This is a genomic window from Streptomyces paromomycinus (assembly GCF_003865155.1).
In the GTDB taxonomy this organism is placed as follows: domain Bacteria; phylum Actinomycetota; class Actinomycetes; order Streptomycetales; family Streptomycetaceae; genus Streptomyces; species Streptomyces chrestomyceticus.
The window spans coordinates 1-230,686 of sequence record NZ_BHZD01000001.1 but is presented as its reverse complement, the minus strand read 5'-3'; the positions used below and the strand labels follow the sequence as shown (position 1 = coordinate 230,686).

At 70.2% G+C, this 230,686-nt stretch carries 174 protein-coding genes and 10 pseudogenes (1 of these 184 cut by a window edge); 96 read left to right on the top strand and 88 right to left on the bottom strand.

Annotation, left to right across the window (positions count from 1 at the left end; genetic code table 11):
- Positions 1-2,369 carry the 5' portion of a helix-turn-helix transcriptional regulator gene (locus tag OEIGOIKO_RS00890; protein ID WP_170251458.1) on the bottom strand. The gene continues 424 nt to the left of window position 1, outside the view, so the window shows 2,369 of its 2,793 coding nt (coding positions 1-2,369); the start codon lies at positions 2,367-2,369; the stop codon falls past the left edge of the window.
- 788 nt (positions 2,370-3,157) lie between these two features.
- Between OEIGOIKO_RS00890 and OEIGOIKO_RS00885 the strand changes: the two genes are divergently transcribed.
- Together OEIGOIKO_RS00885 and OEIGOIKO_RS00880 are read left to right on the top strand one after the other, a co-directional pair.
- Positions 3,158-3,499, top strand: a complete 342-nt coding sequence (locus OEIGOIKO_RS00885; protein ID WP_148112425.1) for an MBL fold metallo-hydrolase — start codon at positions 3,158-3,160, stop codon at positions 3,497-3,499.
- Positions 3,500-3,549: 50 nt separating this feature from the next.
- Complete coding sequence (locus tag OEIGOIKO_RS00880; RefSeq protein ID WP_246177934.1) at positions 3,550-4,137, top strand: TetR/AcrR family transcriptional regulator; 588 nt, start codon at positions 3,550-3,552, stop codon at positions 4,135-4,137.
- Between the two features lie 247 nt (positions 4,138-4,384).
- Here OEIGOIKO_RS00880 and OEIGOIKO_RS00875 read toward each other — a convergent pair whose 3' ends face one another.
- Together OEIGOIKO_RS00875 and OEIGOIKO_RS00870 are read right to left on the bottom strand one after the other, a co-directional pair.
- Positions 4,385-5,353: a ribosome-inactivating family protein gene (locus OEIGOIKO_RS00875; protein WP_125050854.1), complete on the bottom strand. Its 969-nt coding sequence runs from the start codon at positions 5,351-5,353 to the stop codon at positions 4,385-4,387.
- Positions 5,354-5,916: 563 nt separating this feature from the next.
- Positions 5,917-6,501 (bottom strand): helix-turn-helix domain-containing protein, encoded by a 585-nt coding sequence (locus OEIGOIKO_RS00870; protein ID WP_125050852.1) that lies wholly within the window; start codon positions 6,499-6,501, stop codon positions 5,917-5,919.
- Positions 6,502-6,632: 131 nt separating this feature from the next.
- Between OEIGOIKO_RS00870 and OEIGOIKO_RS00865 the strand changes: the two genes are divergently transcribed.
- Both OEIGOIKO_RS00865 and OEIGOIKO_RS00860 read left to right on the top strand, forming a co-directional pair.
- Positions 6,633-7,469 (top strand): DMT family transporter, encoded by an 837-nt coding sequence (locus tag OEIGOIKO_RS00865; RefSeq protein WP_125050850.1) that lies wholly within the window; start codon positions 6,633-6,635, stop codon positions 7,467-7,469.
- An 89-nt stretch (positions 7,470-7,558) separates the two neighbouring features.
- Positions 7,559-8,266: a B3/B4 domain-containing protein gene (locus tag OEIGOIKO_RS00860; protein ID WP_125050848.1), complete on the top strand. Its 708-nt coding sequence runs from the start codon at positions 7,559-7,561 to the stop codon at positions 8,264-8,266.
- Positions 8,267-8,348: 82 nt separating this feature from the next.
- Here OEIGOIKO_RS00860 and OEIGOIKO_RS00855 read toward each other — a convergent pair whose 3' ends face one another.
- Both OEIGOIKO_RS00855 and OEIGOIKO_RS00850 read right to left on the bottom strand, forming a co-directional pair.
- Positions 8,349-9,113 carry an SDR family NAD(P)-dependent oxidoreductase gene (locus OEIGOIKO_RS00855; protein WP_125050846.1) on the bottom strand — a complete coding sequence of 255 codons (765 nt, stop codon included), beginning with the start codon at positions 9,111-9,113 and terminating at the stop codon, positions 8,349-8,351.
- 199 nt (positions 9,114-9,312) lie between these two features.
- Positions 9,313-10,113: a helix-turn-helix transcriptional regulator gene (locus OEIGOIKO_RS00850; RefSeq protein WP_125050844.1), complete on the bottom strand. Its 801-nt coding sequence runs from the start codon at positions 10,111-10,113 to the stop codon at positions 9,313-9,315.
- A 388-nt stretch (positions 10,114-10,501) separates the two neighbouring features.
- Between OEIGOIKO_RS00850 and OEIGOIKO_RS00845 the strand changes: the two genes are divergently transcribed.
- A complete protein-coding gene (locus tag OEIGOIKO_RS00845) occupies positions 10,502-11,212 on the top strand; it encodes an SDR family oxidoreductase (RefSeq protein ID WP_125058368.1) in 711 nt (236 codons plus the stop codon).
- A gap of 37 nt (positions 11,213-11,249) precedes the next feature.
- Here OEIGOIKO_RS00845 and OEIGOIKO_RS00840 read toward each other — a convergent pair whose 3' ends face one another.
- The gene (locus tag OEIGOIKO_RS00840; protein WP_125050842.1) at positions 11,250-12,092 is read right to left on the bottom strand and encodes an alpha/beta fold hydrolase; all 843 of its coding nucleotides are present in this window, start codon (positions 12,090-12,092) and stop codon (positions 11,250-11,252) included.
- Between the two features lie 143 nt (positions 12,093-12,235).
- On the opposite strand from OEIGOIKO_RS00840, the gene OEIGOIKO_RS00835 reads away from it, so the two are divergent.
- On the top strand, positions 12,236-13,144 hold the full coding sequence (locus OEIGOIKO_RS00835; protein WP_125050840.1) for a helix-turn-helix domain-containing protein: 909 nt from the start codon (positions 12,236-12,238) through the stop codon (positions 13,142-13,144).
- Between the two features lie 92 nt (positions 13,145-13,236).
- Here OEIGOIKO_RS00835 and OEIGOIKO_RS00830 read toward each other — a convergent pair whose 3' ends face one another.
- The 3 genes from OEIGOIKO_RS00830 to OEIGOIKO_RS00820 form a co-directional block, all read right to left on the bottom strand.
- The gene (locus OEIGOIKO_RS00830) at positions 13,237-15,891 is read right to left on the bottom strand and encodes a glycosyl hydrolase family 28-related protein (protein ID WP_170251456.1); all 2,655 of its coding nucleotides are present in this window, start codon (positions 15,889-15,891) and stop codon (positions 13,237-13,239) included.
- Positions 15,892-16,629: 738 nt separating this feature from the next.
- Positions 16,630-17,601 carry an alpha/beta fold hydrolase gene (locus OEIGOIKO_RS00825; RefSeq protein WP_125050836.1) on the bottom strand — a complete coding sequence of 324 codons (972 nt, stop codon included), beginning with the start codon at positions 17,599-17,601 and terminating at the stop codon, positions 16,630-16,632.
- A 162-nt stretch (positions 17,602-17,763) separates the two neighbouring features.
- Positions 17,764-18,612, bottom strand: a complete 849-nt coding sequence (locus OEIGOIKO_RS00820; protein ID WP_125050834.1) for a methyltransferase domain-containing protein — start codon at positions 18,610-18,612, stop codon at positions 17,764-17,766.
- 497 nt (positions 18,613-19,109) lie between these two features.
- On the opposite strand from OEIGOIKO_RS00820, the gene OEIGOIKO_RS00815 reads away from it, so the two are divergent.
- The 3 genes from OEIGOIKO_RS00815 to OEIGOIKO_RS00805 all read left to right on the top strand — a co-directional run bounded on the left by OEIGOIKO_RS00815 (position 19,110) and on the right by OEIGOIKO_RS00805 (position 22,386).
- Positions 19,110-19,361: a hypothetical protein gene (locus tag OEIGOIKO_RS00815; RefSeq protein ID WP_031009740.1), complete on the top strand. Its 252-nt coding sequence runs from the start codon at positions 19,110-19,112 to the stop codon at positions 19,359-19,361.
- The gene (locus OEIGOIKO_RS00810; protein WP_125050832.1) at positions 19,354-20,559 is read left to right on the top strand and encodes a DUF6895 family protein; all 1,206 of its coding nucleotides are present in this window, start codon (positions 19,354-19,356) and stop codon (positions 20,557-20,559) included. The genes OEIGOIKO_RS00815 and OEIGOIKO_RS00810 overlap by 8 nt, the downstream gene beginning before the upstream one ends.
- Positions 20,560-21,396: 837 nt before the next feature.
- On the top strand, positions 21,397-22,386 hold the full coding sequence (locus OEIGOIKO_RS00805; protein ID WP_125050830.1) for a PI-PLC domain-containing protein: 990 nt from the start codon (positions 21,397-21,399) through the stop codon (positions 22,384-22,386).
- A 182-nt stretch (positions 22,387-22,568) separates the two neighbouring features.
- Here the strand turns inward: OEIGOIKO_RS00805 and OEIGOIKO_RS00800 are convergent, their stop codons facing one another.
- The 5 genes from OEIGOIKO_RS00800 to OEIGOIKO_RS00780 all read right to left on the bottom strand — a co-directional run bounded on the left by OEIGOIKO_RS00800 (position 22,569) and on the right by OEIGOIKO_RS00780 (position 29,751).
- Positions 22,569-22,937: a DoxX family protein gene (locus OEIGOIKO_RS00800; protein WP_125050828.1), complete on the bottom strand. Its 369-nt coding sequence runs from the start codon at positions 22,935-22,937 to the stop codon at positions 22,569-22,571.
- A gap of 3 nt (positions 22,938-22,940) precedes the next feature.
- The gene (locus OEIGOIKO_RS00795) at positions 22,941-23,531 is read right to left on the bottom strand and encodes a TetR/AcrR family transcriptional regulator (protein WP_125050826.1); all 591 of its coding nucleotides are present in this window, start codon (positions 23,529-23,531) and stop codon (positions 22,941-22,943) included.
- A 439-nt stretch (positions 23,532-23,970) separates the two neighbouring features.
- Positions 23,971-25,218, bottom strand: coding sequence for a glycosyltransferase family 4 protein (locus OEIGOIKO_RS00790; protein WP_170251454.1), 1,248 nt, complete (start codon positions 25,216-25,218; stop codon positions 23,971-23,973).
- Between the two features lie 75 nt (positions 25,219-25,293).
- Entirely contained in the window at positions 25,294-25,959 is a 666-nt protein-coding gene (locus OEIGOIKO_RS00785) for a class I SAM-dependent methyltransferase (protein WP_125050822.1), read from the bottom strand.
- Between the two features lie 585 nt (positions 25,960-26,544).
- Entirely contained in the window at positions 26,545-29,751 is a 3,207-nt protein-coding gene (locus OEIGOIKO_RS00780) for a S41 family peptidase (protein ID WP_125050820.1), read from the bottom strand.
- A gap of 709 nt (positions 29,752-30,460) precedes the next feature.
- Between OEIGOIKO_RS00780 and OEIGOIKO_RS00775 the strand changes: the two genes are divergently transcribed.
- The 3 genes from OEIGOIKO_RS00775 to OEIGOIKO_RS00760 all read left to right on the top strand — a co-directional run bounded on the left by OEIGOIKO_RS00775 (position 30,461) and on the right by OEIGOIKO_RS00760 (position 34,585).
- Entirely contained in the window at positions 30,461-31,027 is a 567-nt protein-coding gene (locus OEIGOIKO_RS00775; protein ID WP_125050817.1) for a hypothetical protein, read from the top strand.
- Between the two features lie 262 nt (positions 31,028-31,289).
- Complete coding sequence (locus OEIGOIKO_RS00770; protein ID WP_125050815.1) at positions 31,290-33,023, top strand: BCCT family transporter; 1,734 nt, start codon at positions 31,290-31,292, stop codon at positions 33,021-33,023.
- Between the two features lie 1,124 nt (positions 33,024-34,147).
- Positions 34,148-34,585: a hypothetical protein gene (locus OEIGOIKO_RS00760; protein ID WP_125050813.1), complete on the top strand. Its 438-nt coding sequence runs from the start codon at positions 34,148-34,150 to the stop codon at positions 34,583-34,585.
- Positions 34,586-34,664: 79 nt separating this feature from the next.
- On the opposite strand, the gene OEIGOIKO_RS43815 is transcribed toward OEIGOIKO_RS00760, so the two are convergent.
- The 4 genes from OEIGOIKO_RS43815 to OEIGOIKO_RS00745 form a co-directional block, all read right to left on the bottom strand.
- Positions 34,665-34,943, bottom strand: coding sequence for a S26 family signal peptidase (locus tag OEIGOIKO_RS43815; RefSeq protein WP_359875430.1), 279 nt, complete (start codon positions 34,941-34,943; stop codon positions 34,665-34,667).
- Positions 34,940-35,206, bottom strand: a complete 267-nt coding sequence (locus OEIGOIKO_RS00755) for a hypothetical protein (RefSeq protein ID WP_125050811.1) — start codon at positions 35,204-35,206, stop codon at positions 34,940-34,942. The genes OEIGOIKO_RS43815 and OEIGOIKO_RS00755 overlap by 4 nt, the downstream gene beginning before the upstream one ends.
- A 465-nt stretch (positions 35,207-35,671) precedes the next feature.
- Entirely contained in the window at positions 35,672-36,793 is a 1,122-nt protein-coding gene (locus tag OEIGOIKO_RS00750; protein ID WP_125050809.1) for an IS630 family transposase, read from the bottom strand.
- A 79-nt stretch (positions 36,794-36,872) separates the two neighbouring features.
- Entirely contained in the window at positions 36,873-37,295 is a 423-nt protein-coding gene (locus tag OEIGOIKO_RS00745; protein WP_125050807.1) for a MarR family winged helix-turn-helix transcriptional regulator, read from the bottom strand.
- Between the two features lie 215 nt (positions 37,296-37,510).
- Here OEIGOIKO_RS00745 and eno point away from each other — a divergent pair, with 215 nt between their 5' ends.
- From eno to OEIGOIKO_RS42020, 5 genes and pseudogenes are all read left to right on the top strand, one after another.
- A complete protein-coding gene (gene eno, locus OEIGOIKO_RS00740) occupies positions 37,511-38,818 on the top strand; it encodes a phosphopyruvate hydratase (protein WP_125050805.1) in 1,308 nt (435 codons plus the stop codon).
- 229 nt (positions 38,819-39,047) lie between these two features.
- A pseudogene (locus tag OEIGOIKO_RS00735) lies at positions 39,048-39,776 on the top strand (SDR family NAD(P)-dependent oxidoreductase).
- A gap of 215 nt (positions 39,777-39,991) precedes the next feature.
- Positions 39,992-40,462: a hypothetical protein gene (locus tag OEIGOIKO_RS42030; protein ID WP_174857107.1), complete on the top strand. Its 471-nt coding sequence runs from the start codon at positions 39,992-39,994 to the stop codon at positions 40,460-40,462.
- 39 nt (positions 40,463-40,501) lie between these two features.
- The gene (locus tag OEIGOIKO_RS42025) at positions 40,502-40,669 is read left to right on the top strand and encodes a hypothetical protein (protein WP_174857106.1); all 168 of its coding nucleotides are present in this window, start codon (positions 40,502-40,504) and stop codon (positions 40,667-40,669) included.
- A 12-nt stretch (positions 40,670-40,681) separates the two neighbouring features.
- The gene (locus OEIGOIKO_RS42020; protein WP_174857105.1) at positions 40,682-40,999 is read left to right on the top strand and encodes a hypothetical protein; all 318 of its coding nucleotides are present in this window, start codon (positions 40,682-40,684) and stop codon (positions 40,997-40,999) included.
- A 191-nt stretch (positions 41,000-41,190) separates the two neighbouring features.
- Here the strand turns inward: OEIGOIKO_RS42020 and OEIGOIKO_RS00725 are convergent, their stop codons facing one another.
- Complete coding sequence (locus OEIGOIKO_RS00725) at positions 41,191-42,045, bottom strand: poly-gamma-glutamate hydrolase family protein (RefSeq protein ID WP_170251452.1); 855 nt, start codon at positions 42,043-42,045, stop codon at positions 41,191-41,193.
- A 363-nt stretch (positions 42,046-42,408) separates the two neighbouring features.
- Positions 42,409-42,756: a VOC family protein gene (locus OEIGOIKO_RS00720; protein ID WP_125050803.1), complete on the bottom strand. Its 348-nt coding sequence runs from the start codon at positions 42,754-42,756 to the stop codon at positions 42,409-42,411.
- Between the two features lie 193 nt (positions 42,757-42,949).
- On the opposite strand from OEIGOIKO_RS00720, the gene OEIGOIKO_RS00715 reads away from it, so the two are divergent.
- The 4 genes and pseudogenes from OEIGOIKO_RS00715 to OEIGOIKO_RS44080 all read left to right on the top strand — a co-directional run.
- On the top strand, positions 42,950-43,471 hold the full coding sequence (locus OEIGOIKO_RS00715; RefSeq protein ID WP_125050801.1) for a macro domain-containing protein: 522 nt from the start codon (positions 42,950-42,952) through the stop codon (positions 43,469-43,471).
- A gap of 186 nt (positions 43,472-43,657) precedes the next feature.
- Positions 43,658-43,947 (top strand): annotated as a pseudogene (locus tag OEIGOIKO_RS42430) (acyl-CoA-like ligand-binding transcription factor); the annotation flags it as partial.
- 169 nt (positions 43,948-44,116) lie between these two features.
- Positions 44,117-44,659, top strand: coding sequence for a hypothetical protein (locus OEIGOIKO_RS00705; protein ID WP_125050799.1), 543 nt, complete (start codon positions 44,117-44,119; stop codon positions 44,657-44,659).
- A 38-nt stretch (positions 44,660-44,697) separates the two neighbouring features.
- A pseudogene (locus tag OEIGOIKO_RS44080) lies at positions 44,698-45,088 on the top strand (IS701 family transposase); the annotation flags it as partial.
- Between the two features lie 411 nt (positions 45,089-45,499).
- On the opposite strand, the gene OEIGOIKO_RS00695 reads toward OEIGOIKO_RS44080, so the two are convergent.
- From OEIGOIKO_RS00695 to OEIGOIKO_RS00685, 3 genes are all read right to left on the bottom strand, one after another.
- Entirely contained in the window at positions 45,500-46,555 is a 1,056-nt protein-coding gene (locus OEIGOIKO_RS00695; protein WP_246177097.1) for a DNA-3-methyladenine glycosylase family protein, read from the bottom strand.
- 389 nt (positions 46,556-46,944) lie between these two features.
- Positions 46,945-47,589 (bottom strand): DNA alkylation repair protein, encoded by a 645-nt coding sequence (locus OEIGOIKO_RS00690; protein ID WP_125058366.1) that lies wholly within the window; start codon positions 47,587-47,589, stop codon positions 46,945-46,947.
- Between the two features lie 233 nt (positions 47,590-47,822).
- A complete protein-coding gene (locus OEIGOIKO_RS00685) occupies positions 47,823-48,821 on the bottom strand; it encodes an NmrA/HSCARG family protein (RefSeq protein ID WP_125050797.1) in 999 nt (332 codons plus the stop codon).
- Between the two features lie 103 nt (positions 48,822-48,924).
- Here OEIGOIKO_RS00685 and OEIGOIKO_RS00680 point away from each other — a divergent pair, with 103 nt between their 5' ends.
- Complete coding sequence (locus tag OEIGOIKO_RS00680; RefSeq protein ID WP_125050795.1) at positions 48,925-49,479, top strand: TetR/AcrR family transcriptional regulator; 555 nt, start codon at positions 48,925-48,927, stop codon at positions 49,477-49,479.
- A gap of 332 nt (positions 49,480-49,811) precedes the next feature.
- Here the strand turns inward: OEIGOIKO_RS00680 and OEIGOIKO_RS00675 are convergent, their stop codons facing one another.
- A complete protein-coding gene (locus OEIGOIKO_RS00675; RefSeq protein WP_125050793.1) occupies positions 49,812-51,260 on the bottom strand; it encodes an FAD-dependent oxidoreductase in 1,449 nt (482 codons plus the stop codon).
- 586 nt (positions 51,261-51,846) lie between these two features.
- On the opposite strand from OEIGOIKO_RS00675, the gene OEIGOIKO_RS00670 reads away from it, so the two are divergent.
- Entirely contained in the window at positions 51,847-52,287 is a 441-nt protein-coding gene (locus OEIGOIKO_RS00670; protein WP_125050791.1) for a hypothetical protein, read from the top strand.
- 235 nt (positions 52,288-52,522) lie between these two features.
- Entirely contained in the window at positions 52,523-53,284 is a 762-nt protein-coding gene (locus tag OEIGOIKO_RS00665) for a DeoR/GlpR family DNA-binding transcription regulator (RefSeq protein WP_125050788.1), read from the top strand.
- 104 nt (positions 53,285-53,388) lie between these two features.
- Here OEIGOIKO_RS00665 and OEIGOIKO_RS00660 read toward each other — a convergent pair whose 3' ends face one another.
- The 3 genes and pseudogenes from OEIGOIKO_RS00660 to OEIGOIKO_RS00650 all read right to left on the bottom strand — a co-directional run bounded on the left by OEIGOIKO_RS00660 (position 53,389) and on the right by OEIGOIKO_RS00650 (position 56,900).
- Positions 53,389-53,964 (bottom strand): sigma-70 family RNA polymerase sigma factor, encoded by a 576-nt coding sequence (locus tag OEIGOIKO_RS00660; protein ID WP_371858869.1) that lies wholly within the window; start codon positions 53,962-53,964, stop codon positions 53,389-53,391.
- Between the two features lie 409 nt (positions 53,965-54,373).
- A pseudogene (locus OEIGOIKO_RS00655) lies at positions 54,374-55,141 on the bottom strand (SMI1/KNR4 family protein); the annotation flags it as partial.
- Between the two features lie 652 nt (positions 55,142-55,793).
- Positions 55,794-56,900, bottom strand: a complete 1,107-nt coding sequence (locus OEIGOIKO_RS00650; protein ID WP_125050782.1) for a serine hydrolase domain-containing protein — start codon at positions 56,898-56,900, stop codon at positions 55,794-55,796.
- A 915-nt stretch (positions 56,901-57,815) separates the two neighbouring features.
- Between OEIGOIKO_RS00650 and OEIGOIKO_RS00645 the strand changes: the two genes are divergently transcribed.
- Positions 57,816-58,514: a response regulator gene (locus tag OEIGOIKO_RS00645; RefSeq protein ID WP_246177932.1), complete on the top strand. Its 699-nt coding sequence runs from the start codon at positions 57,816-57,818 to the stop codon at positions 58,512-58,514.
- 24 nt (positions 58,515-58,538) lie between these two features.
- Here OEIGOIKO_RS00645 and OEIGOIKO_RS42270 read toward each other — a convergent pair whose 3' ends face one another.
- The 3 genes from OEIGOIKO_RS42270 to OEIGOIKO_RS00635 all read right to left on the bottom strand — a co-directional run bounded on the left by OEIGOIKO_RS42270 (position 58,539) and on the right by OEIGOIKO_RS00635 (position 61,461).
- Complete coding sequence (locus OEIGOIKO_RS42270) at positions 58,539-59,927, bottom strand: phenylacetate--CoA ligase family protein (protein WP_218039965.1); 1,389 nt, start codon at positions 59,925-59,927, stop codon at positions 58,539-58,541.
- Entirely contained in the window at positions 59,924-60,580 is a 657-nt protein-coding gene (locus OEIGOIKO_RS42265) for a TetR/AcrR family transcriptional regulator (RefSeq protein ID WP_218039964.1), read from the bottom strand. Before OEIGOIKO_RS42265 ends, OEIGOIKO_RS42270 begins: the two co-directional genes overlap by 4 nt.
- A 155-nt stretch (positions 60,581-60,735) precedes the next feature.
- Positions 60,736-61,461 carry a TetR/AcrR family transcriptional regulator gene (locus OEIGOIKO_RS00635; RefSeq protein WP_125050778.1) on the bottom strand — a complete coding sequence of 242 codons (726 nt, stop codon included), beginning with the start codon at positions 61,459-61,461 and terminating at the stop codon, positions 60,736-60,738.
- Between the two features lie 145 nt (positions 61,462-61,606).
- On the opposite strand from OEIGOIKO_RS00635, the gene OEIGOIKO_RS00630 reads away from it, so the two are divergent.
- Both OEIGOIKO_RS00630 and OEIGOIKO_RS00625 read left to right on the top strand, forming a co-directional pair.
- Complete coding sequence (locus tag OEIGOIKO_RS00630; RefSeq protein ID WP_125050776.1) at positions 61,607-63,061, top strand: serine hydrolase domain-containing protein; 1,455 nt, start codon at positions 61,607-61,609, stop codon at positions 63,059-63,061.
- Positions 63,062-63,226: 165 nt separating this feature from the next.
- Positions 63,227-63,958, top strand: coding sequence for a phosphatase PAP2 family protein (locus OEIGOIKO_RS00625; RefSeq protein WP_125050774.1), 732 nt, complete (start codon positions 63,227-63,229; stop codon positions 63,956-63,958).
- A gap of 12 nt (positions 63,959-63,970) precedes the next feature.
- Here the strand turns inward: OEIGOIKO_RS00625 and OEIGOIKO_RS00620 are convergent, their stop codons facing one another.
- The 21 genes from OEIGOIKO_RS00620 to OEIGOIKO_RS00520 form a co-directional block, all read right to left on the bottom strand.
- Positions 63,971-65,296 (bottom strand): glutamate-1-semialdehyde 2,1-aminomutase, encoded by a 1,326-nt coding sequence (locus OEIGOIKO_RS00620; protein ID WP_125050772.1) that lies wholly within the window; start codon positions 65,294-65,296, stop codon positions 63,971-63,973.
- 7 nt (positions 65,297-65,303) lie between these two features.
- Positions 65,304-65,855: a dTDP-4-dehydrorhamnose 3,5-epimerase gene (gene rfbC / locus OEIGOIKO_RS00615; protein WP_125050770.1), complete on the bottom strand. Its 552-nt coding sequence runs from the start codon at positions 65,853-65,855 to the stop codon at positions 65,304-65,306.
- Positions 65,852-67,102 carry a polysaccharide pyruvyl transferase family protein gene (locus tag OEIGOIKO_RS00610; protein ID WP_174857104.1) on the bottom strand — a complete coding sequence of 417 codons (1,251 nt, stop codon included), beginning with the start codon at positions 67,100-67,102 and terminating at the stop codon, positions 65,852-65,854. Before OEIGOIKO_RS00610 ends, rfbC begins: the two co-directional genes overlap by 4 nt.
- Positions 67,099-68,055: a glycosyltransferase family 2 protein gene (locus tag OEIGOIKO_RS00605; RefSeq protein WP_125050768.1), complete on the bottom strand. Its 957-nt coding sequence runs from the start codon at positions 68,053-68,055 to the stop codon at positions 67,099-67,101. The genes OEIGOIKO_RS00610 and OEIGOIKO_RS00605 overlap by 4 nt, the downstream gene beginning before the upstream one ends.
- A complete protein-coding gene (locus OEIGOIKO_RS00600; protein ID WP_125050766.1) occupies positions 68,052-69,356 on the bottom strand; it encodes an MATE family efflux transporter in 1,305 nt (434 codons plus the stop codon). Before OEIGOIKO_RS00600 ends, OEIGOIKO_RS00605 begins: the two co-directional genes overlap by 4 nt.
- 5 nt (positions 69,357-69,361) lie before the next feature.
- On the bottom strand, positions 69,362-70,645 hold the full coding sequence (locus tag OEIGOIKO_RS00595) for a DUF4910 domain-containing protein (RefSeq protein ID WP_125050764.1): 1,284 nt from the start codon (positions 70,643-70,645) through the stop codon (positions 69,362-69,364).
- Entirely contained in the window at positions 70,633-71,658 is a 1,026-nt protein-coding gene (locus tag OEIGOIKO_RS00590) for an NAD-dependent epimerase/dehydratase family protein (protein ID WP_125050762.1), read from the bottom strand. The genes OEIGOIKO_RS00595 and OEIGOIKO_RS00590 overlap by 13 nt, the downstream gene beginning before the upstream one ends.
- Positions 71,659-71,661: 3 nt before the next feature.
- Positions 71,662-72,309, bottom strand: coding sequence for a PIG-L deacetylase family protein (locus OEIGOIKO_RS00585; protein WP_125050759.1), 648 nt, complete (start codon positions 72,307-72,309; stop codon positions 71,662-71,664).
- On the bottom strand, positions 72,306-73,100 hold the full coding sequence (locus OEIGOIKO_RS00580; RefSeq protein ID WP_125050757.1) for a glycosyltransferase family protein: 795 nt from the start codon (positions 73,098-73,100) through the stop codon (positions 72,306-72,308). The genes OEIGOIKO_RS00585 and OEIGOIKO_RS00580 overlap by 4 nt, the downstream gene beginning before the upstream one ends.
- A 13-nt stretch (positions 73,101-73,113) precedes the next feature.
- Positions 73,114-74,349 carry a class I SAM-dependent methyltransferase gene (locus OEIGOIKO_RS00575; protein ID WP_125050755.1) on the bottom strand — a complete coding sequence of 412 codons (1,236 nt, stop codon included), beginning with the start codon at positions 74,347-74,349 and terminating at the stop codon, positions 73,114-73,116.
- Positions 74,346-75,587, bottom strand: coding sequence for a glycosyltransferase (locus OEIGOIKO_RS00570; protein WP_125050753.1), 1,242 nt, complete (start codon positions 75,585-75,587; stop codon positions 74,346-74,348). Before OEIGOIKO_RS00570 ends, OEIGOIKO_RS00575 begins: the two co-directional genes overlap by 4 nt.
- Positions 75,588-75,595: 8 nt before the next feature.
- Positions 75,596-76,891, bottom strand: a complete 1,296-nt coding sequence (locus OEIGOIKO_RS00565) for an O-antigen ligase domain-containing protein (RefSeq protein WP_125058364.1) — start codon at positions 76,889-76,891, stop codon at positions 75,596-75,598.
- Position 76,892: 1 nt separating this feature from the next.
- Entirely contained in the window at positions 76,893-78,419 is a 1,527-nt protein-coding gene (locus OEIGOIKO_RS00560) for a right-handed parallel beta-helix repeat-containing protein (protein WP_125050751.1), read from the bottom strand.
- A gap of 8 nt (positions 78,420-78,427) precedes the next feature.
- Positions 78,428-80,380 (bottom strand): heparinase II/III family protein, encoded by a 1,953-nt coding sequence (locus tag OEIGOIKO_RS00555; RefSeq protein ID WP_125050748.1) that lies wholly within the window; start codon positions 80,378-80,380, stop codon positions 78,428-78,430.
- Positions 80,381-80,382: 2 nt separating this feature from the next.
- On the bottom strand, positions 80,383-82,563 hold the full coding sequence (locus OEIGOIKO_RS00550; RefSeq protein ID WP_125050746.1) for a bi-domain-containing oxidoreductase: 2,181 nt from the start codon (positions 82,561-82,563) through the stop codon (positions 80,383-80,385).
- 26 nt (positions 82,564-82,589) lie between these two features.
- Complete coding sequence (gene asnB, locus OEIGOIKO_RS00545) at positions 82,590-84,518, bottom strand: asparagine synthase (glutamine-hydrolyzing) (protein ID WP_125050744.1); 1,929 nt, start codon at positions 84,516-84,518, stop codon at positions 82,590-82,592.
- Between the two features lie 4 nt (positions 84,519-84,522).
- Complete coding sequence (locus OEIGOIKO_RS00540; protein ID WP_125050742.1) at positions 84,523-86,094, bottom strand: Wzz/FepE/Etk N-terminal domain-containing protein; 1,572 nt, start codon at positions 86,092-86,094, stop codon at positions 84,523-84,525.
- Positions 86,091-87,488 carry a Wzz/FepE/Etk N-terminal domain-containing protein gene (locus OEIGOIKO_RS00535; protein ID WP_125050740.1) on the bottom strand — a complete coding sequence of 466 codons (1,398 nt, stop codon included), beginning with the start codon at positions 87,486-87,488 and terminating at the stop codon, positions 86,091-86,093. Before OEIGOIKO_RS00535 ends, OEIGOIKO_RS00540 begins: the two co-directional genes overlap by 4 nt.
- On the bottom strand, positions 87,485-88,771 hold the full coding sequence (locus tag OEIGOIKO_RS00530) for a glycosyltransferase family 4 protein (RefSeq protein WP_125050738.1): 1,287 nt from the start codon (positions 88,769-88,771) through the stop codon (positions 87,485-87,487). The genes OEIGOIKO_RS00535 and OEIGOIKO_RS00530 overlap by 4 nt, the downstream gene beginning before the upstream one ends.
- Complete coding sequence (locus OEIGOIKO_RS00525; RefSeq protein ID WP_125050736.1) at positions 88,761-90,080, bottom strand: nucleotide sugar dehydrogenase; 1,320 nt, start codon at positions 90,078-90,080, stop codon at positions 88,761-88,763. Before OEIGOIKO_RS00525 ends, OEIGOIKO_RS00530 begins: the two co-directional genes overlap by 11 nt.
- Positions 90,081-90,162: 82 nt before the next feature.
- Entirely contained in the window at positions 90,163-91,641 is a 1,479-nt protein-coding gene (locus tag OEIGOIKO_RS00520; RefSeq protein ID WP_125050734.1) for a sugar transferase, read from the bottom strand.
- Positions 91,642-93,026: 1,385 nt separating this feature from the next.
- Between OEIGOIKO_RS00520 and OEIGOIKO_RS00515 the strand changes: the two genes are divergently transcribed.
- The 4 genes from OEIGOIKO_RS00515 to OEIGOIKO_RS00500 all read left to right on the top strand — a co-directional run bounded on the left by OEIGOIKO_RS00515 (position 93,027) and on the right by OEIGOIKO_RS00500 (position 97,160).
- Positions 93,027-93,914 carry an alpha/beta fold hydrolase gene (locus OEIGOIKO_RS00515; protein ID WP_125050732.1) on the top strand — a complete coding sequence of 296 codons (888 nt, stop codon included), beginning with the start codon at positions 93,027-93,029 and terminating at the stop codon, positions 93,912-93,914.
- Between the two features lie 477 nt (positions 93,915-94,391).
- Positions 94,392-95,156, top strand: a complete 765-nt coding sequence (locus tag OEIGOIKO_RS00510; protein ID WP_218039963.1) for a DUF2306 domain-containing protein — start codon at positions 94,392-94,394, stop codon at positions 95,154-95,156.
- Between the two features lie 189 nt (positions 95,157-95,345).
- Positions 95,346-96,011 carry a TetR/AcrR family transcriptional regulator gene (locus tag OEIGOIKO_RS00505; protein ID WP_125050730.1) on the top strand — a complete coding sequence of 222 codons (666 nt, stop codon included), beginning with the start codon at positions 95,346-95,348 and terminating at the stop codon, positions 96,009-96,011.
- A 120-nt stretch (positions 96,012-96,131) separates the two neighbouring features.
- Positions 96,132-97,160: a S66 family peptidase gene (locus tag OEIGOIKO_RS00500; RefSeq protein WP_125050728.1), complete on the top strand. Its 1,029-nt coding sequence runs from the start codon at positions 96,132-96,134 to the stop codon at positions 97,158-97,160.
- Positions 97,161-97,186: 26 nt separating this feature from the next.
- On the opposite strand, the gene OEIGOIKO_RS00495 is transcribed toward OEIGOIKO_RS00500, so the two are convergent.
- The 3 genes from OEIGOIKO_RS00495 to OEIGOIKO_RS41290 form a co-directional block, all read right to left on the bottom strand.
- Complete coding sequence (locus OEIGOIKO_RS00495) at positions 97,187-100,489, bottom strand: DEAD/DEAH box helicase (protein WP_125050726.1); 3,303 nt, start codon at positions 100,487-100,489, stop codon at positions 97,187-97,189.
- A 134-nt stretch (positions 100,490-100,623) separates the two neighbouring features.
- On the bottom strand, positions 100,624-101,409 hold the full coding sequence (locus OEIGOIKO_RS00490; protein ID WP_125050724.1) for an ArsR/SmtB family transcription factor: 786 nt from the start codon (positions 101,407-101,409) through the stop codon (positions 100,624-100,626).
- Between the two features lie 279 nt (positions 101,410-101,688).
- Entirely contained in the window at positions 101,689-101,829 is a 141-nt protein-coding gene (locus OEIGOIKO_RS41290) for a hypothetical protein (RefSeq protein WP_170251450.1), read from the bottom strand.
- A gap of 324 nt (positions 101,830-102,153) precedes the next feature.
- Here OEIGOIKO_RS41290 and OEIGOIKO_RS00485 point away from each other — a divergent pair, with 324 nt between their 5' ends.
- The 3 genes from OEIGOIKO_RS00485 (at position 102,154) to OEIGOIKO_RS00475 (ending at position 104,400) form a co-directional block, all read left to right on the top strand.
- On the top strand, positions 102,154-102,903 hold the full coding sequence (locus OEIGOIKO_RS00485; RefSeq protein WP_125050722.1) for an SDR family oxidoreductase: 750 nt from the start codon (positions 102,154-102,156) through the stop codon (positions 102,901-102,903).
- A gap of 88 nt (positions 102,904-102,991) precedes the next feature.
- The gene (locus tag OEIGOIKO_RS00480) at positions 102,992-103,306 is read left to right on the top strand and encodes a nuclear transport factor 2 family protein (protein ID WP_125050720.1); all 315 of its coding nucleotides are present in this window, start codon (positions 102,992-102,994) and stop codon (positions 103,304-103,306) included.
- A 218-nt stretch (positions 103,307-103,524) separates the two neighbouring features.
- Positions 103,525-104,400: a LysR family transcriptional regulator gene (locus OEIGOIKO_RS00475; RefSeq protein WP_125050718.1), complete on the top strand. Its 876-nt coding sequence runs from the start codon at positions 103,525-103,527 to the stop codon at positions 104,398-104,400.
- 105 nt (positions 104,401-104,505) lie between these two features.
- Here OEIGOIKO_RS00475 and OEIGOIKO_RS00470 read toward each other — a convergent pair whose 3' ends face one another.
- The 3 genes from OEIGOIKO_RS00470 to OEIGOIKO_RS00460 are packed head-to-tail and all read right to left on the bottom strand — an operon-like array spanning position 104,506 to position 107,273.
- On the bottom strand, positions 104,506-105,669 hold the full coding sequence (locus OEIGOIKO_RS00470; RefSeq protein ID WP_125050717.1) for a histidine decarboxylase: 1,164 nt from the start codon (positions 105,667-105,669) through the stop codon (positions 104,506-104,508).
- A 53-nt stretch (positions 105,670-105,722) separates the two neighbouring features.
- A complete protein-coding gene (locus OEIGOIKO_RS00465; protein WP_125050715.1) occupies positions 105,723-106,952 on the bottom strand; it encodes a 3-deoxy-7-phosphoheptulonate synthase in 1,230 nt (409 codons plus the stop codon).
- 3 nt (positions 106,953-106,955) lie between these two features.
- A complete protein-coding gene (locus OEIGOIKO_RS00460; RefSeq protein WP_125050713.1) occupies positions 106,956-107,273 on the bottom strand; it encodes a chorismate mutase in 318 nt (105 codons plus the stop codon).
- Between the two features lie 1,028 nt (positions 107,274-108,301).
- Here OEIGOIKO_RS00460 and OEIGOIKO_RS00455 point away from each other — a divergent pair.
- Both OEIGOIKO_RS00455 and OEIGOIKO_RS00450 read left to right on the top strand, forming a co-directional pair.
- Positions 108,302-109,378: a hypothetical protein gene (locus tag OEIGOIKO_RS00455; protein WP_125050711.1), complete on the top strand. Its 1,077-nt coding sequence runs from the start codon at positions 108,302-108,304 to the stop codon at positions 109,376-109,378.
- Between the two features lie 65 nt (positions 109,379-109,443).
- Complete coding sequence (locus OEIGOIKO_RS00450; protein ID WP_125050709.1) at positions 109,444-109,905, top strand: hypothetical protein; 462 nt, start codon at positions 109,444-109,446, stop codon at positions 109,903-109,905.
- A 99-nt stretch (positions 109,906-110,004) separates the two neighbouring features.
- Here OEIGOIKO_RS00450 and OEIGOIKO_RS00445 read toward each other — a convergent pair.
- Positions 110,005-110,219, bottom strand: a pseudogene (locus OEIGOIKO_RS00445) (hypothetical protein); the annotation flags it as partial.
- Positions 110,220-110,551: 332 nt separating this feature from the next.
- Here OEIGOIKO_RS00445 and rph point away from each other — a divergent pair.
- The 5 genes from rph to OEIGOIKO_RS00420 all read left to right on the top strand — a co-directional run bounded on the left by rph (position 110,552) and on the right by OEIGOIKO_RS00420 (position 115,681).
- A complete protein-coding gene (rph, locus tag OEIGOIKO_RS00440) occupies positions 110,552-113,239 on the top strand; it encodes a rifamycin-inactivating phosphotransferase (RefSeq protein ID WP_125050707.1) in 2,688 nt (895 codons plus the stop codon).
- Positions 113,240-113,382: 143 nt separating this feature from the next.
- On the top strand, positions 113,383-113,640 hold the full coding sequence (locus tag OEIGOIKO_RS00435; protein WP_125050705.1) for a YlcI/YnfO family protein: 258 nt from the start codon (positions 113,383-113,385) through the stop codon (positions 113,638-113,640).
- A gap of 1 nt (position 113,641) precedes the next feature.
- Positions 113,642-114,013, top strand: a complete 372-nt coding sequence (locus OEIGOIKO_RS00430) for a toxin Doc (RefSeq protein WP_125050703.1) — start codon at positions 113,642-113,644, stop codon at positions 114,011-114,013.
- 338 nt (positions 114,014-114,351) lie between these two features.
- Positions 114,352-114,594, top strand: coding sequence for a hypothetical protein (locus OEIGOIKO_RS00425; RefSeq protein ID WP_125050701.1), 243 nt, complete (start codon positions 114,352-114,354; stop codon positions 114,592-114,594).
- Positions 114,587-115,681 carry a response regulator gene (locus OEIGOIKO_RS00420; protein ID WP_125050699.1) on the top strand — a complete coding sequence of 365 codons (1,095 nt, stop codon included), beginning with the start codon at positions 114,587-114,589 and terminating at the stop codon, positions 115,679-115,681. Before OEIGOIKO_RS00425 ends, OEIGOIKO_RS00420 begins: the two co-directional genes overlap by 8 nt.
- Here the strand turns inward: OEIGOIKO_RS00420 and OEIGOIKO_RS00415 are convergent.
- Positions 115,675-116,442 (bottom strand): helix-turn-helix domain-containing protein, encoded by a 768-nt coding sequence (locus OEIGOIKO_RS00415; RefSeq protein WP_125050697.1) that lies wholly within the window; start codon positions 116,440-116,442, stop codon positions 115,675-115,677. The two genes, OEIGOIKO_RS00420 and OEIGOIKO_RS00415, sit on opposite strands and share 7 nt — an antisense overlap.
- 537 nt (positions 116,443-116,979) lie before the next feature.
- Between OEIGOIKO_RS00415 and OEIGOIKO_RS42260 the strand changes: the two genes are divergently transcribed.
- The 3 genes from OEIGOIKO_RS42260 (at position 116,980) to OEIGOIKO_RS00400 (ending at position 119,260) form a co-directional block, all read left to right on the top strand.
- Positions 116,980-117,234 (top strand): O-methyltransferase, encoded by a 255-nt coding sequence (locus OEIGOIKO_RS42260; protein ID WP_218039962.1) that lies wholly within the window; start codon positions 116,980-116,982, stop codon positions 117,232-117,234.
- A gap of 269 nt (positions 117,235-117,503) precedes the next feature.
- Positions 117,504-118,268 (top strand): SDR family NAD(P)-dependent oxidoreductase, encoded by a 765-nt coding sequence (locus tag OEIGOIKO_RS00405; protein WP_125050695.1) that lies wholly within the window; start codon positions 117,504-117,506, stop codon positions 118,266-118,268.
- 191 nt (positions 118,269-118,459) lie between these two features.
- Positions 118,460-119,260, top strand: coding sequence for a hypothetical protein (locus OEIGOIKO_RS00400; RefSeq protein WP_125050693.1), 801 nt, complete (start codon positions 118,460-118,462; stop codon positions 119,258-119,260).
- 189 nt (positions 119,261-119,449) lie between these two features.
- Here OEIGOIKO_RS00400 and OEIGOIKO_RS00395 read toward each other — a convergent pair whose 3' ends face one another.
- The gene (locus OEIGOIKO_RS00395) at positions 119,450-121,387 is read right to left on the bottom strand and encodes a hypothetical protein (RefSeq protein ID WP_246177093.1); all 1,938 of its coding nucleotides are present in this window, start codon (positions 121,385-121,387) and stop codon (positions 119,450-119,452) included.
- A 666-nt stretch (positions 121,388-122,053) separates the two neighbouring features.
- Here OEIGOIKO_RS00395 and OEIGOIKO_RS00390 point away from each other — a divergent pair.
- Positions 122,054-122,632, top strand: coding sequence for a TetR/AcrR family transcriptional regulator (locus OEIGOIKO_RS00390; RefSeq protein WP_170251448.1), 579 nt, complete (start codon positions 122,054-122,056; stop codon positions 122,630-122,632).
- A 392-nt stretch (positions 122,633-123,024) separates the two neighbouring features.
- Here the strand turns inward: OEIGOIKO_RS00390 and OEIGOIKO_RS00375 are convergent.
- Positions 123,025-123,400: pseudogene (locus OEIGOIKO_RS00375) on the bottom strand (hypothetical protein).
- Positions 123,401-123,690: 290 nt separating this feature from the next.
- On the opposite strand from OEIGOIKO_RS00375, the gene OEIGOIKO_RS00370 reads away from it, so the two are divergent.
- The 3 genes from OEIGOIKO_RS00370 (at position 123,691) to tpg (OEIGOIKO_RS00360) (ending at position 127,219) form a co-directional block, all read left to right on the top strand.
- Complete coding sequence (locus OEIGOIKO_RS00370) at positions 123,691-123,906, top strand: hypothetical protein (RefSeq protein WP_125050689.1); 216 nt, start codon at positions 123,691-123,693, stop codon at positions 123,904-123,906.
- A 469-nt stretch (positions 123,907-124,375) separates the two neighbouring features.
- A complete protein-coding gene (tap, locus tag OEIGOIKO_RS00365; protein WP_125050687.1) occupies positions 124,376-126,652 on the top strand; it encodes a telomere-associated protein Tap in 2,277 nt (758 codons plus the stop codon).
- Positions 126,653-126,661: 9 nt separating this feature from the next.
- Positions 126,662-127,219 (top strand): telomere-protecting terminal protein Tpg, encoded by a 558-nt coding sequence (gene tpg / locus OEIGOIKO_RS00360; RefSeq protein ID WP_125050685.1) that lies wholly within the window; start codon positions 126,662-126,664, stop codon positions 127,217-127,219.
- Between the two features lie 666 nt (positions 127,220-127,885).
- On the opposite strand, the gene OEIGOIKO_RS00355 is transcribed toward tpg (OEIGOIKO_RS00360), so the two are convergent.
- Positions 127,886-128,815, bottom strand: coding sequence for an NADP-dependent oxidoreductase (locus OEIGOIKO_RS00355; RefSeq protein ID WP_125050683.1), 930 nt, complete (start codon positions 128,813-128,815; stop codon positions 127,886-127,888).
- 75 nt (positions 128,816-128,890) lie between these two features.
- Here OEIGOIKO_RS00355 and OEIGOIKO_RS00350 point away from each other — a divergent pair, with 75 nt between their 5' ends.
- A complete protein-coding gene (locus tag OEIGOIKO_RS00350; RefSeq protein WP_125050681.1) occupies positions 128,891-129,271 on the top strand; it encodes a winged helix-turn-helix transcriptional regulator in 381 nt (126 codons plus the stop codon).
- Between the two features lie 659 nt (positions 129,272-129,930).
- Entirely contained in the window at positions 129,931-131,019 is a 1,089-nt protein-coding gene (locus OEIGOIKO_RS00345) for a hypothetical protein (protein WP_125050679.1), read from the top strand.
- A 1,528-nt stretch (positions 131,020-132,547) separates the two neighbouring features.
- Here OEIGOIKO_RS00345 and OEIGOIKO_RS00335 read toward each other — a convergent pair.
- Positions 132,548-133,486 (bottom strand): alpha/beta fold hydrolase, encoded by a 939-nt coding sequence (locus tag OEIGOIKO_RS00335; RefSeq protein ID WP_125050677.1) that lies wholly within the window; start codon positions 133,484-133,486, stop codon positions 132,548-132,550.
- A 1,166-nt stretch (positions 133,487-134,652) separates the two neighbouring features.
- Between OEIGOIKO_RS00335 and OEIGOIKO_RS00330 the strand changes: the two genes are divergently transcribed.
- Positions 134,653-135,291 (top strand): TetR/AcrR family transcriptional regulator, encoded by a 639-nt coding sequence (locus OEIGOIKO_RS00330; protein ID WP_125050675.1) that lies wholly within the window; start codon positions 134,653-134,655, stop codon positions 135,289-135,291.
- 89 nt (positions 135,292-135,380) lie between these two features.
- Here the strand turns inward: OEIGOIKO_RS00330 and OEIGOIKO_RS43425 are convergent, their stop codons facing one another.
- Positions 135,381-136,241: a calcium-binding protein gene (locus OEIGOIKO_RS43425; RefSeq protein WP_125050673.1), complete on the bottom strand. Its 861-nt coding sequence runs from the start codon at positions 136,239-136,241 to the stop codon at positions 135,381-135,383.
- Between the two features lie 1,098 nt (positions 136,242-137,339).
- On the opposite strand from OEIGOIKO_RS43425, the gene cas3 reads away from it, so the two are divergent.
- From cas3 to OEIGOIKO_RS00290, 7 genes are all read left to right on the top strand, one after another.
- Positions 137,340-140,207: a CRISPR-associated helicase Cas3' gene (cas3, locus tag OEIGOIKO_RS00320; RefSeq protein ID WP_246177092.1), complete on the top strand. Its 2,868-nt coding sequence runs from the start codon at positions 137,340-137,342 to the stop codon at positions 140,205-140,207.
- 283 nt (positions 140,208-140,490) lie between these two features.
- Positions 140,491-141,039 (top strand): hypothetical protein, encoded by a 549-nt coding sequence (locus tag OEIGOIKO_RS00315; protein ID WP_125050669.1) that lies wholly within the window; start codon positions 140,491-140,493, stop codon positions 141,037-141,039.
- Between the two features lie 196 nt (positions 141,040-141,235).
- Entirely contained in the window at positions 141,236-142,033 is a 798-nt protein-coding gene (locus tag OEIGOIKO_RS00310) for an SsgA family sporulation/cell division regulator (RefSeq protein ID WP_170251446.1), read from the top strand.
- Between the two features lie 305 nt (positions 142,034-142,338).
- A complete protein-coding gene (locus OEIGOIKO_RS00305) occupies positions 142,339-143,403 on the top strand; it encodes a hypothetical protein (protein WP_125050665.1) in 1,065 nt (354 codons plus the stop codon).
- A gap of 543 nt (positions 143,404-143,946) precedes the next feature.
- Complete coding sequence (locus tag OEIGOIKO_RS00300; protein ID WP_125050663.1) at positions 143,947-148,236, top strand: LamG-like jellyroll fold domain-containing protein; 4,290 nt, start codon at positions 143,947-143,949, stop codon at positions 148,234-148,236.
- Positions 148,237-148,350: 114 nt separating this feature from the next.
- Positions 148,351-155,292, top strand: coding sequence for a polymorphic toxin-type HINT domain-containing protein (locus OEIGOIKO_RS00295; protein WP_125050661.1), 6,942 nt, complete (start codon positions 148,351-148,353; stop codon positions 155,290-155,292).
- On the top strand, positions 155,292-155,756 hold the full coding sequence (locus OEIGOIKO_RS00290) for a DUF4304 domain-containing protein (protein ID WP_125050659.1): 465 nt from the start codon (positions 155,292-155,294) through the stop codon (positions 155,754-155,756). Before OEIGOIKO_RS00295 ends, OEIGOIKO_RS00290 begins: the two co-directional genes overlap by 1 nt.
- A 111-nt stretch (positions 155,757-155,867) precedes the next feature.
- Here the strand turns inward: OEIGOIKO_RS00290 and OEIGOIKO_RS00285 are convergent.
- The 4 genes and pseudogenes from OEIGOIKO_RS00285 to OEIGOIKO_RS00270 all read right to left on the bottom strand — a co-directional run.
- A pseudogene (locus OEIGOIKO_RS00285) lies at positions 155,868-156,350 on the bottom strand (tyrosine-type recombinase/integrase); the annotation flags it as partial.
- Positions 156,351-156,585: 235 nt separating this feature from the next.
- Positions 156,586-157,354, bottom strand: a pseudogene (locus OEIGOIKO_RS00280) (replication initiator); the annotation flags it as partial.
- 186 nt (positions 157,355-157,540) lie between these two features.
- Positions 157,541-157,756: a hypothetical protein gene (locus OEIGOIKO_RS42415; protein WP_246177091.1), complete on the bottom strand. Its 216-nt coding sequence runs from the start codon at positions 157,754-157,756 to the stop codon at positions 157,541-157,543.
- A gap of 582 nt (positions 157,757-158,338) precedes the next feature.
- Positions 158,339-159,286 (bottom strand): hypothetical protein, encoded by a 948-nt coding sequence (locus OEIGOIKO_RS00270; protein ID WP_246177090.1) that lies wholly within the window; start codon positions 159,284-159,286, stop codon positions 158,339-158,341.
- Positions 159,287-159,566: 280 nt separating this feature from the next.
- Here OEIGOIKO_RS00270 and OEIGOIKO_RS00265 point away from each other — a divergent pair, with 280 nt between their 5' ends.
- From OEIGOIKO_RS00265 to OEIGOIKO_RS00255, 3 genes are all read left to right on the top strand, one after another.
- Complete coding sequence (locus tag OEIGOIKO_RS00265; RefSeq protein ID WP_125050655.1) at positions 159,567-159,830, top strand: helix-turn-helix transcriptional regulator; 264 nt, start codon at positions 159,567-159,569, stop codon at positions 159,828-159,830.
- A gap of 169 nt (positions 159,831-159,999) precedes the next feature.
- A complete protein-coding gene (locus tag OEIGOIKO_RS00260; protein WP_125050653.1) occupies positions 160,000-160,857 on the top strand; it encodes a DUF6083 domain-containing protein in 858 nt (285 codons plus the stop codon).
- A 151-nt stretch (positions 160,858-161,008) separates the two neighbouring features.
- On the top strand, positions 161,009-162,481 hold the full coding sequence (locus OEIGOIKO_RS00255) for a UvrD-helicase domain-containing protein (protein WP_125050651.1): 1,473 nt from the start codon (positions 161,009-161,011) through the stop codon (positions 162,479-162,481).
- A gap of 273 nt (positions 162,482-162,754) precedes the next feature.
- Here the strand turns inward: OEIGOIKO_RS00255 and OEIGOIKO_RS00250 are convergent, their stop codons facing one another.
- The 4 genes from OEIGOIKO_RS00250 to OEIGOIKO_RS00235 all read right to left on the bottom strand — a co-directional run bounded on the left by OEIGOIKO_RS00250 (position 162,755) and on the right by OEIGOIKO_RS00235 (position 169,886).
- Positions 162,755-163,123, bottom strand: coding sequence for a hypothetical protein (locus OEIGOIKO_RS00250; RefSeq protein WP_125050649.1), 369 nt, complete (start codon positions 163,121-163,123; stop codon positions 162,755-162,757).
- A 274-nt stretch (positions 163,124-163,397) separates the two neighbouring features.
- Positions 163,398-164,147, bottom strand: a complete 750-nt coding sequence (locus OEIGOIKO_RS00245; protein WP_125050647.1) for a hypothetical protein — start codon at positions 164,145-164,147, stop codon at positions 163,398-163,400.
- A 28-nt stretch (positions 164,148-164,175) separates the two neighbouring features.
- Entirely contained in the window at positions 164,176-168,912 is a 4,737-nt protein-coding gene (locus OEIGOIKO_RS00240) for a DUF6531 domain-containing protein (RefSeq protein ID WP_125050645.1), read from the bottom strand.
- Positions 168,913-169,595: 683 nt separating this feature from the next.
- A complete protein-coding gene (locus OEIGOIKO_RS00235; RefSeq protein ID WP_125050643.1) occupies positions 169,596-169,886 on the bottom strand; it encodes a hypothetical protein in 291 nt (96 codons plus the stop codon).
- A 49-nt stretch (positions 169,887-169,935) separates the two neighbouring features.
- Between OEIGOIKO_RS00235 and OEIGOIKO_RS00230 the strand changes: the two genes are divergently transcribed.
- Positions 169,936-170,973 carry a nucleotide kinase domain-containing protein gene (locus OEIGOIKO_RS00230; protein ID WP_174857103.1) on the top strand — a complete coding sequence of 346 codons (1,038 nt, stop codon included), beginning with the start codon at positions 169,936-169,938 and terminating at the stop codon, positions 170,971-170,973.
- On the opposite strand, the gene OEIGOIKO_RS00225 is transcribed toward OEIGOIKO_RS00230, so the two are convergent.
- The 4 genes from OEIGOIKO_RS00225 to OEIGOIKO_RS00210 are packed head-to-tail and all read right to left on the bottom strand — an operon-like array spanning position 170,974 to position 173,397.
- On the bottom strand, positions 170,974-171,768 hold the full coding sequence (locus OEIGOIKO_RS00225) for a thymidylate synthase family protein (RefSeq protein WP_246177089.1): 795 nt from the start codon (positions 171,766-171,768) through the stop codon (positions 170,974-170,976).
- A 44-nt stretch (positions 171,769-171,812) separates the two neighbouring features.
- The gene (locus tag OEIGOIKO_RS00220; protein WP_125050639.1) at positions 171,813-172,697 is read right to left on the bottom strand and encodes an ImmA/IrrE family metallo-endopeptidase; all 885 of its coding nucleotides are present in this window, start codon (positions 172,695-172,697) and stop codon (positions 171,813-171,815) included.
- Positions 172,694-173,107, bottom strand: a complete 414-nt coding sequence (locus OEIGOIKO_RS00215) for a helix-turn-helix domain-containing protein (RefSeq protein WP_125050637.1) — start codon at positions 173,105-173,107, stop codon at positions 172,694-172,696. Before OEIGOIKO_RS00215 ends, OEIGOIKO_RS00220 begins: the two co-directional genes overlap by 4 nt.
- Positions 173,104-173,397, bottom strand: coding sequence for an acyl carrier protein (locus OEIGOIKO_RS00210; RefSeq protein ID WP_246177088.1), 294 nt, complete (start codon positions 173,395-173,397; stop codon positions 173,104-173,106). Before OEIGOIKO_RS00210 ends, OEIGOIKO_RS00215 begins: the two co-directional genes overlap by 4 nt.
- Positions 173,398-173,487: 90 nt before the next feature.
- Between OEIGOIKO_RS00210 and OEIGOIKO_RS00205 the strand changes: the two genes are divergently transcribed.
- Positions 173,488-174,363 carry a nucleoside triphosphate pyrophosphohydrolase family protein gene (locus OEIGOIKO_RS00205; protein WP_125050635.1) on the top strand — a complete coding sequence of 292 codons (876 nt, stop codon included), beginning with the start codon at positions 173,488-173,490 and terminating at the stop codon, positions 174,361-174,363.
- A 619-nt stretch (positions 174,364-174,982) separates the two neighbouring features.
- Here OEIGOIKO_RS00205 and OEIGOIKO_RS00200 read toward each other — a convergent pair.
- The gene (locus tag OEIGOIKO_RS00200) at positions 174,983-175,684 is read right to left on the bottom strand and encodes a DUF3732 domain-containing protein (RefSeq protein WP_125050633.1); all 702 of its coding nucleotides are present in this window, start codon (positions 175,682-175,684) and stop codon (positions 174,983-174,985) included.
- A 338-nt stretch (positions 175,685-176,022) separates the two neighbouring features.
- Here OEIGOIKO_RS00200 and OEIGOIKO_RS00195 point away from each other — a divergent pair, with 338 nt between their 5' ends.
- On the top strand, positions 176,023-176,841 hold the full coding sequence (locus OEIGOIKO_RS00195; protein WP_125050631.1) for a hypothetical protein: 819 nt from the start codon (positions 176,023-176,025) through the stop codon (positions 176,839-176,841).
- Here OEIGOIKO_RS00195 and OEIGOIKO_RS41285 read toward each other — a convergent pair.
- Positions 176,838-176,975 (bottom strand): hypothetical protein, encoded by a 138-nt coding sequence (locus OEIGOIKO_RS41285; protein ID WP_170251444.1) that lies wholly within the window; start codon positions 176,973-176,975, stop codon positions 176,838-176,840. The genes OEIGOIKO_RS00195 and OEIGOIKO_RS41285 overlap by 4 nt on opposite strands.
- Before the next feature lie 90 nt (positions 176,976-177,065).
- On the opposite strand from OEIGOIKO_RS41285, the gene OEIGOIKO_RS00190 reads away from it, so the two are divergent.
- The 4 genes from OEIGOIKO_RS00190 (at position 177,066) to OEIGOIKO_RS00175 (ending at position 180,593) form a co-directional block, all read left to right on the top strand.
- Positions 177,066-177,653 (top strand): DUF6551 family protein, encoded by a 588-nt coding sequence (locus tag OEIGOIKO_RS00190; RefSeq protein WP_246177087.1) that lies wholly within the window; start codon positions 177,066-177,068, stop codon positions 177,651-177,653.
- Between the two features lie 547 nt (positions 177,654-178,200).
- On the top strand, positions 178,201-178,935 hold the full coding sequence (locus OEIGOIKO_RS00185; RefSeq protein ID WP_125050629.1) for a hypothetical protein: 735 nt from the start codon (positions 178,201-178,203) through the stop codon (positions 178,933-178,935).
- Between the two features lie 27 nt (positions 178,936-178,962).
- Positions 178,963-180,084 (top strand): IS630 family transposase, encoded by a 1,122-nt coding sequence (locus OEIGOIKO_RS00180; RefSeq protein WP_125050627.1) that lies wholly within the window; start codon positions 178,963-178,965, stop codon positions 180,082-180,084.
- 77 nt (positions 180,085-180,161) lie between these two features.
- Positions 180,162-180,593 (top strand): hypothetical protein, encoded by a 432-nt coding sequence (locus tag OEIGOIKO_RS00175; protein ID WP_125050625.1) that lies wholly within the window; start codon positions 180,162-180,164, stop codon positions 180,591-180,593.
- Positions 180,594-180,661: 68 nt separating this feature from the next.
- Here OEIGOIKO_RS00175 and OEIGOIKO_RS42015 read toward each other — a convergent pair whose 3' ends face one another.
- Entirely contained in the window at positions 180,662-181,315 is a 654-nt protein-coding gene (locus tag OEIGOIKO_RS42015) for an ATP12 family chaperone protein (RefSeq protein WP_174857102.1), read from the bottom strand.
- A gap of 277 nt (positions 181,316-181,592) precedes the next feature.
- Between OEIGOIKO_RS42015 and OEIGOIKO_RS00165 the strand changes: the two genes are divergently transcribed.
- The 3 genes from OEIGOIKO_RS00165 to OEIGOIKO_RS00155 all read left to right on the top strand — a co-directional run bounded on the left by OEIGOIKO_RS00165 (position 181,593) and on the right by OEIGOIKO_RS00155 (position 185,236).
- Positions 181,593-182,135 carry a hypothetical protein gene (locus OEIGOIKO_RS00165; RefSeq protein ID WP_125050623.1) on the top strand — a complete coding sequence of 181 codons (543 nt, stop codon included), beginning with the start codon at positions 181,593-181,595 and terminating at the stop codon, positions 182,133-182,135.
- 155 nt (positions 182,136-182,290) lie between these two features.
- Positions 182,291-183,055 (top strand): hypothetical protein, encoded by a 765-nt coding sequence (locus OEIGOIKO_RS00160; RefSeq protein ID WP_125050621.1) that lies wholly within the window; start codon positions 182,291-182,293, stop codon positions 183,053-183,055.
- Between the two features lie 519 nt (positions 183,056-183,574).
- Entirely contained in the window at positions 183,575-185,236 is a 1,662-nt protein-coding gene (locus tag OEIGOIKO_RS00155) for a Mu transposase C-terminal domain-containing protein (protein ID WP_125050619.1), read from the top strand.
- Between the two features lie 434 nt (positions 185,237-185,670).
- Here OEIGOIKO_RS00155 and OEIGOIKO_RS00150 read toward each other — a convergent pair whose 3' ends face one another.
- Positions 185,671-187,251: a GIY-YIG nuclease family protein gene (locus OEIGOIKO_RS00150; RefSeq protein WP_125050617.1), complete on the bottom strand. Its 1,581-nt coding sequence runs from the start codon at positions 187,249-187,251 to the stop codon at positions 185,671-185,673.
- A gap of 377 nt (positions 187,252-187,628) precedes the next feature.
- Between OEIGOIKO_RS00150 and OEIGOIKO_RS00145 the strand changes: the two genes are divergently transcribed.
- The gene (locus OEIGOIKO_RS00145) at positions 187,629-188,846 is read left to right on the top strand and encodes a hypothetical protein (RefSeq protein ID WP_125050615.1); all 1,218 of its coding nucleotides are present in this window, start codon (positions 187,629-187,631) and stop codon (positions 188,844-188,846) included.
- Positions 188,847-189,333: 487 nt separating this feature from the next.
- Here the strand turns inward: OEIGOIKO_RS00145 and OEIGOIKO_RS00140 are convergent, their stop codons facing one another.
- On the bottom strand, positions 189,334-190,365 hold the full coding sequence (locus tag OEIGOIKO_RS00140; protein WP_125050613.1) for a hypothetical protein: 1,032 nt from the start codon (positions 190,363-190,365) through the stop codon (positions 189,334-189,336).
- 599 nt (positions 190,366-190,964) lie between these two features.
- Between OEIGOIKO_RS00140 and OEIGOIKO_RS00135 the strand changes: the two genes are divergently transcribed.
- From OEIGOIKO_RS00135 to OEIGOIKO_RS00070, 14 genes are all read left to right on the top strand, one after another.
- A complete protein-coding gene (locus OEIGOIKO_RS00135; RefSeq protein ID WP_125050611.1) occupies positions 190,965-191,519 on the top strand; it encodes a transcriptional regulator in 555 nt (184 codons plus the stop codon).
- Positions 191,520-191,569: 50 nt separating this feature from the next.
- Entirely contained in the window at positions 191,570-193,177 is a 1,608-nt protein-coding gene (locus tag OEIGOIKO_RS00130; protein WP_125050609.1) for a Mu transposase C-terminal domain-containing protein, read from the top strand.
- Complete coding sequence (locus tag OEIGOIKO_RS00125; RefSeq protein ID WP_246177086.1) at positions 193,167-194,252, top strand: AAA family ATPase; 1,086 nt, start codon at positions 193,167-193,169, stop codon at positions 194,250-194,252. Before OEIGOIKO_RS00130 ends, OEIGOIKO_RS00125 begins: the two co-directional genes overlap by 11 nt.
- The gene (locus OEIGOIKO_RS00120; protein ID WP_125050607.1) at positions 194,249-195,022 is read left to right on the top strand and encodes an AAA family ATPase; all 774 of its coding nucleotides are present in this window, start codon (positions 194,249-194,251) and stop codon (positions 195,020-195,022) included. The genes OEIGOIKO_RS00125 and OEIGOIKO_RS00120 overlap by 4 nt, the downstream gene beginning before the upstream one ends.
- Positions 195,019-196,155 carry a hypothetical protein gene (locus OEIGOIKO_RS00115; RefSeq protein ID WP_125050605.1) on the top strand — a complete coding sequence of 379 codons (1,137 nt, stop codon included), beginning with the start codon at positions 195,019-195,021 and terminating at the stop codon, positions 196,153-196,155. The genes OEIGOIKO_RS00120 and OEIGOIKO_RS00115 overlap by 4 nt, the downstream gene beginning before the upstream one ends.
- A gap of 78 nt (positions 196,156-196,233) precedes the next feature.
- Positions 196,234-196,803 carry a telomere-protecting terminal protein Tpg gene (gene tpg, locus OEIGOIKO_RS00110; protein ID WP_125050603.1) on the top strand — a complete coding sequence of 190 codons (570 nt, stop codon included), beginning with the start codon at positions 196,234-196,236 and terminating at the stop codon, positions 196,801-196,803.
- A 515-nt stretch (positions 196,804-197,318) separates the two neighbouring features.
- Complete coding sequence (locus OEIGOIKO_RS00105) at positions 197,319-198,560, top strand: IS701 family transposase (RefSeq protein ID WP_125050601.1); 1,242 nt, start codon at positions 197,319-197,321, stop codon at positions 198,558-198,560.
- A 338-nt stretch (positions 198,561-198,898) separates the two neighbouring features.
- On the top strand, positions 198,899-199,267 hold the full coding sequence (locus tag OEIGOIKO_RS00100) for a hypothetical protein (RefSeq protein WP_125050599.1): 369 nt from the start codon (positions 198,899-198,901) through the stop codon (positions 199,265-199,267).
- Positions 199,268-199,543: 276 nt separating this feature from the next.
- Positions 199,544-200,134, top strand: coding sequence for a helix-turn-helix domain-containing protein (locus tag OEIGOIKO_RS00095; protein WP_125050597.1), 591 nt, complete (start codon positions 199,544-199,546; stop codon positions 200,132-200,134).
- Between the two features lie 26 nt (positions 200,135-200,160).
- Positions 200,161-202,395: a hypothetical protein gene (locus tag OEIGOIKO_RS00090; protein WP_125050595.1), complete on the top strand. Its 2,235-nt coding sequence runs from the start codon at positions 200,161-200,163 to the stop codon at positions 202,393-202,395.
- Entirely contained in the window at positions 202,396-203,121 is a 726-nt protein-coding gene (locus OEIGOIKO_RS00085; protein ID WP_125050593.1) for a helix-turn-helix domain containing protein, read from the top strand.
- A gap of 66 nt (positions 203,122-203,187) precedes the next feature.
- A complete protein-coding gene (locus OEIGOIKO_RS00080) occupies positions 203,188-206,799 on the top strand; it encodes an NACHT domain-containing protein (RefSeq protein ID WP_125050591.1) in 3,612 nt (1,203 codons plus the stop codon).
- Between the two features lie 549 nt (positions 206,800-207,348).
- Positions 207,349-209,073 carry a hypothetical protein gene (locus OEIGOIKO_RS00075; protein WP_125050589.1) on the top strand — a complete coding sequence of 575 codons (1,725 nt, stop codon included), beginning with the start codon at positions 207,349-207,351 and terminating at the stop codon, positions 209,071-209,073.
- A 236-nt stretch (positions 209,074-209,309) separates the two neighbouring features.
- Positions 209,310-210,533, top strand: coding sequence for a hypothetical protein (locus OEIGOIKO_RS00070; protein ID WP_125050587.1), 1,224 nt, complete (start codon positions 209,310-209,312; stop codon positions 210,531-210,533).
- 578 nt (positions 210,534-211,111) lie between these two features.
- Here OEIGOIKO_RS00070 and OEIGOIKO_RS41280 read toward each other — a convergent pair.
- The 3 genes and pseudogenes from OEIGOIKO_RS41280 to OEIGOIKO_RS42410 all read right to left on the bottom strand — a co-directional run bounded on the left by OEIGOIKO_RS41280 (position 211,112) and on the right by OEIGOIKO_RS42410 (position 211,989).
- Positions 211,112-211,249, bottom strand: coding sequence for a hypothetical protein (locus OEIGOIKO_RS41280; protein ID WP_170251442.1), 138 nt, complete (start codon positions 211,247-211,249; stop codon positions 211,112-211,114).
- Between the two features lie 70 nt (positions 211,250-211,319).
- Positions 211,320-211,695: pseudogene (locus OEIGOIKO_RS00065) on the bottom strand (cell division protein SepF); the annotation flags it as partial.
- Positions 211,696-211,788: 93 nt separating this feature from the next.
- Positions 211,789-211,989 carry a hypothetical protein gene (locus tag OEIGOIKO_RS42410; RefSeq protein WP_246177085.1) on the bottom strand — a complete coding sequence of 67 codons (201 nt, stop codon included), beginning with the start codon at positions 211,987-211,989 and terminating at the stop codon, positions 211,789-211,791.
- A 1,012-nt stretch (positions 211,990-213,001) separates the two neighbouring features.
- On the opposite strand from OEIGOIKO_RS42410, the gene OEIGOIKO_RS00055 reads away from it, so the two are divergent.
- The 4 genes and pseudogenes from OEIGOIKO_RS00055 (at position 213,002) to OEIGOIKO_RS00045 (ending at position 215,874) form a co-directional block, all read left to right on the top strand.
- A complete protein-coding gene (locus tag OEIGOIKO_RS00055; RefSeq protein ID WP_125050585.1) occupies positions 213,002-213,265 on the top strand; it encodes a helix-turn-helix transcriptional regulator in 264 nt (87 codons plus the stop codon).
- Positions 213,266-213,434: 169 nt separating this feature from the next.
- Positions 213,435-213,629 (top strand): annotated as a pseudogene (locus OEIGOIKO_RS43720) (DUF6083 domain-containing protein); the annotation flags it as partial.
- A gap of 158 nt (positions 213,630-213,787) precedes the next feature.
- Complete coding sequence (locus OEIGOIKO_RS43715; RefSeq protein WP_307721270.1) at positions 213,788-214,288, top strand: hypothetical protein; 501 nt, start codon at positions 213,788-213,790, stop codon at positions 214,286-214,288.
- A 122-nt stretch (positions 214,289-214,410) separates the two neighbouring features.
- Positions 214,411-215,874: a UvrD-helicase domain-containing protein gene (locus tag OEIGOIKO_RS00045; protein ID WP_125058358.1), complete on the top strand. Its 1,464-nt coding sequence runs from the start codon at positions 214,411-214,413 to the stop codon at positions 215,872-215,874.
- A gap of 328 nt (positions 215,875-216,202) precedes the next feature.
- On the opposite strand, the gene OEIGOIKO_RS00040 is transcribed toward OEIGOIKO_RS00045, so the two are convergent.
- Positions 216,203-216,619 carry a pentapeptide repeat-containing protein gene (locus OEIGOIKO_RS00040; protein ID WP_125050583.1) on the bottom strand — a complete coding sequence of 139 codons (417 nt, stop codon included), beginning with the start codon at positions 216,617-216,619 and terminating at the stop codon, positions 216,203-216,205.
- Between the two features lie 238 nt (positions 216,620-216,857).
- Here OEIGOIKO_RS00040 and OEIGOIKO_RS00035 point away from each other — a divergent pair, with 238 nt between their 5' ends.
- From OEIGOIKO_RS00035 to OEIGOIKO_RS00020, 4 genes are read left to right on the top strand one after another with little or no spacing between them, the layout of a single operon-like run.
- Positions 216,858-218,072 carry an ABC-three component system protein gene (locus tag OEIGOIKO_RS00035; protein WP_125050581.1) on the top strand — a complete coding sequence of 405 codons (1,215 nt, stop codon included), beginning with the start codon at positions 216,858-216,860 and terminating at the stop codon, positions 218,070-218,072.
- Positions 218,069-218,554, top strand: a complete 486-nt coding sequence (locus OEIGOIKO_RS00030) for a three component ABC system middle component (RefSeq protein ID WP_125050579.1) — start codon at positions 218,069-218,071, stop codon at positions 218,552-218,554. Before OEIGOIKO_RS00035 ends, OEIGOIKO_RS00030 begins: the two co-directional genes overlap by 4 nt.
- Positions 218,555-218,586: 32 nt before the next feature.
- A complete protein-coding gene (locus tag OEIGOIKO_RS00025; protein WP_125050577.1) occupies positions 218,587-220,536 on the top strand; it encodes a DUF3732 domain-containing protein in 1,950 nt (649 codons plus the stop codon).
- Between the two features lie 38 nt (positions 220,537-220,574).
- Positions 220,575-220,778 (top strand): hypothetical protein, encoded by a 204-nt coding sequence (locus OEIGOIKO_RS00020; RefSeq protein WP_125050575.1) that lies wholly within the window; start codon positions 220,575-220,577, stop codon positions 220,776-220,778.
- A 475-nt stretch (positions 220,779-221,253) separates the two neighbouring features.
- Here the strand turns inward: OEIGOIKO_RS00020 and OEIGOIKO_RS00015 are convergent, their stop codons facing one another.
- A complete protein-coding gene (locus OEIGOIKO_RS00015) occupies positions 221,254-222,492 on the bottom strand; it encodes a PQQ-binding-like beta-propeller repeat protein (protein ID WP_170251440.1) in 1,239 nt (412 codons plus the stop codon).
- Between the two features lie 45 nt (positions 222,493-222,537).
- On the opposite strand from OEIGOIKO_RS00015, the gene OEIGOIKO_RS41275 reads away from it, so the two are divergent.
- Both OEIGOIKO_RS41275 and OEIGOIKO_RS00010 read left to right on the top strand, forming a co-directional pair.
- A complete protein-coding gene (locus OEIGOIKO_RS41275; protein WP_170251438.1) occupies positions 222,538-222,780 on the top strand; it encodes a hypothetical protein in 243 nt (80 codons plus the stop codon).
- Between the two features lie 8 nt (positions 222,781-222,788).
- Positions 222,789-223,298 (top strand): hypothetical protein, encoded by a 510-nt coding sequence (locus OEIGOIKO_RS00010; protein ID WP_125050571.1) that lies wholly within the window; start codon positions 222,789-222,791, stop codon positions 223,296-223,298.
- A 658-nt stretch (positions 223,299-223,956) separates the two neighbouring features.
- Here OEIGOIKO_RS00010 and OEIGOIKO_RS00005 read toward each other — a convergent pair.
- Together OEIGOIKO_RS00005 and OEIGOIKO_RS41270 are read right to left on the bottom strand one after the other, a co-directional pair.
- Positions 223,957-227,457 carry an ATP-binding protein gene (locus OEIGOIKO_RS00005; RefSeq protein WP_125050569.1) on the bottom strand — a complete coding sequence of 1,167 codons (3,501 nt, stop codon included), beginning with the start codon at positions 227,455-227,457 and terminating at the stop codon, positions 223,957-223,959.
- Between the two features lie 102 nt (positions 227,458-227,559).
- The coding region (locus OEIGOIKO_RS41270) for a hypothetical protein (RefSeq protein ID WP_170251436.1) at positions 227,560-230,686 on the bottom strand (3,127 nt) is incomplete at its 5' end.

The window sequence follows — 230,686 nt, the reverse complement described above, 5'->3', positions numbered from 1 at the left end:
CGTACGGGACTGGCCGCGGCGAGCAGCCGCAGCGCCGCGCCCCGGGTGCGCGAGCCGTCCGTCCCCAACCGTGTCATCTGGTCGTTGACCAGGCGCCTGGCCCGCTCCGTACGGCCCTTGTCGTGCCACGCCCGTGCGGCGCCCAGCCGCCACGGGAACAGGCCGGGGGAGTCGATGCCCCACTCGCACATCAGGTCGCCGCAGAACTGGAAGTCCGTCAGCGCGGCGTCCGGCCGCCCGGTGGCCAGGGCGTGCCCGCCCCGCGCGTACAGGTAGTGCAGCCCGTACCGGGACCGGAACATCGCGTCCGGCACCGGCTGCGCCAGCTGTCCCGCCGCTGCCGGGAAGTCGCCCATGCCGGTCTGCGCCGCCACCAGGCAGCTCAGCGGCAGACCGACCGCCACGCCCCAACTGGCCTGCGGAATCAGCTTCAGCGCCTCCCGGGCCCGTTCGGCGGCGGCCGGCAGATCGCCCTGCCGCAGCGCCGCCTCGGCCGCCGTCCAGCTGAGCAGCGCCAGCCACGTACGGCCCTGACTGTCGCCGCTGGAGTCCAGCAGCCGCTCGCTCCACCGCGCCGCGCGCTCGGCCCGGCCCGCGTACAGCAGCGTCTCCAGCGCCAGGACGGCGACCCGGAAGACCTCCCGTTCCCGGCCGGCCGGATACACCGTCTCCAGCAGCTGGTCGGCGTCCGCCACCGCCGCGTCGTGGCCGCCCGGCTTCAGTACGTCGACCAGGGCCCCGGCCGCCCGCAGCGGCCGGTCCATCCGGCCGAGCAGCGGACCGCTGTCCCGGCGCCGGCCCACCGGCGTCTGCGGCACCGTCCGGAGCAGGGACGGGTAGACGGAGGCGGCCCACAGGTGCGTGAACTGCCGCTCGGCGGCCTCACTCGGGCAGACCGCGCCCGTGTCGAGGCGCAACCGGTCGAGCAGTTCCTCCGCGATGCCCGGAGCGCCGTGCCAGACCGCCTGCTTGACCAGCGGCGTCAGCGCCTCCTCGGCGACACCGCCCTGCCGGACCTGACCGATCAGGTCCTTCAGGTGTCGCTGCGACAGCTCGGGATCGCGGCACCATTCGGCCTGCACCATCTTGATCCGCGACGTCGTCCGCCGGACGGTGTCGACGGCCGAAAGGTGGGCGTGCCGCAGGCAGTTCACCGCATGGTCGATGTCGTCGTCGGCCATGGCCGCCTCCGCTGCGGACTCCAGCACCTGGCAGGCCCAGGGCGCGCCCACCTCACCGCAGCGCAGCAGGTGCCGGGCGACCTCGGCCGGACGGGCACCGCGCCGGTGCAGCAGTTCCGCCACCCGTAGCCGCAGCGCGCGGTGCCGTTCGTAGGGCACCGAGGCCAGTACGGCGGAACGGGCGCCCGGGTGGCGGAAGCGGAAATTCTCGATGACGCCGCTCGTGCTCAGGGCCGTGACGGCCTGCCCGACGGACTCCGGGGTCATCCGGGTGACCTCGCCGATCAGCTGCGCCGTGGCCGGCGTGTCGATCAGGGCCAGCGCCCGCGCGACATCCGCCGCGCCCGGACCGCAACGGTCCAGGCAGGTCAGTACGGCATCGTGGAAACGGGTGCCGGCACAGGCCTCTCCGGAGCCGGTCCCGCCCGCACCGTCGTCCCCGCCCCCGCTCCCGGCCGCTTCCCCGCACGCGCACCCGTCGTCGCCACCGCTGTCGTCGAGCAAGGCGTGCACCAGCAGCGGGTTTCCACCGGTGAGGAGCTTCAACCGAGGAGCCAGCCGCCGCGCCTGGACAGCACCGACACGGTGGGTGGCCAGCGTCCGGATGCCGTCCACGGACAGCGGACCGATGCGCAGCCGGGTGCAGCGCCGGTGCGGGAGCAACGCGGAACTGACCGAAGGAACGCCCGGGACCGGCTGCTCCGGCTCGGAGACGACGATCATGACCGGCGCCCGCTCCAGCCTGCGTACGGCGTACAGCAGGCAGTCGAGGGACTCCCGGTCGCCGTGCTGGACATCGTCGACGACCAGGACGACCGGTGCCGTACGGGCGAGCCGCGCCACCGTACGGTGCACTTCGCGGGCGGCGTCGGCACCAAAAGCGCCGGCCGGCTGCGCGGACGGTGCGTGGTCCAGTGCGCCGTCCGCCAGCCGCAACCCCGGCAGCAACTGGTTGACCAGCTCGAACGGCAGCCGGCTCTCGGCGGGGGAGCCCGCCGAGGTGAGGACCGAGGCACCGGCTGCCACGGCCTCCTCGGCGAACGCCCGGAGCAGGGCGGACCGGCCCGACGCCGCGGGCCCGGTCACCAGGACGGTCTGGCCCCGTCTGCGGGACAGGGAGCCGAGGAGGTCGCGCAGGGTGGCGAGAGCGGGTTCCCGCTCCACCAGTTCCGGGCCCGTGCCCTGCATCTGAACAGCGTGTCCGATCAGCACTTTTCCCATCCTCCCCCGTCGTACGAGCAGGCGTCGCCGACATGGTTGCCGGTTGCCGGGCCACAAGGTGGCGCTGCCCCCGTGCGACCGTCCTTCCAGAAGCGCCCGACTCTCCCGGACAGCAGCCGGACCGTCCGTGCCGAATGCGGACCGGTCCGGCACCGACCGCGTGGCCCGGCCCGACGAGCCCGGCCACCCATGGCCGGTGCGCTCGTCGGCCGGACTGGCGGCGGCTGCCGATGTGCCGCGGCAGAGCACGTCTGCCGCCGCGTCCCCCCGTGAGCCGACTGGTGCCCTGCTGGGCACCGCACTGTGGAATACGTGCTTCAGGACCGGCCGGTTCAGTCCGGTCGGGGACGAGTGTGGAGGGGCGCCCCTTTTTGGACATTCGCCGGAAGGGGGAAACCTGGCTGCCGCTTCTCTCGTCCGGGTCGCCCCGGGACCACTCGGCAACGGCGCCGACACGGCCGCTCACCGGCTGAACGACCCGCCCACGCAACCTAGAACGGCCATTCTGCGACGGTAAGAATGCCCGTTCTAGGAACGCCGGTTCTGGGCTGTCCTGCCCGGCACGCCGATGCGGGGCGCCAAAGCATGAAGCGAAGGAGACGCTGTGCGGCTGCGACCTCTGGGATGGGCCGGCGCCGAACTCGAACACGCCGGCCGTACGCTGGTCATCGACCTCATCGAGGACGCCTCGCCGCTGTACTCGGACGAGAAGTTCCCCGCGGCCTCCCGGTTGGGGGGAGGCGGTGGCGGCGTTGGTGACGCACCTGCACACCGACCACACCGACCACGCCGACCCGGTGGCGATCCGCAAGGCGCTCGCCCCCGTCAACGGGCCGGTGGTGGAACTCCCGCACCTCCAGCCGCCGAGCCCCTTCAACGCCGCCACGCTGCCGGAGGAGGCAGCGGTCGCAGCCCATATCCTGGGCGCCCGCATCGCGGTTCCCCTTCACTACGGCACGTTGAACAAGGCTCCGATCTACGTCGAGACCCCGCGGGCGGTCGAACGTTTCGAGCAGCGTGCGAGGGAACTCGGCATCGCGCCCCTGGTCGTTCCGTACGGCGAGTGGTTCGAACCGTCGGTCGCGCCAGTACGCTAGAACCAACGTTCTAGCGTACTGGCGCAAGAGGAAACCCCGGGTTGGCCGCGGTGGACGGTGACGGGCGGAGGCGCGTACTGGAGGCCGCCGAAGAGCTCTTCTGCGATTACGGCAGCCACGCGGTGCGGATGACCCAGGTACGGGACCAGGCCGGGGTGTCGCTCGCGCGGCTGTACAAGCTCTACCCTTCCAAGCACCAGCTCATGGCCGCCTACTTGCGGGCGCACGGGCAGCGACTGCGCGCGGGCCTGTCCGAGTCCGTCGAGCGGTGCGCCCCGGCCCCCGCCGGCTCACGGACGCGCCTGCTCGCGGCGTTCGACCACATGCAGAAAACCGTCACCGCACCAGGGTTCCGTGGCTGCGCCTTCGTCAACGCCCGGGCCGAACTGGGCGGCCCCGGTCACGAGCGCCACCCACTCGTGGCCGAAGCCGTCCAGGAGCACAAGACCCTGCTCCGCTCCTACTTGACCGGACTCGCCGGGGACTTCACCGACGCACGCGGCGTCGGCGAGCAGCTCCACATCCTGATCGAGGGAGCCATGGTGACGTCCTCGATCCTGGGCGCGGACGCCGCCCGCCCGGCCCGCGACGTCGCCTGCGCCGCACTCAGCGTGGCCGACGGCGCGCGCGAGGGGTGAGACGCGACCCTTCGCCCGCAACCCCTTGCCCCAGTCGCCGGGTTGGTGTGACGGGAAGGCCGGCGGAACGCCTTTCGGGGGTGCTGCTCAGAACCCATCCCGGCACCTTTGATGCGCAGGTTTCGAGGCGGGTTGTGTGGGCGGTGTTGTCCTTTGGGCTGGCGGGTTCCGTCGGCTGTGGCGGCGTGTAGGCGGCCGGGGCCCGGCCCGAGGTGGGTGGGGTCCCGGCCGCTGTGGCGCTGCCAGGTCAGATGCCCTTGCCGAGAATGCCGATGAAGGGGGCGATGCGGGGGCCGGCGCTCCCGTCATAGAATTGCTGGTAGCTGCGGTATACGCGCCCGTCGATGCGCACCGGAGTGGCGGAGCGTCCCTGGAGGGTCCGGTGGGCCAGCACGGACAGAGGGTCCCAGGCGTTCTGGAGGTCGGTGCCGAAAGCGCCGAGGTGCGCCGGGTGGTCGGGGTCGGTCGGGTCATAGCCTTGCACGATGACGTGGCCGATGCGGTCCTCGATCCACATATAGCGGGTGGCCTCGGCTGTGGCGCCGATGAAGAAGGCGAGCGCCCGACCCACATCTTGGGCGTTCATGTTGTGCTCGTTGGCGGATTCCAGGGTCGACAGGTGGTACAGGAAGTTGTTCGACGTGTAGGGCTGGTTCCCCCGCCACTCGGCCGGAGCGTGCAGCGTGGCGTAGCGCCCGGTGGAACGCATCACGTTGACCAAGGGAGGATTCCCGCCGAAGCGGCCAGCGAGGCTCTGCGACAGGTGACTGAAAGAGGCGTCGTTGAAGCGGAAGTGTTCGCCGTGGGAGCTGAAGCCCATCAGGTAGAGGTTGTCGACGTTGAAGTACAGCGCAACGTTGGCCCGGCCGAGGGGGTTCCAGAGCAAGATCCGGATGACGCGCAGGGAGGGGTTGTTTGCCCGTCTTGTCGTGTCCCAGAAGTAAGGGTTGCCTTGAGCGCCTTCCATCGGCTGGCTGCTGAGGGTGCGCAGCCCGCGCACCAGGCTTTGGTACTGCGACCCCTGCCGGGCGGCGTCCATGGTGCCGCGCTCGTCTTGGTAGCCCGCCATGCGCCAGTCCAAGTCGGACCACAGGTTATTGGTGTTCGCGTAGGCGTGCGGTGCGGCCAGGCCCTGCAGCGCCCCCAGGGCGGGGAGTGCCAGCGCCGCAGCGCCGATCCTCGTGAAGGACCGTCGGGACAGCTCTCGTTCGCTCATGAACGCTTCTCTCTGAGTCGTGGAACGGAGGCGGCAGTGCGAAGCGGCACCTCAGAACCGGCGCTTCCTCCTGGTGACAGGTATCTGCGGTGCGCCGGTCACGCTGCTTTGCACCCGGCGGGCGAGCTGAAGGCCTGTCAGCGACGCGCGTACTCGAGGACGGTTCTGCCTGCCGTGTCCTTGAGTCAACTAGGCCCGGCCGGGGCGCACCAGGCATTTCCACCGGCAGAAGTAGCAGCCGGGCTACTTCTGCCGGTCACGTTCCGCAGGTGATGCTGAGGGCCAGCCTCCGATTCCCTGAGAACCCATCTCGCAACCGCTGCTTCGGAGGTTCCGAGACGGGTGGTCAGCGCACGAGGATGACGGAGTTGACCGGCGTCATGGTGTACGGCGCCGACCCGCCCACCCCGCGCAGATACAGACAGCCCCGGACGGACAGGGCGTCGCCGCATGAGCGCTGGGCGCCATGGTGAGCCCGAGGGCCCCACGGCGAGCGTCAGGCTCGCGACAGATACGGATGCCGCCCCGGCCAGACACCCGTCACCACCACCCCCGGCCGCCGCTCACCCCGTCGCGGCAGGCCCCGGCGGCAGATGCACCGTCATGACCAGGTGACAGGTCTCATCCCCCGCACCCCGGTAGCCATGGGGCTTGTCGCCGTCGAAGGTGGCGGTCCGGCCGGCTTCGACGGTGTGCTCGGTGCCGTCGACGACCAGGACCATCCGGCCGGCGGTGACGCTGACGGTTTCCACGACTCCGGCCTGGTGGGGGTGGCTGGGGTACTCCTCGCCCGGCTCCAGCCGCCAGCGCCAGATCTCGGTGGGGGCCGGGCCCGAGGTCGTCAGCATGAGCCGGGCCTCGCTGCCCCGCGCTCCGGTCCACAGCGGTGCCACGGCGTCGGCGTCCACGATGCGTACGCGCCCTTCGGGCGACCCCTGCAGCAGGGCGGAGACGGAGACGCCCAGGGTGTCGGCCAGCCGGACCAGGGTCGAGAAATTGGGGTTGCCCTGGGCTCTCTCCAGCCCCACCAGCGCCCCCTTGCTGACCTGGGCGCGCCGGCTCAGTTCCTCCAGGGACAGGCCAGCACGGGCGCGGGCCGCCTTGACGTTCTGCGCGAGCGTCCGCAGTGCTGCGGCCGTCTCGGCCATCTGATCACCTTCCACGGCTGGTAGCTGGACAGCGGTGCAATCGAATGCACCGTTCGGTCGTTCGGTTGACGCCGACCGGTCATTGTGTTGTACGGTCTGGTCGTTCCGTTGAATCGTAAGGGATTGTCGCTGTGATCGCTCTACTGCTGGCTCTCGGTAGCTCCCTCGCCTATGGATGCGCCGACTTCCTCGGCGGCCTCGGCGCCCGCAAGGCGCACGTGCTGCGCACCGTGATGATCGCGGCGCCCGCCAGTCTCGCGGTCGAACTGCTGCTGTGGCCGGTGCTCGGCGCCTCGTTCAGCACCGCGACCCTGGGCTGGGGCGCCGCTGCCGGAGTCGCCTCGGCCGCCGCGTTCGCACTCCTCTACAAGACCCTGGCGATCGGCCCGATGAACGTGCTCTCGCCCGTGACCGCACTCGTGTCCGCCGTCCTGCCCGTCGGCGTGGGCCTGCTCCAGGGCGAGCACCTGGCCACCGCCGGGCTGATCGGCCTGCCCCTCGCGCTGATGGCGGTGGTGCTGGTCAGCGCCGGACACGGCGCCGGAGCCGCGCGCCCCTCCCGTACGGCATTGCTGCTGGCCTTCGGTGCGGGCGCCGCCATCGCCCTCCAGTTCGTCTTCCTGCACCAGGCGCCGTCCGACAGCGGGGTGGCCCCGCTGATCGTCGGCCGTACGGTCTCCTCGGCCGTCACCTTGACCGCCGCCGCGCTGATGCGCCGCAGGCTCGGCTCCGAGCGGCCCGCCTACGCGATGTCGGCCGCCGCGGGTGTGCTGGACTCCCTGGCGAACCTGATGTTCCTGCTCGCCGTACGGAGCGGCGACCTGACCGTCGTCGCCGTGATCACCGCTCTCTACCCGGCCGGTACGGTCCTGCTCGCCCGCGGCGTCCTCGCCGAACGCATCCACCGCGGCCAGCTCATCGGCCTCGGCACCGCCGCCGTCGCCGTCAGCCTCCTCGCCCTGACCTGAACGGGACCACCCCGCCACCCGAACCACGACAGCCCCCGGCAGCCGCACCCACCCACCCCGCTCACCCGCACCCGCACAGGAACGGACCCATGCCCGACATCCACATCACCCCCGCTGTCGCCGACGCCTTCCCCGACACCCGCATCGCCCTGGTCACCGCCACCGGACTGCGAGGGCGCGAGCCCTGGCCCGGCACCACGGCCGCTCTGGACAGTCTGGAGCAGCAGCTCGCCGACGGCACGTGGCAGCCCGCCGACGAGAGCGACCCCCGTATCGAGGTGTGGCACGCGGCCTACCGGTCCTTCGGCACCAACCCCCGCCGGATCCGCCCCAGCGTCGACGCGCTCGGCCGCCGCTTCGCCAAGAAGGGCGCTCTGCCGCGCATCAACCCGGCCGTCGACTCCTACAACTGTGTGTCCGTACGGCACGGCCTGCCGGCCGGCGCCTTCGACCTGGACCACGTCACCGGCGACATCGCCATCCGCCACGCGGACGGCACCGAGGAGTTCACCCCGCTCGGCGAACCCGACACCGTCGAGACCCCCAGGCCCGGCGAGATCATCTACGCGGACGCCACCGGCGTCCTGACCCGCCACTGGAACCACCGCGACGCCCACCGCACCCGCGTCACCGAGGACTCCACCCACGTCGCCTTCCTTCTCGAAACCCTCCAGGCCACCCGCGACGGCCACCTCCTCAAGACCGCCGCGGACGAACTGCGGCACCTGCTCACCCCGCACGCCGGACAGACCGCAGTCCACTACCTCGGCCCGGCTCATCCCGGGGCGACTGTCTGAGCCCCGCCTGCCCGCCCGTCTGCCGGCCCGGACCGGGCCAAACCGAACCGGCCCGGTTCCATCGTTCTCTCGCGCCTGCCGGTCAGAACTGGTTCTCGCCGCCGTCGACATACAGGTTGGCCCCCAGGACGAAGCTGCTCTGCTCGGAAGCGAGGAACGCCACCACGTTGGCAACCTCCTCCGCACGCCCGATCCGGCCGAGCGGGACAGCCGCGGCGAAGTGCGCCTTGGCGCCGGGCCGGTCCGCGGTGGCGGCCACGCCGTCGAGTCCGGGAGTGTCGATGGTGCCCGGCGAGATCGCGTTGACCCGGATGCCGCGGTCCTTGAGTTCGTTGGCCCAGGTGCGGGCGTAGGACCGGACCGCCGCCTTGGAGGCCGCGTACGTACCGAAGGCCGCGACGCCGTCGTCGGCCCGCACCGAGGCGTTCAGGATCACCGAGGCGCCGTCGTTGAGCAGCGGCAACGCCTTCTGCACGGTGAACAGGGTGCCCCGCACGTTGACATCGAAGGTCTGGTCGAAGTGCTCCTCGGTGGTCTGCTCCAGCGTGGCGAACGAGGCGCTCGCCGCGTTCGCGAAGAGCACGTCCAGGCCCCGGCCCCGGGCGCGGACCGCGTCGTACAGGCGGTCCAGGTCGGCCGGGTCCGCTATGTCACCGGCCACGGCGGTGGCCCGCGCCGAGCCGATGGTCTCCACGGCCGCGTCCAGCTCGGCCTTGCGCCGACCGGTGACGAACACGTGCGCACCGTCGGCCGCCAGTCGTACGGCGGCGGCCAGGCCGATGCCGGTGCTGCCGCCGGTGACGACGGCGGTCTTGCCTTCAAGGGTCTTGCCTGCGAGCTGTCCCATCGGGATGACCTCCACGGAGTGACGAAAGTCCGTACCGACATTTCTGTATCGATCGGTACTGAATGAGAACGTAGCACATCTGTACCGCTCGATACGGAAGGGTGGGGTGGCCGGTCGGCATGTTCGGCGGTCAGGGCACTTTCGGCACGTACGGGTTCGTCGCCGGCCGGCAGCGCGTCTCCGCACCCCCCGGCCGCGCTCAGCCCGTCGGCTCCTCGCCCTCGGTATAGATCACCAGGGTCAGCTCCGGCTGTTCGGCCAGGTGGAACGCCGTGTAGACGAACTCGACCGCCTCGCCGTTTCTGCGCCGCAGTCGTTTGCGTCCTCCGCGGCGGACCTGGACGTCGTACTGCGACCACCAGGCACGTGCCTGCGGGCTGCCCGTGGTCAACTCGTCGATCAGCCGCGTGTATGCGGGGTCGCTCGGGTGGCGCCCGGCCAGCGTGCGCAGTCGGGCGAGCAGGCCGCGAGCCTCCTGCTCCCAGTCGACCACGACGTCCTGGGCCACCGGGTCGAGGAACACCCAGCGGACGAAGTTCGCCGGCCGGTCCGTGGCCGTGGTGAGGTTGGGGAACAGCTCGTCGGCTGCCTGGTTGCAGCTGAGTACGTCGTAGTTGCCGCCGATGATGTAGGCCGGTTGCGGCTGGAGCAGCAGGGGAACGGCCGCCACCTCGGCGGTCAGTCGTTCAGGTTCCCCGGCCCTGGTCCCGGGTGCGTGACCGGCGAGTTGGAAGAGGTGGTCGCGTTCGTGGCGGTCGAGCCGCAGCGCCGTGGCGAGGGCGTCGAGCACCTGGTCCGAGGCGCGGATGTCCCGGCCCTGCTCAAGGTACGTGTACCAGGTGGCGCTGATCCCGGCGAGCAGCGCGAGCTCCTCCCGGCGCAGCCCCGGCGTCCGGCGACGGCCGGTGTGCGGCAGCCCCACCTGGTCAGGCGTGATGCGCTGCCTGCGGCTGCGGAGGAAAGCCCCCAGCTCAGCGCGTTGGTCCTGCTCTTGCTGCATGGTGGATGGCACTCCTGGTTCCAGAATGAACAGGCTCTGTATACCAGGCTGGTCCCGGTGCAGACTTGAGTCCAGGGCAGAGGGCAGCTCCCGACCAGGCCCGATGCCATCGCCTGCCGGTACCGGGCCGAAGACCGAACGCACCGGGCTCTGCCGGCACTGAAGACCGAGGAAGACCACCGCACCCATGCCCAGCACCACCACGCCCACATCCACATCCACAGGCCCAGCCACAACCACGACCACAGACACAGACACAACCACGACCACAGACACAGACACAGACACAGACACAGACACAGACACAGACACAGACACAGACACAGACACAGACACAGACACAGACACAGACACAGACACAGTCAAGGCACAGCCCCGCAACAAGGTCATCGCCGTCACCGGCGCCAGCAGCGGGATAGGCCGGGCCACCGCGCTCGCCCTGGCGCAGCACGGAGCGACGGTCGTCCTCGGCGCCAGGCGCGGCGATCGCATCGAGCAGTTGGCCGCCGAGATCCGGGAGAACGGTGGCCGCGCCGTCGGCGTGCCGACCGACGTACGGCGGCGTACGGACCTCGTCCGCCTGGTCGACACGGCGGTCGCCCGATTCGGGCGCCTCGACGTGCTGGTCAACAACGCCGGCATCGGGCCGATCTCCCCACTGGAGGACCTGCGCGTCGACGATTGGGACGACATGATCGACGTCAATCTGCGCGGCGTACTGCACGGCATCGCCGCCGCACTGCCGGTCTTCCGCCGGCAGGAGGCCGGACACTTCGTCACGGTGGCGTCGACCGCCGCGTACCGCACGGTCCCCGGACAGGCCGTCTACGCCGCGACGAAAACGGCCGTGCGCACGGTCTGCGAAGGGCTGCGGCAGGAGGTGGGCGACCTCCGCGTCACCATCGTCTCCCCGGGATTCGTCCACACCGACTTCGCCGACGCGGTCGCCGACCCCGACGCCCGCGCCGCGCTGCTGGCCCGCCGCGACGCCATGGCACTCGATCCCACCTCGATCGCGGACGCCATCACGTACGCCGTCGCTCAGCCGGACCAGGTCGACGTCAACGAGATCGTGGTACGGCCCACCGCGCAGCGGTGACGACGGCGCGCCCCGACAGCCCGACACCTTCGCACGGTCAGCTTTGTATGCCCCTGCCCCTGTCCCTGTTCGTGGCGGTGTCCGCGAGGAAGTTCCGAAGGGCTGACGCGACGGCGTCGGGAGCTTCCAGGGGCAGCAAGTGACCGGCGTCGGGGACCGTTGTCAGGGTCGCGTGCGGGATGTGGGGCAGCAGGCAGTCACGCAGGACGTGCGGCGGCTCCACCACGTCGTTCTCCGCGGCCAGCACGGTCACCGGTACCTCGATGTCCCGTACGGCGCGGGTGATGTCCCGCGCGATACCGTGCAGGGGCCATTCGCGCCGGGCCTCGGCGCCGCAGGCGAGGCTGTCCCGCACCGCGGTGGCCCGCACCGCCGGGGGCAGCGGGGTGGCGGTCAGGACACGGTCGAGGGCGTGGCACACCGTCTCGGGCGAGTCGTAGGCGTGCGCCAGGCCCTGCCGGTACTCCTCGGTGACCATGGCGGGTGGCTGTGGCGGCGCGGGTGCCACGAGCACCAGGCCGACCAGCGCGGACGGCCGGCGGGCCGCAAGGAGCTGGCTCGTCTTGGCGCCCATCGAGTGGCCGACGAGGACGAACGGCCCGGGCACGCTGGTCCGGACCACCCGGGCGAGATCGTCGGTGAGCTGGTCGAGGTGATAGGGGCCGGGCAGGGCTTGGGAGGCGCCCCAGCCGCGCTGGTCGAAACGGACCGTCGCCTGCCCGGGCGGCAGGAGGTCCAGCACGCCGTTCCAGGTGTCGCGGGAGCCGCCCCAGTAGTGGACGAAGACCAGGGTGGGCCCGGTGCGGCCCCGTGTCAGCACGTCGAGACACCCGCCCGACACCGCAACACCGGTTGTCGTTTCCGTCATCTCCGTCGTCATCGCGTCTTCCCTTCCGTCGGCAGCAGGCGACTCCTGCCGCCTGCTGCCGATCCGGCGAACCAATAGCCTGACCTGCTGTCAGGCTCGTCTGCGACGGTAGGCGCGAGACCGTTCACCCAGTGGCGGAAAGGAACACACTCCTTGTGGAAAACGGACACGGTGCGGTGCGGCAAGTGCGCTATCTCCCCGCCGTCGGATCGGCGTACGGGGTGGAAGTCCTCGATTTCGCCGCGCTGCGCTCGATGGACGCCCACCGCCGACGCACCCAGCCGCAGCGCCCCGACTTCCACGTGTTCGCGCTGGTCGGCTCCGGAACCGGCATGCACGAAGCGGACTTCCACCGGTACCTGCTGGCAGAAGGCAGCGCCGTGTGGATCCGGCCGGGCACGGTGCACCGCTGGAGCGACATCGAGGCCTGCGACGGTCCGCTGATTCTCTTCCGGCCCGATTCCCTTCCCGGCTTCACCGTGCCGCAGGCCGGTACACCGGCCTGCGGGCAACTGGACCAGCAGCGCCTGTCCCTCGCCCTGCTCGCCGTCGAACACCTCGAACGCGAGCACAGCGCAGCAGTCCGCACCCCGAGCCTGGCCTCACCCGCGCTCCTCTCCCACCTGTTGGCGGCCCTGATCCTGCGCACCCTCCCCGCCGCCGACGCGCCGGCCCCGACCGGCACAAGGCGCTCCGGCAGTCGGCAGACCGACGTCTTCCGCACCTATCGGGCCACCGTCGAAGAGCGTTTCACCGACTGGCATCACGTGGCCGACTACGCCCAGGCACTCGGTTACGACGTACGCACCCTGACCCGGGCGACGCGTGCCGCCACCGGCACCGGCGCCAAGAGCTTCCTCGACCAGCGCATCCTGCTCGAAGCCAAAAGGCTGCTCGCCCACACCGACCTGCCGGTCAGCAACTGCGCCCGGCGCCTCGGCTTCCAGGACACCGGGAACTTCACCACCTTCTTCAAACGCCAGACCGGCACGCCCCCCACCACCTGGCGCACTACGTACAGCACCGCCGCCGACGCGTACGCTCTCCGTGCGGGCACCGTGTGATGCCCGGGCTGTTCCGGAAGCATCGGGAACAGCCCGGGCGGGTGTGGCAAGGACAAGGGCAGGCTTGCTCCTGGACAGCGCGCAGTGTCCCGTCAGGAGGCGGCCAGCCCTTCGGTCGCCCGCAGCTTCACCGTGAAGGCCAGCGTCAGTCCTCCTGGCGGCGAGCACTTCACCACGGCGTTCCCGTCCAACGGGATGATCTGTGGTGGGTTCCACCCGGCCGGTACCGAGCCTTCGGCGGATCCGAAGGAGTCGAGCACCCGGCTTTCGGATGCCCAGGCGGTGACCGTACCGCCGACGGTGCTCAGGCCCTGTTCGACGACCCACGTCGCCGCCCGGCCGGCCGGATCGGTCGCCAGGACCTCGGCCCGGTAGCGGCTGGCCCCGGCTGCCAGGGGCACCGCGGCCAGGGTGACGGGCTGCGAGGCCGCGATGCCGCAGCCCTGCGCCTCCCGCTCGCGGGCCCCGATCCGCCCCGTCGCGGTGTCGAGGGCGAACACCCAGTCCCGACCGCCTTGCCACTGTGTCTGGCCGAGGTCGGTCGTGGACACGCAGCCACCGAGGTGGGACACCCTGTTCTGGTCCTGGGGAAGGGCCCAGGGGTTCGCGGGATTCGTGGTGCTGCCGATGATCCGGACCGGTGACGGCCCCCGCCGGCCGGTGAAGACGATGTTCGCGCGGGTGCTCGGGCTCGGGCGGAACTCGCAGTTCACGAACGTCGACGCGGTGGGGAGCTCCAGCGGGGGCTCGGGCGGTTCCTGGGCGAGCAGGAGGAGGGAGTTGTCGATGCGTACGGGCGGGCAGTCGGTCTGCCGCAGGAAGCTGGTTTCCAGTACCGAGCTCTCCAGGACGACATGGTGCAGGTCGGAGGTGGCCACCGCGCACTGCCAGGTCTCCGGGTGGCCTTGCGTCGCCTCCGAACTGATGGCGATTCCGATGCCGTGGAAGGACCCGTACGGTGCCGCCGAGGTCAGCAGGAGCGGTACGACGGAGCGGTGACTGCCGAGGTACCAGTCGCGCGCGGTGACGCCGACGAGGTCGGTCGCCACGAAGTCGTACTGCGTTCCGACGGTCTGCAAGCGGTTGACCCTGGCCAGCCCGCTGCCGCCCAGTGTGAGGCCGAGCCTGGTGGCGCTGAGGAAAAGATGCTCGACCTCGCAGAGGTACGAGTTGTTCCGCAGCCGCATCCCGTCGCGTGCGGCGGTGACGCGGAGGTGGCTGAACACCGAGCTGTTCGAGAGCTGGCCATGGATTCCCGCGCCCGAGGGGCACTGGAACTCCAGCCGCCGGACCGTGGTGATCGCGGCCGCTGCCGGCGGCCCGCCCCACTGGTACATCAGATAGACGGGGTCGGGGTCCGGTGTCCGCCGGATCCAGGTCGACCCGACGGTGAAGGCGTCGACGTCCCGGTCGAAGTTGATCAGTATCCGGGTGACCAGCCGTCGGTCCGCGTGGGCGGGGTCGGGCCGTACATTGGTGGCGAAGTCGGCGGAGAATTTCGCGGTCGGCGCGGTGAACGTCCGCGTACCGGCGTCCCGGTCGATCACGAAGTCGCTGATGCGGACGGAGTCGATGCGCCCGGTGAACGGCCGCGTGAGGTCCCGGTACTCCGGCCAGCGCTGCTGACTCCTGACGCCGAGGTAGACGCCTTCTTCGACCGGCTGGGTCAGCTTCGCCCCGGCCCGGGGGCGCTGCCCCTCCCGCGGCTCCGCGGGGGTCAGTACCGTCCCGGGCGGCCCGGCGTAGAGATCGAGGTGGGTGCCGTCCCAGACCAGGCAGAGGTGGAGCGGCTGCCCGACCGGGAAGCCGCCGGGGTGGGAGACGGTGTGGTCCACGCCGTCGAGCCGGGCGGTGGCGGTGACGGTGACCTGCCCTGTCGTGCCGCCGAGGAAGATCCCGAAAGCACAGGTGGCCGCTTCGCTGTTCAGCCGTCGGCCCGAGCTGGAGATGACCGGCTCCCCGCCGCCGCCCGGAAGCACCTCGGGGCGCACCGTGCAGGAGACCGAGAACGATGCCGCGCCGTCCATGTCGAGCGCCGGGCTGTCACGGAGGTTGACGGTGCTCCTGTTCTTCGCGCTGAGGGCGCCGGCCTTGCCCGCTCCGGTGAGCAGGGCGTCCGCCGTGGGCAGGTGGCCCAGCGACTTCGGCGAGATGCACAGCGCGGGACCGTGCCCGCCGAAGAACCTGATGGTGGTGGTGTGCTCGCTCTCGCCGAGCAGCTCGATCTTCCCCTGCTCGCGGCCGACGACCAGCGGGCGACGGATGCGGTAGTAGCCCGACGGGAAGTAGACCACGCCGGGCCGGAGCGGGTGCAGGGAGCGCATGGCACGGGTGATGGCGTCCCAGTCGTCGCCCTGGTCGTCGCCCCTGGCGCCGAAGTCGAGGACGTTCGCGAAGTCGTGTCTCGGCACCACGGCCACGTCGCCCTGCGCATCACACTCGCCGACGGCGAATGCGCCTTCGCTCAGGGGTAATTGGCGCGCGCACCGGCCCTGCCCGTCGACGACCACGGAGCACGGCTGCCCGGCTCCGAGCCCGGTGAGCCGCGCAGGCACGACCTCCGGCTGTGCGTAGTAGCTCACTTTTGTGCCGGCCGCTGCCGCGGTGGCCGCGACCCCGGTGACCATCGTTCCCGCGGTGAGCGCGGCGGGCGTCGCCTTGGTCAGCCGCGAGGCGTCGTCCGGGGCCAGCGCGGAGCAGAGCACATCGCCGGCCTGGACGTCGACTGCGACGGTTGCTGTTTGCATGGGCTCCTCCGGGTGCGGTGGCCGGTTGCCTCGGACCAGGAGACGGCAAACCGCCGACCGGGGACAGCCATCGGTCGCGCTTTCCACCCACATGGGTGATACGGCCGTCGGCGTGGGGGAGCGGCGGAGCCTGAACCCAGTTGATGCTTGATCCCAGGTCGCCCTGGCCGCGTCGCGAAACCGGGGCCGACGCCGGAGGCCGGGCCGGCGATCAGACGCGACAGAGGGGCACCCGGCCGCGGCGGCCGGATGCCCCTCTCGACGTGGTGCCGTACTGACGTCAGGACGCGCTGGGCCACATCGGCGAGCGTGAACCGAGGGTGCCCTTGCCGTTGCCCGGGTAGAGGTACAGGCCGCCGGAGCTGTTGATGCAGTGACGGTGCGCACCTGCCCGCCCTTGCCGGACAGGTCGGTTCGGCTGACGGTCGCCGAGGGCGCCCACTTGGGCTTGCCGGCGGCGACCTTGTCCTGGCCGGGGTTGTCGGCGAAGCAGCTGGCGGCCGTGAGCAGCCACTGCGGGGCGACCAGGGCGCCGGCCGCGACGGCGGTCGCGGCCAGTCCGGTGAGCCATGCGGCGCGTGGACGTCTGCCGAGCACTTTTGTTCCCTCAATTCTTGAGCGGTAGGGAAAAGGCGGAAGGAGGGCAGGGATGAAGAAATATCCGGGGCCGGTCGACGGGGCTGCCTGCCTCCACATCACCGAGGACGGGCCAAAAGGACAGCTCCGCCCGCTCGGCTGTCAACCGACCCGGAGCGGATCTCCGGCGCGCCGTCGCGGCGCCGTCTCCACACGGTGGATCAGGTGGGCGATGAGCATGACGAGTTGGGGACACAGTTCGCGGGGGATGCTGTGTCCCATTCCGTCGATGATGGCCAGCTCGGCGCCGGGAACGGCCGCGGCGGTGGCTCGCCCGCCGGCCATGTCGATCAGTACGTCGTCGGTGCCGTGGATGACGAGCGCCGGGACCCGTACCGACCGCAGCCGTGCCGTACGGTCGCCGGAGGCCATGGCCGCGGCGAACTGACGCACCATGCCGGCCGGGTCGTGCCCCCGGTCGTAGGCACGCTCGGCCCGCTCCGTGGCCGCGGCTTCGTCGAACGCGAATCCCGGCGACGCCACGGCCCGTAGGGCCCGGACCTGCCAGGCGATGAAGCTCCGGCGGTCCTGCGGAGGCGTTCCCAGCCCGGCGAGCACGGTGGCGTCGGGGCGGCCCACGGTGCGGTCACCGGTGCTGGACATCATCGAGGTCAGTGAGCGGGTGCGCTCGGGGTGCTCGACGGCCATGGTCTGGGCGATCATCCCGCCCAGCGACGCGCCCACCAGATGGGCGCTCCGCACCTGCAGCACGTCGAGGAGACCGACGATGTCGTCGGCCATGTCCGACAATGTGTAGGGCGCCAGGGGGAAGTCGGCGTTCAGCGCCGTGTGCAGGTCGGGACCCGGCGGGTTCGGTCCGGGCAGGTCGGGGCCGGGCAGGCTGGGGCCGGGCAGGTCGGGGAAGCGCGACGACCGCCCGGCGTCCCGATTGTCGAACCGGATCACTCGAAGACCGCGGCGGACCAGCTCGGCACAGAACTCCTCCGGCCAGGCGATCATCTGCGCACCGCCGCCCATCACCAGCAACACGGGCGGCGCGTGATCGTCCCCGAGGCATTCGTACGCCATCTCCATCCGTGACGGGCCGACATTCAGCGCCAGCTGTTCACCCATCACCGAACCACCCCGACACCCGATCGAAAGAAGCTGGATGAGCGTAAACATACTGGCAATTCCGACTCGCGGAATCGAACATGGCGCAATGGTTCGGCAGAATGAATGAGGGAGCGGGCGCGGAGCGCCTTCAGTCGGGACGGTTGCAGTGGGGAGCGAACCTCACAAGCCGACTCCGACTCCGACTCCGTCTCCGTCTCCGACTGCCGACACCGGGCGGCGGCCCCAGGCGGACACCATCGGCGCGGTGGCCAGGTCGAGGGCACCGGCGGCAATGTTCGCCAGGTGCCGGTCGATCTCCTCATCGGTGGCCGCCCCCGCCGCGACGAGCTTGTCGCGGACCTGTTGGACGCTGGCCCGCTCCAGCTCGGAGGACGCGGGGGAAGCGATCGGGAAGTAGGCGTCGGCCTCGACCCCGGCCAGTCCGGCCTCCCGCAACAGCCGCGGCAGCTTGCGCCCGTACGCCAGGTCCGCGCCGCGCTGCCGCAGCAACTCGCGGAAGCCGCGACGCAGTCTGTTGGCCAGCTCCTGCTCGGGCCCGTACTCGTCGGGACAGATCAGGGGCAGCAACGCCGGGTCGCCGTCCTCCACCACCAGCCACCCGCCGGGACGCAGTGCCTCGACCATGGACCGCAGGGCCTGGTGCCGGTCGGCGACGTGGACCAGGACGAGCCGGGCATGGATCAAGTCGAAAGGGCCTCCCTCCGGCGGCGCCTGGGCCGCCACGTCGTGGCGCAGCACCTCGTAGCCCGCTGCCTCGCGCATCCAGGAGGTGTCGATGTCGGTGGCCACCACGTACCCGGCCGGTCCGACACGCTCGGCCAGCCAGGCAGGAACCGTGTGCCCACCGGCACCGACCTCCCAGCACCGCCACCCTGCGCCGACCCCGACCGTCTCGAAGTGCCGGAACGTCGACGGATCGAAGAGCACCGACAGCGCCGCGAACCGCTCACCCGCTTCGGCCTGCTGGTTGTCCAGGAGGTACTCGTTGTCGGAGCTGTTGCGTGTCATGAGCGGATCATCGCACGCGGCGCGCCTGGGGGCCGGGGTTCCGGGACCGGATCGCGAACCGCTCCGCAAGCACACCCGAACCACTCCGCAAGCACACCCGAACCGCTCCTCTCAACAGCCCTCGTGCCCGCTCCGTAGCCATCCGTGCGCGGCTGCGGCGGCTACGGCATTGATACGGACCATTCGGATGTCGTCACCGCTGACCGGTTGAGCTACGCGTGGGAATCCCGAAGCGGAACGTTCGTGTGCGAAAGGCGGTAACTCGCGTACCGGAACTCGCTTCGGAGAACACGGAGCCCGTTGAGAACGCGGCTCCACTTGCGGACTTTGTCACAGCACAGTCGCGTTCACCCGCTCACGCAATCCGTCGCTGCCGTCCCACCGAACAACGCAGGAGAACACCGACGGAAGCCGGAAGCCACAAGCCGAAGGCCGGAAGCCGGGACACGCAACACCGAACACGCACTACAGAACACGCACCACGAAAGAGAGCGAACATGAAAGAGAGCCTGACGCACAGCGAGGTCGCCAAGATGGTCTCCGGACTCATCGAGGCGGGCGTGATCGACGGAGGCATGACCCTCGGGAAGCTGGTGGAGTCGCAGGCGGGGATGCTGGACGACGGGCCCGCGGACCCGGACCTCCACGTCCTGTGCTGCAACGAGTACTTCCTCGCGACCCAGGGGATTCCGCAGCCGACGGAGGATTCCGACTCGGTCGCGGAGAGCGTGCGGAGCGACCTTGCCTAGCCAGGACCAGGTGCCCGCCGGTTCGCCGGCGGGCACCGCCGCGGACGGGACGTACCTCCGCGGCCGGATGTGCGACGTCCTCGACTTCGCCGTGCGGCACATACCGCGGCTGCATTCCTACGAGAAGCACTGGAGGGGAAAGCAGGACCCCGTTGTCTCGATGAACGACAAAATCGTGGTCGAGGCCGCGCTTCTCGCCCTCACCTGTCACCGGGTGAGCCATGCGGAGCCGCGTATCGCGGCCGCCGTCCACGCGCTCGCGGAAGTCCTCCTGCCGCACGCCAGAAGTGCTCGGAACGCGGAGATGCTGGCGCGCCTCCCGCAGTCCGCCGCCTCGATCGGCACCTCGCACCTGCTCCTCGACCGCATCGGATACCCCGACGCTCGCTACGACGCGCTTCACACGGCGGCGATCGCCGCGACGCACCCCTGCCTGCCCGAACGGCTGCCCTACCGCTACATGGAACAGCAGTGGCTCGCCTCGCTCGCCCCGGGCGGCACGGGCTCGTACGGGGTCGAGGCGCCGCCCGGGTCCGTCCTGTACGCGAACCAGACAGCGGTCGAAATGCACCCCAATGACGTCTACTCACTCACCCATGCGGTCATGTTCGGTACCGATTTCGGGCGTCGCACGGTCGATCCGCGGGTCAGCACCGAAGCCGTACTGGCCACCCTCGACTCCTGCCTGGCACTCCAGCTCGGCAACGAGAACCTCGACCTGATCGGCGAACTGCTCTTCTCCGCCGCGATGCTGCGCCCCGGCACCACCTGCGCGTACACCCGCGCGGGCTGGGACCTGCTGACCGGCGTGTGGGAGCGGTTCGGCTATCTGCCGAGCCCGCAGTTCTCGACACCCGAGTACGAGGAGCTGGCATTTGGGGCCCGCGCCGCCTATTCCTTCCAGCACACGTATCACACGATGTTCGTCGCCGGAATCCTCTGCGCGGTGCTGTACGACGCGCTCGACACACCGCCACGGCCGCACGCGCACGCCGCTCCGGACGACGTGGCCGCTGATGCCGCGCTGGCGCTGGCAGCCAGGGAGTACCAGCTCGACGTGCTCACGCGACAGCTCGGGCAGCTCACGGCAGCGGGCGGACCGCTGACCCCGACGGCCGAGGCGGCGACCCGCTACCTGAAGCTTCAACGGGCGGCGCTCCGAGGCGTCCCGTCCCGGCCCGCCCCACAGGCCCGGTAATTCCCGGGGCCACCTGCCACGCCCTGAGCCCGCTGGGCCATGACCACTCCGGGAACCGAAACCAGTATCAGCAAGCAGAAGCGAAAGGACCGGTGCATGCTCGGACAGTGCGGAGGCCCCCGTCGATGTCCGCCGCCTGCTCCGCTTCCCGCACAGGAAATGCACCGGCATTCCCTGCCTGCCGCAGCAGTCGTACAAAACCGTCCACCTCCATGCCCCGGCGCCTCGAAGGGGCCGTCGCCGCCTTGATCAGACAGGCCGCCGGCCACTGACCGCTGTTCTCCCTTCCTGCCGGGGCTTCGGCCCCGCGCCGTACGACCTCCCCACGGTACGGCCGCATGGGGCCGTCAGTTTCAGCGTGCACGGACCTACTGGAAGCGTCCGGTCCGCCGGGCCCGACGAGCACGGCGAAATGGCCATTTGCTGCTGGAAACAGGCCGATAACAAGTCACGAGAACGGCGCCGGGCGCGATACTTTCGCGGCGGAAAGACGGCTTGTTGCCGTCACGTTGCACAGAAGAGGAGCGCCGTGGGGACAGCGGCGGCGAAACCGGCGTGCGAGGAGGCGGCACCCCGTCCGGCAAAAGGACGGAGACGGTGCCGCAGTGCCGCGGACACCCTGCGCGGCACTGCGACAGCACCTACCGGGCCCACACCCACCAGGGCGCGGAGACACGGCGTCGCGCTTTGCCGCGACAGCGGCCGCGCACCGCTCAACTGAAGCTCGGCCGAGCTCCCGAGTCCGGGGTCCCCTGCCGGACGCGTCGACGCATCGGATCGTCCCCTGCCCGCCGCGCAGCTCTCCGCTTCCGCACACTGACATGAGGAGCACCTTTCTTGACCACTCACCGTAGACACGGCATCGGCCCACGGATCGTACGGGCCCTGGTAGCGGCACTGTGCGGGATCCTCGGTGCCACCGCGCTCAGTACGACCCCGGCGGCAGCAGCCGATCAACGCCACGCGATCTACGCCATCGCGCACCGGGTCAACACCGTGGACGGCGTGGACGCCGCGATCAGCCACGGTGCCAACGCCATCGAGATCGACGTCTGTGCCTGGTGGAACCCGAACGAATGGCGTGCCTGGCACGACTGTTCCTCGGCCGGTGACAACCGCCGGGGCCCCAGCTTCGACAGCATGCTCGACCGCATCATCTCCAACGCCAACGCGGGGCGCCGGCTGGCGCTGGTCTGGCTGGACATCAAGGACCCCAACTACTGCGGAGAAGCAGAGAACCGTACGTGCAGCGTCGCCGGACTGCGCGACAAGGCACAGCGGCTGACGGCTGCCGGAATCCAGGTGCTCTACGGCTTCTTCGAGTACCACGGCGGCAACACGCCGGACGTCGGCGGCCGGGGCTGGAAGAGCCTGGAGGGCAAGCTCGGCAAGCTGGAGGGCATCACCACGACCGGCAGCCGCGACAAGGTCCGCAACGCCTTCAACCAGTCCGGTGCCGGGTTCCCGAAGGGCCGCCGGGTGATGGACTACGGCGACACCAACATCCCCAACGGGTTCGGCAACTGCACGGAAGCCACGTGGAACACCTGCGCGGAACTGAAGAAGGGCGCCGCTGACCGCGCCGCGGGCCAGCTCGCGGCCACCCTGTCCTGGACGACCACCTACAACGACCCGTGGTACGTCGACAAACTGCTGGGCGACGCGCAGGTGGACGGCATCATCGCGGGCTACGCCGCCTTCACCGGAGAGCGCGAGTACGACAACAGCTGGCAGTGCGCCAACGCCATCAACCTCATCCGTGACTGGGTGAACCGCCACAGCGGCTCCCACCGCATGGCCAACAGCGGGGACCGCCTGTTCAGGTAACGGCCGGCCTCGGGCCAGGACCGCACTGCCCTGTGCCCCCCGGGCCGTCGGCCGGAGCTCCGGCCGACGGATCTCCGGCCTGCCCGGCAGGCAACGACTACGCCTGACCGCCAGACGCCAATTACTCAGCGTCAGTTCACGGTTGTCTGTTCCGCGTGGGCCCCAGGATCCGCTCGATGTCGTCACCAGCGCACGAAGCTCACCACGAGTACGGCCAGGGACAGCAGCAGCATGCCGAGACAGTTGACCCAGAAGGCGGAGTTCAGGGCTCTTGCGCGAATATGGGCCGCGCCCGCCGCGAGAAAGTAGACCACGATCGCAGCGGTGGTCGTCATCGCGACACCCGGCACCCGGAGTCCCACGGCCAGCCCTGAGACCGAAACCGCCTTGGCAGTGGTCAGCGTCCACCACCAGTCACGCGGGAACCGTACGCCGTCCAGACAGTCGACTATGAACTTCGGCGGGCGGACCATCATCACGGCGTCACCGGCCTGGATCACGAGCAGGACCAGGACCGGCCAGACCGGGGAGGGGAGTTCGGAGAGAGTCATCGCTCAGTCCCTGCTCTGCGTGGTGATGAACGCAGCGGTGTTCCGGATCCTGGAAGCCGTTTGCCGAGGGTCGGTGGTTCCCGCGGCGAGCAGCATCAGCTCACCGAGGTAGCTGGAGAACATGACGTGCGCGCCGAGCCTGGCGTGGGCCTCCGGCGTTCCCGCGTTCACCATCGCGGTGGTGAGGTTGTTCTCGGCCAGCGTGCGCAGTGTGCCGAGCGCCGCGTTCTCGGGCCGGCTCCGGGTCAGGGCCCGGAAGTACGCGCGCGCGAGGTCCTCGTTCTCGGTGAACAGGTCGAGGAAGGGGTCGAAGTAGCGGGACAGGTAGTCGACCGCGGAAGTGGTGGTCTCCGCCGTCGGCGGAGCGGGGATGCGGGCGGCGATGGCCTGGTCGTAGACCAGGCTCAGCAGCGACTCCTTGTCCCCGACCGCCATGACCGCCCCTACGGAAACCCCTGCCGCGGCGGCGATGTGGCGCACCGTCGTGCCGTGGAAGCCCTGCTCGGTGAAGAGTCGCGCGGCAGCGTCGGTGACGCGGGCAGTGGTGCGTCGTTTCTGTTCAGCGCGAGTCGGCTGAACGCGTTCAGCGAACATGTTCAGAATATAGGCGGCGTGGCCACGGCGACGCAACGGTGTCGGTCCGTACGGAGTGTCGGTCCGTACAGTCCGAGGCGGCCGGCGACGGCGACATGTACGCGGCAGTGGTGCCGGCCGCAGAAGGCGTGCGACGAGGACCGGCCCCGACCACGGAGGAACCGGCCCGCCTCCTACCGACCGGCCGCGGCGCACTGGTTGACGGAGGGCCCGCGGAGCGCCACGACGGCGCCACCGCCTGGGTTTACGTTTCCGGTACCGGGTTACTCGGCCGATACCTTGATCGCATGTCTTCACGCGGAGCGTTCAGGGCACGTTCACCGCAGTCGGCCGGCAGGCCGCGGTGAATGGTCGCCGCCGTCGGGAAAAGGCGGCGGCGATACGCACCTCACCGGTGCGACTCATCCGGTCGACCGGGACGGACGGAGTTTCCGCTTCGTCACCTGCCCGCCTGCCGGGCGACTCGTGAGAAGTGGGTCCAGGCGCCGAGCGTGTCACGTTCGAAGTTCTCTTCGGAGATCTCGGCCGCGATGCTCTCCCGCAGCCTTGTGCCGAGTTGCCGGACACCCGACGGATCTGCGTACACGGCCTCGATCGCATCGGCCAGACCGTCACTGCTGGGCAGGAAACGGTGCGCGACCGGAAAGAACCTGCGGGCTTCCACCTTGTCGGTGTCGGGCATCACGGTGCAGACACCCGAGAGCGCGGCTTCGAGCGGCGTGATGCCCAAAGTTTCGTACCGTGAGGAGCAGACGAAGATTCCGTTGGACCGGGCCAAGCCGAACAGGGCGTAGAGCTGTGTCTTGGAGAGCTTTCCGACCGCCAGGAATTCCCCGCGGTGCTCCCTCGGTACGCGAGCACGCAGTGCCTCCCGTGCGGCAGCGTCATCGGGGCTGTCCCCGGCGACCAGAATCCGCAGCGGAACCCCTCGCTTGCGCGCTTGGACACAGCCGCTGATGAGGAGTTCGACATTCTTGAAGTAGTCCAGTCGTGCGACAGCGGTGAAGACGAGCAGCTCGGCCTCCTCGGCGAACGATCTCAGCCGGCCGCGGAGCGGCTCCGGTGCCGTGGACGGCGCTATCGGCGGCCGCACCGCGCGAATCCGTCGCTCGTCGACGCCCCGGCTGACCAGATACTCCCGCTGCAGTCGCGAGTGCTGGAGCACGAACATGCGCCCGTTCGACCGGACCCTGTTCACCCCGAGCTCCTGGTGCTTGAACAGGTGCAGCGCCTTGGCCGCGTCACCGAACGCCCGGGCGGTCTCCCGCGCCGAGAACATGCCGACGAAGTCGTGGACGAAAGGCCCGTGGTGGGTCACGCAGCATGCGAGTTCCTGCGGATGAAAACCGAGCAGGGCATCCGTCTGGTAGTAGAGCATGACCTGGCCGCTGAAGCCGTGTTCGTGACAGAGCAGAGCCGCCGCTTCGGCGACAGCGCTGCTCACAGCGGCTGCGTCCATGTCGAAATGGAAGCGGAGAGTGGCGCAGCGGAAGCCCGACCGGTGTGCGAGAGCGACCTGGGGCTCCGTCAGTTCTTCGTCCCGTTTGTAGAGGATCACCCCGGCGGAAAGACCGGCGTTCCGCAGGCAGCGCAGTGCGGAGCGGGTGAACGAGGTGGCACCCACATGGGCCGGCTCCAGCTCGCTCTCCGGGAAGTACCTCTCGTTGATGACGAGTATTCCGGCCATTCGCGAATCACATAAGTGTACGTTCATGGACTCCGGGCCTCTGGTTACTGTCGTGACATCCCGTGACCGGAGCGCCTACAGGTCGGCGGTCCGCCAGACACCGATCGATTTGTCGGTGAAGCGGTGCTCGACCCTTGCTCCGTCTTCCTCCGACTCGTAGACCTCGGTGCAGTCCTCGTTGATGAGGTGCAGGGGAGCGGGAAGCGAGAACGGCGCACGGCACAGGTTGAGGGAGCGCCAGCCGCCGGTTTCGATGTCGTCGGCGTTACCGGCCCGGCCGGTGAAAGTGGTCGTCGCGAAGTAGATGGAGCGGCTGCGTTTGACGTTGCGCAACGCCGCCCGTACGTCGGCGTCGCTGAAGTGCACGAGACAGTCCCGCGAGAAGATCATGTCGACCTGCGGAATCCGGCTCCGCGTGATGTCGAGCACGTGGAAAGCGCGGCCCGGCCGTCCGAACTTCCGCTCGTTCTGTTCGACGACTTCGGGGACGACGTCGGCGCCGAGATAGGCATCCACTCCGAGCTCCACCTGGGACATCCAGTAGAAGTCCCCGCACGGTATGTCGAGGAAGCTGTGGACGCCGAGCTGCGAGATCAGCTCGGGAAGTTTCCGACGGAGGGCCGCGGTCTGTACGAGATCGGATCCGCTGCCCGAACGTGACAGGTTCTCGTTCTTGCCGTCACCGCCGGGAAAAAGCTTCCAGGAGTCGCTGGCGTAGAGTCCGCCGAAGATGCCCTTCATCGTCCGTTCTGATGGGTCACCGGCCGGTGGAAGGACGGGAGAATGGCGAACGCCGGCCGTAGGGAACCCGCGGTTCATGTCGTTCATGGCAACCCTTCACCTGGGAGCTGGTGGAACAGAGCAGCCGGCCGGGAAGTATTGCCACCCCCTGGGCCGCGTTTGCGCACAGGATTTCGCGTCTTCGCGCGTTTCCACGTGGGGATGTGAGTTGGGCGTCGACAATTCTTGCACAGCGCTCGTGAATGTCCACTGGGCAATTGTAAATAGCAGCTAAACTCGCCGCCGCGCAGGCCCGATGATCTCCTTCGGTGGTCCGGAAATGTGGCACCGTAAAAAAGGTAGGTGCAGGTGGGGAGCCTGCGGCGGGCGTTGCCGCCGGGTGCGGTGCCCGCTTGCCGGGGCGGGACGCCCGAGTCGTACCGACTGCGGTCCATACCAATGTCCCGCGCTTGCCGGACGTTCCGCACCCGCACCACACCTTCCGGCCGTCGGAAGCACATCCCACGGCCGTCCTGCCGACACCTTGCGGGGCGACGCCGCTGTCCATGGACCCGTACGGCACAGGCGGCGTGCCCCGCGGTCCTGTCAGGGACGATCCGGCAGTGAAGGCAGCGAGGGCGGCGATTTCGCCGGGTTCTGGCGCAGCGCCTCCAGGGCGATCCTGATCGCCTCGTCGAGCTGGGGGTCGCGGCCGGCGGCGTGGTCCTGCGGGGTCTGGGGGACCTCCACGTCCGGCTCGACACCGTGGTTCTCGACGCTCCACTCGTGTCCTTCGAACCAGGACGCGTACTTGGGCTGCGTGACCAGGGTGCCGTCGACGAGGTGGTAGCGCGAGTCGATGCCGATGACGCCGCCCCAGGTCCGGGTGCCGACGACCGGGCCGATGCCGAGCGCCTTGACGACGGCGTTGACGATGTCGCCGTCGGAGCCGGAGAACTCGTTGGCGACGGCGACGATCGGGCCGCGCGGGGCGTCGCGCGGATAGCTGTACGGCTGGGCTCCGCGCGGCAGTGTCCAGCCGATGACGCGGCGGGCCAGTTTCTCGACCACGAGTTGAGAGGTGTGGCCGCCGCTGTTCTCCCGTACGTCCAACACCAGCCCGTCGCGGGCGACTTCGACCCGCAGGTCGCGATGGAGCTGGGCCCAGCCCGAGCCCACCATGTCGGGGACGTGGAGGTAGCCGAGCCGGCCGCCGGATGCCTCGTGGACGTACGCCCGCCGGTCGGCGACCCAGGCGTGGTAGCGCAGCGGACCCTCGTCGGCGACCGGGACGACGACGGCGTGGCGCAGACCCCCGCCGCCCGCCGGGCGGACCGTCAGTTCGACGGGCTGTCCCGCCGAGCCGACCAGGAGCGGGCCCGGCCCGGTGGTGGGGTCGACGGGCCTGCCGCCGACGGCGATGACCGCGTCGCCCGCGCGCACGGCGACACCGGGCGCGGCCAGCGGGGAACGGGCGTCGGGGTCGGAGGTCTCGGAGGGCAGGACGCGGTCGATGCGCCAGGCACCGTCCTCGTGACGGGAGAGGTCGGCGCCCAGCAGCCCCTGCCGGGTGGCTTTGTTGTAGCCACCGGTCGGGGAGACGTACGCGTGCGAGGTGCCGAGTTCACCCTGGACCTCCCAGAGGAGGTCGATGAGGTCGCTGTGGGTGGCGATGCGCTCCAGCAGCGGGCGGTAGCGGTCCAGGACGGCGTTCCAGTCGATGCCGCCGAGATCGGGGCGCCAGAAGTTGTCGCGTATCAACCGGCCCGCCTCGTCGTACATCTGTCGCCATTCGGCAGCCGGATCGAGGGTGTGCCGGATACGGGTGAGGTCGACGGTGATGTTGGAGTCGCTGTTCTCCTCCTTCGAGGGGCGGCGGTCGGCCGGTACGAGGCGCAGCTTGCCGTCCGAGCGCAGCAGCAGCCGCTTGCCGTCCCCGGTGACCGCGAAGTAGTCGATGTCGGAACCGAGCTCCTCGCACTTCTGCTTCTCGAAGTCGTACCGCTCCAGAGTGCTCTTCGGATCGGCGGCGTCGGGGGTGGCCCGGGCGGCGCCGAGCACCCCGCGCACCGGGTGGCGCAGCCAGAGGAGACCGTCCTTGGCCGCGCTGAGCGCGGAATACCGGGCGGCCTCCACAGGGAAGGGAATGATCCGGTCGCTGAGCCCTTCAAGGTCGACGGCGGTGACGGGCGGCGTGCCGTCCCCCTCTGCCGTGTCCTTCGTCTCGGCCTCGACTGCGCGGCCGGCGCGCTGCGGGCCGAAGGGGGACGGCGTGGTCGCGGCGAGGGCGATCAGATGCGGGCGGCACGCGCCGACGAAGGCGAGGTCGAAGACATGCGCGTCGTAGACCGGGTCGAAGGAACGTTCGGAGAGAAAGGCGAGGTGCTTGCCGTCGAGTGTGAAGGCGGGGGAGAAGTCCCGGAATCGCAGCGGCGTTGCGTCACAGACCATCAGGTCGGAGGTGTTGGCGAGCTTGAGATGACGCAGCGGCACGGGGCCGGGGTGGGACCAGGCGAGCCAGGACGAGTCCGGCGAGAAGACCAGCCCGGTGACCGCGCCGTGCTCGCTGCGGTCGATCTCCCGTACGTGCCCGGAGGTCAGTTCCAGCAGCAGGACGCGCCCGTCGTGCACACAGACGGCGGCATGGCTGCCGTCGGGGGCGACGGTGAGGCCGAGCACCCGGCCCAGCTCCCCGCTGCCCAGGCGGCGCGGCGTCACGCCGTCCGCCATGCCGCCGGCGGGCGCGAACTCCAGGGCGTCCTCGCCGTCGGCGTCCGACACCCACACCACATGCTCCTCCCCGTCCAGGCGGAAGGTCTGGGGCAGCCGGGCCCGTACGCCGGGCTGTGCGGCGAGCGCGCGGGCCGGGCCGTCGCGGTGGGTGATCCAGTGAATGGTCCCGCGGACGGTGACGGCGCTGCCGCGCCCGGTGTGATCGGGGGACACCGAGGTGAGGTTGTGCTCGGTGGTGAGGGGGCGAGGCGTGAGGTCGGTGCGCTGGCCGCCGAGCCGGATGTCCAGGAGCCTGGGCCCGGCCCCGTCGAGGTCGTCCAGCAGCCACAGGTCACCGGCGGACATGTAGACGACGCGGGTGCCGTCGGTCGCGGCGTGGCGGGCGTAGAACCCGCCGAGCGGGGTGTGCCGGCGCAGGTCCGCGCCGTCCGGGCGAGAGGAGTACAGCGCGCCGGTCCCCTCGTGGTCGGAGAGGAAGGCGATGCGCTCCCCGGCCCAGAGCGGATACTCAAGGTTCCCGTCCAGGTCTTGGTGGCAGCGTACGAATGCGCCGTCGCCCGTGTGATCGATCCACAACTTGCCCGCCGTGCCGCCCCGGTAGCGCTTCCACGACGAGGCGTCCCCGCCGAACCCGGCGGAGCGCAGCAGGACTTGACCGCCGGGCCCGTGGACTATGTCGCCGACCGGACCGAAGGGAAGCCTGCGGGACGGCCCCGCGTCCAGCGGCACGGCATGGCCCCATCTGCGGCACCAAGAGGCCTGCCCGTGGGCGCTGATGGCGACGACGTCGCCGCCCGGCGTCCAGCCGCACACCGTGACCCGGCTGCCCCAGTAGGTGAGTTGAACGGCCGGCCCGCCCTCGATCAGCGCGGCCAGCACCTCGGGCGCGCCGTTGCGGGTCGAGGCCCAGGCGATGTGAGTCCCTTCCGGAGATATCCGCGGGCGGGCGACCGGACGGTTGTCGGCGCTCAGCCGCCAGGCCCGGCCGCCGCCGAGCGGGGCGAGCCAGACATCGTCCTCCGCCGTGAACGTGACCAAGTCACCGTGCAGGTGCGGGTATCGGAGATAGGCGGCAGTCATCGGGCACCTCCGGCCGGTGACGTACGGGCTGACCAGACAAGGACGAGGCGGGCGTACCGCTTCACAGGGGCCCGGGCGCTCCCCGGTTCACTGTCGTCGTAGCCGTGGAACGTGAGCGGGACCACGAGGGGCCCTCCTTCGACGAGAGATCCGCTGCGTGCTGGCGCCTGGCATGGCTCCCCGCTCATTCTGGCGCCGTCGGGGCGACCAGACTGGCGCATCGGCCTCTTTGCCCGCGAGGAAACGGCGCCGGATGCCGACCGGGGAGCCGTCGGCCGGTCCGGCCGCTGCGGGGCTCAGGTATGACGTGCTGGGGGGAGCGGTGGAGCGGGGGAGCGGTGATCATGCATCCGGGTGCTACGGACTGGCGTCGAGCTTGATGCATGTGATCGAAACCGCCCCAGGGGCGGGGACAGCAAGCTATCTGCGGGACCCTGACAACTGGTGGGTGCAGCGCCTGAATGCCCGGGTGGCGGCCGGGCGGGAAATCGCGGAGGCGGGCCATGATGCGATGTGCCCGGAGCACGTGGGCGTTCAGGGAAGCCGGTAGAGTGCTGCGACCGCCCGAGCCCGGGGTTGGGCAGCTGGTTGGGATCACCGACACTGCGCACGTCAATGCGGGAAGCCTGCCGGTGCGGCCCGAAGCGGCAGGGGCGTCGGCCGGGCGGGGCTTTTGGGCACGGCCCAGTAGGGGAGGGGACGTGTTCGGATGACCAAACCTGTGGGTACCAGCCATCGGCGGGGCAGGACGAGCCTGCTTGTGCAATTTGTTGCGCAGTGGGTGTATCTGCCTCTTTGGGCTGCGGCGTCGCTGGCGCTGGGCGTGCTGGTCGTGCTGGCTTCAGCGGGGCTGAATCCGCCCAAAGGCTGGTTCAATCCTCTTCGCGGGCTGTTGAGCTGGTCGCGGCTGAAGGCTGAATGGTCGCGTGATCCTGAAGTCTGGCGTGCGTACGCGGACGACAGGCTGCGGGGGCGTCTGCGGAAGGCGGAGAACAACCAGGCGCTCTACGCCGGCCACCCCTCGGAAGGGAAGCAGCGGGAGGTGTCGGTCGTTCTTCCCGTACGGTTCTTCCGCGGAGTGGGGGCGGCGCACGCTGTCGGTGTGGCGCAGTCCCTGGGGTGGTCGGCAGAAGTGCTGCCGTCGGATCGGGGGCAGTGGCATCCGGGCGCTGTGCGGGCCTTTCGCGGTTGGGGACCGGGAGCAGCGGAGGGCAAGACGGAGAGGGGTATGCCGTCGTGTCGGGGCGCGGCGCCACAGGTGACCAAGGGCACGTGACGCGCCTCACGGTTCGTCCGTACGCGCCACACAGCCCAAGAGTGATCTTCGTCAACCACGGCGCCCCTCCGGACGCGGAAACCCCCGTCACCAAGGCATCGGCACGTTTGGGGCGACTGTCCCGAATTTGACCGCATCACCCCATGGATAGCAGCCTTCCCTGTTGACCCGCGCACCGAGCGGTCCTGCGTCTCGTGAGCGCGTGCGTCCTTGCGGTGCGTCATGCCCCCGTGTGCGAATGACCCCGCCAGCAAGGAACCTCATGCCGACTCCCCACACCCCGACCGCCACCAGCGCGGCCGTCCCCACCGGGACGGAATCAACCACGGACGGTGACGACGCGTGCCATACGGCAGTCGCGCCGCCGTCCAGAGAGCCCAGGCGCACCGACATACCGGTACTCGCTGTCAGTGGCGGGCTGCTCACCGCGTTCGTCCTGGCCGCGCTGATCGCGCCCACGGCCACGGGTGACGCCGTCAACGCGGTCTTCACCTTTGTCGCGCGCTGGTTCGGTCCGCTGTGGCAGGTGCTGCTGCTGGCGACGTTCGGTGTCGCGCTGTGGCTGGGATTCTCCCGGTACGGGAAGGTGCGGCTGGGCGGCGCCGGGGCGCGCCCGGAGTACGGCAGGTTCCAGTGGGTCGCGATGATCATGTCGACGTTGCTCGCGGGCGGCGGAGTCTTCTTCGCGGCGGGTGAGCCCGTACGGCACTACGTCGAGACGCCTCCGTACTACGAGGGAGTCAAGAGCGGAACACAGCAGGCGGCCGACGCGGCGCTCTCCCAGAGCTTCGCGCACTGGGGCTTCCTCGCCTGGGCCGTCCTGGGGACACTCGCCTCGATCGTGATGATCCGGGGCCAGGAGCGCGGCATGCCGCTGCGTCCCAGGACGCTGCTGTACCCGTTGCTCGGTGAGCGCATCAGGCACTCCCGGCTGGGCGCCGCCGTCGACATCGTCTGCGTCATCGCCGTGGTGGCCGGCACCGTCGGGCCGATCGGTTTCCTCGGCCTCCAGGTCTCCTACGGCCTCTCCGAGGTGTTCGGCATCTCCGGCGGATACCCCGTACAGCTCGGCGTGATCGTCCTGCTGACCGTCGTCGCCGTGCTGTCCGTCGCCAGTGGCATCGACCGCGGCATCCAGTTCTTCAGCAGGGCCAACATCTGGCTCGCCGTCGCCCTGATGGCCGTCTTCCTGGTGCTCGGCTCCCTCGGTTTCGTGCTCGACTCCTTCCTCGGCGGGCTCGGCCAGTACGCGAAGGACTTCGTGCCGCTGGCCCTCAACCGGGGCGATCACGCGTGGCTGGGTTCCTGGACGGTCTTCTTCTTCGGCTGGTTCCTGGGCTACGGGCCCCTGATGTCGATCTTCGTGGCACGCATCTCCAAGGGACGTACGGTGCGCGACCTCGTCGTCTCCACCGCGATCATCCCGCCGCTGGCCACCATGTTCTGGTTCACCGTCTTCGGCGGCACCGGCATCTTCCTCGAACAGCAGAACCCCGGAACCATCTCCGGCCCGCTCAAGGCCGTCGGGATGGACGCCGCGGTCATCTCCATGGCCGAACAGCTTCCGATGGGCGCCGTCGTCGCGGTGGCGCTGCTCCTGCTGACCATCACCTTCGTGGTGACCACCACCGACTCGATGTCGTACAGCATCGCTGCCGCCGGGACGAAGACCGGCGAGCCCACCCGTGCGGTACGTGCCTTCTGGGCCCTGCTCATGGGGGCCGCGGCGGCCGTGCTGATCCTCGTCGGGGACGGCGGCATCACCGCGCTGCAGTCATTCATCGTCGTGACGGCCGTGCCCGTCGGCTTCATCATGCTGCCGACTCTTTGGACCGCTCCGCGGGTGGCCAAGGAGATGGCCCTGGAGCAGGGGATCGTGCTGAGGGAGCCGCCGGTCGCTGGCCCGGAACCCCAGTCATCGGCGGCCCCGGGACCCCCGGCAGCGGCGGTCCCGGAGCCCCGGTCCTCGGCGGTGCCAGAGCCGCAGGAGTCGTAGGGGGCGTAGGGGGCGTAGGAGTCGCAGGGCTGAGCCGGCGGGCGAGTCTCCCGACGGCCGTTGCGGGGCCGCTTGCCGATCAGGGCCCGCCGGCTGCGTGATCTCGGTTCTCCGGGAAAGCGCCGCCGGCGGGCCTTTTCGCGCAGACCGGGCCGCGTGCGGCCAAGGCCGGTCTGCTGACTGAGGTACGGGTCGAGCTGACCGATGCCGCAGAGGCGTACGAGGCGTACGAGGCGGACAAGGCGGACAAGGCGGACAAGGCATACGAGGTATACGAGGCGCGTGAGGCGGCAGGCCTGGACCGGACGAGCGCGGGAGCGCCGCGCCGTCGGAACTTCCGTCCGGTGCCGGTCATCGCCCCCGGACACCAGGCTGAACAGGGTCTCCACCGGGAGCGGGGTGCGGTCTCTCTGCGTACACCTGGCCTGACGTGGTTGCGTATGAGACGCACGGCCTGAAGCGGGTGTGCGTGGGGCAAGCGGCTCGGCGGGGCTGCGTACGGACATCAGGCTTCACGCGACTGTGTACGGGATACCTAGCCCGCCCTGACGTCAACTCCACTGCAAAACACGGTCGTTCAAGCCTCCTTCGATCCGGACGTCCGACGCGGTCCAGTCGGCGCAGCGCTGCGCGCCATGCCCTGGGGCCTGACTGACGCCGGCCGGCGTGGCCCTCGGTCTTCTCGCTTTGGGCATTCTGCGCCTGCGCGAGCGCTCCCGGTGGTGAACTCCCGGGCGAGCGCCCGGTGCTGTGCGCCGGTACACGTGGTGAGCTGGGCTCCTGCGGGGGCGGAATACGTAAGGATGCATAAGCGTCCCCGCTTTTGGGGAAACTGCTGGTGACGTCAGCGCATTCTCAGGTACGGGGAGCGCGTCCGAACCGTGGTCCGGTGGGCGGCGACGCGACCGTCCCCGACCGGATTGCCGCACATTTCTCCCCGTAACCACGCTTCTCTCTCGGCAGCGCCCGCTGAATCGGCGAGCGGTGCTTTGTCGACGCCTTACCGGTCGTCACTCAGCGGGCGACGTGATTGACCACCCCCTTTGAACATCCGACCGGTGAAGGCAGTACTCCGCTTCCGCAGCAGGGCGGAGCATCGCCAGGTGAAAAGAACAGGAACCAGTATGACCAAGAAGAAGACCGGGCCCAAGGACAAGCCGTTCACGGAACAGGCCGACGGAAGCGTCGGCATCGGCGTCGGCATCGGCATCGGCGTCGACCGTGCGTCCGGGACGGCAGACGCAGACCGTGTACTGACGTCGGCTCCCCGCACGCCCGCGAGCTCGGCCCGCAAGAAACTCCTCAAAGCCATCGCCGGTGAGGCCACTGCCATCAGCAAGGCCAAACGCAGGGGGCGATCCTGCAAGGCGCTCAAAGACCTCGCCCGAGCGTACGCTCTTGTCGCCGCCGAGGAGACGCGCAGTGGTCTCACCGCGCCCGCCCGTACGGGAAATGGAGGTGCCCGTACGAAAAGCGGAGGCAGGGGAATCCTCCCGTCGATGCGCACCGTTTTCCTGGCCAAGGGGGCGAGTGGCAGGAAAAGTAAGGGCGACGGAGGCTGACTGCCTTCGGCGGGAGTCCCTCGGGTGTCCCCCGGGTGTATCGCATTCGGGAGTCGGGCTACGGACGTGGGGGAAAGTCTTAGCAGCCTTGGGCCTCTACCTCTGCCACTTCCTCTGCCGTTGCCGTGATTGCCGCTGTTGCCGTCGCTGCCCGCCCTGGTCGGGCGAGGAGGGCGATGCCGAGCACGCGGGCGGTGGGAGAGTAGCCCACCTGCCGTGAATCGAGGCTGGAACGGTGGTTGTCACCGAGGAGCACGAGACGGCCGGAAGGTACGCGGCCCGGTTGCAGCAGTGGGAAAGCGGCTGCGTCCTGGAGGGTGAGGACATCACCGGGCGCCGCGCGCACACGTTTGATCATCCAGTGCCGACCGGAGACTGCGGCGGCTCCTGCCCACGGCGGGAGCGGCGGCCGCGACCATAGGCGTTCGGGGCCTGGCCGTTCCAGGACAACCACGTGGCCTGCGGTCGGGGTACGGCCGCGCAGCACCAGGACCCGGTCGTGTCGTGGTAGGCGGGCTCCATGCTCGTACCGCGTACCGTCACCGACACCAGCGCGCGGCGCAGCAGAACGGCCGTGGAGACCGTGCCGAGTACGAGGAGGGGGAGTCCGGCGGCGGTCATCGGTCTCCTGTTGTCGTGGTGGGGTGGGGAGCGGTGTCGGTGTTGGTGCGTAACGGATGTAGCGGGGTGGACGGGGACTGGAGCCCGTCGCGGTAGCCGGATGCTTGGAGGGCGAACAAGCGGGCGTACTCGCCACCGGACGCCAGCAGAGCGGCGTGGTCGCCTTGTTCCACGATCCGCCTTCGGACAGGACAACGATGAGGTCGGCGTCTCGTAGTCCTCGACCACGCCGCAGGACCGCATTGGACGACTTACCTGCTGCATTCCGGATCCCTTTCTGCTCCACGCTGCGGAGGACCGGCAGCGCAGTATGGCCGAGAGTTGCCACCCTCCCCACGCGCACGCCCCCGCGCACACGCGCAGAGCCGGCGACGAGGCGCGCCGATCTCGTCAGGCCCCCAACCGCTGATCACATGGAAATGGCTCGGCTAGTGCTGTGACCTGGAAGGTTTGCCGGGTTGGTGGTCAGGCCGCGGCAGGCAATGGTCTGCCGCCCCAGCGGACGCCTTTTTCGCTGCGGATGCGGGCGCGTTCGCGTCGTTGGGCGGCGAGGATGTCGGGGTGACGGGTGTGCTGGTTGCGCCAGCGCAGGTAGGCGTGCAGGGCTCTGGTCTGGACGGTGTGGTTTGGATGGTCGGAGTTGGCGAGGGTGAACTGCCGCAGGGGCCCGAAGTGGGCCTCGATGGGGTTGGCCCACGACGCATAGGTCGGGGTGAAGCACAGCTCGACGTTCTTGCGGACTGCCCACCTGCGGATGCGCCAGTTCAGGTGGGCGGAGAGGTTGTCGAGGATCACGTAGACCGGGGCGCCGTCGGGGCGGGCCGCGCGGATCGACCGCAGGGCGGCCCAGGTATGGTCGATGCCTTTGCGCTTGCGGTTGACGCCCCACAGTTTGTCGTCGCCGACCGAGTAGCAGCCGTGGAAGTAGGTGATGCCGTGGGTGCGGCGGAACGTGGCCGGCAGCCGCTCGGGCCTGCCGCGTCCGGCCCAGCAGGAGCCGGCAGTGGGGCGGATGCCCAGCGGCCCGAACTCGTCGAACGCGAACGTGCGGTCCGCGCGCTCATTGAGCGCGTACTCGATGTGTTCCAGCTTGGCGTCGAACGTCGGGTCCGGGGACTCCTTCCAGGTCTTGGTGCGCTGGAAGGAGATCCCCCGGCGGGCCAGCAGGCAGCGCAGTGTCTCCCGGCCGATCCGGACGGGCCTGGCGGCGTCGCGGCGCAGGTGATCGGCGAGTTTGCGGACCGACCAGCGGGTGAAGGGCTTGCCCAGCACAGTGGGGCGGGTGGCGGCCGTCCGGACGACGAAGTCCTCGTCGTCACCGCTCAGCAGGCGGGGACGGCCTCCCGTCCACTGAGGGTCCAGGCATGCGAGCCCGATCTCGTTGAAGCGGTGGATCACGTCACGGACGGTGTCCTCGTCCGCCTGGACCAGGTGCGCGATCACTGGGACCGTGCTGCCGCCGGCCGAGGCCAGCAGCATCATCGCCCGCCGGAATCGCACCGAGTCCGTGCTGCCCCGCCGAACGATGTGCTGGAGCTTCTGTCCTTCCTGCTCAGTCAGCCTGCGGACCTTGACCGGTAAAGCCATACCCGCCTCCCATGCCAGTCGGCGTCCTCACACCCGACTAGCACAACCGACAACCCGGCAAACCTTCCCGGTCACAGCACTAGCGGGTGGCGAGCCGGTCCAGCAGCGCAGCGCTGCGTGCCAGCAACGCTCTTTCCTCATCCGTGAGTTCGGCCTCGATGGCCTGTGCGAGCCAGCCCGCCCTGCGGCCGCGCTCCGCTTCGAGTGCGGCCCGGCCCTCGTCCGACAGTTCGACCAGTGACTTGCGGCCGTCTGTGGGGTGCGCCCGGCGCGTGATCAGGTTCTGTTCCATGAGCAGCCCGACCGCCCGGGCCATCGACTGGGGGCGAACGCGCTGATCAGCGGCGAGATCGCTGGTGGTCATGGCGCCCTCGCGGTCGAGGGTGCCGAGCACGGCGATCTGCCCGAGGGGGATGCGGTCCTCGTGTTTGACGCGTCGGGTGAGCTTGCTCATCGCGGTACGCAGTTCGGCGGCGACAGCGGCGGCTTCCGGGGTGGGCATAGGGCACTTTACCCCGTTGGTCAGCAATGCTGCGCACCTGACCTGCACAGGAGCGCTGTACGGCACCACTGTACAGCAATGCTGCACAGCAAAGCTGCGCAGCCAGACTGGTCAGCAAAACTGAGCAGCATTGCTGTATGGTTTTGCCCCGTCGGGCTCAGCGCCAGCGTTGTCGCAGCCGGGGCCACGGCACACGACAACGGGAAGGAACTCCCATGTCTGCGAAAGCAGCCGGACGCGTCAACGCCGCCATCGAAACCGTCGCCGCGCGCCGCATCATCGACAGCCGGGGCAACCCCACGGTCGAGGTCGACGTCGTACTGACGGACGGGTCCCTGGGACGCGCGGCCGTTCCCTCCGGCGCCTCCACCGGTGCCCGGGAGGCCGTGGAACTGCGCGACGGGGACTCCGCGCGCTGGCACGGCAAGGGCGTCGACCGTGCGGTGGCCCACGTCAACGGGGAGATCGCGGCGTCTGTACGCGGCCGGGACGCGGCGGACCAGGCGGGCCTCGACGCCGCACTGGTCGCCCTCGACGGCACGGCCACGAAGTCCCGGCTCGGCGCCAACGCGATACTCGGCGTCTCCCTCGCCGCCGCCAAGGCCGCGGCAGCGGCCCACCGCCAGCCCCTCTACCGTTACCTCGGCGGTGCCGACGCCCGACTCCTGCCGCTGCCGATGATGAACATCGTCAACGGCGGTGCCCACGCCGACAACCCGCTGGACTTCCAGGAGTTCATGATCGCGCCGGTGGGCGCGGACACCTTCGCCGAAGCCGTCCGAATGGGCAGCGAGATCTTCTACACCCTGCGCCGCGATCTGCTGGCTGCCGGGCACTCCACGGGCGTCGGCGACGAGGGTGGCTTCGCGCCCGCGCTGCGTACCGCCGAGGAGGCGCTCGACTTCGTGATGGCCGCCATCGAGCGCACCGGCTACCGGCCCGGCACGGACATCGGCCTGATCATGGACCCGGCGTCGTCGGAGTTCTTCCGCGACGGTGTGTACGACTACGCGGGTGAAGGGGTGCGCCGTACCCCCTCCGAGCAGGTCGACTACCTGGCCAAGCTCATCGACGCCTACCCGGTCGTCTCCATCGAGGACCCGATGGCGGAGAACGACCTGGACGGCTGGCGCGAGCTGACCGCCCGCGTCGGCGACCGCTGTCAGCTCACCGGTGACGACGTGTTCTGCACCAACGAGACGCTGCTGCGCGAGGGCATCCGCACCGGTGCCGGCAACTCGATCCTGGTCAAGGTCAACCAGATCGGCACCTTGACCGAGGCGCTGTCCGCGGTGACCACGGCCCACCAGGCGGGCTGGACGGCTGTCATGTCGCACCGCTCGGGCGAGACGGAGGACACCACTATCGCGGACCTGGCGGTGGCGACCGGCTGCGGTCAGATCAAGACCGGCTCGCTCTCGCGTTCCGATCGAACGGCGAAGTACAACCAACTGATTCGCATCGAAGAGGAGTTGGGCGACTCCGCGCGCTTCGCGGGCCGCTCCGCGCTGTGTCGGGCGTGAGCAGCGGGCAGAGATAGAGCATAGGCAGAGCAGAGGTAGAGGTAGAGCAGAGGCAGAGATGGTGTGGGTCCCCGATCACGGTCGGGGGCCCACGCGTGTGCCGGGGGCGTGTCTTCCTGTACTGGGTACTTCATGTCTGACTTCTCGCGCGCAAGCCGGTGCCTGTGGATCTGTGAACTTGTGAATACAAGAATCAGCAGTAAGGCCTGAGTCCTTGGAGGAGCTCCGAATGACGACGAAGGCCGCACTCATCACCGGCACCAGCCGCCCGGCCGGCCCCGGATTCGCGGTTGCCCGACAGCTTGTCGGCCTCGGACACCGCGTCATCCTCACCGCACGCGACCTCGGCCGGGCCGAACCCCTGGTTGCTCAACTTCGCGAGAAAGGCCACCAGGCGACGGCTCTTCGCCTCGATCTCACCGATGCGGCGAGCATGCGGGAGGCCGCCGACCACGTCGCCCACACCGTCGGCCACCTGGACGTCCTGATCAACAACGCGTGAGCCCCCGTCGACTTCACCGTCTTGTCCGCGCTGGACGCCGACCTCGACGCCGTGCGCTCCGCGCTGGAGATCGACGTGCTCGGCCCCTGGCGTCTGGTCCAGGAGCTGCTGCCACTGCTGACGGCTGCCCTTGCCGCCCGCATCGTCAACGTCTCCAGCATCTCCGCCCAGCAGATCGCCACCGGGCTCGACCCCGGCGCGGGCCTGCGCGCCCCCGCCCACTCCTTCGCCAAGCACTCGCTCAACGTCCTGACCACCGTGCTGGCCCGCGCCTTCGCAGACACGCCGGTACTCGTCAACGCCGTCGATCCGGGAGAGACCGCCACCCATCCCGAACGCGGCGACGAGGACGAGGCACGTCCCGCAGACGAAAGCGCACGCGGTGTCGTATGGGCGGCGACCCTGGACGAAAACGGGCCCACCGGCAAATTCTTCCGTGACCAGCGGCCACTCTGACCCGTCAACAATCCTCCGATTCCCACAGATGGTGCCCGGGGAGCTGCCCGTAGGTCTGCCCGAAGATCTGCCCTCGGGGCTGCCCTTCCGTCCCTTCCCGCCGGGCGCGGAGCGGGGCACCGTGCCCGGCGCAGGCGGCGAGTCGTACGGAATGAGGAACGCCATGGACGCACACGAGCCGGAGCGGTCGTCGGCGAAAGAGTCGGCGGCGGGCCTTGGTCCGGCGCCACCAAAGTGCCGGACCGCTGCCCGGCACGCCGACCACCGCCGGTTCCGGGGCCGCGGCGCTGCTGGCGTTGCAGCGTGCCGCGGGCAACGCCGCCGTGCTCCGGGCGATGGAGCAGGAGCGTCACACGCACGGGCCCGGGTGCGACCACCATGAGGAACGTCAGGACACGGTGCAGCGGTCGGCCGTCCACGAAGTGCTGCGAGGGGCAGGCAGTCCGCTGGAGGGTTCGCTGCGGCAGGAGGCGGACGATAGGGATCATCTGGAGCACGAGGAGCACGCCGGGCCGCGCTACCAGCAGATGAGGCCGAGCAAGGAGGGCACCAGGTCGGCGAACCTGCGGATGCAGGACCGGCTGGCGCGGGAGGCCCACGCACCGAACGCCCGGAGGACTCCGCACGTGGCGGTCACGCACGTCTCGGACGAGGGGCTGCGGTACTCCTCCAACTCGGGACAGTAGAAGCTGTCCGAGGCGAAACAGAACGACGGGCTCGCTTCGGTGGACGCTGCGCTGGACCCGGCCGCGCCGCTGCCAAACGACCCGCGCCGCCGCAAGGATCAGATCAAGTTGCGGGCGGCGCGCTTCGGGGACTACGAGGCGGCACACCGGGACGATACGGACCTCGGGGTTTCCACGAAGGCGCTGCGGTCGTCGCGGGGCACCTGACACGGAGGCCCCGTGCACGACAAGAAGGAAGCTTCCGTACACGGTGAGATGACGTTGCTCGGTGAGCAGATCGCGTACTGGCGGGAAAACCCGTGGCCGCTGGGCGAAGGCAAGGTCAAGGATGTGTCGATGGGCGGCGTCAAGAAGGCGTGCGACGCCTGCGAGATGGCGTTCGACGCGGCCGATGCCACGTTCGGTGCGGAGTGCGGAGTGCGGAGTGCGGAGTGCGGAGTACGGATACCGAGTGGTGGCGTCCGGCTCGCACCACGAGATGTTCCGTTGTCCGGAGGACTCGGAGTCGGAATGCGAGGAGGTGTAGCTGGGGCGTAGGGGGAGCGGGGGCGTCGAGCCGGGGAGCGAGGGCGCGTACCGGCGCCGCGGGCTGCGGCCGGCCCGGGGGAGTGAGGTCCATCCGGAACCCGGGGCCCGGAACCCCGAACCCGGAACCCGGGGCTCGGGGCTCGGGGCTCGGGGCTCGGGCCCCGGCATCTGGGTCGGCCGTAGCGGGTCGCGTGCGGGCATCAGAGGATCTGCTGGCCCGCTTCCAGCCGCTGGAGGGCGGCGCGGGCGGCGCCGACGAAGTTCCGGAAGATGTCTGTCTGCTGCTCCTGGCGTCCGGTGGCGGAGTTGTCCTGGAACATCGACGCGCGCAAGGACGTGGTGATCTCCAGCTGCGCGCCCTCGCCGAGCATCGTACGGTTGACGATGTTGTCCGGGTCGGTGCCTGCGAGGGCGGGGATGCGGGTGGCGTCCTGGGCGCGGATGCCCACCGCCTTGAACTCGGCGATCAGGTACGACCGCAGCGTGGCGTTGAGGCCCCCGACGAGGACAGCCGGGGTGCCGGCCGGTAGTCCGGCCTGTTCGGGCTTGCAGCCGTGCAGGCTCAGGGCGTTCAGACTCCCGGCGCACAGCGAGCGGGCGACGTGGTCGTCGCAGTGGGTGGCGGTGACGTGGAGCTTGCCGTTGTCCTTCTTGCGGATGCCTTCGAACATCCAGTAGTCGTAGGCCGGACCTTGGTCCGGGGTGGGCGCGAGGTCCTTGGGGCGATACCCGGCGATGGCGAGGCACAACTCGGAGGTGCCGGTCTCGATGCCGCCGCCGTGCGGGGCGAGGATCACCGACCTGGCGAAGTCGTGGCGCCGGCCGCGGTCGTCGTCGAACATCGCGTGGCGGCGGTAGCGGCGGGCGTAGTCCGTGCCCTCGACGACCGTGGGGTCCGCGTACAGGGCGGTGTTGGTCAGCCAGTTGTCCTTGCTCGCGGCGGCCGGCGCGGCGAAGGCGTCCTGCGTGGCCAGCCCGGCGAGAAGGGGCGCCGCGGCGGTGGCCGTCGCGGCGGCCAGCAGGGTGCGTCTGCTGGGGGTGGGCTTGGTGGACATGGCGGGCATGATGGGTCCTTCCCCGTTGAACTGCGTCAGGTAGGGATAAGTCATACAGGGCTCTCGGCGTGTGCTGTGGCCCGGGGTGCCGATGGGCTTCAGGTGACGCGTGTGCCGAGCCCGACTCCGGCTGAACCCGACTCCGGCTGAACCCGACTCCGTGCCGAACCCGACTTCGTGCTGAACCCGACTCCGTGCCGAACCCGACTTCGTGCTGAACCCGACGCCGTCATGAACGCGACCTCGTGGACCGCGACGTCAAGCGCGATGCCGGCGTCGACTTACGCGGGTTGACTGGCCTTCCCTTTCGGTGCCGGCCGCAGTCCCCGACAAGTGACTGCGGCCAGCCTCCCGGAGGGCCCGTCAGCGGTGGCCCAGCACATTCACCACCCGGCCATTGGGATCGCGGACGAAGAACCGCCGCACTCCCCACTCCTCGTCCTGCAAGGGATGCACGATCTCCGCCCCGCGCTCCCGCATCAGCGCGTAGGCCGCATCCACGTCATCGACCTCGACGCTCATGTCCGGGGTGACAGGCGCGGTCTTGTCGGCGGCCATGAAGCTGACCTGCGCGGCAGGGTCGGTGGGTGAGGCGAGTGTCATGATCCAGCCGTGGTTCATGACCTCCTCGAATCCGAGCAGGCCGTAGAAGTCCCGGCTCTCCTGCACAGCCACTGACTGGACATTGGGTACGGCACGGCGAACGGCCATCGAAAGACTCCCAGTGATAACAGTTGGCTTCCTATAACCCCCAAGGAGTACTACGACCGAGCCGCCTTCGCGCACATTTCGCAGTAGGTGGCCCAGGTCCCGGGCTCGGTTGAGTTCGCCGAGGGCCTCGGGCGCCATAGCCCGTCAGCATCCCTACAAAGCGATTGTCAGTGGTCCCTGTTTCGATCTCCGTATGTTCCCTACGTCTCCTGCGTTCCCCAACCCTCCCGCGTCCCCCACTGCACCATGCATCACCGACCACACCGGCGACATCCTGCAAGCCGATGTCGCAGCCCTGGTCAACCCCGTCAACACCGTCGGTGTGATGGGCAAGGGCCTGGCCTTGCAGTTCAAGTCCGCGTTCCCCCAGATGTACTCCGATTACCGCCAAGCCTGCGCGACCGGGGCCCTGGCGCTCGGCCGCGTTCACGTATGGGACGCCGGTCTCCAGGCACTGGAACGTCACAGATACGTGATCAGCTTTCCGACCAAGAGCCACTGGCGCTCCCGATCCCGGCTGGCCGATGTAGAGGCCGGTCTGGTCGACCTGGCCGAGACAGTGCGTCGCTTGGAGATCCGCTCCATTGCGCTGCCCGCGCTCGGCTGCGGGCTCGGCGGTCTGGACTGGCCCGTGGTCCACCGCGCCATTCACCAGGCACTGTCGGATCTCAGGGAGGTCGATGTGCGGCTGTACGGGCCGAGCGCGACGTCGTAGAGCCAGCTGGTGACGGGGCCCACTCGGCTTTCGAGAGGCACCGGACCTTCAGCTCGTACCCCGCGCGTCTTCGCAGGGCCCCAGACGGCGGATCATGATGGCTCCGGTCGTCAATCAGGACGATTCCCAAGAGCCCCGGAAGATTCCTCAGCCGACCATGGCATCGGTGCCCTCGGCAGCACCGCCCACTCCGACCGGGCCCAGCGCGTGGTTCAGCTGATCCTGCGCGCTCCCGTCCTGCGCGCACGCTTCCTGGAGCGCCAGGACTGGTGGCGCGGCGACCTGGCGGCAGAGCTGGCGCAGCGTTTGGGGCTCGCTCCGGACGCCGTGCTGTATCCGCCGCTGGCCGCCGGACTGGCACTCACCGCCTTCGACGCTGTACTGCAACGGTGGAGCGCGGCAGCGACGCCGGGGAGGATCCCACCGGATTGGCCGACCGGGCCTTCGCCACCATCGCCCCGGCCCTGGACACTGTTGAAACTGCCCCCCGGGCTTCCAGGCTGCCTGAGCCGCTTGGTTGGCCGAACACCGCGGGCAGTGGCTACGCCCCCTGCTGGACGCGACGTCCCCCGCCGACAGGTAACCAGCACCCGGCCACGTCCTTGTGGGTGATACGGCAAGAAGCCGACCTACCGAAAGGCCGCCATGAGCATCGGAACGCCACTGGTTGCCACGACCCTCACGAAAAAGCTGCAGATCACCGTGGGCGTGTGCTCCGTCGTCTTCACCATCGGCACCACTGTGCACAACTTCGTCATCATCGACAACGAGCTGGTGGAGATGATGATGAGGATCAGTGGGAGCGCCGATCCCACGGCCGCCGCTCCCGGTTTCACCCTGTGGCTCCGTATCATCGGCTGCCTCTACATTCTCGGCAACGCGGCGGGAATCCTGGCCCTGCGCAGCCGGTCGCGTGTCCTGTGGTGGACCGTTTTCGCCGTCAACTGCACGCAGGGGCTTGGGTTCTGGGCAGTTCCGCCTTCGATGTGGAATGCCGCCACGGACCTGTACGGCACCTGGGGGACTGTCCCGAGCCTGGTGACGGACGGTGGCGCGCTTCTCCTCACCGTACTCATGGTTCTCACCATGGTGAAGTACCGAGCCGTCTGGGCGCAGCAACGCGCGCTCCCGACGGGCGCTCTGCAGGTGCCGGACTCGTCGAGCGCAACGCAAGGCAGGTGGCGATGAGCTGTCGAACCACTGTGGCTGCCGCCCCGATGCGGCGGCGGGCCCCGGCCAACTACTACACGGAAACCTCTTGCAGGGACGGGGCGAAGGGACCGCGGGCCTACGACCGGGCCGCAGCCAAGCTGCCCGCCATCGACGCTGCGGATTTCGCCCACTGCCCGCTGGGTGCTGGCCCGCCGCAGCCTGGCGCGTCCCGAGGAGATCGCCTACTACCTCGCCTTTGCGCCGGCGCGCGGCCGTCGCCGAACTGGTGAGAGTGGCCGGTGCCCGTTGGGCCGTTGAGGAGTGCTTCCAGGCTGCGAAGAACGAATGTACGAGGTCCGCTGCCATGTCGACTGGTACCGCCACGTCACTTTGGCTATGGTCGCGCATTGCTTCCTGGCAGCGATGACCGCTCACGCACTCGTAAAGGGGCCCGAAAAAGCGGTGTGAGCAGCCTCGTTCCCCTCACCTTGGCAGAAATCCGGCGACTCTTGGACCTTGCCCGTCCCTGTCCGACCCGGCGCCGGCAACCCACACGTCGACTCCAGTGGTCCTACTGGCGCCGACGTCACCAGGCCGTCGCCCGCCCGCGGCTACCACTACCAGCACCGCACCCAGCCCGATCGGGTACGTCGCGAACCACCGCGCCCTGGTGGCACGTCAGCTCGCTAGACTCCAAAGGGCCCCTGTGACCGGGTAATGGGTCCCTGTGGCCAGGTGAAATGAAGAAGCACGACTGGAGTACCAGGGCGTCAGGGTGGTCCGCGGGTGGGTTTGATTCCCAGAGCTGGCCGTTGCCGGCCGAGCAGCAGCTGTGGAAGTAGTAGTCCGGGCCGGTTGTGCGCGGGCCGCCCAGTCTCACTGCCCGAGCACCAGCTGTGAAGCGGACCGAAAGTGGCTGTCGTTCCGCTCATCGAGATGGCGAACGCCCGGTGGAACGGTGGGACTTGAGCGCTGGTGGGGCGCGACGCTCCGCGGGATCGCTTCCCCGAGCCGGACGCGAAGCAGGAAGGCTGCCCAACTGCGGTACGGCTTCCACCGGTCGGCAATCTTGGACAGTTGGGTGACATCGGCGGCTGCCGCTGCGGAGAGCCCGTATGCGGCGGCGATGGCTTGGTGGACCCGTGGTTCGTGGCGGGGGAAGACGTCGGGGTGTCCGGCTCCCCGGATGAGGACGAGTTCGGCGGAGAAGGGACCGATGCCTGGCAGGGCGCGTAGTTCGGCGAGGGCGTAGTCGGCAGGCAGGCTGCGCAGACGGGTTGCGTCGAGTTGCCCGTCGAGGGCTGCTTCGGCCAGCGCGTGCAGCCGTTGAACCTTGAGGCTGGTCAGGCCAGGCAGGTGGGGGAGGGTGCGCAGGACGGTGGGTGTGGGGAAGGCGTGCAGGACTTGGCCTGAGACGTGAATGCGATGTCCGTATTCGCGGGCGATACGGGCCTTGATGGCGGCTGCCTGGGTCTTGCGGACCCGGTTTCCGATGATGGCCCAGGCGGCAGCTTCGTAGGGCGAGTGGAAGCACACCGGGCGCAGTCCCGGGTAGCGCGCCATGAGCCCGGCCATCACGGGGTCCGTGCCAAGAGCCGGGAATCCGGAGCCGTCGACGTCGAGGGAGAGGATCCGGGCGAGTTGGGCCCGCCCGGCCTTGTCGATCGCGGGCCCAGCGGTGACCGGCTTCTCCGGGCCGGGAGTGCCGGGGTGGACCGTGAGTTCGGCCTGCACCGTGCCCGGGACGCCGGCTGCTCCCCTCTCCTGACGCACCGTGGCCGCGAGCACGGATGTCGCGTCGTCAGCAGGGAAGGCCAGGCGGAGGAGGTCGTCCGGCGCGTGGTTGTAGCTCGCGGGCGTGAAACTCATCAGGAACCGCACGCTGGAGGCGAGTGAGAAGGGCCCGGCGGGGGTGAGGGAGACGGTCGGCATGATCAGCCTCCGTGTGCGGTGCGTGCGGAGCTTTCGGGGATCTCGAAGGGAAGCTTCGGCATGGCGTTACTCGCTCCTTTGATGTCAGGCGTCTGACATGGGTCACGCTAGGTGCGCACCGTCGGCATGTCAAAGGCCTGACACGGGGAGCTTGGGTGCTGGGCTTCATGGTCAGGCGCGGTCTCCGGGTGCGGCAGACGGTGCACAAGACCTGCCATGTTGCTTGCGCCGCGCGGCCGGGGGTGGGGGCAGAGGTCCGCCTCTCCGTCCTGGCCTGCGCGACTGTCGGCGAGGCATATTGCTGCCGCTTCGCCGGTAGTGGCGCAGTGGCGGTGTTTGTCAACGATCGACAGCGGCCTCATGGCGTACAGGGGAGGCCGGACGCCTTCCTACGTACCCTGCTTGCGGCGCACCATCTCGGTGATCCAGGCGGGCGCGAACGGCGACGTGCAGCCTGGCGAAGTCGGATAGTCCTTGAGTACCTGGAGGCGCTCGCCGATGTCGATGGCGCGGGTGCGGTGTTCGGCGTGCTCGATGCCGATCTGGGCCAGGCATTGGTTCATCGCCCACTGCAGGCGATCGGGAGCGTCCTTCATCTCCGCCTCGATGGTGTCGAGCAGCCTCGCGAGGTCGAGGCCCTCTGGCTTCTTCGCCACGCGTTCGGTGGTCAGCGCCCAGCCGGCGCTCGCGACCGCAGGATCAGGGTCGGTGGACCAGGTCAGGCGCAGCTCTTCCGCGTACGGATTCTTCTTCACCACGTAATTCACGAGCCAGTCGTGCACCTTGGGCGTGCACGCTGAGCGCAACATGACGTCCAGCTCGTCACGGCCGAACGCCTTCGGCCGGCAGATCAGGGTGGCCAGCAGCCTTGCCGCGGTGTCGCCCGTCTCCCAGAGTCGGCACGCCAGTTCCTGCTGCGTCTTGAGCCGCTTGGCGAGTGCGCGCAGTTTGCCGAGGTTCACACCGTGATCGTCGCCGTGCCTTTCGTTCACGGCGCGCGTCTTGGGGTCTTCGAGCGCGGCCAGCTCGGCCATCACCTCGGCCAACACCGTCTCGGCCACTTCAGCCTCCTGCCCTTTCCTTCACGCGCGGGATTTCAGCCGCGGGTCATCAGCCTACGGCGGGAACGGAGCCGTGCTGTGCAACTGTATGAGCGTTTCAGTGACGCGCCCGGAATGGTGCTGACACAGAGCCGAGACGGGACTGGAGGACTTTACTGGTACGTCGGTGAAATTTCGAGGCTGTTGGCGACAGCCGAGCTTCTTGGTCAACTCCTGTGCGCGCGAGTGCTTAGGGTCTCCTGTTCGGTGGCGCCGGCGGTTCCGTCAGATTCTGTGAACGGCCAGGCGGTGGGTCGCATGTGGTCCTGTGCCCATTCCTCGAAGCTGGTGAGGGGAATGCCGAGATCCCTCGCGTACTGCGGGCGAGCCGGCTGGCCGGCCACGTTCAGCCACTCGTGGCCGGCGCCCATTGCGGGCATCCCGGCGGCGACGGCCTCCTCCTCGGTCATTTTCGGCGCGGACAGTTGCGTTCCCGTAGCGCGGGAGAGGACCTCGGCGATCTCCGTCATCGACAGGTAGTCGCTCGCCAACTCCAGTTCGACGGAGTCGAATCGCTCTGGCGCGATGATGGCCGCGACGGCCGCCTTGCCGATGTCGTCCACTGCGGCCAGAGACAGCCGGGTCTCCGGGTTCAGTACGCTCACCAGGCCGCCCGCTATGCCGCGCGGAAACAGGAAGCCCATGGACGGGAGAAAGTTCTCCATGAAAAAGCCCGGCTTGAGCAGCGTCCAGTGGGGGAATCCGGCCGCGCGGACCCGATCCTGGATCGCGCTCTTGGCGTTCAGGGTGGGTTCCATCGAAGCCCAGCGGCCTTCGGCCCAGCCGGGAGTTTTGGTGTGCTGGCCGGCGCCACTGACGGAGGTGTGCACGAACTGCGGCACGCCGGCGGCTTTCGCGCCCTCGATGAGGTTGACGCCCTGGGTCACCTCCCCTTCGAAGTCGAAGCCTTCCGCGCTGATGCCGGGCATCTGCACGGAGAAGACGGCGCGGGCGCCCTCTGTGGCCCGGAGCACGGAGTCACGGTCGTGCAGGTCGCCGGTGACCAGCTCGACGCCCTGCGCTTCGACGGCCTTGGCCCGGTCGGTGGACGGGTCGCGCACCAGGGCGCGGACGGGAATGCCTGCCGCGAGCAGTGCGCGGGCGGTGGCTCCCCCCTGCCTGCCGGTGGCGCCGGTGACCAGGACGGGTGCGGAATGTATGGACATGGCACTTCCTCGTGCTGCTCGTCGAGTAAACGGCGGGGCCCGCCGTTTATGCTCCGCTACGATACGACGGGGCCCGCCACTTATCAATCCTGAAGGAGATGCCATGCCGGAGCGCCAGCGTGCGGACGCCCGACGCAACTACACGCGCATCCTCGCCGTGGCCGAGGAGGAGGTCGCTGCTCACGGTGCGGACGCCTCCCTGGAACAGATCGCCCGGACCGCGGGGGTCGGCTCGGCAACCGTGCGCCGTCATTTCCCCACGCGTCGCGCGCTGTTGGAGGCAGTCTCCCGGCAGCGGATCGAGGCTCTGTGTGCCCGCGCCCATGAGCTGACCGGCAAGGGAGGCGGTCGGGACGCGCTGTTGGAATGGCTCGATGACCTCGTCACCTACTCCGTCTCCGCCCGGGGGCTGGCGGCGGCGCTGGCCTATGACGGCTCGGTGTACGAGAACAGCTGCTCGGCGGCGCTGGAAGAGGCGGCAGGTCCCCTGGTGCGCCGCGCCGCGCAGGACGGCGCACTGGCGGCAGACGTCACCTTCGCCGACCTGGTCACGCTGGTCGTGGGCATCGTCTTCGCCACGGAGCACTACCCTGATCCCACCGTCCAGGCGCACCGGCTGTTCCGGCTGGCCGTGGCGGGACTGAGTCCGCAGAGCTGAGCAGGGCGCACAGTCGGCGGAACCGGTGGCGGACCCGGTGTGCCTTTCGAGCCGTTCGGGCAGCACGCCGTATTGGGAGCGGGCTTTGATGTGGGTGAGAGGAACGAGGCAGGGCGTGTAGACAGATTTAGTCGCGCCCAGGGTTTGCACAGTCGGACCGGGGCGAGTCGGACGGGCCGGTCCGACTCGGGCCGGGCCAGCCCGGTCTGGCTCGGGTTGGGGCGAGACGGATCAGTCGGGCGAGCCCACCGCCGCGGCCATCCCCGGCGCGGAGTCGGCCGGAAGGGCACCAGGCACTCCCGTGCGGCCCGCCCCGTACCGTAGGGAAGACCTCACGAACTGGCGCCGTCATCCGCCGCAGGCCGCCGGGAGCCGGCTGGTGCGACGCGCTGGGCCGGCAGGTGCAACGGAGGGTCGGCGAGGGGTGGTTGCGCGGGCCCCAGCAGGACTCTGGCGGCCACATCCGGCCGTAACAAGCGTTGCAGTGGGGCGGACAGGGTCATCACGTCGAGCAGGGCCCGGGTGACGGCCGGGTCGCCGGTGGCGGTTTTCAGCAGTCGGTCGGTGTAGCCGCGCAGCAGCCGGGTGGCTGCGGGGGGCTGGGGGCCGATGGCGCCGGGGTAGCGGATGTCCTGGCCGGTGGCCATGGCCCAGGGTGCCTGGGTCAGGCGTCCCGCGGTGCGCTGCAGGCGCCTGGCCAGGTCCGGGGCGGTCAGGCTGTACCGGTTCAGCGCGTCGCGCAGGGCGGCGGCTTCCTGGGCGGCGACCGACATGCCCTGGCCGTAGAGGGGGTTGTAGGTGGCGACGGCGTCACCGAGCACGACGAAGCCGCGAGGCCAGGTACGCAACAGGTCGAAGCGGCGGCGCCGGTTGACGGTGCTGCGGGAGAGACGGACGTCGGTCAGTGGCTCCGCGTCGGCGATGAGGTCAGCCACGATGGGATGCCGGACGTTGCGGGCGAACGGCAGAAAGGCACTGGCTTCTCTGCTGGGCTGCCCACCGCGGGTGCCGGACAGGGTCACCAGCCAGCGTGCGCCTTCGATCGGAACGAGCGTCGCCGTCTGGCCGGGGGCGGGGACCCGCGCGTCGGACTGGACGTTGACGACGGGCCAGTGCGCTGTCCCGGCGGGAGCCTGGAAGATCCGGGTGGCGTAGGCCAGTCCGGAGTCCACGTGCTCCTCCGGTACGGCCGGCAGGCCGAGCGCGGCCAGCCAGGCGGCCGCTGCGGAGCCGCGGCCGGTGGTATCGATCACCAGGTCGGCGTCGAGTCGGCGGACGGTCCCGGCGGTGTTGTCGCGTACGTGGACCCCGGTGACCTGGTCGGCGCTGCCGGACAGCCCGACGGGTTCGCTGCCGGACAGTACGCGGATCCTGGGGTGGGCCAGGACTTGCTGGCGTACGCACCAGTCGAGCAGGTCGCGCGAACAGGCAATCAAGTACTGCATTTCGGGCCACCGGCGTAGCCAGCCCGCCGCCGTAAGAGACACCAGCCCGGTGGGCAGTGGAATACGGCGCGCGCCCGCCGCCAGCCACCGCTTCGTGATGCCCGGCAGCAGGCTTTCGATGGTGCGGGCGCCGCCGGACCACAGCAGGTGGGCATGCTGGGCTTGGGGCAGGCCCTTGCGAGGGGCGGGGGCGTCAGGCAGCAGGTCGCGTTCGACGATCTGAACCTCGGCATGAGAGGACAGGACTGCCGCGGCCAACATGCCGGTGAGGCCGCCGCCGAGCACCACGGCGGTGGGGGAGTGGGCGCCGAAGGCGCGCGGGACTCGACGGTTCATCACAGGCGGCACTCCCCGAGCGGTAGGCGGACAGGCGTGACCATCGTTGCATGAAGATGGTCACGGGCAGAGGCTCGGTCAGCGCGCGAACGGTAATGGTACGGCGGGCGGACGGGCCACCACCGAGAACACGCTCGCCGACAAGGCAGGCCGGGCCCGACAGCGGAAGCACGACGGATGAGAGACGCACTCGGTCCTCGCCGCGTCCGGGGGAGAGACCGGGCGGGTAGAATGCAAAGAATGCGTCAAGTGCGCAGGGTGTGCCGGGAAGTCTGGTCGGCGTTCGCAGGGGCAGTATGCCCATTCGTCGATGGTGCCCGGAGGTTTTGCTCCCGTGTCTTCCGTTCCGTGTTCCCGGCCTCTGCGCCTTGGCCTGTTGCCTCTGCCGGAACGGCAGGTGGTGGCGGTCACCTCACAGCACAGCCCATGCCGAGGTGACTGATGCTTTCTCGATGGTGGTACGCCCTGATCAGCGCCGTCTGCCTGTTGGGTTTCCTCTTCGCTGCCGGCACAGCGGACTGGGCCGATGAGAACAAGATCGGTTGGCTGTCCTCCGGCTGCGTCGCCTTCGGGGGCTGCCTGTTGGGTGTCGGTCTCGTCTTCGCCGGGCGAGCCCTCCTGCCCGGACGGCTCCGGCGAGCGATGTTCCGCGTCCCGCCTCCAGAAGGACGCCACCGCCGACCAGGGCCACGGCGATGAACCTGCCGAGGCCCGGCTGCCGGGCCTGTTCACCAGGGATGGCGTCGCCCGGGCGGCAGCGAGCGGCGTGACATCGGCGTTCGCCGGCTCAACGCGTGGTGCCTGCCGCAACGTCAGCTCCGCGGAGCCGACCATCAGCACCGTCATCCCTATATCTACGAAGGCCAGCAAGAACGCGCTGTTGCGCCGGGCAGTGACCGCCAACACCGTCTTTGCCGACCGGGAACACCTCGTCCGGGCCGTCCGCAGCGGCATGCGGAGAATCCAGCGCAACCCGGCCCTCATCGACGGATGCCTTGCTGGCACCGGCCTCCCACCCACGACGTGACACACCCCGACAACCCATCGGAAAGATCAGTAGGTCGAGGAGGCCCGGACGGGATCGGGCGCGTGTGACCACGAGGCTGGTGTGCCGGGCTTGGCCGGTTGGTCTGAACGGCGGTAAGAAGGGGTATCGAGGACCGTGCGGACGTGACGAACGGAGATCGCTGGACGGCGGTTGGTCAGCCGGGGTGAATGATGTCCGCCGTGTTGCCGGCATCCGGATCGGGGGTGGGTGCGCAGTGGAGGCCGAGGAGCGTCGGCGGCGCATCGTGGAGGCCGCTCGCCAGGGGGGATCGGTGGATGTCGGCAAACTCGCCGCGGAGCTGGGGGCGGCCAAGGAGACCGTACGGCGGGATCTGCGCGTGCTGGAGGAACACGGTCTGGTGCGGCGTACGCACGGGGGCGCGTACCCGGTGGAAAGCGCGGGTTACGAGTCCACCCTGGCGTTCCGGACCACCATGCACCTGCCGGAGAAGACGCGGATCGCCAAGGCCGCTGCGGCGCTGTGCGGCGATGCGGAGAGCGTCTTCATCGACGAGGGGTACACGCCACAGCTCATCGCTGCGGCGCTGCCTGCCGACCGGCCGCTCACCGCGATCACGGCCTCCTTGGCCACCGCGGCGTTGCTGGCAGCCAGGGACCACGTCACGGTGGTGCTCCTGGGCGGCCGGGTGCGGGGTGGCACCGTCGCCACGGCTGACCACTGGACGTCGGGCATGCTGTCCGAATTCGTCGTCGACCTGGCGTACATCGGCGCCAACGGCATCTCCCGGGAGTACGGTCTCACCACCCCTGACCCGGCGGTCAGTCAGGTCAAGCAGCAGGCGGTACGGGCATCCCGACGCCGGATCTTCTCGGGTGTGTACACCAAGTTCGGCGCGGTGAGCCTGTGCCGCTTCGCCGAGGCGGCGGACTTCGAGGCCATCGTCACCGACACCCGGCTGCCGCAGAGTGAGGCACACCGGTATGCGTTGCTGGGCCCGCATGTCCTGCGCGTCTGATGACGGCGGTCGGGGTGGCGTACGGCGGCGGTGCACGGTAGCGGAGCCGTGATGCGGCCGGCCGGCCGGGCGAGGCAACAGTGGTGGCATGGGGGCAGTAGTGGTCAAGCCGCGGTCAGACCGCGGCTGTTGAGTCCCTCGCGCAGCGCACGCGTCGCGTGGTACATACGTGACTTGACCGTGCCCGGCGGCACCCCCAGCAGCTTCGCTGTCTGGGGGAGACTGCGGCCCATGTAGTACACGTGAACCAGGACCTCGCGGTGGCACGGTGCCAGTTCCCGCATGGCTGCGACCACCACCTGCCGGGTCAGGGTGCGGTCGACTCCGTCGGGTACGGACGAAGGAGGAATATCGGCGGCATCGGCTTCCAGAGGCCGGGCCTTGCGCGAGCGGTGGACGTCGATGACCAGGTTGCGGACGACGGTGAACAGCCATGGACGCAGCGCATTCGTGGTGGGATCGAGGTCGTCGGCGCGTTGCCAGGCACGGAACGCCACCTCCTGCACGATGTCCTCCGCACGGTGCCAGTCGCCGTCCAGCAGCCGGGCCGCGAAGCCCAGCAAGACCGACCCGTGACGCTCGTACAGGGCTCCGAGGAACCCGTCTGCCTGCTGTGCCGAACGGCCCGGTGCGGTACGGGAATGCATGGCGCGCCCGGCCGGCGTCGGCGATGTCTCCACGTTGCTTCTCCTCATGAGCGGTTCTGAGCTGGGGCGTTTGCCCTGGGCGCGAGGCGAACGCGCCACTCATGACGTTGTATCGCCGGGAGAGGCCGACAGTGGAGCCCGTGTGGGCGGACAGCGCGCCCGAGTCCGAGAGGCTTCCCCCGCCCGTTCGGTGCGCTGACCTGCCAGGCTGCGGCCCGGCTGCGGGTGCCGGTGCCCGGTGCGCCCGGCTGGGTGTCCGCTGCGCCCGTTCCGGTGCCCGCATGCTGCCCGGGGGGATCAGGCACCCAGGTTCCGGGGCCGTCGGGCCGGACAGTGTACGTGCCTGCGTCAGAAGGTGTCAGAAGGTGTCAGAAGGCGGCGGGAGGCGTCAGTGGGGCAGCGGGGCAGGGGCGGTATGAAAGGGCTGCGGAAGCTGTGCCTGTCAGTGCTCCGCGTCCCAGTTCATGCTGATCACTGCGTAGGTCTCCCCGTTTTCCGGCGGCCGTGTCCATGAACGGGTGGTGAACGTGTGCAGCCGTCCATGGGTGATCGCGTGGCGTGGCAGGTGGGCACCGAACACGTCGGTCAGGGCCTCCAGCAGCGGCCGTTCCGCGTCGGTGGCCTCCTGCCGGGAGGCGAAGAACCGGTCCGGGTCCAGTGCCCGGGGTATCTGTCCGGTGCGATGTGTCTCGCCATCCGCGTACGTGAAGGCGTACTGCTCCGTGCCGTCCTGCGCTACGGAAAGGTGGAAGAACGGTTGTCCGTCGCGGGTTCTCAGGCCGCTCCACACGACCACCGCGCGGGTGCCCGCGCTGGCGTCCGCTGCCGGGGAGATGAACCGCCGAGGGTCGAATGGCGCGGGGGCACCGTCGAAGGCGAAGCTCCAACGACTGCCGGCCCGGCCGACCGCCATGAGGGCTTTGTCGTCGTAGGACGAGAACTCTCGCTGCCCGTCGGGGGACGAGAACTCCCGCTGCCCGACGAGCGGTCGATGGCGCGCCTCGTGGGCAGTCGTGGGGGCGACCGGCGTTGCCTCGTTCGCGTCCGTGAGGCGTCCGGGCAGGTCCTCCGGCTCCACGGCTTCGACCAGGACGAACCGGTAGGACGTGTGGGTGCCGTGCGCGTCCGGGGCCGCGAGCCATGCCAGGCTGTCCGGGTCGAGGCCGGCCGCCCGGGCCGGTGCCTCACCCGCCTGTCCGCCCCTGGGGGAGCGTGTCGGTGAAGTGGGGGTCGTCGGCCGCCGCGGCTCGCGCTTTCCTTGCCTTCGCCGTCGAGCAGATCGCGGGCCAGGTGGACGGCCCGATTCACGCGGTCGAAGGCGTACTGGAGGCAGCCGAACAGGTTCCGGTCCGAAGCCGTCCGTGCATGGCGCCGCCCGCCGGCGCGGGAAAACTGGAGTAGTGCTTTCCCCAACGCCGGATCTCGGCCTTGGTGTCCTTCCGGGCATGTCCCGCAGTGTTGTGTTCAAATTCGCGGACCCGGTAGTCGTGGGGGTAGGAAAGCTGGTCGAATTCGTCGCAGTGGGCGGGTCCGTCCGACCAGTACGGGCGCTGGTCGGAGGACATGACGGCTTTGCGCAGCAGGGAAAGGAAGTGCGGGGTGAGTTGGGTTTTGAGCGCACTGTCGATGGCTCGATCGTGCCCGGCAGGTCCACAGGTCCATAAGCCACCGCGGCCCCGGACGGGATGGTGGTCCGGGCCCCACCGACGGGCCCCACCGACGGGTCCGGCACGCCAGCGCACCTGCACAGGCCGCAGCAGGCGCACGCTGCGGCCTGTGCAGGGCGGGGCGGTACTCCAGGGGAGCGGTGATGCGCGGCGCAGGGCGCGCCGGGCCGGGCTGGCCGGGCCCGGCGCGCGTGGTCAGGAGCGCAGGGCCGCGATCCCGTCGTAGGCGGCCATCACGACCTCCAGTCCGCGGTTGTCGTCACCGGGCTCGCGCATCTGGTTCGTCACGTACGCCACCACCATGCGGGCGTCGGGCTCGATCATGACCATCGAGCCGCCCCAGCCGCCCCAGCCGTAGGTGCTGCCGAACAAGCCGTAGCCCAGTCCGTAGCGCATCGGCATGCCCAGGACGCGGTCCTCGCCGCGGAACTGCTCCTCCCACGCACGGTCGCAGCCTGCCTGCGACAGCAGCCGCGCACCGCGCACCGTCCCCCCGCAGGCCATCACCGACTGTACGAGAGCGACCGAGCGGGCATTGCCGAATCCGCCCGCCGCGGGAATCTGCGCGCGGCGCCAGGCGACGCTGTTGCCGTCCCGGACGCGGATCCCGGTCCCGGTGGTGGGGGCCGCGGTGGCTCCGGGCGCGCTCGCGAGGTAGTCCTCGTCGTGTGCCGGCGGCGGGACCGCGAGCGCGACCCGGTGGTCGTGCTCGGCGGACAGCCCGATACGGAAGTCCGCGCCGAGCGGACCGGCCACCTCGTCGGCGAAGAACTCGCCCACGCCGCGGCCCGTGATCCGGCGCACCACCTCGCCCACGAGGAAACCCTGGGTCAGCGAGTGGTATCCGGCCGCGGTGCCCGGCTCCCACAGCGGGGCCTGTGCGGCGAGGCGCGCCGTGGCGGACGGCCAGTCGTAGAGCTCTTCGACCGGGCCGTCCCAGTGGGGCAGGCCCGCGGTGTGCGCGAGCAGGTGCCGTACCAGCACCCGGCCCTTGCCCGCCGTGGCGAACTCCGGCCAGTACCGGGCCACCGGCGCGTCCAGATCGAGCTGACCGCGGTCGGCCAGGACGAGGGCGCACAGTGCCGTCATCGTCTTGGTGACGGACCATACGCCGGTGATCGTGTCGCGCTGCCACCGGATCGTGCGGTCCGCGTCGGCGAATCCGCCCCAGACATCCACCACCGGCTCGCCGGCCACGAAAACCGCCACCGAACCGCCCGCGTCCCCGGCGTCCAGCAACGTGGCCAGTACGCCAGGCACCGCGGTGAACAGATCGTCGTAGGAACCCTGAATCTCGGCCATATGTGAAACTAGCCCCCGCCATACCGCGCCGGTCAACCTGATTTCCGGCGCTGCGCCGCGCCAGGCGCGTATGCCGAGTCATGATGTCGAGCACCGTCCTGTTGCCTGAGAACGCAGCAGTTCCATGCGGCGCGTTGGCGGTAGACGGGCACGACCGTAACCCTTGCCGTGGCCAGTCTCGCCCGCCGAATTCGGTGGTGGCTGTACCAGGTGTCACTGGAATGGCCAATTGCGCACCGGACTGGACGACAACGACGGGTGAATCGAATTCCCGGGCGCCGGGATCGACGTGTTCCAGCGTGCCGGGGAGCGGCAGTGGGGAACCGTCGTAGCCGCCAAGGCGGAACTGAACGACCTGGTCACCGTCCGGGCCGAGGTGAAAGAACACCGGGCCGGCCGTCGGCTTGCGGCTGAGTACGGCTGCGAGGCGCCCGGCGGGAAGGGAGGCCACACAAGGCCTGGCGCGACATTTGTACGGACCGTCACCCGGCCGTGAATCGGTCCGCGCCCCGTACCAGTGACTTCACATGACATTCACACCGTGGGCCCGAAGCGCGCCACGGTCAGACCCGCGAAGCCGTGTGGCGGCCGTTTAGCCGTGTCACGCGGGGAACCCGTGAGACACAGTGGGAAAGGCCCCCGTGGACCGGCAGCCGCACCAACGCGGCCGTACCAGCGGTACGTCACCACCGACGCCGGGTCCGGACAGTGCAGGGAAAGGCAGCGTCCGCCATGCCAGAGATCACCAGCGCCGTGCACCACAGTGCGGCCCAACGGCGTGCTGCGGCTGCCCCGGCCCCCGCGCCCCACACGGTGTCGATCCCTGTCCCTTCCCCGTCCCCGGAGCTCTCCGCACCCGCGGCGGTCCGTACCGGGGCGGCCCCGGGCCCGGAGCGCGGCGGGCCGGTCACCGTCCTGCTGGTCGACGACCGGGTGGAGAACCTGCTGGCCCTGGAGGCCGTCCTCGCACCCCTGGGCTACGACCTGGTGCGCGCCACCTCCGGCGAGCAGGCCCTCAAGGCCCTGCTCGTCAGGGAGTTCGCGTTGATACTGCTGGACGTGCAGATGCCGCACATGGACGGTTTCGAGACCGCGGCCCACATCAAGCGCCGCGCCCGTACCCGCCACGTACCCATCATCTTCCTGACGGCCGCGAGCCACGGCCCGTACCACACCTTCCGCGGCTACGCGGCCGGCGCGTCCGACTACATGGTCAAGCCGTTCGACCCGTGGGCACTGCGCGCCAAGGTCAACGTCTTCGTCGACCTGTACCGCGTCAACCGGCGTCTGCACGACCAGCGGGCCCTGCTGCAGGCCGAAGGTCTGCTGAAGGCCGGAGACCCGAGCCGCAGCGGCGGGCGGACGGCTGCGAGGCCAGAGGCGGCGAGTCCGGTGCTGGCCGAGCTGGACGCCCGGTTGCAGACCGTCGAGGACAGCGCCCGCGATCTGTTCGCCCAACTGCCCTCGCCACGCGCCCCGGCCGGTGCGCAGGCCACAGCCGCGGCCCTGGCCGAACAGCTCATCCGGCTGCGCCAGCACATCGACCTCCTGCTGGACGGTCAGGCCCTCCCCGGGGAGCGACGTCCGGGTGGTCCGGGGACGCACATGTCGTGACCCCCGGTCCATCGCTCTGCCGTATCAGGGGCGGCTGCCCGACCGGTCGAAGGGGATGACCGTGCGGTACTTGCCGCCGGGTGCCTGCCGCGGGGGTTCTTCGGCGCGCTGGACCGTGACGTGGTCGAGCGCGTTGTCGGCGAGAAGGCGGGTCAGCTCCAGATGGGCGGTCTGCCATACGCGCTCCGGGTCGGCGTCGGCGGCCGGCAACAGGCGCACGCGCAAGGCCGACGGGGCGGTCTGCTCGACCTGGAACAGCTCGACCCCGGGCGTGCGGTCGAAGAGGGTGCCGAAGGCCAGGGGAGCGAGCTGCACGGGGTCGCCGCCGTGGGTGGGGAAGGTGAGAATGTCGCCGGCGCGGCCTTGTACGCGGAGCGCGGGCAGCGGGTTGCCGCACGGGCACGGGTCGGGCCGGAGCATCACGCTGTCGCCGAGGTCGTAGCGCAGGAACGGCTGCACACGGTTGGCGAGGTTGCTGATCAGTACGGTGTGCGAGTACTCGCCCGGCGGGGTGGGCCGGTGCTCGGCGTCGACCGGTTCGAGCACGGCCCAGTCGCTGTTGACGTGGTACCAGCCGTGGGCGCAGCTGTGGCTGAGGTAGGTGCACTCGGTCGCGCTGTACATCGCGCGGACCGTGGTGCGGAAGGCGCGGGCGATCCTGTCGGTGTCGTCCGTGCTCATCGTCTCGCCGGCCGGCTGGACCAGCACCGGGTCGATGTGCAGACGGCCGGCCTCCTGCTCGGCGGTGAGCAGCATGATCGTACTGGCGTAGCCGACGACGAAGGCGGGGCGGTACGCGTTGAGTTCGGCCACCAGCTGCGCCATCGGTGTGTGCACCGGGAACGCCCGGAGCAGTTTGCTGCGCCACCCGCCCGCCCGGAGGGTGCGGGAGTACGCGGCGAATCCGACGTAGTGCCCACCGGTGGCGACGAGTTGGGCGAAGCGGCCGCCCCGGGTGGCCGCCCGGAGGAGCCCGGCGGGGCCCAGCCACGAGGCGAGCGCCCGGGAGGTGAGTGCGGCGCCCACGTCCATGTACCGGTCGTCGAGGACGAAGAGACCGCGCCGGCCGCTGGTGCCCGAGGTCGTGGCCACCAGGTACTTCCCGTGGAACCGCTGCCCGATCCGGTCGGGGTCGTCGCTGAAGGCGCGCACCTTCTCGTACGTGACGGCGCGGTCGGCCACCCAGTCGTCGAAGTGCCCCATCAGCTTCTTCTTGTCGGTGACCGGCAGCAGCGCCGGGTCCTCGACCCGTTCGGGCAGGCCGCGGTAGAGACTGCGGTAGTACGGGGAGGCGGCGCGGGCGTGGGCGACCATGCCGGCCAGCCGGTCGCGCTGCCGCCGGGTGACGGCGGGCATGCCCTCCTTGCGGGCCCTGCGGGCGTCCCGTCCGAGCCACGCCATGCTCTCGGTCATCGTGCGGTGCTCCTTCGGGGTACGGGGGAGGTCTGCAGCCCGACCTGTCCCAGGATGGCGAGGAAGTAGGACCTGACCTCTTCCGGGCCGGTGGTGTCGGGGTGTGCGGCAAGGTGTTGCAGGGCCGCGCCGCTGAGCATCTGCTGGAGAATTTCCGGGTCGCTGTCCGGAGGGAGCTGCCCGGCCGCGCGAGCCCGCTCCAGCGTGGTGCGCACCGCGAGGCCGCGGTGGCTGCCGTGTGCCTGGTGGTAGGCGCGCAGCAGTTCGGGGAGGTCGTCGACCGTGCTGTAGAGGCGGCGGATCAGTTTGCGTGCGCGGGGTCTGCCGAGATGGCCGGCCCAGGCCGTGACCATGCTGTCGATGTCCGGCCAGTCCATCGAGCCGGGGTCCACGTCCCGGTACTCCCACTCGACCGCACTCACCAGCAGGTCGGTCAGGGTCGGGAAGCGGCGGTACACGGTGGCGCGGGTGACTCCGGCGCGCCGTGCCACCTGTTCGATGCTGGCCCAGCCGGCGCCGCGCTCGATGAGCAGATCGAGCGCGGCCGCGAGGATCGCCTCGTCCGCCTCCCGGCTGCGCGGCCGGCCGGGGGCCCGCGTGGGCGGGGGTGACGTGGCGAGGGTGTGCTCTTCGGAATCGTCGTCAAGCTTCACAGTGAATACGATACAGCACAGCTCTGTATTGTATTTGCTTCTGGAGGGTCTGGGCGGGGTGAGAGGTGAAGTCTTCGTGCCGCACCTGATGTGTGGTCAGCCCCTCCCGTTGAGGGGTAGGGGCTGACAGGCGCCCGGGGCGCCGGCGCATCGGTTCAGACGTCGAGTCGGGCCGCCAGGCCGTCGAGAACCCGGTCGAGTCCGTAGGAGAAGGCTTCGTCGCGGATCTGCTGCGGAGGCACGTCCTGCTGGGCGGAATCGCCGTCCCGCAGTCGCGGGTGGTCCCGCGATGCCTCGTCGAAGGCCGGCCGCAGGTCCGCCACCCACTCCTGCTCGGTCCTGCCGCTGCGGGCGATCGCGGAGAGGTAGGCGGCCTCGGAGGTCGCGATCCCGATGACGTAGGCCGTGAGTGTCCCCGCAGCCTGGTCCTTCTCGGCCGTGGGGAAGCCGGCCGCCTCGAACTGGGCGAGCAGCCCCGATGACATCCGCAGGGCGTTCGGGCCGATGTGGACGAGGCCGACCTGGCCCAGCTCGGGGGCGATCCAGGGGTGGCGCAGGGCCATCGCCCGCAGATCGGTGGCGATGCGGGTGACGGCCGCGCGCCACCGGGACCGGTCGGCGGTGGCCGGCGGTTCCAGCTCGCCGTAGACGTCGTCCACGACCAGCTGGATCAGCTCGTCCCGGTTGGCCACGTGCCGGTAGAGGGACGTGGCCGCGGCGTTCAGGCGGCTGCCGAGTCTGCGCATGCTGAGCGCCTCGGTGCCTTCCCGGTCGAGCAGTTCGACCGCCGCGGCCACGATCTGCTCGCGGGTCAGCTGCTCCCGCTGCGGGCGGCGCGGCCGGGTCCACACCGATGCGGTCGGCTTCTCTTCGGCTGTCATGCGGCCCTCATTTCTGCTGGTTGTCCCTGCTGCGGCTGTCCTCGCCGATCGTAGCGGACGGTGTACGCACCTTGCGTACACCGTTCTGGCGTGCGTACGGTGTGCGCATCGAGAGAACGCCGTACGCATCGGGTGGGGAGCAGACATGTCGAAGAGTGTGAGCTGGGACGAGCAGGGCAACTGGGGCGCCACGGGCACGTGGGGCGCCCGGGATTCCGCGGGCCGGAAGCTCGATCTGGCCCACTGGCAGGCCCGCCTCGACACGCTGCGCGACCGGCACCACGTCCCGGGCGCCTCGCTCGCGCTCCTCGTCGACGGGACCGTCCACGAACTGGCCAGCGGCGTGCTGCACCGGGGAACGGGCGTGGAGACGACGACCGACTCGGTCTTCCAGATGGGCTCGATCGCCAAGGTCTACACCGCCACCTTGATCATGCGGCTCGCCGAGTCGGGCCGACTGGACCTGGACGCGCCGGTCGTGGACGTCCTGCCGGAGTTCTCGGTCGCCGACCCGGAGGCGACCAGGACGATCACCACCCGTCAGCTGCTCAGCCACACCAGCGGCCTCACCTGCGACTTCACCCACGACAGCGGGCGCGGGGACGACTGCCTCGCCCAGTACGTCGAGGCCGCGAAGGACGTGGCGCTCGACTGCCCGCCCGGCACCGCGATCTCCTACAGCAGCGTCGGCTACAACGTGCTCGGCCGGATCGTCGAAGTACTGACCGGGAAGGTCTGGGACCAGGCGCTCGACGACCTGCTCCTGACCCCGCTCGGCCTGACGCGCACCATGACGCTGCCGGAACAGGCACTCCGGTTCCGCGCGGCGATGGGACACCTGGGCGAGCCGGGCCAGGCACCGGAACCGGCACCGGAATGGGACATGATGCCGCGCTCGGCGGGCCCCTACGGAAGAGTTCTCGCCACCGCCGGAGACCTCGTCCGGCTCGCACGGATGCACCTGGCCGGCGGCGTGGCCGAGGACGGCACGCGCGTGCTCGCCGCGGAGACGGTCGCGCTGATGCAGCGCCGGGTGGTCGACTGCCCCGACAAGTGGACGGTCAGCTCGGACGGCTGGGGTCTGGGCTGGACCCTGTACGACTGGAACGGCGTCGCGGGCTACGGCCACGACGGCGCCTCCATCGGACAGTACGGCTACCTGCGCGTCGTGCCGTCGGCGGGCGTCGCGGTCGCGCTGCTCACCAACGGCGGTGGCGCACGCGAGGTGTACGCGGCCCTCTACCGCGAACTCCTCGCCGAACTCGCCGGCGTGACCATGCCGGAGCCCTTCGCTCCGCCCGTCCAGCCGCCCACGGTCGACTTCGCACCGCTGGTCGGCACGTACCGGCGCGAGGGTGTGGTCATCACCGTGAGCGAGCGGGACGGCGCGGGCCACGCCCGGTACGCGTTCGTCGACGGCATGGCGGACTTCTCCGAGCCACTGGAGATCGATCTGCTGCCGGTGACCGACACGGTCTTCGCCGGTACGGGGGTGGGCGCGGCCTTCAGCGAGGACTACATGCCCGTCGTCTTCTCCACGCTGCCCGACGGCACGGGGTGCGTCTACATCGGTATGCGCTGCGGACCCAAGGTCGCGTAGCACCGCCTGCTACGGCCGGAGTTGACAGCCCTCAGGGGGCTTGTGGGGAGCCGTGTCTTTCGTGCGGCTCCTCTCCGGGTCCGGGGGGCGAGCACTGCCGCCCCGGCACATCGGAACGTACACTGACCCGGTGTTGGTCAAGAACCGACCGTACGGGGTGGGCGTGTGACGGGACGGCCGGTGTCTGTGGTGCTGCCCCCGTCGCTGCGCGCGTGGCTCGGGGCGATCGCGGCTCTCGCCACGCTGACGGTTGTCGTGCTCGGCGTGCTGTACGCCGGTCACAGCCGGCCCGGCGCGGTGGACGGGTGGATCTTTCCGCCGACGGCGGACAGCGTCCGGCCGCCGTGGCGGGGCGTGGCCCTGACCGTGGACTTCCTCGGGGAGCCCGGGGGAGCGGTGGTCCTGGTGACGGCCGTCGTGGCGGGCTGTCTGCTGCTCCGGTGTCCACGTGCGGCGGTGGCGGCCGTTGCCGGAGCCGGCGTCGCCGTGGGGGTGGCGACGCTGCTCAAGTTCCTGGTGGGACGCACCATTCACGGTGACAACCTGTCCTACCCGAGCGGGCACACCGCGTTCGTCACCGCGCTCGCCCTCGTGGTGGCGCTGCTTGCCGCGGGCCGCCTCGGTCTCGGCAGGACGGCCGGCGTGCCACTCGTGCTGGCGGCGGTGGTGGTTGCCGGTGCCGCCATGGGCTGGGCGCAGGTCGCGCTGGGCGCGCACTATCCGACCGACGTCCTCGGCGGCTGGTGCACGGCGCTGGCGGTGACACCGGCGACCGCGTGGCTGGTCGACCGGACGGCCGACCGGCTGGGCGCCCGTACGCACGACCGGCCGGGCGATCGCGCGGCGGACGGGCCGGGTGACCGGACGGCCGATTCCGGTCGGCGAGAGCCTTGCTGACGCCGCGTCACATCACGCCCGGCGGCGGAAGACGGGCTGCACCGGCCGGCCGCCCAACCAGGGGGTGGGGTCCCCGGCGTCCAGTGCTTTCCGGTACACCGCACAGGCCTGGGCCACCACCTCCACGGTGTGGTCGATGTCGGCGTCGTCGAGCGCGCTGCTCACCACGAACGACGGGGCCAGGACCCCGCCCGCGAGGAGCCGGCGCAGGAACAGGGTGCGGTACGGCTGCGACGGCTGCCGGTTCTCGTCGAGGGTGGCGAAGACCAGGTTGCTGGCCCGGCCCCGGACGACGAGGTGGTCGCCGACGCCCATGGCGGCCGCGGCGTCGCGGACACCGGCGGCCAGCCGTTCGCCGAGGGCGTGCAGCCGCGCGGTGATGCCCTCCTCGACGTACGTGGTGAGTACGGCCATCGCGGCCGCCAGGGAGTGCGTCTCCGCGCCGTGCGTGGTGGACAGCAGGAACACCCGGTCACCGGAGTGGCGCAGTCCGCCCCGCTCCATCAGGTCGCGGCGCCCGGCCAGCGCGGAGACGGCGAACCCGTTGCCCAGCGCCTTGCCGAACGTGGAGAGGTCGGGCACGACGCCGTACAGGCCCTGGGCGCCCGCCTCGGACCAGCGCAGACCGGTGATCATCTCGTCGAAGACCAGGACGCAGCCGTGCCGGTCGGCCAGCTCGCGGAAGCCCTGGAGGTAGCCGGGCGGGGGTTCGGTGTGGGTGGCGGGTTCGAGGATCAGACAGGCGACCTCGCCCTGGTGGCGGGTGAGCAGTTCCTCCGTGGCGGCCAGGTTCCCGTAGGGGAACGCCACGGTGAGGTCGGTGGTCGCCGCCGGAATGCCCGCGTTCATCGGCGTGGTGCCGATGAACCAGTCGTCGACGGAGAAGAACGGATGGTCGCCGCAGACGGCCACCCGAGGGCGCCCGGTGACGGCGCGGGCGAGGCGAACCGCGGCGGTGGTGGCGTCGGAGCCGTTCTTCGCGAACTTCACCATCTCGGCGGTCGGCACGGTGGCCAGGAAGCGTTCCGCCGCCTCCACCTCCACGACGGACGGCCGGACGAAGTTGCTGCCCCGGTCCAGTTCCCGCCGTACCGCCTCGATCACGCGGGGGTGGGCGTGGCCGAGACTGACCGACCGCAGGCCGGAGCCGTACTCGATGTAGCGGTTGCCGTCGATGTCCCACACGTGGGCACCCTGACCGTGGCTGATGACCGGAGCCAGGTTCTCGGGGTACTGGTCGTCGCCCTTGGCGTAGGTGTGCGCGCCTCCGGGGACCATGGCGTGCAGGCGCTCGTTCGCCAGCCGCGACAAAGGGAGGGAGAACTCTTCGCTGTCCACGCCGGCCTCAGCTTTCCTGGTGGAGCAGGGCCTTGGCGAGGCTGGGCGCCTCCCGGTCCCGCCGTGACATCGAGGTGACCGGCAATGGCCACGGAATGGCCAGCTCCGGGTCGTCGAACGCGATCGTCACGTCCTCCGCCGGATCGTGCGGACGGTCGATCCGGTACGCGGTGTCGGCGGTCTGGGTCAACGCCTGGAAGCCGTGCGCGCACCCCGCCGGGACGTACAGGGTCACCTGCGTCTCGCCGGACAGCTCGAAGGACGCCACGTTGCGGTACGTCGGCGAGTCCTTCCGCAGGTCCACGACGACGTCGAAGATCCTCCCGTACGAGCACCGCACCAGCTTCGCCTCGCCGTCGCCGGAGCGCAGGTGCAGCCCGCGGAGCACGCCCCGGGCCGAGCGGGACAGGCTGTCCTGGACGAAGGCGTCCGGGTCGAGGCCCACCGAGCGGACCACGTCGGAGTCGAAGGTGCGGCAGAAGAAGCCGCGCTCGTCGGCGTACGGCGTCGGCTCGAAGAGGTACGCGCCGTCGATCGCCGGGACTTCGGTCGCTTTCACGGTGTCTCCTGCTGCAAGTGGGCGTGAGCATGGGAACGGATGCGGCCGGCCGCCGGGAACAGGGCCGCGGTCAAGGCGGTGAACTGGTGCTCCAGGCGCTGGGCAACGGCCAGGTTCCGCTCGGCGAGGGTCCGCCGTAGCTCCGCCGATCGCCCCTCCAGCTCCCGGAATTGGGCGAGCAGCCGGTCGGCGTCGACCTCGCGGGCCGGATGGCAGTACGTGCCGAGGCCCATCTGCGCCATCAGCGCGTCGCTCTTCGCCGCATAGCTGAGCGCGAGCGTCGGCGTGCCGGCCTTCAGCGCGCAGATCAGGTTGTGGTACCGGGTCGCCACCACGGCGTCGGCGGCCGCGGTCTCCTTCACGAGGTCGGCGAGCGAGGCGGCCTCGGCGGCGGTGACCAGGGGCGAGTCCACCGCGTCGAGGATCGCGGCGACCACCGGCGTGTCGCACTCGTCGCCGGTGAGCAGCCGGACCGGCCGCTTCTCCTCGACCAGCGTACGGACGAAGCGGGTCGTCCCTTCGAGGTAGCGCCGGTGGATCTCGTCGGCACGGGCCCGGTCGTCGTCGCTGCCGTGGAAGGCCATGACGCCGACACAGACCGTCCCCGGCGAATCCGGGGGTGTGTCCGCCTGCGGCACCGGCAGGGCGAAGGCGAGGTCGGGGTAGACCTCGTCGTGCGCGGTGTCCACGCCTGTCGCCCGCATCGCGTCGCGGGACAGGGTGTCCCGGTACGAGCGGTACGTGGCCAGCCGCGCCGACCAGCGCACCAGGGCACGGGTCGCCCGGTTGCCGATCGGTGCGGCGCCGACGCCGACCAGCGCGACCCGGGTACCGGTCAGCCGGCCGCTCGCGCAGAGCAGGAACAGCGCGTACGGGAAGCCCCACGGCCGCAGCGGCAGCGTGGCCTCCAGGACGCCCATGCCCGGCACGATCACCACGTCGTGCCGGCGCACCCAGGCAGCGGTACGGAACGCGTCGACGACTTTGCCCAGGCCCTTCGCCGCGACCGCGCCCGCACGTGACGCGGTCCGGTATTCCCCGCGGTACCAGTGCAGCCGCGTGGCGGGGATGCCGTACCGGGCCGTGACGGCCTCCGGCCCGCCGCACAGCGCGTCCACGACCGCCTCCGGATGCTCCGCGCGGAGGTGGCCGAGCACGGCTTCGAGCGATCCGTCGTTGCCGAGGTTGCCGGAGCCGAGGAGGCCGAACACCCCCACGCGTACGGGGGTGTGGTCCGTGGACCTCATGTCTGTCGCCCCTCACGTCCGGCGACGAGGTCGTCCACGGAGACGCTGAGCAGTTCCGGGTCGACCGGCGCGCGGTCCTCGACCCGCTCTCCCGCGCCCGGCCGGGCCCGGCTCGTCAGCCACGAGAGCAGGTGCCGGTAGCACGCACGCCGGTCGGCCGGGGACAACGGCGCCCGCCGGATCGCCGCCACGAAGCCCCAGACGTACTCGGCGAGCAGCCGGGGCGTCGGGTGCAGCGGGCTTGCCCGGCGCGGGTCCAGGTTGACGCACCGGGAGCGCTTGGACGGGTTCGCCCGCTCGGCGCGGGTGGGGTGGTCCCGGCGGAAGTACAGCAGCTCCGGTACCTGGTGGAACGGCCCGTGCAGGGTGATCTCGGCGACGAACGTGCGGTCCGCGTGGTGGTAGCTGTCGTGCGGCTTCACCCGGCGCAGCACGTCAGCGCGCAGCACCCCGTAGAAGTCGTCACCGCCGGGCTCGAACAGCAGGCTGCGGAACCGCTCCGGCGCGCGGGGGGAGCCGGTGGCGAGCCGGTACTCGTACGGGACCTTGACCTTGCCGTCGCCGTCGATGACCGCCTGGTCGGAGTGCGCGAGGATCACGTCGGGCCGCTCGTCCAGCGCCTCCACGCAGCGGCGCAGCAGGTCCCTGGCGTACAGGTCGTCGTGCGAGGCCCACTTGAACAGTTCGCCGCGGCACTGGGTGAACACGTAGTTGTGGTTCGGCGCGGCGCCGACGTTCCGCAGCAGCCGGATGTACCGGATGCGCGAGTCCTTCGCCGCGTACGCGCGGCAGATGTCCTGGGTGCCGTCGGTCGAGGCGTTGTCGGAGACGACCAGTTCAAAGTCCTCGTAGGTCTGGCCGAGCAGGGCGTCGAGCGACTCGGCGAGGTACTCCTCGCCGTTGTACACGGGCAGGCCGATGCTCAGCCGGGGAACGCTGCGAAACGCGGTCATGGCGTCCTCACTTCGGGGAGGGGGTGGGTGCGGCGCTCGCGCAGGGCGGACCGCAGGTGCAGCCACCACACGGCCGAGCCGCCGAGGGTCGCGGCGGCGACGCCCCAGGCCGAGCCCGCCGTGCCGGCCACGGCCGCTCCGCCGAGGCCGCCGACGACGTAGCAGGCCGAGGCGATCAGCTGGCTGCGCAGGCTGCGCCGGGCCGCGGCGAGGGCGCGCAGCCCGGCCGCCGCGCCGGTGCCGAGGCCGGCGCCCGCGACGCCGAGCGTGACCGGCACGATCAGCTCGGAGGAGGCGTGCCAGACACCGCCGAGCACGAATTCGCCGAACCGGCCCGGCATCAGCAGCAGTGCGCCGCCCCAGAGCAGCGCGGCGGCGGCCTGCCCGCCGCCCAGCAGGAGGCAGAACGCGCCCAGCCGGTGCGGGGCCCGCCGCAGCACCCGGGCCGCTTCCGCGACCGTGACCAGCGACAGCCCCATCAGCAGGGCCAGGAACGGGCCGAGCAGGAGTTCGGCGCCCCGGATCACCCCCACCGCGCCGACCCCGGCGATCGCGCCGAGTCCGTACGCCCGGAGCTGGCTGGCGCCGCTGTTGCTGACGTTCTCGACCAGGTACCGGTAACCGAGGTCGCGGTGCTCGCGGAGCCATTCGCGCGCTCCGGTCAGGCGGGGCCGGATGCGGGACTGGAGGCAGCCGTACACCGCGGGCACGGCGGCGGACGCGCCCCAGGCGAGCACGAAGGCGGGGACACTGTCCACGCGGGCCGCCACCACCATGGCCGGGACGAGCGCCACGGCCCACACGAGGTCGTTGACGAACGCCTTCCGTCCGGTGCCCGCGGCGAAGAACGCGAACCGCCAGGCGTCCTGCAACAGCAGCGCCGGAAGGACGACGCCGAGGCAGGCGAACGCGGGCCCCACGCGGCCACCGAGACCCACCCCGACCACCAGGCACGCCGCGCCGAGCGCCGCACCGACACCGAGCGCGGTACCCGAGGAGCGGGCCACCGCCGCGCGCCAGGACGCGGTCGGCACGCCGCTGAAGCGCACCATGAGCGGGTCGGTGGCCAGCCCGCGGGAGACGTTGAGCACGACGCCGTAGGTGACCCAGGCCAGGCTGAACACGCCGAAAGCGGTCACCCCCAGCGAGCGGGCCACGTAGATCCCCACCGCGAAGTTGTTCATGCTGCAGACCGCCTGGTCGGCCAGTCCCCAGGACAGCCGCCCCGCGACGGCCCGCTTCGCCGACGGCCGGACGCCCTCGGCCCGGTTCGTCACCGTCCTCTTCCCCTCGGCGGACATCGGCCTCACGCCTTGATCAGCCCGGCGTCGCGCAGGGCGTCGGCCGCGGTGGCGACGGTGTCGAAGGGCAGCCCGGACCGCTCGGCGACGTCCAGCAGGCCGGGCCCGCCGTCGGACAGGCTGAGCACCCAGAGCATGGCCAGCTGGGCCTGCTTGGTGTCGCTGCGGCCGCCGAGCGCGTCGTACAGCCCGCGCCGGCCCAACTGCGGTTCGCCGTAGGGGCTGAGGTTGACGTACTGGCGGTTGCGGTCCAGCACGGAGAATGCCTCGCGGCAGACGGCGAGGGTGTCCGCCATCGCGTCCGGGGAGACGAAGTCCGGGTTGTCCGCCGAGGTGTGGTATTCGGGGTACCCGGCGTACGGGGTCCGGCTGAGCGATCCCACGCCCAGATCGAAACCGGGGGAGCAGTACTGCCGCTCGTCGTAGCCGTACGGAGTGAACTCGGTGACGCGGTGCGGGCGTTCGGAGGCGGACAGGACGTGCCGCAGCACCCGGTCGATCTCGGCGTCGCCGCGCCTGCTCTGCTTGTACGTCAGGTGGCCCCGGTCACCGGCGCAGGCCAGTACCAGCCCGTGCTTGACCCGGTCGATCCGCTCCGCGTTGCGGGCCAGCCAGGTGATCGCCCCGATGGTGCCGGGCGCGTAGATGAACCGGTAGGTGTAGTACGGCGTCTCCCGCGCCAGCGCGCGGGCCAGGAACGTCGCCACCGCGATGCCGGCCAGGTTGTCGTTGGCCAGCGACGGGTGGCAGACATGGCAGGAGACGATCACCTCGTCGGAGACCTGCCCGGGGACCACGTGCTCGGCGTAGGTGAGGTGACCGTCCGCGAGGGTGGAGTCGATACGTACCTCGTAGTCGCCGTCCGGCAGCGCGTCCAAGGTCTCCTGGGCCAGACAGAACCCCCACGCCGGCTTGTAGTAGCTGGTGCGGTACGGCACCCAGGCCGGGTGCTCCGGCAGGGTGTGCAGGTGTCCGCGCAGCTCGGCGAGCGGCATGGTCGCCGACACCGGCACGCTGTAGCCGAGCACGTGCAGGCTGGACGCCGCGAAGTCGACGACCCGGCGGCCGGTGCTGTCGGCGATGTACGCGTCCCGGATGTTCCACTCCTGCGGCACCGTCCAGTCGAGCACCTGCGTCCCGGTCGGCACCTCGTGCACCTGGAGCGGAACGTACTCGCCGACGATCTCCAGGGTGGCCCGCACACCGTCGCCGGTGATGCTCCGGCAGAGCGGGTACAGCCGCTCCACCAGGGCGTGCATCTCCTCGCCGACTGCGGTCATCGGCGCCACCGCAGGGTGTCGTCGACGGCACCGGCGTCGGACGCCGCGCGCAGCACGGCCAGCCGGGTGAAGCGCTGCTCGAAGTCCTCCCGGGTCAGCCCGTGTTTCCGGTAGGCGTCGGCGAGTTCGAGCGCGCCCTGTTTCACCGTCCACTCGCAGTCGAAGCCGGGCACCGCGGCGCGGAACCGGGAGAAGTCCACCCGGTAGGACCGCGGGTCGGCGCCGGTCTCCCCGGTGATCACCACCTTCGAGCCGGACACCGCCTCGGCGACCTGCCCGGCGATCTCGGCGACCGTGACGTTGTTGGTCTCGCTGCCGATGTTGAACGCCCGGTCGTGCACCGCCTCCCGGGGCGCGGTCAGCGCGGCGGTGAAGGCCCGTGCGATGTCGGCGGCGTGCACCAGCGGGCGCCAGGGGGTGCCGTCGGAGAGCACCAGCACTTCGCCGGACAGCAGCGCGTGGCCCACCAGGTTGTTCAGCACGATGTCGGCGCGCAGCCGGGGGGAGTGGCCGAAGGCGGTGGCATTGCGCATGAAGACCGGGCTGAAGTCGCCGTCGGACAGTGCGTGCAGGTCGTCCTCCACCCGCACCTTGGACTCCGCGTAGGGGGTCACCGGGCGCAGCGGGGCGTCCTCGGTCACTAGGTCACTGCTGCCCGTGGCACCGTAGACCGAGCAGGTGGAGGCGTACAGGAAGCGGCGTACCCCGGCGTCGCGGGCCAGCCGGGCCAGCCGTACGGAAGCATGGTGGTTGATGTCGTAGGTGAGTTCCGGCGCCAGCGAGCCCAGGGGGTCGTTGGACAGCGCGGCCAGGTGGATCACGGCGTCCACCCCGGCCACGTGCTCGGCCGTCACGTCGCGCAGATCCACCCGGTGTCCCGGAGGGTCCACGGGCGACGGGCCCAGCACACAGTCGGCGAACAGGCCGGCGTCGAGACCGACGACCTCGTGTCCGGCGGCCGCGAGGACCGGGGCCATCACGGTGCCCAGGTAGCCCTGGTGTCCGGTCAGCAGCACGCGCAAATTTCAGTCCCCCAGATTGAGAGTGAGCTTGGTGACGGTGAACGCCTCGGCGTAGCGCGCGTGGCATTCGATGCCGCGGATGCGCGCCAGCCCGAGGAAGGCCTCCCGGTCGTACCAGGGCCGGTGCCGTTGCGAGGGGTAGTGCTCCTGCAACAGCCGCACCTTTTCTTCGGCGGCCTCCGGCGACAGCGGCTGGTACGCCGACGGGCGGCCGAGATCGCCGTCCCACTTGACGATCTCGTAGCCGAGGACGAGGTGGTCGCGGAACGCGGTGGTCATCAGCTTCGCCAGGCCGCGGTGGTCCTGGTGGGCGTCTTCGGTACGCGGGGCCAGCACCAGGTCCGGCTCGGTCTGCCCGCGCAGCTCCTCGACCGCGGCCTTGGCCTCGTCCCAGTGCGCGGGCAGCCGGCCGTCCGGCAGCTTGAGCACGGTCAGCCGCAGGTCGGCGCCCGGGCAGAAGGCGGTGAGCGCGGCCTGCTCCTCCTGCTCCCGCTCGCTGCCCCCGCCGGAGAGCACCAGCGCGTCGACGCGGAGGCCCGGGTGCGCGAGGCACATCGTCAGCAGGGTGCCGCCAGCGCCGATGGCGATGTCGTCGCAGTGCGCGCCCACCGCGGCGATCCGGTTCAGGCGCCCGGCGCCGAGCCGGATCACGCCCGGACTCCGGCGCTGTCCCGCTCCCACACGGCCCACGGGCGGTCGCCGCGCGCGTAGGCGGCGTCCAGCGCGGCCCGTTCCTTCACGGTGTCGGTCGGTTTCCAGAAACCGCGGTGCCGGTACGCCATCAGCCGCCCCTGCTTGGCCAGTTGGGCGCATCCGTCGGCGACCAGGTCACCGTTCTCCGGGATGTGGTCAAAGATCTCCTGACGGAGCACGAAATAGCCGCCGTTTTCCCACAGCGGCAGTTCGCTCACCGCGGTGATGCCTCCGACCAGGCCGTTCTCGCCCAGCTCCACGCAGTGGAACGAGGACTGCGGCGGCACCACCGTCATCGACGCACCGGCGTCACGCCGGGCGAACTGGTCGATCATCTCCGGCAGCGGGGCATCGGTCAGCACATCGGCGTAATTGGCCAGGAACATCTCGTCGCCGTCGAGGTGGTGCCGCACCCGGCGCAGCCGCTCCCCGATCGGTGACTCGACGCCGGTCTGCACGAACGTGATCGTCCACGAGGCGATGTCGGTGGACAGCAGCTCGGCCCGTCCGTTGCGCAGCACGAAGTCGTTGGAGGCCGTCTCCTCGTAGTTCAGGAAGAAGTCCTTGATGTGGTGGGCGCCGTAACCGAGGCACAGGATGAACTCCGTGTGCCCGAAGTGCGCGTAGTAGCGCATGACGTGCCAGATGAGTGGCCGCGGGCCGACCATCGCCATCGGTTTGGGTATGTCGTCGGACGCTCCGGCACGCATCCGCAGACCGTAACCGCCGCAGAACAGTACGACCTTCATGCTGCGACCTCTTTCACGATGTGCCCTCGACAATGCTCAGTTCCGGGATGGGGAAGACCAGCCGGCCGCCCCAGTCGTGTACGTAGGACAGCTGCTCGGCCAGCTCGGCCCGCAGGTTCCAGGGGAGGACCAGTACGTAGTCCGGCCGGTCGGCGGCGATCCGCTCGGGCGGCAGGATCGGGATGCGGGTGCCCGGGGTGTACCGGCCGTGCTTGTAGGGGTTGCGGTCGACGGTGTACGGCAGCAGGTCGGGCCGGATGCCGCAGTGGTTGAGCAGGGTGTTGCCCTTGCCGGGGGCTCCGTAGCCGACGACCGTCTCGCCGCGCTCGGCCGCCTCGACGAGGAACCGCAGCAGGTCCCGGCGTACCTTGGCCACCCGGGCGGAGAACTCGGTGTACCCGGACAGCTCCTGGAGCCCGGCGGCCTTCTCCCGGGCCAGTACGTCGGCCACCCGGCGGGACGGCTCGCCGGCCACTCCGTCAGGGCGGGCCCACAGCCGGACGGAGCCGCCGTGCGTGGGCAGCAGCTCGACGTCCACGAGCGTGAGCCCGCCGCTGGCGAGGGCCCGGATCGCGGACGCGACCGTGTAGTACTGGAAGTGCTCGTGGTAGATCGTGTCGTACTGGTTCTCCTCGATCAGCGTCAGCAGGTGCTGCACCTCGATGGAGACCCAGCCGTCGTCGGCGACCAGGGAGCGCAGCCCTCGGGTGAATCCGACGACGTCGGGGATGTGCGCGTACACGTTGTTGGCCACGACCAGATCCGCCGGGCCGTGCTCGGCGCGGACGGCCGATCCTGTTTCCGGCGACAGGAACGCGGTGAGGGTGGGGACGCCCGCGTCCCGCGCCGCCGCACCGACGTTCACCGACGGCTCGACGCCCAGACAGCGGATTCCGCGGTCCACCACGTGCTTCAGCAGGTACCCGTCGTTGCTCGCGACCTCGACCACGAAGGCCTCCGGACCGAGACCCGCCCGCTCCACCGCGTCGGCGACGAACGCCCGTGCGTGCTCCACCCAGGAGGTCGAGAAGGAGGAGAAGTACGCGTACTCCGTGAACGTCTCCTCCGGAGTGATCAGCGGCGGGATCTGTGCGAGCCAGCAGTCGGTGCAGACCCGCAGATGCAGCGGGTACGTCGGCTCCGGCCGGTCCAGTTGGCCGGCGGCGAGAAAGCTCTCACACGGCGGCGTCGCTCCCAGGTCGACGACGCTCGCCGTCGCTTGCGAGCCGCAGAGTCGGCATCGTGTCATCTGCTGTCCCCATCCCCCCTGCTCGCGCGGGCGTTCCCGCTGCGATCCAGTGCTGACCGCCCCGCGATCGCGGTGCGGTACCCCTCCACCAGGCGCTCCAGGCCGACGGCCGGGCCGAAGCCCCGCTCGTAACGGTCCCGGGCCGCCCGGCCCATCTCCCGGTTGCGGGACCGGTCCGCCGTGATCCGGCGCAGGCGGTCCGCGAGCGAGGCGGACTCGCCGGGCCGGTGCAGCAGCCCGGTCACCCCGTCCTCGACCAGTTCGACGAAGGCGCCGTGACCGGCGGCGACGGCCGGGACCCCGGCCGCCATCGCCTCCACGACCACCAGGCCGAACGCCTCCAGCCACGTCGAGGGAGCCACCACGGCGACCGACCGCGCGACAGCCCGCCGGCACTGCGCCGGGTCGTACAGGCCGACGTACCGTACGTCGTCCCGGCCCGCCGCCCAGGCCCTCACCTCCTGCTCCAGCGGCCCCGCCCCGGCGACCACGAGCGGCACGCCCACCCCGCCGCCCGCGGCGAGCTCGTCCCACGCGGCCATCAGCAGCCGCACGCCCTTGGCCTCCGCGAGCCGTCCGAGGTAGAGCACCTGCTCGCCGTCGCCCGACCGGCGGACGCCCGGCTCCGGCACGAAGTTGTGCTTCACCGCCAGCCGCTCGGCCGGCATCCCGGCCCGCACCAGGACGTCGCGCTGCGCCGCGGAGATGCAGAAGAACCGGTCCACACCGGTCCACCACCGCCGCCGGTTGACGGACAGGCTGACCGCGAGCGGCACCGTCGCCAGCCGGGAGCCGCGGTAGCAGCCGTGCCGTACGGCGGGCAGCGGCGCCGCCCCCACGCACTCGGCGCACGGCCGGCCGTCCCGTTGCAGCGTGCCGGGCGGGCAGACCTGGGTGTAGTTGTGCAGCGTGGCGACGGTGGGCACACCGGCGTCGGCGCAGGCGGCCAGCACCGCGGGGGACAGGAGCGGGAAGACGTTGTGGAGGTGCACCACGTCCGGCCGTCCGGCGCGGAGCCGGGCGGCCAGCTCCCTGCGCACCGCCGGGTTCCACGGCACCAGCAGCGGCACCGCGGCCTTGCCCGGCAGGGACCGGCCGGCGATGTCGTCGCTGCGCCGCTCGAACACCTCGACCCGGTGGCCGGCCGCGCGCAGCAGCTCCACCTCCTGGTCGACCACGTTGTTCTCCCCGCTCGGCTGCGCCGAGGAGTAGCGGTTGTGCACCACGAGAACGTGCATGTGCGAGGTCACCTCCGGTCCCGGGCCCACCGCGGGACATGTCGTCTGGGGGGTTCGGGCGCCGGGAGCGGCGTGGCCGCGGCGGGCGCCGCCAGCAGTGCGGCGGCCACGGTCAGGTGCAGCAGGTACGGCGAGGCGTCGCCCAGTCCGGCCTCGGTGTACGACGCGATCGCGCAGTAGCTGATCAGGAAGATCGCGCAGGCCCGCGGCAGCGACGGCGGCCGCAGCAACGCCACGCCGCCCAGCACGAGGATCATCGCCGCCACCAGGGTGACGCCGGTCAGTCCCTGCTCGTGGTAGACGGCCAGCCAGCTGTTGTCGATCGGCAGCCCGCCGAACGACTTGTCGCCCAGGCCCACACCGAACAGCGTCTCCACGGTTGTCCGGGGCGCCGCCAGCAGGGCGTCCCAGACCGTGGCCCGGCCGGTGAGGCTGGTGAGGTTCTCCTGGCTCTGGCCGCGCAGGAACCACGCCCGCAGCGCGGCGGCGAACACCGTCGCCGCCACCGCGGCGCACAGCACCGCCCAGGTGAAGAACCGGCGGGCGGCGGCGCTGGTCAGGACGAGCGAGCCGATGGCCAGCGTCAGCCCGGCGAGCAGGCCGAGCGTGGCCGTCCGGGTGTGGGTCAGCGCGAGCAGGACCGCTGAGGGCACGACGACGACCGCCGCGCTCGCCCGGTCGGTACGGCGGCCCAGGACGAGCAGCACGGTCAGCCCGATGATCACTGCGGCGTACTGCCCGATCTGCGGCGGGGTGAGCGGCCACAACGCGCCGACCAGCCGCCCGCCGTACAGCTCCGGCAGGGCCGCGCCCGGCGAGACGACCAGGCCGACGGCGACCGAGCCGAGCACCGCGAAGTACACGCGGATGTGGTGCCGTACGAACGTCAGCCCGTCCCACCAGCGGCTGAGCAGCCACAGCGTGCCGACGAACAGCGCCAGCCGGGCGCAGCGGAACAGCGCGCCGAGCCCGGACTCCAGTTGCAGGCTGGAGAGCACGCTCGGCACGAGGAGCAGGGTGAGCAGGAGCAGGAAGGCGCTGGCCCGGATGCGCAGCCGGAGGTTGAGCGCGAGCGCCAGGGTGAACGCGGCGACCAGCGCGCCCATGGTGACGAGCTGGATGAGGGAGCGGGGCAGCGGGATGACGGTCTTCGCCCCGGCGGAGCCGAGCGTGTTGAGGATCAGCAGTCCCCAGACGACTCCCACGGTCTTCGGCGTGCCGGCCGCGCGCGCTTCGGCGCCGGGCCGGGTGCGCTCCGTGTCCGCCCCGCCCGGCAGCCCGCTGCGCCGCAGGTCTCCGCCCATCTCAGTCACCGGCCCCTGGGGCGAGGGTGCTGCCCGCGTCCTGCTCGTAGGGCGCGCCCTGCCACTGCCCGAAGTCGAGCACCCGGCTCGGGTCGTGGGCGACGAAGGTCCAGGGGCCGACGTAGGTGTTGTCGTGCCAGCGGTTGTGCTGCTTGAGGGTGATCGCCTCGGCCACCCGCTCACCCTGGTAAGGCGACCAGTCCGGATAGGTGCCGTAGTTGGCGAGCACCGCCATCCGGTCGCACTTCACCGTGCACCCGACGACGGACTTGTCCAGCACGAAGCGGTTGGCGTGGATGTCCACCCGCTGGGTCTTCCACCGGCAGTCGGCGTAGAGCGGCGCGGCGGCGATCGCCGGCCGCGCGCAGCGGTCGGCCTGCCGCACCAGCAACGTGCAGTCACCGGAGGAGGTGTTGGCCGGGCTGTTGCAGAACCGGTCGGCGTTCTCCCACAAGGTGATGCCGGACCAGTTGTTCTCCAGCACGTTCCGGTAGATCTCGATCTTGTTGGTACGGGCTTTGACGCGCGGTTCGCCGCCGGACTCGGACAGGTACACGGTCGCGAACGGGAAGTTGTCGCCGCGCTCGGCGTACCGGCGGCCCTCGACCCAGTTGTTCCGCCGGATCGTGTTCCTCCGGACGACCGCGTTGTAGCTGGTCTCGTAGATCAGCGCGGCACCGTCGTTGGCCTCCAGCACGTTGTCCTCGATGCGGAAGTCGTTGTTGTTGGTGTCCGCCCACAGCCCGGCTCCACGGTTGTCGTGCACCCAGTTGCCCCGTACGTCGGCGCCGTTGACGGCCCAGAACTTCACGCCGCCGGTGCAGCCGCAGCCCTCCTTCCGCCGCTCCCAGTCACCGGTGTTGTTGCCCGTGATCTCGTTGCCCTCGACCACCAGGCCGCTGACGGGGCCGTCGTCCTTGTACGCGTTCAGGCCGTACTGCCCGTTGTCCCGCAGGCAGTTGGCGCGCACCCGCTGCCGGGCACCGGCCATCAGCCCGGCGCCGGAGTTGCGCTGGATCGTCGTGTGCTCGATCACCCACCCGTCGGCCGAGTCGTGGTTGACCACGCCCTCGTCGTGCGGCGCGACGAAACCCTGCACGGTCAGGTGGCGGACGGTGACGTCGCGGGCGGTACCGCTGAACGCGTACTGGTTCTTCTTCCGCCCGTCGAGCACCGCGCCCGGCGCGCCGAGGTAGTGGTTCCCCTGCTTGGGGACGACCTGGGCGTAGCGGTCCGGATCGAGCCGGTGGGTGCCCGGCCGGAGCCAGAACGTCGTTCCCGGCGGGCTGCTCCTGGTCTTGGCGGACAGGTCACCGACCACCGAGGGATCGACCGTCACCGCGCCGGCCGGTGCCTGCGCCGGTCCGGGAGCGGGCCCGGCGCACACCTTGGCCGCGGCCGACCGGGCCCCGGAAGTGGAGGGCGCGGCGGACGGCTGCGACCCGGCGCCCGGCGTGCCGAAACAGCCGGACGCCAGCAGTGCCAGTGCCGCCGCCGGCAACGCCTGATTCCGCCTCTTGATCCCCACCCGTCCCCCTAGCCGTGGAACCTGAGTACGGTGGTGAACTCCGCGGCGCCGTCGGCGCGGCCGGTGCCGACCAGGGTCGTGGCGGGCTCCTTGCGACCGAAACCGGGGGAGTACCAGCCCAGCGGGGGGCCGGTCTCGCCGCGATGCGCCCGCCAGCTCAGCCGTCCGGGCAGGTCGAGCACCGCGGACCGGTCCTCGCCGTCCCGGGTCCAGGTGAGCGCCGCCCGGCTCCCCGCCAGGTCCGCGGTGATCTCCGGGCCGAGATGGAACGCCAGCCGCACCGCCCCGCGATCGCCGCGCACCTCGTCCACCACGCGCAGCTCACGGCTCGCGGCGGTCAGCTCCACCTGGCGGCGGTGCACGCAGGGCTGGTATCCGTCGTGCTCGGCGCACCAGCGGGTCACCTTCCCGTGCGAGGTGTCCGCGACCAGGACGCGGCTGCGGGCGTGCCGGGTCCACAGGAACGGGCCGCCGGAGACGGACTGGTCACGGCCGTCCCAGTGCAGCGTGTTGTGGGCGAGGGTCGACCGGAAGTACTGCCGCCACTCGGGCTGCCCGTGGTAGCAGAACGTCCCCGGGTCGGCGAGCACGTCGACCCCGTCGTGCCGCACCTCCACGGACAGCGCGTCCGCGTGGGCGTGCGCGGCGATCGACAGGAAACCGTGCGGACCGCCGTCGCAGCGGCACCAGATCTCCTCCGGACCGCGCAGGATCGTCATGCCCGCGTCGGCGAAATGGCCCGGCCGGCTCGCCGGGCGGGTCACGGCCGGCGCGGTCCCCGGCTTCCCGTACGGCCGGACGAGCGCGGCCAGCAGCGGGGTGCGCACATCGGTGCCGGTCACCGCCGGCCACCAGGCGAGCCGGCCGAACACGGCGTCCCCGGTGGCCAGCAGCGAGGCCCAGCGGCCGGTGCCCGCGCCGTCCAGGACCAGACCGTGCCCGTCGTCCGCGTCCCCCTGGCGCGGCGGCCGCAGCCGGTTGTCGACGATGGCCGCGAGCGCGTCGGTCATCCGCAGCAGCACCAGCCGTACGGTCGAAGGGACCGGCACACCGGCGGCATCCGCCTCGGCCACCGCGGCCAGGCCGAGCTCCAGCACCAGACCGTGGTACTCGGTGGCCAGCTCACGGTTGAGGCCGGAGGCGAAGGTGTTGGCGCGCAGGTGCCGCTCCAGCGACCGCAGCGCGTCCGCGCGCCAACGCGCCGAGGCGGGGAACCATCCGAACGCGCAGGCCGCCGCGAACTGCCCGGCAGCCTCGGCGACGATGTGATTGTTCGCCGAGGAACCCCGGCTGGGGAAGGCGGCCAGCCAGCGCTGGTGGTGCCAGATCTGTTGCAGTGCCACCGGGTTGTCCTCGAACAGCCCGGCAGCGCCGGGCCAGCCGTGGAGCAGCCGGCGGACCCACACCCAGGAGATCAGCCGGATACCCAGCTCGATGCCGCTGATCCAGTGCACGCCCCGCAGCGGCGGGTTGGCCGCCCACCACGACCGCAGGTGTCCGGCCACCCGCTCGGCGTACCGCTCGTCCCCGGTGACCGCGTAGGCGGCGGCGAGCACGGTGAGGTACTGGTGCCGGGACAGCTCCCAGATCTGCTTGATGTCCCCGGCCGTCTCCTCGTCCCGGTACGGCACGTCGAAGGCGTAGCCCCACGGGGCCCGCCGCCCGGTCTTGGGGTCGTACCACCAGTCCGGGTCGGTCAGGTCGTCGCGGACCACCCCGAAGTACTCGACGTGCCCGGCCATCAGCCGGTCCGCCTCGGCGAGGAGACGTTTCACGGCGTCCGCGGGCAGCGCGGTGAGCGTCCCGGCGGGCAGGACCGCGGTGAACCGGACGCCGGTCACGCGCGGGCTGCCCGGCCGTACCGACCGCCACCGCCGTCTGCGCACCGCGTCGCCCACCCGGCCGCCGACCTCCCGCGGCCCCATCCGGGAGAGGCGGCGCAGGTACCATCCCGCGTTCATGGTCACGGCGTCCTCGCCAAGGTCACCGGCGCGCCGCCGGCCAGACCGGCCTGTACGGCGAGGGTGGCCGCCGTGGTGGCGACCAGCGACTCCAGCGGCACCGGCATCGGCCCGCCGGTCCGTACCGCCTTGACGAACGCCGCCAGTTCGGCGTTCTGCCCCTTGTCCCGCGCCTTGGGCAGCCGGGAGCCGACCCACCGCTTGCGCCGGCCGTCGTAGACAGCGGCGCGGACGAAGTCGTCGAGCCGCAGCGCCTTGCCGTCCGCGACCAGGTCCAGCGTCTCCTTGGGGAGACCGGCCGGGCCGGTGGTGACGTAGCTGATGGTGGCGGTGGACCCGTCCGGGTAGCGCAGCACGGCCTGTACGTCCTGGTGGCCGGACGTGGCGACCGCGTACACCGAGACCGGGTCGGCCCCGAGCAGCCAGCTCGCCGTGTCGATGAAGTGCCCGCCCTCCCCGGCGAACCGCGAGCCCTCGGTGCCCTGCCGGAGGTACCAGCTGCCGTGTTCCAGCCGGCCCGCGTTGACCAGGTAGCGCAGGCTCGCCGGACCGCTGCGGGTGCCGAACCGCTGCCGGGCCTCCCGCAGCAGCGGCGCGAACCGGCGGTTGAAGCCCACCTGAATCCGGTCGTTGCCGGACTCCTCCACCGCGGCGAGCACACCGGCGAGGTCGTCCTCGGTGAGGGCGAGGGGCTTCTCCACGAACACCGCCTTGCCCGCGAGGAGTGCCTTCCGGGTCAGTTCGGCGTGCGAGCTGTGCCGGGTGACCACGAACACCGCGTCGATCGACTTGTCGCCGAGCACGGCGTCGAGATCGGTGGTCGCCTCGGCGAAGCCGAACTTCCGCTTGGCGTTGGCCGCGGACAGTGCCGTCGTGGTGACCACGGCCGACAGGGCGACACCGTCGCGCTGCGCCAGGTGCGGCAGCAGCATCGACGTCGCGTAGTTGCCCGCGCCGACGAACGCCAGCCGCACCGGGGACCGGCCGGACCGGCCCGGAGCGGACGCCCGCGCGGGCACCGCGGGCACGGCCACCGCCGGGGCCTCCGCTTCCCCCGCGTGCTCGGGGTACCGGAACAGCACGGCCACGGCCTTCAGATCGCCGTCCTTCAGACGCTGGTACGTCGCCACGGCGTCGTCGAAGTCCGCCGTGTGGGAGACCAGGGGCTCCACGTCGACGCGGCCGCGGGCGACGAGATCGAGGAAGCACGCCAGGTTGCGGCGCTCGGTCCAGCGCACATAGCCGATCGGGTAGTCCCGCCCCTGGAGTTCGTACTCCGGGTCGTAGCGACCGGGGCCGTACGACCGGGAGAACCGGACGTCCAGCTCCTTCTCGTAGTACGCGTTCCACGGCAGGTTCAAGCTGCACTTGCCGATGTCGACGACCCGGCCGCGGTCCCGGCTCAACTTGGCCGCCAGCTCGACAGGCTGGTTGCTGCCGCCGCCGGCGGCCAGGTACACCTGATCCGCGCCGTGCCCGCCGGTGAGTTCGGCGACGGCGGTCTCCACGGCGGCGGACGCGGGATCGCCGCAGGCCGCGGCGCCCAGGCGTGCGGCCAGCGCGCAGCGCACCGGGTCCGGGTCGGCTCCGACGACGCGGACCCCCGAGGCGGCCAGCAGCTGCACCACCAGCTGCCCGATCAGCCCGAGGCCGATGACCAGCGCCACATCGCCGAGCTGCGACTCGCCTTGGCGGACGCCCTGCAACGCGATCGACCCGACGGTGCCGAAGGCCGCGTGGCGCGGCGCGAGGCCGTCCGGCACCTTGGCGTAGAGGTTCTTCGGCACCCAGTTCAGCTCGGCGTGCAAGGCGTGCTCGTTACCGGCGCAGGCCACCAGGTCGCCGACCGTCACCTCGTCGATCCCGGCGCCGACCTGCTCGACCACCCCGCACAGCGAGTAGCCCAGCGGCGTGTACGAGTCCAGCTTGCCCATCACCTTGCGGTAGGTGGCGGGCACCCCGTTGGCGGCCACGCTCTGCACGACCTTGGCCACCTGGTCGGGACGGGAGCGGGCCTTGCCCACCATCGACATGCCGGCCTCGGACACCTTCATGAGTTCGGTCCCGGTGGAGATCAGCGAGTAGGCGCTGCGGACCAGCACACCGCCCGGCTTGCACCCCGGGACCGGCACGTCGAGCACCGCCAGCTCGCCGCTCTTGTAGTTCTGCACGACCTGTTTCACCCGAGCTCCTCTTGTGTCCACACCGTTCAAGCCGCCCGGCTCCGGCCGGAGCCGGAGGTCGCGCCGCGATACCAGTACTCCAGGGTCAGCACATGCCACAGATGCTTGGAGAAGTCCCGCTGCCCGGCGGCGTCCTCGGCGACCATCCGCCGCAGCGCGTCGCGGCGCAGGAGCCCGGAACCGACGAGCACCCCGTCGTGCACCACCTCGCGCACCAGCGGTGCCAGGTCCCGGCTCATCCAGGCCCGCAGCGGGGCGCTGAACAGGCCCTTGGGCCGGTACACGATCTCCCGGGGCAGGACCGAGGAGGCCGCCTCCTTGAGGACGGCCTTGCCCTGCCGCCCGACGATCTTGCGGTCGCCGGGCACCGCGAACGCCGCCTCGACCACCTCGACGTCCACGTACGGCACCCGCACCTCGGTCGACGCGGCCATGCTCGACCGGTCCGTGTAGGCGAGGTTCAGGCCCGGCAGGAACATCCGGGCGTCGCCCAGGCACATGCGGTTGACGAAGTCGTCGAGGTCGTTGTCCTGGTAGATCTCCGCATGCTCGGTCAGTACGTCCTCGACGGCCCCGGCCAGGTCCGGGTCGACCAGCGCGAGCAGTTCGTCCTGGTCGTACATGGTGTAGCTGCGCCGGAAGGCGGTCTCCTCCGGCAGCTCGGCGAAGGACAGGAACCGCTTCGCGAAGCGCACCGAGCGGTACCCTCGGCGGGCCGTGGCGACCGGAAGCCGGTCCACGGTCGCGGACAGACCGCTGCGCAGGGGCCGCGGGATGCGCTGGTAGCGCAGCGCGAGCAGGTTGGCCAGGTGCTTGCGGTACCCGGCGAACAGCTCGTCGGCGCCCATGCCCGAGAGCAGCACCTTGACGCCGGCCTCCCGGGCGGCCGAGCAGATCAGGAACGTGTTGATCGCGGCCGGGTCGCCGATCGGCTCGTCCAGGTGGTAGGTCATCTCCGGCAGCAGGTCGAGCACGTTCGGCGCGATCTCGATCTCCCGCAGGTCGACACCGAACCGCTCGGCCACCTGCCGGGCGTAGCGCAGGTCGTCCGGCATCGCCTCGAACCGGGCGTCCTCGGCGCGGAACCCGATCGTGTAAGCGGCGATCCCGGGCCGGTCGCGGGCCGCCAGCGCGGTCAGGTAGCTGGAGTCCAGACCGCCGGAGAGGAAGGTCGCCACCGGTACGTCGGAGAGCAGATGCCGGCGGGTCGACTCCTCGACGACGGCGGCCAGGTCCGGCTGCTCGCCGCTGCGGGCCCGCTCCCGGGCCTCGGCGGCGACGTCCTTGAGACTCCAGTACCGGCCGCTCTCGACCAGGCCGTCGGGCCGGCACCGCAGCCAACTGCCCGGCGGCAGCTTCTCCGCCTCGCGGAACGCACAGCGCGAGTCCGGCACCCAGTAGTACAGCAGCGAGGCCACCAGCGCCGCATGGTCCACCTCCAGCGTCCCGCCGGCCACGGCGGCGAGCGCCTTCAGCTCGGAGGCGAACAGCAGGCCCCCGCCGCGCCGGAGCAGGAACAGCGGCTTGATGCCCAACTGGTCGCGGGCGAGCACCAGCTCACCGGTCCGCTCGTCGAAGACCGCGAACGCGAACATGCCGCGCAGCCGCGGCAGGCAGTCGGTGCCCCAGCGCCGCCACGCCTCCAGCAGCACCTCGGTGTCGGAGGTGCCGCGGAAGCGCACTCCGGCGGCCGACAGCTCGGCGCGCAGCGCGGGCGCGTTGTACAACTCGCCGTTGTACGTGAGGGCGAGGCCGTCCGAGACCATCGGCTGGGCGCCGGTCCCGGACAGGTCGATGATGGCCAGCCGGCGGTGTCCCAGGTGGACTTCGCCGTCACCGGCGGGGTGGCTGTAGCGGCCCGCCCCGTCCGGGCCGCGGTGGGCGAGGATGTCGGTGAGCCGGTCGGTCACGGCCTTCCCGTCCGGCCACCGGTACGTACCTGCGATGCCACACATGTTCCTACCGAGCCTCCTGGTCGCTGCCCGGGACGCGGGCGGCCGACATCGGCGGCCGCTCCGTCCACAACGGGCCTGTTCCGTGCTGCCGGGCCAGCCGTTCCGTCCGCGGCAGGCCCGTCCCGTGCTGCTGGGCCGGCCGCTCATAAGGGCCGCGCAGCGCCGTGTGGGGCCCGTCCCACAGCGTGCCGTCGGTCCGGTCCCGCGGATCGGGGTCGATCAGCACCACACCGATCACCGCAATGCGCTGCTCCGCGAGCTGCCGCGCCACGGTGTGCAGCCAGGCGGCGCTGCCGTGCCCGGCCCGTACGACGAGCACGGTCCGGCCGCCGAGGTACCGGAGGTCGGTCCACGCCGTACCGGGCGCGACCGAGCCGACGCCGAGCCGGCGCACCTGTCTCGGCACGGTCGCGGCGCGCTCGCCGCTGACCACGGTCGTGTTGCCCGGATCCGGGCGGCTGTCGGCGAGCTGCGGGCCGGGCAGGCCGTCGACGACGACCACCGGGCCCTCCGCCCCCAGGGCTGCGGCGACGTTCAGGGCGATCACGCTCGCACTGCGCGCACAGCCCAGTTCCAGCAGCGACACCGGTTCCGCGGAGTGGCGCACGGCACGGACCAGGGTCGTGGTGAGCCGTTCGTGCGCCTCCCGGGTCCGGCGGCGCTGCCACAGACCGGCGGGCCGCCGGAGCGTGCGGGGCAGCTCCGCGACGACCGAGGCACCCAGATTCGCCGCGATCTCCCGGCGCAGTACGGGACGGTCCGCCACCGCCGTGCCGACCGCGGCCAGCGCGAGCCCGATCGCGAGCCCGAGGACGAGCCCGATGGCGGCGTCGGTGGCAGCGGCCTTGGGCAGGGAGTGCCGCACCGCGCGCGGTGCGTCCACGATCTGCGTACCGGCGACGAGCTGGGGCGTGCCCATGCGCGCCTCCTCCGCGCGCTGGTCGAAATCGGCGATCCGTGACGTGAGTTCGGCCCGGCGGGCGAAGAGCGACTCGATGCTCGCCGACGCCTTCGGGTCGCTCTCCGGCGACCGGTTCCCGATCGCCTTGTTGACCTGGGCCAGCTCGTCCCGCATCCGGTCCCGCTGGTCGCGCAGGGCCTTGGCCTCGGCCTGCGCGGCTTCCCGCATCCGCCGCACATGGTCCGCGATGAACGCGTCGGCCAGCGCCTTTCCACGGGCCACCGCCTCCGTGTCGTCGGCACCGGTCACATCGATCTGCAGCAGGTTGTTGGTCAGGCCGGTGCCCCGGTAGTCCTGAAGGAAGTCCTCCGGTTTCTCCGCGGACTTGAGGGACCGCAGGGCCTGCGCGGCGATCCGCGTGGTCCCCAGCAGCGCGACATCGGTACGGATCAGCGTGCCGGTGTCGTTCGGCTGGTCCGCCTGATGGGTGACCAGCACCGTGGTCACCGCGGACGGCGGGGGCGGCATCACGACCGCCACCGCCGCGCCGATCAGCAGCCCCAGCAGCGCCATGGCGCTCCAGAGGCGGCGGCGCCTGCGGACCGCCACCACCAGCGCCTGCAGGTCCAGCAGGGGAGTGGCCGCCGACGACTCCGCAGTCGTGCTCGTCGTCACCCGGAACCTCCCGTCGCGGGGCCGCGGACCGCGAACGACAGGGCGGCGTTCTCCGGAGGACGGCCGGCGGACCGCGCCGGACGGGACCGGACCGTGCCGGCGACGACGGTGCCGACGACCTCGTGCCGGGCGTCCGCACACGCCGCGGCGACGCCGGCCAGCTCTTCCGCGGTCCAGCTGCCCGCGCTGAGCACGATCAGGGCACCGGACTCGGTGTCGCGGTCCGGCACCATCGGCCGGGTCACCGAGACCTCCACCACCCGCAGTACGGGGTTTCCCCCGCTCGTGGGGGTCGGAGAAGGATCGTCGGCGGCCTCGGCGACGAGCTGCCCGGCGGCCCGGAGGGCGATCTCGTCACCGTCCGGTACGACGACCAGCACCCGCCGCGGGGCGGGCAGCCGGTCCCGGAGGCGAGCACACACCCGCCGGTAGTGGACGCGTCTGCCGGCCTCGTCGGCGAACCGTTGCGAGGCCGGTGCGTCCCACCGGGTGCCGACGCCCAGCAGCCGGCGGACCCGGGCCCGCCGGTCCTGGCCTTCCGGCCGGTGCGTACGCCCTTCGTCCGGCACGTCGACCGTCCCCAGCAGCGTGGAGCCCAGTGCCGCGGCGATCTCCGGCTCGGTGCGCAGCCGGCGGTTCATCCGCGCGGCGGCGAGATGGCCGACGACCGCGAGCAGGAAGAACAGCAGTGCCCCGGCGACGATGAGCTGCATCCTCGTCGGCGGCACCGCGCCGGTCGGCCGGGCCGCCGGCCCCATGACCACCATGCCGGCCTTGCCGGTCGCCGGGTCGGCCTCGTCCAGCTTCTTCACGGCCTCCTGCAGCGCGGTGCGCAGCTTCTCCAGCGAGGTGCGCACCTGCACGCTCTCCACGGTCCGCCCGGGATCGGCGGCACGGGCCAGTTCGGTGATGCGGCGGTTGGTCTCGGCCACCTTCTTCCGCAGGTCCTCGGGCCCCGCGGCCGCTCCGGGGTCGGCGGTGCCGCCGGCGATCCGGGCCGCGAAGGCCACGAACTGCTGCGCCACCCGGTCGGACAGCTGCTGCGCACGCTCCGGGGTGTCGGCCGTCCCCGAGATCTCGATGATGTTCCCGTCGGCGGCCTTGGCGCTCACCCGGTCGCGTAACGCGGTGCCGCTGACGCCGTCCCAGCCGAGCTTGGCGGCCGCGCGGTCGACCACCGCCGAACTGGCCGCGATCTCCACCTGCGTCAGCAGCTCGCGCTGTTCCCACTGCCCCGGCAGCAGGACCGATGCCGACGCCGTGTAGCGCGGCGGGTACAGCACCGAGGCGCCGTAGCCGACGAGCGCGCCCACCACGGCGAGGACGGCGAGGAACCGCCGGCGCCGGCGGAGCAGCCGCCCGATCGTGACCAGGCGTATCGTGTCGTCGCTCAACGGCGCCGCCTCCTCCCCACCCGGCGCCGGACCGGGCCGCCCCGGACACCGCAGGCAGCGGCGTAGGCGGCGAGCAGCGATCGCTGGGAGTTGCGCCAGGACAGCTCTCCGCCGACCCGCTCCTGGCCGGTCTTGCCCATCCGGGCGCGCTTCTCCGGATCGTCCAGCAGCAGCGCGATCAGCCCGGCGAATGCGGCCTCGTCGTTGGCGGGCGCGTACACGGCGGCCTCACCGGCGGAGACGCGCGCCTCCCGGAGGTCGAAGGAGACGATCGGCCGCCCCATCGCCATGTACTCCAGGACCTTGTTCATGGTCGACACGTCGTTGAGCGGATTGCGCGGATCGGGGGAGAGGCACACGTCCGCGGTGGACAGGTAGCGCACCAGGTCGGCGTCCGGGATGCGCCCGGTGAACTCCACCTGCTCGGCGAGCCCGAGCTGCCGGGACAGCTCCACCATCGCGTCGAAGGCGTCGCCGGCGCCGACGAACACCGCGTGCCAGTCGGTCCGCCCGTGTTCGTCGCGCAGCTTCGCCAGCGCCCGCAAGGCGTAGTCGACACCGTCCTGCGGACCCATGACGCCCAGGTAGCACAGCAGATGAGGCTTGCCGCGCTTCAGCTCCGGCTCGGACGGCACCGGTTGGAACCGGTCGGTCTGCGGCGCGCTGCGCACCACGAAGACGTCCTCCGGCCATTGGCCGCCACGGCGTATCGCGACGTCCCGGTAGCTCTCGTTCGTGGCCAGGACGACATCGGCGGCCCGGTAGGTCAGCCGTTCCAGCGCGCACACGGCCCGGTACAGCAGGTCCTCGCCGCGGTCGAACCGGGAGAGGTACAGCTCGGGTACCAGGTCGTGCTGGTCGAAGACGAACCGCGCGCCACGCCGCTTCAGCCACAGGGCCGGCAGGAACAGCAGGTCGGGCGGGTTGCAGGCGTGCACCACGTGGACCGGGCCGACCTTGCGGGCCAGCCGCGCCGTGTGCCACAGCGCCGATCCGTACTCCCGCAGATAGCCGGCCGGTCCTCCGGTGGCCGCGCGCAACGGGTAGCGGTGGATCCGCACCCCGTCGATCACCGCCTCCGGCTCCGTGTCGCGCTTCTCCCCACGGGGACAGATGACGTGCACCGTCCAGCCCGCGTCGCGCAGCGTCGTGCACTCCTGCCACACCCGCCGGTCGAACGGCACCGACAGGTTCTCCACCAGGATCAGCGCGCGCCGCCCCGGCCGGCCGCCGCCGGCGGTGCCGCCGGACGACGTGCCGTTGAACGTTGTGTCACCAGGCAAGGCCTATGTACCCCGGTTCGGCCCGGCGCGCCTCGGCGTCGGGAAGGCGGACGAGATCGATGAGCACCGGGCCGTCGCCGCCATGGGGCAGCGCCGACAGCACGGCCGGGTCCTTGGTACCGACCAGGCACACCTCGGCGTGTTCCAGTACCTCGCCGACGGAGTCCGCGAGCAGCTGCGCCAGGTGCGGCAGCCGGGTCTCGATGTACTCACGGTTGGCACCGAGCAACCGGGACAGGCTCACGTTGGCGTCGTAGATCTTCAGGTCGTACCCCTTGCCGAACAGCCGCTCCGCCAGCTCGACGAGCGGGCTCTCGCGAAGGTCGTCGGTGCCGGGCTTGAAGGACAGCCCGAACAGGCCCGCCCGGCGCTTGCCGGTGCGCTCGACCAGCTCCACCGCCCGTTGCAGATGCGCGGAGTTGGACGGCAGCACATGGGAGAGGATGGGCACCGAGACATCGGCCCGCTGCGCCGCGTGGACCAGGCTGCGCAGGTCCTTGGGCAGGCAGGAGCCGCCGAAGGCGAAGCCGGGCCGCAGGTAGGCGGGGCTGATGTTCAGTTTGCGGTCGGCCAGGAAGACGTCCATCACCTGGTGCGAGTCCACCCCGAGTGCCTGGCACACCGCGCCCAGCTCGTTCGCGAAGCCGATCTTGAGGCCGTGGAACGCGTTGTCCGCGTACTTGATGGCCTCGGCCGTCGGGACCGGCACCCGGAACACCTCGCCGGGCAGGCCCTCGTACAGCGCCGCCACCACGTCACCACTGGCCGGATCGAACTCACCGATCACGGTCTTGGGCGGGTCGAAGAAGTCCCGCACGCTGGTGCCCTCGCGCAGGAACTCCGGGTTGACCGCGACCCCGAAGTCCACCCCGGCGGTACCGCCGACGTGCTTCTCCAGGATCGGCACCAGCAGGTTCAGGCAGGTGCCCGGCAGCATGGTGCTGCGGAACACGACCGTGTGCCGCCCGCCGCGCTCCGCCAGTACGGCGCCGATCTGCTCGGTGACCCGCTCCAGATACGTGGTGCACAGACTGCCGTTGGGCTCCGACGGCGTGCCCACGCAGACCAGCGACACCTCGCTGCCCAGGACCGCTTCGCGCACGTCGCCGGTGGCGCGCAACGCTCCGGTCCCCACCACCTCGGCGATCAGCTCGCCGATCCGCTCCTCGACCACCGGAGCCTTGCCGTCGTTGACCAGGTCGACCTTCACCTGGTTCACGTCCACCCCGATGACCTCGTGCCCGAGGCCGGCCAGGCACGCGGCCGACACACAGCCCACGTAGCCGAGCCCGAAAACACTGATCTTCATGATGCGTCCTTCCCCCCGGACAGGCCCTTGCGGCCTGCGGTCCGCACGACGGCAGGACCGTTTCGTCGCAGCCCCCCGCGCATCAGTAGGCCCCCTGCCCGTAGAGCACCGCCCGCAGCGTCTTCCACAAGATCACCGCGTCCAGGGCGAGCGACCAGTCCTCCACGTACCGCAGGTCGAGGCGGACCGCCTCCTCCCACGGCAGGTCGCTGCGCCCGCTGATCTGCCACAGGCCGGTGAGTCCGGGCTTGACCAGCAGCCGCCGCCGGATGTCCGGGCCGTACGCGGCGGACTCCTCCGGCAGCGGAGGCCGCGGACCGACGAGCGACATCGATCCGGTGAGGACGTTGAAGAGCTGCGGGAGCTCGTCGATCGAGTACCGGCGCAGCGCCGCCCCCACCCGGGTCACCCGAGGGTCCCGGCGGAGCTTGAACAGCAGCCCGGCACCCTCGTTGCGGTGGATCAGCTCGGCACGTGCCGCGTCTGCCCCGGTGACCATGGTGCGGAACTTGAAGATGGTGAACTCGCGGCCGTCCTTGCCGACCCGGCGCTGGCGGTAGAACGCGCCGCCCCGGCTGTCCGCCAGGACGAGCAGCGCGACGCACAGCATCAGCGGCGCGAACAGCACCAGCAGGACCGCCGCGCCCAACCGGTCGACGATCCCCTTGACGGCCCGCCGCCCTCCGCTGAAGGTCGGCATGCTGACCCGCAGCAGCGGAATCCCGAGCACGGCGTCGACGTGCAGCCGCGGGCCGGCCACCTCCATCAGCACGGGCGCCACGACCATCTCGGCGTCGCTGCCTTCGAGGTTCCACGCCAGCCGCTGCAACCGGTCCGGCGACCAGTGCGGGTCCGCGGTGACCGCGACGACCCGGTAGCCGTCGCGGCGGACATGGTTGGCGACCTCCGACAGCGGTCCGACGACCGGCACTCCGTCCACATGGTCACCGTCGAGCCCCGGGCCGTCCGTCGTGCACACCGCGTCCACCCGCCACCCGAGGTGCGGGAACTTGCGGGACCGGGTGATCAGGTCGCGCACGGTGTCCGGACTCCCGGCGGCGAGCACCGGTCTCAGACACCGCCCTTCCTTCCGCTGCCCGTGCAGCCACAGACGCAGCAGATACCGCACGGTCATGGTGACGAGCGCGAGCGCCGGAATCGCGACGAAGATCCAGAGCTTGATGTTGCGCGAGGTCAGGGCGATCCCGCCGAGTGCCAGCACGACGGCGGCCGTGAACAGTGAACGGCCGAGCCGGCGGAATTCCTCCGCCCCCTGACCGAGCACGGCCGGAGCCCACGCCCGGCTCACCGCCAGCGCGCCCAGCACCAGCAGCTCGGTGCCGAAGGCGAGAATGCCCCACTTCTCGTGCCAGTTGGCCGCGTCCCGGGCTCCGAAGAAGATGCCGATGGCCGCCACCACGAAGGCGGTGGCGACGGTGTCGCTGGTGATCACGGTACGCCGGTACCGCTGCTCCCAGTCGATCGCGGGCTGACTGCTTGCCCCGTCCGCCAGACGCCCGCGCGCCGACGGAAACGGGTTGACTAATCCCCCCTGTTGCACAGATTCCCCCCGGTCGCCAGTGGCCCGGCGTGTTCGCCCAGCCCTGTTCCTCACTCCGGGAGGCCCCCCGGCCCCCCGCGCCGCACTGTTCCTCCCCCACGGGGGACCCCCGTCCCCCGCGCACCGTCCCGGCCGCGTGAGTGCTGTGGGAACAACCCGCCCCGGGAGCCGCGGACGCGCAGGTCCGGGCAGACTTCCGGGGCACGTGGAAACCCGCCGGAGCCCCGGGCGCTCCCCGCACCCGCGGCCCTTTTCGGGCGCCAAGAATTGATCACCTCACGTCTGGCGCCGGGGACGTGAAAGCTGGCTGTTCGTAGCGCCAAAACATAGATCACTCAGCGGTCGCTCCGGGCCTGAACGCCTGAAGCACGGTCAATCTAGAGCATCCGCGCCGATATGAAGAAGGGGATGTGTGTAATTTGTGCGCAAGCTGCGGAACTGGATCTACCGGCCGGTGACCGCCAACGGTCTACCGATCATGAAGACAGGCAGGGTGACCTGTGAAAAGGGTCGTTCTCGGAGCGGCCGGAGCCGACGTCACGAGGCGTCCCGGCACCGGCACTCGGGCCGGGCCCGGGGCTTGCCGACGACCTCCGGCGGGACCGCCGTGGCCGGAGGCCCGACGCCGGTCGGCCCCGGACGCCGCCGTGTGATCGTTGAAGTCCGGCCCTGTCGAGGCTCGGTGGCCCGGAGGCAACGGCCATCGGTGGGATGCGGACGATCACCGCCGCACATGAGCTGTCGGGGGCACCGGACGTTCGCACGAGGGGATGCGGCTGCCTGGAACAGTGGCCCGTTCGTTCTGGGTTTCCGTCCGGAAATCGGCCCCCGGGCCGATTCTCGTCTCTCCGATGGTTTCGCGCGAAAGCGCCGATCCGGTGTCGGCCTTCCTCGGTCCGGCCGCTCGGAAAAGAAACGAATTCAGCCACATCTCAAGGGCAGCCCCGCTGATACACAACTCCCTCGGGGACATAGCGCTGCCATTCCTTTTCGGTCAGGGACCGGACCGCGATCGTGCAGGCGTCGGCCTACGGCCGGCGCGACATTCTCGTCCTGGGCCCGTCGGCCGCCGCCCGCGGCAGGGAGATGTACGCCCCCCGCACTCCGCCCGCGGCTTCGGCACCCGCTTCGGCAACGAAGTCGTCCGCCGGCTCACGGGAGGACACGACCCTGACCAGCCCTCGCCCCGGCACCCTGGCCTCCTGCGCCATCTCCGGCGGAATGCCCTTAGGGCCCGATGATGTTGGACGCAGTGGCGCCGGCGACGTGAGTGACCGGGGCGCCACGGAGTGGGCCCAGTCACCGCTGAGCGTCCCCGGCACGGGCCGTCGCCCCAACGTCCGGCCCCGCGGTTTTCGCGCACCGTATCGATGGAGGAGTCACCTGTGAGCAAGATCGAGCAGACCGTCGAGATCCCCCACCTCGGCGGATCCCGAGTCGGCTGCACCTTCGCCAGGCCGTACGACCCCGCGCTCCCGACACTGGTCCTGATCAACTCGTACACCACCTCGGCCGAGCTGTACCGGCCGCAGTTCGCCGATCCGGCGCTCGCCTCCGCGGTCAACCTGCTGGCCCTGGAGCCGTACGGGCACGGCCGTACGAGGGCCTCCTACCGGCACTTCACCTACTGGGACAGCGCGGTCGCGAACCTGCAGGCCCTCGCGGCCCTCGGCATCCGCGAGGCCTTCGTGCTGGGTACCTCGCAGGGCGGCTGGGTCGCCGTCCGCATGGCGCTGCTCGCCCCGGACATCGTGAAGGGGCTGATCGCACTCGGCACGTCGATGGACTCCGAGAGCGAGCGCAGCCGCGAGCTGGGGTGCTGGGACGGGATCGGGTTCAACACACCGCTCATCGATGACCTGGCCGAGCCGGTCGGCGAGGACTGGGTGGTGCCGGACGACGTCGTGGACGCCGTGTTCGACACGGCCATGGGCGGTCTGCCGGCCGAGGAACGCGCATTCTGGCTCGCCGCCTACCGCGCCAACTACGCCGGTGACGCCGGGCGCCGCCGCCTGCGCCTGAGCACGGTCAACCTGCGGGACCGCGACGGGCTCCACGGCAGGCTGGACGACGTCCACTGCCCCGTCCTGTGGCTGCACGGCACCGCGGACCGGGTGTACTCCGTGGCGAACGCCCAGGCGGAGATCCGGATGTTCACCCGCTCCCCGGAGGCGCGCCTGGAGATCATCGAGGGCGGTCAGCACTTCCTGAGCGCCTCGCACCCCGCGGAGGTGGACTCCGCAGCCGTCGACTTCGTGAAGCGCTGGGCCTGAGCGCTCCGGCGCCCACGCGTTCCGCCATCCGGAGCCGGTGCCGATGTCGCGGCACCAGTGGCTGCCGCCCTCGCCGCCGATGCGGACGAGCGTGCCGCTCGGGGCGAGGGCCTGGCGCAGCCCGAGGGCCTGGCGCAGCCCGAGGGCCTGGCGCAGGCCGAGGGCGGGACGGGCCCAGTAGGGCTGACCCGTCATCAGGTGCCGGGTGGTCATCAGGTGCCGGGTGGTGGAGGGCGGGTGGCGGAGCCGAGCGAGCGTTCGATGCGGTCCCCGGTTTTCCGCGAAACCGCGCCCGCACCTGGACGACCGCTGAGGCCGCATACGCACCGGACTGCCTGAAGTACGGGCACGTGCTCCATTGACCCGCGGAGCACGCGTTCCCTAATCTGGACAGCATCCATAATCTGGACGCCATCCACGTGGGCCCTGCCTTCCTCTCCGCCTCCAGCCCTCGCCCTCCGCAGGAAAGGCTCCTCCGTGACTGTCGCACCGACAGCAACCTCGCCCCGGACCAAGAACAGGCTCCCTGGAAGCTCCCGGCTCAGCTGGACCGTGATGACGCTGGTCTCCCTCGTCGTCGCGGGGTACTTCGCCGGCCAGTACGCGACCGGCACCTTGCAGTCGCTCAGTGCCCGGCAGATCGGTCTGGCGGCCAGCTACGCGCAGCGCCCGCCGCTCATCCAGATCGCCTTCTACGTCCACATCGTCTCGGCGGGCCTGGCCCTTGCGATCGGTCCGTTCCAGTTCGTGCGCGCCGTCCGGCGGCGGCGTCCTGGAGCGCACCGCTGGCTCGGCCGGCTCTACCTGGCGTCCGTCGGCTCCGCCGCGACCGCGGGCTTCGTGATGGCATTCTTCAACACCGCCGGGATGGTGGGCTTCTTCGGTTTCGGCGCCCTGGCGCTGCTGTGGGCGTGGACCTCCTACCGTGGATATCGCGCGATCCGCGAAGGCGACTTCGCCAGTCACCGGGCGTGGATGATCCGCAGTTTCGCGCTGACCTTCGCCGCCCCCACGCTGCGGCTCTGGCTCGGGCTGCTCATCGGTGTACAGACCCTGGCCGGAAGTCAGGCCGACGGACAGCAGATGCTCGACAACGCCTACGCCTCCGTCCCGTTCCTGTGCTGGCTGCCCAACATCGTCGTCGCCGAACTGATGATCCGGCGCCGCGACCTGCCCGGCCTGCGCTTCTCCACCTCGACCGTCCAGCAGCAGACCGCCCCGTCCTCGGAACCCTCTCCCTGACCCGTCCTTCGTCAGGTCTGAAGAGTTCCGTGCGGCCGCACGGTGAAACTTCACGCAGCCGCCCGGCCGAGCGCAGCGCGCCCTCGTCCATCCGTGGCTGCCCACGTCCTGCATGAGGGCTACGCCCCACCACCCGCGCAAGCTACGACAGCTGGTTTCCGAGAGAGCGTTCATGTCAGGATCGACGGCATGGCCACCCGAACGACGCGCACCCGCTCCAGCTACCACCACGGCGACCTCCGCGCCGCGCTCGTCGCGGCGGGGGAGGAGCTGGCCCGCAAGGGCGGACCCGGCGCGATCGTCCTGCGGGAGGTCACGCGAACCGTCGGTGTGGCACCCAACGCGGTGTACGCGCACTTCGCGACGCTCGCCGAGTTGAAGATCGCCGTGTCCCGGCACGCGCTGCGCGCCATGGCCGCCGCGATGTCGGTACACCTCGGCCAGGTGCCCGAGCCTGCCGACCCGCGAGAGGCGGCCAAGGTCCACCTGCGCGAAGTCGGGCGTGCATACGTACTTTTCGCACTGGCTGAACCCGGTCTGTTCCGGGCGGCCATGGACGACAACCCGGCCAGTGGCTGTGTTCCCGGGGAGGGGGACCGCGGGCGGGGCGACCGCGCATCCGACGAGCCCTCCGGGCCGGCCACGCTGCTCATCGCCGCACTGGACCGCCTGACCCGGGCCGGCTGCCTGCCGGCCGAGGAAACCGATGCCGCGGTCATGGCATGCTGGGCCACCGTCCACGGCCTGGCGACGCTCCTGCTCAACCTGCTGCCGACCAGCAGCCGGGCCGAGCGGGAGGCGGCAATCGAAGCAGGACTGCACTACCTGCTCCAGGGGCTCACCCTGCGCGGGTGAATGCCTGGCGGCCTTCGAACAAGCCGCAGCCGCCCACGATCCGCCCGGCGGTCAGCCCGCCGTCCTGCCGCTCCGGAAGCCAGTAGTGTGCGGCCGCGGCAACGTGCCAGAATCCCGCGCATGTCGGTTCGATATCCACGCCCCCTGCGCCCCGGTGACTGCGTCGGCATCACTTCCCCTTCGAGCGGAGTCGGGAAAGAGCTGCGCGCGCGCCTCGACGTGGCCGTCCGCGATGTGGAGGCCCGGGGATACGAGGTCGTGGTCGGCCGTTGCATGGACGGAGCCGGTCACCTCAGCGCCCCGGCGGCCGACCGCGCCGGTGAACTGATGTCGATGCTGACGGACCCCGGCATCAGGGCGGTGGTGCCGCCCTGGGGCGGGGAAACGGCGATCGACCTGCTGCCCCTGCTCGACTGGGACCGGCTGCGTGCCGCCGAGCCGACCTGGCTCGTCGGGTTCTCCGACATGTCGACCATCATGACGCCGCTCACCCTCCTCACGGGAACAGCGACCGTGCACGGCAACAACCTGATGGACACGCCGTACCGGGTCCCCGAGGGAATCCTGTCCTGGCTCGACATCGTCGCTGCTCCGCAGGGGCACCGGTTCACGCAGACCCCGCCCGGCCGCCACCGGTCCACCGGCTGGGACAACTTCCACGCCCACCCCGAGGTACGCGAGTACACGCTCGACACACCCGGCAGGTGGACCAGGCTGGACTCCGACGGAGACGTGGAGGCCGAAGGCCGCCTGATCGGGGGCTGTATCGAAACACTCTGCAACCTCACGGGAACCGCCTACCTCGACGTCTCCGCCTTCGCACGAGCCGAGTCCCCGCAAGGGCTCCTCGTCTATGTCGAAGCGGCCGGCGACGACGCCTTCACCATCTGCCGAAACCTGCACGGGATGCGACTGGCCGGCTTCTTCGACGCGGCGAACGCGGTCCTCGTCGGCCGCGCCTCGGCACCTGACAGCGCCTCACTCACACAGCACGAAGCTGTTCTCGACGCCCTCGGCCCCTTGAACGTGCCGGTCATCGCCGATGTCGAGTGCGGGCATGTACCGCCGTACCTGCCCATCGTCAACGGAGCACGCGGCCGAGTCGTCCACACCGCGACTCGCGGCGAACTGACCCAGACACTGGACTGACCGGCCTCCGAGCCGGCCACGCGAACTCATCCCTGCCAGGTGTGCGCCGGGAGCGCATCGGCGAGCGTGGCGAAGAAACGCTGGTCGCGCCAGGCGTCGCGGTCGCCGATGACGAACAGGCGACGCTTGGCGCGGCTGACGGCGACGTTGAGGAGATTGGGGCGTGCGGCGGCCCAACTCCGCGCCCCGGGCCGGCGCGGATCACTGCCCAGCACCACGATCACCACATCGGCCTCCTTGCCCTGAGTGGTGTGAATGGTGCCGACACGGCCTTCCGGCAGCAGCCCGCGGCAGGCCCGCTGAGCGCCGTCGACCACGGCCCGGAAAGGACTGATGACGTACACGTCCTCCGCGAGATCGACACCCTCGTCGCGAAGCTTCTCCACGACGGCGCGCAGCGCGCGGCCCTCTTCGGCGATCCAGTGCCCGTCCGCCTCGGTCCCACTCACATGCACCCAGCAACTGCGGGGCCGGTAGCGGTAGTCGCCGCGCTCCGGAGTGCCGTGGACCATGAGGTTGTCGTAGGCGATGGCGTTGCTGACGGTGAACATCGGGTCGTCGCAGCGGCGGTGTACGCGCAGCGGGCTGCCCACCCACACCTCCCGCTGCCCGTCGGGTAGTTCGGCCGGCAGCCAGGTGCCGTAGCGGTTGGTACGGTCGGCGAGCTGCTGGACCGAGGTACGGCTGGGCGCCCACTGCTCGTCCACGCCGAACTCCCGGCCCAGAGCCCGCTGGGCGGTCCACGGCAGGACCACCACAGGTTCGAGCTGGAGCGGGTCGCCGACAACCACGGTACGTGCCGCGCGCCACATGCCGCCGACGGCCATCTGCCCCGTCGCCTGACCGGCTTCGTCGATGAACAGCCAGCCCAGGGACTCCTGCCCCAGGCGCCCGAAGACACGGTCCAACGACGCGAAGGTGGTCGACACGACGGGAACGAGCAGGAACAGGCTCTGCCAGGCAGCCCGGAGAGCCTCCTGCGCCACGGTCTTGGGCACGCTGCCGGCCACCGCGTCCATCGCGGCCATCAGATTCGCGTACATGGTGCGTGCCGTGCACCGCAGGAACGCCTCGTGCAGGCCGAGCCCCGCCAGGAGCACTTCGCTCCGGGCCCGGCTGATCTCTTCGTCTCCCCACGGGGCAGCCAGTTCCCGTGTCGTGTCCTCCGACAGCCACGCCTGCTCCGGCACATGAGGGCCCCACGCTTCCCGGGCCCGGTCGACCAGGTTCTGCTTGGCGGCCAACTCGGCGTCCGCCGCCTCCCGTGCCTGTCGGCGCGCCACGTGCTCGGCCGCAGCCCGGGCAACGGCTTCGCGTGCCCCGTCGCACGCGGTCTGCGCGGAGACACAGGCACCCTGTGCTTCTTCCGCGCGAGCCGCCAGTTCCTGGTCCCTTCGGTGCCAGTCCCGCCCGGCCCGCCCCAGCGTGCACAGGCTCACCAGGAAGCCCGGCCGCCGCTCGAAGTGCCTGTCCCGGGCCTGCTCCGCCTGCTGCAGCTGTGCCTGCGCCCGCGCCAGGGCACCGACCGCTGCCGGGAGCGCCTGCCGACAGCGATCCTCCTGCTCGGCTGCTTCCCCGATCGCGTGCTGTGCCCGCGCCACACCGGAGCGAAGTTCAGGGAGGCGTGCCAGGGCGTCCGCAGCCGCCGCCCGGTCGTCCCGCAGCCGCTCCACCTCGCTGAGTGACGCTTGGAAGCGCTCCTTGGCCTGCCGCCACACCCCGCTCTGCGGCGTACTCATCCACTCCCGGAACAGCTGGGACAGGCCCTGTTCACTGTCGACCCAGGCGTCACGCCGACGCGGCGCCTTGCCTGGCGCGGGAGGCGGCGCCCCCGCGTCTGTGATCTTGTACTTGCCGTGCCAGAGCCGGTTGATGAACTCCATACGGTTCTTCTTGTTGCCCAGCCGGGCCGCTACCGCACCCCACGCAGGCGTCCCTTTCAGCAGCCGGGTGGCCTGCTCGGCGAAGTAGTCCGCCTCCTCGCGCCAGGGTGCGCCGAGCGCGGTACGGGCGGGAATCTCCGTGGAGATGTTCTCCACCGCCCCGTTGTTGGCGGAGGCGACCACCATCTCGAAGCCGGTGAACTCCGCTCGCAGCGGCGTGACGGTGCGGGTGTAGTCGCCGCTCTTCCAGGTGTACGGCTTGTGGTCGGCGAAAGCCTGGGACGGCAGCCGCAGCTGTGCCAGTCTGCGGGCGCGCTCCACGATCACAGCGCTGAAGCAGTCCCGCAGCATCGTGGTCTTGCCGGTACCGGGCGGCCCGTTCACCGCGAACAGCCCGCCCGACGTGCCGAGTTGGGACCAGAGACGGTTCACGGCGAACTGCTGGCTCAGCGCGAGCGGATGCGCTGGCTCCGTCGGCCACCGGCCCTGCGGGGTGGAAAGAGGAGCCACGGCGTCGAGCGCCTCCTGCGGCCGGCGGCGCAGATCGACTCGCCAAGCGGTGTTCACGTCCTGCGACGGGGTGAGGTAAGAGGCCAGCGCCGTGCCGGGCGCGCTCGTGCGCAGGGCTCCCGCGACCAGCCCCAGGTCGCCGGCGATGAAACTGTTCAGGAAATCCTGCTGGTCGGCTTCGGCCGTCTGCCGGACGCGCACAGCCGTGCTGCGTACGCGCACCTCGCCGGGTGCCAAGGTCTGTTCCAGCCCCCAGGCCGCGGTCAGGTCGTGGACGAAGCCGAGCAGGTCTTTCGCCGTGAGACGGCGCGATCCCGTCTTGGCATCGGCGTCGGCATCAGCACCGGGATCGGCATCGCTGTCCGGCCCGTCCGCAAGGTTCTCGTCTGCAAGGTTCCCGTCCGCGACGTTCCCGTCTTCCAGGCCCTCACCCGCGAAACTCTTGTCCACGGGTACGCCGCCCAGGTCAGCGGCCCGGGCGAGCCAGTCGGCCGCCTCGTCGTCGAAACCGTCCAGCCAGCCCTTCCGGCCCGGCCCCGGGTCCAGCGCCCGACCGGTGGCCCAGGCGCAGGTGGACAGCACGGGGGAGTCCAGCACCAGACGTCCCTCATCGGTGACGGTCAAGGCGAACAGGGCACTCTCGCCGTCCATCCGCCCGTCGTGGTCCTCCTCGCTCTCGCCGAACACGGCGAGCAGCGTGTCGCGCACCGCCCGCAGCCGGTATGCACCGCCGTACACCACGTGCTGCCACGCGTAACCAGGATTCAGCGGCACCGACCGCAGCGGATGCCCCTCCTCCCACGGCAGTGGGCCGTCCGCGGTCACCGAGTGGACACGGTCCCGTACGGAGACGGCCGGAACCTTCTGCGGACTGAACAGCTCCACCGCCCGCCAGTACTCGATGATTCCGGTCTGCCGTTGCCGCGGATCCGTCACGCTGTCCCCACCCCGCCCGTTGTGCCGTTTCGCCTCGTACCTTACGCACGGTGGCGAGCACTTGGCACGGAGTACGGCTGACCGGCCGGACCGTGCAGGCGATGCCGCACGTGTCCGGCCTGCCGGGAAGTGGTTCAGGCCTTTTCGAGGATCGTCTTGAGCTCCGACAGCATCATGATCCAGCCGCCGCTGACGCCCTCCAGCATCTTGGAGTCGGCCGAGGTGAAGCCGTCGTGGGTGATGGTCAGCTTCATGCCCATCTCCGGCTCCTCGGCCGGCTCGATGTCGAAGGAGACCTTCGAGCGCTCCTTGACGGCCTCGGCGAACTCCGCGTCGCTCATGCCGAACATCTCCTGGTGCATCGGCTGCAGCGTGTGCCAGGTGTAGGCGAGCCGCTTGCCGGGCTCCGACTCGGTGACGACCTGACCGAGGTCCTGCGGCTCGCCGCCGCCCTCGACCGGCCACAGCACCTTCGAGCCGACCTTCCAGTCGGAGGAGGGTGCCCAGTCGCCGTGGTACTGCTTCAGGAACTCCGGGCTGGTCAGCCCCTCCCAGAGCTTCTCGGCCGTGGTGTGGATGTAGATCGTGTAGACGAACTCGGGCTTGCTCATCGCCGTTCCTTCCAGGGCGTGCTTCAGGTTGCTGAGCGCGGTCATCCGGCCTCGCTCGTACTGGCCGATCCAGCGGTCGGCGAGATCATGGATGGGGACGGGGTTGAGGTAGTGCAGCCTCTCCCGGCCGTGCCGGACCGCCGTGACCAGGCCCGCGCCCTCCAGCACCGCCAAGTGCTTGGACACCGCCTGCCTGGTCATGTCCAGCCCCGCGCACAGCTCGCGCAGGCTCTGCCCGGACCGCTCGTTCAGCCGGTCCAGCAGCCGTCTGCGGCTCACGTCCGCGAGCGCCTTGAACACCTCGTCCATGCCATCCAACCCCCTCACCACCAGATTGGCAACCGCTAGGTTGCATGTCAAGCCGAGAGGGTGCGACGGTCCGTAGGGCCATGTTCCGGGGGCGATGACCACACCAGGAGTGATCGCCGGGTACAGGCTGAAGCTGCCCAGGAAGCCGGAAAGGCGCAGGGCCTACCTCCATCGCACGTCCCCTGTTCCACGACGTAAGGGTTGGCGGCCTTCGGCTCGGCATCCCACGGCTATGCCATACAAACAAGCAGCCGCGTCACGTCGCCTGCATGAGGCGGATCAGACACGGAGCGGATCAGCATGGTCACCGCGCGCGAGGGCCTGACGGCGCCCCTGCGCGAGTTCGTGGGCCAGCTCACCGTGCCGGTCGGCGAAGGCCGTCCGCCAGGCGTTCTTCGCCGACGAGGCAAGGGCTGCCACTGCCGTCGAGAATCGGGTGCATCTCGACGAAACGCCGGCAGGTCACGACCGGCAGCCCCCGGTCCTCCAGCGGCTGACGCCACGGCCGGCCGGTGCGCCGATGAGCTTGTCTCCCTTCCGGCGCACGCCCTCTTCGAAGCCCGGCCCTCAGCTGGGTGTCTCTTCCGGCGTCATGGCTCCGGACGATCTGCTGCCTGGGGGTATCGACGATGTTTGTGGAGCGACTCGAAACTTCTGTTACCCGATGACCGAAATGCCCCCCTAGTGTCGTCCATGGAAGGTGATCAAGTCGGTCACCCGGCAAGAACGTGAGGAGCGCGGAACATGGCCGAGAACACCCTGCGGGAGAAGGTCGCGGTCGTCGGCGGGGGCGAGAAGAACCTGGGCGGACTGGTCAGCAGGAATTTCGCGGAATCCGGGGCCAAGGTGGTCGTGCACTACCACAGCTCCCGGAACGAGGCCGAACAGACGGTGGCGGCGATCCAGGAGGCCGGGGGACAGGCCGTCGCCGCCCAGGGGGACCTGACCAAGGTCGCGGACGTACGACGGCTCTTCGACACGGCGGTGGACACCTTCGGCGGCGTCGACATCGCGGTGAACACCACCGGGATGGTGCTGCGCAAGCCGATCCTGGAGACCACCGAGGAAGAGTACGACCGCATGTTCGGCATCAACGCCAAGGCGGCGTACTTCTTCATCCAGGAGGCCGGGCGACGGCTGAACGACCACGGCAAGATCATCAGCCTGGGCACGTCGCTGCTGGCCGCCTTCACGGACGGCTACTCCACCTACGCCGGCGGCAAGGCACCGCTGGAGCACTTCACCCGGGCGGCGGCCAAGGAGTTCGCCGACCGCCACATCTCGGTGAACACCGTGGCGCCCGGCCCGATGGACACGCCGTTCTTCTACCCGCAGGAAACCCCCGAGCGGGTGGAGTTCCACAAGTCGCAGGCGATGGGCAACCAGCTCACCCACATCGAGGACATCGTCCCGATCATCAGGTTCCTGGCCACCGAAGGATGGTGGTTCACCGGCCAGACCATGTTCCCCAACGGCGGCTACACCACCCGCTGACCCCGTGCCCTCCCGGCGGGCCGGCCGCACTCCGGCACGGCCGGCCCGCCGGCACCGACGCCCCGGCCGCGACGCCTGGAGGCACTGAATGCCCGCACACCCGGCCGATCCCGTGGTGCCCGCCTTCGTCACCGCCGTCAATACGGGCGACAGGGACTCCTTCTTCGCCGCGCTGACGGACGACGCCATCATGTCTGACGACGGCACCGACCGCGACCTTGCCGCGTGGGCCGACAGCGAGACCTTCTCCTCGAACGGACGCATGGACATCGAGGACACCTCGGCCGACGGCCGCACCCTGACCGCCACCTGCACCCATTCCACCTGGGGCAGCATGCGCACCCGGTGGACCTGCACCGTCACCGACGGCCGCATCAGCCGCTTTGGGACCGGCCAAGCCTGAAGACGCCTGCCCACTCACCGCAACAGGGTCCGGCTGCCGACATGATCACCCACAGGGCGGCCGGCCTGTGCCCCTGCCTGCTCTCGCCGGCGGGCGGGGTTACGGTCGGAAGTCACCTTCCTGCCTGACCACATCAAGAGCCCCGGCGCCGCCCTCCGACAGTCAACCTCTGCACCTCTGCATCACTGCCCACCACTACCGAATCCCGGGAAGCCCACGTGCGACTGGATCTGAACAAGCTCGAACACCTGGTCGCCGTTGCCGAGGAAGGCAGCCTCACTCGCGCCGCCACCCGGCTGCACCTTTCCCAGCAGGCCCTGTCCGCTTCCATCCGGGTCCTTGAACGCGAAGTCGGCGTCCCCCTGCTGGAGCGCGGCAGCGCCGGCGTGACCGTACTGCCTGCTGGAGCTGCCCTGCTTGAGGACGCCCACGTTCTGAACGGCATGGCCCGCTCCGCGCTGCGCCGCGCCCGGCGCATCGGACGCGGCGAGACCGAGACGCTGCGCATCGGCCACACCCCCGCCGTCACCGGCGACGAACTCGTCACTCTGCTCACACCCGTGACCGACGCACACCCCGGCATCACCCCCGAGGCCCACCAGCGCTACCCCTCCGAGCTGACTGCCGCGCTCCTCGCGGGCGACCTCGACATCGGACTGTGCCGCGCCATCACACCGGCCCACGGCCTGACCCGCACCACCCTCGGCCACCAGCGCCTGCACGTCGCCGTCGCCTCCGACCACCCCTTCGCCGGCCGGACCACCGTCACCCTCCCCGAACTCGCCGACGAGTCCATCATGGTCTGGGGCACCCCCGGCCACTCCGGCTACACCGACCTCCTCGTCGACCACTGCCGCCGTGCGGGCTTCGAGCCCCGCATCGAACGCACCGACCGCCAAGGCACACCCCCGGTCACCGCCGTCATCGGCACCCACCGCATCGCCTTCGTCACTACGGCACCGGGCCCCGCCGCGGGCGGCAAAGCCCACATCCTCGCCCTCGAACCCCCGGTCTACGCGCCTCTCCACGCGCTCTACCTCTCCCACACCACATGCCCCAGCCGTGACACCTTCCTCAGCCACGTGACGCTGTGAGGACGAGCCGTCCCGGGGACGGGAACATCGAACGCGGGGCAGATGCCTGCCGAGGCCATGATGAGGATCTACGCCCTTCTCGGCACCAGCCACCGAGAACGAGTGTCACCCCTCGGCGATGACCGCACACAGGCGGTCGATGTGCCTGGGAGTCACGTGCGGCATGGCGATCAGGTGAGCCCTGCCGTCGACGGCGAGCAGGTTCCACTGCCGGGACACCTCAGGTTTCGGGGCGTCGAACAGAACGGTATTGGTACCGGGCAGGTGGACGGGGTGGGCGCCGCAGCCCCGCAGCCGTTCGGTGGCGTAGTCGGCGGTCCGTACGCAGTCGTGGATGCGCTCGCGCAGCCCTCGGCGGCCGAGCCTGCGCAGTTCCCGCCAGAGCAGCACGGGGGAGAGCGCGTCACGTGAGCCGCTGATGGTGTCGTCGTCCGTGCCCACCGCGGCTCCGGGGGCGCGGACGGCGTCGACGTGGGCGGGGCGGGCCAGGACGATGCCGCAGGGCACGGGGGAGCCGATCATCTTGTGGCCGCTGACGGCGATGCTGTCGGCCCCGTCGCGGAAGTTCCAGGGACGGGGGCGGGGGCCGAGGGCGGCGATGAGTCCGCCGAAGGCGGCGTCGCAGTGAATGTGGTGCCTTTTGGTGCCGGCCGCGTCCAGGGCACGCCGGATGGCGGGGAGATCGTCGACGGCGCCCTGGCCGGTGGTGCCGATGGTGGCGACGACCAGGGCGGCCCGCCCCCGATTGCGTCGCAGCGCATGCCGCAGGGCATCAGGGTCGAGGGTCGCGTCCGGTTTGGCGGCGACCGGTTCGTGGTCCATCCGCAGCAGGCGGGCGATCTTCGGGATGCTGTAGTGGGCCTGCCGCGAGGCGTACAGGACGGCGTCCGGGTGGCGTTCGCGGCCGACCCAGGCACCGAAGAGGTTGCTCTCGGTGCCGCCGTGGGTGAGGTAGCCGAAACAGTCCTCGGGCCGGACTCCGGCCAGCCGGGCGAAGAAACCGACGACAGCCCGCTCGAAGTGCTTGCTGTGCAGGTGGTACTCACTGTCGCCGTACGGGGTTCCGGCATTGTTGCCGTGGACGGCCAGGTAGGCGGCGAGCGGCCGGTAGTCGAAGTCGAGGTTGACCGGGAACCCCACCATGTGGGCGCGTGAGCGGCGCATCGCGGCGGCGAGATCCAGCATGACGGCGAGGTCTTCGCGAGCCTCGTCACCGCTGCGAGGCGCCTCCTGAATGGTCAGGTCGGGCAGGGGAGAAGGGGGTGTCATGGCAGTTCCTGGAGAGTGGCGGAGGGGAGACCGAGGGGAGGGGCGCCGGGGATTCAGGTCCGGCCGGCGCCGTGCTCGCCGTCGTCGTTGAGTGGTTCGGTGGCGTCGGCCAGGACCGTCAGCGCCTGGCGTGGGTTCAGCCTCGGGTCGCACAGCGTGGTGTACCGGTCCGGTGCGCCGTCGGGCTGCTCCCCGGCCCCGGCGCACTCCGCCACGGGGGCGGGCGTCGTTTCCAGGTGGACACCGCCGGCGATGCCGCCGGCGGCAGTCACGCTGTGCTGGAACTGGCTGAGTTCGGCGGTGACGGCTGCCACGGTGCGCGTCTTCAGGCCGTCGTCGGTCCGTACCGTGTTGGCGTGCATCGGATCGCACATCCACAGCACGGGGTGTCCCGCCTCGCGCACCGTGCGCACCAGGTCCGGCAGCTTGGCGGCCACGGCCGCGGCTCCCATACGGGTGATGAAGGTCAGCCGGCCCGGGACGCGCCGCGGATCCAGGGCCGTACACAGCGCTAGGACCTCCCGTGGGGTCGCGCTGGGGCCGACTTTGCAGGCCACGGGGTTGCTGACGGCGGCGAGCAGACGGACGTGGGCCTCGTCCACCGCGCGGGTCCGCTCGCCGATCCACGGCCAGTGGGTGGAGCTGAGGAACAGGCGCCCGTGGGCGTCGCGGCGCAGCAGTGGCACTTCGTAGTCGAGAACCAGGGCCTCGTGACTGGTCCACACCGTGGGCCGGCTGTCGGCGTCCGAGCTCAGTCGCCGTATCTCGGCGAGGGTGCGGGCAGCGCTCTGGTAGCAGTCGAGCATGTTCTCCGGGCGGTGGCGCCGCTGGGCCTCGGTGGTTCCGGGGCGGTTGACCAGATGGCCGCGGTAGACCGGGAGCGGCCGCCCGTCGACGTGCTCGGTCGGGGCGGAGCGCGGTTTGGCGTACTGGCCGGCGATCCTGCCCACTCGCACCACCGGCGTCGCAGTCGTCACCTGCCACAGGCCCGCCAGTGCGTCGATCAGCCCGAGCTTGCGCAACACCGCTTCAGGAGCGCAGTCCTGCGGTGCCTCCGCGCAGTCACCCGCCTGCACCACGCTGCGCTCGCCTGCGGCGCACTCGGCCAGCAGACGGCGTAACCGGTCGATGTCGGCTGCTTCCACCAGTCCGGGCCAGGAGGAGAGAGTCCGACGGCAGGCATGCGCACGCCGCGCATCCTCCCATTCGGGCTGTTGCCGGGCCGGCCGGTCCAGCCATTCTTCGACGGCCGTTCGGTCGAGAGCACCGTTGTCAGCCGGCATGGCTCAGCCTTCCTTACGGTCGCGGCCCAGCGAGCCTCGGCACAACGTCAGGACCGCTTCGGCGATGTCGGCGCCCCGTGGCCCCAGCACGCTCGTATAGCGTCGTCGCACCCGGTGTTCACGCCCGGTGTCCAGGCGCGCGGCCCTGTCGGCCAGCCGTGTCTGCTGAACCGCACCCGAGAGCTGAGCACGTTCGCTCAAGAGGTCGGCCACGGCGACGTCCAGGTCGTCGATGCGGCTGCGCAGCATCGCGATGCGCGCCTCGTTCGACAACTGATCGCCGTCGGCTGCCGACGCCGTGCGAAAGGTGTGGCCGGACATCGTGATCCATCCTTTCGGTTGTTCCGGAGAGGCGGAGGAATTCAGCAGTCGACTGGCTGAAAACCTCCGTACGGAAGCGAGTACCGGCCGTGACCGTGTTCAATCAGCGCGTTTTTGAGTTGGGGGAGCACGAATTCACCACCCCGCGCATTCCGTTGCGGAGTCCGGTGCGGGTGCGACCGGAACTGACGCGATTGAGTGTGGTGCCGGCAGTCGGCTTTGGGGTGGATTTTCCGGTTGTCGCATGGACAGGCCCCGGACTGAATATGCCTGGCGAGCGGTGTATGTGCCTATGCCCGCCGGGGGAAAGCTCAACTGTCACTGTCGACATCGGTGTTCCCGTACATCACAGGTGATTCCGTGATGCGCCGGGGTGGTACAGAGTGGCGCTGTCGGGGGCGCGCGCCCCGGAGGGAGGCGGACCAGATCTCCGGAGGGCCGGAAGGCGGCTGCGGCGGTGGATACGGACTCGGCGCCGGCGGCACGTTCGACAATGCGCGTGTCGATGCCGAGGGTGACGGCCCGGTCGAGCAGGCGGGTACCGGCCACCGGGGACTGGCCCGCCGGCGCGGCCGCTTGCCTGAGGGCGCCGTGCCCGTTCTCCAAGAGGCGGAACACGACATGACGTCCATGTCCGCCGGGGCGGTGGCGCCGGCGAGGCGAGACGAGCCGCTGCTGGCACCCTTGGAACTTCCGTACCGTCAGGGCGATGGTCCGCTTCCGGACACACAAGAAGCGCCAGAAATATGCACGGAATCAGCCCCGCCGCTCGCAGTCTCTCACTGCTGGCCTTCTCCGTCGTTAGCATGCCCCCAGTTCACCGACCTGGCATGGCCACCGACAACGGGGGCAATCATGCCGCGGCACGCCTCTGGCCCTCTGCCCCGCCACCTGGACCACCCAAGACCGGCCTCCGGACGAACACCACGGAGGGCTGGGTGCACGTACGCCGGCGCACTGTCTACCAGTGGTCAAGCAGCAGCGAAACAGCATGCGACTTGGGCACCGCGCTGATCAGGGAGGACACTATGAGCGTCAGCAGACGGCAGATACTGCGTGGTTCGCTCGCAGCTGGCGCTGTGGCCATGCCGTTCGGTGTGCTGGCCGGCCCGGCGCACGGCGCTGGGGCGGCCGGTCCTGTCCTGGCCGAGGACTTCTATCTGGCCCTGCTCGACGCGAACAACCAGGTCGTCGAGAACTACTACACCGGTCATATCCATTGGCAGGACGCAGCGCACACCAAGGGCACTTTCGGTGCCCCGACCTCCACGTTCCCGACCGGTGGCTGGGACCCGCTGGAGTGCAAGTTCCGCAAGCTCGCCAGTGGCGAGCACGTGTTCATGGTCTGCGGTGGAGACAGCGGCAACGGGCGGGTGACGATTCACCGCAGCAGTGACTCGGCGGCGCTCGGCTGGGACAGCGGAATCCCTGAATTCTTTCCGCACTCCCTGGAATACGTGGAAAAGGCGGACGTCGTCATTGTGGTGGGCACACGGGGCCTGGACGACAAGGACAAGCCGCCGCCTCAGCTCCCGGGTGGCCCGAAGCCCAGGCCCGGCGGAAGCATCCAGCTCTATACGGCCCCGACCGCTCAAGGCGGCGCCGGCTCGTTCAAGAAGGTGCCCAACGGGCTGTACCCGTTCCGGCAGGCCCACGGCGTCGTCAGAGACCAGGTCAACGGCGGTCTCGTGTGGGTCTTCGGCGGCGACAAGATCGTGGGTTACACGGTTGACGGGTTCCGGGAGACCGCCAAGCTCAGGGAGGTTGCCCGCGCGAGGGACCAGGAACACTTCGAGAACGGTCACGACCTTCAGCCTGACCCGACGTACCGCGAGTACCTGTGGGCCACGGGCAGCAGGCTCTTGCTCAAGATCAATAAGTCCGGAGGCCGTCCGCGATTCGAGTGGGGGGAACCGCCGGCGGCGGCGAAATCCTTCTCCCGGCACCGCTCGGGACGTGGCATCTACACGGTTGATTCCGAGGGCAACAGTTACGGCACCAACAAGGTCGAATTCCTGTGGCCGCGCGCAACTGTCACGGTCCCCGAAATCGGGAACCAGAAACCCAAATGGATTTACAAGGCCCGGCTCACCGACCTCCCGTAAGGCGCGTCGGTGGATGACTTGTCTCCCGGACCAGCCGACAAGGACACAGTAGGAGGGAAAGACCGGTGAAGATACGCTTGGCCAAGACGCTCACCGGCGCCGCCCTCGGCGCCGCGCTCTGCGTGACCGGGGCCGTGCCTCCGGCTTCGGCGCAGGAGCGCCCCAACCACTGGGACAACGGGTACGTCCCCTACCCCAATGGCCGTGTTGCCGACACCGACCAGAATTTCGCGGCCGTGGCTTCGGTAGGAGTGGAGTGGGAGGGCTACAAGGTGAGTCTCTCGGGCACGGTGTGGGATCGCGCCGCCGACGGTTACGGCGTGCGTATGGAAGTGGGATATCACTGGCAGAACGGTGCCGCCTGGGAGTGGACCACCCGCATCTTCGGCAAGGCCGAGGGCGGAATGGGGGACTCCAAGTCCAGTAGCGCGCATTCACGGGCTGGAGTGAACATCAAGGGTCTGAAGGTACGGGCATGCACCGTCAACAGGGCCAACCAGGTGGTGGCCTGCAGTTCGTGGGCCTGACCACGTAAACGCAGATGTTTCATGTGCGCGGAACGGGTCGCGCTCGGGGCGGTGCCCTTGCGGGGCGATGCGGTGGATGATCGCGCGCCGGCGTGACTATCGACGAAGGCGCCCGTAGGCGTAGCTCTCGTAGGCGTAGCTCTTGTGGCCATGGAGCTTGCCCGGTCTGCGTCGTCGGGGTCCACGGTGGGAGCGGCTCGGCGGTATGCCCTTGCCCAGGTGAATGATTGCCTGACTGCCGTGCGGGTCGGCCGCGGAAATGCCGACGGACGGGGCCGACCGGTCCGCTCGACGATCAGATGGATCTTCGAGCCGAAGGTGACGTCCGCAGACGTCGCCCAGCATGAGCACACCGTCAGAGGGGTCCAACGGGACGGGGCCCCGCCGTGAGGCAGCGAGCAAGAACAAAGGCAAGGAGACCCCTCTCCTCGCCACTCCTAACATATAGCGCACCAGGGGCCTTGCGGCAAGACCCAGGGGGTGGCGCAGAATCGTCCGCCGAAGCCACAACCTGCGGAAATGAGGGGCACGACGTGCGTGTGTTGTCGACGTGTGGGGGACGCGGTGACGTCGGACCAGGGGCGGAGTCGGTGCGGGGACCAGCCGGCGCAGTGCAAGGGAACATGACTGCCCCGGAGGCAACGCGATGACCGAGCAGTACGTGTGGGACCTGAAAGAGATCGACGAGACGCAGGTCGCGGTCGTGGGCGGCAAGGCCGCGCACCTGGGCGCGCTGTCGCGCATCGACGGCGTCCGCGTCCCGGCGGGCTTCTGTGTGACGACGGACGCCTTCCGGCGGATCATGGCCGGAGCGCCGTCACTCGACGAGCGGCTCGATCAGCTGTCGCGCGTGGACCCGGACGACCGGGAGACGATCCGTACGCTCAGCGCGGAGATCCGCCGGACCGTCGAAGAGATCGCCGTCCCGGACGATCTCGCGGCGGCGATCACCCGCCCCCTCGCCCAGCTCGGCGAGCAGACCGCGTACGCCGTCCGGTCCAGCGCGACGGCGGAGGACCTGCCGACGGCCTCCTTCGCCGGCCAGCAGGACACGTACCTGAACGTGGTGGGGCCCACGGCGGTCCTCCAGCACGTCAGCCGGTGCTGGGCCTCACTGTTCACCGAGCGGGCCGTGACCTACCGCCGTCGGAACGGCATCGACCACCGTACGGTCCACATGGCCGTGGTCGTGCAGCAGATGGTCTTCCCGGATGCGTCCGGCATCCTGTTCACGGCCGATCCCGTCACCGGCAACCGGAAGGTCGCCACCGTGGACGCCGGCTTCGGCCTCGGCGAGGCACTGGTCTCCGGCCTGGTGAACCCGGACGTCTTCAAGGTGCGGGACGGCGAGGTCGTCGCCAGGGAGATCGCCGCCAAGGAACGTGCCGTCCAGGCCCTGGCGGCCGGCGGCACGCGGGAAGTGGCGATCGAGGCGCAGCGGCAGGCACAACCCGCGCTGACGGATGCGCAGGCCGTACGGCTCGTTCAGCTCGGGCGGCGGATCGAAGCGCATTTCGGCCGCCCGCAGGACATCGAATGGTGCCTGGCCGACGACGGCTTCCAGATCGTGCAGAGCCGGCCGGTCACGACGCTGTTCCCCGTTCCGGAGACGGACGACGCGGAGAACCACGTCTATGTCTCCGTCGGGCATCAGCAGATGATGACGGATCCCATGAAGCCCCTGGGCCTCTCCACCTGGCAGCTGACGGCGATGGCACCGATGCACACGGCCGGCGGCAGGCTGTTCGTCGACGTCACCCGGCGCCTGGCCTCGCCCGCGAGCCGCGCCGGACTCCTGGACCTCATCGGCAAGGGCGATCCGCTGACCAGGGACGCCTTGGAGACCGTCCTCGACCGCGACGGTTTCGTCCCGTCGCTCCCGGACGCGGCCCCCGGCAAGCCGCCGGCCGGCGGTGCGCCCGCCCCGATCGCGACCGATCCGGCCGTCGTCACCGAGCTGATCGAGCGCAGCCAGGCATCCGTCGCCGCCCTGGAACGCGACATCCGGACGAAGACCGGACCGGCGCTCTTCGACTTTCTGCTGGAGGCCTTCGAGGAGCACAAACGAGTCCTCGGCGACCCCGTGAGCATGCAGGTGATCATGGCGGGGATGGAGGCCACCTGGTGGCTCAACGACAAGCTGTACGCGTGGCTGGGCGAGAAGAACGTGGCTGACACGCTGACGCTGTCCGCCCCCGACAACATCACGTCGGAGATGGGACTGGCACTGCTCGACGTCGCGGATGTCATCCGCCCGTATCCGGAGGTGGTGACGTTCCTGCAGGCAGTGCAGGAGGGCGGGGCCAGGGACGAGGGTGTCCGGGGCGGGGGTGCCCGGCACGACGACGTCCGGCAAGAGGGTGTCAGTCACGAGGGTGTCAGTCAGGAGGGCTTCCTGGACGAGCTGGCGAAACTCGCGGGCGGGCCCGAAGCGCGCGACGCCATCGAGGCCTACCTCGACCGCTACGGCATGCGCTGCGTCGGCGAGATCGACATCACCAGGCCACGCTGGCGCGAGCGCCCCACCACACTCGTTCCCGTGATCCTCGACAACGTCAGGAACTTCGGGCCGGGCGCCGCCGAGCGCCGTTTCGAGGAAGGGCGGCAGAAGGCGCTGAAGAAGGAACAGGACGTACTGGCACGCCTGCGGGCCCTGCCGGACGGGGACCGGAAGGCCGACGAGACCAAGCGGATGATCGACCGGGTCCGCACCTTCATCGGGTACCGGGAGTACCCGAAGTACGGCATCATCAGCCGCTACTTCGTCTACAAGCAGGCCCTGTCGGGGGAGGCGGAGCGCCTTGTGCGGGCCGGGGTGCTGACTGAGCGGGAGGATGTCTTCCACCTCACGTTCCAGGAGTTCCACGATGTCGTGCGCTCGCACCGGGTGGACGACCAGCTCATCCGGGAGCGCAAGGAAGCCTTCCGCTCGTACCAGGCGCTCACACCGCCCCGGGTGCTCACCTCGGACGGTGAGGCGGTCAACGGGGCGTACCGGCGCGACGACGTGCCGGCCGGCGCCCTGACCGGCCTCCCGGTCTCCGCCGGAACCGTCGAGGGGAGGGCCCGCGTCGTCCTCGACATGGCGGACGCCGATCTCGAAGCGGGCGACATCCTGGTCACGGCCTTCACCGACCCCAGCTGGTCGCCGCTGTTCGTCGGCATCGCGGGCCTGGTGACGGAGGTGGGCGGCCTGATGACCCATGGCGCGGTGATCGCCAGGGAGTACGGCTTGCCGGCCGTCGTGGGCGTGGCGCAGGCCACCCGGCTGATCAGGGACGGACAGCGGATCCGTGTGCACGGAACCGACGGGTACGTCGAGATCCTGTCCTGACGACCGAGCACACGGAGAAGCCTCGTGCGCGGCCTCTGCCCGAACAGCGCCAAGGCTGTGCGGCGCACAACGCCGACATGGTGGGTTCCGCTGGTTCCCCTGGTTCCACTCCTCCGCTGTACGCCCTGCTGTACGGTCGGGGTATGTCGAAGCCAGTGACCATCCGGGTCCCCGAAGAACTGCACGCCCAGTTGCAGGAGCGGGCCGAGGCCGAAGGCACCACGGTGACCGCGCTGATCACCGAGGCCGCGCGCAACGCGGTCCGCGACCCCCGCCTCGAAAGCGCCGCGGACCTCTTCCGGCAGTTCGTCGCCCAGAACGCCGACGCATTCGACGCGGCCTTCCCGGACGACGCCCCCGCCGGCCTGGACGCTGCCGATTCTCCGGGGCGGGCGGCCTGAGGTGGAGCTGCACATCGACCTCCGCTGGCTGCTCGAACGCCAGGCGGAGGTGTTGCCCAAGCACCCCTCGGTCCACGACTTCTCCAGCCTCGTGGCGGCGGTCGCGCGTCATCGCGTCAACACTCCGCAGGTCGGCGTCGCCGTCGACAGTGCCTGGCGCGCGGCTGCCCTCATGCACACCATCATCCGGCTGCGTCCGCTCCCGGCCCGCAACGCCCTGTACGGCGCCGCCGTCGCCGTGTCGTACATGGACGCCGCGGGGGAGGGGATCGACCCGCCGTACGGCGCACTGATCGACCTCGCCCGTGACCTGCACGCCGGTCACATCGACGGCTACGACGCGGCCGACCGCATCCGCTCCTGGCGGATCTGACCACCGGGCATGCCGCTACGGCGCCTGCACCACCGGCAGCGCCGTCCGGCGCTTCGGTACCCGAAGCGCTGCCGGGCGCATTCAGTGCCCCGGTGCCGCCTGGCACCGTCGGCCACCGTGTTGCCGCAACACCGCCCACCGCACCAGGCATGACCTGCGCTCCGCGGTGTTGCGGGCGGTCCGGCGCAGGCAGCAACAGCGCTGGAATGTTGCCGGTTCTTCGATTACCTGGCGCAACGGATCCGCCTGGCGCCAAGGTGTGGCTCGTCACACGGCGGGCCCAACCGGGGCGCGCTGTCCCAGCCGGTTTCCGGCAGGGGAGAGGAAGGGCCGGTTCGATGGATCGTTCGCTTGTGTCGGTGAGGGCGGCGCTGGTGTTGTTGCTGGCGGCGCTGGCCGGTGTGTGCGTCGGCCTGCTGTCGGTGACGGCGGGCAACGGGACGATGGGCGGTGTGCTCGCCGGTATCGCCGCTGCTGGTGGGGCGATACCGGTGGTCAACCAGGTGATCGCCCCGGACACCGCCCGCGGCAGGTCGGCCGTGCGCGAGGCGCGTGCGAAGGGCGGGAGTGCCCGTGGGTGAGCTGCGTCCTCTCGCCGAGGGGCTGACACCGGAGTCACGTGCGCTGGCGATGGCGCTGCGGGAGCTGTTCGAGAGCATGGGCGTCTCGGTCCGCCGCTACGCGGCCCGCCGCGTACGCGATGCCGGTACGTTCTCCCGTTACCTCAACGGCACCCGCGTCCCGCCGTGGGAGGTGGTGATGGACCTGTTCACCGACGTCGCCGAACACCGCGGCATGGCCGCCACCCCGGAGGCCATCGACCTGGTGCGCCGTCTGCACCGGGCAGCCGTCGAGACCAGCGCCTCGCCCCGCCACGCCGTGGAGGTACTTGAGCAGCAGCTCGCCGAAGCCGACCGCGTCTCCCGCCGTTCCACCGCCCGCGGCGACGCGCTGGACGACGCGTTGCTGGACCGTAAACACCGGATCGCCGACCTGGAGGTGCGCCTGCACCAGTTGGAGGCGGAGTGGAACGCGGAACGGGAACGGGCCGAACGCCTGGCCGCGGCCAGCCCGGACGTCACCGATCTGCTGCGTGAACGTGAGCAGCTGCAGGACGAGGTCACCCGCCTGGCCGCCCAGCTCGGCGAGGCGCAGCAACGCCGGGACGAAGCCGAACAGCGCTGCACCCTGCTGGAACGGCAGCTGGAGGCGGTCGAACAGGTCCAGGCCGTCGCCGCGATGACCCCCGCGGCCCCGCAGGCCATGCCCAAGGTCCTCGTCGTCGACGACCAGCCGGACAATCTGCTGGCCATGACCGCCGTCCTGTCCACCCTCGACCAGGAACTGGTCGTCGCCTCCTCCGGCCGCGAAGCACTCAAAGCCCTCCTCGACCAGGACGACTTCGCCGTGATCATCATGGACGTCCAGATGCCGGACATGGACGGTTACGAGACCGCCGCCCACATCAAACGACGTCCCCGCACCCGCGACGTGCCCATCATCTTCCTCACGGCCATGGGCACCGACCCCGAACACTCCGCTCGGGGCTACGCCGCCGGCGCCGTCGACTACATCGGCAAGCCCTTCGACCCCTGGGTCCTGCGGGCCAAGGTCGCGGTCTTCACCGGCATCTATCTCGAACAGCGCCGCCTCGCCGGAGCTCAGTGACCGCCTGGCACAGGTGGTGTGCCAGCCTCTCGGACAGGCGTCATCTCCCCGTTCTCCAACGGCAGCCAAGCGCTCGGGGTCTGGCCGGTGACACGGGCGAACGCATCGCTGAACGCGCCGGGTTTGCGGTACCCGACTGCACGGGCGGTAGCTCCGACGGACGCGCCGCGGGCGAGGTGGGTCAGGGCTGCGCGCATGCGGGCGTGGGTGCGCCAGCGGGCGAACGTCATACCGGTCTCGTTCGAGAACAACCGGGTGAGGGTCCGCACGCCCGCGCCGACTTCGTGGCCCCAGGCGGCGAGGTCGCGCCCGTCGGCCGGATTCGCGATCAGCGCATCGGCGATGGTCCGTATGCGGGGGTCGGCGGGCAGCGGCACGTGAAGATGGGTGCCGGCAGTGGGTTCGAGCAGGTCGAGCAGGAGTGCTTCGACGCTGGTCCGCGTGGAGCCGGGACGTGGATTGCGGTCCAGGTGGACGATCAGCTCACGTACCAGGGGAGTGATGACGATGCCGACGGGCTCGGCCCAGGCGACCGGACAGCGGGCGGTGTCGACGGCGACGGTGCAGGAGTTCCCGGCGTGGAGCACGTCCACGGCGTGCGGTGTGCCGGCGGGCAGCCAGAGCGCATGGGCCGGCGGCACGAGCCAGTCCCGGGTGTCGGCGCGCACCGTGACGGTCGCGCTCGTCGCCCACACGATCAGATGGTGGGGATGGCGGTGGTGGGTCAACCGGGTGCCCTGGTCGACCTGCGCGCGGGTCACGACCGGCAACGGGAGGCTTCCGGCCGTGGCGTCCGTTGAGCGGTCAGCGTCCACAAGTCCCCTCTCGCAGCGGGAAACGTGGCCGTTTCACGGTCATGGTTGGCCACCTGCCGCCCGCCGGCCACATTAGCCTGACGTTACTGGCCACCCGGCCCAGGCGCCCGGCAAGCACCCGGGTTCCTGGGCACGCCCACGCATTTTCTTGCCACACCCGTGCAGCTCCTTGCCCTACCTGAGCAGCTCCTTGCCATACCCGAGCAGCTCCTTGGCGCGCCAGCCCAACTCCTTGGCACCCCCCCTCCAGATCCATAGCACCTCCCCCCAGATCCTTGGCACACCCGTGCAGAGAGGACATCCGCTCATGCCCGAGAACGCCCACCATCCCCTCCGCGACGCCGCTGTGAATGGCGTGATCGGCAGGTTTGCGCCGGCGCGGCAGTTTTCGCCCGACGCCCCCGCGCCCGGCTGGAGCACGATCCGCACGGATACAGCGAGTACGGCTTCTCGATCTCCCCCGAGCAAGGTGACTCGTTCTACTTGCTGTGCCGTGTCCTGCGCGCCACACGGGTCGTGGAATGCGCGACGTCGGTCGGTACGTCGACGCTTTACGCGCCCGTCGCCGTACGCGACAACGGGGGTGGCACGGTCATCGGATCGGAGATCGTACCCGCCAAGGTCGCCACCGCCGAGTGCAACCTCGCCACCGCCGGGCTCTCCGCGTACGTGGACATCCGTGCAGGTGATGCGCGCACCACCCGGCGCGATCTCGGCGGCCGGTCGACTTCGCCCTGATCGACGACTGGCTCGGGACCGAGTCCTCGCTCGCCCGCCAAGTCATCGAACTCGTCGCACCAACTACGCGACGGCGTCGGCGGTTACGTCCTGAACGACAATGCCGAGCCCGACTTCCTGGACTGCATCCGCGACCCGGCCAACGGGTTCCTGTCGGTGCCCCTGCCCCTGCACGGCGGCACCGAACTCTGCGTCGAAGTGAACGCGTCGCCGAAAGCTATTGACCAGCCAAGCTCTTGACCGCCACCACGATCGATCGAGGAGCGCAGATGACCAAGCTCAGCGGAAAGGTCGCCCTGGTCACCGGCAGCAGCCGGGGCATCGGACGAGGCATCGCCGAACGCCTCGCCAGAGACGGCGCTTTGGTCGCCGTGCACTACGGCAGCAACGGGACGGCGGCCGAGGAAACCGCCGCGGCCATCGCCGAGGCCGGCGGCCGGGCCTTCACCGTAGGCGCCGAGCTGGGCGTTCCCGGCGACGTGGACACACTCATGACCGGGCTGGAGACCGGACTGCGCGCTCACGGGGAATCGACGCTCGACATCCTGGTGCACAACGCGGGGCTCAACTTCATGGGGCGGCCGATCGAGGTGCTCACCCCCGAGGAGTTCGACCAGATGGTCGCCGTCAACGTCAAGGCACCGTTCTTCCTCACTCAGCGGCTGCTGCCACGGCTGCGCGACGGCGGCCGGATCGTCAACATCTCCTCCGTCTCCACCCGTCTCGCCTCGGACCACGGTATCGGCTATCCGCTCACCAAGGGCGCGCTCGACGTGTTCAGCCACACCCTGGCCAAGCACCTCGGCCCGCGCGGCATCACCGTCAACTCCGTCGTGGTCGGATTCACCCGCACCGACATGACTGCCCAAGTGCTGTCCGACCCGGCGACGCTGGAGCGCAACGTCAGCCGCACCGCCCTCGGCCGGATCGGCCAAGTCCGGGACGTCGCCGACGCGGTCGCCTTTCTGGCCTCCGACGACGCCCGGTGGATCACCGGCACAAAGGTCGACGTCACCGGCGGCGTCAACCTGTAGCAACGCTCGACGGGGCTTTTCGCGCACCTGGCAGACACGTACGTCCATCCACCAGGAGCCCGGGACAGCCCTCCGTCCGAGCTCCAGAACAGAGCCCGCCGAGATCCGAGGTGCGCACGGTGGGATCCCAACGGTGCGGAAGACGCGTACGGTGACTGGATCACTGTCAGGCACCGACCGAAGGACACCAGGTGACTTCTAGCGTCGAAACATCCGCCCTCCAGCAGGCCATCAACGACCTCGAACGCCAGTTGCCGGAACTGTCCGCACGTGAGGAGTCGCTGCGCAAGGAACTCCAGGAGGCCGAGCAGCGCCTGTCAGCGGCGCGGCAGGCCCTCCAGCACCTGCGGGTACTGACTGGCACCATCCCGCCCGGGCCCGCCACGACATTGGTGGGCGGGAAGCAGCCGGAACCGGAACCGGCCGGCGAAACGCCCGAGGCGGACTCGCAGGCACAGCCCGAGGCGCCCGCTCCGGCCGGCGAAGCCGCCGCCACGGTGCCCCAGCCTCGTACTCCCGCCAAGAAGGCTGCCGGAAAGGCTCCCCGGGCCGCCGCTGCCGGCAAGAAGCCGGCCGCTGACAAGGCCGGGGAGGCTGCGAAGAAGCCGGCCGCTGACAAGGCCGGGGAGACTGCGAAGAAGCCGGCCACGGACAAGGCCGGGGAAGCTGCGAAGAAGCCGGCCACGGACAAGGCCGAGGTAGCTGCGAAGAAGACGAGCACATCCAAGTCGACGGCAAAGAAGAAGGCCCCGGCCGGTTCGCGCGCGGCTGCCCCGGCGGCCGAGGAGCCCGCGAAGGTGGCTTCGCCGCTCCTGACCGCGGCTCTCACCGTCCTGCAGAAGCACGGAGCCGCGATGCGCCCCGCCGAGATCAACACCGCGCTGGGCCGGGAAGACACCGCCGGCCAGCGCGAATCGCTGCGCAACACCCTGGAACGCGCCGTCAAGGCAGGTCAGCTGAAGCGTCCGGGGCGCGGCCAGTACTCGGTCTGAGCGGTCAGGGTGGTCCCTTAACTCTCCTGACCACCCATCGACCATGGTGGGGGCCTTCACCCGGTGGACCGGTGTGAAGGCCCCAGGCCCGGCAGCACCCACCCGGGGACTCGCGGGCTCGGCCTGCCGCGCCACAACGCCGGAAACAACTGGAGGGGACAGCCCGAGGGGAGAGGGGAGGGGAGCGGGTCATGCACGAGCGACGTCGACGACCGCGGTCTCGCCCGGCGGCACCCATACGTTCACGCAGGTATGAACGTTCCCGTGAAGGGTCCTCCGCTCGGTCTCGTACGGCCTGCCGTCGGTCCTGACGGCGTGATGGTCGCCCGGGAAGCGGGCCTGCCACGCATACACCGTCGAGGTGCCGTTGGTGAGTGTGGACCGGTGGGTGCCGTCGTGCCGCAGGTCGAAGTAGGCCCCGCCGACGGGGATCCTGTCGATTCGTACCCAGTCGATGCCGCGAGGCAGGTGCGAGCGGGTGGTCACCCTGCTGCGCGGGGCGTCCGGGCAAAAACCCATCAGTCCCTCGACGGCCTGTGAGACGAGGGTGAACGCGACTTCCGGGTAGTCGCCGTTGAGGCCCTGCGCAGCGACGGGGTGGCGGTCGTTGCGGTGGTCGTAGACATAGCGCATCCACTTCCACGCCTGCCGGTCGCGGTCGTTGGCGAAGAAGGTGTCGGGCAGATACGTGATGGCCTCGATGTTCACCGGCTTCCCCACCCCTTCGGCCATCTCGTCGATGTAGTCGAGGTAGGCGTCGTTGCGCGGCCCGGGCAGCAGGAGGCGCTTCATGGGCATGAACCAGCTGTTCTCCCTGCCCCATCCGGACAGCGGGGCACCGGAGAGGGAGTAGGCACGTGTCATCGCGGCCCCCTGGTTCGCCACCCAGCCACGATGGAAGTACCTGCGCAGTTCCGCGGCCCGGCCGGCGTACCGGGCCGCCTGCTCCTCATCACCCCGGGCCGACGCGAGGGCGGAGGCGGCCAGGTAGGCCCGGTACTGGGAGGCGAACGCGTCACCGGCCTCCACCAGTTGCTCGCCGCCGCTCTCGTTGTAGCTGGCCGACCCTTCGAAAATGCCTTGCCCCGTGCCCTCGGCGACGCCGTTGGGTTTGAGCCGGTCGTGCTCTTCGACGAATTCCGTGGTGGCATGACGGCAGAAGTCCCACATGGCGTCGTCGACGTAGAAGGCGTCGCCGCTCCACCGGTAGGCCTGTTCCGCCTTCTCCACCAGCTCGAAGGGCGCCGGCACCTCGCGCACGAACGAGTCGACGCCGCGGTAGTCGATGCTCAGATACGTCCGGGCGTCGAAGTTGAACGACCACACGGGGTAGTACGCGTGTGCGGCGACTGCCGAGGCAGCGAAAGAGCCCAGCATGGTCTTGTTCTCTTCGCTCAGCCCCAGGATCTGGGCTCCGACGACCTGATGAGCGGTGTCGCGCGCGTAGTAGCCGCTCCGGTGCGCGTAGCCGGCCCAGTACGACGGGGCATAGGCTGCGGCCCCGGTCCCGCTGGGATGCCTCTCGTCCACGTTGAGGGGCCCGACGGTACCGGCCAGATGAACCCAGCTGTTGGCCTTGCGCTTGGCCCACTCGAACATCTCCACCAGCAAGGGTTCCGAGGAAGTGACCCGAGGATCGGCCGGGGCCGCAGGGGAGAGCATGACGTCGTCGACGTCGACCCAGGCGCCACTGGCACTGTCACCGTCACCGTCACCGGAAGCGAACGTGATCTCCATCCGGTCCCCTTTTCTCAGGGCGACCCGTGAGACGGTGTGGCGGGAGTAGAAGGAGCGGTTCGCGACGGCGACCTCACCGGCCGGCGCGCCGTTGACCCGTACGAGAAACGCGCCACCCGGCCCGCCCGCGGCGATCCACGCGGACACGTCGTACGTGCCCTTCCCGGTCGCGGTCACCACCTGCCTCACCTGTCGCCCCCGTCCGGCGTCCAGGCGGGCGTGGGAACCTCCGGTATGCGGATGTCCGGTGGCGACACCGGTGCCGTCATCCCACACCCACCCCTCCCTGCCCTGCTCGAACCCGGGGTTGGCCACCGCCAAGAACGACGGGCCGACGTAGGGATCGTTGCGTAATGACACGAGCGAACCGTCCTCTCGTTCGGTGGACACGGCCCACCGTGCTTCCGGCACCGTGTGCCGTGCGCGGCGTGCGAAGGCGGGCCACCACCAGGGTCGTAGTGACAAGGGGTGTGCACAAGATGCTGGGGCCGCTGGAGGGCACGTCGGGCTGGAGGCTCACGAGGGGGAAGTGCTCGATGCCCGGAGGAGCCTGGAAGTGCCGAGTGGCGTAGGCCTGTTCGGCCTCCACGGTCTTCCCGTTGGACTCCGATGCAAGCAGCATGAGTCACTCATGTCCTGGACTCGCCGCAAGATCAACGAAGAAGCAACAACTGCACGGAATGCCTACAGATCCCATAACCCCTGCAGAACCCATAAAACCTACGATATCTACGGCGCCTATGACGCCTATAACACCTATGACGCCTATGGCGTCTATGCGGCGGATCTCGGTGGGGGCTGGGACAGGCGGCGAGACCCGCCCCGGCCCATGCGCAGCGCCCGCCGGGTGTCAGTGTCAGTCTTCGCCACGTATGCGTCCATTGGTGCTGCCTGGGTTTGGAACCGGCGGAGCCGTTTCGGCACAATGGCAGCGGCAGGCGAGCGGCCCCAATCATGCTGGCGCATGACGGCGGGTACGGGCATGGATCTGCGCCCTCGTCCCAGAGTGCTCCACTGTTCAACTAAAGTGAAGTATTCGCTAGGACGGGGGACATCGTGCAGGACCGGGCAGTCACCACACGGCAGACCATCCTGACCACAGCCGCCGAGGTCATCATCGAGCGCGGCTACGGCGGAGCGTCCATCTCGCAGATCACCGCCCGGGCGGGCGTCGCCGCGGGAGCGGTGTACTTCCACTTCCGCAGCAAGGAAGGCATCGCCCACGCGCTGCTCGGCGTCGACCTCCTGGAGGGCCTGCCCCCGCGCCGCGGCCCGGCCCTACAGTATTGGAGCGATCTCGCGCTACTGATGGCCCAGCGCCTCGACACCGACCCGAAAGTCCGGGCCGCGCCGTACCTGGCCGCACTCGCCGACAACCATGACGGCTGGACTTCCCCCTGGCCCGCCTGGCGAGCCACGGTCGCCCGACCGCTGCACGCAGCCGAGAGGGAAGGCGAGCTCCAGTCGCACGTACAGCCCGAGGCCGTCGCCGAACTGCTGATCAGCGCATGGGCCGGAATGGCCGGCCACCGCACCCCCGGTACGGCCCAGGCACAGATGCGCACGTTCCTCGACTGCTGCCTGCCCGGCATCGCCATGCCTGCGGTCGCGGCCCGACCGGAACAGCACCTCTGATCCGAAGCAGCACCTCTGATCTGGAACGGCACATCTGGGCCGTGGTTCGAAGGTAGATCCTTAACGATGAATGATTCCGGATCATGGGGCGGGGAGATCTCGCGGACGAGCAGTGGGCGGCGCTGAAGCCGTAGTTGTCGAAGGGGAGAAAGGCGGGACGGCCGCTCGTCTGGCCTGGGCACCAGCTGATCGACGGCGTATGGTTCCGGGTCGGCCCGCATCGCGTGCGGGCCGACCCGGCGTACGCCTCCCGCAAGAACCGCGCCTGCCTGCGCCGCCGGGGCCCGCTGCACCACCCCGGCCAAGGCCGGCCAGGCGCGCGCCCGCCAGAAGTTCGGCTCCCAGGGTCCTCATCGCGGCCATCGCCGAGTGGCTGTGACCGGCACCCGTCGCTAGAGCTCGTAGTCCTGGGCCAGTCTTTCCCAGTGAATGCTGTGAAGCGCGAGGTCGGTGTCTTCGTCCGACGGGACATTCAAGACGGTCTGGAACCAGATCACGGTGAGGGCGGAGCGGTGCAGTACTTGGTCGAGCTCAGGGGCGACCGCTGCCGAGCGGAAGGCGCCGACGCAGGCCACGGAAGGCAGCACCTCGACGGGGCCAAAGGTGCGCCGGCGGTCTGGTCCGGGTACTCGCGCGGGTGGGGGAGAGCCAGGTGGACCGGCACGGAAGGAAACGGACGTTCGCCTGCCGCTGGAGGCCGTTGACTGTCATGTCGTTGATGGGCTTGCGCGGGTAGCCCTCCAGCGTCCCTCCGCAGGTCGAAGGCATGCGCAGCTCGTCGAGCCCGATCAAACGGCCGGACGGGAGGACTATGTGGCTCAGCGCCCAGTGCTCAGCGACATGACGACAACACCCTATACGCACTAGTCACTTCCGATACGCGCTCTAACGGACGACGAACGACTTCCCCTGCCTTGGTCACCGTCAGCTCCGCCAGTCGGCGGCGAAGCTCAATGGGCGGGTACCTCACGAGCCTGGGCCGCCGGTTGGGGATCGCACAACGCTCACTAAGCTAAGACGTTGACCACGCATACGTCACATCTGGAGGAGTGCCGAACATGCTGAGCTGGGTCAAGGAGGGCCTCGGTGAACTGGCTACGGCACTCCTCGGAATTCTCGTGTTCTTGTGGTGGGTCGGCGGTCCGGGTGTGACCGCCATTGTCTGGAGCGAGGGGGAGAGTCGCCTCGCGCTCCAGTTTCTGGCGGCCTGGGCAGTTGTCACCGCACTGTATTTCGTCGCGTCCTGGCTGATCCGCCGCGCCCGGCGCGCTTGAACTCCTGCTTGGTCTGCGTCCGGCCCCGTAACCCCAACGCTGTCAGTGTGAGCATCGCGTGCGGGGGAGCAGGAGGAGGACGCGTCGGCTGAACGATCCGTATGCCGTCCCGGTCGCCTGGGGCCCAGCGGATGCCGTACTCACCGAAGGATGGACCCTCTCGTCCGTACGGCCGGTGGCACTTGTTTCGGGCGGCGGGCCGATCCCGGCCCCTGGGTGGGTGGCCCGCAGGAACTGGCTGGGCATGGCGGTGAACTCGTCGGCTCACTCCCGCTGCCTGTGCTCCACCGGCCGTCCTGCGTCGCCGGGCCCCCACGGGTCCGATGGGCTCAACCGAAATGTAAGTCTGCTTACGGTGCCGGTCGCCACGCCGCCTCACCCTCCCGTACGCAGTCCGTACGCCATCCGTACGGTAAAGGAACGCAACCCGTACGCTTCGTCGGATAGGGTGCCGATCGGGAGGTGTCCCATGTCCGAGTTGTTCGATGCGGTCGACGCGCTGGTGGCGTCCCGTGCTCCGCTGCCGTCGGCGGAGGAGCGTAAGCGGTTGCGCCAGGCGCACGGCCTGACGTTGGACGACGTGGCCGGTGCGCTGAAGGTGCGGCGGGCGACGGTGTCGGCCTGGGAGTCGGCCAAGAAGCCGACCGAGCCGCGCGGCCCGGAACGCGAGGCGTACGCCCGGCTGCTCGACAGGCTCGCGGAGCTCTACCCGGCTCCGGCGGACACGGCTGATACGGGTGCCCTGTCTGGCACGACTGCCCCGGTCCAGGACGCTGCGGTGCCGGACACCGGCACCGGTTCATCCGCCTCGACGGAAGTACGAACCCCGGACCCGGGCCCGGCGCCCAGGGCTGTGGACACCGCAGTATTCGAGGCGCCCCGGACCAGCCCTGCTCCTGCCGCCGCCCCTCCGGTGGCCGCGCCGCGCCCAGTGCGTACTGCCAAGTCGTCCACGACGTCACGCCGACCGGTCGCGAAGAAAGCGACTGTGGCCACCCCTCTGGCAGACGGCTCCGACCCGCGTTTCGAGAACGGGCCGCTCGCGGTCGTCGACATCGAGGAGGGGAAGGCGCTGGCGTACTGCACCGGTGGCCTGGTCCTGGACGTGCCTGCCAAGTCTCTCCCGGCCCTGGTGGACTGGACTCTCAAAGAAGCCAGGCTCGGGCAGCCGAAGCTGTCCGGCCCGGGCAAGCCGGCTGATCCGCTGCTCGTGCTCACCGAGGCCGCGTTGGAGCGCTACGGCCTGCCCGTGACCCTCGCCGAGGAGGAGCGGGTTGCCGGCCGGATCCCGGAGGGCCACAAGGTCATCAAGCAACTGGCCCGCGCGCAGTGGCAGTTGACCAAGCGCGGGTTCGGCCCGTGGGCGCGTATCTACCGCCCGGCGCAAGGTTCGGAGCGTGCCTGTGTGCAACTGTGCATCCCGTCCTGGAACGCCCTCGACGCCCGCCACTGGGGCGCCGCCGGTCAGCTCGCGCCGGCGGAACTCGCGCGCCTGCTGGGCACGTACGCCTCCCGGGTGCTGACCCCGCGCGGCTCCACCGCCGTCACAGGTCTGGAGCTGATGACCGCGCTGCACCCGCCGACCCGCGCCTCCGAGCCGGACGCCGACGGCAAGCGGCACTCCGAGTACAACCCCGGCTCGCTGGGCACGGAACCGGTGGACTGCGCGCCGTGCGAAGCCCCGGACGGCCACCCGCTGCTCAAGGATCTGCCGCGCTTCCACGTCCGCGGTCCGGCGGAGAAGCTGTTCGAGGAGGCGTACGACTGGGCGCGGCCGATGACCGACGCCGAGTGCCTGCGCCGCAGTCTCGTGGGCCTGGACGTCAACATGGCGTTCGCTGCCGGAGCCAACGGCCTGACCGTCGGCCTCGGCGCTCCGACCCACGTCAAGAACCCCGTGTTCGATGCGAAGCTGCCTGGTTCATGGCTGGTCGACCTGTCGCACATCGACCTGTCCCGGGTGAAGGTGGCCAAGGACACGTGGGCGCAGCTGGACGGTGACCTGCTGCCCAGCCCGTTCACACCGAAGGGCGAGCGCCCCGAAGGCCCGGCCTGGTACACGACGCCGACTGTCGCCTACGCCGTGGAGCTCGGCTACGACGTGCGCCCTGTCGAGGCGTACGTACGGTACGAGAGCGGCCGCTACCTGGACAGCTGGTACACCCGGCTGCGCGACGCCTACCTCGCCACCATGGCCGACCTCGGCGTCGACCAGAACCTGGCGCCGGCCGACTTCCTGGCGGCGATGGACGGCTACCGCAGCCGTGACCCGCAGATGGCGATCGTGGCGTCCGCGATCAAGGCGACGGTCAAGGGCGGCCTCGGCAAGCTGCGCGAGCGCCCGCGTGGCGAGGGCTGGCGACCCGGCGAGCCGTGGCGCGCCCTCGCCCGGCCGACCTGGCGCCCCGACATCCGCGCGGCCGTCATCTCCCGTACACGGATCAACTTGCACCGCAAACTCGTCAAGCACGCGGCGTTCACCGGCCAGTACCCGGTCGCGATCCTCTCCGACTGCGTCGTGTACGCGGTCGACGGCACCGGCCCGCTGGACTTCCTGCCGTACCGGGAGGGCAAGCCGCTGCCTGGCGGCTTCAAGCTCGGAGTCAATCCCGGCCTGGTCAAGCACGAGGGTACCCAGAGCACGCTGTGGGGCGAGGGCGTACGGGAGCAGTTCGACGCCCCGGCGCTCAACCTCGCCCGGTACATCAAGGACGGCACCGTCACCGACGTCGACCATGGAGAGTAGGAGAGGGCGATGAGCCTGTTCGGAGACGGCCTGGACGCCGCGGTGCAGAAAGCCTTCACCCGACCGGCGCCGAAGTCGGCGGGCGCGCAAATGCGGTACCTGGTCAAGCAGTTGGGGGGAACCAAGGCGGTCGCCCGAATGCTGCGTATCTCCCAGCGCACCGTGGAGCGGTACGTCAAGGACCAGATCAGAAAACCTCGCCCGAACCTCGCCGCGCGCCTGGAACGTGAGGTGAAGTCCCGGTGGCAGCCGCAGATCCGGGCCAAGGCGCGGCAAAAGGCGGCGACGACCGACGGCATCGTCGTCGACGTCCACGCCCGCCTCGGCTACACCGCGCCGATCGGAACGACGGACCAGGACCGCATCCGCCACCTCACCGTCGCACTCCCGCCCCAACACGCTGCCCGCCTCTTCGACGCCCAGCAGCAGGGCGCCGGTGACGACAGACTGCGCGAGCTGACTGCCGAAGCCCTCAAGGAGGTGTACTTCCAGGATGACGGCCGCCGTGCCGGCTCCCTGCAGGAAGTGCAGATCAACGACGTGATCCACCTGGACTTCGAGCTGTAGAGGACGCGCACCGGACAGAGGGGGAGCCCCGGGCCGATACGGGAGGCCGCCCGTTGTCATCGTTATCTTTTCCATCATGGGCTGGGGCCGCTTGCAGCGGTGCAGGGCTGGTCGCCGCAGCAGCCGTTGCGTCGGTTCCCCGACCCACCGGTCGCGTAGTCGCCTTTCGTCATCTGGTGGCCTTTCGTCGTTGCCGGGCGGTCCTACGAATCCGGCCGTGTCCGCGTCGACACCGCGCGTCGAGAAGACGACCGCCCGCAGCCGCCTCCGGCCGTCCCCGGCAGGGGAGCTGTCGATGAAGGGCTTCGCATGGCCGGCGACGCGCTGTTTCGGCTCACGAGTTGGCCGACGAGCAACTGTCGGCCGTGCGAGGCTGGTGTGCTGCCTGGCCCGTACCGCGCTGTTCCTTCACCAGGCGCTCGCAGTGCTCTGCGCCGAATGCTGCCTGGATGCTGCGCAGAGCCTTCCCGCTCGTCGTACGGCGCTGAGGACCACTGTCAGGATCTCCTCAAATGCACCGGGGACGAGGAAGCCGCCCAGGTCGACGACCAGGGCTCACGTGACCGCCGCGCCGCAGCCAGGACCTCCTTCGCCTCCAGCTCCACCATCGGACCGGACTGAACCGGACTGAGTGGCACCTCGCTCACGCGAGGCCCCGCGACGAGATCAGACGGTGAGCACGAGCTTGCCCTGGAGGTGCCCGCTGTCGAGCAGTCGGTGCGCGTCGGCGACGCGCTCGAACGGGAACGTCTCCTGTACATGGACCCGGAGCCTGCCCTGCTCGACGAGTGCGACGAGACCTCGCAGGGCGACTGGATCGGGGTCGACCGCGATGCCGCTGAAGCGCATGCCGGCCGCCTCGTACTTGGCGGCGAGCTTCGCGTCCTCCTCGACAACCGCCGTCACCAGGTGACCGCCTGGGCGGAGCACGTCGAGCGATCGCTCGGCGGTGTCACCACCGATCGTATCGAGCACGACATCAATGTCGCGGACCGCCTCCGCGAAGTCCACCGCCGTATAGTCGATCACCTCGTCGGCACCGCACTCCTCGACGAACTCCCGTTTGCTCCCGCTCGCAGTCGCAACCACATGTGCGCCGAGCGCCTTCGCTATCTGGATCGCAACGTGGCCGACCCCGCCGCCACCGCCGTGGACCAGAACGCGGTCGCCCTCGGACACACCGCCGAGGTCGACGAGACCCTGCCACGCCGTCAGCCCGACGATCGGCAGCGCCGACGCCTCGACATGCGAGAGCGACGCCGGCTTGCGTACCAGGTGCAACGCCGGAGCCGACACGACCTCGGCGTACGCGCCCGCCGCTCGCGGGAACAGCGGCATTCCGAACACCTCGTCGCCGGGCCTGAACCGCCACGTCTGCGGCGCCTCGCCGACCACGCCGCTGACGTCCCAGCCGAGAACGAATGGCGGTCGGCCGATCAGTGGGAACTCGCCGGCGCGCAGGCGCGCCTCCAGCGGGTTCAGCCCGATCGCCTTGACGCGGACGAGAACCTCGGTCGGCAGGGGCTGGGGCTCGGGCGCGTCCACGATGGTGAGCACCTCGGGGCCGCCGAACGTCTGCTGGGTGATGACTCGCATGACTCTCCTGGCTTCGAAAAGGGAGGAGAAACCAGGCTATGTTTCCGACAGGAACCGCCAGGTACCTTTGGCGCCATGAGCGGTTTCGGTCCCGGTGATCCCTTTCTGGCCGACTGTCCAGCGCGTCTGGCGGTTGAGCTGATCGCCGACAAGTGGACGGTGGTCGTGCTCTACGGCCTCAGCAAGGGCCCGGTACGCCACGGCCAGCTGATCGAGCTGATCGGCGGCATCTCACGCAAGGTGCTCACCCAGACGCTCCGACGGCTTGAGGCGCACGGCCTCATCCGCCGTCACGCCTACGCCGAGGCGCCGCCCCGCGTCGAGTACGAGCTGACTCCGCTCGGGGCGACGCTGATCGATCCGATCCACGTGCTGACCGAGTGGGCGAGGGCGAACGGCGACGCAGTGCTCGACGCGCTCGACGCCGCTCCCGAGCCGGTTGCCCCTAACGACTGAGGCCCCCACATCCGGGCTCCAGCCGCGACCACGAGCGTCTCACCCAGCTCACCTCGGGTGCGGTGCACATGGCCAAGCGAGCGTTCCACGAAGGATGCGACATCTGCGGCGACTGCCGAACGCAGCCAGGTGCGCAGTCCGACGTGGTGCGCGGCGAGGACGCTCACGGTGATGGTGATGGTGATGGTGATGGTGATGGAGTACGCAGGCAACTCGCCTTCCGGCGTTGCGCTCCCGAGCGCCTGGCCTTCGCCGCCAGCGCACTGAGCCTCGACAGTACGTTCCTGGGCCAGAAGATCGCGTACGTCTTGGTGCGAAAGCGTACGAAAACGTACGGAAACGTACGGAAACGCACGAAGACGAACAGCGGTGTGCTGTGCGGAGCTTCGCCCGAAGCTGGCCGCACGGCGTCCGTGCCCCCAGACACGCGGGGAAGATGTCGAGGTGGCCCGCCCACCCCGACCGCCGCCGGCACCGGCGTCCGGCTGCCGTCGGCCCGGACCCCTGTTTATGCGATCATGCGTGCATTGTGGTGGATGGTTCGGCGCGCAGCCGAGCTGCTGGTCAGGTGATCTGCGGCTCGCGCCATCAGATGCCGGGCGATCGAGTGAAAACGGGAGTGTGTTGTGAGCGCGGCTGGGGGACAAGGCGATTCGTCCGTGTCCGACGAAGAGTGGGAACGGTTCCTCCGCGAATCGGTGGCAGGTGCGCCCGGGGCTCCGGTGGAGCCGTCGGCGCGCGCCCGTGAGGTGGGGCGGCGGCTACGGGAGCGTCCTGGGCAGCCGGAGGGCTGGCGTTCGTACTCGCCAAGTCGGCCTCGGCGTAAAGCAGGTTGGTACGTGGCGGGACTGGCGGCTGTGGCTCTCTTGGCCGTGGCGCTCTTCCCGCAGCAGCTCGTCGGCTGGTTCGGTGACGAGGGCGGGCAGGACGGGAAGCCGTTGGCCGCGGAGTCCCAGAGCCCGCGGCAGGCACCTGGCGCAGAGCCCGCTCTTCGCCCCACTCTGGCCGAACCCTTCCGAGGTTCGCCCGCCGCCCGCTGGGCCGACGGAGCAGCCGGGATCGCGGTACCGGAGGCCAAGGCAACCGGTTGGATGGAGGCCGCCCAGGTCGAGCAGGTCCTCCAGCAGAGCCGGGATTTCATGGCGGCCGCGGGGCTCGACTCTCGCGTGCTGCGCGGCGAGCGGCCCACGAAGGCGATCGCGCTGTTGAACCCGCACCAGAAGGACGTCCAGGAGTATCTCCGCAGCGCCCTGTCGTCGACGGCGCCGACTTCCGAGGCCGACCCGCTGCGGTTGTTCAGCCGCTTCCGGCCGGAGCGGACCCGGCTGGTCGGTGATGTCGTCAAGACACGCGGTCGGCTCACGTACCGAGAGGGCAAACAGGGAGCGGTCGAGGTGACGGCGGACGTCACCTTCGTCTACCCGGTCACCCAGGCAGCGGGCGACGCCGGGCCGGACGCCGAGGTCATCCGGACGATCGTGCGGCGCAAGGTGGTGATGAGCTGGGACAACCCGGCCAAGGTCAGCACCGAACCGGGCACGATGTCCCTTGTCTCGTACGCGCTCGACATGACCAACGGAGGCTGCTCCGGCCCCACCGGTTACTTCGAACCGCCCTTCGGCACGGCCGAGAAGCAGTCCGCCGACACAGCCCACGAGGTCGATCCGTACGACCGCAGCAAGCCGATCGGCACGAGCGACGGAACGTCGGAGGCGGGCAACGGCTGCGCGACCGCAACCCGCTCCTGACGAGTGTTGCGGAAGGTTGTGTTTGTGTCTGGCAGGCCGGGGTCTTCGCGGACCGGAGTCTGGGCGGCACCCGCCGTACTGGCGCGGCGTTCTTCTTGTGGGGGCCACAGCTGCTGTTCAAGGCAGAGGACCGGGCCGCCCGCTGTTTGCCGCGCCGGGCGGCAGTTTCTGATCGTACGGTGACCGTGGCGGGCGCCGTCGACGAGGTTGGCTACCTGGCCGGCCAGCACTCGGGGAACTCGCGTCGACTGGCCTGGTGCGGGCTGCGTCGGGTTGTTCACACAGAGGGACGGACACTGGACGGTGACGACGACGGCGCGCAAGAAGCATGGCTTCAGCAGACGCGAGAGTCGGGGAAGCAATGAGCTGCCTGGTGACCACGGCTTCCAGCAGCTCACGCACCCGGCGCGAGGTGGGCGGGCGGCCCACCGTACCGGGGAATGCCAGCAGCTCGCCGGGCCGTCGGCATCGACGAGCGGGTGGGCCGGCGTGAGCGGTCGGTCCCCCGTCCTTCAGCGACGCATGCGGCGCTGGTAGTAGTGCGCTGTGCATACCGGAACCGGACGGCCATGGAGGTACGGCAGCCGACGCGGCCACACTTCTCCCCACGGCCGAACCAGCCCCAGTGTCAGCCAGGCCAGGCCAGGTCTTCCTGGGCCAGCGGCAGCAGGAGAGCACCAGCAGGCCCCAGCCCGGCAGCAGCACCGCATCGTATGTGGACGGCCCGAGTCCGAGCGGAGCACCCGACACAACCCCCAGATGCCCCGATGCCGATGGCACGGACGGCCAGACGACCGCGGCCGCCGCATGCAGTGCCCAGGCCGGGACGCCAGGGACCACACGATGCGATGCACGGTCGGATAAGTGCTCCCCGTCGGCGGATGGGTTGTCGGACAAGGGGCAGCGGCGGGCATATGGCAGGCTCCTGGGTAGGCGATGCCGTTCAATGCCTTCGATGCTTTCGTCAGCCTAGCCCCATGGCGTCCAACCATAGGCGGAGCACCGTCCGCCGCATGGTGTAGCCGTACCACTGCCGTAACGGCCCAGAGGCGTATGTACTCCCGAGCCGCTGGCGAACACCTTGGCGCAGCCGTTCCTCACGAGGGGCTGCGGGCCACTCACACGCGATGATGCACTGCATCAACGGCACGCTCGCTCCCGGCAAGATCCGCAGGACCCTCACCTTCCTGGGCGCTGCCTGCAGCCTGGCGGAACCGCAGAACGACATCGCAGGCTGACCACCCGTCATGCCGGGTCCGGGCCAGCGCAAAGGGCGCAGATTCGCCACGGCCGGAGCAGAGCCGGGGCTGCTGAAGGGCGGCCAGCGGCTGGCTATGGGCTCGCCGTGGCGGCAGGCGCATCCGGGACAGGCTTTGCCATGGGCCGGGCAGTTCAGCGCGGGCGGTCGGCGGCCCGTCCGCGTCAGGACGACTGTTTCTGTCCGAAGGCCCGCCAGGACGAGGGCGTCCTGGCCGCCGTGCGCCTGGGCGGGTGCGCGCCGGGCAGGTCTGAGTGGCGCTGAGTGGCGTCAGTCGCGGCCGATGATGAAGTCGGCTATAGCGGCAGCGACGGCTTCGGGCTGCTCATCGGGGATGAAGTGTCCTGCGTCGGGCACGACGGTTCCAGTGGTGTGGTCGGCCCATGGGCTGATGGAGGCTGCCATGTCCGGGATGGAGCCGTGGCTGCTGGAGATTCCGAGGATGGGCACGGTCAGGTGCTGCCGGTTGAGCGCCCGGTGGTTCTTGCGCGCCGACTCGGCGGCGTCCCGGTAGTAGGCGAGGGAGGCGCGGAGGCCGCCGTCGGCGGCGAGGGCCGCTGCGTAGTGGTCGAGGTCGGCGTCGTCGAACGCGTCGGGAGAGAGGGCCTTCGTTTTGAGGAACCAGCCGACGTAGTCCCGTTCGCGGCCGGTGAGCAGGGTTTCGGGCAGGTCGGGCACGAGGTGGAATGCGAAATGCCAGGTCTTCCACGCCCGGGCCGGGTCGGTGGGAATCGTTTCCGGGAGGGTGATGCCGGGGATCCCGGCGTCGAGCAGGGCGACCCCGTGCAGCTGGTTCTCGTGGTTGAGGGCGAGGGAGAAGGCGACCCAGGCGCCGATGTCGTGGGCGGCCAGCCAGTATGCCGGCACTCCGAGTGCCTTCACGGCGGCGTGGACGTGGGCGGCGACCGTGTGGGTGTCGTAGCTGCGCTCCGGGCGCTCGGAGTGGCCTTGGCCCGGCAGGTCGATCGCGATGACGCGGAACCGGTCGGCGAGACGGGGCATGACCTTCCGCCAGGCCTGCCAGGTTTGCGGGAACCCGGCGAGCAGGACGACAGCCGGGCCTGCCGGTTGGCCGCCTTCGACGGCGTGCAGGCGGATGCCGTCTGCGTCGACCCAGCGGTGGGTGAACCCGTCCAGGTCGTGCAGGGGCAGGTCGCGGACCGGGTTGGCTTGGGAGACATGCTGAGTGGTGGTCGCAGGGGTAGTCACGGGGATCCTCCATTGATGTGGGGCTTGCTGGTTCAGTGCTACGTCCCCGGGCCAGGCAGGCCCGCGAGCGCGGTGGCGGTGGCGAGGCGGTGGCGGTGGCGGTGGCGGTGGCGGTGGCGAGAATCGTCAGGGTGATGTTGGAGATCCGGGTTTCGGCTGTCTGGTCGAGACGCCCCGCAGTAGGAGAGGGCCGACGAGGCCGGAATGGACGAACAGGAAATACGTCGTGCTGAACTCGGCGCGGCTGCCGGGTTCGCTCAGCCCGTGCGTGACGCCGAGACCGTGACACATCACGATCCCGACAGCTGGCCCGGCGAAGACGGTGCCGGCGATGAAGACAGGCGCACAGCGGGACCACCGTGCCGTCTTGATGAGGCTCATCCCGATTGCCGGCAGGTCTGGCCGGGTGCTTCGCCGCCAGGAGCCGCGGGGGCGTGGAGACCTGGGCGGCCAGCAGTGGGTTGACGAACAGGGGACCGATGCCGCGTCGAGGACGGCCAGGTTCGGTGTGCCCAGGTCGTCACGGAGAAACGCGGGGGGAGCGACGGGAAGGCTTTGTTCACGCTCGCCGGTCCGGCCACAAGCACGCCGTTGGCGGCGAACGAGCGGGTCCGGCCCGCACCGCGTGGACGTGTCGGGCGGCGGACGGGGGCAGCCAGTGCGTCCTCGGCCCTGCGGTCTCGGGGTGACTGCAGGCCAGGCAGAGCCCGCTGCCGCGCGGGCGCCGAGGCAGCAGCGGAACACGGTGCGGATCGGCGCCGGGATCAACTGCGTCAGCAGGCCCGCGCCGATGACACCGGGACTCAGGCTGCCGACGCCGGCGGCGGTGGCCAGCACCGCTGCGGTCTTGCGGCTGGGCACGGTCTCCACGATCGACGACGTCGCCGGCGCGGTGGTGAAACTGGTTGCCGCGCCGCTGAGGAGCCGCGAGACCAGCAGGGCGGTCAGGCCGTTGGCGGGAGCGACCCCGAGGTGCTGACCGCTGTGAGCGCCAGCGCCGGGACGAGGTGGTGTCCGGTCGCGTCGGACAGTGCACTTTCCCGGTTTGCGGGGGCCCGCGGTCATGACCATGCCTGCAACATAGCAGATCTTGAACCATTCAGTTCAAGATGGAATGGTGTGCAGCACGGCCCATGGACATCGACGCACCGGCAAGGAAGTGCCACGTGGCAGGCAAGAAGCAGTTCGACATGGACGCGGCACTCGACGCCGCGATGATCCAGTTTTGGCGCGCCGGCTACGCCGACACCTCAGTGGACGACCTGTCGCGGGCGACCGGCCTGAACCGCAGCTCCATCTACTCCTCGCTCGGCGACAAGGACACGCTCTTCCTGCGCTGCCTGGACCGCTACGCCGCGCGCTACGGTGACAAGTACGACGCCGCCCTGTCGTGCGCGGCCTCGGAACCCTTGGCGGCTGTTCGTGCGTTTTTCGACGTCACCCTTGAGCGCATCGCCGACCCCGAACTGCCCGATGGATGCCTGATTGCCCAGTCAGCCATGGCGATTCCGGTGCTGAGGCCAGCCGTCGCGGCGTACGCCAAGAAGGCGCTCGGCTGCCAGCGTGCGCGCCTGCGTGCCGCCTTGAAGGCCGGGCGGTTGACCGACCGGGACGCCGATGCCTTCGCTGAACACGCGGCGGCCGTGAACCAGTCTCTCGCCGTCATGAGCAGAGCCGGGTCGAGCCCGGCGCAGCTCCTGGCCGTAGTGGGTGTGACTGTTGACGCGCTCTCGCAAGCGTTGCGCGCAACCAGGCGTGTCGAGGAGAACAGGGGCCGGAGCCACTCGCCGATGAAGGCGACGTGAAGGGGGCCTCGTAGCGGACGGGAAGCCAGTCCCGTTGAGCTGCCGTCTGCCTGTAGGTATGACCGGCCCCGACCCCGATGCGTCTCATTTCAGTCCTGGTGCACCTCGTTGTGTCCGGGGCCGCCGGAGAGCTTGTCTGTGCCGGGGCCGCCGTAGAGGACGTCGTCGCCGCTGTTGCCCCACAGGGTGTCGTTGCCCGCCTCGCCGTAGAGCTTGTCGTTGCCCTTGCCGCCGTAGAGGACGTCGGCGCCACCCTTGCCGTGCAGGATGTCGTCGCCGTCGTCGCCGTGCAGGGTGTTGTCCTCGTCTGTGCCGGTCAGGGTGTCGTTGCCCGCTTCGCCGTAGCAGTCCTGCCCGCAGTGGGTGAGGGTGTCGTTGCCCGGGCCGCCGTAGGAGCCGAAGCCGAACGGTCCGCTGCCGCCGTCGAGGCGGTCGTCGCCGTCGTCGCCGTGGAGCATGGCGCCCGCGGAGGCGGTGAGCACGTCGTCGCCCTTGCCGCCGTGGACCCGGGCCCAGGCCTGGCTGTCCGGTTCGAGGGTGGCGGTGTCGTCCTGGTCGCCGAGGTCGATGGCGTAGGTGTCGGAGTCGTCGGAGTTCTCCGGGATCGTGACGGCACAGCGTACGGCGGTGTGGTCACCTGGCGTGGGGTAGGCGCACTCGTCGGCATCGGCCGCGTTCGGGTCGATGGCGATCTCGTAGCGGTCGTGGAAGGTGAGGACGTAGTACGACTCGAACTCGCCGCGCTGCTCGATCTTTTCGTCCACGGACAGTTTGTTGTGCTGGCCGGGGGTGGCCCGGTACAGCAGTTCCTTGCCGTTCTCATGGACGACGGCGGCGGTGGTGGAGGTGGAGGCTGCCTGGGCGGCCGGTGCCGACGTGGTGAGGGCAACGGCGCTGAGAACGAGCGCGGAGGCAGTGGCAGCAGCGGCGGTGGGACGGCAGGTACGCATAGGCAAGTGCCCCTTCGGTACGTCAGTGTGCCGTGGTGCTCGTGGTCACCTGGTTGGACCGGGGCGCCGGTGCCGACTCGCGGTCCAGTGTCCGTAGATCTCTCATTTCGGTGTCCTAGCGGTGTGCTTTCTGACGTGCACAGATGAGGGGGTATGTGGCGCAGCGAGCGCGAGATACGTGGGACACAGACTGCAAAGCCGCAGGACACTTTCATGCGAGTTGCAATAGCGCGAGCGTGTCTTCGCGATCGGTGTGCACGGCTCCTCAGGGAGCGCCGAGAGCCGGGTGGCACCCTCACCTCACGCGTGTGGGGAGCGGGCGAGACCGGAGTGGACGAGCGCGGAGACGGCGGCAGCACCCCCACGCGCGTGGGGAGCGGAAACTGCCGTGCTTGGAGCATTCCAACGAGCCGGCGGCACCCTCACGCGCGTGGGGAGAAGGCCATCATTGTTCCGAACCACATGCTGGGGCAGGCGACACCCCATGCCACGTGTGGGAGATCGACCGAACGCGGCATTCGCTTGGACCATCGCACGGCGACACCCCCACACATGTGGGGAGTGGTAGAGCAGGGTCACCAGAACATGCTCGGCGGAGGCAGCACCCTCACGCGTGTGAGGAGTGGAGGTGGTGACCTGCGGTTCTTGGCGGGGCTGTCGCGCCCGTCTCGCCGATGTGTGAGCGGGGCCGGAACAGCAGGGAGAAGCCTCGCCAGCCGCATCATCACCGGCATAGGAAGGAGCGGGTGTGGGCGGTCAGCTGGGCTCAGGTGCGGAAGGCATCACCCTCACGCGCGTGGGGAGCGGGTACCGGCCAGAGTCGCTGGTGTGGCTGGAGGGGGCAGCACCCTCACGCGCGTGAGGAGCGGGACGAGCGGGGCTACGTGGTTCATCGGTGGGTCAGGTCCGGCCTGGCGGTGCCGATTGTAGGGCCGCTCGCCGGGGAGGCGGGGTGGAAGGCCGAAACTGACTCGGGTCGGTGTGGTGTGTGCTGTGGTGGCGGGACTGGCGGGTGCGGCCGTCTTGGGCGGGCATCGGGTGGTCTGGAGGCTGCCAGCTTTGGGGTAGCGGAGTTGTTGGGGGTGCCGGGTGGGTGTGGTGGAGGACGGCAGGCTCGGCGGGATCGATCTGAGTCCGTGGGGCAAGTACAGCCCCCGTTACGGGGTGACATATCCAGTGCTGTTCCACTGCCTTGATGCGGCGGCGGTGGCGGGGGAGTTGTGGGGCCGGCTGCTGGCTCCGGCCCAGCGCGCCGTGATCTGCGAGGGGCTGCAGATGGCGGCGGGCCCGGCGCGCCGGCTGGTGATGTTCATTGCCGGCTGCCATGACCTGGGCAAGGTGAGCCGGTTTCAGATGTGCGAGCCGGGGGCGTGGGCGCGGGTCAGTGACCCGTTGCGGGCCGATACCGGCCGCTGGCGGCTGATGCGGCACGAGCGTGCCTCGATGCACGCCGCGGTGGAGATCCTGGCCGGGTTCGGCTACCGGCTGGAGGCCAACGACAGTCCCGCGGTGCGGGTGGCGCAGATCCTGGGCGCGCACCACGGCCGGTTCCTGCAGGTCGATGTGGCCGGTGCGGCCAGTGACCGGCGGGTGCGGCAGGACCTGGGCGGGCCCGCCTGGTACCGCCTGCGGGTGCGGTACGCGGCCCTGGTGCGCCACCTGACCGGCGCCACCGTGGCGCCGGCGCGGGTGTCGGCTGCGGCCGCGGTGCTCATCTGCGGGCTGGTGACGGTCGCCGACCGCCTGGCCAGCCAGGCGCACCTGTGGCTGCCGCGCGCCTTGGCTCCGGCCTTCGGCGCCGCCGAGCACTACGCCGCCACCCAGCAGCCGGCCGCGCCCGATGCGACAGAAAGCTGGGCCGCGGCGGTGGTCAGCGCCGCGGGCCTGGACCGGGCCACCCTGCTGCCGACGTCGTTCACCCAGGCCCACCCCCAGGTGCCCGGGCCCAACGTGCTGCAGACCTCGGTGATCGAACAGCTGGAGCCGGCCGTGGCCGGCCGGGGCCCGGGCCTCCTGGTGTGCACCGACAGCACCGGGGCGGGCAAGACCATCGCGGCACTGGAGGCGGCGCGCATCTTCAACGCACACTGCGGCACCCGGGGAATCACGGTGCTGCAGCCCACCACGGCCATCGCCGACGCCGCCTACGACACCCTCACAGCGTATGTCGAAGCCCACCGGCCCGCGCGGGCGCCCGTCGCCGTGGTGCACAACCACAGATGGCTGAGCGCCGCCTACCCCGATGACCGCCTGGCGGGGCAGGAACAGATCACGCTGGACGAGGCGTTCGACGCCTCGCATGAGCGCACCGGACGCCCCGAGAGCCGGGTGACGGTGCCCTCATCGTTCCTGCGCGGCTGGGACCAGGCGCTGCTGGCCCCGTTCGCGGTGGCCACCATCGACCAGGCGCTGATGGCGGTGCTGTCGGTGCGCTTCGAGGCGCTGCGGATGCTGGCCCTGTGCGGACGCACCGTCGTCATCGACGAGGCCCACGACTACAGCCCTTACATGCAACACCTGCTGGGGCGCCTGCTGCACTGGCTCGGCGCCTGTCGCACCCCGGTCGTCGTCCTGTCCGCCACGCTGCCGGCCGACGTGGCCCAGGACCTGGTGCGCGCCTATCTGGCCGGCGCCGAACACTCCTGGCGTCGGCTGGCCGAGGCCGCGTTCCCGCTCGCCTACCCCGGCTGGCTCTACGCCGCCGCCCGCGACGCCGCCTGCACGGAAATGGACGCTACCCGGCGCACCGTCCACGCGCACGAGCAGCGCCGTACGGTGACGGTGCACCTGCGCCCGGTGCGCTACCGGCGCTACGGCGGGCCCCAGCGCAGCGTGGCGCCGGATGAGCGTCTGGCGCAGATCGGCGCCGAAGTCGCGCTGGTGGTCACTGCGGGCGGCTGCGTCGTGGTGGTGTGCGCCACCGTCGCCGACGCCCAGGACACCTACCTCTACCTGCGCCACACCCTGGCCTGGACCGATGCGCGCCGCGACCTGGTGCTGCTGCACGCCCGCTTCCCCGGCTACCAGCGCGAGCCCCTCACCCGCCGGGTGCGTACCTGGCTGGGGCCGCGCGGCCCGCGCCCGCAGCGGCTGGTCGTGGTGACCACCAGCCTGCTGGACAGGAGCCTGGACATCGACGCCGACCTGATGATCAGTGACCTGGCCTCCCTCGCCCGGCTGCTGCAGCGTCTCGGCCGGCTGTGGCGGTGCGAGAAGACCTGGCATGAGCGCGGCGGCCCGGCCGGGCACCCCCGGCCCGCGTGGATCCGCCGGCGCGGCCCGCGCCTGACGGTGCTGCACCCGGTCGACGACGATGCGACGGCGCTGCCCGCCGTCTGGCAGGCGGGCGAGCCGGTCACCGTGCTGGAGGCCACTGCGGCCCTGCTGCAGCGCATCCCGGAGCGCACCGTCACCCTGCCCGACCAGGTGCCGCTGCTGCTGGCCGAGCTGGACGCGGACCTGGGCGTCCCGCCGCCCGCACAGCCGACCGCCTCACAGACGGCCCACCAGGCCCGGTCGCAGGCCGAGAGTCACCTTGCGGCCAGCCAGGTCATTCCGCCGCCCGGCCGGATCGGGTCGCTGGCCGACCTCTACCGCCGCCCGACCACCGCCGGGCAGGCCCCCACCCGCGCGGGGGAGCGGCCGTGCCGGCTGCTGCCCTGCTACCGGCAGCCGAGCGGTGCTTTGTCCCTGGACCGGGCCGAAGCACGGGCGCTGCCCGAGCGCGAGCGGCTGCGCCCGCACGAGGTGCGCGCCGTGCTTGAACGCACCGTGGCGGTCCCCGAGGACTGGGTCAGCGACACCGCCAACTGCCCGCCGGTGCCCTATTCCTGGGACCGGCACCCGCTGCTGGCCGACCTGACGCTCCTCGCCCACACCCCGCACCGCCCCGAACCCGTCCGCCTCGGACGGCACCTGCTGCACCTGGACGCCGAACTCGGCCTCGTCCACGACCAGGCCCCCTAAAACGCTGCCGCCCCACCGCCTGCCGCGACGCAGCGGCCCGTCCTGCCCGCGCGACCTGGCGCACCGGCGCACGGCCGGCGCCCCGCCCGGACCGAGGCGTGCCCTTATACACCCCGGCATGGTGCCGTGTCTTCCAAACCGGCAGCCTCGCCACCGCTTCGGAGCCGCAGTGCTGTGCTGACGCCGTACCACCGCACCTTTGTCGGGGCCTGCGCCCTCTTGGCAACATCCGCCGCACCGCTCCCGCGTGCCGGCAGCGGTGCTCCGCACCGAAGGATCGCTCGTGACCATCCCGAGCTACCGCATCGATGTGCGCCCGTGCATCCCGGTCCGCTTACCGGACGCCCCCTCCTGCGCCCTGGGCCTGCGGGACGTGCTGTGCCGGGCCCACCAGATGACGGACCCGCTCGGGGCTGGACGAGGCAAGGGAGCAGATGTGCAGGACGAGAACTGCCAGGGGCGCCCGCCCCAGGACAGGACCTCGCACACCGCCGGGGCGCCCGCAGCGGCGGCCCCACAGGAGCAGGCGTCCCTGCGTCAGCTCGAAGCCGACCTGGCCGCAGCCAGCCGCGAGGACGAAGACGCCCGCGCGCGGCGTCGGCAGGCCGACGCCGCGCTGGTCGAATACCTGCGCCGGCAGGACTTCACCGGCCCGCAGTACCAGACCGTCATCCAAGGGCTGATGGAGTACAGCTGGCGGACCCTGAGCCACTGGAGCGCGACGGGCACCATCTTCGAGCGGTCCGCCCGCATGGGGCGCCCCGTACCCCAGCACAAGGTGGTCGCCTCGTGGCACGAACGGGGCCGCTCGCACCGTTGCGCCGACAGATGAAGCCTGTACGGCGGCGGATTCCAAGCTCCCACAGCCGACTTGGCTCGTGTTCCCGGCCCGGTTCACAGACCTGTTGCATCCAGCACCCCCAGGGGATAGAGGGCTGACCGCATCGCCGCTCGCTCACCTGCACTCGCCCGGGCCGGCTTCCCGCTGGCCGTGGCGGCAGTCGATGACCCCGCCTGCCACTGACCGTGTGCACACCCTGGCGGCACTGGCCTTGTGGCGCGCTGTCGCGGCAGACGCCAACGCGCCTGACGAATGGCCCCGCCTCCCGGTCGCAATGAAACTGTCGTGCGCCCAACTGCTGATCGCCGCCGAACAAGCTGTGGATCTCAACCCTGTCCATCGCCAGGCCATCCCCATCCAACAGCCCAGCCCACCCGACCTGGACAGCTTCACACGTCAACCCGGCAGCTCGTTTCTCGTGCCTCGCACCGACACCGCAACGCCCAAGACGGCAGAAATCGGCATGGCGGGTCGGCATACTTCGCCACCGGACATGCCCGCCAGCATGCATCTGCGGGAGGAACATGCGGCGGACGGAGCCGAGATCAACGTCGAGCTGTGGATGCGTTTCCACCTCAGTGAGGAGGACGAGGGGCAACGGCTTCCGGTGCGTCTGACCTACCGCACCACCGATCCGTACGCGGTGACCGCCTGCTTCAACGCCGGCACCGAAGACGAACGGGTGTGGACGTTCGCACACGACCTGCTGGAGGGCGGCCTTACCCACAGCGTCGGCATCGGCGATGTGATCATCTGGCCGGGCGGCCAGCCCGACCGCCTTCCGCACAAAGGCCGACGCATGTTTGTCCGCCTGCGTGCACCGGAGGGCAGCGCTCTGCTGTCGATGGCCCATGCAGAAGCCGCTGCCTTCATCGAGGTGACCGCTTCGCTGGTTACCGGCCCTGAGGCAGCAGAGTTCACCGACCGGATCCGTCCATGGCACAACGACTTGGCCGAACTCACCTGTCCGGGGCCCGTCGAGTAGGCGGCGACCGCACCATGCGCGCACCGGGAGCCTTCGGGCACGGTAGGGCGGCGGTTCGGCCGCGGTGTGGGCGGATGGGCGAAACGCGACATCGTCGGCATAGTGCTGCTCTGGTGCGGCGGGCCGCTGCGCACAGCGCAAGAGGGCCGTGCGCCGGCGTGGGCCTCACCGGCAGCCCTGACCAGGCAGGTGGAGGGGTGCGGGGGCGGAGCCGCTGGTGACCAGGCCGGCGGCGGAAGGCTGACGAGCCGGCGGACCGTGCACGTACAGCAGAAGGGCAGCGGCAGCAGCGGAAGGAAGCGCGCATGAGTGACATACCAGGGGAGCGGGCTCTGCTGAATGCGGTCGAGCGCAGGCTCCTCACCCGTGGCACATCGACACAGACCGTGAATATGACAACCGCGGAGGTCAGGTGGCGTCCGGTCTTTGAGTGCCGCATCGTGCGGACCGTCGAGTCCCGCACCGAGCAGGAACGGGTGCACCACGGGAAGAAGGACCTGTCCGGCCGGCCGACTTACCGCAAGCTGGACGCCTATACGGTGACGCCCCCGGCGAAAGCGGGCGACGAGCAGCAGTGGGAACTGGTGCTGCGCGACTCCGTCCGTCAGGAGCACTGCTCCTGCGGCAACGGTGAGGTCGCCTGCGACCGCTGCCAGGGCCGCGGCGCGCTCACCTGCCCGGCCTCGCGCATCTGCCCGGCCTGTGGCGGCAGCGAGTCCTGCGGCCGGTGCGATGGCAGCGGCGTCCGCCGGCACGACCGTATCGTGGCAGCGACCGGGCTCGGCGAGCGCGTCACCTGCCTCAAGTGCGGGGCGCTGGAGGCGGCCTGCCGTGGCTGCCGCGGCCGCGGCCGTGTCGTGTGCCCGGACTGCGCCGGTACGGAGTCCGTGCCCTGCCCCCGGTGCGACAGCCAGGGGACGATCGCCCACACGGCCTGCCGGGGAGCCGGGCGTACCGTCACCTGGACCGAGGGCCTCATCCGGCACACCCGGTCGGAAGAACGCGTGCCGCAGCCGCCCCCGCATCCACCTCTGTTCGTGCGGTACCTGGCCAAGGAGACCGGGAGCTGGCGCACCGCCGCCCTTGCGCCAGGCGACAAGTTGCCGCACGACCTGCCAGCCGCCCACCAAAGCGCCCTCAAGCCCCGGCTCACCCAAGTCCCGGGGGAGGTCGCCCGCTGCGCTCACCTGCGCTACCTGCCCGTCGTCAGGGTCATGGTGCCGGACGATCCCCACCGCGTGTTCTACGCCTTCCCCGAGCAGGGCGGCCCGAAGGTCGTCGCCGTACCGTCGCCCCGTCGCGTCGCGCAGGCAGCCATAGTGATTCTCGGTGCCGCCGTCCTGCTCAGGGTGCTCTTCGCTGTGCTGTGAGGCCGACGCTGCCGCGAAGGACCGGTGTTCGTGCCTTGGTGCTTTCCTGAGTGCGCCCGGTAGCGGTTGTACCGCCGTCGCGCACGCACGCGTCCGGGAAGATCCGCCACTCGTCGTTATGTTGGCGGCGGCGCGTCGCGCAGCGTTCTCAGCAAGTGCGCTTGAGTCGCGCCGCCGGTGACCGCGCGCCCCCGCATTCCCTTCCGGCTCGTCACCCCCGACAGGCATGTGGTCCGGCGGGGCCGAGCGGTGTCGGGCGCCGTGTGGGGCAGGAAGGGACTAGGCGTCTGGGCTCGCCTCTGGGCGGTGAGGACCGCAGGCTGGAACACGTTCGATCGGGAAGTCGGAGAATCCTTATGAATTTGCTTCCTGTTGCCGTACAACCTTCCCGCGAGTGATCCAGATCACCAGCCTTTCTGGAGTGATATGCCGTGTCTGCCCCCTCTGTGCGGGAGGAGTGATCTAGACCACCGTCCTGCGGTGCCCGTACTGTCCCGCTCCACGGTCTTCATGGAATCTTCATAAAGTGGGCGGGGAGTGGGGATGGAGCGTTCGGCGCGCAGACGGCGCGGCGCCAGCCGGTTACTGGTCTGGCTGCTGGGCACCGCGGTGTCGGTGAGCCTGCTGCCGGGGCTTCCCGCGGCCCAGGCCCAGTCCCGTACGGCGCACCCGCCCCCTGCGGTCCGCGCCGCGGCTGCCCGACCGGCCCAGGCCGCGACCGAGCAGGCCGCGTTGGCGCAGGCCAGGAGCAGCGACACCCGCGTCGAGGTGACCTCCGCGCGCGGGGAGAGCCGGGAGGTGTTCGCCACCCCCGAAGGCAACCTGGAGGCACGCGAGTACCTACGCCCGGTACGGGCGCGGATCAAGGGCCAGTGGCGCGAGATCGACACCGCCCTTGTGCCGACCGGTGACGGCACCGTGGCCCCGAAGGCCGCGACGGTGGACCTGCGGTTCTCCGGGGGCGGTACGGGCCCGCTGGTGCGCATGCAGCGCACCGGCCGGGAACTGGCCCTGACCTGGCCGGCCCGGCTGCCGGCCCCCGTGCTGGAGGGGGCGACGGCCACCTACCGCGACGTGCTGCCGGAGGTGGACCTGCGCATGGGCGCGCAGGCGGACGGGTTCACGCAGCTGCTGGTGGTCAAGTCCGCCCAGGCTGCGGCCAGCGCGGAGCTGGCGCAGCTGCGCCTGAAGCTGTCCGCGACCGGCCTGCAGGTCAAGGAGACCGCCGGCGGGGGACTTCAGGCGGTCGACAACGGCGCCAAGGCCACGGTGTTCGAGGCGCCCACCCCGCTGATGTGGGACTCCAGCCCCGGCCGCCCCGCGCAGGGCGTCACCGGGTCCAAGGCCGCCCGGGCCGGTCCCGTCGCCGAGCAGGAGACGGGCCAGGAGCCGGGGGCGGGGGAGTCCGGCAAGCTGGCACCGGTCGGCGTCCAGGTGCCGGCCGGACAGGACGAAGTGGTCCTCAAGCCCGACGCGGACGTGCTCACCGGCAAGGACACCGTCTACCCGGTCTTCATCGACCCCCAGTGGTCCTCGCCGCGCGCAGCAGCCTGGACGGTCGCCTCACAGTACTGGGCCTCCTCCCCGCAGTGGAAGTTCAACGGCGAGAACAACGCGGGGCTGGGCTACTGCGGCTGGAACTACTGCAAGCCCAACGACACCAAGCGCCTGTTCTACCGCGTGCCGACCGCCGCCTTCGCCGGCAAGACGGTCCTCAAGGCCGAGTTCGTGGTGCACAACACCTGGGCGGCGTCCTGCTCCGCGCGGGAGGTGCAGCTGTGGCGCACCAAGGACATCTCCTCCGCCACCACCTGGAACACCCAGAACGCCGACGGGTTCTGGCAGCGGCACCTGAAGACCTCCAGCTTCGCCTACGGCTACGAGGGCTGCGCGGCCCGGGACGCCGAGTTCGACGTGAAGTCCGCGGTGCAGGAGGCCGCGAACAACCAGTGGCCGGCGATGACGTTCGGTCTGCGCGCCGGCGACGAGGGCGACCGTTACGGCTGGAAGCGGTTCTCCGACAAGGCGTTCCTGCGCGTGCAGTACAACCGGCCGCCCGCGCAGATCACGATGTCGCAGCTGGCCATGGAGTACGGCGGGGTGTGCAAGAAGCCCGAGACCGCGGCCCGCACCCGCACTCTGGGCAAGATCTACGCCAACAACGTCAGCGACCCCGACGGCGACAGCGTCGCGGTGCAGTTCCAGGCCAAGTGGGACGCCGGCGACGGCAAGGGCACCATCGCCCGCTGGCAGCCGGGCCGCACCACCGCCAAGAAGTCCGGCTCCAGCTTCGCGCTGAGCCTGCCGGCCTCGATCCCCGCCAACCGGCAGATCTTCTGGTACGCCCGGGCCTGGGACGGCGCCCAGTACTCGCCGTGGTCCTTCGCCGGGGCGGCGACCGCCTGCTACTTCGTCTACGACACCAGCGTCCCCAAGGCCCCCGCCGTCACCTCCGGCGAGTATCCCGCCTCCGACCCCGACAACCCCGACGACCCGTGGTACGACGGAGTCGGCCAGTACGGCACCTTCACCCTTCACTCCGCCTCCGGCGACGTCACCCGCTACCGCTGGAACCTCAACGGCGACCCCTGGCCCACCCGCGAGCTCGCCACCAGCGCCGGCGCTGCGCAAAAGGCGATGGTGCTGCCCGCCCGGCCGGGGCTGAACTTCGTCACCGCCCAGGCCTTCGACGCGGCCGGCAACGGCAGCGAGATCCGCACCTACCAGTTCCGCGTCAAGGCCGGCCAGCCGGACCGCGCCGCCTGGCAGCTGGACGAGCCCGCCGGCGCCCAGCAGGCCCAGGGAACTGCCCCCGCCCGCACCGCACGCCTGTACGGAGGCGCCCGTACCGGCGCCGACGGCCTGCTGAACAGCGCCCTGTGGCTCAACGGCACCGACGCCTACGCCGCCGCCGACCTGCCTGTCGTCGACACCGACCGCGGCTACGCCCTCTCCGCCTGGGTCAGGCCGTCCGAGAAGCCGCAGCACGCGGCGGTGGTCGCCGCCCAGTCCGGCAACCGGGTCTCCGGCACCGAGCTGTACTACTCCGCCGACCTGGACCGCTGGGTGTTCAACCAGTACGCCAAGGATGACCCCGGCGCCCCCATCGTGCGGGCCATGGCCCCCGCGCCCGGTGGCCTGACGCCGGGCCAGTGGACCCATCTGATCGGCTCCTACGATCCCATCGCGAAGAAACTGCAGCTGTTCGTCAACGGCAAACTCGCCGGCGAGACGACCTACAGCGCCGCCTGGAACGCCCGGCGCGGCCTGCACATCGGCGCCGCCTCCTACGGGGGCACGGTCTCCGCGCACTTCCCCGGCGCCATCGACGAACTGCAGGTCTTCGACAAGCAGCTCACCGCGCCGGAGGTCGCCAAGCTCTACGCCAAGCAGCACCTCACCGGCCCCGAACGGCCCGCCGTCGCGGTCTTCGACTTCGACGAGCAGCCTGGCGCCACCGACATCTCCGGGCGCGCGGACGTCCTGCCCGCCCAGTTCCACGGCGGCGCCAAGCCCGGCGTGCCGGGCGTCGCCGGCAACGCCGTGGCCTTCAACGGCACCGACGCCTACGCCCGCGTCAACGCCCCCCACCTGAACACCGCCCGCTCCTTCACCGTCTCGGCCTGGGCCCGACTCGATACTGCCAAGCCCTCACATGCGGCGGTGGTCGCCGCCCAGGCCGGGGCTCACGCACCGGGCTTCGAGCTGTATTACTCCGCCGACCTGGACCGCTGGGTCTTCAATCAGTACACCGACGACGCCCCCACCGGCACGCCGGTGCGGGCCACCGGCCCCCGGGCCGCCGGCGGGACCTGGGCGCACCTGGTCGGCGTCCATGACACCATCGCCGACACCCTCACCCTCTACGTCAACGGCCACAAGGCCGGCGCCGCCAAGCTCAACGGAGCCTTCTACGCCGCCGGGCCCCTGCTGATCGGCGCCGGCTCCTACCGCAACAGCGCCCTGGGCAGCTACTTCCCCGGGCAGATCGACGACGTGCGCCTGTTCGACCGCCCCGTCTCCGCCGAAGAGGTCCAACAGCTCTTCGCGCACCGCCCCCTGCTCGCCGGCCGCTGGCAGTTCGACCAGAGCACCGGCACCGGCCCCGTCACCACGCCCGACGCACTCTCCCCGGCCCGCCCCATGGCCCTGTACGGCGACGCCAAGCTGACGCCCGAGGCCGCCTTCATGGGCAGCAACGGACTGCTGCTCGACGGCACCGGCGACTACGCCGCCACCTCCACCGTGCCCGTCGACACCAGCGAGAGCTTCACCGTCGCCGCCTGGGTCCAGGCCGCCGCCGTCCCCAAGGGCGCCTCCGCCCTGCTCAGCGCCGACGGCGAGCACACCAGCGCCTTCGCCGTGGGCTTCGTACCCGCCCCCGGCGACCCGCAGGCCCAGGGCCGCTGGCAGTTCGCCATGGCGGACAAGGACACCGCCGACGCCCCCCTCACCCGGGCGGACAACGCCCAGGGCTTTTACGACGTGCGGGAATGGAACCACCTGGCCGTGGTCTACGACGGCCTGGCCAAACAGGCCCGCCTCTACGTCAACGGCACCCTCGAAGCGCTCGCCTGCACCGACGCCGACGGCGACGGGGACGCCGACAGCAGTGCCTGCGCCGACCAGGTGCCCTGGGCCGAGAACGCGCTCTCCTTCCAGGCCGTCAAGACCCTGCAGGTCGGCCGTGCCAAGGGCCGCGGCAGCTGGGGCGAGTACTGGCCGGGCGCCGTCGACGACCTGTGGGCCTTCCAGGGCGCGCTCAGCGAAGCACAGGTCCGCTGGCTCGCCGAGCACTGGGACGACGTACCCACCGACGTCCCCCAGCCGTAGCGCCCGGGCCGCGGACCGCGCGCGGCCCGGCGCAGCACCCCCTCTTCCCCTGAAACCTCATGCCACCTGGCCCTCTGACGGGCCGCGGTGACACACCGAAGGGTTGGAACAGCGATGAACGGCAAGGCCAGAGCCCACAGCCCCCTGGCACTGCGACACCGCACCGCCGCGGCACGGCGCAAGATCGCCCTGGCGGCATCCGCGGTGATGGTCGGCGCCCTCCTGCAGGTCACCTCAGCTCCACCGGCCCCGGCCGCCGACACCGCCAACCGCCCCGGCCTGCCGGCCGCCGAAAAACCCGTCTCCGGCAAGGCCGTCAGCCTCGTCAAGCCGCGCACCCTGCAGCAGGGCCCCCGCACCCCGCACGAGGCACCCAAGGCGTCCTGGCCCCGCCCCGGCACGGCCACCATCGACCTGACCCAGCCCACCGCCCGCTCGGCAGCCCCCGCCAAGGCCGCGGGCCTACCGCTCAGCCTCACCCCGGCCCCGCAGCCCGGCGCTGGCAAAGCCACCGGCACCGCCGTCGCGGCCCGCACTGCAGCCCCCGCCGCCGTCACCGCCCAGGTCCTGGACCACCAGCGCGCCCAGCGCGCGGGCCTGGACGGCATGCTGTTCACCCTCACCCCCCAGCCCGCTCCGAAGACCGCGGCAGCCGCCTTCGGCAGCAACACCGCGGTCGGCGTCACCGTCAGCTACGCCGACTTCGCCGGGGCCTACGGCGGCGGCTACGCCTCCCGCCTGGGACTGCTGCAGCTGCCCGCCTGCGCCCTGACCACCCCCGACAAACCAGCGTGCCGCACCGCCACCCCGCTGCCCACGGCCAACGACACCGAACGGCACACCCTCACCGCCTCCGCCGTCGGCCTGCGCCAGGGCGCGCCGACCGTCCTGGTGGCCGCCGCCGCGGACAAGGGCGACAAGAGCGACTACAAGGCCACTTCGCTGTCCCCGTCGGCCACTTGGAACACCAACCTCAACACCGGCGACTTCACCTGGTCCTACCCCATGCCGGTGCCCGAGGTGCCCGGCGGCCTCAAGCCCACCGTCGGCCTGTCCTACGCCTCCGGCGCCCTCGACGGCCGCACCGGTGGCACCAACAACCAGGCCTCCTGGGCCGGTGACGGCTTCGAGATGTGGCCCGGCTTCATCGAGCGCCGCTACAAGCCCTGCGCCGACGACGACGTCAAGAACGCCGACGGCAAGAAGCCCGCCGACCTGTGCTGGGGCTACGACAACGCATTCCTGACGTTCAACGGCAAGGCCGGCGAACTCGTCCCCGCCGGGGACAACGCCTGGAAGCTCAAGGGCGACGACGGCACCCGCATCAAGAAGCTCACCTCCGCCGACCGCGCCAATGGCGACAACGACAACGAGTACTGGGAACTGACCGACTCCAAGGGCACCCGCTACTACTTCGGCTACCACCGGCTGCCCGGCTGGGCCGCGGGCAAGGAAACCACCGACTCCACCTGGACCGTCCCGGTCTTCGGCGACGACAGCGGCGAGCCCTGCCACGCTGCGGCCTTCAAGGACGCCTGGTGCCAGCAGGCCTGGCGCTGGAACCTCGACTACATCGTCGACACCCACAACAACGCCGTCTCCTACTTCTACGGCAAGGAGACCAACTCCTACGGCCGAAACCTCAAGGAAGACGACGACACCCCCTACACCCGCGGCGGCTACCTCAAGCGCACCGACTACGGCCAGCAGGCCGCCGACCTCTACGCCGCCAAGCCCCTGGCCCGGGTGAACTACACCAGCGCCGAGCGCTGCCTGCCCCAGGCCGGCGTCACCTGCGAGCCCGACACCATCGACGCCAAGGCCTTCTACTGGTACGACACCCCCTGGGACCTGAACTGCAAGGCCGCCGCCAAGTGCGACGACGGCCGCTCCAGCCCCACCTTCTGGACCCGCAAACGCCTGACCGCCGTCACCACCGAGGTCCTCAAGGACAACGCCTACGCCAAGGTCGACTCCTGGGCGCTCAGCCACCGCTGGGGCAGCGCGGACGTCGACTACCAGCTTCTGCTGGAGGCCATCGAGCACACCGGCCACAGCGCCGCCCCCGCCGTCACCCTGCCGAAGACCACCCTGGCCTACACCCAGCTCGCCAACCGCCTGGACAAGACCGGCGACGGCTACGCCCCCTTCATCAAGGCCCGCCTGTCCACCGTCGCCGACGAATCCGGCGGCCAGCTCGACGTCAACTACTCCGCCCCCGCCTGCAGCTTCGAGGACCTGCCCACCCCGCAGACCAACACCACCCGCTGCTATCCCCAGTACACCGGCGGCACCACCAGCGACGACCCGGACCGGCAGTGGTTCAACAAGTACCTGGTCACCTCCGTGACCGCCACCGACCGCACCGGCGGCGCCCCCGACCAGGTCACCCGCTACGAGTACCTGGGCGGTGCCGCCTGGCACTTCGACGATGACGACGGCCTGACCAAGGAGAAGTTCAAGACCTGGTCACAGTGGCGCGGCTACGGCCACGTCCGCGTCAAGACCGGCGGCCAGGGCGCCGACGGCATGAAGACCCAGGCCGACACCTACTTCCTGCGCGGCATGGACGGCGACCGCAAGGACACCGCAGGCGGCACCAAAACCGTCACCGTCGCCCTCGCCGACGGCGAAGGCGACGCCCTCACCGACCACCCCGCCACGGCCGGCTTCGCCTACAAGACCGCCACCTACTCCGGCCCCAGTCCCGGCGGCAAGGTCCTGACCAAGACCGTCAACCGCCCCTGGCACCACGAGACCGCCAAGAAGGTCCGCGACTGGGGCACCATCACCGCCAACCTCACCGGCACCGCCCACACCCGCACCTTCACCTCCCTCGACGACGGCAACGGAGCCAAGTGGCGCACCACCGCCCAGGCCACCACCTTCGAGACCGTCGCCGGGCGCGCCACCCAGCACGAGGACCTCGCCGACGAGACCACCGCCGCCGACGACCAGTGCACCCGCACCACCTACGCCACCAACACCGACAAGAACATCCTCACCACGCCCTCCCGCGTCGAGACCGTCGCCGTCACATGCGCCGCCACCCCCGACCGCACCAAGGACGTCCTGAGCGACCAGCGCACCGCCTACGACAGCACCCCCTACGGCACCGCCCCCGCCAAGGGCGACGCCACCGCCACCGCCACCCTCAAGAAACACGACGGCACCACCGCCACCTACCTCGAAGCCGCCGCCACCTTCGACACCTACGGCCGGCCCCTGACCAGCACCGACCTGAGCGCCGACCTCACCGCCCGCGGCGACGCCACCCCCGCGCGCACCCCGCGCACCGACGGCCGCACCACCACGACCACCTACACCCCCGCCACCGGCTTCCCGGCCACCACCACCCAGACCGGCCCGCCCGCCACCGACGGCGACGCCACCACCGCCCAGACCACCACCACCGAAACCGACCCGCTGCGCGGCCAGCCGACCGCCACCACCGACACCAACGGCAAACGCACCACCTTCACCTACGACGCCCTCGGCCGCGCCTATCAAATCTGGCTGCCCGACCGCCGCACCAACCTCCTGCCCACCTACCAGTTCAGCTACCGCATCGAAGAAGGCAAACCCGTCGCGGTCACCACCCGCACCCTCGACGAGGACGGCGGCAAACACCTGACCGCCTACACCCTCTTCGACGGCTTCCAGCACCCGCGCCAGATTCAGGCCCCCGGCCCCGACGGCGGCCGGCTGCTGAGCGACACCTTCTACGACGAACGCGGCCTGACCGCAAAGACCTTCGCCCCCTACTACACCACCGGCGCCCCCGCACCCACCCTCTTCGCCCCCGACAACGCCCTGAGCGTCGAAAGCCAGACCCGCCACACCTACGACGGCCTCGGCCGCGAGACCGAAGCCCGCCAGATCGCCGGCAACGGTGACGGCGGCACCGTCCTGGCCGTCACCCAGACTCGCTACGGCGGCGACCGCACCACCGTCATCCCGCCCCCGAGCGCCACTGCCACCACCACCCTGACCGACGCCCGCGGCCAGACCACCGAACTGCGCCAGCACCACACTCGCACCGCCAACGCTCCCTACGACACCACCCGCTACACCCGCACCCCCGCAGGACAGCTCGCCACCGTCACCGACCCGGCCGGCAACACCTGGACCTACACCTACGACCAGCTCGGCCGCCAGATCCGCACCACCGACCCCGACAAGGGCACCACCACCGCCACCTTCGACGACCGCGGCCGGCAGACCACCACCACCGACGCCCGCGGCACCACCCTGGCCAGCGTCTACGACAACGTCGGCCGCAAGATTGCCCTGCGCGAGAAGAGCGCCGACGGCCCCCTGCGCGCCAAGTGGGTCTACGACACCCTGCCCGGCGCCAAGGGCCAGCTCACCGAGGCCACCCGCTACGTCAACGGCCAGCCCTACACCCGCAAGGTCACCCAGTACGACCCCCTCTACCGCATCCAGCGCGTCGCCACCGTCATCCCGCCCGCCGAAGGGGCCCTGGCCGGTACCTACACCGACACCACCGCCTACCGCGCCGGCGGCCTGGTCGGCAGCCGCGGCTACTCCGCGGCCGGCTCCCTGCCCGGCGGCGGCTGGAGCTACACCTACCAGGACCAGACCCTGCGCCCCGTCGCCGTCTACGACGGCCGCGGCGTCCGCGCCGACGTCACCTACTCCCTGACCGGCAAGGCCCTGCAGTACCAGCTCGGCGGCACCAAAGAGAGCTACGGCATCAAGAAGACCTGGGCCACCAACACCTACGAATGGGGCACCCAGCGCCTTGCCACCGCCCGCGTCGACCGCCAGGACCAGCCCGGCGTCGACCGGTACGCCACCTACGGCTATGACCCGGCCGGCAACGTCACCGCCATCTCGGATGTCTCGCGCACCGGCACCGACACCCAGTGCTTCGCCTACGACCACCTGCGCCGCCTGAGCCAGGCCTGGGCCCAGGGCGACAAGACCTGCGCGGCGGTCCCGGCCGCGAACCTGCTCGGCGGGCCGGCCCCGTACTGGCAGAGCTACACCTACGACAAGGCGGGCAACCGCCTCACCGAAACCCAGCACGACCTCGCCGGCGACGCGGCCCAGGACACCACCAGGACGTACGCCTACCCCGGCCCCGGCAAGCCCCAGTCCCACACCCTGTCCTCCGTCACCACCACCGGCCCCACCGGAACCGCCAAGGACACCTACGGCTACGACCCGGCCGGCAACACCACCAGCCGCATCCTCAGCGGCGACGAACAGAGCCTGGCCTGGGACACCGAAGGCCACCTGGAACAAGTCACCCAGCCCGCCAAGGACGGCGGCGCCAAGGAAACCACCACCTACCTCTACGACGCCGACGGCACCCGCCTGATCGCCCGCACCCCCGCCAAAACCACCCTCTACCTCGGCACCACCGAACTGACCCTGCGCAAGGACGCCGCCAAGGCCGAGGCCACCCGCTACATCCCGCTCGGCGGCGGCCACCAGGCCGTCCTGGCCGACGACGGCACCTACACCGTCACCCTCGCCGACCACCAGGACACCGGCCAACTCGCCGTCGGAACCGCCGACCTGACCGTGCAGCAGCGCCGCACCACCCCCTTCGGCAGCCCCCGCGGCACCGCCCCGAAGTCCTGGCCCGGCACCAGGGGCTTCGTCGGTGGCACCGACGACACCGGTGACACCGGCCTGGTCCACCTCGGCGCCCGCGAGTACGACCCCGCCACCGGCCGCTTCCTCTCCGTCGACCCGGTCATGGATCTGGCCGACCCCCAGCAGATCAACGGCTACACCTACGGCAACAACAACCCCGCCACCTTCCCCGACCCCACCGGCCTCATGCCCGGCGGCTGCGAGATCCCCGGCAACTGCTACGGGTACACCCCCGGCGGCCACGGCTGCCCGCACGGCTGCGGCACCACCGAAAACGTCGAATGGGGGAGGGCGCAATCCGATAGCAGTTGGAGGTATACCGGCGGCGGTTCCTCGAAGTCGCGTTCCTACCGCATCGGCAATACGGGGATGAGCTACCCCATCTCCAAGGGTGAGGAAGTTCCCCATCGTTTCTTTGAGGAGCTCGAAGCTCCGATGCGGGAGCGGGAGAGGCAGGACTCGTGGATGGTGGGGGGTACTCCTGACTATGTCATCGCCGGGGTGGCTGTGGCGGTGTGCCACACAACGAAAAACTGCACCGACAAGGCCAGGAACTACTTTTACGACATCTTCATCACTCAAGTGATGAAGTTCGTCGGGACCGATCATGCGGGAGCCGGCCCGATGCCCGTAGCGAAGTCGGTGAGGGCTGCGGCGAAGGCAGGAAGATCCGGCCCCTGCCACAGTTTCCTGGGCGACACCGATGTGCTGCTCGCCAACGGCAAAACCAAGCACATCAAGGACATCGAGCCGGGCGATGAGGTCAGAGTGACCGACCCTGTCACCGGCGAAACCAAAACCCGCCCGATCGTCGCTGTAATCCGCACAGAAGACGACAAGGAATTCGCCGAGATCGAGGTGAAGGGGGATGGTGGCAAGGGAGTCGTAACCGCCACGGACAACCACCCCTTCTGGGTTCCTGAGAAGGAAAAATGGGTGGAGGCCGGGGACCTGCACCCTGGTGCGTGGCTGCTGTCCTCCGCGGGGGGTGCGGCTGAGGTCTCCGCGGTTCGCCATTACGAGAAGCAGCAGCGTACGTACGACCTGACGGTCCAGGGCGTACACACGTACTATGTGCTGGCGGGGGCCACGCCGGTCCTGGTTCACAACAGCAACTGCGGCGTCGCCCGTAACGAGAAGGGGCAGTTCACATCAGGGGAGAATGCGGACGCGGCCCGTGGGCGCCAGACACACTTGAACTACAGGAATGCTCTGGGGGCTGGGTACGACTTCGAAGTTACGCTTCCGAGCGGGCTCCGGCCCGATGCGGTCGACTGGAAGAACCGTGTCGTGCGCGAGTTGAAGTCGGACGCGAAGAGCAGCCAGGCGACGGGGCAGCGACAGTTGCAGAAGTACGTCGCCGAGTTGGAGGATGTGACCGGTCAGAGCTGGACTGGCCATCTCGACACGTATAAGAGGTTCGGCTGATGTTTAACTCGATTCTCCTGAAGGCTCTCAATGAGGTCTTCAAGCCGCTGGGATTTCGAAAGAAGTCGGCAAACTGGTACAGAGTGTCTGGCGATCTCTACTGTGTAGTTGGCGTCCAGGAGTCCCGCTGGGACGAGTCGTGCTACGTGAATGTCGGATTCGCTCCGGCGGTCAATGCCAAGGCGGGATGGCTCCCGGAGTCGAAATGTCTCGTCAGGTTCAGGGTGGACGCAATCACCTCTATTTCTCGCGAAGGCCTCGACCTCCTATCTGGACAAGCAGCGGAGACGAGTGGACAGGATGACCTTCGAGTGGACCTCGTTGAAAAGATTGCAACTCCAGTGGCGCAGGCAGTCAATCCGATTGAGAGTATTGAGGATTTGAAGTCGCTGCTGAAAACGAGCGTTAGCGATCAGGTGTTCATTCATCGCGAAATTAGGGTCGAATTGCTTGAAGAGGGGTGACGTAACGTCCTTGATTCCGAGCTGAAAGGTTCACTTCCGTGAATTCCGGCTTTTCGGAGTGCCGGTTTTGTCGGGATTGATCAGCGCCGCCGTTGCCGTGCGTGGTCAGGGGGTGAGGGGTTCGAAGTGTCGGGGCCGTGGGGTGCTGGTGCGGACGTTGCGGGCGACGTTGCGCGGGAACTGCTCTTCGCGGATGGCGTGCTCCAGGGCGGATTTGAGGACGGAGTGGATGTAGGTGAGCGTCAGCGGGGAGAGCAGCTTGTGGCAGCACTGGCCGATTGCGCAGCAGCGGGGCTGGTCGCGCCGGGCGTCGATGCGGCGAGTGCAGCACTGGCAGGTGGTGCGGAGCTGGTTGAGCCAGGTGCGAACATCTTTGGCCGTGAGCTTGGTGAGCTTCTTCTTGCCCAGGCCGGGGATGAGGTACCGGTTGACGCAGGCGGTGTAGCGGGTGTGAGTGTTCTCGCGGAGGTGGTGGACGGCGACGGTCCCCAGCCAGTACGTCAGTTACCCGGCCACGCTGCACTGCGCGGAGGGGATGGGGAGGCTACGGTTGCTGGCGACGATCTTCTCGGCGAGCTTGGCCAGGGCAGGGGGCGGGACTGTCCGGCCCCGTTGCACGCGGTGCAGGGGAGCGGAGTTCCGTGGGGTAGGAGGGCGGCGCCGCGTCCCTGGCAGGGGCGGCAGAACAGGGCGCGGTCGAGGGTGTCGGAGGCGTAGGCGTACTTCGCCACGTAGGCGGCCACGGCCTGATCAGCGAATTCGGCGTCCGCGCCAAGGCGGCGATCTCGCGTACGTCGAGCTGTTCGCCCCAGGAGAGTTCGCGTTCCCCGACCGCATCCGACTCCACCGTGACGCGGACCCGTGCAGCGGCGGCGCGTACGGCGTCGGTGAGCACGGCGACTGTGGCGTACGGCGGCGGGGGTTGGCTGGTGCCGTCCGGGCCGTCGAGGCGGATGACGGCGTGGAAGTGGACCAGGCCGCGCTGCTGGTACTCGGCGACCTTGGCGAAGGAGACCCGCAGGACCGTGTGGGCGGCCTTCTGAGTCATGCCGAGCTGGGCGGCGATCTCGCGGCGCAGGTATGTGGTGAAGCGGGCCCACAAGGCTCCGGTGTGGGCGTTGAAAAGAACCGCGCCCGCGTAGTCGTACGTTGCCGGGTTCAGCGGCGTCCCGAGCAGGATTTCCGTGGGTTCGTGGAGCTTGCGGCAGCGGCAGGGGCGGATGTCGCTGCCGGGCGTGGTGGGGCGGTTATGGACGGGGCCGAAGGACGGCGGGGTGAGAGTGACGAAGACGCGGGGGTGTGCGCGGACGGTGTCGGGGACGGTCTTGCCGCCGGAGAGGCCGGCACGGATGAGGTGGTAGGTGTCGACGGCGTAGAGGCGGGAGCAGGCCGGGCAGCGGGAGGCGCGTCGCGGTGAGCAGGCTGCCGGTGGGCTCGGCGGAGGAGGTGTAGGCGCGCAGGACCTCACCGGTCGTGGTGTCGACGGTGGCGGTGCGGTTGGTCAGGCGGACGGGTTCGGTGCAGCCGCTGAGGCGTTCGCTCTGCTGCTGTGCGTATTCGGAGTCGGGGTGGTTGACGAGGTGGAGCAGGTCCCGCACGGCGGGGCCACGTGGCGCAGGTTCAGGGTGACCATTCGGGGCGTTCCCTTCTGTCGGGGCGGGGCCCCGAGCAGCAACCGGCCGTGGCTGTAGGCGTGTTGGTGCTGCTCGGGGCGTGACGAACCAGGCCCATCGGGCGGGCGTGGCTTTCGAGGGAGGGGTGTTCCGGCCGGTGGCCGGGGTGGCTCAGAGCTGAGCGAGGGCGGCGGTGGCCACCGGCAGGGCGACGCCCATGCGGGTTGCGAGCTGGGCGGAGGTGACCGGTGTTCCGTGCTCGGCGTGGTGGGTGTCCGCGATGCGCCGGGCCGCACTCAGCAGGGCTGCGGGCAGGGCCGGGTGGGAGCCGGTGGCAGGAGCCTTGGTGATGGCCGGGGTGGGGGCGGAGTCGGGCACCTCGATCACAGTGGGCACTTCGGCCGGGGCGGCGCAGGTGCCGCGGCGGGGGCCGGGGCCGCCGTCTCGGGAGCAGACACCGGAGTGGACACCGGCTCAGCGATGGGCGCTGGGGCAGATGTGGTGGCGTCCTCCAGGTGTGCGGTGGTGGGTGTGCGGTGGTGTGGAAGTGGGCGAGGAAGGTGGGGCCGTCGTGACCCCAGCCCAGGAGCAGGAGCGGGGCGACGGTATCCAGGCAGGCCCGTCCGGGTGGGGTCGATGTGTGCCCAGTCGAGCAGGAGGAGCGGGGCGACGATGCCCTGGCCAGATGCGTCTGTAGCGTCTGGCCAGCAGCGGTTCGGCTGTGTTCAGGGTCAGGGGAGGAGCTCGCGCAGGTGCAGCAGCCGGATACTGGCCCGCAACACCGCCTGAGACAGGGCGTGCAGGGGCAGGATTCGCAGCGCGATCAAGAGGACGATGACAGGCGGGTCCACTACGGGGGCGATCGGACGGGGAACATCAAGGCGCAGGGCGAGCGCTTAGATGTTGCCGAAGGCGAAGATGAAGTCCAGAACTGCGATGTCCGCCATGGTCACGATCACGGTCCGGCAGTCAGATGCCGGGCGGTGTCAGGTGGCGGGTCCAAGCGGTGAAGAGGGGCAAGTACCACCGCAGGCTTTCGTTGCGGACATCGTGGTGCCAAGAGTCAAGGACGCGTGTGAGGATCAGGCGGTCGAGCAGGTCTTCCACCTGTGTGAGGGGAAGCCCGATGAGCCGGGTGAGTTGTTCGGTCTCGGCGCTGCCGGTACGCAGGGCGGTGTGGGCAGCGAGGGCCAGCGCGGCCAGATGGACGGCCGGCGGCATCCCGTGGGCAATGGTCAAAGGTGCGGGGTGCAGGGCCCAGTGAGCGGCACGTGCTCGGTCGCTGCGGGTGGGGGCCTGAGCGAGGACGGCAGAGTCCAGTAGTTGCGCCGTCATGCCGGGGCGATTGTGCTCCGCGCTCGCCATGGGGCGCAGCCAGCCGGCGTGGGTGAGTTCGTGCCAGGGCACGGCGTTGCCGCCCAGACGCATCCCGCGCAGAAGCCCGCTGGGCAGACGGGCACGCCCGTGGCGATCGGCGCGCAGGGCGCATTGCAGGGCGAGCAGCCGGGCGGTGGGGGAGCAGAAGCGGGGGAGGGCGGCGGCGAGGTAGGTGAGCATTTGCCTGACGCGCTCCCGCTCACCCGGCCCTGGACGGTCTGGGGCCGGTCGGCGGGGCGCGGTGGGGGCGACCGGGTGGGCGAGCAGGGTGTCGGGTACCGCGGCGGCCTGGGGGGTTACCGCCGCGCAGGCGGCGCAGGTATCGGCCAGTCGCCACCGGCGTCCGCCGCAGTCTCGCGCGAGGACGAGCAGGACGGGGCCGGTGCAGCCGCGGTGCGGGGGGTGCCAGCGACAGCCGCGCGTCTGGCACTGGCAGGTGCGCAGGTGCAGTGGCAGGGCGTCTTCGCGGGCGTGCTGGGCCAGATGGTGCAGGGCTGCCGAACGTGCCGATTCGGCCAGCAGCGGGCGGGTGCGAGGCATGCAGGAGGGGCAGTCGAGTACCGGGCCGCTCGGCTGTGGGCGTAGCTCCACGGTCCAGGTGCGCCGCACCGCAGTGTGCGTGGGGGAGCGCCTCACGGGTCCGCTTCCTTCCTGGTCCATACCGCTCATGGCTTTCGTCCCGGCCGGTCGCGGACGGGGGTCGGCCGCACCGTAGTGCAGACCTCTGCCCTCCCGCTGGGTCGCCTCCGGCGCCCCACCTGCGCAAATAGGGCAGAGGTCTGCACTGACAGGGCAGGGGTCTGCCCCTTCGGATGGTGGGGTGACGATCTTCCCGCCCGACCCGAACCTCACCGCGCTGCGCCTGGAGCTTGCGCGGCTGAGGGCCGAGCGGCGCTGGACGTACGACGAACTCGCCGCCCGCAGCGGCCTGGCCCGCCGCACCCTCATCGAAATCGAGCAGGGCCGCACCATCGGCACCCTCAAGACCTGGCACGCCCTCGCCCACGCCCTGGGCACCCCGCTCGACCGACTCTTCGCCGCCCTGTGTGACGGCCACGAGCCTCCCACCGGCAGTCCTGGCTAACTGGCCGGCGGCGCCGCGCACTCTCCCTGGCAACATCACTCGAACCGGCGACCGGCGGGGAACGCCAGACCGACGCCTCGCACGCATGTCCTGCCGGCTGCCGCCGTCCGGGGGACCTGCCTGGCCATGATGAGCCGCCCGGGGCGTGTCGCCTGCGACCTTCGCCGCCATGCGCTCTTCACCGCCCGCCGGCCGCCATTGGGACGGCAGCCCCCGCCACACAGCCCGCCCCCGGCGCTGGCTGCGCGTGGCCGCCGACAGCCCCAGCCGGCTGCTGCGCAGCGCCCAGTGCGACCGGTGCCGCCACTGCGGTAATCCCATCGAGTGGTGCTACCTCACCGACGGCAGCCCGGTCCCGCTGCACCCTGCTGAACTGCCCTGCGCCGTCGTCCCCGCCGACGAGCGCTGGCACCTGAGCTCCGGCATCGCCCACCCCGCCGACGACGGAAGCGCCTGGTGCCGCATCACCCACCAGAGCCTGTGCCCCGCCCGCACCGCCCCGCCCGACCCCACACCCCAACTACGCGCCCTCCGGCGCCGCCTGGCGCTGCGCACCCGCCGCCTCAAGGACGCCGGAGCCCTTCCGCCGCCGCCCGCCGAGCCCGCACCGCCGACCGTCCCCTGCCGGCCGGCTCGGCCCGTCGTGCGCCTGCTGTACGTGCGCTACCTCGCCCCGTGCCCCGTCGAGGACCTGCGGTGCGTGGCCCAGACCCGCACCCGCCACCGCTGCACCCGCGCCCTCCTGGCCCCGGACGCCCCGCCGGGCACCTGGGCCCTGCTGCCCGCCGCCCCGGCCACCGGCCAGCTGCCCCTGCCCGACACCCTCATGGCCGTCTACGACCTGACCGGCCTGCCGTACGGCGAGCAGCTGCGCTGGCGCGCGCAGCGCTGCCCCGTCCACGCCGCCGCCCCGGCCGCCGCCGACACCGCCTGCGCACAGTGGGAGCCCTTCGACCCGCTCCTGCACCACCAGCACATCCACCCACGCCTGCCCACCACCGCCCGCCACCACCGCGCGCGGCCGTAACACCGAGTGCATCACCTCAGCGCCCGTCTCCTCCGCGTCCGAAAGCGTCCTCGCTCGCGCCGACTCCGCCATCTGCGGACCGCCACGTCCTCCAGCGGCCTGCGACGCGTTACCGGACCGCCAGGCGCCCCTCACCACCGGAGCCCCGACCATGAAGCCCACCGACGAACAGGCCGCCGCGGCGGACCGCTTCCACGCCGGCGACCACCTGGCCCTGCAGGCCGGCGCCGGCACCGGCAAGACCACCACCCTCGCCCTCCTTGCCCACGGCACCCGGCGCCGCGGCCGCTACCTCGCCTACAACCGCGCCATCGCCCACGACGCCGCCACCCGCTTCCCCGCCACCGTCACCTGCAAAACCGCCCACGCCCTGGCCTTCGCCGCCACCGGCCACCGCTACGCCGGCCGCCTGAACGCACCCCGCCGCCCCGCCTGGCACACCGCTCAGGACCTCGGCCTGACCAAGGTGCTGCAGTTCGGCGAACGCCTGCTGACGCCCAAGACCCTCTCCTACACCGTCCTGCGCACCGTGACCCGCTTCTGCCACTCCGCCGACCCCGCCCTCACCCCTGACCACGTCCCCCCGCTGCGCGGCCTCGAAGATCCGGCGCTGCACGCCGAACTCGCCCACTACCTCGCCCCGTACGCCCACAAGGCATGGACCGACCTGCAGCGCCCCGACAACGGCATCGTCCGCTTCGACCACGACCACTACCTGAAGATCTGGGCCCTGACCCGCCCCCGCCTGGACGCCGACTTCCTCCTGCTGGACGAGGCCCAGGACACCAACCCCGTCGTCGAACAGGTCTTCACCGCCCAGCGGGACCACGCCCAGCTGGTCATGGTCGGCGACTCCGCCCAGGCCATCTACCACTGGCGCGGCGCCAAAGACGTCATGACCGGCTTCGACGGCACCGCCCTGGCCCTGTCCCGCTCCTTCCGCTTCGGCCCCCACCTGGCCCGCGAGGCCAACCGCTGGCTCAGCCTTGCCGACGCCCCCCTGCGCCTGACCGGCAGCGACACGGTGCCCACCGCGATCGGCACCGCAGACGGGGCGGACGCTGTACTGTGCCGCACCAACGTCGGCGCCCTGGGCGAGGTCCTGCAGCAGCTCGCGCTCGGCCACCGCGTGGCCCTGGCCGGGGGAGGGGAGAGCCTGCGGACCCTGGCCCTGGCCGCCCGCGACCTCAAAGAAGGCCGCCGCACCCACCACCCGGAACTGGTGCTGTTCACCTGCTGGGGCGAACTGCAGGACTACGCCGCCCACGACCCGGCCGGCCGCGACCTGCAACCGCTGGTCGACCTGGTCGATGCCCACGGCACCGACGCCATCCTCACCGCCGTCCACCAGCTCGTGCCCGAAGACCAGGCCGAGGTGACCATCTCGACCGCCCACAAGGCCAAGGGCCGCGAATGGCCCGCCGTCCGCATCGCCGAGGACTTCCAGCCACCGCGCGACACCGGCGAGCAGGACGAGCACGGCCGCCCCGTACCCCCGCCGATCGACGCAGCCGACGCCCGCCTCGCCTACGTCGCCGTCACCCGCGCCCGCCGCCACCTCGACCTCGGCGGCCTGTCCTGGATCCACCACCACCCCCAAGGCCAAGCCCACGCCGCCCCCTGACCGGGTAGGGGTCCTCGCTGCCCCGGAGCCGCCGCACTTCGCCAGCAGGCTTTTGCGCGCCTCGGCAGCCTGCATTCAGCACGCCGCCTGTCGGTGGTGACAGCGCGCACAGTCGTCTTCGCTGTCTGCTCACCTCTTCCGGGGCGCAGTGCCGTTTGCGGTACACCGCAGCGGTGCCCGGGGCGAGGACGGGCGGCCGCAGTGCGGCGAGTCGACCGGATCCGCAGTCAGGCTTGTAAGAAACAGTGAGGCGGGACTGGTTGCGCTGCGCCTCTAAGGCTGGCCGTGAGGGTCCTGTTCCTGTACCCACGGAAGAGCTTCCTTCCACCCGGGGACGCCGAAGGCCCAGGAGGTGAGGACGCGAGCCGCGATGTCGTGTCCGGCCATCTCGAACGGCCCCGGTACGCGGGCCTGGAAGCGCTGTTCGGATCCGCCGTCCCGGTATTCCAGATGGCAGCTCCAGTCGTCATTGAGGCGGACCTGCATGTAATGCTGGCCGGACGGCTCGGTGGTAAGGCGTTCCACGGTCAGGTAGCGGTGGCGCAGATTCATCTCGCTCAGCAGGTCGAACAGGGTCTCCTCGGTGGGGTTGTCGAAGGTCTGACCGCTCCATGTGCGGGCTCGCAGCGCCGGTGTCACCATCTCGCCGACTCTAATGAGCTCAGGGCGGGGCTGTGCCCTTCCGGCTGGTACGGCAGCCAGCCTCCAGCCGGTTCGCCGCCTCGGCAGCCCCGCCCGGCGTTGCCTGCCCACTCGGCCGCGAGTGACTTCGTCTGGTTTTGCCCCGGCCGGGCGCGGCTAACCGGCTGGAGGCCGGCTGCCGTTACTCGGTGAACAGCGTCGGGGCGCTGCCCGGCGTCGGGGTTTCCTGCGGGTGCGAGTCGTGATCTCTCCGGGACAGTGCACGGCCGGAGTGCTATGCCGGTGATGGGCTACCGGCCACGGTTTTCTCGGCGAAGGCGAGGAGGCCATCGGAGTCGGCCGGTCGGTCGGGCACCGACGGGCCCTGGAGGCGCAGGCCGTCGTCCCAGCGGGCCTGCCAGATGTCGCCGTGGCGGTTCTCCCATTCCACAAAGCTTCCGGGGGCGTGCTGCAGGAGTTCCAGTTCTTGCAGCAGGACGGGGAGTGTGGCGAGCCCGCGCTCCGGTCCGGTGCTTCGGCTTTTGGTCCGTGTGTTGTCGTAGCGCATTTTGAGGAACGGGACCGGTTCACGGCCGAGGGCCGTCGGCCGCAGCATCTTGCGGACCCGCGTCCGGGCCTCGTCCTCGCTCTCGGACCCCGAGAATTCCGTGCGGTAGCCGGGGAAAACGGCGTAGGCGACGGAATGGAGATCCGGATGTTCCCTGGCCAGGTACCCGTGCACGCCTGGAGGGACGGATGCCAGGGTGTCGAATCCGTAGCCGGGGTGGCTGAAGCCTGTGATGGGCACCATGAAACGGCCGGGGGCGGTCGCCTCGCGGGAGTGCTCGCGGGCGAATCGCAGCATTGCGCGCACCAGGTCCTGGTCGCAGGCGTCCATCACATTGACCTGGAACAGATGCTTGCCGTCCTCGGTCAGTGCCGCAAAGAAGTTGAAACGGGGATTCGGTGACCAGTGCCAAGCTTCCGGCACTCCGTCCAAAGGTGCAGCTCCGGGGAGGCCGGAAATTTTTGCTGTCAGGTCCATCTGGGTGTCTCCAGTTCCTCACTCTACGCTAATTGCAGGAATAGTTGGGGCCGGTATCCTGCCGGTAAGTCACACCCATGCGGGCCCCGCCGCTGGAATTCTCACTGCGCGTCATGGGCTCCATGTGGTCGGCGTTATTGTAGAAGTCGTTTCTCGTGGCCCGGTCCGAATTGTATCCAGTGCTGTTCCAGTGCTCCACGACGGGGTTGAGGTGCTCGTAGGTGAGCTCGTGCGACGGGACGACGTCACCGTCTGAGTTACGCCACGTCAGTTCGTTTCTCGGGATCCTCATTCCCGCGTTCGGCCCGCTCTGGTAGACCGGCACGCCGCCTTGGGCGAGCCCCTCGTCCGTCCAACGCGCGGCCATCTGGTCATGTGTCGACTGACGGTAGCTGCCGGGGTATTCCGTATCACGGTTGTGGGAAATCTGGGGGGAATTGGGGTCGCGCTCCCAGCGGCCGCCGGCTCCCCGGATCCGGGCGAGGCCGAGCGGGTCGCAGAAGATCAGCGGATCACAGACATAGGCGTAGTCGTTGGGGTCGGGGGCCAGCCCGAGCGGGTCCGGGCTGACGTACCGCGCGGTCTGCGGGTCGTAGTGCCGGAAATAGTTGTAGTGCCAGCCGGTCTCCGCATCGGCGTACTGCCCGGCGAAGCGCAGGGGGCAGTCGGTGCTGCCGCTGCCCTGCCCGGCGAAGGGGACGCCCCATACCGTGGTGCGCAGATGCCAGGCCACGGTGCCCTCGGAGCAGACGAGCTCGGTCGGGGTGCCCGCGAGGTCGGTGACGATGGCGTGGAAGCGGGCGTCGACCTCGGCGTCGCTGAGCGAGCGCTCGAGCTGGGCGAGCGGACGGTGGCTGCCCGGAGCGTAGTCCCACGTGGTTGCCTGCCCGGCGCTGGTGACCTGCTCGGCAAGGCGGGTGCCGTCCCAGGTGAAGCAGATCTCCTCGAGCGCGGTGCCGTCGTGGGCCAGGCGCTGCTTGGCGCTGCGGCGGCCCGCGGGGTCGTACTGGTAGCGCCACCGCACGCCGTCGGGGGTGACGGTGCCGGCCAGCCGCCCCTCGGCGTCCCAACTGTAGGTCTGGGCTCGCTTCTGCCCGTTGAGGAGGTGCTTGACGGTGCGCACCAGCCGGCCCTGGGCGTCATAGGCGTAGGTGGTGCGGCCCGCACGGCGCAGCTGGGTGCCGCTGAACTCCAAGGCGGTTGCCGTTTCGGTACCGGAGGCAGCCGAGGTGCCGGCCTGGGCCAGGTTGCCGACCGCGTCGTAGGCGTAGGTCTCCTCCCAGCCGGCCGCGTGGACCGCGGTGACGCGCCCCACAAGGTCGTGGTCGAACCGCCGCGTCCCGGTCGTCAGCTCGTGGACGGCGCCGAGGTGCCCGTCGGCGCGGTAGGCGTACTCGCGGTGCTGGAGCAGCAGGCGCGCCTCGCCCGTGCCGCGGGTGATGGACTGGGAGGCCACCCGGCCCGCGTTGTCCCACGTCTGCACCAGGGTGCTGCCGCCCCCGAGCGTGCGGGATGTCTCCCGCCCCGAGGCGTCGAAGGAGAAGTGCAGTTCGTTCCCGGCGCTCTCCAGCCTGCTGGGCCGGCCTGCGGGGTCGTAGGCCCAGCGCGAGACGGCCCCCGAGGGGGTGCGCCGGCTGAGCCGCCGGCCGAGCAGGTCATAGCTGTAGGAGGTGGTGCGTCCGTTGACGGTCTCGCTCAGGGCCCGGCCCACGGCGTCGTACGCCCGGGTGACGACGGTATCGGCGTTGGCGGCATGCACCAGGCCGCCGGACAGGTCGTAGTGGAAGGTGGTGACTTCTTCGCCGGTGCGCTGTTCGACGGGGCGCCCCAGGATGTCGCGGACAAAGGTCGTCCTCGCCCCTTGGCCGTCGCTGCGTGCGGTCAGCTCGCCTGCGGCATCGTGCGCGTACGTGAGGGTGCGCAGGTTGAAGTCGGTCTCGCCGACGAGCCGGTTGACCGGGTCGTACTCGTACTGCCAGGTGTGGCCCTGGGGGTTGCGCACACCCACGAGGTTCACCTCGGTGTCGTAGGTGAAGGTGTGCATCCGGCCATCGGCCGAGGTACGGGAGGCGACCTGGTGGAAGTGCGTGAAAGTGTACGAAGTGGTGTTGCCCAGACGGTCGGTGTGGGCCGTCAGATTTCCCTCACCGTCCCAGCTCCAGGTGTCGCGGCTGCCGTCCGCGTGCTCACGCCAGACCGGTCGGCCTTCAGTGGTCCAGGCGAAACGCTCGGTACGTCCCAGCGGATCGGTGAAGGAGACCACCCGCCCGAAGCTGTCCCGCTCGGCGACCGAGACCTGCCCAAGGGCGTCGGTGACCCGTACCGGCAGGCCGGCGGCATCGCACACCAGACGGCGGGAATGCCCGAGGGCGTCGGCGACCTGCACGGGCCGGCCGAAGCCGTCGTAGGCGTAGCGCGTGACGGCACCGGCCGGGTCGGTGGTGGACAGGCGGTTGCCCTGCTCGTCGTAGGTGTGGTGCCAGGTGGCGCCGTCCGGTTCGGTCACCTGCAGCGGCAGACCCAGGTCGTTGTAGAGCGCGGTAGAGCAGTGGCCGTCAGGACGGGTGACGGCGGTGAGGTTGCCAGCGGCGTCATAGCCATAGCGCGTGGTGCGCCCCACCGCGTCGGTCTGGGATATCAGCCGGTCGTGGCGGTCCCAGGCGCTGTGCGAGACGTTGCCCAAGGCATCGGTGACGGCGGTGCGCTGGAACAGTTCGTTGTAGTGGTGCGTGGTGGTATGGCCCAGGGAATTGGTGTACCTGGTGGTGCGTTCCCGGGTGTCGTAGGCGATGGTGCAGTTCAAGAACCCGCCGGAGCCTTCGCCGCGGACGACGCGATGCTCGGTGTCGTAGGTGTAGGCATACCGGCTGCCGTTGCGGTCGGTCCAGGAGGTGATGCGCGACCAGGCGTCATACTCGAACACCCGCGGCTGGTCCTGCGCGTTGGAGACTTCCGTCAGGTGGCCGCCGGTGTAGCCGTAACGCACGAGCGGAACGTCCGTATCACCGTTGCGGGAGCCGAGCAGCCGCAGCGCGGTCACCCGGTTGTCCGCAGTGTCGATGGCGACGTGATACCCGCCGCTATGACGGACAGCGGTCGGCGCACCGTCAAACCCGTAGTCGAAGTCGACCCGGTGACCGTTGCGGTCCGAGACCGCAACGATGCGCAGGATGAAACGGCCTGCGTCCCTGCCCGGCGCCGCACCGGGGGCGAAGTGCCGGGTGTGCCCCGTTGCTGGATCAGTGATACACAAGGGGCTGCCGGGGCGGCCGTCCCACTCCATGGGCCACCGCGGCCCTGCCACCGGCATGACCGGGACCGCCGGCCGCGGCACGGGGTAGCTGAGCAGCATGCCGTCCTCGGTGGCCAGCACCGCTCCGCGGTCATCGAGCTCCAGACGCTGATCGAGCGTCGAGGCCCAGCTCGGGCCGAACCACCGGCCCCACCGGTAGGTCGATATGTGGGTGCGCTGCAGCACCAGGGAAAGCAGCCCGGGCAGCTCGACATCGGTATGCTCCATGAGCATCTCGCCCGACACCATGTCGATGGGGTCGCCACCCTTGCAGCGGCCCTTCATCGGCTTGCTCTTGGCCACGGCGTCCTGGGACCCCTTGCGCAGGGAGGGCGTGCCCCTCTTACCCGCCCCTCCGCTGCGCTGACCACCGGTGCGGGAGCCGCCTCCGCCCGCGTTCGGCCCATTCGGGTCCTTCTTGCCTCCCTTGCCGAGACCGGTGAAGTGATCGGCCAGCCCCTTGTCGTTCTCCTTGTGATTCTTGGCCATCTGTTTGACGCCGCGGGTCATGCTGTCGTCGAGGTGTCTGGCGGATTTCTTGACCGCGTCCTCGATGCCGTCGATGACCTTGTCGAGCATGGTGTTGGCGGCGTCCGCGATGGCGTCCTTGCCGCGGGTGCGGCCGTGGTGGCTCTTGGCGCGGCCGATCTTGCCGCCGGCGTTGTTGCGGAAGTGGCCGCCGGCGCTCTGCAGGCCGGTGACGGCCTTGTCGTGGGCGTCGTGGTCGAAGGTGAAGCCGCCGCTGCCGGAGCCGCCGCCCGCGCCGCCTCCCCCGCCGCCCGCGCTCAGCAGTTGCATCGAGCTGCCGGCGGCGTCCTTGGCGCCCTGGACGCCCTGGCTGAAGCCCTCCTTGCCCGCCTTGGCGGTCCGGCCCAGGTCGACGCCGTCCTTGACGCCCAGGGCGTTGGCGCCGAGCTGGACGACGAGGTCGCCGACCATCGCGCCCAGCGCCTCCTCCACCGGGGTCAGGGCGATGCTGACGACCTGTTCGGCGACCTGCTGGCAGACCTCCTTGAAGAGGCGTTTGACGATGACGCGGGTGGTCTGCGTCGCCGCCAGGGCGCCGAGTTCGGACAGTCCGAAGGTGAAGGGGGCGGCGGCCTGGGCCGCGATGACCTCGGCGGCCAGGATGCCCAGCTGGACGATCGCGCCGAGCTTGGCGCCCTCGATCAGGACGGCCACGCCGTCCAGCGCGGTGGCGGCCAGTTCACCGCACTGGGCGAGTTTGGCCAGGTGGGTGCCGTTGATCTTGCTCCAGTGGGCGTTCAGTGCCTCCGCGGCCTGGCCGCCGCCCGCCGAGGAGACCAGCGCCTGGACCGCCTCGTGCGCCTGGCCCGCGCCGTCGTTGATGTCGCCGGCGAACTCGCGCATGGCCGTCGCCATCTCGCGGTAGTCGTCCTCGTCGACGTTCGGCCAGGACACGCCGATGATGTCGAGGATTTCGTCGGCCCATCCCGGCAGTACGACACCCATGCGGAACACGCCCCCCGTTGATCACGAACCAATCAGCCCAGGAGATGCTTTCACCTGCACAAACGATCCTTCAAGTGCACTATGAGTCTCCTGGTGTCCTACGGCTGGGCCCTGTGCACGACACCGCATCCACCAAGGCTGCCGAAAACCCGTCGGACTACTCCTGCCGACGAGAAGGCGGCGCCGCCGCGCAGGATTGAGGCAGCGCCGAAGAAGTCAAGGAGTCCGAGGCGACAGCCGAGCGCATGAACAAGGCTTCACTGCTGGCAGCATCACGCTTGCGAATGCTTGCGAATGACAGAACTAGCCGCGATACGTCCGGCCGAGAACGATGCGCGTTGGGCCCCGAAGGTACTGCGGACCCACGTACATCACTGCGCACCATCCTGGGTCGTTCCGTCAAAGCAGGCTTGCTGAAGCGACCGGGCAGGCAGTGCGGCCAGTACACGGCCTGAGCAGGCTGAGTAACTTCTGCGACCACTTGCCTTACCGGTGGGCTCAGGCAGGCAGCAGCCCCGGCTTCTGGGACCTGATGGCTTCCTCCGTGCAGGACCACGGGCAGCGCGCCGATGGCAGAGGGCCCCTCGGCGGGGACCGGGCACGTATGCCGTACGGCGAGACGCTGACGCATCTGGTACACGCAGGACTCGTGGGGCCAGTCGACGACCCATGGGGCGCGGAAGCTAGTGCTGTGTGGTTCGGCGTGGCCCGGGGGCGCGGACGGTGGGAAGGTCGTCGCGGGTGTTGCCGTCGGCGAGGGCGCCGGCTGGCAGGCGACGGTAGGCGTGCAGCAGTTCGGCCATGGTTTCGGGGTGGGCTTCGGCGGCGGCGACAAGGGCCGCCAGGACCTGGGAGCGGGAGGTTTGCTCGCCGGCGGCGGCCGCGGCGCGCACGAGGATTTCCAGGCGCTCGTCGACTTCCTCGGGCCAGGCGACGAGGGTGTTGCGGCGCCGCTGCTGCCACAGCAGTTCCACGGCTCCTCCTCGCTGACAACTCGCCTATAACGAATATATATTGCGGGTCATGGTGAGCTTGCTGCAAGAGCGTCGGACTCCGGCCGGGCCGGGCGGCGCGCCGCCGGCCGAGGTGCGGGTGGCGGGACGGACGCTGCGGCCGACGGTGGTCTTCGACACCTACTGGAGGTTCGCGGCCGAGCGGCAGGCAGTCTATGAGCGGCGGCTGGCCGGCGCGCCGGCTCCCTGGAGCAGTGATCCGATTCTGTCGCGGTACCGGTTCACCAATTGCTTCAGGGCCGCGGACCGGGTCAGTCAGGTGCTGATCGCTGACGTGGTCTACCGCGGGGCGCAGGAGTGGCAGGAGGTCTTCTTCCGCACGCTCCTGTTCAAGATTTTCAACAAGATCTCGACCTGGCGGCTGCTCACCGAAGAGCTGGGGGAGGTGCGCTGGGACACCTACGACTTCCGCGCCTACGGCCGGGTGCTGTCACGGGCCTTCGCGCGAGGGGAGCGGCTGTACTCGGCTGCCTACATCGTCCCCCCACCGCATCTGGGGGAGGTGCGCAAGCACCTGAACCATCTGCGGCTGCTGGAGATGATGATGACCACCGGTGCCCCCGAGCGGGTGCAGCAGGCCCCACGGCTGCAGGACGCGTTCGAGGTGCTGCTGGGCTATCCGGCCCTCGGCCCCTTTTTGGCCTACCAGTATCTAATCGACCTCAACTATGCGGCGGCGATGCCGTTTTCGGAGATGGACTTCGTGGTGGCCGGCCCCGGGGCGCGGGACGGGATCCGCAAGTGTTTCGGGCCGGCGGCCCACGGGATCGAGGCGGAGGTCATCCGCTACATGGCCGACACCCAGGACGGGCACTTCGCCCGCCTGGGGCTGGCCTTTCCGGGGCTGCGGGGCCGGCCGCTGCAGCTGATCGACTGCCAGAACCTCTTCTGCGAGGTCGACAAGTACGCCCGGGTCGCTCATCCGCAGATCGCCGGGATCAGCGGCCGCAGCCGCATCAAGCAGGCCTACCGGCACGATGCCGCACCGGTTGTGGCCTGGTTCCCGCCCAAGTGGGGTCTGGGCGGCCTTGCGACCCGCACGGTGTAGTCAGGCGACGAGCGGCGCAGTGCCGCTCAGCAGCGGGCGCAGGGCCGTGACCGGGCCGTCGAGCTGTGCATGGCCGGCCACCACGGTCAGGGAGCCGGGCATCAGCTGGGCCTGGGCGGCGACGTAGGCCAGCAGCCGGCCCAGCCCCAGGTAGTTGCCGTAGGCGCGCTCGACCATGTAGTGGCTGCGGTAGAGCGCGGTGGCATGCACGCGTCCTTCGCGCGAGAGCTGGAAGGAGAGGTGGCTCAGGCAGGGAAAGCCGCGGTAGAGGTTGTCTTGGCCGGGAGTGTGGACGGCGGCCTCGGCGGGCAGCGATGGCTCCTGGTCGCCGGGGTGGACGAGGTCGGCCTCGTAGGCGGCGGTCATGGGTCCCCTGGAGGCCGCCTGCGTGCGCAGGCGCTCGATGATGTGGCCGAGCTGGTCGAACTCGGGTTGCTTGCGGCCGGGGTAGGAGACCAGACGTCCGAAGTAGGTTCCGTGGGTGTTGCCCGGGTACTTCTTCAGCCGGTCATACATTGCGCGGTAGCGGGCGACCAGGGCGGCGTGATCCGGGCAGGTGGCGGCGAGGGCCGCGGGGAAGAGGGTCGCGGCGACCGTCTCGACCGCTTCGTGGCCCCGTGCGGTGCGCAGCCGGTCCAGCTCGGTACGGAAGCGCAGGTCGTCGCGGGCCGGATCGGTGATGCGCACGACGGTGTGGAAGCCGGTGCGGTCCGTGCTGTGCTTGCGGTCGAGGGCGTTGCAGGCTGCGATCCAGGCACTGGTGATGTCGCGGCCGGTGACGGTGAACGTGTGCATGCATCCTCCAGGCGCGTCGGCCGCGGATGGATCCCGCGGCGCTTTCAGTCGGGCCATACCTGATCGATGCCGTGCCGGGGTGACTCCCGGATCACGGTGACTTCCACCGGCGCTGTCCGGCCCGCCGCAGCGATTTTGAGCTGGGCAGGTTCGGCCAGCGCGTCGGTGACCTCCAGGGCCGGGCATGTCACCGGCGTGCCGTGCCAGCACGACAGGCCGGTGGGCAGGGCCGTGAAGGAGGCCGCCGGGACGTGCGCCAGGAGCACATCTCCCACGTCGGCGTGCACCTGCTGCTGGTGTGAGGCTTCGGTGAGCACGTGCACCTGGCGGCCGGCGGGCAGCTCCGCGCCGGTCAGTGACCTGCGCAGCGCGGCGGGGGTGATCTTTTGCCAGGAGCCGGCCTGGCCGGGGGCGAGCATCCGGAGGTGGTCCAGGTGCCGTACCGTTCCCGCATAGGAGGTTCCCAGTTCCTGGGCCAGCCGGTAGACGTGCTCCGGGCCCAAGGAGGTTCCGCGGCAGATCCGCAAGAGCCCGGCCTGCACCGCCGGGCGGGGCATCAGGAACCAGGCAGCGAACGCCTCGGCGAGCTTTTCCTCCTCCGGCCACTTGGCGCCGGCCCGGCGCAGGGCGGGGTCCAGGTCGTCGTCGGCCGCGGTGTGGTGGCCGAACAGGTGGTGACCGAGCTCGTGGGCCGCAGTGTGGCGCTGGGTGATCGCGCTGAGGTTCGCGTTGAGCAGCACGGCCGGACCGTTGTCCAAGGGCGCGAAGTAGACACCGAACAGCCTCGGCATCGGCCGCGCCATGCCCAGCACGCCGGCCGTCCCAAGGGCCCGGTGCACGGGGACGTACCGGGTGCGGTCGATGCCGAGGTCGCGGTGGGCCTGGACGGCACGCATCCCGGCGATACGGTGCGCCATCGTCCAGTTCACGGATGCCCGCCCGCGCCCGGGGCGCCGTCCGCCTCCGCCTCCTCCCGTTCCGCGGCGCGCCGCGCGCAGAGGTACTCGGCGAATTCCATGACCGTCTTCTGGTCGCCGTCGGTCAGCCCCGCCAGCGCCCGGAAACGGCCGGCCAGGACATATTCGCCAGGATCCGCTTCCGGCTCCTCGGCGAGGAAATAGGCGACCGGCTGCCGGTAGAGCCGGGCCAGTTTCTTCAGCTCCAGGCTGTCCACCCGGCGCTCACCGCGCTCGATGTCACTGACGGCGGAGCGGGGGATGCCGGTGTTGTCGGAGACGAACTGCTGGGACATGTTGAGATAGTCGCGGATCTTCTTCAGCCGCGCCCCGAGCCGCGCAAGCTCCGGATCGCGCGGGTGGGCGTCAGGGGAGGGGGTCATGACTGCTGCCTTTCGATGATGGCCTCAAGGACGGCGTGGGCGAAGGCACGCACGGACCGGGTGGCCTGGGCCGACTTGCGGTCGGCCGGGATGGCGATCGCGTAGTGCGTCTCGATCCGGGTGAGGATCTCCACGATGAGGAGGGAGTCCACCGGCATCTGCGGCCCGCCGGCCTCCAGCTCGGCGCGCACGTCGGCGGCGCTGCGGCCCTGCAGCTGCGCCAGGAAGTCGATGATGACCGTGATGATGCCGTCGGTGCTCGGTGTGACGGTGCTCAGCGCTCTCCCCAATCGCCGGATTTTCCAACGGGCTTGCCCTACTGTAGGACAAGCTGTCGGCTGATCCAACGCTCTTGTCCCAAGATTCAACAAGGAGTTGTCGTGGACTTCCCCCGCTTCCAGCGAGCCGCCATCAAGACGCTGCAGCCCCCGGCGGCTGGCACCGACCCCGTACTCGTCCCCCTCCTCGGCCTGGCCGGAGAAGCCGGCTCCCTGGCCACCGCCTACAAAAAACGCCTTCGCGATGGTGCCTCCCACGAACAGAGCACCCACCAGTTACGTGAAGAACTCGGTGACGTCCTGTGGTACGTGGCCGCCCTCTCCCACCGCTTCGGCCTCGACCTCGACGATGTCGCCGCTGCCGGCCTGGAGAAAGCCAAAGACCGCTGGCGCACCACCCCCGAGGCCGAACACGTCGTCTTCGACAACCGCTTCCCCGAGCACGAACAGCTCCCGCGCCGGACCGCCTTGACCTTCACGCCCACCCAGCAAGACGGACGCACCGTCATCGTGCTCACCCGGGAAGACGGCACCCCCGCAGGCGACCCCCTCACCAGCGCATCCCGCGTCGAGGACGACTACCGATTCCACGACGCCTTCCACCTCGCCCACGCCGCCGTCCTCGGATGGTCGCCCGTCACCCGCTTCCTGCTCGGCCGCAAGCGCAGGAGCGATCCCGCGGTGGACGAGGCCGAGGACGGCGGCCGCGCCATCGCCATCGAAGAGGGCATCTCGGCCCTGGTCTTCTCCTACGCCGCCCGGCACCGCTACTTAGCCGACATCACGCACATCGACAACGAACTGCTCACCACCATCGGCCACATGACGGCCCACCTGGAAGTCGGCACCTGTCGCGCGGCCGACTGGGAGCACGCCGTCCTCACCGGCTACACCGCCTGGCGCCGGCTGCGCGCACACAACGGCGGCACCGTCCATCTTGACCTGGACCGCCGCACGCTCGCCGTCACTCCGGCCTGAACCGCTCCTTGGCGGCCCGCCGCGCAAGACCTCGGCGCGGCGTGCCGCAGCCAGGCCCGTCGCCGAAGCTTATGCAGCCGGCAGGCATGTCGCCCGGCGGCTGGACGTGGCGGGCGGCCGGGTGGAACACAGGGTCCGGGCTCTGGGCGGGAGCGTCACGGCCTGCCCCGGGGACCGCTGTCCTCCGGCCTGAGCCGGCTTGAGAGCTGCCGGGCATCGCTGCCGCGGTGCTCGCAGGGAACGCGGTCGCAGACTGTGCGCCCGCCGTGCGGGCCGAGGCAGGTCTGACCCTGGCCTGGAAGGTGCATGTCCTATACGGCCGCAGGCGCGCCTCGCCGTATCGGACGGTGTCGTCGCCCATTTTTTTCTGAGCTGTCGCTGTCGGTGCGGCTGGGGTTTCTCAGTTTTTCTGAGCGATTTATGGAGTGGCTGCGGTGCCCGGAGCGTGGGCTGAGCGGGGCAGTCGCTGTCTGACCTGCGTGTGTGTGGTGTTTTCAGATTGATCGAGCGTGGTGCAGTTCCGATGAGCCGCTACTTGTTGTCCTGGGTCAGGTTGTCCCAGACAAGTTGCTTGTTGCGCCGGTTCCTCACGGGCCCGGTAGTGGACCGTGTCGTCTGGCTATGGGGTGGGGTTGTCGTCGAGCCAGGTGGTGGGGATGAGCTTCTCGCCGCCGCGCCAGTTGTAGCGGATGGATGCTTGGTACCAGTCGTGGGGCAGGTCCGCGTGGTCGCTGACGATCATCTGGAAGTCCGGGGCAAGTTCGTTGACGACCTGATGCATGAGCTCGAAAAGTCGGGTGACGGTCACTCGGTCTTCGTCCAGGGCGATGTCTTCCAGCCGTCCGCGCTGTTTGGCCATGTCGGAGGGGTAGTAGGGCTGGGTGAGCTGGTCGAGCATGAGGAAGCGGGGCACGGGCCTGGTGTTGGCGACGAAGTATTGGTGAAGGGCGAGATACGTGGCCACGTGGTAGCCGACGTGGTTCTTGCCGCTGCCGATGCGGAGCAGTTCGGTGATGCCCTCGGGGGTGTCGGCGACGATGGTGAGCTTTTTGAGGTCCAGGCGGACCAGGCGGTCGCCGTGTTCAAGTCTCAGGGTTCGGGCGTGACTGGTCATCTTGCCGCTGAGGTAGCTAAGGCCGTGGGTGAGTCTGTCGTCGATGGCCTCGGTGTCGAGCTGCTCTTCGAGGCCCTGGACGAGCCGCTGGGCGACGGCGACGTCCGACTCCAAGCGCTGGAGGTGTCCGCTGTCGGTCGTGGTGTTGATCTGGCCCAGGTAGGCGCTGATCCTGCCGCGGGTGAAGGCCTGGGTGGCTATCAACATGAGTTGGGGTGTCGTTTCGCGATGAGTGTGGGAGTCGTGTTCTGACCGAGTTTGCGATGACGGTTTGTTTTGACGTCAATCGGGGGCTTGCGGTGGGACTGTGAGGTGTGCTTCAGGGCTGGGGGCCTCATGGGTAACTCGCAGTCGAAGGTTGGGCTGTACGCCGCGATCCGCCGGGATCATCTGCTCGGGATGTCGCAGCGGTCGCTGCAGCGGGTGCACAACGTGACGTGGCGGACAGTGCGGCGGGCCCTGGACGGGAAGTGGCCGGAGCCGCGGAAGAGACCGCGGCGCAAGGAGTCCAGGCTCGATCCGTACAAGCCGTTGAGACCCTCCGCGTGCTGGCCGCGGTCGACACAGTCCTCGACCGCTACCGCCAGCACCTGCCTGTCTCGCTGCGGAAGCTCTGGTACGTGCTCCTCAGCGACAGGGTGATGGCCAAGACCGAGCGCGACTACAAGCGGATGTGCGAGTACGTCGGCATGGCCCGCCGCTCCGGCCGAATTCCGTGGGAGGCGATCCGGGACGCCCCCCAGACCGCCGTGGACGCCCCGCCTTCCTTCACCGGGCCGGCTGACTTCTGGGCGGCTGTCGCCGAGGCGGCCGACGACTACCGTGTCGACCGCCAGGCCGGGCAGCCCGTCCGGCTTGAGCTGTGGTGCGAGACGGCGGGCATGGTTCCCCAACTGGCGAGGGCCGGCGCCGAGTTCGGCATCGCCTGCTTTTCCGGCGGTGGCTTCGACGGGCTGGCCGGCAAGCACGACGCCGCCCTGCGAGCGGTGGAAGGAGGCCGCAAAACCGTCGTACTCCACCTCGGTGACTACGACCCGAGCGGTGAACACCTGTTCAACGCGCTCGCCGAGGACGTGATCGCGTTCGCCCACGCCCCCGGTGCCGAGGTGGAGTTCGAGCGGGTCGCGGTCACCGCCGAGCAGGTCACCATTTACAACCTGCCCACCGCCCCGCCCAAGACCACCGACCGCCGCTCGTTCTCCGGCACCGCCACCACCCAGGCCGAAGCCCTCCCCCCAGGCATCCTGGCGGCCATCGTGCGCCAGGCCGTCGAGGCCCACCGCGACCCCCTGGTCCACCAGCGGACCCTGGAGCGTGAGGAGATCGAGCGCCAAGCCGTGCGGGAGAGGCTGGAGCCGGGCTAGCTGGGGCCGATCTCGGCCGGAGTTCCCGCGGCCTCCAACTCGGAGATTCGGCGGTCCATCTTCTTGTCCTCGGCGTACTTGCGGTACTTGTTCACCCCGTACGCCACCCCCGAGGCCGCCGCGAAGCAGGCCATGTACGTGATCGCCGACTTCTGCCCCTGCGCTCGGTAGAACGCCCTGAGTGCGTCAGGGCCGCCGAGTTCTCCTGCTTCCTGCGAGACTGCATGGTGTACGAGGGGCTGACCAAGAAGCAGGAGGCGAAGCTGTTCCTGGCTGCGAACCGCGACCGCCGCGCGGTGAAGCCGTACGAGAACTTCGCCGTGGCGGTCACCGCCCAGGAGGTCGAGGCGGTCACGATCAACGCGGACGTCGAGAGCTGCGGTCTGCACGTGTCGAGCGGTACGTCGAAGAACGGCATCTCGGCGATCCAGGCGCTCAAGGTGGTGCACGGGATGCGCGACCCCGCGGACGGTCTCCTGCGCAAGACGCTTACGACGGTCCTGGGTGCCTGGGGCTCGGACCCGACCAGCTGGGACGGCATGATGCTGCGCGCGGTTGCCATCGTGATCCACCGCAACTGGGACACGATCGACCTGCCCTCCCTTTCCCTGACCCTCAAGCAGGAGCCGGTCGGCGTGTGGAAGGACTCCGCGATCAAGGACACGGTCAGCGGTGGCGGCTCGCAGTCCCGCTCGATCCCGCTCGCGAACAACATCGCATACGAGTACACCGTCGCGTTCGGCCCGCAGCACGGGCCGGCCTTCGGCCCGCCGAAGCGCCGGAAGACGAAGACGGTCACCGTCGCCGCGTGAGAGAGGGTTGAGCCAAGGTGCGTGCGATCGGGACATAGCCCGATCGCACGGCTACCGCCTGCCGACCGCGCCGCCCAAGGCCACCGACCGCCTCTCGTTCTCCGGTACCGCCACCGCCCAGGCCACTTCGCGTACCGGGAAGCGGCAGGCGGACCGCCGCATGGTGGCGTTGTCAGTGGCCGATGACATCCTCCCCGCGGGGCCGCTGATGCGCTGACGGGAGGTCAGGATGGCGATGGGACGACCGCGGAAGGACCCGCGCGATCCGGTCGTGATCATGCGAGCAGCGGGACTCGAACCGCTGGAGCCCTACCCGGGTGCGGGCACTCCGTGGTGCTGTCGGCACGAGGCGTGCGGCCGGGAGGTGAAGGCCCGGTACTCCAATGTGAAGCGCGGCGTCGGGATCTGCCGGTGGTGCGCGCCGAACGCCCCGGTCGACGCAGAGGACGCCGCCGCGCTGATGCGTACGGCGGGGTTGGAGCCCCTGGAGCCTTACCCGGGCACCGACACTCCATGGCCGTGTCGTTGTACGGCTTGCGGTGCCACCGTGACACCGACCCACGGGTCCATCAAGCAGGGCCAGGGCGGCTGCGGCCCGTGCGGGCGTAAGAAAGCCGGGGCGGGCATCAGCCAGGCATGGGCCCGCCGCCGGGAACTGCCCCGCACCGATGGCGAGCAGGCCGCCGAGGAGCTCCAGACGTTCGGCCTGACACCGCTGGAGTCCTACCCGGGCCCGGCCGGGCTGTGGGCCTGCCGTCACGACACCTGCGGTCGCGACGTCGAGATCCGGTTGCACAACCTTCACCGCGGCCTGCGGGCATGCCCGTACTGTCCACCCGCACCGGGCGGACGGCGTCGCTGGCCGCCGGACGAGGCCGAGGCCCTCATGCGCGCCGCCGGTCTGGAGCCGCTGGAACCGTACTCCGGCCGCCGCCAACAGGCGTGGCGCTGCCGTTGCACCGGCTGCGGCCGCGAGACCTTACCGTCCCTCGGCGGCATCCTGGCGGAACAAGGGGGCTGCCGGCACTGCGCCGACGTGAGAGCGGCCGAGGCCAGGAAGACCGACCCCGAAGTCGCGGCCGCGGACATGCGCGCGGCTGGCCTGGAGCCCCTGGAGCCGTACGCCACCTCGATGACGCCGTGGCGGTGCCGCTGCACGACCTGCGGAAGCGAGGTATCGCCGACGCTGATGAAGATCCGCACCGGCGGGGGCTGCCGATTCTGCGCTAGTGCTGTGACCGGGAAGGTTTGCCGGGTTGTCGGTTGTGCTAGTCGGGTGTGAGGACGCCGACTGGCATGGGAGGCGGGTATGGCTTTACCGGTCAAGGTCCGCAGGCTGACTGAGCAGGAAGGACAGAAGCTCCAGCACATCGTTCGGCGGGGCAGCACGGACTCGGTGCGATTCCGGCGGGCGATGATGCTGCTGGCCTCGGCCGGCGGCAGCACGGTCCCAGTGATCGCGCACCTGGTCCAGGCGGACGAGGACACCGTCCGTGACGTGATCCACCGCTTCAACGAGATCGGGCTCGCATGCCTGGACCCTCAGTGGACGGGAGGCCGTCCCCGCCTGCTGAGCGGTGACGACGAGGACTTCGTCGTCCGGACGGCCGCCACCCGCCCCACTGTGCTGGGCAAGCCCTTCACCCGCTGGTCGATCCGCAAACTCGCCGATCACCTGCGCCGCGACGCCGCCAGGCCCGTCCGGATCGGCCGGGAGACACTGCGCTGCCTGCTGGCCCGCCGGGGGATCTCCTTCCAGCGCACCAAGACCTGGAAGGAGTCCCCGGACCCGACGTTCGACGCCAAGCTGGAACACATCGAGTACGCGCTCAATGAGCGCGCGGACCGCACGTTCGCGTTCGACGAGTTCGGGCCGCTGGGCATCCGCCCCACTGCCGGCTCCTGCTGGGCCGGACGCGGCAGGCCCGAGCGGCTGCCGGCCACGTTCCGCCGCACCCACGGCATCACCTACTTCCACGGCTGCTACTCGGTCGGCGACGACAAACTGTGGGGCGTCAACCGCAAGCGCAAAGGCATCGACCACACCTGGGCCGCCCTGCGGTCGATCCGCGCGGCCCGCCCCGACGGCGCCCCGGTCTACGTGATCCTCGACAACCTCTCCGCCCACCTGAACTGGCGCATCCGCAGGTGGGCAGTCCGCAAGAACGTCGAGCTGTGCTTCACCCCGACCTATGCGTCGTGGGCCAACCCCATCGAGGCCCACTTCGGGCCCCTGCGGCAGTTCACCCTCGCCAACTCCGACCATCCAAACCACACCGTCCAGACCAGAGCCCTGCACGCCTACCTGCGCTGGCGCAACCAGCACACCCGTCACCCCGACATCCTCGCCGCCCAACGACGCGAACGCGCCCGCATCCGCAGCGAAAAAGGCGTCCGCTGGGGCGGCAGACCATTGCCTGCCGCGGCCTGACCACCAACCCGGCAAACCTTCCCGGTCACAGCACTAGCCACGGATTCGACCTCACCGCCCCCGCCCGCGTCTACCTCATGCAGCACCACCAGCACAACGCGGTCAAGATCGGAATCGGCGGCACCGCCGGCCGCAACGAACGGGTCAACCACCACCGCCGATCCGGCTGGGCACTCACCCGGGACTGGCACTTCACCACCGGCGTCGAGGCCCACGCCGTCGAGCAAGCAGTCCTCCAGCACCTGCGCGGAGCCGGCCACGGCCCCCACCTCAACCGGGACACCATGCCGAACGGCTGGACCGAGACCTTCGACGCGGACCTCGTTACTCCCGCCGCGCTCTCCGCGCTCGTCGAGACCACCATCGAACGCCTCGCCGGAACGCAGACACAGGCACCCGGGCGGACCATCCTGCGCCCCGCGCGCTGGAGTGCCCGCTCAGCCACTGCTGCCCCCCGGCGACGGCCACCGGCGAACAAGGCAGGCCGCGGCCAGCTCCCCCTGTTCTGAGCTGGGGGTTGCCACGACCGAGGGCGGTGCCGTGATCGGCACCGCCCTCCTCAGCTCCCTCCCGGTGACTACTGCTCCGGGTCGTCAGCAGGGCGGTAGACAGCTCGATCGGTGTCGAGGCGCTGGAGGACGCCGTCCGCGGCGAGGTCGCGCAGGATCTGCCGGGCGCGCTTCTCGTCGATGGCGTGGCCGATCTCGTGGAGCGCGGCGACGGAGCGCTGCGCGTCCCACTCCCCGCCCTCGTCGGCGATCGCCTCGGCGAGGCAATCCTTCTGACTGGCGAGCTCGCCCTGCTGGTGGGTGGCGACAGCGGCCTGGAACGCGGGAAGGGCATCGGTGCGGATGCGGTAGCCAGCGACCTTTCCGAAACCAGGGCCCTCAGCGAGGACGGGCGAGACCTGGTCCGCGATCCACCAGTTACGACGGACGCCGCGCTTCAGCGCGGCCTTGAACGCGCCACTGCTGCCGGTGAGCTTGCCCTCGCCGTGCGGACCGCGCAGGACATCGGCCGGCACGTAACCGTCCTCGCGGGTAGCGGCCTCGCGCAGGATGCGCTGGGCAGTGGCCGGCAGGGAGAGGTAGTAGCGGGAGGCGGTCTCCGGGTCGGACCAGTCGGTGGCCGGCCCGGCGGTCTTCACACTGCCGGCGTGTTCGGCGAGCAGAGCCAGGAGGGCCTGCTGGAAGGCGGGATCGGGATCCTCAACGATCAGGTGGAGCTTCACGTCATTCCCTTGCTGGAAGAGGCGAATAAGAGCGCACCTTGCGAGCGGGACTGTAGTGCGGAGGGTGCACGCGATGAAAGCTCCTAATCTCGTTTAACTCGCACCGAAAGACGAGGGGCTGGGCGCGTGGCGCATCCACGGCAGGGGCCCATGGCGTACAGGTGGGTGAATCGCTCAGCGACACCGTGCACCACAGGTGTTGCAACGGCTATGGTCGCTTCGACTGCTTCTGAGCTGCGTGGATGCCAACCGCACGCTCGCGGCACCCCGGAGAATCGTGGGCGACTGCGATGCGTCGGGGGAGGACATTGAGCGCGACTTCGTCGCCCGCACCGGCTGCTGGTCCACGGTCGAACGCGTCGCCCTCACCTACGGGCAGGTCCTCGCCTACGGCCTGCCCCCGGCGGAGGGCAAACGCGGCGATCCGCGCTGGCCGGCCTTCGCCCGCCGCCACGGCTTCGACCCTGCCCGCCCGGTGCAGTGGGAGGTCGAAGCCCTGGACCCGGACGAACTGCAGCGCCTGGTCCTCGCCGCCGTCGCCCCGCACGTCGACCGCACGGTCCTGGCCCGCCAGATCGCGCGGGAAGAAGAACAGCGGCGCGTCCTGCGGCGCTTCGCCCGCAGCTGGCCGGACGGCTCCCGCGCCTCCGGCACGCGGACGGAGGGTGCTGCGGCCGACGAGCCCACGGTGACCTCTCCGGCGGTGCACGATCCCGCCGCGGTGGAGCGGTTCTGGACGGCGGAGCTGATGCGGGAGGCCGAGCCCTTGCCGATGCCGGACTACGACGAGGACGACGAAGCGAGCGGCCCGGAGGCGTAGCGGGCCGGGCTGGTGTCGTCACCGGCGGTCGTCACCGGCGTCTGACCGCCGCCGGCCCGGGCCCGCCGTGCCTCGTTCGTCTTGCCCGGGGAACGAAGCCGAGGGGCCGATACTCGGTACCGCTGTGTCAGCGTGGCCTCGTACGCTCGGCGCTCATGAGTACGCGGGACTTCGACGGCACCTACCTGATACATCTGTTCGAACTGGTGGAGAAGCTGCGAGGAGACGGTGCCTACCAGCCGCTGCCCGCCCCGGCCCCGTCCAGCAGCCTGGCCGCTGATGAGGCGCCGCTCGGTCCGTGGCCCGCCTCCCACTTGATCCGCACTTCCTACGGCGCTGGCCTGGCCCATGCCGATGCCTTGCGGCGTCTGGCTGTGGCCGGGGAGATGGATGCCACCAGTCCGTGGACGCTGATGCGCGGCGCGCTGGAGAACTTCGCGACCGGCATCTGGCTGCTCGACGGGTCCGGCCGTCCGGAACGCCGCCAGCGGGCGCTGTCGCTGTGGGCGGAAGACCTGCGCAACCGGGCCCAGCACGAACAGGACACCGGCCACGCACCCGGCCCCGAGGGCAAGACCGGGCTCGAGCGCCGCCAGGAGATCCGCGCACTCGCCGAGGCCCTCGGCCTGCCCCCTCTCGTCGCACCGAAGACCCACGTCATTCTGGAGCAGGCCGCTCCCGCCGCGGGCCTGGACCCGGTCGGGGTCCGCGCCTCATGGCGGGCTGCCTCCGGCTTCGCGCACGGCCGCTTCTGGCCCTACCTGCGCGCATCCCAGCCGCGTGCCGCCATGGATACCGGCGACGGATACCTGGTGGCCATGGTGGTCGACGAAAGCCAGCATGGCCCGCTCGCCCGTTACTGTCACACCATGCTGTGTCACCTCCGCGACCGCTACCTCGCCCGCGCGGCCATCTACTGAACCTTGGGGGACCGCGGTCTGCACGCAGCACGAGCGCGAGCACCGGCAACGGATGGCGAGTGCAAGCCTTCCCGGAACCAGGCGTGCCGGAGACGGTGGGGGCATGGCCAAGGATTCGAGGGAGCTGTACTGCGCGACCTGCCGGTCGCGGGAGCAGCACGTCGCGTTGGACAGCCGGGAGCAGCGGCGGTGGCTGCGGGAGGTGACGGGGCGAGTGCCGGACGGGTTCTGGATGTGTTGCGAATCTGAGTGGGGGTGGCATCGGTCTGTGCGGATGGCATCTCGGCAGGCTTGTGGGCTGGTCTAGGGGTATGTGGCCGGGGTGTCATGGAGTTGATGCGGCCGGGGTGTCATCGGTATGAGGGCTGGTGGTCGGTGTGGTTCAGATTCCTGAGCGGGCGGGGGAGTGTACGCCGGGAGCTGATCCTTCTTGTCTGATTCCGTAAACTGCTCTGTTCTGTCTGCTGGGCGGCGGAGCGTGGGATGTGGTGAGTTGCGGCCACATCCCGGGGGTGCGGTATGGAGCGCACAGACTGGACCGATTCCAGCGGACCCCATAGCTCGTCTCCGCCTGCGGTGGTGCCCCGGTTGCTGGGGCGCGAGCAGGCTGTGTCGCGTCTGCTGGCGTTGGATGGGCGCGGGGAGCTGACCACGGATCATGTGCGGCTGGCCGCGTCGTCGGCGGGGGTGTCGGTGCGGACGGTGTGGCGGTGGCTGGACGCCGCCCGTCATGGGCGTATGGGCCCTGTGCCGCGAGAGCGGTTTCGGATCACTGACGAACTGCATGCTCGCCTGGCGGCGTGGTGCGGGAACGCAGCCGCGCTGCACCGGGAGCTGCTGGGCGAGTACGCCGCAGCCACCTCTGAGGGACGCGAGGTGGATCCGGCGCCGTCGTTGGCGACGCTGCACCGGGCGATCCGCCTTGATCTGAATGCAGGGCAGCGCGCGGCTCTCGCGGGTGGGGAGCGCGCGAGGCGGCGTCACGATGTCCACCTGCGGCGCCCCAAACAGTGGCGTAATGCCTGCTGGGAGGCGGATCACAAGCATGCACCGGTCGAGGTGCTGCTGGACGGCGAGTTGGTGTTCCCGTGGGTGACGTGGTTCATCGACACGGCGACGAACGCGGTGCCCGGTGCGGCGATCACGCCGCACCAGCCCTCCAGGGACGCGATTCTGGCCGCTTTGCGGATCGCGCTGTCCCGCGATGAGGGGCCGGACGGGCCCTACGGGCCGGTCGGCGGCCTGCCATCGCTGGTACGGATCGACCGTGGCGCCGACTTCCTTTCCGCCACGGTCGCCGACGCGCTGGGGCATTTCGCGGTGCCGGTGCAGCCGCTCCCGCCGTACCGTCCGGACTTGAAGGGCACGGTGGAAAACCTGAACCTGTGCGTGGAGAAGATGTTCTTCGCTTCGCTGCCCCGCTACACCCGCGCCCCCTCCGCCGAGCTGCGCCCCGGCGCCCGTAACTCCTTCATCGACGAGTCTGCGCCGCTTGAGTTCACCGTGTTCGTCCGCCTGCTGCTGGAGTGGATCACATGGTGGAACACCGAGCACACCTGTCAGGCGCTGGCGGGGCGTACGCCGCTTCAGGCATGGCAGGCTGATCCGACACCGGTTGAGGATGTGGACCGCGGGCAGTTGTGGGCGTTCACGCTCCAGGACGACGGCCGGGTGCGTACGCTCACCACCAGCGGGGTGCGCTGGCGGAGCCGGTACTACGTGGGGGAGTGGATGCACGGCCGCGCGGACGCCGGCGTGAAGGTGCGCATCCGCTACCTCCCGCACCACGACCACGAGATCGAGGTTTTCGACGCCGCCTGCGGAACACACCTGGGCAGCGCGTACCTTGCCGATGCAGCCAGTGCTGAACAGAGGCGTGCGCTGCGCCGGACCAAGGACGCGGAGAAGCGGCGCCTGGCAAGGGCACTGGCCGCTGCTTCCTGCCACACTCGCCAGCGGTTCGCGGCGGTGACCAGCGCCGTTCAGCCGAAACGGCTGGGCACGGTGACGGCCCTTGAGGCGGAGGCAGAGCTGGCCCGGGAGCGACAGGCGGTCCTGGCCACGCGGGCGCTGCCGGACTTGATCCCGCCGCGCGAGCCCCCAGCGTCATGGGCACGCCCCGTGCAGCCCCCGCTGATGCCCGCCCGGAGCGCACCGGCCCCAAGGACAAGGAGTGACTGATGACCGCTCAGCGGCGCCGGGGCCGTCTGCCGCACGCGCGTGACGACCACTTCATGCGCATGAAAGACGCCCAGATCGTCGCCACCAAGGCGCTGGTGGACGTGCAGGAGATGTGAAGTGCCGCTGGAATGCCACTAGAGAACTGTCATTTACGTGCCACCTTTGACGGGGGTGCGATCGTCCTCTGAGCTGGCACGATGCTGGTTCTGCTGGTGGCGGGCAGTGAGAATTCTCAGTGGCGTCAATTGGCATCTTGGCAGGACAACTTCTGCGACTTCCTATGTGCTTCAGTGTGCCGGTTTGGGGTGGTTCGTGGGCGTATGGGAGGGTTGAGTGAGGTGCCGCTCAACTGCGTTTATTCTGCCTACCGTTGGCCGTCGAGGGTTTGATGCCTTCCGGTGCGCCGACAAGGGGCTGATGTCGGCGCGGCAGGGTCAAGAGGGTTCGGTGTCCCGCAGGCGCATCTCTTCCTCGAGCTCGTCCAGGTCCCGCAGTGCTCTCTCATCGGGCATCCAGGTTCGCGTCACTGTGCGGAGCAATTCTTCGCGGGACGCGCCCGCGGCATCGGGGAACAAGCCGGCGAGGCAGAAGGAAGCGGCTGCCACACGCATCGCGGGGACGTGAATGCCTGTCCAGTTCAGGTAGTCCGGCATATCGATGGCGTCGAATTGCCCTGTGTGCCGCTGGAGTAGCTTTGCTGTTCGGTCGTTGGGGTCGCCGCGGCCGGATCCGTAGACGTGGCGGACGACCTCGGCGGAGGTGCCTGGCGGCAGGCCCAGAGTCGTGTCGGATTCGGCGAGCTCGTCGCGTCCGTACACGGCATCGAGTGCCCGCGGGTTGATGCTCTGCAGGAGTCGGCACATCGCACGTGTTGCTTGCCGGTCTCCGGCCACCTCGTTGAGACGCTTCTGGAGGTTGCCCTTGAGAAGGTCAGGTACAGCGAATCCGGGGATGTGGGCTGTGCCGAGTGCCAGCATGAAGTCGGCGACGGTGGTGTCCCACTCCTGGTAGCGAATGCCGAGCCAGCCGGGAGCTGTCTTCTGGAACAATCTGATGGCCTCGCGGGTGGCGTTGTCGTCAGATACCCACTCTGTGAACCCCCCGCTCCCTGGGCCGATCCCCGCCTTATCGGCCAGGGCGACCCATGGGTCCAGTGCGCGGCCGGCCCAGGCAATCAGCGACAGGTAGCGGGCGAGATGGGGCGAGTCCCGGAAATCCTGCTTGTAGGCGCTGTCTCCCCGTCCGAAGACTCCTTGCTTCGTCCCCCAGCGGTCCCCTTCATCTACCCAGGAGAATGTGGCGCAGTACGCGCGCATGTACCTCTCAAGTGCAGGATCGGTGCACCTTCGTTGAGCGTAGGCGTCCTCGATTCCCAGAGTGCTCGACGTCGTTTTCTCGGTCTTCACCCCGGGGCGCGTGAGGAAGGGATACAGGAGCGCCTCATGTTGTCGTGCGACTTGATCTGCTTCGTGGAATGCGAGGTACAGGTCCCACACGGGGGCCGGGACAGGCCGGGCCGGGATGTCGGAGGGCGGCATGGGGCCGCCCGTTGCCGCCCGAATTTGATCGGCCACCTGCCGCCAAGATGCCTGCTGCCACGCCTGCCGCACTGCCTCCTCTTCGGACTTGCGGCGCTGCGCTTCTTGCCGGCTGGCCTTGCGGCGTCTGGCATTCCCCTGTTTGTTGCCGACGATGTTGAGGAGGTCGCCGCGTTCCGCACGGGTGGCGATCTCTTCCCGTTCCGCTGCGTCCAGTTGGGGGGCAGGCACGTCCTCGCGTAAGGGAACGATCTCGGGCCGGCGTCCGTCGATGGCAAGCTCTTCTATCCAGACGCGCACCGCCGGTGCGGGGGCGGCCAGATGGTCGGCGAGCCGCGCCGTGATCGGTTTGGTGGTCTTCCCCACGTACTTGACCTCGTCGGTCCGTGGATCGACGAGCCCGTAGATCGTTCCGTACTCCGTCACTTCGTGACCTTTCGATTGTCTCCGCAGCGGCGAGGAGAGCGTGGCGGTCACCGTAGAAGACGCCACTGACAATGCCGCCGACGACCGGCGGCCGTCGTGAGGATCAGCAGTCCTGAGCCTTGCGCGGGTGTCGGTCAGGGCGGCCGGCCCGCGGGCCCGCCACTGCACCTGCACCTGGTGTGCAAAGGTCTCGCCTGCGCTTCTGCGTTCCGCAGGGCGTCGCTGCCCGCCAAGGCGGCTCTCGCAACGCGTCGGCAAAGACGGCACGGCGTGGGTGCTGGCGGTGCACAGACCCGGACGCAAGGGGCCGGCGATGCGTGCCGCCCCTCGCCGGGCAGCCGCCGCCGGGTGTCAGTGCGACCTGCGAGCATGATGAGCCAGGCGGCTGACGCGCAGCATGCCTCGTGCGAGATAAGGGAGTTGGAGCAGTGAACACCGTACGGGCCCGGGTGTGGCGATTCTCGGTGGGGAGTCAGACGGTAAAGGCCCAGTCGATCGGGGAGGGCGCCCTGCCGGTCTCGCTGGCCCGCCTGCTCCACATCAACGCCATGGCGTGCGACCCGCGCCGCACGCTCAGCTACTGGACCCGACGGTCCGAGGTACGCTTGATGGCCAGCTACCTTCACGCGCCAGGCGGCGGTAGTCCGCTTCGCGTTGACCACCCAGCGTTCGAGGCCAGTTCCCGGCACATCCGCAGCTTCGTCAACGAGGGCTCGGGGCTGGGAATGCTGACGGCGGCGGGGGAGTCCCTGTTCGCGTGGAAGGACGGAGCGCACGACCTCCACAACTTCGACGCGCTGCCCAAACACCTGCTCGGCCACTACCGGCCGACCGGAGTCCGCCCCGACCTGCTGTTCCACCTGCCCGCGGGTCCCGTGGCCGGTGAGGCTCGCGGCAGACACCGCCGTGCCGCGCAGCTGCTGCCCGAACGGCTGCTTGCCGGCCAGAGGCAGCGGCTGCGCGAACTGGCCTCGTGGTCTGCCGCGCACCATGACCACACCTACTTCATGAGCTGGGTGTGGATCGGCCCCTCCGGCATCGCGGTCGACATCTTCCTGCCCGAAGGCGGCCCGTGGAACGGCGCGCTGGATGCCCAGTGGATGAGGGAACACGCACAGGACGGACCGGCGACGCGGTTCCCTTTGCACGAGCCGCGTGAGCAACGGGTGGCACGACGGCGCGCACCACAGGATCCGGGGCCGGCCGAGGAGCGCATCGCTTACGTCGAGGAAGCACCGGATGACGGTCCGCACGAGTTGCGGACGGCACCCAACATCTTCTCCGAGGTCTACCAGACGCACGAGGGCGGTGCCCCGATTCCTCCCGGCTCGCCGCAACAGCAGGCCGCGGGCGTGATGGAGTGGCTGTATGAGACGGCTCCCGCAGGCGACGGGGCCGTGCTGGCCGGCATTCCCGTCCGAGGAACCTGGGCGGCGGCGGATGCTGCGGGCCCTGCCCGGCACGCCGTCCTGCTGGGGGTCCTCGCCGAGCAGCCGCCACGGCAGGCCGCGGTGCGCGAGCGCCTGGCCCGCGCCGAGGGCCGCTTCGACGCCTGCCTGGACGGCCGCCTGCTCACCGTCGTCCGCCCTGCCGCCTCGCCCGCCCCGTCCTGGCGTGACCTGGAACGGGCACTGCTGGAGGGGTAGAAGCGCGGCTCATGCTTCTTCCGCGCCGGCCACCGACCCCTGGCCATGGGTGGTGAAAGGGACGCGGTTCGGGCTGCCTGCCACCACCTTCAGCACCGTCCAACTGACCACCGCTCACCCGCGCTCTGAATATTCCGCCACGCCTGCACGCACCCTCACGTCCGGAAGACAGCCGCCTATGTCACCGCCCGCCTCCCCAACCGCTGCTGCCCACGCATGGAGCCGGTCCGCGCAAGATCCTGATCGGCGCGCCCCGCCCCGCCGGCTGCCCGCGGCCCGCCCGGCCGCGGGCCGGTGCGGCGCCGCGGGTTCGTGGACGAGCGACGGGCGTTGGGCCATGGCCACGTCACGCGCGCAGGTGGGGCGCACGGGGTCCGTGAGGCTGCCGCAGTGGAGCGCAGTGGCAAGGCGGAGAAGCAGCGGCCGGTTGCGAACACGTTGCCGCAACCCGGACAGGTGCGGCGGCGCGCATGAGGTCGCTGCGGTGTCAGTCCAGGTCGTCGAAGAGGGAGCCCTGGGACGGAGGTGCATTGCGCGGGCGGGGGAGGCGCTTGCGCTTGTGCGGAGGCGGGGGAGGGGTGCCGGCGGCGCCGTCGGTCAGGGCGTGCTGGCAGGCGGCCCGCAGGTCCGGCAGCTGCATCTGCGCGCCTAGCAGGCCGAGGAAGTCCGCGACGCTCCAGTCGATGAGGGCGCCCTGGCGGGAAAGGTACAGGCCCACACGGTCGATGCCGTAGCTGTCGCTGTAGTCCAGCAGGAGGTAGCCCGCCAGCTGGTAGAGCTCGGCCCGGCCGAGGCGCTCGGGGCGGATGGTGGCCTTGCAGTCCACCAGCGCTCCGGCCAGGACGAAGTCGGCGTCGGCTCCGCCCACGTGCCGACTGCCCTCGAAGACCGGCCCGCAGACCCGCTCCGGCGCGGCCAGCTTTCGCAGGCGCGCGAACGGGCCGGGCTGCGCTGCCAGTTCCATCTGCCGTCGGATGTCTTCGACGATGTAGGACGGCACGGCATCGACCATGTCCTGCAGGCAGGCGCCGGGCGGGGTCAGGCCCAGGGCGTTGCCGCGTACCCAGCCCACGTGGCGGAAGATCGCCTCGAAGCTGGAGGCGAGGTGGCACAGCCGGATGAGACGGTCCTCGGCCTCATCCTCCAGGGCCAGCGGCTGACCGTCCTCGCTTTCGTACGTGCGCAGCTCCTCCAGCAGCACTGCGCCCGCGGCCTGCACCGTGTCGATGACCTCGGGACTGGGCCACCCGTTGTCATCGAGGACCGCCCGCACCACGCCCTCGCTGATCGGTGCGCCGGTGGGGGCTCCGAGACTGATCCTCAGCCGGTGATCGATGGTGTGCCCCAGCATCCGGTACTCCGGACGCTGTCCCGCACCGGCCGCCGGCTTCACCGGCGCGGCATAGCGCGCCAGGCGCGCACGGTAGTCACTCAACACGTCTTCGGGTAACGGCAGATGCTCGGTGAGGAACAGGGAGATCACCGAAGTGGGGTCCTTGAGGCAGGAGGTGAGACTCATGCGTGCATCGTGCCGCACGCCGCCGACATCGCGGCCGACGAGCGCAGCGGGTACCGGGGGGTAGCCGAGACTTTGCGTCATCCCTTTTCACGCCGCGCCACACCCGTTGTCAGACCCTGCCTCTACAGTGCCCCGCACCCGCTGGGTCGCAGGGCAACCGAAGCCGCGCCCGCCTCGGCCGGCTCACGCACTGACGTGGGAAAACACCTCAACCTCCCGTGCTCCAGCGCAACTTGGCGACCCGGGAGGCCCCGGGCCCTCGGAGGGACGCTACGCGCGTTGTATCCCCGGCTGCGTGCCCCGGACGATTGACCGGAAAGATCTTGCCGGGCCCGGCCCCGCCCTAAGTTCGAGCTGTTCGATGAACCGCCCCGGTCCCGCACATCTGGCCGGACACCGCCTGCCACACCCCCCAGGCACCGGCCGTTCCCCTTTGCTGCCGCCCCCGCCGGGGCAGCCCTACGGCCGGCGGTCCCACCGCGTCGCGCTCCGACGGGCGCGCCACCGCAACGGGACCCCACCCAGCCCGCCGGCCCTCTCGGCCATGCGCGGTGCCCGCCATGACGCCGCACGGGCTGCCGGACGAACCAAGGAGGATCATGGGCTTCGGCAAATACGGTGCGCAAGGCGTCCACGGCGCCATGGCACTGGCCACCGCACTGGACAGACGGGCCTTCGCAGGCGACCACTGGAAGACGCCGGAGGAGAAACACCGGCGCGCACTGCTCTACCTCACCCGCTCGGCGGCCGGCTACCGGGCCATGGAGGATGCAGGCATCACCGTCGATGCCCGCACGCTTCTCGCGTGGTTGTCCCAGGCCCGCGCCCCCAGCCGGGACCGGCAGGCCCGCCTGGAGACCGCCTACCAAACGCTGCGGCGACGCAACATCGCGCCGGCCCTGACCCGGTCGCTGAACGCAGGGGGCGGCACCCGCATCGAGATCTACCCCGCCGATGAGGCCGAGGTTGAGATGTGTCACCGGCGCGTCGTGCCATGGCGCCACAAGAACATCTACCGCTGGAACACCATCGTGGCCGCGTGGTCGGTGGGGGACCAGATGCGCTTGGTCGCGGCGTGGGAGGACACCATCTGCGACCTGGACTCGGACTGGCGCAAGTACGAGTACGTCTCCCACATCGGCATGCCCATCTGACCCGGGCCGCACGCCTCACAGCCCTTCTTGTTCTCAGGAGCAGCCTCCTCATGGATGAGGAACCACCCGACAGCGCGTCGGCCGCGCACCCCCAGGCCGCCACACGCCGGCTGGAGCGGCAGATGCTGACCACCCCGGCGATCCGCCACCTGATGACGCTGGACGCCCGCGGTGAGCTCACCACCGCCCACGTGCGGCTGGTGGCCCAGACCCTGGACCTGCACATCCGCACCGTCTGGAAGCGCCTGGCCGACGCCAAAGCCAACGGCACCGCCGAACGTCCCGGCCGAACCCGCTTCGAGATCACCGAAGACCTCCGCGTCCAACTGGCCTACCACCGGGGCAACATCAAGAGCCTGTATGAAGCACTGCGCGCCGAAGCCGAAGAAGACGGCGGCACCGCGCCCAGCCTGGCCACCCTCTACCGCGCCATCCGCCGCGACCTTTCCCCAGGGGACCTCGCCGGCCTGCGCCAAGGCATGCCGGCCTCCCGGGGCCACGACCCGCACCTGCGGCGCGCCCCCGCCTGCCGCAACGAGGAGTGGGAGGGCGACCACAAGCAGGTCCCCGTCTGGGTGCTGGCCGGCGACCGCCTCCTCAAACCCTGGGTGACCTGGTTCATCGTCTGCTCCACCGCCATGACCATGGGCTGGGCCCTCACCCCCCACTACCCTCACCGCGGATCCATCCTCGCCGCTCTGCGCTCTGCCCTCCTGTGCGACGACACCCACGGCCCGGCCGGCGGCCTGCCCCAGCGACTGCGCATCGATCGCGGCCGCGACTTCCTCGCCCGCGCCGTCCAAGAAGCCCTCGGCGCCTTCGCCGTCGACGTCTACGTCCTGCCCCCTTACACCCCGCACCTCAAAGGCAGCATCGAAAATCTCAACCACGCGGTCACCAGCATGTTCTTCTCCACCCTGCCCCGCTACACCGGGGCCCAGCGCCTGGACTCCCGTCACCGCTCGGGTGAGAACGACCCCCCGCTCACCTTCGAGGCATTCGTCGAGCTGTTCGGGCAGTGGGTACGCCGCCGCAACGTCGAACACCGCCTGGCCGCCCACGGTGACCTCACCCCCCTGCAGTTGTGGAACGAAGACGACACCCCCCTGCGGGAGGCCACCCCCGAGGACCTGCACGCCTTCCTGCTCGAAGCCGACCGCTCCCCTCGCAAGATCCACGGTCACGGCATCCGCTGGCGCGGCCGCGACTACATCGGCCCCTGGATGACCGGCCGCACCGGAACCGAAGTCCGCATTCGCTACCAGCCCCACCACGAGGACACCATCGAAGTCTTCGACCTGTACACCCACCGCCACCTGGGCACCGCCCACCTGTCCGACCGCGCCGACCCCGAACAGATCGACGCCGTCTACCAGGCCCGCAAGGAGCGTGCCCAGCGCCTGCGGCAGGACCTGCGGGCCGCCGAACGCAAGCGCCGCCGCCGCTTCAAGGCCGTCACCGCCCCCGTACCCGCCCAGGTCGCAGGCGTCATGACCCGCAAAGCGGCCACCGAAGAACTGCGCACACTGCGCGCCCCTGCCCATCCCGATGAGCTGCCCGAGAACTACATGCCACGCCGTCTCGCCCCCGGCGCCGGATGGGTCATCCCCACCACGCCCCGCGAAACCACCTCCGAAGAGGACTCTGATGAGAGCTGAGCTCCCGCCCGGCACCCACTCTCGGATCCTGCGCCCGGAAGGCATCCGCTGGCGCGGCCGGCTCCACCACGCGAGCTGGATCACCGGCCATGTCACCGCACAGGTCCTGGTGCGCCCCCGCACCTTCCCGGGGCACGGCATCGACGTCTACCACCCCAGCGGCCGCCTCCTGGGCGCCGCCTTGCCCATTACCCCCGCCTCAACCGACGGAGCACCCATGACCGACACCGGCGCTGAGACCGGCACCGACAGCAGCACCGGCAGTGAGACTGCGTCCGTGGCCGCCGGCGCAGGCGGAGCCGAACCCGACTTCTACCTCAACCTGGCCGACGCCCGCGTCGTTGCCACCGAGGCTCTCCTGGAGGCCGGGGAGAACATCGCCGACACCATCGACGCCCGCGCCATGTCCTGCATCTACGGCGACGCCGGCCTGGGCAAGACCTTCTCCGTCCTGGCCGCCTTGAAGGAAGTGGCCGCCGACCTGGTGCTGTTCTTGCAGTTCCGCTCCCGGCCCACCCCGCGCGACATCCGCTTGGAACTGTTCAACCTCCTCAACCTCGAGGGCAAGGCACCCACTCATCCCAGCGAGTTCGACACCCTCCTCAAAAACTCCCTCACCCGCCGCCCCTACGTCCTGGCCTACGACGAGGCCCAGCAGTTCAGCCGCGAATGCTTCGAATTCGTCCGCCACCTGTGGGACACCGGCAAGGGAGCCAACCGCCCCGCCGTCCTCTTCATCGGCGGCGAGGAGTGCTACAAGACCCTCTACAACGAACCCGCCCTCGCCTCCCGGATCTACATCTGGCAGGAATTCACCCCGATGGAACCGGAGGAAGTCCTCAAGAACATCCCGCACTTCCACCCCCTGTGGGCCAATGCCTCACCAGAGCTGATCAACTACATCGACCAGGAAGCCGGCGCCGGCACCTTCCGCATGTGGTCCAAGATCACCTACCACATCCTCGAGGGCATGAAGCGCCGCGGCCTGGACGAAGTCGACGAAACCATCGCCCGCTGGGCCATCCGCCGAGTCCGGCCCCCCAGGCAGCGCCACCGCCGGGACGAGAGCCGATGACACCCACCGACCCCACCGGGCACAGCACTGCCCGGCACCACCTCAACCTCCCCCAGGCCCGCACCGTGACCACCTCACAGGTGCGGGCCGCCGCCCACGCCCTTGCCGCCACCGTCGAACAGCAGACCATGATGTGCCTGAGCGGCGCCCCGGGCAGCGGAAAAACCTTTACCCTCCACATTCTGACCGCCCAGCACCCCCACTGGCAGACCCTGTCCCTGCTCATGCGCCCCCAGGCCCGCCCCGAAGACCTGCGCGCCCGCCTCTACCGCGCCCTGCAACTGCCCGGCACCGCCCCGAAGAACCCTGGCATCTGCGACGACCTCATCCGCCACGCTCTGCACCACCCTCCGCGGCTGCTGGCCATCGACGAAGCCCATCAGCTCTCCGCCTCCTGCCTGGAATACCTCCGCTTCCTCCACGAAGACGCCCACACCCGCCTCGCCGTGCTTCTGCTGGCCAGCGACCACCGCCTCAAAGCCCTGCGCACTCAGCCCGTGCTGGCCGGCCGCGTTCACACCTGGCACCACCTCCAGCCGCTGGCCGAGCCCGAGCTCCTCACCGCGCTGCCCGCCTTCCACCCCCAGTGGCACGACGCCGACCCCCAGCTGATCACCACGCTCAACACCGCCTGGGCACACGGCAACTTCCGCCGCTGGGCAGCCCTGACCCACCGCCTGGCCAGCCGCGCCCACCGCACCGGCCGTCCCCAGCACGACGCACACCCGCTGCTGAAGCAACTCCAGCCCCGACCCCAGATGAGGCCATGACCCCCACCGCAGCCGCACCCGTCGTCGCCCCCAGGGCCTGGGAGCCGGTGTGGTCACCCGAGGAGACCGACCCCGCCCTGCCGCCCCTCACCCTCATCCTCGACCCCCGCGACCACGCCGCCCTCACCACCACCGCCCTGGCCGCCCACCGGCCCAGTGCCGGACGCATCACCATCCACCCCACGCCCCTCGCCCCGACCGCCGCCACCTTGGCCCACGACCTGATGCGCGCCTACGGCAAACACCTGCCCGCCCCAGAAGACCTCCACCCCGAACCCGCATGGGTCCGCCACAACGACGACAGCTGGCGCAACACCGCCGCCTGGACCACCACGCTGGGCATCACCCACCTGATCATCTGCCGCGCCCACCGCTTCACCAACGGCCACATCAAACACCTGCTGGCCCTGCGCGAACACGCCCGCCTGAAGCTGACCCTGCTCTGCAACGGCCCCTTGCCCCCGAACACGCGACAACTCCTCTCCGCCGTCCGCCACGACCACCTCGACACCCCCGAAGCCGCCCTGCAACACCTCCAGCACCCCCCACCGCATCCCACGGCTGGCAACTACCCGTGGTGGCAGGCACGCTGCTCCTTCCCCGCCCGGCCCGAGGAGACCTGGTTCCGCCTGCCACCCCCGCCAAGCGGCCACCACCGCTGGGAAGCCCGGCACTACGCCATGATCGCCACCCAACCACCCCCCGACGCCCGCATCCTCCCTCTGCCACCGACCCGCCAGGACCACACCCACCCCCATCTCGCCACGGCCATCGCACGCATCCACCACCGCATCGCTCACCCCGTGCATGCCGCACGCGTCGCCCTGCACCTCCTGACCGGCGCACCTCCCGACCAGCTCAACCACCTCCCGCACGGCGACCTCACCCCCTCCGGCAGCCCGGACCACGACCTTCACCCCACTGCAAGCCTGCCCCTCTGGACCCGGCCCCTGACCCAGGCCGCACTCGCCCTCACCGAGCTGCGCGGCTACGCCCACGCCCACACGCCTCTGTTCATCCCCAAATGGGAGGAGCACGAGGTCAGTCAGGCCATCGAAGGCTGCCGCCTCCTCCTGCCGGCGCCAGCCCGCACCTCCTCTGCCGCCCGCAGGCGACCGGCCAGACGGCCCTGACCCCGGCCGGCCGCGAGGAGGCCCCCGCCACCCCACCTCAACCGACCTTGAAGCCATCCACCCCGACCAGGAGCCGACATGCACCCCGCCTTCGACCCGGAATCCATCACCGACGCCCTCGACCGCGCCGATATGGACCTGTGGACCCGCCAACCACCCCGATCGGACAGCGCCCGCCTGCGCTTCCTCCTCTCCCGCCACGCCGACCACCACACCCTGGCCGCCCGCCTGCACATCTCACCCGCCGACCTGCAGGCAGCACTCCCCGGACGGCGGGACGTCCCCAGCGAGCAGCTGCACCACACCATCACGCGGGAAGTGGCCCGGCTCTGGCAGCCGCTCATCCGCCGCCGAGCCCACCACTCGCTCGCCGAACGCGGCGGCATGATGGTGCACTTTCGCGGGTGGTTCGGATTCACCGGACCCGCTGGCTCCTCCGACGGCGGCCGCTTCCGCCTCCTCACCGAACAACTGCCCGCCCCCTACATCGGCCGACTGTTCAAGGCGCGGGAGCGTGAGGCAGATGAAGTAACGCTCCGCGGCATCGTCGCCGACGCGGTCGGCGAGTCCTACTTCCGGGTCTCACCCACAGGAGGGCTGCGCATGGTGGAGCTCAAGGACATCGACTACATCGAGTTTTCCTACTGAGCCGCCCCCGCGCATGCCGGGCTCCACCAGCTGGCCGAGGCCAGCACGGTCGTCACCGAGCAGACCGGTCCTCCGCAAGAGCAGCGGATGCCCGGCCACGCGGCCCGCCCGATGGGCGGTGTGCGGAGCCGTATTCCGGCCGGCTCACTGCCACACATCGCAGCGCGGACAGTGCCCCGGCAACCAGCCAAAGCACATCAGGCGCGCAAGCACCATCACCCTGCACACAACGAGGAGCAGACGATGACCGAGTCAGACACAGCATTGTTCGAAGCGATCCGCCGCGATCACCGCGCGGGTGACAGGCTGCCCTGGTCTCTGGCCGCTCGGCATGGCGTCTCCCGTGAGACGGTCCTGGACGCGGTGACAGCCGTGCTGCCCCTAGTACTCCAGTGGCACTTCACCATTTCCGCTGGTCAGAGGCGTTCTGTCGAGCCTAGCGGGCTGACGGCGGGTCAGGGGCCCGTTCGAGGAAGCCGACGTGGACGGCGGTCTGAGTCGGGCAGGGTCGGGGCATGATGGCGGACTTCGTCACAGGGCGTTGGAGTGCCGAGCTCGAGGACCTGTTCTTGCGGGTGAGTGGACGGTTCGGCCGGGTTGAGGTGCGGCGCCGGATGCGGGATTACGTGCGGGGGCTGTTGGGCCCGGTCGGCCGCAAGAACAGCTGGCAGCTGGCCGAGTACGCCGGTCACAACGGGCCCTACGGGCTGCAGCATCTGCTCTCGCGCAGCAGATGGGACCCGGACGAGGTCCGGGACGATGTGCAGGAGTACGTGGCCCAGCGACTCGGTGATCCGGACGGCGTTCTGATCGTGGACGACACCGGGTTCCTCAAGAAGGGCGTCGTCTCCGCCGGGGTGCAGCGGCAGTACTCCGGCACCGCCGGGCGGACCGAGAACTGCCAGATCGGCGTCTTCGCCGCCTATGCCTCCGGCCGGGGGCGGGCACTGGTAGACCGGGAGTTGTATCTGCCCAAGTCCTGGACGAGTGACGAAGACCGCTGCCGGGCCGCCCGCATCCCGGCCGACCGCGGCTTCGCCACCAAGGGAGAACTCGCCCACACCCTTGTCCTGCGGGCCTTGACCTCGGCGCTGCCGATCGCCTGGGTGACCGCGGACAGTCTCTACGGGCAGGAGTGGCGCTTTCGCCACCTGCTCGAGCAGGCCCAGGTCGGCTATGTGCTCGCGGTACCCAAGTCCCAGCAGCTCAAGTCGCTATTGGGGGTCTGGCGCATCGACCAGGTCATCGATGATGCCCCCGCCGATGCCTGGCAGCAGCTGTCGGCCGGTGACGGTGCCAAGGGCCCGCGCGTCTATGACTGGGCCGCGGCGAGGCTGCCCGTGAACATCGTCTTCGACCCTGATCCGCCCACGCACGAGCGGTGGGTGCTGGCCCGCCGCAGCCTCAAGCGTCCCGACGAGATCGCCTACTACCTGGCCTACGCGCCCGTCGGCACCACGGTCGAGAAGCTGGTGGCCGTCGCCGGCTCGCGCTGGGCGATCGAGGAGTGCTTCCAGGCCGCCAAGGGCCAGTGTGGTCTCGACGAGTACGAGGTGCGCCGTTATCCGGGCTGGTATCGGCACATCACCCTGGCCATGCTCGCGCACGCCTTTCTCGCTGCCATGACCGCGGACGCGGTCGAAAGGGGGGCGGCAGAAACGACCCAGCCGACCTGGCCCCGCTCACCGTGGCGGAGGTCCGGCGCCTGCTGGCAGTTGTCGGCCCCCACCCCGCGCGCCACGGTGTCGGCGCATTGACCTGGTCACGCTGGCGCAGACACCACCAGGCCATCGCCCGCGCCTGCCACTACCGCAGACGCACCCGCGCCTGAAACGGTTTCCTCGAACGGTCCCCTGACCCGCCGTCAGCCCGCTAGGCTCGACAGAACGCCTCTGACCAGCGGAAATGGTGAAGTGCCACTGGAGTACTAGAGCATGACCTCCCGGCCGACGCAAAGGAACTGGGCGAGGCCCGTCAGCGCCTGGACGCGCTGCTGGAGGAGGACCGGGCCAAGGCTCCCGCCGAGCGCTGCTCGACCTTCGAGCTGTATGAGCGGCTGAGCATCATCACCAGCCCGCCAGTCTCCTACCGGTGGGTGTGGGAGTACATCACCCGCCACCGAAGTCAGCACGCCGGCGTCACCCCACCGGAACCGCACGAGCGGACCTGGGCGGGCAGCGTCCCCGTCGGCATGCCGGAATTCGTCAGTGAACTGATCACGGATGCGATGCGGCAGCTGATGGAGTTGGCCATCGAGGGCACTCTCCCTGCCGCCTCCGGTACCGAGCTGGGGATCGTCTCCCTGAACACCGCCAGGTCCAGGATCGACCAGGCCCTGTACGAGCTCGTGCTGGCCGGACGCCGATCCGGCGTGTCCTACGCCCAGATGAGCCAGTGGATCGGTATCACCGAAGACGTTCTGGCCCGATCGGTTGAGGACCATCACCGTTCCATGACCGCCTGAACCGTTCTCTCGCTCCGCCGTTGGCGGCGAGGGGCGGCAGCAGGTCAGCCGGGCCCGGGAGCCGAGGGACCGGCCGGAAGAGGGGCGAGGGGCCGGTGAGCGCCGATACATCTCGCTCACCGGCCCCTCGCTCCTCTTTCGTTCTTAAGGTCGGGGAGGATTTGGACTTTTGCGGAGCAGGCCAGCGACCGGTCCGGATGCTTTGACGGGGCACAGAACACCCACTACCGTTGGTCCCTAATCAGATATCAGAGTGCGCACGCTGGAGGAGGGTGAATGCTGCTGACGACCGGGCAGGCCGCCGAAGCCTTGGGGTGCGCGATCACCACCTTCCGCCGTCTCATCCGTGCCGAGCTGTTGCCGGGCCTGTCCCGTCGCGGGGTGCGCGTCATGATCCCGCTGGAGAGCGTCCAGGCACTCGCCGCCCGAAAGCCGGCCCCGCTGCACCGACTGCCCGCAGAGGAAATCGCGGTGCTGCGCGTGGATGCGGCAAAGCTCGTGCAGGAGTCCGACCGTGACTGGATCGGGTTCTCCGCCGCGTTGCCGCCCGAGGCGCTGCTCAAAGGTCTGCGCGGGTGGTGGCGGTGTGATCCGGCGAGTGTGGCGGCCGGGGGAGTGCTGCCGGTGACCCTGTCCGGCTATGTGGTGGCCGTCCTGACCGGCCTGGAGACCTGGGAGAAGGACGACCGCGGCCGCCACGCCTTCCCCCAGGCACGGCTGGCTGGCTACGTCACCGACCTCGCTACCCCCGCCACCCACCTCACTCCCGGGCCAGCAGCCGACCGCGCGCTCGCGGACCTCCTCCTCGGCGCCCGTCTGCCCTCCGACTCCGGTGGCGCCGTCGCCTACCGTGCCACCACCCGCTGACCGCACCGGCCCTTGAAGGAACCGACATGGATGCCAAGGCCTACAACGCCGCACTGGGCGAACTGCGCGCGGTGCGGGACGAGATCAAAAAGACCCGGGCCGCGCTGGCGAAGCTGGAGGCCGACCGCGACAAGCGGATCGCCCAGCTGGTCGGCCATGACAAGGCCAAGGCGGAGCGGATCGCCCCGGCGGCCGGGCTGAGCCTGGCCGAAGTCGTCGCCCTCGCTCCGGAACTGGCCCCCGACCACCTCTCCGGTCCCGCCGGGCCGCCCAAGCCCGCACCGCAGGCACCCGTTGAGGGCCCCGCGAGCGGCCCCGCCGCGGCCTACGCACCCGTGGCTCCGGCTGCCGGGGCCGCCGCTCCCGCGATGTCGCCCGCCGCTCCAACCCCCGGCTCAGCAACCGCAGACGCGTCCTCCCCGACGCCCGGCCCGACCCCGCAGCCCACGGGCACCTCGGCCCCGGACGACCAGGTCCCTGCGCCTGTGCCGCCACCCACCGCCCCCATCTCGCCGGCCCCCACCACGCCTCCCGGCCCGGCGCCGGCCCCGGCCGGGGCGCCGCAGGCCCCGGGCGGGCCCCGCACCCTGCCTGCCATCCCCGAAGGCGAGCCGGGGGAGCGGTGGTTCGCCCACACCCCGAACCTGGTCTCGATGCGGCCGAACTTCACCCAGCAGGCCCGCTCCACCGTCTTCCTGGATGCGGCCACCGGGGTGATGGTCCACCGCCACCAGACCCACCAGCTCACCCTGCCCACCGCTTCGGCGGCCGAGATCCTCACCGCTGTCTTCCACGTCCTGCCCGAAGGGGTGGAGCGGATCTACATCACCGCCGGCGCCCCCTGGCACCGCGACGCGAGCCGCTACCCCTACCTGCGCGACGCCGTCGCCGCCTGGCTCAACGCCCCCACCCCCGGCTGGCGCACCGACACCGGCCGGGGGCGGGATCGGATGGCCGGGCACTTCGTCCACGCCCGCAACCCTGTCGGCCGCTACCAGCGCGAGAACGGCGAACAGCATGTGGAGATCCGCTCGGTGGGGGAGTGGTTCGACCTCGACGGCGATGACCCGCACATCGTCCGCGACGCGTTCGTCCTGCTGTGGAAGGCCCTGCGCCACCACTGGACGGATGCGGTCATCATGGGCTCGCCCTCCCAGACCGGCCGGGACCTGTGGACCCGCACCATCCCCCAGCGCGGCCAGTACGCCGACGGCTACCCCGTCCTCTCCGAGGAACTGCGCGGCCTGCTGCACGCCACCGCAGGTCAGGGCCGCAACGAACTGCTCACCCCACCGGCCGTGCCCGAGCAGCTCCCCGCCCTGGTCGAGTACGACCGCACCTTCGCCTACGCCAAGCACACCTGGAAATCCCCCGTCGGCACCCCCCGCCGCATCACGGGCACCACCTTCGCCAGCTGGTCGGAGAAGGAGCAGACCCGCGCCCTGTACGGCTGCGGACACTGGCACATCCGCGTCACCGTCCCCGCGGGCTGGAACCACGTCGGCCTCCTCCCCGCCCCCGCTCCCGGCGACCGCGCCTGGCGCTACCCCCACGCCCCCGGCACCACCTTCACCACCTGGGCCGGCGGCGCCGAAGTCCACACCGCCCTGACCAACCCCCTTACGCCCTGGAAGATCGAAATCCTCGACGGCATCCTGTGGGAGGACGGCAAACCCCTGGACGACTGGGCCAAGAAACTCAAAGAGACCTGGATGAACCTCTCCGCCCAGGCCCAACTCCAAGCGGACCCCCAGCAGGCCCGCGCCGCCCACCTCGCCTCCCGCGCCGTGCGCGCCATCGTCCTCTACGGCATCGGCTCCTTCGCCCAACGCCCCCGCCTGGTCACCGGCACCACCCCCCGAAACGCCGAGCGCGACGTCCCGCCGGATGCCGAAATCATCGGCTTCGATAACGAGACCATCACCTGGCAGCGCCCCACCGGCTTCGCCCGCGACCCCCACGCCCACCCCGAATGGGCCGCCACCATCTGGTCCGGCGCCCGCGCCGCCCTCCTCACCCAACGCCACCGCGAGGACAACACCTTCGCCGGGGCCCTGCACACCCCGCCCGGCACCGTCGTCGCCTTCCGCACCGACGCCCTCTATCTCACCCAGCCCCAGAACTGGCCCCACCACGGAAACCCCGGCGACTACCTCCACAAGGGCCACCTGACCGGCCCCGTGCCCGCCCCCGCCACCGAAGAACAGCTGCTCGCCTTGCGGGATGCCGGTCGCGCCGCCCTGGCCCGGGGGGCGGTCTAAATGCCGCCCCGCCCCCGCCGGCGCACGGGCCGCGGTCAGCGGCGTGAGCTGAACGAGGCCGCGCGCCTGACCGACCAGCTTCAGGCCGTCGGCTTCACCAAACGCGATGTCGCCCGCATCCTCGGCCGCGACCCCTCCCTGGTCAGCCAGTTCTACACCAAGAACAAAGGCGCCGCATTCGTCCCCGCCCTCACCCACGTCCTCACCGCCATCCAGACCGCTGGCATCACCGAGATCACCGAACTGACCGCCCTGGCCGCACCGCACATCACCCGCCGCACCACCGCCACCGGCACCCGCGCCCGGGTCCGCTCCAAAGCCGTCCTGATCACCCCCACCGGCACCGGCACCGGCCGCGTCGGATCCCAGGCCATCGCCTCCGGCTCCACCCGCCTACGCCCCCTGATCGCCGAAGCCGCCCGCCAACACCTGCGCCTGGCCTTCACCGTCCGCATCAACAAAACCGGCTACCTGCACTCCTCCGGCAGCCACACCGACTCACCCGGCATCCGCCGCGACGTCATCCAACGTGCCGACCACACCGAAGAACGCTCCTACGGCTCCGCCGCCACCGGAGGCTTTGCCGCCACTGACATCGCCGCCCGCGTGGACGCCGCCGGCGGCGACGTCACCGCCGCCATCCACCAGTGGCTGACCGAGACCGGCCGCATCGACCCAGCCGCGCACATCACCCACCTGGAGATCCGTACCTGGCGGCCCCGCTGACCGAGAGGGTCTGCGGTGCCTCCGCGAACCCGAAGATCATGACGGGGCAGCCTTTACGCTGTGCACGTGGTCGACAGCTCAGAGGCGAGGCGGGGAAGCGTTGCCGGCGCTTCTGGTGATGCGGGCGTCCAGTACCGGCGCGGCGTTGCCGCCTATACCGTGGCATGCGGTCTGGCAGGAGTCTCCCTGCCACGCATCGAAATTCCTCCCGCACATGCCCGTGTGGCATCGGTGACGCTGGAGACCGACGATCCGGTCGACGACATCCGGATCGACTTCGACTCAGGGTGGCAAGCCCTCGTACAGGCCAAGCGGAGCCTCAAGGCGGGAAAGCCTCTGAAGGAAGCCGTGGCCCAGTGGGTGCACGCCGCGCGAGACGGTCTTGACCCCGCCAAGGACCGCTTGGTGATCGTCGCCGGAGCCCTAAGCGGTCCCATGAGACACCTCCAGCAAGTCCTCGACCGAGGCCGGACCGACCATCCCGGCGCGCCCACCAAGCCCGAGGCGCATGTGCTGAAGGCCGTCCGACGACTACTCGGCGCTTTGGACGAGCAAGAACAGGACCGAGTCCTGAAGTGCGCGGTGATCTGGGAGCTGCAGGTAGAAGAACCCGATGACCCAGGGGCCCAGCTGGCCATGAACTACCTGCGTCACGTGGTCGCCGGCGGCACCCACAAAACGGCGCGCGACGCGTGGAAAGCCCTGGTCGAGGTCTCAGGCCGCGCTGCGCGGCTCCGGGGCGGATACAAGATCGCCAGCTGGCTGGACGCCCTGCACGGTGAAGGCATCGAGATCGGCAGTACCGGCAGCACGCCGGCGGCCGCGCTGGAGACCCGGCGACTGGCACTGCAGCGGTACATCGCGCGCGTCACTCGCGAGGGAACGCAGATCGACCTGCGTGCGCTGGGCGCCGAGCTGCCCAGCCTCCCGCTCGCGCAGGCCGACGCGAATATCAAAGTGGGCACCGACACCGACGATGCGCGGAGCGCAAGCGAGCTGATCTGGGCCTTTCTCCGGCGCGGTCGCGTTGTGCTGACGGGCTTGCCCGGCGGTGGCAAGAGCACTGCACTGAAGCAGCTGGCCGCGCAACTGGCTTCGGACTGGGCCCTCCCCCTACCGGTGCGGGTATCGCTCCGTGAGGTCAACACGGCTGGGTCGCAATCCAGTTTCCGGGACCGGCTCATCGCCGTCGCGGTGCGCGATGACAGGCCAGGAGACCGAATCGAGCTCACCCACGAGATCAACGAGCGCCTGGATCGCGACGGCGGCATCGCTCTGCTCCTCGACTCGCTGGATGAGACCTACGACCAGCGACGGAAGGTGGTCAGCGAGATCGCCGACCTGGTCGCTGACCTGCCGGCAGGAGTCTGCATCCTGCTGTCCACACGTGATGTCGCCTATGGACAGGCTTCCACCCTCGGCTGGCCGGCCCTGCGCCTGCGATCACCCTCCGAGGTGGAGAGCACGGTGACCGCTGTCCTGGAGGCGGCCGCATCCCAGAGGCGTGCGGAGCCAACCGACCGCGCGGACTGGGTTGCCCAGCGCGCAGCATGGGTGCGGTCATCGCTGGCGCAGGATGAACAGCTGCGCGAAACGCCTCTCCTCCCAGTGCTGTTGGCACTGCTCGCCGCGCGGAAGTCAACTCAATCGCTCCCCACGCGGCGTGCGAGGATTCTCGAAGCCGTCGTGAAGCACGTCGTCGCCGACCACGAGGTACAGCGCCGCGACGGACGCACTCTGGGACCGTTGACAGGCACTGCCCTGAACACAGCGAGCATGCATGCCTTCACCAGCGAGGCTGCAGAGATCCTGAACAGCCGGGGACAGGCCGATGCGGAAGCAGTCGCCGCCGCCATCGCAGCCGACCTCGGCGAACCCTGGGGGCTGCCGCCGGCACAGGCGATGACCGCGGCCTGGGAGGCGGTCCGGCTTTTCGATGAGACCGGAATCTTCGTCATGTCCGGCGCCGACGAGACCATTGCCCCACGCATCACCCTCTTCGCGGAGATCGGAGACGCCATGCGGATCGTCTCGCGCCCGCAGGAGATCCCTACATGGGTCGCTGCGCGGATCGCGGCCCAGCAATTCGAATCACTGGTGCTGGCGTGCGCTCTCGGCCCGAGCGTAGCGCGCGCCGCCTCTGACGCCCTCCAAAGCAGCCCCGGGAATATCGCGCTGGCGAAGGCGCTTGCCCAAGCCGACCGGGAAGGGGCGGACCTCGACGACGCCACCGTCCGGCAGGTCTGCGAGAGCTTGATTGCTCACATTGCCGAGGGAACTCAGGATGCGTGGCTGAGCTGGACAGACCTCCTTCGGCTCTCGATTCCCGTTGATCTGCATGCCTCCGCGGAGGCCGCCGCGGCGCACCACGGCACGGACTATGCCCTGGTGGCGCGGGCGTCGCTGGCGCTCCACTTTCGCCCCGACGGCTCCAGCCTGGAAGATCCCCAGATGCTCAAGGACCTGCTCCGCTTGCGGTCCCTGCCACGCCGACCGTCAACGGGCAAGAGCACGATGGTCACCCTTGACGCGTGGATGATGGACAGGACATTGGGCGAGACACAGCAGAGAGCTGCCGAGGCCCTGCTGGAGCATGTCCCGGACGCTTCCTCTCTCATCGCCGCTCTTGCCATCGACGCTCCGTACGGGCTGCAGGAATCCCTCACGCGACTTCTCGACGACCGGGGCTTCGATGAGGATGTTCAAGCCATCCAGCACGCCAACGCGCAGCGGTTCAAAGACTTCAGGCTGCCCTCATGGGCGTCCGAAGGCAACGACACCGCCTATGCACACTTCCTTGAGCTGGTAGCCGACCACGCCACGGCCGACCTCACGGCCGAGCAGGCAACCCTCCTCGACGAGCTGGCCGAGTTCGTCGAAACGATGGAAATGAACGACGGAGGCGTGACGCAGCTGCACAAGCAACCGGACGACGTGCTCCGAGAACTCATCGCGCTGACCGCATCCCTGTACGGATTCGACCGTTCGGTCCTCGCGGCCCAAGCCAAGATCGCGTGGCTCCGCTTGGAACACTGGGACGGCAACGCCCCCTACTTCGCGCTCTTCGACGCCGCATCCAAGCGATCCCGCCCCGACTGGACCGCGGTGCATGATCGCGATGCGGCGGTGCGATTGCTGATGCGGCTGCTCACCTTGGGCCTTGGGCAGGCAGTATTCGCAGCGAGGTCCTTGTACGAGACGTCCGTCGCCGAGCAGGCAGCCCCGCAACTACGCCAACTCCTGCCCCGGCTTCGCCCCAGCACGCGACATGAACGCATTGCAGCCGTGACGCTGGCATCGCTCACACCAGGCCCGGAACCCGATTGCTGGACGGACAGCGAGGACCCGGTCCTGCGTGCCGTGGCGGCATCGATGATCGAGCCCGTAACCGGAAACACGGTCGGTGCCCAATTTCGACAGCTTCTTGACGACCCCGATGGCCACGTCCAGGAAGCAGCACTCCGACACCTCATCGAGGCCCGCCCACCGGAACTCACCGCGATCATGAACGACGTCCTTGCCCGGCCAAGACCAGGATGGATGTGCTTGAACTGCCGCACCGTGAACCTCCCGCCGGGGTCCACCTCATGCACCAGCGACAAGTGCTCCACAGTCGGGGCCGATCCCGCCAAGCTCGCGGCCGAGTTCCTGCAGACAAAGCCGCACGATGCGAGCTGACTGCCTCCGACGCGCAGATGCTTGGCTGCCGTCGCCGGTGCCGGCCCACCCGCAAGGTGGCGGGCCGCGCGAACCTCCCGGCTCGGCTGGGCACGGTGACCCACCGGCGAGCAACAGGGAAGCCAGCCATGGTTGACCGTCGGCCACCAGCGCAGACGGCGTGCGCGATGGGCGGAGCAGTCGGCCCGGCGGGCGAGGACCGCCGGTGGTTCCGTGCTACGGCGCCTCTTCGGATTCCCCCTTCAGTCTGTGAACGACTTCCATGAGGCGTCGGTACGTCTCGCCGTCTGCCCGACCGGAGAGGTAGCAGAGGCTGTCCTCCAGCGGCGGGTAGCGCCCAGGTGCGCTGCTACGCAGGGCTAGGGAAGCTCCGGGCCGCACGCGATGCGAGGGGCGGCCTGGATCGCCGTGATGCTTCCCGACGATCGGCTCCGCCCTATAGATCTGCGGCGCGGGTCCCACTGCGCGACCCGCGCGAGGCGGAAGAGGAGCGATAAGACGTACCCTCAACAACCCGCATGTGTCAGCGAGCATCCCTAATATGAACACATGACCGACCTCTCGCCCTCTCCGGACGATCTCGAGCAGGCCAGAGCCCTCCTCGCACGCGACAGCCACGCCCGGCAGCCGGAGACCCCCGGCCTTGTCCCCCTTGCTGCCGCTCTGCAGGCCCTGCGACGGGCCAAGGGGACGGGTGAGGGGATCACTGACGAGGAACTGCTCGCCGCGCACGACGCCTTGCATGCCGCCGGGTCCTCTGTCCGGCACGAGGGCACACTGGGGGCGTTGGCGCTGGCGCTGGTGGAGCGGGGCGTGGTGCCTGCGTCGGAGGACTATGAGGGCCTGTGGTACTTCTGGTGGCCCAAGAAGGCCCACGGTCCCTGCCGAGACTGCCGGAAACAGCGCGCCCTGACCCGCTACTCGGGCTTCTACGGTGACGAATACCGCTACCTGTGCGCGCGGTGCCGCCGCGAGGAGCGGGAGGGCAACGCACGGGAAGCCGCGCGCCTGCGGGAAGCACCGGCCGCGGCACGGGACACCGCCCCGGCCGCACCGGCCCCGCCCAGCGATGACCAGTGGAGCACCTACGCCACAGAACTGCACGAGATGCTCGCCCCACTGGAGTGGGCGGGCTGGGCGCTGCCGGAAGGCTGGGACAGCGAGTGGGACGCCACCGTCGGCCCGCTGCTGTTCGAGACCGTCTGGCGCGGTGATGCCGCCCTCAACGTGGAGTACCGGCCCGGCGAGCAGGTCCTGGAGCTGCAGCCGTGGGAGGACGTCACCGGCGACTTCCCTGAGTCCTTCACCGTGCTGGGCGAGACTGTCCGCCTCCAGGCCGCCGACACCCCGGAGGCCGCACAGGCCCGCCTTGCGGAGCGGGCGGGGGAGCTGGGCCTGCTGGACGCCACCCGGGCCCGCCCGGCCGATACCCTCCCCGAGGAGCTTCAGCAGGATTTCGCCGCCCGCCGCCTGGGCCGGCTGTTTGAGCCGGCCGCCGACTACCGGCAGCTGCCGCTGGAAAAGGTGCTCAAGGAAGCCATCCAGCACCCGTGGTTGAGCGCCTACCTGAACTGGGTGGTCAGCATCAGCGGCCGGCATGTGCAGCCCGATGTGGTCCCCGACGCCGCCGCTGTGGGGGTGGCGGCCTGGTGCTGGCGCAACGACACCGCGGTGGAAGAACACCACCTGGCCACCGACGTCCTGATGGCCCGGGTCAACATCGCCGTCACCCAGGCGATCCAGCCGCACATCAACCCCGTGGAGGGCGTCGACTGGGACGCCATCGAGCAGGCCCTCACCGACCCGCAATGGGCCCTGCCCGACGGCACCACCATCGCCTCCCTCTTCGGCATCTCCTGGCCGCACGTGCGCACCACCGTCGTGGCGCAACTGGCCAAGTGGCGGCGCGCGGAGGACGAGCTGCTCGGTCCCGAGACCACCCTGGCCCTGCTGACGATCGGCGGTTCCACCGACTACACCCACAGCTGGTGGGGCCAGGGCCGCTGGCAGGCCATCTGCCGGCGCATCGTCGACGACGCCCTCCACAGCCAGATCACACTGCCGCAGCCCTACAACTACCAAGGCCCCGAGGCGCTGGTGCGCGATCTGGCCCGCCCCGACCTGCTCTCCGACGAGGTGCTGCGCTGGCTGATCGACATGCCCGAAGGCGGCACCGGCGGACCGCGCGGCCTGCGCTTCCACCCCATTACCAGCCCGCCGGTCCACGTCTGGGCCCCGTACGGCTGGGAGCCGGACATCGACGCCGCGAGCTGACCGCCGGCTGCTGCCCCGGTCGAGCAGCAGCCGCCCTCCGCGGGGCGCCGCGATCCAGATCCCGGCACCGGAAAACTCCGACCGACTACACACCTTCCTGGGCGAGGGAACGTCCGGCAGCCAGGCCCCTGCCTCCTGCCAGGCCGGGAAACAGCGCGGCGAGACGCAGCGACCGCTGGACGCGGACGGACACTCCGGCCAGACCGTCGCCATGGGAGTCACTACAGGAGCGGGCAATGGATAACGAGATTCAGCTGATCAGCGACGGCGACGGACTTGCGGTCATCGGCAACCCGAGGGATGTCGAGCGCTTCCTCGCCTCGAAGGGACTGCTCTCCTTGTCGGAGGATCTCGGACTGCCGGGGCTCGGGCCCGTCCTCAGAGCCGCGGCCGCAGTCGCCCGGGCAGGTTCTGAGATGGCCGCCCACTCAGGTCGCTGGGTGAAGCTGACCGAGGAGTCCGCGGCGGCCGTCAAGAAGTTCGGGCTGAGGGAAAGCTCAAGGACGGGCCTCAGCACAGGTGTGATCAAAGGGAACAAGGGGCAGATCGGCGGATTCGTCGAAATCGTGAAGGGGTCCGGAGCGTTTCTGACCAACCCGGCGATGCTTGCTGGTGCCGCAGGACTCATGGCGCAGCTGGCGAGGCAACATGAAATGAACGAGATCAAGCGCTATCTCGCCACGATCGACAGCAAGGTCGACGCCGTGATCCGCACTCAGAACAACGCTGAGTTGGCGAGAGTGCTCGCAGCGGGCCTCGACATCCAGGCCGCCATGACCGTCCGCGAACAGACGGGACGGGTCGACGAGACCACGTGGTCTACGGTGCAGAACAGGACCCATACGATCACAGATGCCCTGGCGTGGGCATTGCTGCAACTCCACGCACTCGCGGAGAGGGCGGAGAGCAAGACCACGATCGGTGATCTCGCCAAGGTGGCCGAGGCGGCAGAGCCGGAGGCCCGGAAAATGCTTGCCGTTCTGGCTCGTTGCTTCGAACTGCAGGACGCGATCGACGTGCTGCGACTGGACCGGGTGCTGGACGCGTCTCCGGACGAACTGGACGGCCATCGCCTCGCGCTGAATGCTGTCCGGCAGGACCGGCGCGAGCGCATTTCGCGGGAGACTGAGCACCTGATGGCCCGTCTGGATGCGGCTGCCGGCACGGCCAACTCGAAGGTGCTGCTGCACTCGACCACGTCCCGGGCTGTCGTGGGCTCGATCAACCGTGTCGGGATTGCCGTCGATGACTTCCACAGGCCGCTCGGGATCGAGTGCGGGCGTCGTGCACTGGAGGCGACGCGATGGTGGGACGCTGCCCGGGACCCGCGGCAATTGAAGACCGCGGCCGCGGAGGCAGGGGGCAGAGCGCTCGCCGCAGCGAGCGTGGCAGGCGTGGCGGGTGTGGCGAGCCTGGGGGTTCTGGTCTTGGCCAAGAAGGGTGACGAAGAGAGTGAGTGAGCGCAGTCCATCAGCTCAGCGGGCTTTTCGGGTGGGGCTGGACCCGTGCGTCTCTCCCGCCGGCCCGCGGCGAATCGCCCGGCCAACGCGCCAAAGGCGCGGGCAGGGCACGCTGCCTGATGGAGCGCAGATCACGCCCGCTAGACGCGGGCGGCCCCCCAGACCGCCGCCGTTCTCACCGTCCTCCACGCGGCCGAGCACGCCCGATGGGAGTGCGGTGTCCGGGCACTGGGCGAGGCCGGCCGTGGACTGATCCGTTGGCCCTCAAAGGCCCTGGGACCTTCGCTCGGACCGTCAACCTGTACGGAGATCCCGCTCACAGTCAGGGCAGCACGCCGGCTGTGGCGAACGGCTGGTCACGGCCGTCCCTGCACTGTGAGGGGTGACCTCACCCACGGGATTCGGGCGCCTGGGGGAGGCAGGGGCGGCGTCGTGGTATCGGCTGGCGGGGTGTCGGGGCTTAGGCTGGTGCACAGGAAGGCCCTGCCGACGCGACAACGACAGACAGGGCCCACCCGCTCGGGAGAAACCCCGCAGCCTCACGGCCCTGGCGTCCTACCGCCGGGGCCGTGCTCGTCTCAGGCGCCGAACAGGTGCCTGATCGTCAGGTCGATCGCCAGCGCTGTCACCAGCGCCAGAAACTGACCGACCCGACCGAGTCTGCTACGGGGCTCCCGGTCGACCGGACTGCTGTCGTGCTGGTCGGGGCCGGGCATCGTCTCTCTCCTCTCCGGGGTTTCATGAGCCCCCTGAGAACCCCGTGCAGCGGCAGGGGCCCCAGCGAACTCACGCTCCCGGCAAGGGAAGAGTCGTCGTTCTCCGTGATTCGACGTTAGCAGCAGGCAACAGGAACACCTTCTGCGTCACCCGCTCAATGCCCTCGTGAAGGCCGAAGACGAGACCGGACGCAAAGTCGACAAGTCGGTTCGCGTCGGTGTCGTCCATCTCCGTCAGATTCAAGATCGCCGGAGCGTCCTCGCGGAATGTTTCCTGACGGTACGGGGCTTCCTCGCGGCTCGGACAGACCGAAGCATGGGCTCTAGTCGGCCCGTTCGGGTGCAACCTTGGGCATGATCACCGGCTCGCTCTTCTCCAGTATCAGGCGTTCAGGTGTGATGGAGACCATGCGGACGATTTGGGCCGGTTGTTCCGATGCCGCAGGTGCGGCGGGAGACGCGGGGCGTGCCCGACGTGACGAGCGCCCGGCTCCTTCGCCTTCCGGCCCACCACCTGCCCTCGCCCGGGCCGGAGACCCTCACTCGGCCTCCAGCCTGTTCCGTGAGAGGCGCCAGCGCAGTTCACCTGCTTCTGCGCCGTGATGCCAGCCCGCCAACACGTCCGCGTGCAGGAGGCGGTCGAGGAGGTCTTCGACCTGGGTGAGGGAGAGCCCGCACAGGCGGGTGAGCGGCTCCGCCTCCACGCTTCCCGCCTGTCCCGCGGTGTGCGTGGCCAGCACCAGCGGTCAGCTGCAGCGCAGGCGGTGCCTCCCGCGTGGCGCCGAACGGAGCCGGGTGCAAGGCCCAGTGGGCGGCACGGGCCCGGACACCGCGAGCGGGGATCTCGGCAAGAACGCCGGCGTCCAGCAACTGCGCCGTCACCCCGCCGTGTGCTCCCCGGGTGCCGGAGAAGGAGCAGTGCAGCCAGCCGGCGTGCACCAGTTCGTGCCAGGGGGCCGCATATCCGGCCAGGCGCATGCCGCGCAGCAGGCCGCTGGGTAGGCGGACTTGGCCGCTGGCGTCGGCACGCAGTGTGCACTGCAGGGCGAGCAGGCGGGCGGTAGGGGAGGGGAAGCGGGGCAGCGCGGCAGCGAGGTAGGTGAGCATCTCCCGCACCCGGGCCCGTTCCTTGGGCCCCGGTGCGCGGGACGTCCGGGGCCGGGCCCGGATGCACCGCGCCGGGGGAGCGGTGAGCAGGGTGTCGGGGACGACCGCTGCCCGATCGGTGGCGGCCGCGCAGGCGGCGCAGGTATCGGCCAGCCGCCATCGGCGCCCGCCGCGGTCGCGAGCGAGGACCAGCAGGACAGCTCCGGTGCAGCCGCGGTGGCGGGGGTGCCAGCGGCAGCCCCGCGTGCGGCACTGGCAGGTGCGCAGATGCTCCGGTACGGAGTCCTCGCGGGCATGCCGCGCCAGGTGGGCCAAGGCAGCCGCCCGTGCCGACACGGCCGCCACCGGGTGCGGCTGGTGGCGGCACCGGGAGCAGGCCAGCGCCGGGCCGCCGGGCTGGGGGCTGAGTTCCACGGTCCAGATGCGCCGCGCCGCGGCGTGGGTGGGGGAGAGCCTCATCGGGCCCGGTGTCCTCCTGTTCGATCTGCTGGGGTCCTCGCGCCCGGGTTGTCGGGGCGGAGGTCGGCCGCACCGTAGTGCAGACCCTTGCACTTCCGCAGAGTGCCGCAGAGGTGCCGTCGACTGCTTCCGATAGTGCAGAGGTCTGCACTGACAGGGCAGGGTTCTGCACCGTCGGATGGGACGGTGACGATCTTCCCGCCCGACCCCAACCTCGGCGCCCTGCGTGTGCAGCTGGCGCGGCTGAGGAACGAGCGGGGCTGGACCTTCGATGAGCTCGCCGAGCGCAGCGGCCTGTCCCGCCGCACCCTCATCGACCTCGAACACGGCCGCACCACCGGCTCCGTCACTACCTGGCACGCCCTCGCCCACGCCTTCGGCATCTCCTTCGACCAGCTGCTGGGCACCCTCTGCGAGGGGCACACCCCACCCACGGAGCCCTCGGCCTGACCCCGCCTCGGCGCCACCGGGCCCGCCGCGCGAGCATCACCCGAACCGACGAGCCGCCGCCGAACGGGCATCATGCCCTCGCACGTGTGTCCCGGACCTTTGGGCTGTCCGTGCGACCTGCCCGACGCCGTCCCGCGCCCCCGGCGTGGCGGCTGGCACGGTCCCCGTCATGCACCCCGCCACTCCCGCCAGCGGCCGCCACTGGGACGGCAGCCCCCGCCACCCCGCCCGCCGCCGCTCGCTACGCGTTGCCCCGACCAGTCCCAGCCGCCTGCTGCGGGCCGGGCAGAGCAGCCGCTGCCGCGCGTGCGGCAACCGCTTGGAGTGGTACCCGCGCAGTGATGCCTCTCACCGGCCCATCGCCCTGCACCCGGCCGAAACCCCCACCGCCGCCATTCCCCCCTCCTGCCACTGGCATCTGAGCTGTGCACCGCTTACCGCGGCGACGGATCCGCCTGGTGCCGCATCCCGCACGCGGTGCTCTGCCCCCACCGAACCGCCACCACCGGCCTGACCCCGCACGTGGAAGACCTCCGTCGCCAACTGGCCCTGCGCACTCGCCGCCTGATCGATACCGGCACCTTCACCCCGCACCGTGCCACGACGCCGCCCACCACGCCCGCAGCGCCCTGCCGTCCGGACCGGCCCGTCCTCCAGCTCTTGGGCATCCGCTACCTAGCCGCCCAGCCGGTCGACGCCATCCGCTGCGTCGCCCAGACACGCCACCGCCGCCGCTGCGCCCTCCCCGTCCTTGCCCCCGCCTTCCCCGGTACCTGGACCCTCCTGCCCACCGGCTCCGCCCGAGGCCAGCTTGCCCTGCCGCACCGGACCATGGCCGTCTACAGCCTCAGCCACCTGCCCTACGGCGAACAGCTGCGCTGGCGCGCCCAGCGCTGCCCCGCCCATGCCGCTGCCCCCGGAGCCGCGGACGTCGCCCTGCCCGACTGGGAGGTCTTCGACCCGCTCCTGCACCACGAGCACATCCACACCCGCCTGCCGAACACCATCCGCCGCCCGCGCTGAACGCGCCCCCCCGCGCCAGCCGTGCGTTTCTCATTCCGCCGACACCGCTGCGCGACATCACCATGCCGCCGCAGGCCCGCCCGTAGACCCAGCGTCGGCCCGTCCCCCTGGACCATCTTGTGCTGAATCCCACCGATGAACAGACCGCCGCCGCCGACGCCTTCCGCGCCGGAGACCAGCTTGTCCTCCAGGCCGGTGCCGGTACCGGCAAGACCACCACCCTGGCCCTGCTGGCGAAGGCCACCGGCCGCCGCGGCCGTTACCTGGCCTACAACCGCGCCATCGCCCGCGAGGCCGCCACCCGCTTCCCCAAGACGGTGGTGTGCAAGACCGCCCACGCCATGGCCTACGCCGCTCTCGGCCACCGCTACGCCCGACGCCTGAATGGCCCCCGGCAGCCCAGCTGGCGCACCGGCCAGGCCCTCGGCATCACCAAACCCCTGCGCATCGGCGACCGGGAGATCAGCACCCGTACCCTGTCCAACACCACCCTGCGCACCGTCACCCGCTTCTGCCACTCCGCTGACGACCGCCTGCACCCCCACCACGTCCCCCGCCTGCGCGGCCTGGAAGACGACGAGCACTACACCGAGTTCGCCGAGGCGGTCGTGCCGTTCGCCTGCCGGGCCTGGAGCGATCTGCAGCACCCCGAGGGCGGCGTGGTCCGCTTCGACCACGACCACTACCTGAAAATCTGGGCCCTCACCCGTCCCAAGACCACTGCCGAGTACCTCCTGCTGGACGAGGCCCAGGACACCAATCCGGTGGTGGAGCAGCTCTTCACCGATCAACGCGGGCATGCCCAACTGGTGATGGTCGGCGACTCCGCCCAGGCCATCTACCACTGGCGCGGCGCCCGCGATGTCATGACCGGCTTCGTCGGCACTGCCCTGGCCCTCTCCCGCTCTTTCCGCTTCGGCCCGGCGCTGGCCGCCGAGGCCAACCGGTGGCTGGCCGTCGCCGATGCCCCGATCCGCCTGACCGGCTCCGAGGCGGTGCCCACCGAAATCGGGCCGGTTCAGCGGTCGGATGCGGTGCTGTGCCGTACGAACATCGGCGCCATGGCTACCGTCATGGACCTCCTGGCCACCGGCCAGCGTGTCGGCCTGGTCGGGGGAGGAGAGAGCCTGCGCGCCCTGGTCCTGGCGGCCCGCGACCTCAAAGAAGGGCGTCGCACGGGCCATCCAGAGCTGGTGCTGTTCACCTGCTGGGGCGAGGTGCAGGACTACGCTGCCCACGACCCGGCCGGCCGCGACCTTGCCCCCCTGGTCGACCTGGTCGACACCCACGGCACCGAGGCCCTCCTGACGGCCATCGCCCGCATCGTTCCCGAGGAGCAGGCGGAGGTGACGGTCTCCACCGCGCACAAGGCCAAGGGCCGCGAATGGTCCTGTGTCCGCATCGCGGAGGACTTCACCCCGCCGGAGGACACCGAGGAAACCGACGCGGCCGGCCGCCCGATTCCCGGCCCGATCGACGACGGCGAAGCCCGCCTGGCCTACGTCGCCGTTACCCGTGCCCGCCACCACCTGGACCTGGGCGGCCTGTCCTGGATCAACAACCACCCCGCCGGCAGCCTGCCCTAGGCGTGCACTGCGCCCGCCACCGCGGGGCCGGTGACGGGCTTGATCTCTGCTGATCTACGGGGGCTGGCGTGTACCGAACGAGCGCGCTCGGGCAGCTCTTGACGATGCCGCGCAGAGCCTTGGCCTCGGCGCGGTCGGCGGCGAGCTGCCAGCGGAGCTGGCCGGCGACCCAGTTGGTGGCGTAGGCGTAGGTGGCGCCCCAGTCGCCCTTGGCGCGGTGGGAGCCGAGGCTGACGGCCACGAGGCTGCGCCACAGGTCACGTCCCCATGCGGCACGGCAGGGCGCGGGCGGAGGGCCGCGCCGTGCCGGTCGCCGGAGGGTCAATGATCAGCGTGCTTCGCCACGTGGGAGCACTCGGATGTTGCCGCCCTGCCTCTGGATGAAGCGCTCGAGGTCGTCACCGCCGACTTCCTGCGTTCCGTTTTCAGATACCACTTCGATCGGGCCGAAAATCGTTCCTGAGAATCCGTTGAAGATCGTGTTCGCGTCGACCCTGACTTTGAAGGAATTCTCTTTCACGACTGCGTTCGTCAAGTCCGCACCGCGGAGGTCCACGTCCAGGAGAGAGGCCCCCATGATCTGTGTGCCACGCCAGCTCGCGCCAGAGGCGTCGACGTCACAGAGCGAGGCCTTGACGAGATTCGCCTCGTCAAGGCGTGCGTCCCGCAGTGATGCGTCATCGAAGTTGGCTCGCACCAGCGAGGCACCGGTCAAGTTCGACCTGCAAGTGTGCGCACCCACCATCGGTTGCACCGGCAATCGGCTACGCACGGTTTTCAGGGGGACGACTGAGGTAGGAGTGATCGGTGCTACTTTGTCCGGTGGGGACCGGCGAGGGGGTCTTGCGAAGCAAGGGAGCCTTCCCAAGCCTGTGTCCTCCTGCCGGTTGACCGACCGTAGGGGTGGGCTTGCGCCGCTCGGGCAAGCATGATCAGTAGTGGGGAACGTGGCGCAAGCAGGGTCGCATTCGGCGGCAGGGCAGATGACCGGGTACCTCTACCAGTGCGAACTGGCCCTGCTGGAACTAGCCCGGCACAGTTGGCACGACGCCGACATCGAGGTCCGCATGGAACTCCTCGATGACATCGAGTTCCTGGACCCGCAGGAGACCACACCGCGCGAGCTGCTGCAGTCCAAACACCGTGAAGCAGCAGGCCCGCTGAGCGAGACCGGCAAGGACTTCTGGCGTTCCATCGCCTCATGGATCGACGCTTTGAAAGTCCTCTCCGGCACCCCGGGCACGTCGACGCCCCTCCTGCGCCTGGTCTCGACCCAGATCGCCCCCGAGAGCACCTTCCTGCACCAGCTGCGCTCCGGGGCCGACAGAGATATCAGCAAGGCGCTGGTACGGATGGAAGAGGTCGCCAAGGACGAGGACGGGCCCGACACCACGGCCAAGGACCGCGCCCTGTACCTGAAGCTGACTCCCGCACAGCGCCATCAGCTGGTCAGCGCCATCACCGTCAACGACGGCGCCCCTGTGATGTCAGACCTCGACTCTAAGCTGGCCAAAGAACTGGGGATCACGCCAAGCGACCACGCTCAGGCCGCCCTCGACGAGATCAAAGGGTGGTGGTACGGCATGGCCGTCAGGTTGCTGGAACGCAAGAACCCACAACGCATGCTCCCCTCCGTCAGCGCCCAGCAACTCATGTGCCGCCGGGATGAGGTCACCGACCGGTACGCCGGCAAGAACCTCCCGATCACGGAGACACTGCGCAACCTGACCCAGGCGGAGATCGCCGGCTACACGGACCGCCTGGTTGTCACCCAGATGCGCTGGGTCGGGCTGCCCGATTCCGAGGTGGCAATGCATCTGCGGGACTACCACCACGCACGCGCACAGCGATCCGAATGGCTCCGCACCTTCAAGATCACCCCGGAACGGCTTGAGGAGTACGAAGGCGAACTCCACTACGAGTGGGAGACAACCTTCCGCCGCCGCACCCGCCGAGTCCGCGACGAAATGGATGAAGAGGACCGACAGGCCATCGGCCAGGACATCCTGGACGACACCATGGACAGGGTCGCCGACACCCCGCCCCGCCCGGGCAGCGCCACGGCACCGTGGGTCGCCAAGGGAAGCATCCATGGGTTGTCCGACCAGGCCGACACCGCAGGCCCCGATCGGGCCTTGGGCTGGCACCCCGACTACGACCGCCTCTGCCGGCGCCGCAATGAAACGCAGGAACAGTGACGACGGGCTCCCACCGCAATGTGTCCGAAGCGCAGGCGCTGTTCAACCCGGCCTTCGGCGCCTATCTCCTGGCCAGCGGCATCAACGCGGCCGTGAAGAAGGCGAACAGGCCGCTGCCCTGGCCCAGCGTCTTCCTGATCCTGCCCTTCGTGCTTCCGGTAGATACCCGCAGCTCCCTGCCGACCAAGTCCACTGTCACGCTGACGGCCTGGGCGCACGACCACCCTCGTCTCCAGGCCGCCTTCGCCGAACGCGCCGCAGCCCTGACCGGATACACGCGCGCCAGCCTGCGCACAGCCATGCGCCACAACGCCATAGACATCACCGCCTCCGGACTGGTCTGCCCCCGCAGCCCCAAGCCGGCCTCCGCCGCCCCCGGCGTCGAAGTCGCCGACTGTGTCCGAGCAGCAGCACTTGTCGGCCGCTGGCTCGCAGTGACCGACCCCACCCGAGCCTTCACCGCTCTCGGTGTCCGACCCTGACCCGCCCTCGCACAAGGAGCCCCGAAACCGCCATGCAACTGCTCGCCCTGGCCCTCTACCACCGAGACGGCACAAAGCCCCCCAGGGTCCTGCGGTTCCGCCCCGGGGCGCTCAACATCCTCACCGGCGAGTCGGAGACGGGGAAGTCCGAAGTCCTCAGCATCGTTGACTACTGCCTCGGACGCCGGGACCCCAACCTGCCCGACGACCTGATCGACCAGACCGTCAACTGGTACGCCCTCCTGGTCACCTTCGCCGACCACTCGCGCATGGTCCTGGCCCGGCCCCGCCCGACCGGCGCCTCCACCCATCACGCGTTCACCCGCACCGGCGATGACAGCCTGGACATCCCCCAAGCCCACGAGCTCGTCAACAACTCCAACGTCGCGGCCCTGCGCAGCGACCTCAGTGCCCGCCTGGGCATCGAGGACTTCCACTTCCAGCCCCCCGCCGGAGCAGGACGCAAACCCTTCGACGTCTCCATCGCCCAGGCAGCCCTGCTCTGCTTTCAGAACCAGAACGAAATCGCCGACCAGACCGCGCTGTTCCACCGCCAGACCGAGCCCGGCATGGCCCAGGCCCTCAAAGACACCCTGCCCTACTTCCTCGGATCCGCCGGCCCCGAACAAGCCCTGCGCCGCCACCGCCTCGGCGCAGCACAGCGGACCCAACGCGCAGCACAGCGCAAGCTCGACGACGCCCTGCGCCAGCAGCAGACCATGGATGCAAACGGCCTCGCACTCGTCCGCCTGGCGGAGAACGAAGGCCTCCTTCCCGCCGTACCCGCAGCCCCCGACACCGCCCAGGTCATCGACCTCATGCACCAGGCCTTGGCCGCCGCACCCCAGACGGCAACACCGCTGAATCTGCGCGACCGACGCCAGGTACTCAACGACGAACGCCGCCTTCTGCGCAAACAGCTGCAGGATTTCGACGAAGCCCTCGCCGCGGTCGACCGCTGGCAACAGCAGGGCCGCGCCTTCACCGGCGAACTCCACCTCCAGCTCGACCGCCTCAAAACGCTCGAACTCCTCGGCCCCGAGCGCGAGCACGACACCAGCATCTGTCCCATGTGCACCCAGCCCCTGGAAGACCCCGACCCCTCCGCACAGGACCTCTCCGAGCTGACCGGCCACCTCGCGCAGGAACTCGCCCAAGCACAGACCCTCCAGCCCGTCCGCGACGAACACCGCCGCGCCCTCCAGGCCGAACGCGACGCCGTCACCGAACGCCTCAGGCTGAATGGAGCCCAGCTCAGAGAACTCCTCGCCAACGACGAGCGCATGCGCAACCTGCAGGAACAGAACCTGCGCGTCGCCCACATCCAAGGCCGGATCGCCGAAGCGCTCACCCGCACCGGAACGGACAGCGACATCGCCCGGCTGCGCAATGACCTTGCCCTGGCCCAGGAACACGTCGCCACACTGGAACAACTCGTCGACGAGGACGACGTCACCGCCGAGACCGAACGCCGGCTCGCCGACATCGCCGTCGGCATGACCGCCTGGGCCAAGCACCTCCAGCTCGGAGGTGCAGCAGACGCCACCGAAGTAGGCATCAGCCTCAAACTGCTCAACGTCGTCCTCAGGCGACCTGCCGGACGTCTTCCCCTCACGCGGATCGGCAGCGCCAAAAACCACATCGGCTACCACCTGGTCGCCCACCTTGCTCTCCACACCTACCTACGCCGCAACAACCGGCCCGTCCCCGGTTTCCTCATGCTGGACCAGCCCACCCAGGCGTTCTTCCCCGAGAAACCCCGCGATGCCTCAACGGTTCAGGACGCCGACTGGGCCACGGTCACCGCCTACTTCCAACTCCTCAACGACGTCGTACAACTCAACCGGGGAGCGCTCCAGATCATCGTCTGCGATCACGCCAACCTGGCCGAGGACTGGTTCCAGGATGCCGTCATCGGCAACTGGCGCCCCGACAGTGACGGCAACCGCAACGCTCTCATCCCCCCGGACTGGCTCGACTGACATCACTGCCTACTTGATGTCCAGGCATTTCATGGGTGATGCACCGATGGCAGATGAAGGTGCAGCCGATGACGGCGTGGGCGAGCAAAACGTTGGTTGAACGTGCGTGCGGACTGCGATCGTGTACTTCCGCCGCGGGCCACTGGTCCGCCGCAACGATCACCATCCCCGCGCACTTCTTCCTGAACGGCTGGATCCAGGTGCTCAACCCCTCGGAGGTCGCCACCTGGCTCATCCTGTGAGGGCTGAGCCAATGGGCCCGCACCACGCACGCCGCATCCGGGGGCTACCTCTACGGGAAGGCCCGTTTGGAGGACTTCGGGCTCCGCCGCGACGCCTGGGAGGACGGCCGCCAACGGCTGCGCGAATTCGGGCTGATCCGATTCGCTCGCCCCGCGAGTGAGAACGATCTGCACGCCAACGTCTGGGATCGGCTGACCCGGGCCAGCCGGGATCGGGACGAGCCTTTTACCGTTACCAGGTAACTGATCAAGGCCTCACCGAGGACCCGGTGAAAAAGTGCACGAAGGAACTCACCATCCGGCAGAAGACCCTGGACGCGGCGGCCGCACAGCCCGACACCCCTTCCCCATAGTTGCGAGTGGTTGAATCCACCGCAGGATGTGGATCGCGGCTCGGATGGACATGCAGAGTCGATCGGAGTTCTGGTGGTGGGCCGGGCCACAGCACGAGGCGTCCAGGAGGTGCAGGTGCGCTCTAGGCGTCTCTTGCACCACCCGAAGTGCCGGGCCGGCTGGCGAGCGCCCATGCGGAAACCTCGCCGCTGCTGCTCGTCACATACAGCTTTCCGTCGACGACCAGCGGCTGGCCATGTACGGATTCCTCCCATGACAGATCGGCTTGCCAGACTTCCTTCCGGCTGCGCATGTCCCAGCCGTGCAGTGCTCCGGCGCGGTGGCTGGCGAAGACAACGCCACCGGCGGTGAACGGCTGTGAGGTGAAGGAGCCCGCCATGTTTCTCCGCTGCCACACGAGGTCACCGGTGCAGGCATCGAGTGCAGCGAAGCTGCGGGGCTGCCAGAGAGCGAGGTAGACGATGTCATCGAAGACCTGGGCGGTCGTGACGGCGCTTCGGCCCACCCGCCGGTGCCACAGCTGCCGCCCCGTATCTGCCTCCCACCCCATCACCTCACCCGCGGTGGTGGTGAGGTAGAGCATCCCGCGCGCCGACGTCGGCGGACCCGCCAGGTCACCGTCGATGTCGTACTGCCAACGGACCGAGCCGTCGGTGTCCAGCGCTGTGAGCTGGCTCGTGCCGGGCCGGAGCTGGGCAACGACGTATACACCGTGCCCGTCGACAATCCTGTATCCCAGCATCTGCTCCTTTGCTGTGAACACCCACCGCATGCGGCCGTCGGTACCGAACGACCACAGGCAGTGTTCTGCCATTGCACCGGCGTCCGCGCCGGCTGTGGGGCTGGTCTGCAAGAACATCGCGTCTGCCTGAATACGCGGCGCGCCGACCGGTACGCCGCTCACCGGCTGCTTCCACAGCACCACGCGGGAGGCGATGTCGACCGCCAGGAGCTGCTCGTGCGGTGTCGCCGCGAACAGGGTTCCCCGGTCGACGACGCCTGCACCGTCGCACATGCGGACGGTCAGCGTCTGGCGCTTCCTCCCGCCGCGCAGGTCCAGGGGGAGAATGCGTTGCTTCTGGTCGGCGACGAAGACCGTGCCGGCACCGAGTACAGGGACGGCATCGAAGGCGGTCTGCTGCCGCCACAGTGGGCGGCCGGAGGGTGCGTCGAAGGCGAGCAGCCAGTAGCCGTCGCGTATCAGGAGGGTGTCCTGGCACATCAGCGGCTGCCGGGCCTGCCTGCTGAGGGTGCGTGCCTTCCACAGCAATGTGGGGGAAGGGCCGGCCTTCCTGACGGGGGCCTTGCGACCCTCGGGCCTGGTGGCGGCGGGCTCGCGGGGGCCGGCCTGCGCCGGCACGATGGGCGTCGTGGTGCCGGGCGGTGCTGCGAAACAGGGCAGACCGTGCAGGTCGGCGGCGAGGGCGGGCAGATCGATTTCCGCCCCGCTGGGTGCGTAGCTGCCCACCAGCTCCGTGAGGCGGGAGAACAGGGCGTCTGCTTCGGCGGCGAGATGATGCGGGGTGAGCTGCTGCAGGTGTCCGACCGCCGTCGTTCGGTCGGACCGGTCGACGCCCTCCAGGCGCAGTTCGACCAGAGTCTGCTCAGCAGACGCCAGGTGAGCGTGGAGGGCGCCGGGAGGGGCTGAGAGGGGCGGTGAGCGCCGAGGGCCGTCCGGACAAGGGCATCCAGTTGTTCCAGACGGTTGCGCATCCCGGCATTCGCGTACCCGCGCTGGGCCATGCGGGAGCGGAAGGCAGCCGGATTTCCTGCGGCGATCGCCGCCGTGGCCAGGTCAGCGAGCTGGTGGGCAGGCCGGCAGGCCGGCACGACGGCCAGCGCCAGCCGCCAGCGTCCGCTTTGCAGCAGCGCCCACCGGCGGATGACGATGTCGAGGTAGGCGTCGAGGAGCTGCACCGAGCTGATCTCACTGGGCACCAGACGGGGATGACGCCGCACACCAATGGACAACACGTGCTCGGCACCGGTGGGGCTCACCCCACGCACCAGGATGTCATCGACCCGGCTGACGTTGCGGGCCTGGAAGCGGACCTGGGTGGGCGTGATGTGATCTCCCAGGGCGGGCACCGGCGTGCGGGTGAGCAGGTGCGAGAGCAGTACGGCTCCGAAGCGGTGCTCAAGTACGGTCCCGCCCCCGCCCGTTGAGTACGGCCCTGCCTGCGTCTGCGAAGCCGAGCACTCCCCACCCCGCTCACGCAGCACCTGAGCCAGGTTCACCGCATAGGGTCGGCCGTTGCGTCGCGTCAGCGCCATGGCCTGCTCTTTAACGTAATGATCGGGATTCACGCGCCGTCCTCCACGGCACAGCATAATCATGTGATCCGGCTGCCACATCGAGCACTTGCCATGCGCCCGAGCGGCAGGCCAGGGAGCCTCCTTTCGCCTTGTGGAGCGCTCCTCGTCGGCGACCACCCCGATACCCGTTCGAGTTGAGGGTGGAGTGAAGTCCCTTCGGTCGCTGGGAGCCAGCGACCGACGGCCCAGCGACCGATCCGACCGGAGTCCCGATGCCGTGCAGGAGCTTGGCCGAGGCCGCGCTCCCGTGCGCCCCAACTTCCCGTGCGGAGGCGGGGTGCGGTCCCAGAAAGGCGTACGTCCGGTGCCTGCTGAACGCCGTTGCGACCGGTTCGTGGCGTCGCACCGCGGCGTGCAGCCGTTGCGCGTGGGTGCTGTCCGGAAGCTGCATACCGGCTGGTGCTGGGCCACTCCCTGATCCCTGCGTGAACCGCGTGTGCACCACCGGCTGCGGAAACGGAACACGAGAGTGGACGAGTCCTTGGCGACGCACACGCCACTACGGCTCTCACCATTGGCGGCGGAGGTCGGTGTAGAGGTCCTCGGTAAGCGCCCTGCTGATCTCCCGGTCCGCGTGCTCTTCCAAGGCGGCGTACAGCCGTTCGTGCGGGGAGCCAGGCGGCAGCGTCGCGCGGACCTGCGCGGCTTTTTCCCGCAGGTCCAGATCACGTGGGTAGGGCTGGCCGGGAGAGGTTGTCTTCATCCCGGTGGTGACCGAGCTGAACAGGCTGCTGCCCACCTTGTTGTAGAGGTCCCGGGAGTGTCGCGCGGCGGCGATCAGGAGGTCGGCGACGAACTGGGGTTCCTCCCAGACCAGCCCCTGTGGGGCGTGGGCCAGGAGAGGCGTGACGCCGGAGACTTGCTGTTCGTCACCACTGCGGACAGCGTCGGCTATCACTGCCTTCACCTCGGCGTCGAAGGCCTCGCCTGCGACGCTGGCGAACAGCACTCCACCGTACAGTTCGCGACGCCAGGGATGCCTACGGTCGGCCGCCAGCCACTGCTGCAGCCGACGCAGCAGCTCTGCCCGGCCAGGACTGCGACCGAAGGCGAGAGGGGCGCTCCACCGGTAGGGCAGCGGCTCATACCCCGGACACAGTTCTTCTTCCCAGGCCTCCACCCGCTGCATCAGGACCGTCAGCGCTTCGTCGGCATGCGTGTCGGACAAGGCGGCCAGCGCCCTCTGCGCACGATGATCGCGCAAGGTTGCCGTGCCGACCAGCTCGCCCTGGCAGAACGCGCGCTGCGGCGGGGTGAGCTCCGCCCACGACAACGCGCGCGGGCCCACGAAGGCCCAACCGAACGCTGCAGCACCGAAGGCCACGTCCGCAAACGCCACAGAACATAGCAGCGCGATCGCCTGCTCCCGTGGCGCAGTGTGCCGCAGCATGGTGATGGCCAGGTCCATCACCTCCGCCCGCACCCTCGCGTCCGCGTGTGCGGCCAGTTGACGGGCCAGGGCGTACTCGTCAGGGTGGAGACTCTCGCCGGTGATCAGCCGTGCCCGGCCGGCCTGCACGACGGCGCGTGCCCCTGCGGCACTGCCGGCACTCGCCAGCTTCTCAGCCGCCTCGCGGGCGGTGCCGGTATCTGCCGACCACAGCGCCGCCAGCGCTGGCGCCACCAGACCAAGCGTGAGCAGGTCGCCGCACGCGGCGGCCTCCCGCACCAGGACAGCCGCGAAAGAGGGCCGGACCCGCGTCAAGGCCTCCACCAGTGCCGCCGATGCGGGCGGGGAGTCGGGGAAGACCTGAGCCCCATCGGTCAGCAGGTCCCGCAGCATTCCCCAGACGGCGTCCTCGGGAAGAACACCGAGGTCGGCAACCACCCGGTCCAGCTGGCCGAACCAGTGGGCTTGTGCCTTCTGCGTATCGCCCTCCTCAGCAGACTCGAGCCAGTCGTACCAGTCGCTGTACACCCACACCGCCAGCCGGTGCGTCACCGAGTCGGGCAGCGCCTCCACCACGGCGCGGGCCGCCGCGGCGGTTGCCGGCGAGCCGTACTGCTCGTGCCAGTGCACTGCCCGACGCACCGCCAACGCCACCAGCGGACCCGGCTGTACCTGCCCGGTGCGTTCGGCCAAGGCATCCAGCGCCTCCACCTGCACCTGCGCATCACGCTCCGACAGGGAACGAAGGACCACCTCCATACTCCGCGCCGCGGCACCGGCTCGTACCGCATCCGCTGCGCCGTACGCATCCAGCAGCACCTCGTAGGCCTGCTGCATGATCGGCGCAACCCAGTCATAGGCCACCGGCAGCCGGCAGAGGGTCAGCGTATGGCCGTCCTCGCTCCGTGCTTGCATCGCCTCCGAGGCGAACAGAGCATCGAGCAAGGCGAACGGCATCCGGTCCGTGCTCCGCACCGGTCCCTGCTGCGCCCAGCGGGCCACCGCATCGACCATCGCATGCTGGTACAGCAGCGGTTTCCCCGGCGCGTAGGAGGCAAGGTCGCTGAGCACGCGCAGCGGGGCATCGGGATGCTGCGCCAGCGGCCGGAGATCATCCTTTCCCAACAGCCACAGCAGCTCCATGGCTTCGCCCAGGTGGGCGGGGTCGAGGGCGACGCCGGCCAGGACCGGCGCGAGGCACTCCAGCGGATGTTCACCGCCGGCGCGAGCGCCGTCCATCGCCGCCTGCACCAACCTCAGCACCCGCCTGGGCTGGTAGGGGGCGATCTGCTCGGCTATGCCCAGCAGGCGGTGCCGCTCGGCGAGACCGCTGTGCGCGTAGGCATCCGTCACCGCCTGCCAGAGTTCCTCCACCGGTGAGCGGCCCCCGGAGCGCAGATGGCTCCACTGCCAGTCCAGCCGGCTGGTGTTGACCAGTGCGTGCACCACAGGCACGCCGGCGCCGCGGGCCAGGATCTGCTCGAGGTAGCCGGTGGAGGCCCCGGTGACCGGATCGAGTGCCACCTCGGCCAGCAGCACATCGCCCAGGAGATCGGGCAGGATGCGCACAGAGGTGCCCCGACGCGTCAGCACCCCGCAGCGGATCAGCCGCTCCAGCTGAGCCCGCAGCTGGGCGTGCCCGGTGTCCAGGAGGTCGGCCAGGAGGTCGAGGAAACCCTGTTCGGCCAGGCGGAGCGGCTGCAGTGCCGCGACCGCGTGCAGCAGGCCCCGGTCGGTGTCCGGTGCGGGGGAGCCGGCCAGAGCCTCCCCGACGAATGCGTCCCGTAGCTCCTGGTGCAGGTGGACGTCGCTTTCCAGCCTGCCGGGGTCGAGCCGGCCGTCGGCGATCCGGACGGCGCTGAAGACCAACAGCAGCGGGCAGTCGCCGACCGCAGCGGCAAGTCGGCGGGCCAGGTGCGCATGGGAGGCGCCGAGAACCTCTGCGGCGAGCTCGGTGGCGGCCCGCGGGGTGAGTTCTTGCAGTTCCCATGCCGGTACCTGACTGTGGTCCACGCCGACCTGACGGAAGGCATTCCTCAGCAGCGCCCAGCCCGAGGGCTGGATCGAGAGGAGTACCCGTGCCCCGGGGCGCTCCTGCCGGATGTCGCGAAGAACCCCTGCCAGGTATTCGGCACGTTGGTGGGCATCCTCGATGAGCACCAGCAGCCGGGATTCCGCCGGCAACTGGGCCGCGGCAGCCGGTTCCGTGTGCCCGGGGCCCAGCACCCGGACGGCTCCTCGCCCGCCGGCCTCGACGGTTTCCGCCAGCTCCTGCAGCAGACGGCTCTTGCCCTGACCGGCCGGGCCCACCAGGACCCCGAAACCCCCCGGGGAGCTGTCTGCCGATGCGAACTCCGTCAGCTGCGCCAGAACGTCCTCACGCCCCCGCAGCGCCCATCGGTGCTGACGGCCGTGCGGGGCAAGGGTGTCGTACGCCGCGGAGGGGGTCAGCCAGCGCGCCGGTGCGGCGCCGGGCGGAGGAGGGGGATTAACGATCACGTCTCCGTACAGCGCGGCGTAGACCGAGCCGCCGGAAGACGCGTTATTGGTCTGCCTCGTCGCACCGCCGGCTGTCGTGGCGTCCCCTTCCGCGGCCGGCGGCTCGTTCGTCTCGCTCACCTCAAAGACTCCTTGTGTCCCGGGCCATGCACCGTAGACGGAGCTCGGCAGCGTCCGCGGCCGACAGACACCAGGCCGCGGTGCCGCAGGCGGCCCCGCGGGTCATTCGTCCAGTTGCTGCAGTGCCCGTGCCTGGGGGTGCCCGGCCAGGGCCAGGCCGTCCACGAGAGCCTGGTGGTGCGGTCGTGCGGCCGGAGTGAGCAGGGGATGCAGCTCGCGCAGCCACTCCGGCAGCGAGAACCCGGGCGCGGTGATGACGCCCTGGTCGTTCAGCGCGCGCTGGCGCACCCACCGCAGCCCCAAATCGAGCTGCTCATGCAGCGGCCGGGTCTTCAGCAGACTGATGAGGTTGTCCGCGCCAAACCGGCTGCCGGCTCCGGCCTCGTGCACGGTCCAGGCATCGAGCTCAGCCGCCAGCGGGGCCATTGCCGGCCACTGCCCGCGGATCCGGAGCAGCGTCCCATCCGCATCCGGATCGGCCACCGACACGGTGGGGTTGGGGACCAGCTCATCCGCCAGGAACTCCTGCGCCATCCGTCCGGCACGGTCACCGTCATGAGCGCGAGCCGGCAGGGTCAGCACCGACGCCATCAGGTGCGGCCAGAGTGCGGCCAGGGAAGGGATGAGCTCCGGCTCGTACGTCGCCGCCATCTTCATCCCCCGCAGCAGATGCCCGAGTGCCTGCGCCGCATCAGTGAGCTGATCGGCCAGGCCGGTCACGACCTCGGGCTCGTCGGAGGCCGCCCGCAGCAGGGCCGCGGCCACCGCACCGTGGTCCTCCGCCCGGCGGTCATAGTGCCCCTCGGCCCAGGCGCACGCGGTGCGTGCGTAGGCCTCCAGCAGCGGGGTTCGCACGCTGCGCGCCTGCGCCGTGCGGCAGTGCTGCGTGCGAGCAGCCTCCAGCACCGCCGGCAACACCGTGCCCAAGGCCGCCAGGGCTCCCTCCTCACCGGTCAGCTCCTCACAGCTGCGCACCGGCGGGCGCGGCGACTGCTGAGCGCGCAGAAGATGATTGGCCTCCTGCAGCACCAGACTCATCCCGGCCTCGACAGCCTCCCAGGCCACCGCATGAGGGCACCGCACCCCCTCCCCGGCGCAGACGCTGGACCACAGTGGACGCAGCCCCTCGATAAGATGGTCGCGTATCTCATGGACAGGGTGGACGGCGCAGCCCAGCACCGCCTCACCCACCCGTTCCAGCTGCCACTTTTGAAGCAGTGCCGGTTGCGCAGCGGACACCGCTGGCAGCAGAGACAGAGGCAGGGCGAGCGCAGCCAGACCGCGAGCATCCCACGGCACAACGGCCTCATGCGCCTCCTCAGACACCTCCGGCGCAGACGCCGCAGCAGTGGTCAGCAGCGTCAGCGACCAGCGCACATCCTCGGCCGAGACCGGACATCCGTGCGCTGCAGCCACCACGACGGCCAAGGCCACAGCACACGCGCCCTCCACGTCACCGTGCTCGCTGTCAGCAAGACCCCGCGCCTTCACAAGATCAGCATTCAGCTGATCGATGTCCGCGGCCTGCGGCATCAGGATGCGGTGCGGTCCGCGGAGACCCGAGGCGTACCGGTTCAACAGCTCATACCGCAGCATCGGGCCCGCCGAGCGGGCTCGCCGCTGCGCCAGCTCACGCGCAGTGTCCGGTGACGGCCGCACCTCCACCCTCACCTGGTCACCCGCGCGCTCCCACGCGTAGCATTCCCAGTCCAGGTGATTGGCCCAGTTCCCGGTCGCCGCCCGGTCGGGACCGCCGTCGGCCGCGCGCAACGTTTCCGCCACGCTCTTCAACCGGGCCAGCGCGGTCTTGTCCTTGCGCTGCGTGGCGGCGATCACCAGATCCATGGCTACGCGCGTCGGCGGCACATCCGTGCTCGCCCCCCTCCGGCCCAGGGTCTGGCTTGCCACTACGCGGGTGTTCTCCAGCTGCCACACCACCGGGAGAGCCAAGAAGGCGTCCAGTTCGTCGGTGACCTTCTCCCGGTGGCGTGCCAGCAGCCCGTAGGCCATGCCCGCCCCGGCCACGGTGCCCACCTGCCCCACAACCACCCGCGCCGCTTGTCCTACAGACAGCAAGCCGCCCTCTATATGACTCTCCAGCCACCGATCGAGTGCCATGAGAGCACTCATGCACGGCTGTGGCCCGGTCAACGTTCCCCGGTACCAGCCCCACGCCCCGGCGTTGCCGGGATAGGTCCGCACCCCGGTCCCCAGAAGGTCCCCGCGGACCTCGAACGGCGGCCCGCCCACATCCTCCGTTTCCTTGAATGCTGCAGCCAACAGCGCTCTGATCACCATCAGGGCGTGCCGCGGCGCGGCCTGCAGCAACGGGAAGAACGGCCCCCGGTACCAAGCCGCCTGCCCCCGTGCCAAAGGGCCGAGGTACTCGTGTCGCCGCACTCCGTCTCGCAACGCGTGTCTCTTCCGAGCCGGTTGCGGTACGTAGTAGGCCAAGGCCAGTTCCACCAGGAGGTCGGGGGCGTCCGCCGCCAGGGAGCAGGCCGCATCCACGCGCTCGACGGCGGGCAGCAGGGCGTGCGGCCGCTGCCGGGCCAGTTCGCGCAGCACGGCGACGGCTGCCTCATCGCGGTCCTCGCCCAGGAGCGCCAAGGCCTCGATGAATGACCCGGAGGGGAAGGCAGGAGCCGCACGCAGCATGGCGTCCCACAACGTCCTCCGGATGCTTCGCCAGGCGGTGATGTCCGCCCCGCAGGTCTCCTGCCCGGCAACACCGCGCAGCCATGTCAGGACCAACTGCTCGACCGCACCATCTTGCGGGCCGAGGAACATCGAGGAGTTCTCCACCAGCCAGTGCACGACCGGTGCCGTCACCAGCACACCGCTGAGCGCGTCGTCAGCAAAACGCCCCGCACAGCGCACCAGCTGCGCCAGCAGCTCCGGCTCCTGCAGCAGCTGCTCGGTCAGTGCGGTCAGGACCTCCCCACACCAACCGGCAGCCAGGACCGCCTCCCACGGGATCTCCTCCCAGCGCGAGCCGTGCAGATCCGCCAGCTGCCGGAAGGTGGTACGCACCTCAAGCCAGCGCATCGGCAACGGCGTGGCATGCCCCGGCCCGAGCCGAGCCTGGCAGAAGATGCGGGCTGCGTGCACGGCCCATCGAGGCCCCTGCCGGTTCAGCAGCACGAGGCCGTCGTCCAGCAGCAACCGCCGGGCGGTGGCGAAATCCCGGTACACATCGTGCGCGAAGCGGTGCTCCTCGCCGACTACC

What these genes read in the sequence shown, in the direction of transcription:
- OEIGOIKO_RS00505 (WP_125050730.1), top strand. Translation starts at nt 95,346, where the DNA reads ATGGCCACCCGAACGACGCGCACCCGCTCCAGCTACCACCACGGCGAC.
- OEIGOIKO_RS00020 (WP_125050575.1), top strand. Translation starts at nt 220,575, where the DNA reads ATGCACCGATGGCAGATGAAGGTGCAGCCGATGACGGCGTGGGCGAGC.
- OEIGOIKO_RS00350 (WP_125050681.1), top strand. Translation starts at nt 128,891, where the DNA reads ATGAGCGGTTTCGGTCCCGGTGATCCCTTTCTGGCCGACTGTCCAGCG.
- OEIGOIKO_RS00840 (WP_125050842.1), bottom strand. Translation starts at nt 12,092, where the DNA reads ATGACGACGGAGATGACGGAAACGACAACCGGTGTTGCGGTGTCGGGC.
- OEIGOIKO_RS00745 (WP_125050807.1), bottom strand. Translation starts at nt 37,295, where the DNA reads ATGCCCACCCCGGAAGCCGCCGCTGTCGCCGCCGAACTGCGTACCGCG.
- OEIGOIKO_RS00600 (WP_125050766.1), bottom strand. Translation starts at nt 69,356, where the DNA reads ATGTCCGCCGAGGGGAAGAGGACGGTGACGAACCGGGCCGAGGGCGTC.
- OEIGOIKO_RS00135 (WP_125050611.1), top strand. Translation starts at nt 190,965, where the DNA reads ATGGGCTTCGGCAAATACGGTGCGCAAGGCGTCCACGGCGCCATGGCA.
- OEIGOIKO_RS00850 (WP_125050844.1), bottom strand. Translation starts at nt 10,113, where the DNA reads ATGCAGCAAGAGCAGGACCAACGCGCTGAGCTGGGGGCTTTCCTCCGC.
- OEIGOIKO_RS00120 (WP_125050607.1), top strand. Translation starts at nt 194,249, where the DNA reads ATGACACCCACCGACCCCACCGGGCACAGCACTGCCCGGCACCACCTC.
- OEIGOIKO_RS00105 (WP_125050601.1), top strand. Translation starts at nt 197,319, where the DNA reads ATGATGGCGGACTTCGTCACAGGGCGTTGGAGTGCCGAGCTCGAGGAC.
- OEIGOIKO_RS43425 (WP_125050673.1), bottom strand. Translation starts at nt 136,241, where the DNA reads ATGCGTACCTGCCGTCCCACCGCCGCTGCTGCCACTGCCTCCGCGCTC.
- OEIGOIKO_RS00125 (WP_246177086.1), top strand. Translation starts at nt 193,167, where the DNA reads ATGAGAGCTGAGCTCCCGCCCGGCACCCACTCTCGGATCCTGCGCCCG.
- OEIGOIKO_RS00250 (WP_125050649.1), bottom strand. Translation starts at nt 163,123, where the DNA reads ATGGTGACACCGGCGCTGCGAGCCCGCACATGGAGCGGTCAGACCTTC.
- OEIGOIKO_RS00715 (WP_125050801.1), top strand. Translation starts at nt 42,950, where the DNA reads ATGTTCCCTACGTCTCCTGCGTTCCCCAACCCTCCCGCGTCCCCCACT.
- OEIGOIKO_RS00300 (WP_125050663.1), top strand. Translation starts at nt 143,947, where the DNA reads ATGGAGCGTTCGGCGCGCAGACGGCGCGGCGCCAGCCGGTTACTGGTC.
- OEIGOIKO_RS00490 (WP_125050724.1), bottom strand. Translation starts at nt 101,409, where the DNA reads ATGGACGAGGTGTTCAAGGCGCTCGCGGACGTGAGCCGCAGACGGCTG.
- OEIGOIKO_RS00775 (WP_125050817.1), top strand. Translation starts at nt 30,461, where the DNA reads ATGACCAAACCTGTGGGTACCAGCCATCGGCGGGGCAGGACGAGCCTG.
- OEIGOIKO_RS00720 (WP_125050803.1), bottom strand. Translation starts at nt 42,756, where the DNA reads ATGGCCGTTCGCCGTGCCGTACCCAATGTCCAGTCAGTGGCTGTGCAG.
- OEIGOIKO_RS00555 (WP_125050748.1), bottom strand. Translation starts at nt 80,380, where the DNA reads ATGAACGCGGGATGGTACCTGCGCCGCCTCTCCCGGATGGGGCCGCGG.
- OEIGOIKO_RS00260 (WP_125050653.1), top strand. Translation starts at nt 160,000, where the DNA reads ATGCGCTCTTCACCGCCCGCCGGCCGCCATTGGGACGGCAGCCCCCGC.
- OEIGOIKO_RS00825 (WP_125050836.1), bottom strand. Translation starts at nt 17,601, where the DNA reads ATGGGTGAACAGCTGGCGCTGAATGTCGGCCCGTCACGGATGGAGATG.
- OEIGOIKO_RS00525 (WP_125050736.1), bottom strand. Translation starts at nt 90,080, where the DNA reads ATGAAGATCAGTGTTTTCGGGCTCGGCTACGTGGGCTGTGTGTCGGCC.
- OEIGOIKO_RS00565 (WP_125058364.1), bottom strand. Translation starts at nt 76,891, where the DNA reads ATGGGCGGAGACCTGCGGCGCAGCGGGCTGCCGGGCGGGGCGGACACG.
- tap (WP_125050687.1), top strand. Translation starts at nt 124,376, where the DNA reads ATGTCCGAGTTGTTCGATGCGGTCGACGCGCTGGTGGCGTCCCGTGCT.
- OEIGOIKO_RS00025 (WP_125050577.1), top strand. Translation starts at nt 218,587, where the DNA reads ATGCAACTGCTCGCCCTGGCCCTCTACCACCGAGACGGCACAAAGCCC.
- OEIGOIKO_RS00090 (WP_125050595.1), top strand. Translation starts at nt 200,161, where the DNA reads ATGGATGCCAAGGCCTACAACGCCGCACTGGGCGAACTGCGCGCGGTG.
- OEIGOIKO_RS00225 (WP_246177089.1), bottom strand. Translation starts at nt 171,768, where the DNA reads ATGCACACGTTCACCGTCACCGGCCGCGACATCACCAGTGCCTGGATC.
- OEIGOIKO_RS00290 (WP_125050659.1), top strand. Translation starts at nt 155,292, where the DNA reads ATGTTTAACTCGATTCTCCTGAAGGCTCTCAATGAGGTCTTCAAGCCG.
- OEIGOIKO_RS00070 (WP_125050587.1), top strand. Translation starts at nt 209,310, where the DNA reads ATGGATAACGAGATTCAGCTGATCAGCGACGGCGACGGACTTGCGGTC.
- eno (WP_125050805.1), top strand. Translation starts at nt 37,511, where the DNA reads ATGTCTGCGAAAGCAGCCGGACGCGTCAACGCCGCCATCGAAACCGTC.
- OEIGOIKO_RS00470 (WP_125050717.1), bottom strand. Translation starts at nt 105,669, where the DNA reads ATGACACCCCCTTCTCCCCTGCCCGACCTGACCATTCAGGAGGCGCCT.
- OEIGOIKO_RS00815 (WP_031009740.1), top strand. Translation starts at nt 19,110, where the DNA reads ATGAAAGAGAGCCTGACGCACAGCGAGGTCGCCAAGATGGTCTCCGGA.
- OEIGOIKO_RS00115 (WP_125050605.1), top strand. Translation starts at nt 195,019, where the DNA reads ATGACCCCCACCGCAGCCGCACCCGTCGTCGCCCCCAGGGCCTGGGAG.
- OEIGOIKO_RS00230 (WP_174857103.1), top strand. Translation starts at nt 169,936, where the DNA reads ATGGTGAGCTTGCTGCAAGAGCGTCGGACTCCGGCCGGGCCGGGCGGC.
- OEIGOIKO_RS00800 (WP_125050828.1), bottom strand. Translation starts at nt 22,937, where the DNA reads ATGACTCTCTCCGAACTCCCCTCCCCGGTCTGGCCGGTCCTGGTCCTG.
- OEIGOIKO_RS00305 (WP_125050665.1), top strand. Translation starts at nt 142,339, where the DNA reads ATGAGTGACATACCAGGGGAGCGGGCTCTGCTGAATGCGGTCGAGCGC.
- OEIGOIKO_RS00480 (WP_125050720.1), top strand. Translation starts at nt 102,992, where the DNA reads ATGCCCGCACACCCGGCCGATCCCGTGGTGCCCGCCTTCGTCACCGCC.
- OEIGOIKO_RS00460 (WP_125050713.1), bottom strand. Translation starts at nt 107,273, where the DNA reads ATGTCCGGCCACACCTTTCGCACGGCGTCGGCAGCCGACGGCGATCAG.
- OEIGOIKO_RS00610 (WP_174857104.1), bottom strand. Translation starts at nt 67,102, where the DNA reads ATGAGGTCCACGGACCACACCCCCGTACGCGTGGGGGTGTTCGGCCTC.
- OEIGOIKO_RS00680 (WP_125050795.1), top strand. Translation starts at nt 48,925, where the DNA reads ATGCCGGAGCGCCAGCGTGCGGACGCCCGACGCAACTACACGCGCATC.
- OEIGOIKO_RS00355 (WP_125050683.1), bottom strand. Translation starts at nt 128,815, where the DNA reads ATGCGAGTCATCACCCAGCAGACGTTCGGCGGCCCCGAGGTGCTCACC.
- OEIGOIKO_RS00575 (WP_125050755.1), bottom strand. Translation starts at nt 74,349, where the DNA reads ATGACACGATGCCGACTCTGCGGCTCGCAAGCGACGGCGAGCGTCGTC.
- OEIGOIKO_RS00075 (WP_125050589.1), top strand. Translation starts at nt 207,349, where the DNA reads ATGACCGACCTCTCGCCCTCTCCGGACGATCTCGAGCAGGCCAGAGCC.
- OEIGOIKO_RS00455 (WP_125050711.1), top strand. Translation starts at nt 108,302, where the DNA reads ATGAGCGTCAGCAGACGGCAGATACTGCGTGGTTCGCTCGCAGCTGGC.
- OEIGOIKO_RS00820 (WP_125050834.1), bottom strand. Translation starts at nt 18,612, where the DNA reads ATGACACGCAACAGCTCCGACAACGAGTACCTCCTGGACAACCAGCAG.
- OEIGOIKO_RS00140 (WP_125050613.1), bottom strand. Translation starts at nt 190,365, where the DNA reads ATGAGTCTCACCTCCTGCCTCAAGGACCCCACTTCGGTGATCTCCCTG.
- OEIGOIKO_RS00500 (WP_125050728.1), top strand. Translation starts at nt 96,132, where the DNA reads ATGTCGGTTCGATATCCACGCCCCCTGCGCCCCGGTGACTGCGTCGGC.
- OEIGOIKO_RS00155 (WP_125050619.1), top strand. Translation starts at nt 183,575, where the DNA reads ATGGAGCGCACAGACTGGACCGATTCCAGCGGACCCCATAGCTCGTCT.
- OEIGOIKO_RS43815 (WP_359875430.1), bottom strand. Translation starts at nt 34,943, where the DNA reads ATGATCAAACGTGTGCGCGCGGCGCCCGGTGATGTCCTCACCCTCCAG.
- OEIGOIKO_RS00095 (WP_125050597.1), top strand. Translation starts at nt 199,544, where the DNA reads ATGCTGCTGACGACCGGGCAGGCCGCCGAAGCCTTGGGGTGCGCGATC.
- OEIGOIKO_RS00750 (WP_125050809.1), bottom strand. Translation starts at nt 36,793, where the DNA reads ATGGCTTTACCGGTCAAGGTCCGCAGGCTGACTGAGCAGGAAGGACAG.
- OEIGOIKO_RS00405 (WP_125050695.1), top strand. Translation starts at nt 117,504, where the DNA reads ATGACCAAGCTCAGCGGAAAGGTCGCCCTGGTCACCGGCAGCAGCCGG.
- OEIGOIKO_RS00270 (WP_246177090.1), bottom strand. Translation starts at nt 159,286, where the DNA reads ATGCCTCGCACCCGCCCGCTGCTGGCCGAATCGGCACGTTCGGCAGCC.
- OEIGOIKO_RS41285 (WP_170251444.1), bottom strand. Translation starts at nt 176,975, where the DNA reads ATGGCCTGCTTCGCGGCGGCCTCGGGGGTGGCGTACGGGGTGAACAAG.
- OEIGOIKO_RS00580 (WP_125050757.1), bottom strand. Translation starts at nt 73,100, where the DNA reads ATGAAGGTCGTACTGTTCTGCGGCGGTTACGGTCTGCGGATGCGTGCC.
- OEIGOIKO_RS00760 (WP_125050813.1), top strand. Translation starts at nt 34,148, where the DNA reads ATGACCAAGAAGAAGACCGGGCCCAAGGACAAGCCGTTCACGGAACAG.
- OEIGOIKO_RS00190 (WP_246177087.1), top strand. Translation starts at nt 177,066, where the DNA reads ATGGTGTACGAGGGGCTGACCAAGAAGCAGGAGGCGAAGCTGTTCCTG.
- OEIGOIKO_RS00755 (WP_125050811.1), bottom strand. Translation starts at nt 35,206, where the DNA reads ATGACCGCCGCCGGACTCCCCCTCCTCGTACTCGGCACGGTCTCCACG.
- OEIGOIKO_RS00785 (WP_125050822.1), bottom strand. Translation starts at nt 25,959, where the DNA reads ATGAAGGGCATCTTCGGCGGACTCTACGCCAGCGACTCCTGGAAGCTT.
- OEIGOIKO_RS00685 (WP_125050797.1), bottom strand. Translation starts at nt 48,821, where the DNA reads ATGTCCATACATTCCGCACCCGTCCTGGTCACCGGCGCCACCGGCAGG.
- OEIGOIKO_RS00485 (WP_125050722.1), top strand. Translation starts at nt 102,154, where the DNA reads ATGGCCGAGAACACCCTGCGGGAGAAGGTCGCGGTCGTCGGCGGGGGC.
- OEIGOIKO_RS00160 (WP_125050621.1), top strand. Translation starts at nt 182,291, where the DNA reads ATGAGTACGCGGGACTTCGACGGCACCTACCTGATACATCTGTTCGAA.
- OEIGOIKO_RS00425 (WP_125050701.1), top strand. Translation starts at nt 114,352, where the DNA reads ATGGATCGTTCGCTTGTGTCGGTGAGGGCGGCGCTGGTGTTGTTGCTG.
- OEIGOIKO_RS00860 (WP_125050848.1), top strand. Translation starts at nt 7,559, where the DNA reads ATGCCCGACATCCACATCACCCCCGCTGTCGCCGACGCCTTCCCCGAC.
- OEIGOIKO_RS00690 (WP_125058366.1), bottom strand. Translation starts at nt 47,589, where the DNA reads ATGGCCGAGCTGGCCGCGCTCGAAGACCCCAAGACGCGCGCCGTGAAC.
- OEIGOIKO_RS00295 (WP_125050661.1), top strand. Translation starts at nt 148,351, where the DNA reads ATGAACGGCAAGGCCAGAGCCCACAGCCCCCTGGCACTGCGACACCGC.
- OEIGOIKO_RS00245 (WP_125050647.1), bottom strand. Translation starts at nt 164,147, where the DNA reads ATGGACCTGACAGCAAAAATTTCCGGCCTCCCCGGAGCTGCACCTTTG.
- OEIGOIKO_RS42270 (WP_218039965.1), bottom strand. Translation starts at nt 59,927, where the DNA reads ATGACCGAGAGCATGGCGTGGCTCGGACGGGACGCCCGCAGGGCCCGC.
- OEIGOIKO_RS00790 (WP_170251454.1), bottom strand. Translation starts at nt 25,218, where the DNA reads ATGGCCGGAATACTCGTCATCAACGAGAGGTACTTCCCGGAGAGCGAG.
- OEIGOIKO_RS00130 (WP_125050609.1), top strand. Translation starts at nt 191,570, where the DNA reads ATGGATGAGGAACCACCCGACAGCGCGTCGGCCGCGCACCCCCAGGCC.
- OEIGOIKO_RS00770 (WP_125050815.1), top strand. Translation starts at nt 31,290, where the DNA reads ATGCCGACTCCCCACACCCCGACCGCCACCAGCGCGGCCGTCCCCACC.
- OEIGOIKO_RS00200 (WP_125050633.1), bottom strand. Translation starts at nt 175,684, where the DNA reads ATGTTGATAGCCACCCAGGCCTTCACCCGCGGCAGGATCAGCGCCTAC.
- OEIGOIKO_RS00650 (WP_125050782.1), bottom strand. Translation starts at nt 56,900, where the DNA reads ATGGCCGAGATTCAGGGTTCCTACGACGATCTGTTCACCGCGGTGCCT.
- OEIGOIKO_RS00855 (WP_125050846.1), bottom strand. Translation starts at nt 9,113, where the DNA reads ATGGGACAGCTCGCAGGCAAGACCCTTGAAGGCAAGACCGCCGTCGTC.
- tpg (WP_125050603.1), top strand. Translation starts at nt 196,234, where the DNA reads ATGCACCCCGCCTTCGACCCGGAATCCATCACCGACGCCCTCGACCGC.
- OEIGOIKO_RS00605 (WP_125050768.1), bottom strand. Translation starts at nt 68,055, where the DNA reads ATGACCGCGTTTCGCAGCGTTCCCCGGCTGAGCATCGGCCTGCCCGTG.
- OEIGOIKO_RS00465 (WP_125050715.1), bottom strand. Translation starts at nt 106,952, where the DNA reads ATGCCGGCTGACAACGGTGCTCTCGACCGAACGGCCGTCGAAGAATGG.
- OEIGOIKO_RS00035 (WP_125050581.1), top strand. Translation starts at nt 216,858, where the DNA reads ATGACCGGGTACCTCTACCAGTGCGAACTGGCCCTGCTGGAACTAGCC.
- OEIGOIKO_RS00780 (WP_125050820.1), bottom strand. Translation starts at nt 29,751, where the DNA reads ATGACTGCCGCCTATCTCCGATACCCGCACCTGCACGGTGACTTGGTC.
- OEIGOIKO_RS00040 (WP_125050583.1), bottom strand. Translation starts at nt 216,619, where the DNA reads ATGGTGGGTGCGCACACTTGCAGGTCGAACTTGACCGGTGCCTCGCTG.
- OEIGOIKO_RS00085 (WP_125050593.1), top strand. Translation starts at nt 202,396, where the DNA reads ATGCCGCCCCGCCCCCGCCGGCGCACGGGCCGCGGTCAGCGGCGTGAG.
- OEIGOIKO_RS00370 (WP_125050689.1), top strand. Translation starts at nt 123,691, where the DNA reads ATGCTGAGCTGGGTCAAGGAGGGCCTCGGTGAACTGGCTACGGCACTC.
- OEIGOIKO_RS00175 (WP_125050625.1), top strand. Translation starts at nt 180,162, where the DNA reads ATGCAGCACCACCAGCACAACGCGGTCAAGATCGGAATCGGCGGCACC.
- OEIGOIKO_RS00570 (WP_125050753.1), bottom strand. Translation starts at nt 75,587, where the DNA reads ATGCACGTTCTCGTGGTGCACAACCGCTACTCCTCGGCGCAGCCGAGC.
- OEIGOIKO_RS00875 (WP_125050854.1), bottom strand. Translation starts at nt 5,353, where the DNA reads ATGAGCGAACGAGAGCTGTCCCGACGGTCCTTCACGAGGATCGGCGCT.
- OEIGOIKO_RS00215 (WP_125050637.1), bottom strand. Translation starts at nt 173,107, where the DNA reads ATGACCCCCTCCCCTGACGCCCACCCGCGCGATCCGGAGCTTGCGCGG.
- OEIGOIKO_RS41280 (WP_170251442.1), bottom strand. Translation starts at nt 211,249, where the DNA reads ATGCCCGGCCCCGACCAGCACGACAGCAGTCCGGTCGACCGGGAGCCC.
- OEIGOIKO_RS00695 (WP_246177097.1), bottom strand. Translation starts at nt 46,555, where the DNA reads ATGCCGACCGTCTCCCTCACCCCCGCCGGGCCCTTCTCACTCGCCTCC.
- OEIGOIKO_RS00870 (WP_125050852.1), bottom strand. Translation starts at nt 6,501, where the DNA reads ATGGCCGAGACGGCCGCAGCACTGCGGACGCTCGCGCAGAACGTCAAG.
- OEIGOIKO_RS00635 (WP_125050778.1), bottom strand. Translation starts at nt 61,461, where the DNA reads ATGACAGCCGAAGAGAAGCCGACCGCATCGGTGTGGACCCGGCCGCGC.
- tpg (WP_125050685.1), top strand. Translation starts at nt 126,662, where the DNA reads ATGAGCCTGTTCGGAGACGGCCTGGACGCCGCGGTGCAGAAAGCCTTC.
- OEIGOIKO_RS00630 (WP_125050776.1), top strand. Translation starts at nt 61,607, where the DNA reads ATGTCGAAGAGTGTGAGCTGGGACGAGCAGGGCAACTGGGGCGCCACG.
- OEIGOIKO_RS00795 (WP_125050826.1), bottom strand. Translation starts at nt 23,531, where the DNA reads ATGTTCGCTGAACGCGTTCAGCCGACTCGCGCTGAACAGAAACGACGC.
- rph (WP_125050707.1), top strand. Translation starts at nt 110,552, where the DNA reads ATGACCGAGCAGTACGTGTGGGACCTGAAAGAGATCGACGAGACGCAG.
- OEIGOIKO_RS00255 (WP_125050651.1), top strand. Translation starts at nt 161,009, where the DNA reads ATGAAGCCCACCGACGAACAGGCCGCCGCGGCGGACCGCTTCCACGCC.
- OEIGOIKO_RS00240 (WP_125050645.1), bottom strand. Translation starts at nt 168,912, where the DNA reads ATGGGTGTCGTACTGCCGGGATGGGCCGACGAAATCCTCGACATCATC.
- OEIGOIKO_RS00180 (WP_125050627.1), top strand. Translation starts at nt 178,963, where the DNA reads ATGGCTTTACCGGTCAAGGTCCGCAGGCTGACTGAGCAGGAAGGACAG.
- OEIGOIKO_RS00705 (WP_125050799.1), top strand. Translation starts at nt 44,117, where the DNA reads ATGAGCATCGGAACGCCACTGGTTGCCACGACCCTCACGAAAAAGCTG.
- OEIGOIKO_RS00675 (WP_125050793.1), bottom strand. Translation starts at nt 51,260, where the DNA reads ATGAACCGTCGAGTCCCGCGCGCCTTCGGCGCCCACTCCCCCACCGCC.
- OEIGOIKO_RS00435 (WP_125050705.1), top strand. Translation starts at nt 113,383, where the DNA reads ATGTCGAAGCCAGTGACCATCCGGGTCCCCGAAGAACTGCACGCCCAG.
- OEIGOIKO_RS00830 (WP_170251456.1), bottom strand. Translation starts at nt 15,891, where the DNA reads ATGCAAACAGCAACCGTCGCAGTCGACGTCCAGGCCGGCGATGTGCTC.
- asnB (WP_125050744.1), bottom strand. Translation starts at nt 84,518, where the DNA reads ATGTGTGGCATCGCAGGTACGTACCGGTGGCCGGACGGGAAGGCCGTG.
- OEIGOIKO_RS00725 (WP_170251452.1), bottom strand. Translation starts at nt 42,045, where the DNA reads ATGTCCACCAAGCCCACCCCCAGCAGACGCACCCTGCTGGCCGCCGCG.